The organism is Pseudomonas sp. 3MA1 (genome assembly GCF_029237275.1).
Classification (GTDB): domain Bacteria; phylum Pseudomonadota; class Gammaproteobacteria; order Pseudomonadales; family Pseudomonadaceae; genus Aquipseudomonas; species Aquipseudomonas fluorescens_AP.
Genome location: NZ_JAACFX010000008.1, coordinates 1 through 224,377, shown reverse-complemented (window position 1 = coordinate 224,377; position 224,377 = coordinate 1). Strand labels below are relative to the sequence as shown.

Genomic DNA, 224,377 nt, shown 5'->3' with positions numbered 1-224,377 from the left:
TCCGGTAGCCGCCGGGGGACAGCAGCAAGGCGCCGCTGTAGTGCTGCGGGTACTCGGCGATCAGGTGCGAGGCGTGCTCGGCGCCTTGGGAAAAGCCCATCAGGACGATGCGCGAGCGATCGATGCGGGTCTGCTTTTCCAGTTTCTTCAACGCCGCGCTGACCGCCTCCTGGGTCGGAGCCACCGAATGCTGGTGCCACATGAACTGGTGCTCGTCGCGCTTGAGGGGGCCGTTGATGCCCACCAGCACGGCCTGCTCTCCCACAAGGTCGGCGCGCATATCGACGCCGTCGCTGCCCTCGGTGCCGAATCCCGAGAGCCAGACCACCACCGGCCAGCCTTCGGCCGGGGCCTTGCCCTGGGGAATACTGAAGGCCGCAAGGCCGGCATCCTTGGCCTTGGCCGGGTAGTTCTGCTCGGCGGCTTGCAGCAGCTTCTGGTAGGCCGGGGTCTGCTGCAGGGCTTGCAGCTCGTCGTCTTCCTTGAGGATCAGCAACTGCCAGAAGCCTCGCTCGCGGGCCTGATCGAGGAACTCGGCGGCGCGCTTGTTCTTGTCCATGGCGGCCAGACTGCCAGCCGCCTGGTACGAGGCGTAGGCATTCTTCGGGTCGAGGCGGGCGGCGGTCAGGTAGTAGGCGAGGGCGCCGGCGTAGTTGTCGTGCTGGCTCTTTTCGTTGTCGCCGGCTTCGATGAAATCGGCCGGCGTGGCCTCGTCCAGGTACAGATTGGCCATGGCCGCCAGGCCTTGCCAGCGGCCCTTGGCGACATCCTGCTGGTCATCGGCGTGGACGCGGACGCTGGTGAGGCTGAGGGCGGTAGATAGGCAGAGGAACGACAGCGGCAGGCGGACAGCGGCCGGCAACGACATGACTGAGAGTCCTTTTTCAGTGGAAGAGGCTTCGCGCGGGTGCCCGAAACGGCGCGCAGCTTAACATGGCAGGTCGCGTCCCTCGACGACCTGCGCATTTGCCCTTGTCAGTGTTGCGGCGGGGGAGAGCTCGCCGTTCAGTCGCTCTGATCGGTGGTGGAAAGCACTTCGTCGATCTTCCAGCAGCCCTTGTCCTTGATCATCCGCACATCGACGGTCTGGGTGGTGTCCGGGGTGCTGCCCAGCGTGACCTGCTCCTTGGCGCTGGAGCCCTGGATCTGCGGCTCGCTGACCTTGATCTGGGTCAGCCACTCATCCATGTAGTCCTGGGCCTTGAGGAAATAGTCCTCTTCCAGGCCATCGGGGCTGGCCATCTGCTTTTTGATCTTGGCGATCAGCGAGTCGGAGACGTACTTCTTCATCTCCGGGACGCTGTCGGTGATCGGGTCCTTGTCTTCGCTGAAGGTTTGCAGGTACCAGCTGTAGAACGCCTGGGTGACAGGCTTGGGCGAACTGGCGCAGTCGGCCAGGGCCAGTGGCTGATGCAGGGCGACGGCGGCCGCGGCCAGCAGCGAGCAGAACAGCATTCTCATGGAAGACCCCTTACGGATGGCGATAGATTTTGTAGGCAGGCTTCTGCACCCGATAGGAATGCCCTGGGTAGAAACCGTGCAACTGCTTGAAGTCTGACACCCAAAGTGAGCCGTTGAACATCGCCATATGGCCGTGGGGGTGGCCGGGAATGGGCTGGATGATCACCACATCGCCTGCTGCGGGCGTCTGACCGGCTGGTTGCTCGATAAAGCCGGCCGAGGTCAGGGATGAGCCAAAGTCCTTGGCCGAATGCTTCCTGTGCAGAATCACCCCACCGCCGCCAGCCTCGATCGCCTGGCGAGTGTAGGCCGCACAGCGTCCGGTGCTGCCCGCGTGGGCATGCGCATTCAAGTGATCGATAGCGGCTTGTTTATTCCACATTCCTTGTCATCCGAGAGTCCTTGAGAGCGGCGAGTTTATGCTTGCGCAGGGGCGTCGGAAATACTGGCTAAGTGCCTTTTTCGGGATTTTGGGGGGGCATCACAGTTATCGTTCAGACCGGCAAACCGTGCAGAGTCAACGCCGGCGAAGGGTGCCCTGACTGTTCAGCCTGGCTGTAGCGCAAGGGCACTGCGCGATGCCGTTTGCACTCGGTTGCGCCCCCGGTCCTTGGCGCCATACAGCGCTTCATCGGCCAGGGAGAGCAGGCGCGGCAGATCGTAGCCCTGGGTTTCACTGGTCACCACACCGATGCTGACACTCAGTAGCCCTGGTTCCAGGAGAGGCAAGCGGGCGAACGCCTGGCGAATCCGTTCGGCCACCCGCACGGCGGCCTGCTCATCGGTCGACTCCAGCAAGCAAGCGAACTCTTCACCGCCGATGCGAGCAAACACGTCTTTGCCGCGCAGGGTTTCTGAGAGCACCCGGCTGAATGCGATCAGCGCCCGGTCGCCGGTCTGATGGCCGAAGGTGTCGTTCAAGCGTTTGAAGTGGTCCAGGTCGCACAGCAGCAAGGCCAGCGGCGCGCCTCGGCGCTGGCATTCGATCAGCATCCGCTCGCCATGGACCATGAATGCCCGGCGGTTGCCGATACCCGTCAGGGCGTCGCAGAAGGCCGCGGCCTTGAGGCGCAGTTCGACCCGTTCCTTGACCATGCACAGGGTTACGTAGGCAATGCCGATCACATACATCATCGATTCGAACAACATGAACGAGAACAGCGGCACTCCGGCGCCGGAGCCTTTCAACGCCTGATCCAAGGGCAGGCCCTGGTCAATCAGCGCGCGCACACTGTAGAACACGGTGTGTAGCAGGGTCAGGGCCAGGGCAGGCATATAGGCAACTTCCAGCTGCCGACGGCTGCGCCAGAACTCCAGCATGATCAGCAGGCCATAGCCGGCCACCAGCAGCGAATACACCGAGACTCGAACCATCATCGACTGGTAGAACGCCGGAACCATGCACAGGGCCAGCCAGATGCCGGCCCCGGCGAGCATGCCCGGAGCATGGGGCGAACGTCCGGAGAAGACTCGCATCGCCGTCCAGTTGAGACCGGCGCTCAGCAGCAGGACCACGTTGCCCAGCACTTTCGGTACGAAGTCCATGCCCATATCGCGCAGGCTCACCAGCACCATCCCCGCGGCGGCCAGCAGCATCATGCCTCCCAGGTAGGCCAGCGGGCGCTCGCGTGGCTCCTGCCGCCAGGCGTGGAAGGTCAGCAGGCTCATGAGGAAGAAAATGAACACCGAGACGACCAGCAGGGTAGGGATATGCAGGGCCATGTCCGGGGTACTCGTGATGTCGCGTTCAAGGGCGGGGAAGCAAAGCCGCGGCCGGAAGCGGGCGAATTGCCATCAGTGGGCGCGATTGTAGCGAGAACTTCCGGGCCTTGGTGGATGTTGCTGCAGGAAGTGCCCGGTCTAGCGAAATACGCCGCAGACCGCGTTGCCCTGGTAGCCGTGCGCGATCGGTCCGAGAAACATGAACGGACCACAAGCGTAGAGATCCGAACTGATTTTCCGATTTGTGTACAGCAGCGGCACTTCGACGCCATTGATATCGTCGCCATAGGCGGTGGCGCTGTAGGACTCGCAGACTGGCAGCTTGAGTGGAATCGGCAGGATCACGACCAAGAGGGTGGTGCCGCACCACTGGCGTTCGGGTGTGCTCTTTTGCGTGTGAGTGATGACCGGCTTCATGGAGTTGCCGATGAGCCTCTGGTGAGCCTCGGTTTTCGATACTTGCATGTAGGGCATATCCACCCATGCGCCCACGCAGCCGCTTAGGCCAAGGGCTGCAAGCGTGGCAACCAGCGCGCTTTTCATGGCTCGCCGCACGGGCTGCTGGAGCACCAGGCTGGGGTTCACGGCCGGTGCTTCGGGCTTGGATTTCAGGGGGGCGGCAAAGCTGCGTAGGTCGTGCATCCTGCACCTGCTGTCGAAGTGGCCGAGCCTTCCCGTACCCGGGTTTCAGGCATTAAAAAGCCGGCTTGTGGCCGGCTTCTCGGGGACTGGCTTGGTTCATTTTTGGTAAACCGCACCAGCCTTCAAAACGTACACCCAGCTCTTGCGGCTGGCTGTGGGACTGGGCGGGAAAGTCATCCGCTTCGTCGGGCGATCTGACCGCAGGAAGGGTCGATGCGCAAATGTGGGGCGCAGCATACGCATGTTCGCCGGCAATTCCCAGTGCAATGCGCGATCTAGAGGCCTTGAAGCTGCAGAAAGTGCGGGAAATGTGTTGCTGGATGCGTGATGTTCGCCGGCAAGCCGGTTCCTGCGGGAAGTCGCGGGCGCAAAAAAGCCCCGATCACTCGGGGCTTTCTCTTGAAGCTCGTCACTCGAAGCTTCTAGCTGCTTCTTAGCCTTTGTAGGCGGCAACCGACTTCAGGATCTCAGCACGGGCCGCGTCAGCGTTGCCCCAACCGTCGATCTTCACCCACTTGCCTTTTTCGAGGTCTTTGTAGTTCTCGAAGAAGTGCTTGATCTGCTCCAGCAGCAGGGCGGGCAGGTCGGTGTATTCCTTCACGTCGACGTACAGCTGGGACAGCTTGTCGTGAGGCACCGCGATCACTTTGGCATCGCCGCCGCCGTCGTCGGTCATGTTCAGGATGCCCACTGGACGGGCACGGATCACCGAGCCTGGCGCCACTGGGTACGGGGTCACGACCAGCACATCGAGTGGGTCGCCGTCGTCGGCCAGGGTGTTGGGGATAAAGCCGTAGTTGGCCGGGTAGAACATGGGGGTGGCCATGAAACGGTCAACGAACAGGCAGTCGCTGTCTTTGTCGATTTCGTACTTGATCGGCGCGTGGTTGGCCGGGATTTCGATCGCGACGTAGATGTCGTTCGGCAGGTCTTTGCCCGCCGGAATCTTGCTGTAGCTCATTGGGCGTTGCCCCCGTTAGTTGACCAAATGACTTGGCCGGATTGACCAAAAAGTGGCGGCGATTATAGACACACTCCGCCACCGTTGCTACGTGCCAAGGGTCGTAGAACCTTGGTTGTACTGTCGCGCAGAGCTGATCGGGCAGGCCTTGCGACCGGCGGTTTTGCCATCGGTCGGCAGGCGCGGCAGTGGTCTTTCAACTGGCCTTCAGATGAACAACTTAAATAGCGCGACAGGGTATTAGTGGTGCGTTTGATAGACCGGATCTTCAGCTTGAAGTTGCTGCAGTCGGGCCAATGGATTCTGCCGATAAAACAGCTGCAGCTGTGCATAGACTTTCGGATAGGCCGCCACCAGCAAGTCCGGGGCGCTGAAGAAGTATTCGCTGGTGACGGCGAAGAACTCGGCCGGGTTTTCCGCCGCGTAGGGGTCGATGGCGGTTTCGGCGTCCGGGTCGTGGTCGAGCTGACGGTTGAGGTCGTCGTAGGCGCTTTGCATCACCTGGGCCCAGTCGCTGACCCGCATGTCGCTGTGCAGCGGCGGCAGGCCGTTGGCGTCGCCATTGAGCATGTCCAGCTTGTGGGCCAGTTCGTGGATCACCAGGTTGTAGGCTTCCCAGCCGCCGCTGGCTTGCACCCCGGGCCAGGCGAGGATGATCGGCCCCTGCTGCCAGGCTTCGCCACTGTGCTCGCCATCCCATTCATGCTCGACGCCGCTGGCGTCGCGGTGGCGCTGGGGGCTGAGGAAGTCGTCGGGGTAGAGAATGATTTCGTGGAAGCCCTGGTACCAGTTCAGGTCGCCCAGGTGCAGCAGCGGCAGTTGCGCCTGGGCCGCCAGCAGCAGGCGCTGTTCCTGATGCAGTTCCACGCCGGGCAGGGTGGTGAGGTGCTTGTCGTCGAGGAACAGCACGCTGGCTTCCCGTAGCCACTGGTCCTCGGCGGCGCTGATGCCGTCGAGGAACGGTAGTTGCTGGCGTACTCGCTGCCAGGTGTCATCGCTGACCGGATGCTTGGCCAGCCGGCGCTTGCGGCGCCAGGCACTGAGGGACCACATGCGGTTTAGCGGGTTTCGGCTTTTTCAGCACTGCGGGCCAAGCGGCTGCGCAGTACGCCAATGATCATCGGTACCAGGGACAGCAGGATAATGGCCACCACCAGCAGCGAGAGGTTCTTCTTGATAAAGGGCACGTTGCCGAAGAAGTAGCCCAGGGTCACCAGGCCGCCGACCCAGAGGATGGTGCCGGCCACGCTGAAGGCGAAAAAGCGCGGGTAGGGCATGCGCGCGACGCCGGCGACGAAGGGCGCGAAGGTGCGGATGATCGGCAGGAAGCGCGCCAGGGTCACGGTCTTGCCGCCGTGCTTCTCATAGAAATCGTGGGTTTTCTGCAGGTAGTCGCGGCGGAAGATCTTCGAGTTGGGGTTGCTGAACAGCCGTTCGCCTGCGGTTCGCCCGATCACGTAGTTGGTGCTGTCGCCGAGGATCGCCGCCAGCATCAGCAGGCCGCACAGCAGCACCGGGTCCATGCCGCCGCCCGCAGCGACTGCGCCGGCGATGAACAGCAGTGAGTCGCCGGGCAGGAACGGTGTCACCACCAGGCCGGTTTCGCAGAAAATCACCAGGAACAGGATGGCGTAGATCCAGGGCCCGTAGTTGGTCACCAGCATGTCGAGATAAACGTCGAGATGAAGGATTAGGTCGATCGGGTTGAAATCCATGGGGGCACCTGTGGTGACAGCCTGGCTCGGCAGGCCTGTGCGATGACTCGGAGAAAGGGACTACAAGGGGATGTAGCTTTTCTTACGATTCGAAAAGTTCGGCATTATAAAGGCTGAAAGGTGAAATGCGCGTTCAGATTGTAGCCGGGCGTTTCGGCTTGCGAGGGGGAGCAAGAGCAGAGGATTTGGCGGTTGCTGGAGCAGATAAAGCGGCCCTGAGGCCGCTTTTTTGTGGGTCAGTCATCGCTCAGCGGCAATATGTAGTTCTTGAATTCGGTGTCTTCGCGAAACCCCATGGACTCATAGGTTTTCTGTGCCACGGCGTTGTCGCTGCTGGTGGAAACCCGCAGCCGCACGGCATTGGACTCCTTGGCCATTTTCTTCGCGGTACGCATCAGGTTGTCGGCCACCAGCTGGCGGCGGGCGTCTTCGGCGACATAGATATCGTTGAGAATCCACACGCGCTTGAGCGACAGGGAAGAAAAGCTTGGGTACAGCTGGCAAAAGCCCAGCAACTTGCTGCTGTCATCATCGGCCAGGGCCAGGTAGATCACCGATTCCTTGCGTCGCAGGCGCTTTTCCAGAAAGGCCCGGGACGAGTCCGGGTAAGGCAGAGCGCCATAGAACTCACGGTATTTGACGAAAAGCGGGGTCAACAGATCCAGGTGCTCGAGGGTTGCTTGAGTAATCCGCATGGGTAGCTCTCAACTTCAAGTGGATGTGACGGCACAGGTTGGATGACTCGGGCAGCCGTGTCCCGATGCTGCCCAAAGCGGGAAAAAAGCGCAATCGCCTTGCAACGTCAGGGCTGTGGCGGGTCCAGCAGGAAGTTGCCCTTCATATTCGCCGGTGAATCGCTGTCCAGGGTCTGTATCTGGGCCTCGTCCTTGAGGTTCACTCCCGACAGTTGCCGACGGCAGGCCTCGCGCATCAGGTACAGCAGGCGGTGGGCGGCCATGCCGTAGCTCAGGCCCTCCAGGCGCACGTTGGAGATGCAGTTGCGGTAGGCGTCGGTCAGGCCGACTTTCGGCTGATAGGTGAAGTACAGCCCCAGGCTGTCGGGCGAGCTGAGGCCGGGGCGTTCGCCGATCAGGATCACGGTCATCTTCGCCCCCAGCAGCTCGCCGATCTCGTCGGCCACCGCCACCCGGCCTTGCTCCACCAGGATCACCGGCGACAGCGACCAGCCCTCGGCGGCGGTCTGCTCTTCCATGCGCGCCAGGAATGGCAGGGTGTGGCGATGCACCGCCAGCGCCGACAGGCCGTCCGCCACCACCACCGCCAGGTCGACCCCGCCGGGATGGGCGCTGGCGTAGTCGCGCAGGCTCTGGGCCGATTCATCGCTGAGCCGGCGCCCCAGATCGGGGCGTTGCAGGTAACTGTGGCGATCCGTGGCGGCGCTATGGAGCAGCAGGCTGTCACGGCCGCGCTCGGCCAGTTGGGCGCTCAGGCCGGCGTGGTCGAACGGCAGGTGCACCGCGTCCCGGGCCTGGGCGTGGGCGAACTGGAAGTCCAGCTGGGCGCCGGTAGGCAGGCTGGTGCCGGTGCGGCCCAGGGCAATGCGGGCCGGGGTCAGGCGGCGCAGTTCCAGCCAGGGGTTTTGCGAGTCGCTCGGATGTTTTTGCATGAGCCTGTTCCTTATCCCAACTGGGCCAGTGCCTGGCGGAACGCCGGTGGCAGGTTGTTGCCGAAGTGCACCTTGCCGTCGGCCTGGGTGAAGATCCCGGTCCTGGCCAGCCACTGCTCGAATTCGGGGGCGGGTTTCAGGCCGAGGGTCTGGCGGGCGTAGAGCGCGTCGTGGAACGAGGTGGTCTGGTAGTTGAGCATGATGTCGTCGGAGCCGGGGATGCCCATGATGAAGTTGATCCCGGCCACGCCCAGCAGGGTCAGCAGGGTGTCCATGTCGTCCTGGTCGGCCTCGGCGTGGTTGGTGTAGCAGATGTCGCACCCCATGGGCACGCCCAGCAGCTTGCCGCAGAAGTGGTCTTCCAGGCCGGCGCGGATGATCTGCTTGCCGTTGTACAGGTATTCCGGGCCAATGAAACCGACCACGGTGTTCACCAGGAACGGCTTGAAATGCCGGGCCACGGCGTAGGCGCGGGTTTCGCAGGTCTGCTGGTCGACGCCGAAGTGGGCGTTGGCCGACAGGGCGCTGCCCTGGCCGGTCTCGAAATACATCAGGTTCTGCCCCAGGGTGCCGCGGTTCAGGCTCAGGCCCGCCTCGTAGCCTTCCTGGAGCACATTGAGGTTGATGCCGAAACTGGCGTTGGCCGCTTCGGTGCCGGCGATCGACTGGAACACCAGGTCCAGGGGCACACCGCGGTTGATGGCCTCGATGGAGGTGGTGACGTGGGTCAGCACGCAGGCCTGGGTCGGGATTTCGTAGCGCTGGATGATGGCGTCGAGCATTTCCAGCATGGCGCAGATCGAGGCAATGCTGTCGGTGGCCGGGTTGATGCCGATCATCGCGTCGCCGTTGCCGTACAGCAGGCCGTCGAGAATGCTCGCGGCGATACCGGCCGGCTCGTCGGTGGGGTGGTTGGGTTGCAGGCGGGTGGACAGGCGCCCGCGCAGGCCCAGGGTGCCGCGGAACTGGGTCACCACGCGGATCTTCTGCGCCACCAGGATCAGGTCCTGCACACGCATGATCTTCGACACCGCGGCAGCCATTTCCGGGGTCAGGCCCGGGGCCAGGGCCCGCAGGCTCTGCTCGTCGGCGGCGTCGCTGAGCAGCCAGTCGCGAAAGCCGCCAACGGTGAGGTGGCTGACCGTGGCGAAGGCTTGTTTGTCATGGCTGTCGATGATCAGCCGGGTGACTTCGTCGGTTTCGTAGGGAATCAGCACCTCTTCGAGAAAGTGCTTTAAGGGGATGTCCGCCAGGGTCATCTGGGCGGCGACCCGCTCGCCGTCGTTGAGGGCGGCAACCCCGGCCAGGAAGTCGCCGGAGCGGGCCGGACTGGCCTTGGCCATGACTTCCTTGAGGCTGTCGAAGCGATAGGTCTGAGAACCTACGCTGTGGGAAAATTGGGCCATCTCAGTCTCCGTTTCAACGATATAGGGGCGTTGCCGAGTGCTGGCGGATCATCAGGATGCCACCTTCTTCAGCAGGTTTTCCAGGCGGTTGCCGGCAGCCCGGTGCTGGAGGATGGCAAAGGCCTTTTCCGCCACCAGACTGCCGCCTTCCAGCGGTGGCAGGCCACCGCTGTAGATGTTCGAGATCACCGTGTATTCGTAGCGAATGTCCGGGTTGCCGCTGAACTGCGCGGCGGCGTGGCGGGCCTGGTCGTCCGGCAAGCGGTAGCCCAGGTAGGCGGACATGCTGCGCGAGGCCAGGGCATCACCGCCGGGACGCTCGCCGATCAGCACGATGATCAGTTGTGGTTGCAGGGCTTCGCCCACCGACTCCGCCAGCTTGACCCGGCCATAGGGCGCGAGGATCGGCTGGCCGATGCGCAGCTCGCGACTCTGCAGGCCATCCATCAGCACCGGCAGCAGCTCGGGAATGTTGTGGTGGATGGCTTCGGCGCTAAGGCCGTCGGAAATCACGATCTGCACGTCGTTGTACTCCGGTTGCAGGCGCCGCAGCACTTCCTCGGTCAGCCGCGCGCCCAGTTCCGGGTCTTGCAGGTGGGCCAGCTTGTCCGGGGCCGCGGTGCGCAGCTCGCGCAGGGCAATGGCGCCGATTTCGCTGGGGCGCAGGTCGACGTAGATCGCTTCCCGGGCCACCGCCAGGTTGGCCCGCACGGTGCGCGAGACGCTGTTGGCCGGGCGCGGTCCGGCGTTGTCGAAGCCGTAGGCTGCCGGGGTGGATTCCAGCAGGCGCTGGAAGTCGATGTCCGACTTGCAGAAGATCCTCGGGTTGCCCCAGTTCGGCCCGCGTTCCACGTTGCCGTGGGCGTCCTCCTGGAAAATCCCCTTGCCCAGGGCCCAGCGCAGGTATTCCGGGGCCGGCGCCAGGTCATGGACTTCGCGCAGGGTCTGGTTGTCGTGGGCGCTGGTGTCGAAGTAGGCGAGCATGCGGTCGGTGCTCAGGTACACGTCCATGAAGAAGTTGGCGCCGGCGGCGGTCAGCAATTCGGTGGCCATCTGCTGGCCTTCCAGGGTCACCTGGGAATGCAGGGTGTAGCAGGGCGCCATGCCCATGGGCAGCCCCAGCAGCTTGCCCATGAACTGGTCCTGCAGGCAGGAATAGGTCATCTCGAAGTTGTCGAGGTGGGTTTCCGGGCCGATGAAACCGGTGACGTTGTTTACCATGTACGGCCGATAGCGCCGGGCCAGCCCGTAGCACAGGGCTTCGCAGGTGGTCATGTCGATGCCTTCGTGCTTGCCGTAGGTCAGCTCGCTGCCCTGGCCGGTCTCGAAGTACATGAAGTTTTCCGCCACATCGCGCAGCGGGCCGCGCTCGGCCATGGTCTGCCAGGCCTGGTCCAGCAGTTGCACGGTGACGTCGAACTCGTCGGTCAGGGTGCGTTCGGTACCGGCCAGGCTCTGGAACATGATCTCCACTGGCGCGCCCTGGTCGAGGCAGGCCAGTTGGGTCTTGATGTGGGACAGCACGCAGATCTGCGTCGGCGCTCCGGTTTCCCTACGCAATTTATCCAGGTGGTGCAGGGTGGCACTGATGTTGTCCACGGTGTCGATGGCCGGGTTGAGGCCGATCAACGCGTCCCCCGAGCCCATGCTCAGCCCGGTGTAGACCAGCAGGGTAATGCCGCTGAGGTTGTCGGTGGGATGGTTGGGCTGCAGCCGCGACGACAGAGTACCGGGCAGGCCCACCAGGGTCCGGGCCTTGGCCGCGGCGCCGCTCTTGAGCTTTTTCGACAGCAGGATCAGTTCATGCACGTCCAGCAGCTTGGCCAGGGCCGCCGCCATGACCCCGGTCAGGGCCGTGCCGAGGCGGCGTATTTCAGTGCCATGGCTGCGCAGCAGGCGATCTTTCAGGGCGCCCAGGGTCAGGTCGGCGATCTCGCCAAAGACGCTGTGGTCGATGTCGTAGTTGACTTGCATGACGCTGTCGATGCGCCCGTGGCGGTCGGTCAGCGGATGCTCGAAATAGTGCCCCAGGGTCAGCTCCGAGAGCACCTTGCGCGCCGCTTCGCGGGTGATCTCATCCGCGGCGGCCAGCCCCGCCACCCGGTCGCCGGCCTTGCTGATGTCGGCGGCGCCGAGCACCGCCTTGAGGCTGCTGAAGGCGATCTCGCGATCCAGCACCCGGGTGCTGTAGCCACGCTCGGCCGGGACGGCGGGAAGGCGGATGTGCTGCAGTGCGGTGAGTGACATGGCAAGAGGCTCCTTGGCCGGCATCGGCATCTAGTGCACGCCGTAAAAGGCGACGGGCACGATGTGCCGATGGGGGGTTCCCAGATTGATGAAGTGCGCCGAACGCTCGCGCACTTCATCGATGACGATCAGGTTGCAAGAACTGCGCCCCCAATCCGTGGCGTAGTTGCCCAGGACCTTGCCGACGTTGCTTTCCAGCAGCAGTACCAGTGGCCACTGCGGGGTGGGTCGTGCCTGCTCCAGGGCGCGGGCCAGGCGTGCGCCCAACTGTCGGATGTCTTCCAGTCGTGGCGCCTGACCGTTGTCGAGCAGTTGCAGGCAAGCGCCGTCGCGACTGCTCAGTGCCAGGGCCAGTGCGTCGTCCAGTTGCTGCTCGGTGGCATCCATGGGCAGCCGGGCGACGATGGGCAGGTCCTTGAGGGGCAGCACCTCGGGCTGTGGCAGAAACAGGGTGCTGCCGGAGATTTCGGTGTTGTGCAGGGTCAGGCCGTAGACCGTGGCCCGGCCGCGGTTTTCCGGCAGCAGACGACCGGCGTCGCGCACCAGCCGCGGGTGACGGGCAATCGCCAGGGCCAGGTCGATGCCCAGGTCGCCGTAATGGGTGGTGCCCGGCATGGGTTCGCCTTGCAGGTGGCGATAGAGCAGTTCGCCCACGCCACCGGAAAAAGTCAGGGCCGGGGCGGCCTTGTGCTCGGGGAGGATCAGCGGCAGTTGCTCGGTCAACTGGCCCAGCTGGCTGGCAAAGAACGAGCGATCACCTTCGGCAATGGCGACCAGGGCGTCGACGTACCAGTCGATCACTGCGTCCAGCTCCGCACGGTCGAGGACTTGTCCGGAGCTCTTGTGGATTGCCAGGTGATCGAGCAGTGCCTGACCGAACTCCGAGACGCCGCTGAGGCGATAACTGCCCGGCTCGAACTGCAAGTGCCGGGCTCCGATGAAATGACAGCCGCTGGCCAGCACATTGCCGTCCTGGCCCCAGGCGGCATTGGTGGTGCCGCCGCCGATATCCAGGTTGAGCAGCGGTTGTTGTGGATAAAAGCGGCTCAGGGTCGAACAACTGCCCATGAACGCCAGCCAGGACTCCAGCCCGCCATCGTCGGCGCGGGAGATCAGCACGTTACCGATCAGTTGCTCCAGCCGGCGTGTCAGGGCCTGGGCGTTGTGCCGCCGCGCCGCCAGGCCGGTAATGATCACACCGGCGGAAAACAGCTGTTCCGGGCGCACGCCGGCTTGCTCAAGCCAGCATTGGATCAGGCCCTGGATGGCCGCTTCATCGATGATCCGGTCCTTGAACGGGGTAAACACCGGCTCGCCGCGAAACAGTACCCGGGGCTCGTTGAGGGCCATGCGTCCGGTGACGCAATGGCTGCTCAGGCTGGCCTGGGCAATCAGCGCGCTGCTGGTGGTGGAGCCGAAGTCCAGCCCCAGCAGCAATACCGATGTGCCGCCCGTGATGGCTTGCATGCAGGCGTTCCTCGCCGCGCCGGAGTCAGGCGGTGGCCTTCTGGCCCGCAGGTTCCGGGGTGTCCAGCGCGGTGCCGCCCAGGTACTCGCCCGGGGCGATGATCCCCGCCGCCCGATCCTGGGCTTCCAGTTGCAGCGCCTTGGGCACCGACAGCCAGTAGGCCAGGCCGACGGCGACGAAACCGGCGCTGATCTTGCCGATCAGCACCGGCAGGATGATGGTCGGCTGGAAGTTGGCGGTGAACGACAGGTGGTCCCCCAGGAGGAAGGCGGCGCAGACGCCGAAGGCGATGTTCACCACCTTGTCCTTGGGCGGCATGAGGCGCACCAGGCGGAACATGGCGAGGATGTTGGCGATGGTCGCCAGCATGCCGGCGCTGCCCACGGCGCTGAGGCCGATCTTGCCGCCGAGGTTTTCCAGAGGCTTGCCCAGGTACTTGCGCAGCAGGTAGACCATGGGGAAGGCGCCGGCCAGCATGATGCCGATGTAGCCGGCGGTTTCCAGGGCGCGGGTCTGGTCCTGGGCGTCGGCGATGATCGGGTGGAAGCCCCAACTGCCGAACACCGCGGAGAAGGCCCCGGTGAAGTACTCGACAATGGAGAACACCAGCACCAGCTTGATCGCTGCGTCCATGGCCCGGCCGAAGATGATGAAGCCCTTGATCATCATGTCCGGCAAAAAGCGCAGGCCCAGGGCCAGGGCGACGACGAAGATCAGGATCGGCAGCAGGTTGGCGAAGATGCTGCCCAGGCCCAGGGCCAGTTGGTAGCTGGCTTCACCGTTGGTGCTTACCAGTTCGCGTACCACCGGGTTGCTGAAGGCCAGGATCAGGCTGGCGATCATCACCCCGACGGGGATGGTGAGGATGCCGGACATGATCCCCAGGGCCATGTACTTGTGGTCGCGCTTGTCGAGCATCGCCAGGCCCATGGGGATCGAGAAGACGATGGTGGCGCCGCCCATGAAACCGGTGATCAAGGCCATCACCAGGGCTTCCTTGCTCGCGGCCAGGGCCGAGGCCAGCTGATAGCCGCCCATGTCCGAGGCGATGATCATGGTCGCCGCCAGGGCCGGGTCGGCGCCCAGGGAATTGAAGAACGGTCCGAAGACGGTTTCGATGACCACGGTCAGGTAGGGAATGGAAGCCATGATCCCCGCGGCCGGCACGAAGATGTAGCCGGTGGCATGGATGCCTTCCATGAATTCTTTGCCCAGGCCTCGCTCGCTGTCGTAGATGGCGGCGAAGGCGCCGAGTACGGCGCAGAGCATGATGAGGTAGAGCACGTAGTTGCCGATCTGATCCATTGCGTTTGTCCCTTGTTATTGTTTTTCAAGCAGGGTCTGTGCACGACTGGTTTGGCGCAGAACTTCCGACAGCAGTGTCCCGTCCGGCCAGCCTTCGGCACCGGATCAGAGCAGGTGAACGGGCGCGGCGGGGCCGCGAAAAGGCCTCCCGGCGACCTGGGTCGCCGGGAGGATCGATCAGAAGAAGCCCAGTGGGTTGATGTCGTAGCTGACCAGCAGGTTCTTGGTCTGCTGATAGTGGTCGAGCATCATCTTGTGGGTTTCACGGCCAACGCCGGACTTCTTGTAGCCACCGAACGCGGCGTGGGCCGGGTACAGGTGGTAGCAGTTGGTCCAGACGCGGCCGGCCTTGATCCCGCGGCCCATGCGATAGGCGCGGTTGATGTCGCGAGTCCAGACCCCGGCACCCAGGCCGAACTCGGTGTCGTTGGCAATCGCCAGGGCTTCGGCTTCGTCCTTGAAGGTGGTGACACTGACCACCGGGCCGAAGATTTCTTCCTGGAACACGCGCATCTTGTTGGTGCCCTTGAGCAGGGTCGGCTGGATGTAGTAACCGCTGGACAAGTCGCCTTCGAGTTTCTCCACCTTGCCGCCGGTGAGCAGCTGCGCGCCTTCGTTCTTGGCGATGTCGAGGTAGGAAAGGATCTTGTCGAACTGCTGCTCGGAGGCCTGGGCGCCGACCATGGTGTCGGTGTCCAGCGGGTCGCCGCGCTTGATCTGTTCGATCTTCTTCATCACCACTTGCATGAATTCGTCGTAGATCGACTCTTGCACCAGGGCGCGGGACGGGCAGGTGCAGACTTCACCCTGGTTGAAGAACGCCAGCACCAGGCCTTCGGCGGCCTTTTCGATGAACTTCGGCTCGGCCTGCATGATGTCTTCGAAGAAGATGTTCGGCGACTTGCCGCCCAGTTCCACGGTGGACGGAATGATGTTCTCGGCGGCGCATTTCATGATGTGCGAGCCCACCGGGGTCGAGCCGGTGAAGGCGATCTTGGCGATGCGCTTGCTGGTGGCCAGGGCCTCGCCGGCTTCGCGGCCGAAACCTTGCACCACGTTGAGCACGCCTGGCGGCAGCAGGTCGCCGATCACTTCCATCAGCACGGTGATGCCCAGCGGGGTCTGCTCGGCGGGCTTGAGCACCACGCAGTTGCCGGCGGCCAGGGCCGGGGCGAGTTTCCAGGCGGCCATCAGGATCGGGAAGTTCCACGGGATGATCTGCCCGACCACGCCCAGGGGTTCATGGATGTGGTAGGCCACGGTGTTGCCGTCGATTTCCGCGGCGCTGCCTTCCTGGGCCCGCAGGCAACCGGCGAAGTAGCGGAAGTGGTCGGCGGCCAGGGGAATGTCGGCGTTGAGGGTTTCGCGCACGGCCTTGCCGTTGTCCCAGGTTTCGGTAATGGCCAGCAGTTCCAGGTTCTGTTCGATGCGGTCGGCGATCTTCAGCAGGATCAGCGAGCGGGCCTGCACCGAGGTGGCGCCCCAGGCGTCGGCGGCGGCATGGGCGGCGTCCAGCGCCTTGTCGATGTCTTCGGCGGTGGAGCGGGGGAATTCGGCAATCGGCTGGCCATTGACCGGCGAAGTGTTGGTGAAGTACTGGCCTTTGACCGGCGCGACGAATTCGCCGTTGATGTAGTTGCCGTACTTGCTCTTGAACGAAACGATAGCGCCTTCAGTACCGGGGTGTGCGTAACGCATGGTGGGTATCTCCTGGCTTTTATGCTTATGGGGGAGGACGCGCTTTTGCGCATGTAAAGCGTAGAGCAAAGGTCGGGCCAGCGTGGTGGGAGCTATGTGCATCAAGGGTTTGCGGATGTTTCGATCAGGCGCCGGCACGGTGTTGTGACGGATCCGGTACAGGGGCAAGTGACAGTTTGTAACGTTATTGGCACAACCTGTGACCTGTGGGTCAGGCTGGCATTGCAATGGAGCAGCGGCTGGAGGATGCTGGTTCGCGTGTCGAATCTTGTCGGACAAATCTGATGAGCATTCCTCCTTCGTAGTCGATTGCAGCCCGGCAGTGGCGACGGTATTTCGTCTGAGCGTGTCAGCGCAGCAGGAGAATAATAAGAAATGCACAGTAGTAATCACTTGAGCCGGCATGCCCAGCAGGTGCTCACCGTGGCCCAGGGCAAGGCCCATCTGCAGGGCCCGGGCAGCGATCCTTCCATCGCCCGTTCCTGGCTGCGTTGTCTTGAGGACTATCATCTGGATCCGGCCCAGGCCATGGCGCCCACGGTGCTGGAGCACGGGCGTCTGCTGGAGAGCCGCGAGCGATTGCAGGATGTGCTGCAGATTGCCGGAACCGAGATGACCAACCTGCATCAGCAATTGTCCGGCGCCGGGCATGCGGTGCTGTTGACCGATGCCCGGGGGGTGATCCTCAACTGCATCACCGCCCCCAGCGAGCGCAAGATCTTCGAGCGCGCGGGCCTCTGGCTCGGCGCCGACTGGAGCGAGGCGCGTGAGGGCACCAATGGCATCGGCACCTGCCTGGTGGAGCGCCAGTCGCTGACCATTCACCAGGACGAGCATTTTCGCGGCCGGCACACCGGCCTGACCTGTTCGGCGAGCCCGGTGTTCGATCCCCATGGCGAGTTGCTGGCGGTGCTGGATGTGTCCTCGGCGCGCCAGGATGTTTCCCGCCAGAGCCAGTTCCATACCATGGCGCTGGTCAACCTCTCGGCGAAGATGATCGAGAGCTGCTATTTCCTGCGTTATTTCGAGAACCAGTGGCTGCTGCGCTTTCATCTGCAGGCGGAGTCGGTGGGGTTGTTCAGCGAGGGCTTGCTGGCGTTCGACGGCGAAGGGCGGATCTGTGCGGTGAACCAGAGTGCCCTGAACTTGTTGGGGCACATTCGTGGCGGTTTGCTGGGCAAGCCGGTAGAGAGCTTTTTCGATTGCTCCCTGGATGAGTTGTTTAGCCGCGCCAGCATCAATGCCAGCGCCAGTTGGCCTTTGCGCACTCGGGATGGACGGCGCCTGTTCGCCTTGTTGCGCGGCCAGCCGCAGCCGGCTTCGGCGCCGGTGCTGCGCTCGCCGGTGGTCATTGCGCCGCCGCGCCCGGCAGGCATCTGCCTGGGGGATGACGGCCTGCAGAACGATTTTCGCCGGGCTTCGCGAGTCTTCGAGCGCGATGTGCCGCTGCTGATCAATGGCGAGACCGGCTCCGGCAAGGAAGCGTTTGCCAAGGCGGTGCACCAGGGCAGCGCCCGGGCGGACAAGGCGTTTGTCGCACTCAACTGCGCGGCGATCCCGGAAAGCCTGATCGAAAGCGAATTGTTCGGTTATCGCGGTGGCAGTTTTACCGGGGCGCGCAAGGAAGGCATGCGCGGCAAGTTGCAACAGGCCGATGGCGGCACCCTGTTCCTCGATGAAATCGGCGATATGCCCTTGGCCTTGCAGACCCGCTTGCTGCGGGTGCTGGAGGATCGGCTGGTGGTGCCGATTGGCGGTGAGCCGCAGGCCGTCAACGTGCGCATCATCAGTGCCACTCACCGAGACCTGCTGGAGCGGGTGCGTGATGGCAGTTTTCGCGAGGACCTGTATTACCGGCTCAATGGCCTGGAGATCGCCTTGCCGGCCTTGCGCGATCGCAGCGACAAATCCCGGTTGCTGGACTTTCTCCTGGCCGAAGAGGCGGGCGAGCAGCCCGTGGTGCTGGACGAGGGCGCGCGTCAGGCCTTGCTGAGCTATTCATGGCCAGGCAACGTGCGCCAGCTGCGCAACGTGCTGCGGACCCTGGCGGCCTTGTGCGAGAACGGTCGCATTGCTCTGGAGGACCTGCCGCCGTTGATCCGCCACAGTCGCCCGGCACCGATCAGCGAATCGATTGCCGAGGTGCAGGAGCGGCCCCTGGACGATGCCGAGCGGGTGGCGTTGCTGGCAGCCCTGGAGCAGCAGCGCTGGCACATGACCCACACCGCCGAGCAACTGGGGGTCAGCCGCAACACTCTTTATAGAAAGCTGCGCAAGCACGGTATCGCGCGCTAAGCCCGGCCTGTGGTCGCTGGGACCGGGTTGCGCGACTGGTGCCGGCGCCGGCGAGGGCGGGCAACCTCCCGTTCAGCTAATGGGTGCGATTTGCAGCCCTCTAGGCTAACCTGCGCCGATGTTTTTCGAGGTCGACTATGCACATCCATATTCTCGGTATCTGCGGCACATTCATGGGGTCGATGGCGGTTCTGGCCAAAGAGCTGGGCCATCGCGTAACGGGCTCCGACGCCAACGTCTATCCGCCGATGAGCACCCAGTTGCAGGCCCAGGGCATCGAACTGACTCAAGGCTATGATCCTGCGCAACTGGACCCGGCGCCGGATCTGGTGGTGATCGGCAATGCCATGTCCCGGGGCAATCCGGCCGTGGAATATGTACTGAACAAGGGCCTGCCCTATGTGTCCGGCCCGCAATGGCTGGCGGACCATGTGCTGCAGGGGCGCTGGGTATTGGCAGTGGCCGGCACCCACGGCAAGACCACCACCAGCAGCATGCTGGCCTGGGTGCTGGAGCATGCCGGCATGAGCCCGGGCTTCCTGATCGGCGGCGTGCCGCAGAACTTCGCGGTGTCGGCGCGCTTGGGCGGTACGCCGTTCTTCGTGATCGAGGCCGATGAATACGACAGCGCCTTCTTCGACAAACGCTCGAAGTTCGTCCATTACCGCCCGCGCACCGCGATCCTCAATAACCTTGAGTTCGATCATGCGGACATTTTCCCGGATCTGGCGGCCATCGAGCGGCAGTTCCATCATCTGGTGCGGACCATTCCCAGCGAAGGCCTGGTGATTCATCCCACCACCGAGCCGGCGTTGCAGCGGGTGATCGAGATGGGCTGCTGGACCCCGGTGCAGACCACCGGTGCCGGCGGCCAGTGGCAGGTCAAGTTGCTCAGCGCCGACGGTTCAGCCTTTGAGGTGATGTTCGAAGGCGTGAGCCAGGGCGTGGTGGAGTGGGAACTGACCGGCCAGCACAACGTGGCCAATGCCCTGGCAACCCTGGCCGCCGCGCGTCATGTCGGCGTGGTGCCGTCCATGGGGATTGCCGGCCTGAGTGCGTTCAAGAGCGTGAAGCGGCGCATGGAGAAGGTCGCGCAAGTGCATGGCGTGACCATCTATGACGACTTCGCCCACCACCCGACGGCCATTGCCACCACCCTGGATGGCCTGCGCAAGCGGGTCGGCGATGCCCCGGTGATCGCCATCATTGAGCCGCGCTCCAATTCCATGAAGCTCGGTGCGCACCGTGATGGTCTGCCGGAAAGCGTCAGTCAGGCCGATCAGGTGATCTGGTACGCACCGGCCAACCTGGGCTGGGACCTGGCGGCCACGGCGGCCCTGTGTTCGGTGCCGTCGATTGTCAGTGATTCCCTGGAGGGCATCATCGAACGGGTGAAGAGCCAGGCCAAACCCGGCACCCAGGTGGTGATCATGAGTAACGGCGGCTTCGGCGGGCTGCACGGCAAACTGGCCGAGGCACTGCAATGAGCAACGGTCCGGAACGCATCACCCTGGCCATGACCGGCGCCTCTGGCGCCCAGTACGGCTTGCGCTTGCTCGATTGCCTGGTGCGTGAGGATCGGGAAGTGCACTTTCTGATCTCCAAGGCCGCGCAACTGGTCATGGCCACGGAAACCGATGTCAGCCTGCCACCCAAGCCGCAGTTGATGCAGGCTTTCCTCACCGAATACACCGGTGCGGCGGCGGGGCAGATCCGGGTTTACGGCAAGGAAGACTGGATGTCGCCGGTGGCCTCGGGCTCCGGCTCGCCGGCGGCGATGGTGGTGGTGCCCTGTTCCACCGGCACCTTGTCGGCGATTGCCACCGGTGCCTGCAACAACCTGATCGAACGTGCGGCGGATGTCACCCTCAAGGAGCGCCGGCAGTTGATCCTGGTGCCCCGCGAGGCACCGTACTCCAGCATTCATCTGGAGCACATGCTCAAGCTGTCCAACATGGGGGTGACCATCCTGCCAGCGTCGCCGGGCTTCTATCATCAGCCGCAGACCATCGATGACCTGGTGGATTTCGTGGTGGCGCGGATTCTCAATCTGCTGAACATTCCTCAGGACATGTTGCCGCGCTGGGGCGAGCATCATTTGAGCAGCGATGAATAAATCCCTGTTGATACTGCTGGCTGTCCTGCAACTGGCGGGCTGCGCCACGGTGCGGACCTTGAATGCCGCGCAACCGGGTGCGCCGGTGGTGTATTCGGGGACGCGTCTGGACCTGTATGCGATGCAGGGTGGTTGCTGCGCCATGGACCGCTTTGGCGCCGAGGCCCCGAGCTATCCCGGGGTGGATCTGCCGGCCAGCGCATTGCTCGATACCCTGTTGCTGCCGCTGTCGGTGCTGACGGTATTGGGGGTGGGGTTTCAGGCGACGGGCGGGTTGTAGTGCTTCGCCGGCAAGCCGGCTCCTACAGGTACGCGCAGGAGCGGCTTGCCGGCGAACGATTCATTTACCCAGCTTGCGCAGTTCGTCGGACTCGACGACCCGCGTGCCGCTCTGCTCTTCAAGCGCCAGGCGCCACATTGCCCGGGCCAGTTGGCAGGCTTCGATGCCGCGGTATTTTCCAGGGATCAGTCGAGACAGCGGCCCGGCCAGCTGCTCGCCCAGGCGCGGCTCGATACGATCCCCCAGCAGCAATGACGGCCGGCAAATGGTCAGTTGTGGCCAGCCCTGCTGTTTCAGGGCCTCTTCCATTTCACCTTTGACCCGGTTGTAGAAGATCGATGACTTGGGGTCGGCGCCCAGTGCACTGACCACTATCAGGTGGCGTGCCCCCAGCTCCCGGGCGCGCTTGCCGAACGCCACCACCAGATCCAGGTCCACGGCGCGAAAGGCCGCTTCGGAGCCTGCCTGCTTGATGGTGGTGCCCAGGCAGCAAAAGGCGATTTCCACCTTGCCGCTCAATTGCGGCAGGAACACCGCCGGATCGCCAACGGGGTTCTCCAGGCGTGGGTGTTCGCTGAGTGGGCGTCTGCTGGGCGCCAGGACGCGGACCACGGTGGGTTCGTTGAGCAGGCGATCGAGCAGTTGCTCTCCGGTCAGGCCCGAGGCGCCGGCGAGCAGGATGTGCTGAGGCGTCAAATACATGGTCATTCCCCCCTTGATACGGTTCCAGCTTAGTTGCTCTGGGCTTCCTTGTTGCCTATAGAGACACTTTGCAGCGCTTTTCGTGCCTGCTGTTTACGCAGTTGTTGCCAGTGGGCAATGACCCCCTTGGGGGCCCAGATCTGTGGTTCCGAGGCCTCGAAGCCATCTGCCTGTTCGCGTTCGGCGACGGTGGCCCTGGCCAGCTTGAAGGCGTGCTCCAGATCGTCCGTCTGGTTCAGTGCCTGGGCGAACAGGGCGTCGCCGAAGTAGGTGAAGTCGGCTTCTTCCGAGCAGCCGAAGGAGACTCGGTCAGCTTGGGAGGCGGTCATGATCAGGGTCCGCTCATCCTTCAGGGCAGGGATGAAACCGCCGGAATAGCAGGACGAGATGACGATGATTTTGTCGCGATTTTTCAATGGGGCCAGGACGCTGGCCAGCTCATCGGCGGGCAGGTCGGCCAGTTCCAGGCGTGGTTGATCCAGCACCAGTTCGTGCTCGCTGGTGCCGTGGCTGGTGAGGTAGATGAACACCAGGTCGTCGGGGCTGCTGCGTTCGGCCAGGGTCTGGGCGGCGCGGCGCAGGTTTTCCCGGGTGGCCATCGGCCGGCTCGTCAGGTGGTCGCGGTGGTTCACCAGGCGGATCTGGCCAAAGGCGCCGAAGCGACTGGCGAGCATGTTGCTGACGTAGTCGGCTTCACGCAGGAACACGCTCTGCTTGCCGTCGCCGGCCAGGGTCAGGCTGTAGAGCTTGATGCCTGGGGTGGAGGGGGGCACCCCGTCCAGGGCTTCCTGCAGCAAGTGGCCCTGGACCAGCAGGGCGCTTTCCAGTGGGTCGGGCAAGAGCTTGCCGTCGGCGTCGCGAACTCGCAGGCCGTTGTTCCACACGCCGCTTTGTACGCTGCCATCGCGCAGTACCAGCACGCCACGGCCTTGATAGTTGTCGCTGTCGAAGCCGCCAATGTAGAAGCTGCCGTCACTGAGGTTGAGGCGTCCCTCGCCGCTGAAGCGCCAGTCGCTGAAGCCGCCGATGTAGTGGCTGCCGTCGGCACCGATCAACTCGCCCTTGCCGCCCAGGGCGCCTTCCTTGAATTGACCGATCCACACGTCGCCGTCGGAGTTTTCGTAACGACCCTTGCCATTGAGCTGGTTGTGTTTGAAGCCGCCGACATAGATGTCGCCTTCGGCGCTGTTGAAGGTGCCGTTGCCTTCCAGCTGGCCGTTGACGAAGTGGCCGGTGAACTGGTTGCCGTTGCCATCGCTGCGCTGGCCCTCGCCGTTGGGCTTGCCCTTGGCGAACTGTCCCTGATACTGGCTGCCGTCTTCCAGCTCCAGGCGGCCCAGGCCCGAGTACAGGTCGGCCTTGAACTCGCCGCGATAGGTCATGCCGTTTTCTTTAAGGGTGCCTTCGCCGTCCCGGCGGCCGAGCTTGAAGCCGCCGCTGTAACTGCTGTCCTTGGTGGTCAGGGTGCCTTGGCCATGGAACAGGCCCTGCTGGAACTGGCCGCGATAGACCTCGCCATTGCTGCCGTGCCATTCCCCCTGGCCGTGCCATTGGCCCTTGTCGAACTGGCCGGCGTACCAGCTGCCGTTGGGGTAGTCGATGCGTCCCTGTCCCTGGAGCAGGCCATTGACCAGGTCACCGCGATAGCGCCCGCCGTCGGGCAGTCGGGCATCGGGCGGCAACAGCGATTCGCCGTCTCCGCAAGCGCTGAGCAAAAGGGTCAAGACCAGGGGTACAAGTGGGCGCATAACGGGTTCCGGATAATTAGGGGACCGAGTATGCCGCAGCGGTGTGACTTATATATAGAGAGGTTGAGCGAAACAGCGTGAGCTGTTTCGCATCGGCAAGGTTTCAGACGAAACAGAGCGACAGGGGCTCGGCGATGTAGGCGGGTTTTTCCTCGCCGTCGATCTCCAGGGTGGCGGTGGCCTTGAGCAGCCATTGGCCGGGTTTCTTCTCGGTGACCTCGGTCAGTTCGACCTTGAGCCTTACCTTGGAGTCGACTTTCACCGGCTGGATGAAGCGCACGCTGTCCAGGCCATAGTTGACCACCATCTTCAGCCCTTCGGGCAGCACGAGAATGTCTTCCATCAGTTTGGGGATCAGCGATAGGGTCAGGAAGCCGTGGGCGATGGTGGTGCCAAACGGGGTTTTTGCCGCCTTGACCGGATCGACGTGAATGAACTGGAAGTCGCCGGTGGCTTCGGCAAACAGGTTGATGCGCTCCTGGTCGATGGTGAACCACTGGGAGCGTCCGAGTTCCTTCCCGACATAATCTTTGAGCTCTGCAACAGGAACATAGGGCATTGAGACTCTCCTTGGATCAACGTTTTTTAGTATTGGACGCAGTACTTTGCGCTCCGAAACATCCACTTTAGATCATCATGGCGATCCTTCCCGGTAAACATCCATGCTTTTGGCGAATGCCGGTTCATAGCGCCTGCGTGCTTATAATGCGCGACGGGATCTGGCTGGAGAGGCGGTATGTTGTTACGCGGTTTGACATGGCTGGTGCTGTTCCAATTGCTCGGCACGGCGCTCAATCACCTGCTGTTGCCCGTGCTGCCCGGCCCCATCATCGGCTTGTTGCTGCTCCTGGTTTTCCTGGTGCTGCGCGGTGAGGTGGGGGAGCCGTTGAGCCAGGCGGCCAGCAGCCTGTTGCGTTACCTGCCGCTGCTGCTGGTGCCGCCTGCGGTGGGCGTGATGGTCTATGCCCGGGATATCGCCGCGGACTTCTGGGCCATCAGTGGCGCGCTGGTGTTGTCGCTGATCATTTCCATGGCCTTTGTCGGCGTGCTGATGCAGCGCCTGGTCAAGCGCCAGGCCCGCCGGGAGGACAGCCAATGACCCTCGATTGGCAAGGTGCCTGGGCGGCCGTGATTCATCATCCCCTGTTCGGCATCGGCATCACCCTGGGGGCCTATCAACTGGTGCTGGCGGCTTTCGAGAAGACTCGCTGGATGTTCCTGCAGCCGGTGCTGGTGTCCATGCTGCTGGTAATCGGTGTGTTGCTCGGCTGCGGCCTGAGCTACGCGGAGTACCGCAAGAGCACCGAGATCCTGAGCATTCTGCTGGGCCCGGCCACGGTGGCCCTGGCGGTGCCGCTGTATCTCAATCTGCGGCGCATTCGCCAATTGTTCTGGCCAATCTTCACTACGCTGGTGGTGGGTGGGGTGCTGGCCACCAGTCTGGGGGTGATCCTGGCAGGGTGGTTTGGCGCCGAGCACATGATCTTGATGACCATGGCGCCCAAGTCGGTGACTTCGCCCATCGCCATGCTGGTGGCCGAACAGATCGGCGGGGTGGCGGCGTTGGCGGCGGTGTTCGTGCTGATCACCGGGGTGATCGGGGCGATCTTCGGCCCGGCCATTCTCGATCGTCTGGGGGTGCATGGTCCCGAGGCGCGGGGCATGGCGCTGGGCATGACCGCCCACGCCGTGGGCACTTCGGTGGCGTTGCAGGAAAGTGAGGAATGCGGCGCCTTTGCGGCGCTGGCGATGAGTCTGATGGGCGTGGCCACGGCGGTGTTGCTGCCGTTGGCGGTGTCTTTGCTGGTTTAAGGATGGGTGTATGAGCCTGGCGCTGTTTCCGCTGAATACCGTGTTGTTCCCCGACTGCATCCTCGATCTGCAGATTTTCGAGGCGCGCTACCTGGACATGATCGGCCGCTGCATGAAGCAGGGCTGCGGTTTCGGCGTGGTGTGCATCCTTGAGGGCGAGGAGGTCGGCCCAGCAGCGCCCGGCTATGCCCTGGTGGGCTGTGAGGCGCTGATCACCGATTTTCACCAGCAGGACAATGGATTGCTGGGCATCAGGGTCAAGGGCGGCCGGCGTTTTCGCGTGCTCAGCAGTGAGGTGCAGAGGGACCAATTGACCGTGGCCCAGGTCCAGTGGCTGCAAGAAGCCAGCGAGCAGCCGCTGCAAGACGAGGACGCCGACCTGATCGCCCTGCTCAAGGCCTTGGCCGAGCATCCGATGGTGGAGGCTCTGGACATGGGCAGCGAGGCCGAGGGGCAATTGTCCCTGGCCAATCAACTGGCCTACCTGCTGCCCTTCTCCGAGCAGGACAAGATCGACCTGCTGCAACTGGATGACCCGCGCCAGCGCCTGGATGCCATCCAGCAATTGCTGGACGAGCTGCAGGGCGAACTGTTCGCCTGAGCCGGCACCTGCACCGGCCGCTGCAGCTGGGGCCCGGATTCATTAATAGGCGTAGCGCAACAGGGCATGGGGCAGGTGTCGGGTGGCCATGAAACCGCACATCAGCAGCATCACCGGCAGCACTATCCACCAGGCCCGGGCCGGCATCGGCTTGAGCGGAGCCTGCCATTGAATCAGGGTCAGGCTGGCGGCGCAGACGCAGGTCGCGAGCATCGCGCCGGCGAGGATGTCGCTGGGCCAGTGAGCCCCCAGGTACACCCGCGACACGGCAATCGAGGCCGCCGGCAGGCAACCCAGCAGTAGCCAGGTCAGGCGCATCCTGGGCGGCTGGCCGCGTCCGGCCAATACCGCCAGGGTCAGGAACAGCGCAAAGGAACCCGAGGCGTGGCCGCTGGGCATGCTGTAGCTGGTGAGCGGGTCGCTCAGGACTTCAGGCCGCAGGCGGGCGAAAAACCATTTGCTGCCGGTATTGGCCAGGGCGGTGCACATCAGGGTCGCCCCGGCGAATACCGCGTGGCGCCATTGCCGCAGGGCCAGAAGCAGCAGGGTCAGCACCACGCTGGTGATGAACATGGCGCGAAACTCGCCGACCTGAGTGATCATCACCATGATCTTGTCCAGGGTCGGGTCCCGGTGTTCCTGCACCAGAGCGATCAACCCCTGGTCGAATGCCGTGAGATAGGGATAGCCGATGAACAGTCCAGCCAGGATCAGCAGGCTGGTGCCGGACATCAGCAGGGTCGCCCGGCGGTGGCGGCGCAGGCTGCTGGTGATGCTCAAACCGATCAACAGCGCCAGGCTGCCGGCGACGACACCGGCTTGTGGCCAGAAACCCTCGGGCAGCGGCAGGCGGATCGCCGCACCGGTGGCCCAGCCCGGCAGCAGGTAAGCCACCGACCAGCCCGCCGCGGCCAGCAGGCTGACGGCCATGAAACGCGGGAAGGGCATGTCGAACATGCCCGCTACCATGGGCAGCATGGGGCGCAGAGGGCCGATGAAACGCCCCACCAACAGACTGGCGATGCCGTAGCGCTGGAAGTAGTTCTCGGCGCCGTTGATCCATTCCGGATGCTGGCGCAGGCCCGGCAGGCGGCGGATGCTCTGATGAAAGTGGCGCCCCAGCAGGTAGGACACCAGGTCCCCGAGCAGGCCGCCAAACAGGCCCAGCAGCAGGGTTTCCCCCAGCGACAGCGCGCCGTTGCCGGCCAGCACGGCAATCGCGAACAGCAGCACCGTGCCCGGGACGATCAGGCCGGCAATGGCCAGGCATTCCACGCAGGCCACGATAAACACGGCGGCGGCCAGCCATTGCGGGTGGGTGGTCAGCCAGGCAGTCACGCTGTCGAGCCATGGGCCCATAAATTCAACTCCATTGTGGTTGGCGGCGGAGCAGCGGATAGCGTTGCTTCAGCCGAGGATCAGGTAGTCGCGCCCTTCGACCTGACCGCGTCGCAGCGGGTTCCGAGTGCAGTAGGGGGCGAAGGCGGCATCGACGAAACGGTACATCAGGTGTTCGTCACGGCCGTGGGGAATGCCCAGGCGCGTGGTCTGGATGATGCGTGGCACAGTGTTGCCGACGTCCTCGACGAACAGCGCTTCATGATCGAAACGTTTTGCATCCCAATTCGGGACTTTGAGGCCCATGGCCTTGCACAGCAGGGTCTGGCCGGCGCAGAGCTTTTGCGCTGGGCGCGGGTGACCGCTGGCGTCCGGGTTGTTCAGTTGCATCTGCGCCAGGCTGGCGGGGCCGGAGAGCGGATCGAGCCAGGGGTAGCCGGACTTGATCAGCACCGCGTTGCCGGGACCCTGGGCGCTGAAGTTCAGCGAGTCGCCGCCGCGGGCGTAGTACATATAGATGTGGCCGCCATCCAGAAACAAAGCCTTACGTTTTTCTGTGTAGCCGAGGGAGGCGTGGCTGCCTTTTTCCTCGCAGTAATAGGCTTCGGTTTCAATAATGCGCGCGGATAACCAGAGTTCGCCGACCTTGTGGCGGATGACCTTGCCCAGTAGTTCACGGGCGAGCAATTGTGCGTCACGGTCGAAAAAGCCGTCAGGCAAGGCTTTGGGCGGCTGCGCGGAGGTTGGGATGGACATGGCGGCGAGGGTGATGGCGAAAAAAGTGACGCAATGGTAACAACTCCAGGCTTAATTCAGGCTGAAGCACGAGTATTTACACTCCATTTCGACCATCCGCCCGTGACCGCTGTCCGTGAACGGGCGCGACAGCTATAATCAGCCGCTTTCCTCTTTGCCAAGACCACACCAGACCATGACTGAGTCCGTTCTTGACTACATGACCCGTTTGGGTCGCGCTGCCCGCCAAGCTTCCCGGGTGATCGCCCGTGCCACCACCGCGCAGAAGAATCGTGCGCTGCTGGCGGCTGCCGATGCGTTGGACGCGGCGCGACCGGAGCTGACCGCAGCCAACGAGCAGGACCTGGCCAACGGCCGGGCCAATGGTCTGGAACCGGCTCTGCTGGATCGTCTGGCGCTGACCCCCGTACGTATCGACGAGATGATCGAAGGCCTGCGTCAGGTGGCTAAGCTGCCTGACCCCATCGGTGAAATCCGCGACATGCGCTACCTGCCTTCGGGCATCCAGGTGGGCAAGATGCGCGTGCCTCTGGGAGTGATCGGCATTATTTATGAGTCCCGTCCGAACGTGACCATCGATGCTGCCAGCCTGTGCCTGAAGTCGGGCAATGCCACCATCCTGCGGGGTGGTTCCGAGGCCATTCATTCCAACCGTGCCATTGCCACCTGCATTCAGCAGGGCCTGGCGGCTGCCGATCTGCCGCCTCACGTGGTGCAAGTGGTGGAAACCACTGATCGCGCTGCTGTGGGCGCGCTGATCACCATGCCCGAGTTTGTCGACGTAATTGTGCCTCGTGGCGGCAAGAGCCTGATCGAGCGAGTCAGCCGTGACGCCAAGGTGCCGGTGATCAAGCATCTGGACGGCGTTTGCCACGTGTATATCGATGTGGCGGCGGACCTGGACAAGGCGATCCGCATTGCCGACAACGCCAAGACCCAGCGCTACGCCCCGTGCAACACCATGGAAACGCTGCTGGTTCATGCCGCCATTGCCGAGCGTGTATTGCCGCCGCTGGCCGCAATCTATCGCGACAAGGGCGTCGAACTGCGCGGCTGCGAGCAAACCCGCGCCATCCTCGGGGCTGATGTGCTGCAAGCCACCGAAGAAGACTGGCGCACCGAGTACACCGCGCCGATCCTTTCGATCCGCGTGCTGGACAACCTGGATCAGGCCATCGAGCACATCAACACCTATGGCTCGCACCATACCGACTCGATCGTCACCGAAAACTTCAGTGATGCCCGGCGCTTCCTCAACGAAGTGGACTCCAGTTCGGTCATGGTCAACGCCTCGACACGGTTTGCCGACGGCTTTGAATACGGCCTGGGCGCGGAGATCGGTATCTCCACCGACAAGCTGCACGCCCGTGGCCCGGTGGGCCTGGAAGGCCTGACCAGCGAGAAATACGTAGTCTTCGGCGACGGTCACGTGCGCACTTGATGGGCAAACGTATCGGTCTGCTGGGCGGCACCTTCGATCCAGTGCATATCGGCCACTTGCGTGGCGCGCTGGAGGTGGCGGAATCCCTGCAACTCGATGAGCTGCGCCTGACCCCCAGTGCCAGGCCGCCGCATCGGGATACACCGCAGGTGTCGGCGCTCGATCGTCTGGCGATGGTCGAATGTGCGGTGGCGGGCGTTTCCCCCCTGGTGGTGGACGACCGCGAGTTGAAGCGGGACAAACCGTCCTACACCATCGACACCCTGGAACAGATGCGGGCCGAGTTGGCCGCGGATGACCAGTTGTTTCTGTTACTGGGCTGGGACGCGTTTTGCGGCCTGCCCACCTGGCATCGTTGGGAAGAACTTCTCCAGCATTGCCACATCCTGGTGCTGCAACGCCCGGATGCCGACAGCGAGCCGCCGGATGCCTTGCGCAACCTGTTGGCGGCGCGCTCGGTGAGCGACCCACTGGCCCTGCAAGGGCCGGGGGGACACATTGCATTCGTCTGGCAGACGCCGCTTGCGGTGTCCGCCACCCAGATCCGTCAACTGCTGGCCAGCGGTAAGTCGGTACGTTTCCTGGTGCCTGACGCGGTCCTGGCCTATATCGATGCTCACGGACTTTACCGTGCGCCGAACTGAAGGAACGCTGCCGGCCTGTGCTGAGCGGCGCTCCAAACATACGAGCTGAACGAGTTTTATATGACTAACCAAGTAATGAAAGGCGAAGATCTGGTCAAGGTGGCTGTCGCCGCGCTGGAAGACGTCAAGGCCCAGGACGTTCTGGTGATCGATGTTCGCGACAAGCAGAGCATCACTGACTACATGATCATCGCCACCGGTACCTCCAACCGCCAGATCGGCGCGATGCTGGAAAAGGTCCGCGAAATGGTCAAGGCCCAGGGCGTGCGCCCGCTGGGTGAAGAAGGCAAGGGCGACAGCGACTGGGTCCTGCTGGACCTGGACGACGTGATCGTGCACATGATGACCGCCTCGGCTCGTCAGTTCTACGACCTGGAGCGTCTGTGGCAGGGCGCCGAGCAGAGCCGCGCGGCCGATGGCAAGCACCACAGCCCGGAGCATGGCCACGAGCACTTCACCAAGCTCAACAAAGACCAGCAATAAGGGACGGTTGTGCGCCTGCGTCTGATCGCTGTCGGTTCACGCATGCCCAAGTGGGTGGAAGAGGGTTGGCACGAATATGCCAAGCGTCTGCCCTCCGAGCTGGCGTTGGAACTGGTGGAAATTCCGCTCAATACCCGCGGCAAGAACGCCGACGTGGCTCGCTTTATCCGTCAGGAAGGCGAGGCCATGCTGGCCAAGGTCGGGCATAACGAGCGCATCGTCACCCTTGAGGTGCATGGCAAGCCCTGGAGCACCGAGCAACTGGCGGTGGAACTGGATCGCTGGCGCCTCGATTCGCGCACCGTGAATTTCATGGTCGGTGGCCCGGAAGGGCTGGCGCCGGAAGTCTGTGCGCGGGCGGATCAGCGCTGGTCGCTGTCGCCGCTGACCCTGCCCCACCCGCTGGTGCGGATTCTCATCGGTGAACAGCTGTATCGCGCCTGGACCGTGCTGTCCGGGCACCCTTATCACAAGTAGCCCGCGCCCCTAATGTCCCAGCCGATCCGTATCAAGGACCACGAAAAAGACGCCCGTCTGGTGCGTGGCCGGGTCGTGTTCGGCGCCATTATGGTGATCTGCCTGATTGGCGTGCTGATTGCCCGGCTGTATTACCTGCAGGTGATCCAGTACGACTATCACTCCACGCTTTCGGAGAACAATCGGGTGCATGTGCAACCGATTCCCCCGACTCGCGGGCTGATTTTCGACCGTAACGGCGTGGTGGTGGCCGATAACCGGCCCAGCTTCAGCCTGAGCATGACCCGCGAGCGTTCCGGCAATTGGCAGCAGGTCCTCGACGTGATCGTCGAGGTCCTGGAGCTGACCCCGGAAGATCGCGTGCTGTTCGAAAAGCGCATGAAGCAGGGACGGCGTCCCTTCGAGCCGGTGCCGATCCTGTTCGAATTGACCGAAGAACAGATCGCCCGAATCGCGGTGAACCAGTTCCGCCTGCCCGGGGTGGAAGTGGTGGCCCAGTTGGTCCGCCATTACCCTCAAGGCGCGCACTTTGCGCATTCCGTGGGCTACATGGGGCGGATCAACGAGAAAGAACTGAAGTCCCTGGACCCGGTGAACTACAGCGGCACCCACCACATCGGCAAGACCGGCATCGAGCGTTTCTACGAGCCGGAGTTGCACGGCCAGGTCGGCTACGAAGAGGTGGAAACCAACGCCCGTGGCCGGGTGCTGCGGGTGCTCAAGCGCACCGATCCGATTCCCGGCAAGGACATTGTCCTGAGCCTGGACATCAAGTTGCAGGAGGCGGCGGAACTGGCTCTGGGCGGGCGCCGTGGTGCGGTGGTAGCGCTGGATCCGAACACCGGTGAAGTGCTGGCAATGGTCAGCCAGCCGAGCTTCGATCCCAACCTGTTCGTCACCGGCATCAGCTTCAAGGCCTATGCCGAGTTGCGTGACTCGATCGACCGGCCACTGTTCAACCGGGTGCTGCGCGGCCTGTATCCACCGGGCTCGACCATCAAGCCGGCGGTAGCCATTGCCGGGCTGGATGCCGGGGTGGTGACGGCCTCGTCCCGCGTCTACGACCCGGGTTACTACCAGTTGCCCAACTACGATCACAAGTACCGTAACTGGAACCGCACCGGTGACGGTTATGTCGACCTGGATACCGCGATCATGCGGTCCAATGACACCTATTTCTACGACCTGGCCCACAAGCTGGGCATCGATCGGCTCTCGGCCTATCTGAGCAAGTTCGGGATCGGCCAGAAAGTCTCCCTGGACATGTTCGAGGAGTCCCCGGGGCTGATGCCGACCCGTGAGTGGAAGCGTGCCACCCGGCGCCAGGCCTGGTTCCCGGGGGAAACCCTGATTCTCGGGATCGGTCAGGGCTACATGCAGTCCACCCCGTTGCAACTGGCCCAGGCCACCGCGCTGGTTGCCAGCAAGGGCAAGTGGAACCGGCCGCACCTGGCCAAGAGCATCGAGGGCGAGAAACCGGTGGACCACAACCCGATGCCGGATATCGTCCTGCGCGACCCGTCGGATTGGCTGAAGGTCAATCACGGCATGCAGCAGGTGATGCACGGTGCCCGGGGCACCGCGCGCAAGGCGGCAATCGGATCGCCATACCGGATTGCCGGCAAGAGTGGTACGGCCCAGGTGGTGGCCATCAAGCAGGGCGAGAAGTACGACCGCTCCAAGGTTCAGGAGCGGCACCGCGACCACGCCCTGTTTGTCGGTTTTGCCCCGGCGGAAAACCCGAAAATCGTGGTCTCGGTCATGGTCGAGAACGGTGAGTCGGGCTCCGGCGTCGCGGCCCCAGTGGTGCGCCAGGTGATGGATGCCTGGCTTCTCGGCCCGGATGGCCAGCTCAAGCCTGAGTTCGCCAGCCCTATCAGCGCGGAGGCTACGGCCCGTGAAGAGTAATTTTGACCGCATCCTCTCCAGTGAGGATGTGATGCGGCGTCGCGCGACGCTGTTGCAGCGCCTGCATATCGACGGCCCGTTGCTGGTGCTGCTGCTGACCCTGGCCGCCGGCAGCCTGTTCGTGCTGTATTCGGCCAGCGGCAAGAGCTGGGATCTTTTGGCCAAGCAGGCCACGTCCTTTGGTATCGGCCTGGTGTCGATGATTGTCATCGCCCAGTTCGAGCCGCGATTCATGGCGCGCTGGGTGCCCCTGGCTTATGTGTTCGGCGTGGTGTTGCTGGTGGTGGTGGACGTCATGGGCCACAACGCCATGGGTGCGACCCGCTGGATCAACATTCCCGGGGTGATCCGCTTCCAGCCGTCGGAGTTCATGAAGATCATCATGCCGGCGACCATCGCCTGGTACCTGTCCAAGCGCACGCTGCCGCCGCATCTCAAGCATGTGGGGATCAGCCTGATCCTGATCGGCATTCCGTTCATCCTGATCGTGCGCCAGCCGGACCTGGGGACGGCCTTGCTGATCCTGGCCGGCGGCACTTTCGTGCTGTTCATGGGCGGCCTGCGCTGGCGCTGGATCCTCAGCGTGCTGGCGGCCGCGGTGCCCGTGGCGATCGCCATGTGGTTCTTCATCATGCATGACTACCAGAAGCAGCGGATTCTCACCTTCCTCGATCCCGAGAGCGATCCTCTGGGCACCGGCTGGAACATCATCCAGTCCAAGGCGGCCATCGGTTCCGGCGGGGTTTTCGGCAAGGGCTGGCTGCTGGGCACCCAGTCGCACCTGGACTTTCTGCCCGAGAGCCACACCGACTTCATCATTGCGGTCATGGGCGAGGAGTTCGGCCTGGTGGGCATCTGTGCGCTGCTGCTGATCTACCTGCTGTTGATCGGGCGCGGGCTGGTGATCACCGCCCAGGCGCAGACGTTGTTCGGCAAGTTGCTCGCGGGCAGCCTGACCATGACGTTTTTTGTTTACGTTTTCGTCAACATCGGTATGGTCAGTGGCTTGTTGCCGGTGGTGGGAGTGCCGTTGCCGTTCATTAGCTACGGAGGAACTTCGCTGGTGACACTACTGTCAGCGTTTGGGGTTTTGATGTCGATCCATACCCATCGCAAGTGGATCGCGCAGGTTTGATTAAGGTGAAGAATTCAATGCAAGCAATGCGTGGCTGGGCCGCTCGGTATGCGCCGTGGGTCGGTCTGGTAAGCATCCTGGGTGCAGCGCAAACCGCGTTCGCCGGTGATTACGAAGGTTCGCCGCAAGTGGCCGAATTCGTTGGCGAAATGACTCGGGACTATGGCTTTGCCGGGGAACAGCTGATGGGCGTGTTCCGCGAGGCCGAGCGCAAGCAGTCGATTCTTGACGCCATTTCCCGGCCCGCCGAGCGGGTCAAGCAGTGGAAGGAATACCGGCCGATGTTCATCACCGATGCGCGCATTGCGCGCGGGGTGGATTTCTGGCGTCAGCACGAGGCGGTCCTGGCCCGCGCCGAGCAGGAATACGGCGTGCCGGCCCAGGTCATAGTGTCGATCATCGGCGTTGAAACCTTTTTCGGCCGCAATACCGGGAATTACCGTGTAATCGACGCATTATCGACCCTTGGGTTCGATTATCCGCCGCGGGCCGAGTTCTTCCGCAAGGAGCTGCGCGAGTTCCTGCTGCTGGCCCGTGAAGAGCAGCTTGATCCGCTGAGTCTCAAGGGGTCCTACGCCGGGGCCATGGGCCTGCCCCAGTTCATGCCCAGCAGTTTCCGCGCCTATGCGGTGGATTTTGACGGTGATGGGCACATCAATATCTGGACCAACCCGGACGATGCCATTGGCAGCGTGGCCAGCTACTTCAAACGCCATGGCTGGGTCGCCGGCGAACCGGTGGTCAGCCGCGCCGATGTGCGTGGTGATCGCGTGGACGAAGGCCTGACCACGGGCATCGAGCCGACCAAGACGGTGGGGGAGTTGCGAGCCCTGGGCTGGTCGAGTCATGATGCGCTGCGCGATGATATGCCGGTCACCGCTTTCCGCCTGGAAGGTGACAATGGCCCGGAATATTGGATGGGCCTGAAGAATTTTTACGCGATCACTCGCTATAACCGCAGCGTGATGTATGCCATGGCCGTACATCAGTTGTCTGAACAGCTGGTCCAAGCACGGGGCGTCAAGTAATGCTGGCAATGCCAATCCGCAAACCCCTGAAGCTGCTGGCTTTTGCCGCGTTGTCCTTGCTGATGGTCAGTTGCTCGACGAGCCGCTCGCCGCAGCAGAAATCTTCGAATGCCGTGCGTTCCATGCCGGGGCTGGACGTCAACCGTGCCCACAAGGATGGCGCGCCCTGGTGGGATGTCGACGTTTCGCGGATCCCCGATGCGACTCCGACCCTGCATACCGGCCCGTACAAGGCCAATCCGTACACGGTACTGGGCAAGACCTACTTCCCGATCCAGGAGTCGAAGAACTACGTGGCTTCCGGCACGGCCTCCTGGTACGGCACCAAGTTCCATGGCCAGAACACTGCCAATGGCGAGGTCTATGACCTGTACGGCATGAGCGCCGCGCACAAGACCCTGCCATTGCCCAGTTACGTCAAGGTCACCAACCTGGACAACAACCGCAGCGTGATCCTGCGGGTCAACGACCGCGGTCCGTTCTATTCCGACCGGATCATCGACCTGTCCTACGCGGCGGCGAAGAAACTCGGCTATGCCGAAACCGGCACTGCCCGGGTCAAGGTCGAGGGCATCGATCCGCAGCAATGGTGGGCCCAGCGTGGCCGTCCGGCGCCGTTGATGCTCAACGAGCCGCAAGTGGCGCAAAATAGCGCGCCGGTGGTTACCGCCTCGACCGGCACTGTCGAACAATGGACGCCGCCGCCTCAGCAGCACGCCGCTGCGGTGGTCCCGGTACAAGTGAAGAACACCGCTCCAGCAGGCTCCGGGCAGTATCTGCAGGTGGGCGCCTTCGCCAACCCGGACGCTGCCGAGCTGTTGCGGTCGAAATTGAGCAGCATGGTGAGCGCCCCGGTGTTCATCAGCTCGATCGTGCGCAACCAGCAGACCCTGCATCGGGTCCGCCTGGGGCCGTTCGGCACGCCGGGTGAGGCCCAGCAAGCGCAGAACAGCGTGCGCTTGGCTAACCTGGGGCAGCCCAGCGTGGTCACTGCCGAGTAAGAACATTGAAGATTGAAGGTCCGCTCGCGGTATTGGGGGGCGGACCCTGGTTGTTGGCTCGTCGAACAACAAAAGCCCGGCAAGGGTCAGTGAGTGAACAACTGAATACGCGACAGCCCTTTAGAAGGCTGTCTGAAATAGTTTTGCCCTCCCGGGCAAGTTTCCATTAGCAACTTCGAGAGACGGATGAACATCACCACCTTTGCCAAACGCCTGTGCCTGCTTGTCCCGCTGATCATCACGCCCGCCGCCTGGGCGGTCGAAGCGATGCCGTCGCCACCGCAACTGGCCGCCAAATCCTATGTGCTCATGGACGCCAGCAGCGGTAACGTGCTGGTGGAGAACAATGGTGACCAGCGCCTGCCTCCGGCCAGCCTGACCAAGCTGATGACCGCCTACATCGCGACCCTGGAAATCCGTCGCGGTCAGATCGGCGAGAACGATCCGGTGACCGTCAGCGAGAACGCCTGGCGTACCGGCGGTTCGCGGATGTTCATCAAGGTGGGATCGCAGGTGACCGTCAGCGATCTGCTGCACGGGATCATCATCCAGTCGGGTAACGACGCCAGCGTCGCGGTTTCCGAGCACATCGCCGGCAGCGAAGACGCCTTCGCCGACATGATGAACAAGACCGCGGCCGACCTGGGCATGAGCAACAGCCACTTCATGAACCCTACCGGTCTGCCGAATCCCGAGCACTATTCGTCGGCTCACGACATGGCGGTGCTGGCGCGGGCGATCATCCACGAAGACCCGGCTCACTACGCCATCTACTCGCAGAAAGAGTTCTTCTGGAACGGTATCAAGCAACCCAACCGTAACCTCTTGCTGTGGCGCGACAAGACCGTCGACGGTCTGAAAACCGGTCACACTGACGAGGCCGGCTATTGCATGGTGTCCTCGGCCGTGCGTGATGGCATGCGTCTGATCGCCGTGGTTTTCGGCACCAACAGCGAACAGGCTCGCGCCGCCGAAACCCAGAAGCTGCTGACCTATGGCTTCCGCTTCTTCGAAACCCAGACCTTCTACCAGAAGGGCACCGAACTGGCCCAGGCCCAGGTCTGGAAGGGCACCACTCATCAAGTCAAGGCCGGTCTGGCCGAAGATCTGACCATGACCATGCCTAAAGGCCAGCTGAAGAAACTCGCTGCCAGCATGACCATGAACCCGCAACTGGTTGCGCCGATCGCCAAGGGCGACGTGATTGGTAAAGTCGAAGTGAAGCTGGACGATAAGGTGGTGCACAGCGCCGACCTGATCGCTCTGGAAGCGGTCGACGAAGGTGGTATCTTCCGCCGCATGTGGGATAGCATCCGCCTATTCTTCTACGGTTTGTTCAACTGATATTGTCGACCTGCGTGGCCCTCGCTCCGAAGTGGAGTGGGGGTCATGTCCGTCGCCACGGCTTACGAGGCCGTTACTGCCATGACAGACACTGACGTTAAGTCGCACAAGATTGAATTTCCCGTCGATGACTATCCGATCAAGGTGATCGGTGACACGGTTGTCGGCTTCAAGGACACCGTGATCGAGATCCTTGCCAAGTACGCCACCCTGGACATCAAGTCCCTGGCCGAGCGTCAGAGCAGCAACGGCAAGTACACCACGGTACAACTGCACATCACCGCCACCGGCGAAGACCAACTGCGTGATATCAATAGTGCCCTGCGTGCTACCGGTGTCGTCCACATGGTGCTGTGATGCCGCAAACGCTGGGCTTTCGTGAGCTTGGCCTGATGGCCTACGAGCCGGTCTGGCAGGCCATGCAGCGCTTTACCAACGAACGCGGCACCAGCGCACCGGACGAAGTCTGGCTGGTGCAGCATCCCCCGGTCTTCACCCAGGGCCAGGCGGGCAAGGCCGAGCATCTGTTGCTGCCGGGAGATATTCCGGTGGTGCAGGCGGATCGGGGCGGACAGGTGACTTATCACGGTCCGGGCCAGCTGGTGGCCTACTTGCTGCTGGATGTACGCAGGCTGGGTTTCGGTGTGCGTGATCTGGTCAGCCGCATGGAGCAATGCCTGGTGGAGTTGTTGGCCAGCTATGGCGTGCCGGCGGCGGCCAAGCCCGATGCACCGGGGGTCTACGTCGACGGGGCGAAAATTGCCTCGTTGGGCCTGCGCATCCGCCACGGATGCTCCTTTCACGGCCTGGCCTTGAACGTGGACATGGATTTGCAGCCGTTTCGACGGATTAACCCCTGTGGTTATGCCGGGTTGGCGATGACCCAACTGAGCGACCATGCAGGGCCGATTGAATTTGCCGAGGTAAGTGCCCGGCTGCGCGCGCAGCTCGTCAAACACCTCGACTATGCTGAGCAGACGACCCTAACGGGCGGAATCGACTGATATGACTACTGCGCAAGACGCTGTTGAAACCCTGATCCCGACGCTGGATGTTTCCGAGCGGGCGGCCCGTCCGAAAGTTGAAACCGGCGTCAAATTGCGCGGTGCGGAGAAGGTCGCGCGCATTCCGGTGAAGATCATTCCGACCACCGAGTTGCCGAAGAAGCCGGACTGGATCCGTGTGCGCATCCCGGTCTCCCCGGAGGTTGACCGGATCAAGCAACTGCTGCGCAAGCACAAGTTGCACAGCGTCTGCGAAGAAGCATCCTGCCCGAACCTGGGCGAATGTTTCTCCGGCGGTACTGCGACCTTCATGATCATGGGCGACATCTGCACCCGTCGCTGCCCGTTCTGTGACGTTGGCCACGGCCGTCCAAAGCCGTTGGATGTCGATGAGCCGATGAACCTGGCGGTGGCCATCGCCGATCTGCGCCTGAAGTACGTGGTGATCACCTCGGTGGACCGCGATGACCTGCGTGACGGCGGTGCCCAGCACTTTGCCGACTGCATTCGCGAGATTCGCAAGCTGTCGCCGAACGTGCAGCTGGAAACCCTGGTTCCCGACTATCGCGGTCGCATGGACGTCGCCCTGGAAATCACCGCCGCCACGCCGCCGGATGTGTTCAACCACAACCTGGAAACCGTGCCACGCCTGTACAAGGCGGCGCGTCCAGGCTCGGACTACCAGTGGTCGCTGACCCTGCTGCAGAAGTTCAAGCAACTGGTGCCCCATGTACCGACCAAGTCCGGCCTGATGCTGGGCCTGGGCGAAACCGATGACGAAGTCATCGAAGTCATGAAGCGCATGCGCGAGCACGACATCGACATGCTGACCCTCGGCCAGTACCTGCAGCCGTCGCGCAACCACCTGCCGGTTCAACGCTTCGTGCACCCGGACACCTTCGCCTGGTTTGCCGAGGAAGGTTACAAGATGGGCTTCAAGAACGTCGCTTCCGGTCCGCTGGTACGTTCCTCGTATCACGCCGATGAACAAGCGAAGCTGGCCAAGGAAGGCCTGGTTTCCTGATCGCCCCGCCCGCAAGGTTCAGGCCTTGCGGGCAACTTTGCCGCTGTTGGGCGCGCCCTCTGCCTTGCGTCTCCGTTGTATTCTCCGTGGTTGATTTCCCCTCTTCTGTTTAGTGGCATTCATGGCTACTGTGCTGGGGTGAATTCACACAGGGAGAATCTGCATGCCCATCCAACCCACTGCTGCCCTTCATGCTCATCTGCCGGTGCCGGCATTGTCGGCGGAAGGCGTCATTGGCCTTATCGCCCCCGCAGGTCCCGCAGCGCTGGATGCCGAAAAAGCCTGCCAATGGATGCGTTCCCGGGGCTATACGCTGCGGATCTTTCCTGGTGTGGGTCAACAGGAGGGTTACCTGGCAGGCAGTGATCAGGTCCGTCTCGACGACTTGCACGAGGCTTTTTCCGATAGCGAGATCGACGCCATTGTCTGTCTGCGTGGGGGCTATGGCAGTCCGCGCTTGCTGGACAAGATCGACTTCGAGCTGTTGCGACGCCATCCCAAGCCATTTGTCGGCTACAGCGACATCACCGCCCTGCACCTGGCGATCAATCTTTATGCGGGCTTTGTCAGCTTTCATGGACCGATGCTCAATGCCGACCTGCTGGGCGGCAAGCAGGCGCCCACCGAGGCGTCGTTTTTCAACATGCTCAGAGGGCAGGTCAAGAGCGGCAGCCTGCTCCCCCATCCGGTAGCCTTTCCCTTGACCACGGTGGAGCCGGGTATCGCCCAAGGGCCACTGGTGGGCGGCAATCTGTCGATGATTGCCAGTACCTTGGGCACGCCTTACGAAATCAATACCGGCGGCATCATTCTGTTTATCGAAGACGTCAACGAGCCGCTGTACCGCATCGACCGCTTGCTCAATCACCTGCGCCTGGCCGGCAAGCTGGAGGGGCTGCGCGGGGTTTTGGTCGGGGATGTGGCCGGTGTGGATTTCACCGCGTTGTGCGCGTTGCTCAAGCAGGTCTTTGAGCCCTTGCGGATTCCGGTGCTGGCGGGATGGCGCAGTGGTCATTGCGATCCGAACCTGACCTTGCCGATGGGCGCGCAGGTCAAGCTGGATGCAGGGGCCAGGGAGTTGACCCTGGCTCAGGACGTGGTGTTCAGGTGAGGGGCGTGCGAAGGAGCCGGCTCCTTCGCTAATGCTTGCCTAGCGGTTGCGCAGGCTTTCCAGCAGCTTGTGGCTTGGGTAGCCATCTGCGGGCCAGCCCAATGCCTGCTGAGCACTGCGAATGGCCTTGCGGGTATTGGCGCCGATGATGCCGTCGGGGGTGCCGGCGTCATATTGGTGGGTGCTGAGCAGGGTCTGCAATTCGATGCGTTCGGAGCGACTCAGGGGCAGATCGTCCTTGGGCCAACTGCCATTGATCTGGCCGGCGCCGCCAAACCGCTCGGACAGCAGATTGACTGCCAGGGCGTAGGACGATGAGTTGTTGTATTTGAGCACTGCCCGGAAGTTATCCAGAATCAGGAACGCCGGCCCTCGGTAACCCGCAGGCAACAGCAATGAAGCGGACAATTGCTCGGAGCCGTATGGCAGTGCCTTGCCGCTGCTCGGGGTCATGCCCAGGCTTAGCCACTCGGCCACGGTCTTGCGGGTCGAAGCGTCGGCCAGGGCGTAGTCGAAGCCGCTCTTGAGCTGGACCTCAATGCCCCAGGGCTGGCCTTTTTGCCAGCCAGAGCTCTGCAGGTAATGGGCGGTGGAGGCCAGAGCGTCGGCCGGGCTGTTCCAGATATCCCGGCGACCGTCGCCGTCGAAGTCCACGGCATGGGTGTTGTAGGTGGTGGGAATGAACTGGGTCTGGCCCATGGCGCCGGCCCAGGAACCGAGCATCTTCTCGGGCTGGATGTCGCCGTGCTGGATGATCTGCAAGGCGGCAATCAACTGGCTGTTGGCGAAGGCCGGGCGCCGTCCTTCATAAGCCAGGGTGGCCAGGGAGCGGATCACCGACTTGTTGCCTTGGAAGTCGCCGAAATTGCTCTCCATGCCCCAGACCGCTACCAATGCCTGGCGATCCACACCATAGCGCTGCTCGATGCGTTGCAGGATGTCGCTGTACTGGAGCAGCAGCGCCTGACCCTTGCGTACCCTGACCGGAGACAGGGCCCCATCCAGGTATTCCCAGACCGGACGGGTGAACTCTGGCTGGCTGCGGTCAGCCTTGATCACGCTCATGTCCGGGGTGACACCGGCGAAGGCCCGGTCGAAGACGTCGGCGCGAATTCCGGCGTTCAGGGCTTCGGTACGGAATGCGTTCAGCCATTCATCGAAGGTCTGTGCGGGCTGGATGTCCAGATTGTCGGCGGTCAGTGGGGCGACAGTAGCGGGTGCGGCGAGGGGGGCTGCCTGGAGGGTGGGCAGTGGCTGGGCGTCGGCGGCGGTGGGTTGTTCCGCGCAGGCGACTAGCAGAACGAAGCTGGAGGCAGCGATCAGTTGGCGCATGTGCCAACGACGGGAAAGACAAAAGGGCATGCACAGGTCCAGAGAGAATAACTATCAGGTGCAGACCTTATCATGCCGACGGGGTTCAGGGCTTCAGGCGGCCAGAAAGTAAGAAGCCTCCCAGCTTTTAGACTGGAAGGCTTCGCGGCGGTAGCTGCCTTTGCCCTTGGCCGGGCGTTCCTGGCGGCTGCGGAACAGTGGCTGGGCGACAATGGATTTGGCCTTGTTGGGGCCATGCTTGGATGGCTTGCTCATGGTCTCTACTCGCTGTTTGGGGGGAGAGGTTGCGGCGCGAATCATCGGCCAGAGTGGGGCGGCTGTCCAGCACTCTGGAGCAGGAAGATGCCAGGCGGTAGATAAGCGGCGTACTTACTCGGCCGGCAGGGCCAGGCGTTGACCGGCCATCAGCAGCGACAGGCGGCTCAGGCTGCTCCAGGGCGAACCGCTGGCCTGTCCCTTGATCTGCGCGTCGATGCGCTGGGCGTCCAGCAGCAATTGCCCCCAACGCTGCGCAGAGTAACGTTGCAGAGCCTTGCTCATCAGGGGTTTGCGTTTGTCCCAGACGGGCGGGCGGGCCTGGCTGAACACCTTGTCCAATGGCACGCCCTGGCTGAATTGCAGGGCCAGGTTGGCCAGCAGCCGCAGCTCTCGGGACAGGGCCCAGAGAATCACGGGAGGCTCGACGCCTTCACCGCGCAACCCTTCCAGCATGCGCAGGGCGTGGGCGGCTTCACCGTTGAGAATGGCATCCACCAGCCCGAACACATCGAAACGCGCACTGTCGGCCACTGCGGCCTGGACCGTTTCGACGGTGATCTGCCCACCTTCGGCCATCAGCTTGAGTTTTTCGATTTCCTGGGCGGCGGCCAGCAGGTTGCCCTCGACCCGCGCGGCGATCAGTTCCACCGCGTCCTGGCTGGCGGACAGCCCGGCTTGCGACAGTCGCTGACGAACCCACTGTGGAAGCTGGTGGGCGTCCACCGGCCAGATCTGCACGAACTGGGTCTGGGCACCTTCCACCAAGGCCTTGCCCCACTTGGTCTTCTGTGCGCTGCCGTCGAGCTTGGGCAGGCTGATCAGCAGCACCGTGTCCTCGGCCGGACGCGAACAGTATTCGATCAGCGCCGCGGCGCCTTTGTCGCCGGGCTTGCCCGAGGGCAGGCGCAGTTCCAGCAGGCGTTTTTCCGCGAACAACGACATGCTGGCCCCGGCTTGCAGCAGGGTGCCCCAGTCAAAGCTGGCATCGGCGCTGAATACCTGGCGCTCGTCGAATCCCTGCTGGCGCACGGCAGAGCGGATGGCGTCGGCGGCTTCCTGGCAGAGCAGGGGATCATCGCCGCTGATCACATAGACCGGCGCGAGAGGGCCTTGCAGGTGTTTGCCGAGTTGGGCGGGTGCGAGTTTCATAGGCGGGGGCCAATGGGGCGCGTGAGCGCCCCACGCGGCTTACTGGTTCGGCAGTTCCAGAGGGGACTGTTGCGGAGTTTCCGCCTCAGCCTTGCGTGCAGCTTCCAGGGCTTGTGCTTCGGCCTTGGCTTTGGCTTCGGCGGTGGCCTGCAGTTGGGCAAGCTGGTCCGGGGTCAGCAACTGCAGACGGATCAGCATGCGCTGGATCAGGTCGCGGCGCATTTCCCGGCGAGTTTCAGACGATTCCTGATCGGAGCCGGTGATGTTGTTGCCGTCATGCACGAAGACTTTCTGTACTTCCAGCTTGTCGTCGAGCAGGTGCAGGTTGTCGTGCGTCAGGATCTCGTACCTGAGCGTGGTGCCGATCTCGTATTCGGCCGAGCTGCCACCGCCGGTGTAGCTGAGGGTGCGCTGGGAGTTTTCCTCGTTCAGCAGCACCAGCTTGTAAGGCGCGCCGGCATAGACCCGTACACCGCTGTTTTCCAACTGTTGCTGGAGCATTTTCACGGTGGGGCCGTAGGCATCCCGGGCACTCAGGTCGAGTTCCTTGATGGTCAGCTCATGGGTTCCCGTTCCGCGCAACTGGAAGCCACAGGCGCTCAGCAGCACGGCCAGACCCATCACCAGCAGGTTACGTTTGATCATGTATTGCTCCCCTTGAAACCATATGGGCCACCTTGTGGCCCTGGAGGTTTTGTTCGGCGCCCGATCCCGGACCGGGCGCCTGATCCAATTAGCTGGCGACGATGTTGACCAGTTTGCCCGGCACCACGATGACCTTGCGGATGGTCAGGCCTTCGGTGAAGCGCAGCACGTTCTCGTTGCTGCGGGCCGCAGCTTCGACTTCTTCACGGCTGGCGCTGGCCGGCATTTCGATCTGGCCACGCAATTTGCCGTTGACCTGGATGACCAGCTGCAGGCTGTCTTGAACCAGGGCGCTCTCGTCCAGAACCGGCCAGCCAGCATCGATGATGGCGCCTTTCTGACCCAGCTGTTGCCACAGTTCGTGACTGATGTGCGGTGTGATCGGAGCCAGCAGCAGGGCTACGGTCTGCAGGCCTTCCTGCAACAGGGCACGGTCCTGGTTGCTGCCTTGCGGGGCTTTTTCCAGGACGTTCATCAAGGTCATCACCTGGGCGATGGCGGTGTTGAACTTGTGGTGCTGGCCGACGTCCTGGCTGGCCTGCTTGATGGCCAGGTGGATGGCGCGGCGAATGGCTTTCTGTTCGTCGCTCAGCGTGGCGATATCCAGTGCTTCCGGCAGCCCTTGGCTGACATGGGCCTGGGCCAGGCGCCAGACGCGCTTGAGGAAGCGATGCGCACCCTCGACACCCGAGTCGGACCATTCCAGGCTCAGTTCGGGCGGCGAGGCGAACATCATGAACAGGCGGCAAGTGTCGGCGCCGTATTGCTCGATCATCGACTGCGGGTCGACGCCATTGTTCTTCGACTTGGCCATCTTCTCGGTGCCGCCGATCTCCACCGGCAGGCCGTCGCTGATCAGCTTGGCCCCGATGATCTTGGCCTTGCTGTCGCGCTCCAGTTCCACGTCCGCCGGGTTGTACCAGGTGTAGGCGCCATTGGCCTCACGGCGATAGTAGGTTTCGGCAATCACCATGCCCTGGGTCAGCAGGTTCTTGAATGGCTCGTTGGAGCTCACCAGGCCTTCGTCACGCATCAATTTGTGGAAGAAGCGCGCGTACAGCAGGTGCAGGATGGCGTGTTCGATGCCACCGATGTACTGATCCACCGGCAACCAGTGGTTGGCCGCCGCCGGGTCCACCAAGCCGCCTTCATAGTGTGGCGACGCATAGCGCGCGTAGTACCACGAGGACTCGACGAAGGTGTCCATGGTGTCGGTTTCACGCTTGGCAGGCTGGCCGCATTTCGGGCAGTTGCACTCGTAGAACTCGGGCATGCGGGCCAGAGGCGAACCGGCGCCATCGGGCACCACGTCTTCTGGCAGGACCACCGGCAGCTGGTTTTCCGGGACTGGAACGTCGCCGCAGCTGTCGCAGTGGATGATCGGGATCGGGCAGCCCCAGTAGCGCTGGCGGCTGATGCCCCAGTCCCGCAGGCGGAACTGGGTGCGTGATTGGCCGAGGTTTTTCTTCAGCAGGGCCGCTTCGATAGCGTCGAACGCGCCAGGGAAATCCAGGCCGTCGAATTCGCCGGAGTTGATCAGTTCGCCGTGCTCGCCGTAAGCGTCCTGCCAGGGCGCAGGGGTTTCATCGCCGGCGCTGGTGCGTACCACGGCCTTGATCGGCAGGTTGTACTTGCTGGCGAACTCGAAATCGCGCTCGTCGTGGGCTGGGACAGCCATGACCGCGCCATCGCCGTAGTGCATCAGCACGTAGTTGGCTACCCACACCGGGAGCTTCTCGCCGGTCAGCGGGTGTTCGACGAACAGCGAGGTCGGCAGGCCTTTTTTCTCCTGGGTCGCCATGTCCGCTTCGGCGACGCTGCCGCCTTTGCATTCGGCGATGAACGCCTGCAACTCAGGGTTGTTCCGCGCGGCCAGGGTCGCCAGCGGGTGCTCGGCGGCGACGGCGACATAGGTTGCGCCCATCAGGGTGTCCGGACGGGTGGTGAACACCTTCAGGGTGCCGGCTTCGCCGATCGACGCCTGATCGTAGGGGAACTGCACTTCCATGCCACGGGACTTGCCGATCCAGTTGCGTTGCATGGTCTTGACCTGCTCGGGCCAGCCGGTCAGCTCGTCGAGACTCTCCAGCAGCTCATCCGCATAAGCGGTGATCTTGAAGTAGTACATCGGGATTTCGCGCTTCTCGATCAGCGCGCCGGAGCGCCAGCCGCGGCCGTCGATCACTTGCTCGTTGGCCAGTACGGTCTGGTCGACCGGGTCCCAGTTCACGGTGCCGTTCTTGCGATAGATCACGCCTTTTTCGAACAGGCGGGTGAACAGCCACTGTTCCCAGCGGTAGTAGTCCGGCTTGCAGGTGGTGACCTCGCGGGACCAGTCCACCGCCAGGCCCAGGCTGCGCAGCTGGGACTTCATGTAGGCGATGTTTTCGTAGGTCCACTTGGCGGGAGCCACGTTGTTCTTCATCGCGGCGTTTTCCGCCGGCATGCCGAAGGCGTCCCAACCCATGGGTTGCAGAACGTTCTTGCCTTGCATGCGCTGGTAGCGGGAGATCACGTCGCCGATGGTGTAGTTGCGCACGTGCCCCATGTGTAGCTTGCCGCTGGGGTAAGGGAACATCGATAGGCAATAGTAGGTGTCCTTGCCTGGCTGTTCACTGACTTCAAAGGACTTTTGCTCGTCCCAGAACGACTGGGCGGCGGCTTCGATTTCACGGGGCTGATAGTGTTCGTGCATGGCTACTTTTGTACTGAATAGGGGTGGCCTAATCCTCTTCAATGCAACCGCGGGGAGCGATGACGCCAAATACGGCGATTTTCAGTGCCCGATGGAGCTGGAAGTGGAGTTACAGGAAGCGCCGTAGCATACATGACCGCACTCTGCCGAGGGAAACCTTGATTGCTCAGCCGGGCCGTTGGTCGCGGCGGCGCGACGCTTTTGGCTGTCCGACTAAGCTCAAAAAGGGGAGTGAGTCTTATTCTTCGATGAGGTGAACGGATGCTTGAATCGCAGCGAAAAGTAACAGAACCAGAGGTGTATGAAAGGCTGCTGAATCGACTGGCTCTGGCCCTGGATGCACTGAAGACTGCGGATCGACTGCGTAATGAGCGGCCTGTCGAGTTGGAGCTGCGGGGCTTGAGCAGTGCAGAGTTCGAATTGATCCGGGCCTATCTGGCTCGCAGCCAGCGTGAAATGCAGATCAGCCTGCCGGGTGATTGGCAGCAGGAAGCGCCTCGTTCAGCCAAGATCATTTGGTTGAAGGATCAGGCGCCCGTCAAGGAGTCGGTGAAAGTCCGATCCCATCAGTGCAAGTAGGTCCCGGACTCGATATGGGGCCAGTGAGGACGTTGCCGAGGCGTTCGTGAGCAAAAGTGCTCGGCATCGGTTGTTGCTGCAGGGCTTTGCCCTTTAGGCTTCGGGCATCTTTTGGAGATGCCCGATGCCTTTTCGTTATTTCATCAAGCAGTTGCTGTTGCCGCCCGGCATTCTTTTGCTGCTGCTCCTGCTCGCCTGGTGCCTGCGTCACTCCCGTCCGCGGTTGGCGCGATGCTGCTTTGTTCTGGGATTGGGCGGTTTCTGGCTGATGAGCTTGCCGGTGATGGTGGAGTGGGGGGCTCGCGGGTTGGAGCAGTTGCCTCCTTTGCCCCAGAGTCAGTGGGCGAGCCTGGCCCAGCAGGCCGATGCCATTGTGGTCCTGGGTTCAGGTCGCGAGCGTGGGGATCCGGCCTGGGGTTCTGATCAGCCCACCGGCGTGGGGCTGGAGCGTGAACGCTATGCCGCGCGTTTGGCCAAGGCGTCCGGGTTGCCGTTGCTGACCAGTGGCGGCCTGCATTACGGCACGCCGCCCACCGAAGCGGCGCTGATGGCCGAGTCCTTGCTCAATGACTTTGGCGTGACGGTGCGCTGGCAGGAAGGTCGCAGTCGTACCACCTGGGAGAACGCGCAGTTCAGCGCCGAAGTCTTGCAACCCTTGGGCATCAGGCGCGTGGCGGTGGTGACCCAGGCCTGGCACATGCCTCGCGCGGTCTGGAGTTTCGAGCATGCCGGATTTGACGTGGTGCCGGCCCCGGTGGGTTTTCTCGGGGTGGACAACGCCCGTCCGCTGGGCGGCTGGATGCCGGAGTTCAAGTCGATCTGGCAGAGCGGCCAGTTGCTTAACGAGGCGGTGGGACAACTGGGTTACCGACTCTTCTACCGCTGAGGGGCGCGCCGGCTCCCGCAGGAGCCGGCTGGCCGGGGAAGGGCTTCAAACGGTCTTGGCAATGCGACTGGCCAACAGGGCCCAGCCGAACAACAGGGTGCAGAGCACCACCAGCGGCCATGAACGCCACTTCAGGTAAGGCGTCAGATTGTGCATGGGCACCACTTCGCCATACAGGATGCCGCGCTCGAACTGTGGAATCTGCACGGTGATCTTGCCGAACGGGTCGATCAGTCCGGTGACGCCGTTGTTGGTGGCGCGAATCATCCAGCGTCCTGCCTCCAGGGCGCGCATCTGTGCCATCTGCAGATGCTGCAGGGGGCCGATGGAGGTGCCGAACCAGGTGTCGTTGCTGATGGTCAGCAGCAGGTCGCTGCGGGCCGAAAGACCGGCGGCGAACTCGGGGTAGACCACTTCGTAGCAGATGAACGGTGCAATCTGATAGCCCTTGGCTTGCAGCAACGGCTGGTCCGCCGGGCCGCGGGCAAAGTCCGACATCGGCAGGTTGAAGAAGTCGATCAGGCCGCGCAGCAGTTCCTGCAGGGGCACGTACTCGCCGAAGGGCACCAGCTTTTGTTTCAGGTAGGTGCCGTCGCCTTCGCCGGTCACGGTAATGCCGTTGAAGTAGCGTTTTTCATGGTGCACCAGCTGACGCACCGGAACCCCGGTTATCAGCGCGGAATGACGGTCGGCGGCAAAGTTGCCCATCATCGTCAGGTAGCCTTCGGCGGACTCCTTGAGCACCGGGACCGCGGTTTCCGGCCACACCAGCAGGTCGACCCGCTTGCTGTTGAAGCTCATGTCGCGGTACAGCGCCAGTTGCGCGTTGAGCTGGGCGGGGTCCCATTTCATGCTTTGTTCGATATTGCCCTGGATCGCGGCGACCGACATGGGGTCTCCCGACGGGCTGGTCCAGGCATGGCCTTTGAGCGCCAGGCCGACGGCCCAGGGCGCCGCCAGCAGTAGCAGGCCGGCGACAATGAAGCCTTTGCGCCCGGCCTTGATCAGGCGCGGCAGGTTGTAGAGCAGTGCGGCGGTCAGGGCCAGGGAGAAGGAAATCAGCCAGATACCGCCCACAGGCGCGAGCCCGGCCAGGGGCCCGTCGAGCTGGCTGTAGCCGGAATAAAGCCAGGGGAAGCCGGTGAGGAACCAGCCGCGAAACGCTTCCTGGCCCAGCCACAGGGCAGCGAAAGCCAGAGCATCCGCCAGCGGCGCTTCGTTGCGCCGCAACCAGCGGGCCCAGAGCCAGGCGGGCAGGGCAAAGAACCAGGCAATCGCGGCAATGAACGCCAGCATCAAAAGGCCGGCGAGCAAGGCCGATGCGCCGCCATAGGTGTGGATGCTGACGTAGATCCAGCTGGTGCCGGCGCCGAACAGGCCGAAGCCGAAGCACCAGCCCCGGCCCAGGGCCTGGCGTGGCGTCAGTTCTCGCAGGCCGGCATAGAACAGCCCTACCGCCAGCAGAGCCAGGGGCCAGATGTTGTAGGGTGCCAGTGCCAGGGTGGTGATGGCGCCAGCTGCCACGGCCAGCAGGTTGCCGGGCCAGCCGGGTCGGGTTGAGCGCTGCAAGAGGCGTTTCATCAGCTCTTTCCTGTTTCGCGCCGGGCGGGGCACGAGGAGATGGGTGGGTTGGATTCAGGTGGGCATCGCGCCGTGCGGCTCAGTGGCTCGTCCCCGAGAGTCATCGCCCCGAGTCCGGGGTTCCGGTTTCGGGGCGATGATTCTGTGTGCAGGAGAGCTGACGCCCCTGGCCCCTAGCGGGAGACGGGAGTCAGGCGCAGCAGATGAATCCGCCGGCTGTCGGCATTGAGCACGCGAAAGCGATAGGCGCCGATTTCAGTGATTTCGTTGCGTTTTGGCAAGTGGCCGAAGGCGCTCATTACCAGCCCGCCGACGGTATCGAATTCGTCATCGGAGAAGGTGCTGTCGAAGAATTCGTTGAAGTTCTCGATCGGCGTCAGCGCCTTGATCAGGAAGTCGCCGCTGGGCAGGGGCTTGATGTAGCTGTCTTCCTCGACGTCATGCTCGTCTTCGATGTCGCCGACGATCTGCTCCAGCACGTCTTCGATGGTCACCAGGCCGGCCACGCCGCCGTACTCGTCGATGACGATGGCCATGTGGTTGTGGTTGGCGCGGAACTCGCGCAGCAGCACGTTCAGGCGCTTGGACTCGGGGACGAAGGTCGCCGGGCGCAGCAGGTCCTTGATATTGAAGCTGTCGCCGTTCTCCTGGAGGATCAGCGGCAGCAGGTCCTTGGCCAGCAGGACGCCCATCACGTCGTCATGGCTTTCGCCGATCACCGGGTAGCGCGAGTGCGCGGAGTCGATGACGGCGGGCAGGAACTCCCGGGGTGTCTGGGTCGCCTTGATGCTGATCATCTGCGAGCGCGGCACCATGATGTCCCGGACTTGCAGGTCAGCCACCTGGATGGCGCCTTCGACGATGGCCAGCGCTTCGCTGTCCAGCAATTTGTTCTGATGGGCTTCGCGCAGCAGCTCCAGCAGCTCCTGGCGGTTTTTCGGCTCATGGGCAAAAGCCTGGGTCAGTTTGCCCAGCCATGACTTTTGCCCGTTGCTCGATCGATCTTCGCTCATAGCGATTGCTCTGAATCCTTGGTTGTTACAGGTGGTGGTTGATCAGCTTTCGTCGTCTGCATAAGGATCGGGATGACCCAGTTCTGCAAGCAACGTTCGTTCCAGTGCTTCCATTTCTTCGGCTTCGTCGTCATCTATATGGTCGTAACCCAGCAGATGCAAGCAGCCGTGAATCACCAGATGGGCCCAGTGGGCCTGAAGTTCCTTGCCTTGCTCGGCGGCCTCGCGCTCGACCACCGGAATGCAGATCACCAGATCCCCCAGCAAGGGAATATCCAGCAGCTCATCCGGCACATCGGCAGGGAATGAAAGCACATTGGTGGCGTAATCTTTGTGACGCCAGGTGTGGTTCAGCTCGCGGCCTTCGGCTTCGTCCACCAGACGGATGGTCATTTCCGAGTCGGCTGTTCGTTGGCGCAGGGCTAGCTCGCACCACTGGCGGAACTGATCGTCGCTGGGGGCTGGCAGCTGGCTGGCGCGCTGCAGATCAAGCTCAAGCATCGTGGCGGCTGCCTCTGTCGGCGAAAGCCTTGGCGGCCTCGTCGTCGGCTTGCAACTCGAAGCGCTCGTAGGCTTCGACGATGCGTTGCACCAGTGGGTGGCGCACCACGTCCTTGGGCATGAAGTGGGTGAAGCTGATGCCGGGCACATCCTTGAGCACGTTGATCACCTGGGCCAGGCCGGACTTGGTGCCCTTGGGCAGGTCGACCTGAGTGATGTCGCCGGTGATCACCGCGGTGGAGCCGAAGCCGATCCGGGTGAGGAACATCTTCATTTGTTCCACGGTGGTGTTCTGGCTTTCGTCGAGGATGATGAAGCTGTTGTTCAGGGTCCGGCCACGCATGTAGGCCAGGGGCGCAATCTCGATGACCTGGCGCTCGATCAGCTTGGCCACTTGTTCGAAGCCGAGCATTTCATACAACGCGTCATACAGTGGACGCAGGTACGGGTCGATTTTCTGCGCCAGATCGCCGGGCAGGAAACCGAGCTTCTCGCCGGCTTCCACCGCGGGACGCACCAGCAGGATGCGCCGCACCTGCTCGCGCTCCAGGGCATCCACCGCGCAAGCGACGGCCAGGTAGGTCTTGCCGGTGCCGGCCGGACCGATGCCGAAGTTGATGTCGTTGCCCAGGATCTCTTTGACGTAGCGCTGCTGATTCAAGCCGCGTGGGCGAATCATGCCTTTCTTGGTGCGCAGGGCGATGGCGGCGTCAGCCACCGACGGGTTATCCAGTTCTTCCACAGCGGACTCCTGAAGGAACAGGTGCACCAGGTCCGGCGACAGCTCGGTGCCCTTGGTTTCCCGGTAGAGACGGCGCAGAAGATTTTCCGCGGAGGTGGTGTGCTTGGGTTCGCCGATCAGTTCGAACTGATTGCCGCGGTTGCGGATCTCGATCGTCAGGCGCTGTTCGATCAAGCGCAAATGCTCGTCGAATTGCCCGCACAGATTGGCGAAGCGGCGAGCCTCGAAGGGCTCGAGGATGAAACGATGAGGTTCTATGGGTGCGTTCAAGGTCGTTTTTTAGCCGCCCAACGGCAATTAAGAAGAATTCAAGGATAACGCCAGCGGCCTGGGTGCGAAAGCTCTTATGCGGAGCGTGGGCCTATGGTGCTTTCTTCGTGGGAGCCGGCTTGCCGGCGAAGGTGGTCTTGAAGGCCCCTTCGTTGGCAAGCCGGTTTCTGCACACGTCAGTTCTTACGATAACAGCGAGCCGCGCAGTGAGTGGGGCTGCGCCGAGTCGATATGCACGTCGGCGAATTGGCCGATCAGTGTGGGATCGTCGCAACGGAAGTTGACGATCCGGTTGTTCTCGGTACGGCCCTGCAATTCGCCCGGATCTTTCTTGGAGTAGTCGGTCACCAGGATGCGTTGGGTCGATCCGACCATTTGTCGGCTGATTTCAAACCCTTGCTGGTTCAGGCGGTGTTGCAGCGCGTTCAGGCGTTCCTTTTTCAGCGCTTCCGGCGTGTCGTCGGCCAGGTCGGCGGCCGGAGTGCCCGGGCGCGGGCTGTAGACGAAGGAGTAGGAGAAGTCGAAACCGACGTCTTCGATCAGCTTCATGGTCTGCTGGAAGTCTTTTTCCGTTTCGCCAGGAAAGCCGACGATGAAGTCCGAGCTGATGCAGATGCCCGGTACCGCCGCGCGCAGTTTGCGCAGCTTGGACTTGTACTCCAGGGCCGTGTGATTGCGTTTCATCGCCGCCAGAATCCGATCCGAGCCCGACTGCACGGGCAGGTGCAGGTGCTTGACCAGCTCCGGTACTTCGGCGTGGGCCTGGATCAGGCTGTCGGAGAACTCCAGCGGGTGCGAGGTGGTGTAGCGAATCCGCTCGATGCCGTCGACGGCGGCGACCACGCGGATCAGCTCGGCCAGGTCGGCCATGCGCCCGTCGTGGGTCTGGCCTCGGTAGCCATTGACGTTCTGGCCCAGCAGGGTGACTTCGCGCACGCCGTTTTCCGCCAGGTGAATGATTTCGGCGATCACGTCGTCAAACGGCCGGCTGACTTCTTCGCCACGGGTGTAAGGCACGACGCAGAAGGTGCAGTACTTGCTGCAGCCTTCCATGACCGAGACATAGGCGCTGGGGCCGTCGATGCGCGGCTCGGGCAGATGGTCGAATTTTTCAATTTCCGGAAACGAGACATCCACTTGCGGCAGCTTGGTGGCGCGAGCGGCATCGATCATTTCCGGCAGGCGGTGCAGGGTCTGCGGACCGAAGACCACGTCCACATAAGGCGCGCGATCGCGAATGGCGGCTCCTTCCTGGCTGGCCACGCAGCCGCCGACGGCAATCACCATGTCCGGATTGGCCAGTTTCAGCTCGCGCCAGCGACCCAGCTGGGAGTACACCCGGTCCTGGGCGCGTTCACGAATGGAACAGGTATTGAGCAGGATGACATCCGCGTCTTCGGCACGTGCGGTGACTTCCAGGGCCTGATGTTCACCCAGCAGATCGACCATGCGCGAGCTGTCGTACTCGTTCATCTGGCAACCGTGGGTTTCGATGTAAAGCTTCTTGGCCATGGACCTCGGTCTCACGTGATTCAAAGAACCGCGCATTATAGGGTCCATGCCCACAGGTTCCTAGCGTTGTGCATCGGGTAGCTATGCTATAGTTCGCGCCCTATTTTTATCCCCCGATGTGTTGCCCGCCCACCATGACCAAACGTGAAGCCCCAATCTACAAGGTGATTTTCCTCAACCAGGGCCAGGTGTTCGAAATGTACGCCAAGCAGATCTATCAGAGTGATCTGTGGGGTTTCCTGGAAGTGGAAGAGTTCGTCTTTGGCGAGCGCACGCAAGTGGTCGTCGATCCGAGCGAAGAGAAGCTCAAGGCGCAATTCGAAGGCGTGGTGCGCAGCTTTGTGCCGATGCATTCGATCGTGCGCATCGACGAAGTGGAGCGTCTGGGCACGCCGAAGATCAGCGAAGCCCGTGGCGTGAGCAACGTCATGCCGTTCCCGATGCCGATGCCCGAGAAGTAAGCCTGGTTGGTGCAGGAGCCGGCTTGCCGGCCAATGGCGCGAGGGTGTTAAGGGAGTGGCGAGAAAGGCGAGCGCCCATCGGCGCTTTGCAGTTCCATCAGGTATTTGCGGAAAATCTGTCCCAGCACCTGGGTCGCGACTTCCAGCTCGTCACGCTGCATGTGCTCGGCGACTTCGTCGGCGGTGTCCAGAGCGTCTTCGGCACCGTTGACCGCAGCCATCTTCAGCACGATATAGGCCTGGACGTTGTTGGCTGGCACGCCCTCGCCGTGGAAGAACATGGTGCCGAGTTTGAATTGCGCCTGAGCGTGGCCTTGCAATGAGGCTTTTTCGAAATAGCTCAGGGCTTGATTGAGGTCCCGCGGCGCGCCTTTGCCTTCGTAGTAGAACTCACCCAACTCGTATTGCGCCTCGGCGTCACCTTCATCGGCGGCTTTCTGGCACGCGGCCAGCGCCTCGGCCTGTTCCTGTGCCTGGGGATCGAGGGTGCAGCGACCCATCGCTGGGATCAACAACGAGTTGCCGCCTGCTTGTGCGTGCGCGAGCAGGGGCTGAAGGAGCAACAGGCAGCCCAGTGTCAGGGCGCGGCCGGTGCGGTTCATGGGAATCGACTTACCTCTGAGGGGCGCGCGGACCCAGCGACGGGTCCAATAAGCGCGCATTATGAAATAAGCAGGGCCAACCTTACAAAGTCTTTACTCGTTTTTCTGCTGCGTGGCGGCGATATCCGTCGCCTTGCTGGGCATTTGTCCCCTTGGCCGGGAAAAGTTCGAGTAAAGCACCTCGCTGGCGCGGTTGATCACCGCGCCAGCCCGCCCGCACTTATTTCAAGGCGGCGAAAGCGCGTTCGGCGGCATCCAGGGTCAGTTGCAACTCGGCTTCGCCGTGGGCGATCGAGGTGAAACCGGCCTCGAAGGCACTCGGCGCCAGGTACACGCCGCCTTCCAGCATCAGGTGGAAGAAGCGCTTGAACAGGTTGGCGTCGCTGGCCATCACGTCGTCGAAGGTGACGATGTCATCGGCACCGCTGAAATACAGGCCGAACATGCCACCCGCCTGAGTGGTGACGAACGGAATGCCCGCGGCGTCCGCGCGTTGTTGCAAGCCTTCGAGCAGGCGGCTGGTGTAGTCGCTCAGTTCGGCGTGGAAGCCCGGGCGGCTGATCAGGCGCAGGGTGGTCAGGCCGGCGGCCATGGCCAGCGGGTTACCGGACAGCGTGCCGGCCTGGTAGACCGGGCCCAGGGGCGCGATGTGTTCCATGATCTTGCGCTTGCCGCCGAAGCAGCCCACCGGCATGCCGCCGCCGATGATCTTGCCGAAGGTCGACAGGTCCGGTGTCACGCCGTAGTGAGCCTGGGCACCGCCGAGGGCGACGCGGAAGCCGGTCATCACTTCGTCGAAAATCAGCACCACGCCGTGCTGGTCGCAGAGGCTGCGCAGACCTTCAAGGAAACCGGGTGCCGGCGGTACGCAGTTCATGTTGCCCGCCACCGGCTCGACGATGATGCAGGCCACTTCCTGGCCGACTTCCGCGAGCATTTGCTCCACGGCGGCGATGTCGTTGAAGGGTAGGGTCAGGGTGTGTTTGGCAAAGGCCGCAGGCACCCCGGCGGAGCTGGGAACGCCTTGGGTCAGGGCGCCGGAACCGGCCTTGACCAGCAGGCTGTCGGAGTGGCCGTGGTAGCAGCCTTCGAACTTGATGATGCTGTCGCGGCCGGTGAAGCCCCGGGCCAGGCGAATGGCGCTCATGGTGGCTTCGGTGCCGGAACTGACCATGCGCACCATTTCCATGGACGGCACGATGGAGCACACCAGATCGGCCATTTCGGTTTCCATGGCGGTCGGTGCGCCGTAGGACAGGCCGTGTTCCAACTGCTTGCGCACCGCATCCAGTACGTCCGGATGACTGTGGCCGAGAATCATCGGGCCCCAGGAGCCGACATAGTCGACATAGCGCTTGTCGTCTTCGTCAGTGACGTAGGCGCCTTCTGCGTGTTTGAAGAACAGCGGGGTGCCGCCCACGCTCTTGAAGGCGCGAACCGGCGAGTTGACGCCACCGGGGATGTGTTTCTGGGCGTTGGCGAACAGGGTTTCGGAACGGGACATGAGTGGGCTCTCAAAAATCAGCTGTTGAATAGGGCATTGAAGGCGCGGGCGCGACGGGTCACTTCGTCGGCGCTATCGGCGCCGAACAGGCCGTGGACCACGGCCAGCAGGTCGGCGCCGTGGTTCACCAGTGGCGCAGCGTTATCCAGGGTGATGCCGCCGATCACGCAGATCGGCAGGTGCAGGCTGGCCCGAGCCTGATCCAGCAACTCCAGGCTGGCCGTGGGCGCGCCGGGTTTGGTGGTGGAATTGAAAAAGCGGCCGAAGGCGACATAGCTGGCGCCTTCCTTCGCCGCCTGCTCGGCCAGTGGCAATTGGTCGTGGCAGGTGGAACCGATAATCGCCTGGCGACCCAGCAGGGCCCGGGCCGGCGTCAGTGGGCCATCGGTCTGGCCCAGGTGCACGCCGGCGCCGATGCGCGCGGCCAGTTCGGCGTCATCGTTGATGATCAAACGGGTCTTGTAGCGCTCGCACAGGGTCAACAGGGTTTCGGCTTCCCGCAGGCGGCGGGCCTGGTCATCGCTTTTATCGCGGTACTGCAACAGGGTGACGCCGCCTTCCAGCGCCGCCTCCACGTACTTCAGGAACTTGCCGGCCAACAGCTGACTGTCGGTGATGGCGTACAGACCACGTAGTTTCATTGAGCGGGCCTCATGACATTACGAGCAGAAATCCAACGGCAAGCGGCGCGGGACAAACTGGCCGCGACCCAGTTGTTCAGCGTCGCGCAGGGTGCGCCAGGTGTAATCAAGGGCCGACTTCACCGCGCTGGCCAGGTGTTCGCCTTGTGCCAGACGTCCGGCCAGGGCGCTGGCCAGGGTGCAGCCGGAGCCGTGATAGCTGCCCGGCAGACGCTGGCAGGTGTAGGTTTCACGCAGGCCGTCGCGGCTGTACAGGCGATTGTGCACTTCGTGTTCATCGCCATGGCCGCCCGTGATCAGCAGGTGCTTGACGAACGGCAGGAGTTTTTCGGCGCATTGGTCGGCGCTGCCCTCGGGCAGTTCCGCAAGAATTCGAGCTTCGGGAAGGTTGGGGGTGGCAATGGTGGCCAGGGGCAGCAGGCGCTCGCGCATGGCGTAGCCGACTTCATCCTTGCCCAGTCGGCCGCCGCCGCCGGCGCGCAGCACTGGGTCGCAGACCAGCGGCAGGTGCGGGTGCGCCTGGAGCAGTTCGACCACGGTGTCGACCATCTCCAGGGAACCGAGCATGCCCAGCTTGACTGCGGCGACCGTGGAGTCGTTGAGCACGGCATTGGCCTGGGCCAATACCCACTCGCGATCCAGGACGCGGAAGTCGCTGACATTGACCGTGTCTTGCACGGTCAGGGCGGTGACAGCCGGAGCTGCGTGACAACCCTGAGCCAGCAGGGCTTCGATATCTGCCTGCAAGCCGGCGCCACCACTGGGGTCGTGGCCGGAGAGACAGAGGACAACGGGGCGAGAGCTGTAGATATTCATGGGCGGCGAGCTTACCACCAAACGCTTTTTTTCGCGGCGCCTGGTGTCTGCTGGAAATTGTCGCTGTATCGGGCTCGAACGTCCTGACCGATGCAACAGCTCTAGCTCGCGGTATTGCGCTGAAAGGCTTGATCTAGAGCCTTTAGACTAAAATTTACAATGGTGTTCATTGGCCATCAGCGGCTATGCTAGAGTGCATTCAAACCAATAACAGGTCATGCCGGTTATACGTCTGCTCAAGGGAAATGGGGGGACTTCCTGACATCACCGGACAAGCCACGCTGGGGCTTTAATGCGCTATTTGCTGCTGTTGCTGTTGAGCTTGCCGATGCTGGTGGGTGCCGCCGAGTTCGATGAGTTCACTCAACGCCTTCCTTTAGGCCGAGTGATGCAGGTCCTTGAAGACCCGGGTGGTGAAGCGACCATTGCCGATGTCAGCTCGGGGCCATTGGCCGAACACTTCAAGCCCCACGATAAAGACACCCTCAACGCCGGTTATTCTCGTTCGGCGTTCTGGCTGAAGATCGACCTCGATTACCGCCCCGGCAATCCCACGGCCCAGCGCAACTGGCTGCTGGAACTGGCCTATCCGCCCCTGGATCACCTGGATCTGTACCTCCCCGACGAAAGCGGTGGCTATCGCCTGGCGGAGCGGACCGGCGATGCCTTGCCCTTCGACAGCCGGCAGATCCGCCAGAACAACTACCTGTTCAACCTGAATTTCGTTCCCCATGAACACAAGACGATCTATCTGCGGCTGGCCAGCGAAGGCTCGATCCAGGCGCCGGTAAGCCTGTGGTCCAACACCGCCTACCTTGAAGCCCAGCCCGTGCGCCTCTACGTGCTGGGGCTGATCTACGGGGTGTTGCTGGGCATGCTGGTGTACAACCTGTTCATCTACCTCAGCGTGCGTGACACCAGTTACCTCTACTACATCGTCTATATCGCCTCGTTTGGTCTTTACCAGTTGTCGGTCAACGGTGCGGCAGTGGAGTACTTCTGGCCCAACAGCCCCTGGTGGGCCAATGCCGCGACGCCCTTCTTCATCGGTTCGGCGGGGCTGTTCGGCAGTCAGTTCGCCCGCAGCTTCCTGCAGACTGCCGGCCACAGTCCCTGGGTTGACCGCATATTGATGGCGCTGATGGGCTTTGGTGCGCTGGTCATGGCCCTGTCGCTGATGACCAGTTACGCCCTGGCCCTGCGCCTGGCCACCACCCTGGCGCTGCTGTTCACCGTAGTGATCTATGTTGCGGGCATCGTGGCCTGGTGGCGTGGGTTACGGGTGGCGCGCTATTTCATCATTGCCTGGTCGGCTTTTCTGTTCGGCGGGGTGATCAACACCTTGATGGTGCTGGGTTACCTGCCCAACGTGTTCCTGACCATGTACGCCAGCCAGATCGGCTCGGCGATCGAGGTGGCGTTGCTGTCCCTGGCCCTGGCCGACCGGATCAACGCGATGCGCGAGCAGCAGGCCCAGACTCTGCTGGAGGCGGGGCAGAAGCTTGAGGTGCTGAACCAGCAACTGGCCCACAGCAACCGGCTCAAGGATGAGTTCCTGGCCACCCTGACCCATGAACTGCGCACGCCGATGAACGGTGTCATCGGTTCACTGGAGTTGATGCAGACCCTGGAACTGGACCCGGAGCTTGCGCAGTACCAGCAGACCGCCGCCGGTTCGGCGCGGGACATGATGCGCATGGTCAACGGCATCCTCACGCTGACCGAACTGCAGGCCGGCAAGCTCAGCGCCCAGCGCCAGCCCTTCAGCCTGCGTTCGCTGCTGACCGCGTTGCAAACCCAGTACGCGGCCAGTGCGGCGGCCAAGTCCCTGTCCTTCCAGGTCGATCTGAGTGCCGGATTGCCCGATCGCTTGCAGGGGGATCGCTGCAAGCTCAGCCATTGCCTGGAGTGCCTGCTGGATAACGCCGTCAAGTTCACCCATTCCGGCGGGGTGGTCTTGCGGGTGGTAACCCGTGCCGTCTCGGTCGAAAGGGTCAGCTTGAGTTTCGAGGTGATCGACAGCGGCATAGGTTTCGTCAACCTGGACGAGGCGATGCTGTATCAGCGCTTCTTCCAGCTCGACGGTTCCATGACCCGCGAATATGGCGGACTGGGCATCGGCCTGGCGATCTGCCGCCAGCTGGTGGAACTGCTGGGAGGGCAACTGACTCACGAGTCCACGCCCGGGCAGGGCAGTTGCTTCCGTTTGCAGGTGGAGTTTGAGCTTCAGGAACCGATGGCCCGGTTGCCCGCAACCCATCAGCGGCGGACACCCCAGGACTGCACCGTGCTGCTGATCGACGATGATGACGTCGATCAACTGGTGCTGCGAGGCATGTTGCTCAAGCTCGGTTACCGGGTCCGCACGGTTGGCAACCCAACCGATGCCCTGCAACTGCTGGGGCGCGAGCCGGTCAGCGCGGTGCTGATCGATGGCCAGATCAGCGCGGCGCAGTTGGGCGCGTTTCGCCTGCAGGCTCAGGCGCTGCCCGGTTATGCCCAGTTGCCTATCCTGTTGGCCTGTGTTCCCGGCACCGAAGGGTGTGCGGCCACAGCGGGAGCCGAGTGTCTGGGCAAACCAGTGAAATTCGAAGCCTTGCAACTGCTGTTGTCCAAGCGCGTGCTCGCGGTGGAACAAGGCGAAAGCGCCGATATTTAGGCGCGTATGCCACTTTGTTCAGGGTGGGGCCGGTGCTTAACTTGGGGCCTTGGCACACCCTGAAGGAGCCCGGCAATGAACCTCCACCAGTTCGCTGAAACCCACGAAGTCACCAACCAGCCGCCCGCTCTGGACGGCGCCAACCTCTATCGAATCGATTTGCCGTTGCAGCAATGGATGCAGCGTTTCGATGCCGGTTGGGCCGAATCCCGGGTCGATGCCTATGGCGCACTGGCGGGTGGGCCCTTGATGGAGGCGGGGTTCCTGGCCAATCAGAACAAGCCGGTGTTTGCCAGTCACGACCGCTTCGGGCATCGAATCGATCTGGTGGAATTTCACCCGGCTTACCACCAGTTGATGCAGGCGGCCATCGAGGGGGGGCTGACCTCTCTGCCCTGGACCCATCCGCAAGCAGGCGCCCATGTGGCGCGTGCCGCCATGACCTATCTGCACAGTCAGGCCGAAGCCGGCAGCGGGTGCCCGCTGACCATGACGTTCGCCTGCGTGCCGGCCCTGAAACTGCAGCCGGACATTGCCCAGCTGTGGCTGCCGAAGATCCTCACCACCGAGTACGACCCGCGCAACGTAAGCATGCAGCACAAGGCCGGGCTCACCATCGGCATGGCCATGACCGAGAAGCAGGGCGGCACCGATGTCCGCGCCAACACCACCCGGGCCTATCCGGTGGGCGCTCCCGGGCCGGGGCAGGCCTATGAACTGGTGGGGCACAAGTGGTTCTGCTCGGCGCCGATGTGCGATGCCTTCCTGACCCTGGCCCAGACCGACAAGGGCCTGACCTGCTTCCTCCTGCCCCGTCATCGCCCGGATGACAGCCGCAATCAGTTCTATATCCAGCGCCTGAAGAACAAGCTCGGCAACCAGTCCAATGCCTCCAGCGAAGTGGAGTTTCGCGGCGCGCTGGCCTGGATGATCGGCGAGGAGGGGCGCGGGGTGCCCACCATCATCGAGATGGTGGCCATGACCCGCTTCGACTGCATGGTCGGTTCCAGTTCGCTGATGCGCCAGGCCCTGACCCAGGCCAGCCATCATTGCGCCCATCGCCGGGTGGGCGGGCGCCTGCTCAGCGAGCAGCCGCTGATGCAGAACGTACTGGCCGACCTGGCCCTGGAAAGCGAGGCGGCCCTGGCCCTGAGCCTGCGCATGGGGCGAGCCCTGGACCATCAGGACGATGCCCAGGAGGCGAAGTTCTCCCGGTTGGTGACGGCAGTGGGCAAGTACTGGATCTGCAAACGGGCCCCCGCGATGATCAACGAGGCCGCCGAGTGCATGGGCGGTGCCGGTTATGTTGAGGACAGCATCCTGCCGCGGCTGTACCGTGAAGCGCCGGTGAATTCGACCTGGGAAGGTTCCGGCAACGTGCAGTGCCTGGATGTACTGCGGGCCCTGTCGAAAGAGCCGGGCGTGCTGGATGCCCTGTTTGCCGAGCTGGGGGACGGGCATGGCGACCGGCGTCTGGCGGCGCACATCGTGGCACTCAAGGACAGCTTCAAGGACACCGCCGACATTCAGTATCGCGCCCGGCAACTGACCGAGGACATTGCCCTGGGCCTGCAGGCCAAGCTGCTACTGGAGGCGGGCAATGAGGTGGTCAGCGAAGCCTTTATGGCCAGCCGCCTGGGCGGCCAGGGCGGGCGTGTCTATGGAACCTTGCCCCGTGGGTTGGACGTGGCCGCGATTGTTGCCCGCTCCACGCCTCAAGGTTTCTGACCCGTGCGGGAGCCGGCTTGCCGGGGAAGAGACCGGCAAGCCGGCTCCTGCAACTCCGCTGTTCCCGTGGGACGGTGTTGCAGGCAAGATGAACGCCTGCAAGATCAGAACACAGGATGCTTACCGTGACCGAAGCTTTTATTGTCGTTCAAACCGCCGAGCAAGCCGTGGATCGGCTTGCTGCATTGCATGAGCGGGCCACCACCGCCCTGAGTCAGGCGCTCAAGCGTTACCTCAAGGATCGGGTCGAGCCGGATGCCGAGCAGCGTGCGCTGTTCCGCTACCCCGAACTGCGCCTGACCTACCACTGCCACGGCGAAGTCCCACAGACCACCCGGGCCTATGCCAAGGTGCAACTGCCGGGCACCTACAGCGTCACCGTCACTCATCCCGCGGCCTTCCGTAACTACTTGCTCGAACAACTGGTGCCCTTGATGCACGACTTCACCGTCACGGTGGAAGTGGGTGTCAGCGAGCAGAACATTCCTTATCCCTACGTGGTGGAGCAGGGCGACGAACTGGCCGGCTCCGGCGTAACCGCGGCGGCCCTGGCCCGGGTCTTCCCCAGCACCGACCTGTCCGCTGCCACCGACGGTATCGCCGACGGCCTCTACGACTGGGAAAACACCCATCCACTGCCCCTGGCGCTGTTCGACGCCGCGCGAGTGGATTTCTCCCTGCGACGCCTGGTGCACTACACCGGCAGCGACTGGCGCCATGTGCAGCCGTGGATCCTGCTGACCAACTACCACCGCTATGTCGACCAGTTCATCGTCCATGGCCTGGAGCAGCTGCGCAGCGATCCGCGTTTCGTGCGCATGGTCCTGCCGGGCAACGTGATCATCGACAAGGGCATGGACCACGGCGAGGCCTCGGCGATCGCCGCCGGTGTGGTCTGGCACCGCTATCAGATGCCGGCCTATCACCTGCAGGCCAGCGATGGCCACGGCGTGACCCTGGTGAATATCGGCGTTGGCCCGTCCAATGCCAAGAACATCACCGACCACCTGGCGGTGCTGCGTCCCCACTGCTGGCTGATGATTGGCCACTGCGGCGGCCTGCGGCAGTCGCAGACGATCGGCGACTACGTACTGGCTCACGCCTACATGCGGCGTGACGGGATTCTCGACCGCGTGGTGCCGCCGAACATCCCGATCCCGGCCCTGGCCGAAGTCCAGCTGGCGCTGCAACAGGCGGCGGCCAATGTCACCGGGGAGAAGGGCGAGCAATTGAAGAAGCGCCTGCGCACCGGCACCGTGCTGACCTACGACGATCGCAACTGGGAGCTGCGCTGGGCCGAGGAACGGCCGTTCATCAACCTGTCCCGGGCGGTGGCGGTGGACATGGAAAGCGGCACCATCGCGGCCCAGGGTTATCGCCTGCGGGTGCCTTACGGCACGTTGCTGTGCGTTTCGGACAAACCCCTGCACAGCGAGATCAAGTTGCCCGGTGCGGCCAATGCCTTCTATGAGCGGGCGGTCAGCCAGCACTTGAAGATCGGGATCGAAGCCGTGGACCTGATGCGCAGCGAACTCAACTCCCTGCACTCGCGCAAACTGCGCAGCTTCGACGAGCCGCCTTTCCGCTAAGCGTTTAATCCATGGTCATTTGGCGATCAGGCCACTAGCATTGTCGGTCCTGATCGCTGAATGTTCCCGCTGCCATGTCCCGTGCACCTCGTCCCGCCTCCCGCCGTCCTGGCGCCAAGCCGTTTTCTCCTTCTTCCAGCAAGCGCGTGGCCAAGGCGCCGCCGGCCGAGCCGAAGCTGATCCTGTTCAACAAGCCTTTCGATGTCCTGACCCAGTTCAGTGATGGCGAAGGCCGGGCGACGCTCAAGGACTTCATCGCGATTCCCGGGGTCTACCCGGCCGGGCGTCTGGATCGCGACAGCGAAGGGCTGCTGCTGTTGACCAATGACGGGCAATTGCAGGCGCGCATTGCCGATCCCAAGCACAAGCTGGCCAAGACGTACTGGGTGCAGGTCGAGGGCCAGCCCAGTGCCGAGCAGTTGCAGCGGCTGCGTGATGGCGTGGAACTCAACGATGGCATGACCCTGCCAGCCGAGGCGCGGCAGTTGGATGAGCCGCAGCTGTGGCCGCGCAACCCGCCGGTGCGTTTTCGCAAGAGTGTGCCCACCAGTTGGCTGGAGCTGGTGATTCGCGAGGGGCGTAATCGTCAGGTACGGCGCATGACGGCGGCGGTGGGCCTGCCAACCTTGCGCCTGGTAAGGGTCAGGATTGGCGACTGGACCCTGGATGGCCTGGATCAGGGCCAGTGGAAAGAAGTCGCGGCGCGCTTATAAGGCCCCGGATTCGATCAGGCCGATCACCACGCTCTTGATGATGAAGGCGGCCACGCCCAGGCCCAGCACGAAGAACAGGATAAAGGAGCCGAAGCGCCCGGCCTTGGACTTCTTGGCCAGGTCCCAGACGATGAAACCCATGAATATGATCAGGATGCTGACCAGACCGGTCATCATCCATTCTTCGAATACGGCTGGGTCCATCGATCATCTCCAATGCAGGCAGGGTAAAAATGCCGGGCGAGTATACGCCAACGCTCGCCGGCCGAGCATTGATCTGCATGCGTTATGTCGCCACAGCGTCAGGCCGGCCTGGCTTTAGGCGCAGGCGTACCGGCACTGGCCTCAGCAAGCTCTTCGTCGGCCTGCCGGCTGCGACAGATGGCCTGTCAATTGCGCAGGTGGGTCAGGGGCAGCTCGGTGCTGTTGAGTACCTGGTTGAGCACGAAGCTGGAACGCACGCTGGTGACGCCGTCGATGCGGGTCAGGTGACCGAGCAGGAGTTTCTGGTAATGGTCCATGTCCGGCACCACGACCTTGAGCTGGTAGTCGGCATCGACTCCGGTCACCAGGCTGCATTCCAGTACCTGAGGCAGGCTGCGGATCGCCGCTTCGAAATTCTCGAAGCGTTCCGGAGTGTGCCGGTCCATGCCGATCAGCACGTAGGCGGTGAGGCTCAAGCCGAGCATCTTGCGGTCCAGCAAGGCGACCTGGCGGGAAATGTAGCCGTCGTCCTCCAATTGCTTGACCCGGCGCGAACAGGGCGAGGGTGACAGACCGATGCGCTCGGCCAGTTCCTGGTTGGAGATGCGGGCGTCGCGTTGCAATTCCGCCAAAATACTCAGGTCATAGCGGTCGAGTTTGCTCATCAATCAGGCCTTTGTCATAAGTATTGCGTTGAATTATCTATCTAGGGTTAAAAATTGCGCAAGAGGTGTTTTTGCAAGCAATCTTCGCAATCCTCTGCCGTCGGCCCAGGCCTATTCTTATCACCAGAATCACTGCCCGGACATAGAGTCCACTGCGGCCCGCCGAATCAGGCCTGCCGCGGCCGCCAATCCCACAGGGTTGAGCCGGCCCCCGGGCTACACCCTGTCCAGAAGACGGAGTGAGGTGAGCCGGCGTCAAAAGCGCCGAGCACGGACAAAATCTCAAAGGGTGGCCGACGGGCCGCCCTTTTTTATTGCCTGCGAAATAAGTCTCGTGACTGATAATCTCTAGCAGAACCGCCCTGGGCTTTTTCAGTCTTATCTACAGGCCCCAATCCGCAGTGAGGAATAGCATGAAGTCGCGCATCTGGCGTTTGGCAGGTGTTGGTGTGTTGTGCGTGAGCGTCAGCGCGCAAGTGCTCGCCGATGAGCGAGACGATAGACGGCCGCCCCAGCAGGGAGCGCCTTCCGGCGGGCAGCACGAGCATCCCCCGCAAGGCCGTGGGGAAGGCAATCAGGGCCGTCCGGAGAGCCCGGCGGAACGCGCGCAACCTGCTCCGCAGCCGCGGCCGCAGAATGAAATCATTCGTGGCGAGAACAGCCGTCAGTTCGAACACAATGGACAGAACCCGGGCGGGCAGTGGCAGAACCGCCCCCAGCATGATCCCAACCCGCAAAGCCGGCCTGCACCGGCGCCGCAACAACAGCCGCAGGCAGCGCCCAGCCTGCCGATCCAGGGGCGGCCCGACACCGTGCGCCAGACCCAGGAGCCCCAGCGTGGCTACTACCAGGACATTCCCCGGCGCAACGACTACAACCAGCACTGGCAAGCCGGCGGGCCGGGTTCGCGCCCGGATTATGGCCGCCCCAATGATCATCGCTGGCCAGGGCGTCCCGATGGACATGGCAACGGTTGGGGCCCGGGACCGCAGTACCGCCCGGGCTACGTGATCGACCGTTTCCCCGAGCGCAATTACCGGGTGCCGTACCGTGGCCAGGATTACTTTTTCTCGGGGGGCTACTGGTATCGCCCACAGGGCTCACGCTATGTGGTGGTGCATCCACCCTATGGCATTCGAGTGGGTTACCTGCCCGATTACGCGCGGGAAATCTGGATCGGCAGCGCGCTGTTCTTTCTTGCCGCCGGGGCCTACTACAGCTACGAAGCGGACACCCAGCAGTATGTCGTGGTCGAACCGCCCGTGGGCGCGCCGCCGCCGGATCAACAGCAGGCTGGCAATGGCTATGACGTTCTGGCTTACCCGGTCAACGGCCAGTCGCCGCAGCAGATCGATCAGGATCGCTACGACTGCTATCGCTGGGCGGTGCAGCAGAGCGGCTTCGATCCGGCCAGCGCCACCTATCAGCCCGCCCCGCAAGTGGTGCAGGCCTACCGCCAGGCCCAGGGCAACTGCCTGAGCTCACGGGGGTATCAGGTCACTTACTGAGCCCTGGCGGCCTCGACCACTTCCTGTGGATCGGCGTGTACCAGCACTTCGGCCCGGGGATAGGCCTGGTGGATCGCGTCGGCGGCCTGATCGCTGATGGCGTGGGCCACCGACAGGCTCAGGTCGCCGGGCAGTTCCAGATGCAGTTGGACGAACCAGTGGCTGCCGGAAATCCGCGTGCGCAAGTCATGGGCACCGAGCACCCCCGGCACACCGCAGGCCAGCTCCAGCATGTGCTGGCTGACATCGGCGGGCAGCTCCTCGTCCATCAGCACCGAGAAGCTTTCCCGGGCGATCTGGATCGCGCTCCAGAGAATGTAGACGGCGATCCCCAGGCCGAACCAGGCATCCACCTGATGCCAGCCGAAGGCCGCCAGTACCAGGGCCAGGAGGATGCTGCCATTGAGCAGCAGGTCGGAGCGGTAGTGCAGGGAATCGGCCCGAACCGCGTTGGAGCCGGTTTCACGGATCACCCGATGCTGCAGGATCAGCAGCGCCACGGTCAGCACCAGTGAGAGCCCGATCACCCCGATGCTCAGCCAGGGCGCGCCCACCGGTTCCGGGTGCTGCAGGCGCTCGAACGCCTGAAAGGCAATCAGCACCGCACTGCCGGCGATGAACAGCGCCTGGGCCATGCCCGCCAGGGACTCGGCCTTGCCGTGGCCGTAGCGGTGATCATCATCGGCCGGGCGCAGGGCGTAATGCACCGCCAACAGATTGAGCAGCGAGGTGAAGCCGTCGAGCACCGAGTCGGTCAGCCCCGCCAGCATGCTCACCGAGCCGCTGAGCCACCAGGCGATCGCCTTGGTCACAATCAGGATGCCGGCGACGGTGACCGAGGCGCGGGTGGCCAGGCGCAGGAGGCGAGCATGTTCCGGGTTGCCAATCATCGACGGCGGGTTCCTTGGGTCGTGGGCTCAGGCGGCGGGCTGGAGGCCGTACAGGGCCAGTTGCTGCACGCTGCCCTTGTGCTGGATCAGGCGCGGGTCATCGAGGGGGAAATGGCCCCCCAGTTCGCTTTCCAGAATGGCCTGCAGTTTACGGTTGTCGACTTTACCGTCGGCGCCAATGGCCTGCTGGAGTTTTTCCGGGGCAATCTGCGCGGTCTTGCCCGGCTCCAGGTAGATCGCCCCGGTGGCGAAGTCGACGCCAAAGGCGATCAGCCCCGGGATCACATAGAACAGCAGGCCAACGGCATCCAGGACCACGACCACCGGATCGATCTTGCCGTCGATCTGGCCACGCCGGTCGGGGAAGAAGATCGAACCGCAGGCAGTCAGTTGGGTCAGCAGGGTGGTGATCAGGACGCCGCCAATGACACGGTGGGGAATACGCATGGAAATCTCCTAGCAAGCACGAAAGCAAAGAAGGATGGAGCGGGGTGTTGAGTCTTGTCGATCAGCACTCAGACCATGATTAACCCCAGGCAGTTCGCCGTTATACTCGCGCCTCTGTTTGGGAGCCAGCATGAATTCTTTGCCAATTGATGAAGTTTTGCCTGCACTGCGCGAGGCCTTGGCGGCGCGCCACGAAGCGGTGCTCGAAGCCCCGCCCGGGGCCGGCAAGACCACCCGCGTGCCCCTGGCGCTCCTGGACCAGGACTGGCTGGCCGGACAGACCATCCTCATGCTCGAACCCCGGCGCCTGGCGGCCCGTGCCGCCGCCGAGCGCCTGGCCAGTGAACTGGGGGAAAAAGTCGGGGAAACCGTGGGCTACCGCATCCGCCTGGACAGCAAGGTCGGCCCGCGCACCCGCATCGAAGTGGTCACCGAAGGCATTCTCACCCGCCGCCTGCAGGACGATCCGGCCCTGGAAGGGGTGGGGCTGCTGATCTTCGACGAATTCCACGAGCGCAGCCTGGATGCCGATCTGGCCCTGGCCCTGAGCCTCAATGGCCGCGAGCTGTTCCGTGATCAGCAGCCGCTGAAGATCCTGTTGATGTCGGCGACCCTGGAGGGCGAGCGGCTGTCCACGCTGCTGGGCGATGCGCCGATCCTGCGCAGCGAAGGACGCATGTTCCCGGTGACCCAGCGCTGGGGCCGCCCGTTCCAGCCCGGCGAGTTCATCGAGCCGCGAGTGGTGCAGACGGTTCTGGAAGCCCTCCATGATGAAAGCGGCAGCCTGCTGGTGTTTCTCCCCGGGCAGGCGGAGATCCGTCGGGTCCATCAGCAACTGGCCGATGCCCTGGGGCAACGCGGCGATATCCTGCTGTGCCCGTTGCACGGCGAGCTGGACCTGGCGGCCCAGCGCGCCGCCATCGACCCGGCCCCGGCGGGCCAGCGCAAAGTGGTGCTGGCCACCAACATTGCCGAAACCAGCCTGACCATCAACGGTGTACGGGTGGTGGTGGACGCCGGACTGGCCCGGGTCCCGCGCTTCGACCCCGGCAGCGGCATGACCCGTCTCGACACCCAGCGCATCTCTCGCGCCAGCGCCATTCAGCGCGCCGGTCGGGCCGGGCGCCTGGAACCTGGGGTGTGTTATCGCTTGTGGTCCGCCGATCAACAGGAGCAATTGGCCGCCTATGCCAGCGCGGAGATTCTCCAGGCCGACCTGGCCGGCCTGGCCCTGCAATTGGCGCGCTGGGGCGTGGCACCGAACCAGCTGGCTTGGCTGGATGCACCGCCCAGCGCCGCTTATGCACAGGCTCAAGACCTGTTGCAGCGCCTGGGAGCGCTCAACGACGACGGCACATTGACCCGCCACGGCCAGGCCATGGCCGAGTTGCCGGCCCATCCGCGCATTGCCCACTTGTTGTTGCGCGGCCAGTCCCTGGGGCTGGCGCAGATGGCCTGTGACGTCGCGGCGCTGTTGGGGGAGCGGGACATTCTGCGGGGTGCCGGGGCCGATCTGCACAGTCGCCTGGTGCTGCTTTCGGGAGAGGAGCGGGCGGCCCGCGGAGCCCAGGGCGGGGTACAGCGAGCACGGCAGCTGTCGCGGCAGTACCGTGGCTACCTGCGTGGGCAGCCCGAGGCGGCCGTCGCCGATCCTGAGCATCCGCGCTGGCTCGGGGCCTTGCTGGCCCTGGCCTATCCCGACCGCGTGGCCCAGCAGCGGCGTCCCGGTGGCGCCGAGTATCGGCTGGCCAACGGCCGCGCGGCGCTGTTCAGCGAAACCGACAACCTGATGAAGCAGCCCTGGCTGGTGATCGCCGACCTGGGCAGTCGTCAGGGCCAGCGTGAGGAGCGCATTTACCTGGCGGCGGATTTCGATCCGGCGCTGTTCGATGGCGTGCTGGCGGAGCAGGTGCGCAACGTCGACCAGCTGGATTGGGATGAACGCGAAGGCGTCCTGCGCGCCGAGCGCCAACGCAAGGTCGGTGAACTGGTACTCAGCCGCGAGCCCCTCAGCGGCCTGGACGAGTCGGCCCGTTGCCGGGCCCTGGTCCATCTGGTGCGGCGCAAGGGACTGGAGCTGTTGCCCTGGACCCCGGAACTGCGCCAGTGGCAGGCCCGGGTGATGTTGTTGCGGCAACTGGATCTGGCGGACAAGGGCCAGAGCCAATGGCCGGATGTCAGCGATGGCGCCTTGCTCGCAGGCCTGGAGCAATGGCTGCAACCCTTCCTGGGCAAGGTGTCGCGCCTCAGTCATTTTGCCAACCTGGAGCTGGCCAGCATCGTTCACAACCTGCTGCCCTGGCCGCTGCCCCAGCGCCTGGACGAACTCGCTCCGCACCACCTGACGGTGCCTTCGGGGTCTTCGATCCGCCTGGACTACAGCGAGCAGCCGCCGATCCTGGCCGTGCGCCTGCAGGAGCTGTTCGGTCTGTCGGACACCCCGCGGATCGCCGGGGGGCGCCAGGCGGTCAAGTTGCACCTGTTGTCGCCGGCGCGGCGTCCGGTGCAGGTCACCCAGGACCTGGCCAACTTCTGGCGCAGCACCTACGCCGAGGTCAAGAAGGACCTCAAGGGGCGCTATCCCAAGCACTACTGGCCGGATGACCCGCTGATCGCCGAGGCGACGGCCCGGGTCAAACCGCGCAAATAGCCAGCCGCGTGGCTCACTGGGCCGGCAGCAGGAAGCGGGCCAGCACCGGCAAGTGATCGGAGATGCGCAGGGTATCGTCCTGGCGCACCCGGGATTCGACCCGTTTCAAGCGCGGGCTGTAGAACAGGTAGTCCACCGTGCGATCCGGGCCGTCGAGGCTCGGGTCGTTGGGGTAGTGGGTCAGCCACCGCGCCCGGTCGACGCCGCTGGCCTGGGTGTTGCTGGGGATCATCGGGTACTTGTCCCACAGCAGGTGCAGCGGACTGTCGACGTTGTAGGGCGCGCGCTGTGCGTCGCTCAGGCGTTGGTACTGGCCCAGGGGCAGCAGGTTGAAGTCGCCGCCAATCAGCCAGGGCGTGCCGCGGCTCTCCAGTTTGTCCAGCACCTTGGCAATGGCCGTCACTTGCTTCTGGTGTGTGTCGTCGGCTTGCTGCGCACGCTCCAGATGGGTATTGAGCACCGCCAGTTGGCCGCCGTCGCTCAGGGGCAGGGAGCTCAGGAGCAGGGCGTCCTTGGGCTGGAACTGCCGGCTGATGAGCGACTGTGGGGCAACCGGCAGTTGCAGGCGCTCGGCGTGTTCGATGCGGTAGCGGCTGAGGGTCGCCAGTTGCCGGCCGACGCTGCCGAAGATATGTGGGGAGGGTACGAAATCGGCCTTCCAGTCGTAAGTCTGGGTGCTGCAGGGATAGAGATCGGTGACCCGCTCCTGCAGCAGTTTCAGCTGATCCTGATAGGCGCTGGCCTTGGCGCCGTTGTCCACTTCCTGCAACAGCACCAGGTCCGGCTGTTCGTCGCGGATCACCCGGGCCACCTCGTCGAGGCTGAAGGCCATGTCTTCCAGGGTCGGGCGTTCATCCTCGCCCCGGGCCTGGTCGTTCCAGAACACGTAGCGCTTGCCGGCCAGGTATTGCAGGTTCCAGGTCATCACCTTGAGCGCCTGGCCCGGCACCAGCGGAGCGGCCTGGGCGCTGCAACTGACCGCGAGGGTTTCCTTGGGCTGTGGGCGCCAGGTCAGGCTGTAGATCAGGCTGGCCAGCACCAGGCCGATCAGTAGCAGGCTCAACAGGGTGATGCGCAGTAGACGGGTCATCGGCTCGGCTTATGGCGTTGCAGGATGGGCCGGAGCATAACCGAGTGCGCGGCCGTCACCCAAGCGGTAGAGCGGCCGCAAGCTGGATCAGCGCTTGTCCGCTTGCTCGCTGATCAGCATGAACAGGCGGAACAGCACCACGCTGGTGAACAGCTGCAAGAAGCTGTAGGCACTGTCCAGGGCCAGGGTCAGGATCGGGTTGTGCGGTTCGGGATAGGCGGCCTCGCTCGCCCCCTTGAGCAGCCACAACGGCGCCATGACCGCCATGATGCACAACAGGATGCGCAGGAAATGCCCGCGGCTCAGGCGCAGGCTTTCCTTGATCGCCGCCAGGGGCGCGAGGCCCTTGAGCACCAGCAGGTATTCGGCGAAGGCCAGCACCACCATCAGCCACAGCCCCGGCAGGAAATACAGCGACAGCCCGAGCAGAATCAGCAGCGTGCTGACTGCGGTCAGCAGGGCGAAGCGCGGCCACAGGCTCAGGGCCATGGCCCACAGGTCGCGGTTGCGTGGCGACAGCCCCCGGGTGCGGGCATCGAGAAACAGGATCAGCGCGCCGGTGTACAGCGGATACAGCAAGAGGCCCACCACCACGCTGGAGCCAGGGAAGGCATTCTCGCCCAGGGCGCTGCTCACGCCCTGCTGCAGCAGCGCCTCCAAAATCACCAGAGGCAGGCACAGCTGGGCGATGCGGCCGAAGTTGCGCTGGAAAAAATAGAACGAGTCGCGCAGAACATCTAACGGAGTCATTGATGGGGATCGCAGTTGACCAAGCGGTTGGACACTTTAACCGAAGCAGGCCCCCCGGGAGCAAACGTAAACCTTGAGTAAAGACCATTGAAAGTCGTCGCCTCAGCCCCATAACTGGTGCGTACCGCTGCCCTGTGGGGGCACGGACCAGATTTTTACCGGCAATCTAAAGAGGTCGCCATGAACAGCGAAGAGCAAACCCTGATCGATGGACTGTTTTCACGGTTGCAGCAAGCCGAAACGGATTCAGCCCCGCGTGATGCCCAGGCCGAGGCGCGGATCAAGGAGCATCTGACCCGCCAGCCTGCGGCCGGGTATTTCATGACCCAGGCGATCCTGGTGCAGGAGGCTGCCCTGAAAAGCCTCGACCAGCAGAACAAGCAACTGACCCAGCAAGTGCAGCAATTGCAGGCCGAACTGCAACAGGCCCGGTCCCAGGCGGCCGCGCCGGCTCCGGCGGCGAGCGGCGGTTTCCTGTCGAGCATCTTCGGTGGCTCCCGCGAGCCGCAGCCGGCTCCCGCGCCGGCCCCGAGCGTGGCGCCAGCCTCCGGCGGCGGCTGGCGTGAGCCGTCGCGTTCTTCCTTTGGCGCCCCTGCCCAGCAGAACTTTGGCGCCCCGCAGCAGAACTATGCGCCACCACCGGCGGCCCCGGCCGCGGCTGGTAGCGGCTTCCTGGGTGGCGCCCTGAAAACCGCGGCCGGCGTGGCCGGCGGGGTGATGCTGGCGCAGGGCATCAGCAGCCTGTTCCACAGCAATCAGCAACCCCAGGAAATTGTCGAAGTCATCAAGGAAGAACCGGCCCCGGCCAGCGACAACAGCGGCTGGGGCAATGACGATCAGCGGCTGGCCAACAACGATTCCTGGGGCAACAACGACCAGGGCGGTTTCAGCAACGCCGACTACGACAGCGACGACAGCTCGTTCTTCTCCGACGACGATTCCTTCGTCTGACCCACCGTCGGTCCGGGGCAGGTGCCTGCCCCGGACCGATTATTCGCGGAACATTCCTTGTGGCTGGCATACTGGGCGACTTTTTTCGGGTCTTGAGCCCCGTTCCAGCCCCTGCGCTGCTGCGCCATGAGGATTAGCGGTGAAAAAAATCGCTGTGTTCGCCGATGTCCAGAACCTCTACTACACCGTTCGCCAGGCCTATGGTTGTCACTTCAACTACGCCGCGCTGTGGGCGGATATCAGCAAGCAGGGGCAGATCGTCCAAGCCTATGCCTATGCCATCGATCGCGGTGACAGCAAGCAGCAGCAGTTTCAGCAGATCCTGCGCAACCTGGGCTTCACGGTAAAACTCAAACCCTACATCCAGCGCAGCGACGGCTCGGCCAAGGGCGACTGGGACGTGGGCATCACCATCGACATCATGGACGCCGCCGCCCAGGTCGACGAAGTGGTGCTGGCCTCAGGCGACGGTGACTTCGACCTGCTGCTCGAACGCATCATCCACAAGCACGGAGTCAGCGCGGTGGCTTACGGCGTGCCGGGCCTGACCGCCAATTCGCTGATTCGCGCCGCCACGCGCTATGTGCCGATCGAAGGCGCCTTGCTGCTCAAGAGCTGATCAATTTTTATACGGAGCTGCACAGGTTTGGAACGTATTGCCGTCATCGACTTTGAAACCACCGGGATCTCCCCGAGCAGCAGTTGCCGGGCCACGGAAATCGCCGTGGTGATCCTTGAACAGGGGCGCATCGTCGAGCGTTACCAGAGCCTGATGAATGCCGGGGTGCGGGTGCCGGGCTTTATCGAACAGCTGACCGGCATCAGCAACGCCATGCTGCGCAGCGCGCCGCCAGCGGAGCAGGTGATGAACGAGGTCAACGAGTTCGTCGGCACCACGCCGTTGCTGGCGCATAACGCGGCGTTCGACCAGAAGTTCTGGGATTTCGAGCTGGGGCGGATCAAGCGCACCCGTTTGCAGAACTTTGCCTGTTCCCTGCTGCTGGCCCGGCGGCTGATGCCGGCGGCGCCGAACCACAAGCTGGGCACCCTGACCACATTCGCCGGCTTGCCCCACACCGGCCAGGCGCACCGGGCCATGGCCGATGCGGAAATGGCCGCCAACCTGGTGGCGCACCTGGCAGGTGAGCTACGCCACAAGCATGGCGTGCGTGAACTGTCCCACGACTTCCTCTGCAAGTTGCAGAAGGTCCCGGCTGCCAAGATTCCCGAGCACCTCAAGCGCCAGCGCGGTTTCTGAGTGGGAGCTGCGGCTCACTTGCCGTTGTTTTCCAGTTGCCCCAGAGGGACACGCCGTTCAATGGCGCTGGACAGCACGATGGAGGTCTTGCTGAAACCGAACTGGGCCACGCGATTGATCAGCTCCTCCAGCTCCGGCATCGAGCCGACGGCAGCCTGCATGATCACGCAGGGATCGCCGGTCACCCGATGGCATTCGGTGAGCTGGGGGATCTTGATCAGCTCGTCGTAGTTCTTCTGGTTGCCGTGCTGGGCCAGGCGCAGTTCGATCACGCACTGGATCGGCAGCCCGACCTTGGCCATGTCGACCTTGGCCTGGTAGCCGGTGATCACGCCGCTGGCCTCCAGCTTGGCCACGCGCTCGGCCACCGCCGGCGCCGAGAGGTTGACCTTGCGCGCCAGCTCGGCGTAACTCGCCCGGCCGTTTTCCAGCAGGCTGGCCAGGAGTAGGCGGTCGTATTTGTCCATGGAAGGCTCCTCATTGGCCCGGCTTTCGAAAGCACGGTATTTAGCGCAGAACTCCATGCTTTGGAAAGTGTACTGCCGTTATAAACAGGTTTTGTAACTTAAGTTCCCCCGGTGGCCTTTCTAGAATAGTGCTCCCCCTGCCTGCTCCGAGTTGCCTCCCATGCCCGGCCAAAGCCGTTTTTCCTTGCCGTTGATCAGCGCTTTTTTCGCCTTGTACGTGATCTGGGGGTCGACCTACCTGGTGATCCGCATTGGCGTCGAGTACTGGCCGCCGCTGATGCTCGGCGGTGTGCGTTTCATCATCGCCGGCAGCCTGATGTACGCCTTCCTGCGCTGGCGCGGAGTGCCGGCACCGACCTGGGCGCAATGGAAGGCCGCCGGGATCATCGGCGTGTTGCTGCTCAGTTGCGGCAACGGCGCGGTGACGCTGGCCGAACATTCCGGGGTGACCTCTGGAGTGGCGGCCCTGGCGGTGGCCACCGTGCCTTTGTTCACTTTGCTCTGCGGCTATTTCTGGGGGGCACGCAACACCCGTCTGGAGTGGGCCGGGATCATCCTCGGGATGATCGGCATCGGCATGCTCAACCTGGGTTCCAACCTGCAATCGAGTCCGCTGGGCGCCGCCTTGCTGCTGTTCGCCGCGGCGGCCTGGGCCTTCGGTTCGGTGTGGAGCAGGCACCTGCCGCTGCCCCAGGGGGCCATGGCCAGCGCCGCGGAAATGCTCGTCGGTGGCGTGGTGCTGATGATCGGCAGCGTCTTGAGCGGCGAGCACCTGGACGCCATGCCGCCCCTGGAAGGCTGGCTGGCCCTGGCCTATCTGGCCGGCTTCGGTTCGATCATCGCCTTCAACGCCTACATGTACCTGCTCAAGCACGTGCGGCCGGCCGCGGCCACCAGCTATGCCTACGTCAATCCGGCGGTGGCGGTGCTGCTGGGGATCGTCTTTGTCGGTGAAACCATCGGCATCGAAGAGGCCCTGGCCATGCTGGTGATCATCAGCGCGGTGGTGCTGATCGGCCTGCCCCAGTGGCGCAAGCCGAAAGTCGCTCCTCAGCAAGAGATTGTCTGATCAGCCTGCCGGTGGTTGGCCGGCAAGCTTCTGATCCAGAAAGTCGCTGATCAGCCTTGCCACCTGCCGGTGGATGTCCTGGCGATCACCGGCATCGCCATCGCGGCAAATAATCTCGTCCCCAGGTGCCTCTTCCTTGAGCAGGGCCACGGCGCCTGGCTTGCAGACTTGCATGAAGCTGAAGTGGCTGGCATTGGCCAGGACCTCATAGCGCGAAGGCGGGGACGCCAGATGGGCGTTCAGATAGCCCGACTCTTCCTCCACGGGCATGTCCGCGATGTTCACTCCGGCCCCCAGGACCAGGACCGGTGTGTGCAGCGTCGACAAACTCTCGGGGGTAAAGCCACGGGCGAACCCCAGGTCCAGCGCAACGACGGCCTTGACTCGCGGGTCCCGCAGATCGGCGCTCAGCGGGCCTTGATTGTGCGCGGTGATTCCCAGTTCCGGCGCTATGTGACAAAGGCGCGGATTGGGATGCAGCCGGCATTCCTCCAGGTAACGTTGCGGGCTGTAGCGGGCACCGGCCAGCGCGGTGACCGTCCAGCCGCCCAGGGAGTGGCCGATGGCGGCGATGCGCTGCGGGTCGACCGGGCCGGCCAGGGTGTTATCGAGGGTGAGCTTGTCGATGACCCGGCTCAGGTCGCGCGGGCGTTCCCAGAGCTTCGCCGCTTCTGCAGGGCGCTGGTCGAATGTGGTGGTGCCCGGATGGTCGGGAGCCGCGACGATATAGCCTTGGTCCACCAGGCTCGATACCAGCCAGCTGAGATTGCGCCAGTTGCCGCGGTAGCCGTGGGACAGCACCACCAGCGGATGGGCAGAGCCGCTAGGGGCGGCATCCTTGATGGTGGCTACACCCTGGAAAATCGGGTTTTCAGCCGATGGCAGGAGGGGGGCGGTGGCCGTGGTGGGGTACCAGAGGGCGACATGCAGGGGGCGCTGCTGATTGGCGTCGGCCAGCGTCACTTCACGAAAGCCGATGAGTTCGGCGGCATGCACCAGGGGCAGGTGCAGGCAAAGGCCCGCTAGCATCCATGCGGACAGGGCAAATTTGCGCATTCAGATCTCCAGTGGCAAAGCATCGGTGTTCTGCCAGTGGGGGCGCGCCTTGGAGGAATCGATGGCGTTCAGCGGCAGAGGGTGGACGACGACTGATGGCAGTCGCCGTCCATCCTTTTACCTGAAGTGGCCGGGAAAGGGTGACCGGATTGCGGAGCAAGCGGTCACGCCTCAGGCATCAGTTACAGGCGCCGGCGTCGCGCCAGACCTTGCCGCTGCCTTCGCCGCCGACGGTGGCGGCAGTCGGCTCGTTGCCTTTGGTCCACCAGCGGGCGATGTAGTAACGGCCGTTATGGCTGACCTTGTCGTTGGCCAGGTAGGTGCCTTGGCGGCTCCAGGCGCCCAGGCAACCGGCTGGCGACTCCACGCTGTCGGCCAGCACGGTCACGCTATGGTCGCGGCTGACCGTATGGCTGCCGTTGCCCAGGTTCAGGGTGAAGCGGTAGCTGATGTCCTTGTCGCTCTTGGGCGCGACAAAGGTCAGTTTCGAACCCGAGGCCTGGAAGGCGACGCTGGGCGTCACTGTCCATTGGTAGCTCAGCGCCAGGCCGGCCGGGTCGCTGGAACCGGCGGCGTCCAGGGTCACTGTTTCACCGCCCTTGGCCTGACTGGCGCCGGCGATGCTCGCCAGCGGCGGCTTGACCGGCGCCGGCTTCTCGGCCAGGACCTTGACCTGATGGGTGCGGGTGGCGCTGTGCTTGCCGTTGTTCACCGTCAGGCTGACGTTGTAGATGACATCCTGCTCGGCCTTCGGGGCGACGAACTTCATCAGGGTGCCGGCGGCGTCAAAGGCGACGCTGGGGCTGATGCTCCAGCTGTAGCTGAGCTTCAGGCCTGCCGGGTCGCTGGAGCCTGTGGCGTTGAGGTACACGGTTTCTCCGGGCTTGGCCTCGCTCGCGCCGCCGATCACCGCCACCGGCGGTTTGACCTCTTCCACCGGTGGCTCGACCGGTTTCTCGCCCTCGCTCTGGCACGGGCCCAGGTCACGCCAGACCTTGCCGGCGCCGTCCGCGCCGGTGGTGCTGGCCAGGCCCGGCTCGGCGCCGGAGGTCCACCAGCGAGCCTGGTACTGACGACCTTTCCACTGCACCACATCGTTGCCGACGTAAGTGCCTCTGAGCGTCCATTCCGGTTTGCAGCTGGCATCGGCGGCCTTGCCCTTGATCAGCACCTCGTGGGTCCGGGTGCTGCTCTGCTTGCCGTTGCTCAGGATCAGGGTGAAACGGTAGCGGGTGTCTTCCTGCAGCTCGGGCGCGGTGAAGCTGATGCGCGCGCCGTCGTAGTCGAAGTCCAGGCGCGGCGAGGCTTCCCAGGCGAAGCTCAGGGCATTGCCCTGGGGATCGCTGGAGGCCGAGGCATCGAGGACGATCTTGTCCCCGGCGTTGGCTTCGGTCTTGCCGCTGATCACCGCCACCGGAGGTTCACCGGCATTCACCGGCTTGAGGGACGCGGCCTTGATGTCGTTGTCGGCGCTGAATTCGCCGTCGGCCAGCAGGGTCCAGGCGCCGTTCGCACTGCTGCTGCCATAGACCTTATAGCCCTTGATGTTGCCGCTCAGGCCGGCGTCCTGGCGCGGCAGGTAGTGCAGTTGCGAGAAGCGGCTGTCGGCCCCCAGGTCGATCAGTATTTCATGGGGGTAGCGCGCCCCCGGCGCCGTGCTCCAGTAGGAGTTGGGGTTGCCGTCGATGGCGTGGTTGCCCACCGCTGCGCCAGGCACCGCGCTGCTGGTGGACATGACCTTCCAGCTATTGCGCGGCAGGGCCTTGCCCTTGGCATCCACCAGCAGCAGTTCGGCGACGCTGGCGTTGTCCTTGCCGTCCACCGCGGAGGTGGCGACGAACTTCAGGTAGCGGCCCTGGGCCGTGTCCTGGGTCAGACCGTAGGCGTGGCCTTCAAGCACCTGATCCTGGGTGGCCCGGTTGTCGGTGTTGATCGCCAGGTACCAGCGCCCCGGCTGCGGGTCGTTCACCCCCAGCGACACGTTGTGGCTGCGTGCCGAGCGGTAGTCGTAGCTTGAGCCGCTGGGCTGGGCACCGCGCTTGAGCAGCAACTGGATCTGGCCGGCCTTCTCGGTGAGTTCGCCGTCTACCACGGTGAACACCAGGCGCCGGGTGCCTTCGGGGACATCCACCGGGAAGTAGCGCGTCTGGCCGCTGGCCAGGCTGACTTTCTGGTTGAGGATCGAGGTGCTTTGCTCCTGTTCGAGCGGGACCACGGAAGGGCTGTAGGCCGACATCCGCGCCGCGTTTTCCCGCCAGACCCGGGCCATGTTGGCGGTGTCCGCGTGGCCCAGTGGCACGCCCCGGCTGTCCTTGACGTCCGGGTTGGAGAAATAGCCCACATGGTTGCCGCAGAGGATGGTGCCGCCCCGGCCGTTGTCGTAGCCGAAGCGGTAGCTCTTGCCATCGGAACAGTGGTTGCCGCCGATGTTGTGGCCCAGTTCATGACGGAAGACCGTGGCCGACTTGATGGAGTTGATGGTGTAGCGGCCGTTGATGTAGCCCCACCCTACGGCGGTGTCCTGGCCGGGAGTGCCCATGACGAAACTGGCCACCACATCGGGGCTGTAGCGACGCATGCCTTCGGCGAAGACCTTGCTGACCTGGCCCAGGTTGGTGCCGGTGATGGCCGCATCCTGGGGCACCACCTGGGTGCCCACCAGGCGCAGGCGCACGCCCTGGACCTTGGACTGTTGCAAGGCGCGGTTGACCGAGGCCACCTGGACCAGGGCGTAGGCTTCGTGGTCACCGATATAGTCGGCGGCGGCCTGGGAGAACCCGGCCAGCAGGTCGATCACGGTTTCGCCCTGGACGTTGCGGTTGACCTGGAAACTGCGCAGGCCGCTCTGCGACTCCTTCAGGGCTGGGGTTTCGCTGCCGTCATCGGTGAGGTAGTCGACGCTCGATGGGGCAAAGGCGGCTCCGGCGTCGAAGTGGATCAGCGACTGCTGGCCGTTGGCGTCGCCGCGAATGATGGCATTGGCGTCCGGCAACAGGGCGATGAAGCTGCCGTCGGGGCGCGCGGCGAGGGTCATCTCTCCGGGGGCGCTCAGGGTCCGGGCGCGGCCCTCCAGCTGGCCGGTCATGACCCGCAGGTCCTTGAAGGTATCGTCCTGTTGCCCGATCAGGTTGCGGATGCGCATCCCGGTGACCTGTTGCAACTGCTCGGTGCCGGTTTCGGCGGCGCCGAATGGCATCGCCCTGGCACCGGGCAACTGCAGGTTGATGAAGTGACCCTGGATCACCGTCGCGCCGAGAGCGGAATCGGGGCTGTGCTGGCCGACATCGGCCTGCGCCATGCCGCCAAGCGGCAAGAGCAGGGCAGCGCCCAGGCTGGCGCCCCAAAGGCGGGTCGCGCGGGACAAGGCGGTCAATCTGAAGCTCGACATAACTATTCCTGGGTAGTCTCAGCGCGGTGCGATACCTGGCGAACAGGACCGCTAAAGCGTCCGCGCTGAGGAGGTGGATAAGGAGTTTTGCCGGCGGAGGGCATCATAGGCAGGGGCGCTCGGGGCGTACATCGAACAGGGGGCTTTTCGTACCGGTCCTAGGCGCCCGGCTGGATCGCCGGAGCGGGCAGGGCGGAGCGTCCAGGCCGGCACACCACGGCATGGGTGCGCTGCCACAGTGAGGGGGGCGAGGTCATGCAGGCAGCGGCCATCGGGGCCGCCGCCTGCGCTGTGGGAAGGGGGCTGGCTGCCGGGGGCGTGAAGCCCCCGGCGGCTGTCAGTGACAGGGGCCGAGGTCGTTCCAGACCTTGCCGCTGAAGTCCGGCCCGGTGAACGCCGGGTTGCCCGGCTCCTGGCCTTGGGTCCACCAGCGGGCGAGGAAGAAGCGTCCGTTGTGGCTGACTTTCTGACCGCCCAGGTAGGCCGTGCTGCGCGTCCAGGCAGCTGTGCAGCCAGGCGCCGTTTGCGCCGGGGCGAGGACCGTGACGCTGTGCTCGGCGGTGGCGGTTTTCTGGCCGTTGTCCACGCTCAGGGTGAAGCGATAGCGGGTGTCTTGCTTGAGCTGCGGGGCGGTGAAGCTGATACGTGCGCCGTCGTAGCTGAAGTCCAGTGTCGGCGTGACTTGCCAGGCAAAGCTCAAGGCCTCGCCTTGCGGGTCGCTGGAGCCCGAGGCATCCAGCAGCACCGGGTCACCGGCGTTGGCCTGGCTGCGACCGCTGATCACGGCGACAGGTGGCAGGCTGGCCGCGACCGGCTTGAGGGCAACGGACTTGACCTCGTTGTCGGCACTGAACTCGCCTTTGGCCAGCAGCGCCCAGGCGCTGGTCGGGCTGTCCCCGCCATACACTTCGTAGCCCTTGATGTTGCCGGCGGTATCGTTGTTTTGCCGCGGCAGGTAGTTCAAGGAAGAGAAGCCCCGCTCTGCTCCGAGGTCGATGATGATCTCGTGGGGATAGCTGGCACTGCCCGAACTCCAGTACGAGTTTGGTTTGCCATCGACGAACCACAGGCTGTTGTCGATGCCGGAGGTCTTGCCGTTGACCGAGTGGACGCGCCAGCCGTCTCTGGGCAGCGGCTTGCCCTTGGCGTCGGCCAGCAGCAGTTCGGCGATGCTGGCGACTTTGCTGCCGTTGATCGACGACGTGGCGACAAAACGCAGGTAGCGAGCCTGGCTGGTTTCCTGGGTCTTGGCGAAGACATGGCCTTCAAGCAACTGGTCGCTGGCGCTCTTGTTCTTCTCGGCTCGTACCCCGACGTACCAGCGCCCGGGCTTGGGATGGCTCACCCCCAGGGCGACGCCATGGTTTTCCAGGGAACGGTAGTCATAGTCGCTGGCGGTGGGGCGGGCGCCGTGCTTGAGCAGCAGTTGCACCTTGCCCGCCCGTTCATGGCGCGGGCCGTGGTTGATCGACAACGCCAGGCGCTCGGTGCCCTCGGGAATATCCAGGGCCTGGTAGTGGATGACGTTCTGTTGCAGGTCGATGGACTTGCTCAGCAGTGGTGTGACCTGTTCGTGGTCCATGGGGATCACCGCCGGGCTATAGGCTGACATGCGCTGGGCGCCTTCACGCCACAGGCGAGCCATGTTGGCGCTGCCCAGTTGGCCCAGGGGCACGCCCTGGTTGTCCCTGACCTCCGGGTTGGAGTAGTAGCCCACGTGGTTGCCACACAGGATCGTGCCGACCCGGCCGTTGTGGTAGCCGAAACGGTCGCTGCTGCCATCCGGGCAATGACCGCCGCCGATGTTGTGCCCCACCTCGTGGCGAAAGGTGGTGGGCGACTTGATGTTGTTGATCGAGTAACGGCCATTGACATTGCCCCAGCCGAGCATGGTGTCGACCCCCGGGGTGCCGACGAAGAACCCGGTCACCAGATCGGGGCTGTATTGCCGCATGCCTTCGGCGAACAGGCTGCTGACCTTGCGCAGGGTTCCGTCGGAGCCAGCGGTGATCGGGTGATCCTCGGCAATCACCTGGGTGCCCACCAGGCGCAGGCGTACCCCTTCGATCTGTGACTGGCGCAACGCATGGTTGACCGAGGCGACCTGGGCCAGGGCGTAGGCTTCGTGGTCGCCGATATAGTCGGCGGCGGCCTGGGAGAAACCGGCCAGCAGGTCGATCACGGTTTCGCCCTGGGCGTTGCGATCGACCTGAAAGCTGCGCTGGCCGTCGCGGGTCTGCAGCAGGTTGGGCTCCTGGGCTTGCTCGGACTGCACATAGTCGATGTTGCCGGGCGCATGGGAGTGCCGGGTTTCGGCGGGGATCAGCGTCTGCTGACCATTGGCGTCGCCGCGGATGGTGGCATTGGGCAGCAGGGCGATGAAGCTGCCATCGCTGCGGGCGGTGACGACGACGTTGCTTTCGCCGAATGCCTGGCGAGCGGGCCCCTGGGCCCGGCCCACCAGGACCTTGATGTCCTTGAAGCGATCGTCCTGATCCAGGCGCAGGGCGCCGATGCTCAGGCCGGTGGCCTGGGTCAGGCGCTCGGTGCTGGCGGCAGGCGCGTTGCGCAGCCTGGGATCGGGGTTCAAGGCCTGGATGTCGATGAACGGCCCGCTGAGCGTCGCGGCACTATCAATGGCAGGCGTGGCGGGTGATGTCTCGTGGGCCAGGGCCGGGCTGGCCAAGGGCATGAGCAGGACGGCTCCCAGGCTGGCGGCGCGGATGGCGTCGGCCAGGGAAAGGTAAGGCAATTGGCGGTGGGGCATAACCACTCCAGGACAAGCACAGCGCAGTGCGACACCCGTATTGGCAATCGCTGGATGACGGGCGCTGATGAGATGGATTCGGGAGGTTTGCCGGCGCGCTGAATCTTATGAATCGACCTGGTGCTTGTACATGTCCGCCAGGCCTTTTCGGTCATGTACGAAGCCGCGGATGCACGGGAATGCCAAGCGGCGGTAGGGAAAGCAAGCGCTTAAAAGTGCGGTAAACTGCCGCCCATTGCCTTTCCAGTGCTGACTTTTTCCTACGGTACCCCCATGACATTCGCCACTCTTGGCCTGATCGAACCCTTGCTGCGCGCCCTTGAAACCCTCGGCTACCAGACCCCGACCCCGGTACAGGCGCAAGCCATCCCGGCGGTGCTGGGCGGGCGTGACCTGATGGCTGCGGCCCAGACCGGCACCGGCAAGACCGCTGGTTTCGCCTTGCCGCTGCTGCAGTTGCTGACCCTGGAAGGGCCCAAGGTCGACAGCAACTCGGTGCGTGCGCTGATCCTGGTGCCGACCCGCGAGCTGGCCGAGCAGGTTCACGAAAGCGTGCGTCAGTACGCCGAACACCTGCCGCTGCGCACCTACGCGGTGTACGGCGGGGTCAGCATCAACCCGCAGATGATGAAGTTGCGCAAAGGCGTGGACCTGTTGGTGGCAACCCCGGGGCGCCTGCTGGACTTGTACCGGCAGAACGCGGTGAAGTTCAGCCAGCTGCAGACCCTGGTGCTGGACGAAGCCGACCGCATGCTCGACCTGGGCTTCTCCGAGGAGCTCAAGGACATCTACGCGGCGTTGCCGAAAAAGCGCCAGACCCTGCTGTTTTCCGCGACCTTCTCCGACGCTATCCGCCTGCTGGCCGGGCAGATGCTCAAGGACCCGTTGAGCATCGAGGTCAGCCCGCGCAACGTCGCCGCCAACACGGTCAAGCAATGGGTGGTGCCGGTGGACAAGAAGCGCAAGCCGGAGCTGTTCAGCCACCTGCTGCGCAAGAACCGCTGGAAGCAGGTGCTGGTGTTCGCCAAGACCCGCAACGGCGTGGATGCGCTGGTGGAAAAGCTCCAGGGCCAGGGCGTGAACGCCGACGGCATCCATGGCGACAAGCCCCAGGCCACGCGCCAGCGTGCCCTGGACCGGTTCAAGGCCAGCGAGATCCAGATCCTGGTGGCCACCGACGTGGCGGCCCGTGGCCTGGACATCGAAGACCTGCCGCTGGTGGTCAACTTCGACCTGCCGATCGTCGCCGAGGACTACATCCATCGCATCGGTCGTACCGGCCGGGCCGGCTCCACCGGCGAGGCGATCTCCCTGGTGTGCGCCGATGAAGTCAACCTGCTGTCGGCGATCGAGATGCTCACCCGCCAGACCCTCAAGCGCCATGAAGAACAGGATTTCGAGCCCGAGCACCGGGTGCCGGAAACCGACGCCAGTGGCCAGGTGGTGAAAAAGCCGAAGAAGCCCAAGAAACCGAAAACTTCCGGCGGTGGCGGCAAGCGCAACCTGGGCAAGTGGGTGGACAGTGGCGAAGTGGCCGAAGCGCCAGCGGTGAAACCGGTGCGCAAGGTTCCGGCGTTCAACACCGGGCCGCGCAAGCGCAAACCTTAAAAGCAGCGGCAAGCTACAAGCTGTAAGCGGCAAGTTCAGGTGGGCTTGCAGCTTGCGGCTTGTCGCTTGAAGCTTGTGGCTTAACGCTTGCCGCTGCTTTTCAGCCATTCGAGCATGCCCAGCCCGGCCCGACGGCCGCTGGCAAAGCAGGCGGTCAGCAGGTAACCGCCAGTGGGGGCTTCCCAGTCGAGCATTTCCCCGGCGCAGAACACTCCGGGGAGGTGCTCCAGCATCAGTCGTTCATCCAGCGCTTCGAAGGTGACGCCACCGGCGCTGCTGATGGCTTCGTCCAGGGGCCGTGGGCGTACCAGGGTCAAGGGCAGTGCCTTGATCGCCGCCGCCAGGCGCGCCGGATCGTTGAAGGTGTCGGCGCCTGTCAGCTCCCGCAGCAACCCGGCCTTCACCCCCTCGATCCCCAACTGACTCTGCAGGTGCTTGGCCATGGAGCGCGAGCCACGCGGCTTGGCCAGGGCGGCCTGGACCTTGTCCCGAGGCTTGCCCGGCAGTAGGTCGATATGAACGGTGGCTTGCCCGTGTTGGTGGATGCTGTCGCGGATCGGCGCCGACAGGGCATAGATCAGGCTGCCTTCGATGCCGCTGGCGGTGATCACGCATTCACCCAGCCGGGGAATGTCGTCATTGAGGCCGATGGCCACGTTCTTCAGCGGCGCCCCGGCGAATTTGCTGCGCAGCAACTCGCTCCAGGCACTGACCTCGAAACCGCAATTGCTCGGTTGCAAGGGGGCGACCTGCACGCCGCGCTGTTGCAGCAGGGGCAGCCAGGCACCGTCTGAACCCAGGCGCGACCAACTGCCTCCACCCAACGCCAGCAGGGTGGCATCGGCCTTTACCGCGCCTTCGCCCTCGGGATGCTGGATGCGCAGGCTGCCGTCGGCATTCCAGCCCAGCCAGCGGTGCCGGGTGTGGATAACCACCCCGGCGTCGCGCAGGCGCTTGAGCCAGGCGCGCAGCAGCGGCGCGGCCTTCATGTCGGTGGGAAATACCCGCCCCGAGCTGCCGACGAAGGTGTCGATACCCAGGCCGTGAATCCATTGGCACAAGGCCTCGGCGCCGAATTCGCGCAGCAGCGGGGCGATGTACGGGGCCCGCTCGGCATAGCGCGAGAGGAAGGCCGGGTAGGCTTCGGAGTGGGTGATGTTCATGCCACCGACCCCGGCCAGGAGGAACTTGCGGCCCACCGATGGCATGCCGTCGTACAGGTCGACCCGAATTCCGGCCTGGCTCAGTACCTCGGCGGCCATCAGGCCGGCAGGGCCGCCGCCGATGATCGCGACGTGGTGGGGCGTGGAAGAATGCGATGCAGTCATGGCAGGGGCGGGGCTGAGGAAATAGGCCGGGCATTCTACCCGAGGTGCAGGGGGCTTGCTGGGTCGATGATGCCTGGTCAAAAACTAGACAGCGGGCTGCGGGCCTTGTGTCCCGTGGGCTGGCGCGACTTTCGCGCAGGTTGTCCACAGGCGGCTCCACAGGGATTGGGGGTAAGCGGCCCACGCCAGGATGACACCTTGATGAAACTGATCAAAAACTGGTCGATTGTCTGCAGGCCTTGCACTGCATGGGCTGTAGCGACTTTCGCGCAGGTTGTCCACAGGCGGTTCCACAGCGATTGGGGGTAAGCGCTACGGCGTCGCCGAACGCCCGCTGCGCCTGATCAAAAAACACACACCACGCTGAAAGCCCCGCCGATAGAGGGCTGTAGCGTGTTTCACGCAGCTTATCCACAGGCAGCTCCACAGGGATTGGGGGTAAGCGATCCACAACACTGTGACCGTCTGATGGCATTGATCAAAAAACAGACGATTGCTTGCAGCCCCCGATTAACAGGGGCTGGCGGGGCTTTCTCCCAGGTTATCCACAAGCGGTTCCACAGCGGATGTGGGTAAGGCCACTGGGTTCAGTAGCAGCCTGACGACTCCCAGACCCGCTGTGCACTGTGATGGAGGATGCCGTGGCGTCGGGCCAGGGCCTGGCGGTCCTTGCTGTAGCCGCCGCCGATCACGCCGAGCACCGGGATGTCGCGGCCCAGGCAGTGGCGCATGACCCGTTCGTCGCGTTCCGCCACACCGGCATCGGTGAGCTTGAGGTAGCCCAGGGCGTCGTCCTGGTGCACGTCGACCCCGGCGTCGTACAGCACCAGGTCCGGCTGATACAGCGGCAGCAGGTAGTTGAGGGTGTCGTCCACCACCTTGAGGTAGTCGGCGTCGCCCATGCCCATGGGCAGCGGGATGTCCCAGTCGCTCTGGGCCTTGCGCGCGGGGAAGTTCTTTTCACAGTGCAGCGAGACGGTCACCGCGTCGGGGGTATGTTGCAGGATCCGTGCGGTGCCATCGCCCTGGTGCACGTCGCAGTCGAAGATCAGCACCCGCCCCACGCGGCCGCTTTGCAGCAGGTAATGGCTGATCACCGCCAGGTCATTGAAGATGCAGAACCCCGCCGGGTAGTCGTAATGGGCGTGATGGGTGCCGCCGGCCAGGTGACAGGCCAGGCCATGTTGCAGCGCCTTTTCGGCCGTCAGCAGGGAGCCGCCGACAGCGCGTACCGTGCGCCGGGCCAGGGCTTCGCTCCAGGGCAGGCCGAGGCGCCGCTGGTCTTCCCGGGACAACTCGCCGCTCATGTAGCGTTCGATATAGGCCGGGTCGTGGGCCAGGGCGAGGATGTCGGCCGGGCACAACTCGGGGCGCAGCAGATCGGCGTCACGGGTCAGGCCGCTGTCCACCAGGTGGTCGCGCAGCAGGCGGAACTTGTCCATGGGGAAACGGTGTTCCGGCGGGAACTCCGGGCTGTAGTCGTCGTGATAGATCAGTGGCAATGACATGGCATTTTCTTAGAGGAACCCGTGAAGGATCCTACCAGCGATGTAGACTTGCACCCACGGAAACGGAGGGCCTGATGGAGCCAATACTGCAACTCGAAAGCGCGCGCCTGCTGCTGCGCCAGTGGCGTGACGATGATTTGCCGGCGTTTGCCGCGATGTGTGCCGATCCACAGGTCATGCGCTACTTTCCCGCGCCCTTGAGTCGCCTGGAAAGTGCCGCGCTGATCGGGCGCATACGCGGGCATTTCGCCGAACATGGCTTTGGCCTCTGGGCGCTTGAGCGTAAGGACAGCGGCGCCTTTATCGGCTTTACCGGGCTGCTGGAGGTGGGCTTCGAAGCGCCCTTTACCCCAGCGGTGGAAATCGGCTGGCGCCTGGCCCGGGAACACTGGGGCCTGGGTTACGCCAGCGAGGCGGCCTGGACTGCCTTGCGTTGCGCTTTCGATCGACTGGCCCTGGACGAAGTCGTGGCCTTTACCACCCGGGCCAACCTGCCGTCGCAGAAGGTCATGCAGGCCATTGGCATGCATCACGCTGCCCAGGAGGATTTCGAACACCCGAAACTCGCCGCCGATCACCCGCTGCGCGAGCATGTGCTGTACCGCATTACCCGCGAACAATGGCTGGAAACCTTGCATGGATAGCAGGCGCGCACGTTTAGAATGTGTCGACGAGATACCTGGCCCCAATTGATATCACCGCCGCAGCCGAGATTGCGCGGTGTTGCCCTGTGTGAGGAGAGTCTGAATGAGTCATGTGCTGGATGATCTGGTCGATCTGTTGACCCTGGAAGCCATCGAGGAAAACCTGTTTCGCGGTCGCAGCCAGGACCTGGGTTTTCGCCAGCTGTTTGGTGGTCAGGTGCTCGGCCAGTCGCTGTCCGCGGCCAGTCAGACGGTAGAGGAAGCACGCCACGTGCATTCCATGCACGGCTATTTCCTGCGTCCCGGCGACGCCGCCTTGCCGGTGGTCTACCAGGTGGATCGGGTCCGCGATGGCGGCAGCTTCAGCACCCGGCGGGTGACGGCGATCCAGAAGGGCAACCCGATCTTCACCTGCAGCGCTTCCTTCCAGTACGACGAAGAAGGCTTCGAGCACCAGAGCCGCATGCCCGAGGTGGTCGGGCCGGAAAACCTGCCCTCGGAGCTGGAGATCACCACCCAGCGCGCGCACCTGATTCCCGAGCACATGCGCGAGAAACTGCTGTGCCCCAAGCCCATCGAAGTGCGCCCGGTGACCGAGAAGGACCCCTACAACCCGCAGCCGATGGATCCGGTGAAGTACGTCTGGTTCCGCGCCGACGGCGCCCTGGCGGACATCCCGGCGTTGCACAAGTACCTGCTGGCCTACGCCTCGGACTTCGGCCTGCTGACCACCTCGATGCTGCCCCACGGCAAATCGGTGTGGCAGAAGGACATGCAGGTCGCGAGCCTCGATCACGCCCTGTGGTTCCACGCCGACCTGCGGGCCGATGACTGGCTGCTGTACGCCATGGACAGCCCCTGGGCCGGTAATTCCCGGGGCTTTTCCCGGGGCAGCGTGTTCAACCGTGCCGGGCAACTGGTAGCCTCGGTGACTCAGGAAGGGTTGATCCGTCATCGCAAGGATTGGGCATGAGTCTTTCAGAGATAAAACATTGGGTGTTCGACATGGACGGCACCCTGACCATCGCCGTGCATGATTTCGCGGCGATTCGCCAGGCGCTGTCGATTCCTCCGCAGGACGACATCCTCACTCACCTGGCGGCCTTGCCGGCGGACGAGTCCGCGGCCAAGCACGCCTGGCTGCTGGAGCACGAGCGCGACCTGGCCCTGGGTTCGCGCCCGGCGCCGGGGGCGGTGGAACTGGTGCGGGAACTGGCCGGGCGCGGTTATCGCCTGGGCATCCTCACCCGCAATGCCCGGGAGCTGGCCCACGTGACCCTGGACGCTATCGGTCTGGCGGACTGCTTTGCCGAAGCCGATGTGCTGGGGCGCGACGAGGCCCCGCCCAAACCCCATCCCGGTGGTTTGCTGAAACTGGCCGAGGCTTGGGATGTGGCGCCGCAGCGCATGGTCATGGTCGGTGACTACCGCTTCGACCTGGACTGCGGACGCGCCGCGGGAACGCGCACGGTGCTGGTGAACCTGCCGGACAACCCCTGGCCGGAGCTGACCGATTGGCATGCCCGGGATTGCGCGCAGTTGCGGGAATTGCTGTCGGTTTGAGTGGCGGGTCCTTTCGCCGGCAAGCCGGCTGCTACTGGAAGAGCGCCGCCTGACCTTCGGCTGAGGTGAACATCTTGTCGCCGTCGTGCCCGACCCCGGGCACTTCCACCAAACGTTGTGGCAAGCCTTGCGGGTGACGCCGCATCAGGTAGTCGAAGTAGTGGTGGCCGCGAATCAACCGGTAGGCGCCCTGGGCCTCGGCCGCGCAGCTCTTGTCCAGGGCCGGGTGGTTGGGGTCGATATCTTGCTGACCCAACAGGTAGGTGATGTCGCGCTGCGCATAGCCCTGTTCCAGCTGGGCCGGAGACTGGCCGGCCGCATAAGCCGGTAGCCGGTTCAGGCCGTATTTCCAGTCGTTGAAGCCCGGGCAACTGAGCGGCTCGACTGCCACCGGGCGCGTGGCATCGAAGTAGGCGTAGGACGACGGATTGGCGATCACGAAGCGCAGGCCGATGCCGAGTGCTTTCAGCTCGGGATGGTTGCCGGTGGTCAGGGCATAACGCTGCACTACCTGGGCGCCGCCGGAGTGACCGGCGATCACCACCTCCTTGAGTGCCGGAAAACGATTGCGCTCCTGCAGGCGCTGGAGGATGGCGTCCAGCACCGCATAGGCGCTGATGGCCACGGGACCGGCAGCAGGTTCGCCGGCCATCCAGTCATTGCCTTTCCAGCGCAGTAGCGTGTCCGGCAGCTGATGGCGGGCGATATCGCTCTGATTGAGAAACTGTGGGGCGATCACCAGGGTCGCGACGCCTTGCCCGGCCTGCTCGGCGGCGGTTTCGCCACTGTGCAGATAGGTCTGGGCATTGCGCAGTCGTCCATGGACGATGATCAGCACCCGCCGTACCCCGGGAAGCGGCTGGCGCCAGTCCTGGCTCAGGCCCAGGGCCAGCTGCCCACCCTCAAGGGCCAGGCGCTCGGGACTGACAACCTTGACTCCATGTTCCGCTGCCTGGGCACCGAGGCAGCCCAGGCACAGCAACGCCATCAGCAGCCGGCCCATCTACAGGCTCTTGGCGGCGAAGGTGTCGCACTGGCCGACCTGGCCCTGGCTGAAGCCGGTCTTGAACCAGCGCACCCGTTGCGCCGAGGTGCCGTGGGTGAAGGAGTCCGGCACCACCCGGCCCTGGCCTTGCTGCTGCAGGCGGTCGTCGCCGATGGCGTTGGCGGCGTTCAGGGCTTCTTCCACATCCCCCGGTTCCAGCCAGTTCAGGCGTTGCTGGGCGTGGTAGGCCCAGACCCCGGCCAGGCAATCGGCCTGGAGTTCCTGGCGCACCAGCAAGCCGCCGTCGCCTTCCATCTGCCGCCCTTGCTGGCGCGCGGTCTGCATTTTGGCCGAGACGCCGAGCAGGGTCTGCACGTGGTGCCCGACCTCGTGGGCGATCACATAGGCCTGGGCGAAGTCACCGGCGGCGGAAAAGCGCTGGGCCATTTCCCGGAAGAAGTCCATGTCCAGGTACACCTGGCGGTCGGCCGGGCAGTAGAATGGCCCGCTGGCGGAAGTCGCGGCGCCGCAGGCCGAGTTGACCCGGCCACGGAACAGAATCAGCTTGGGCGCCTGATACTGGCGACCGGCCTGCTGGAAGATCTGGCCCCAGGTGTCTTCGGTGTCACCAAGGATGGCGCGCACGAATTCCGCCTGCTCGTCGTTGGCCGGCGGTGCCTTGCGCGCCTGGGGGGTGGCCGGGGCCGAGGTCTGGCTGCTCTGGCCGAGCAATTGCCCGAGGATCTGCAGCGGGTCCTGGCCGGTGGCCCAACCGATGCCGACGATCAGCACGATCGCCGTCAGGCTCAACCCCTTGCCGCCGCCGAAACGCATGCCGCCGCCACCGCCACTGCTGTCATCTCGCACGTCGACGACGTTGTCGCTGCGCCGGCCTTTTTTCCAAAGCATGGGGGAGTCCTCGTTTTTTCTGCTGGTCAGTGTTGCTGGTGGTTCAGACCGGCGCCAGTCCGGTCGTCAGGGATTTTTGCGCACGCTACCATGGCCCGGCGCCGGATCGATCCGGTCCAGACTCATTCGGGGCTTGCTATTGAACATCGACACCCGCATCAAATTCCGTCACCTGGTGTGTTTTCTTGAAATGGCCCGCCAGGGCAGCCTGGCCCGAGCCGCCGATGTGCTGGCGGTGAGCCAGCCGGCAATGTCGAAAACCCTCAAGGAGCTGGAGGACCTGCTGGAAACCCGGCTGTTTGCCAGGAGCAAGGCCGGCCTCAGCCTGACCGAGGCCGGGCGGGCGTTCCTGCGCTATGCCGGGCCTTCGGTGCAGGCCCTGCGCGAGGGCGTCAGCAGCTTGCGCGGCGGCGAATATGCCGCCGGGCTGGTGCGCATCGGCGTGCTCTCCACCGTGGAAAGCCTGCTGCTGCCGGAGGTGATGCGGCGCCTGCACCAGCGGCATTCGGCATTGACCGTGAGCGTGCTGACCGGCCCCAGCGCCCATCTGCTCTCGCAACTGCGGGTCGGCGACCTGGACCTGGTGGTGGGACGCATGACCGAGAGTCCGGAGATCCACGGCCTGAGCTTCGAGCACCTGTACAGCGAATCCATGACCCTGGTGGCGCGCCCCGAGCATCCGCTGGTGGTCGGTCCCTTCACCCGTGACGCGGTCAGCAAATACCCCCTGGTGCTGCCTTTGGCCGGCACCAGCATCCGCAAGCACGCCGACAGCCTGTTCATTCAGTGCGCTATCGCGCCGTCGCAACAGCGCCTGGAAACCCTGTCGGTGGCCCTGAGTCGGCGCTACACCCTGTCCAGCGATGCACTGTGGATCGCGCCGCTGGATGCGGTGCGCCTGGATCTGGCCAATGGCGACTTGTGCGAACTGGACCTGGGCTTGCGCGAGCCCGGCGGCTCGGTGGGCATCTCCAGCAATGCCAGCTTGCCGCTGTCGCTGGCGGCGCAATGGGCGGTGGACGTGCTCCGGGAAGTGGGACGGGCCTATCACGAGGGCAGCTATCCATAACCTTTTGGTTATGGATCGCGGGCGGCTTTTCAATTTTCCCCGCGCCTGCTTTGTTTGAAACTGCGTCAGCTGCGCTCCATAAATCAAACAACAGGAGAACGACATGTCTGATGCAGACAGCAGTCGCTTCGTGATTCGCGACCGTAATTGGCACCCCAAGGCCCTGACCCCCGACTACAAGACCTCGGTTGCCCGTTCGCCACGCCAGGCGCTGGTGAGCATTCCGCAATCGCTCAGCGAAACCAGCGGCCCGGACTTTTCCCACCTGCGCACCGGGCGCTTCGACAACGATCTGCTGCTCAACTTCAACCACGGCGGCTTGCCGGTGGGCGAGCGGATCATCGTTTCCGGGCGAGTCTGCGACCAGTACGGCAAACCGATTCCCCACACCCTGGTGGAGATGTGGCAAGCCAACGCCGGCGGCCGCTACCGGCACAAGAACGACCGCTACCTGGCGCCCCTGGACCCGAACTTCGGCGGCGTCGGCCGGGCTCTCACCGACCGCGACGGCTACTACAGCTTCCGCACCATCAAGCCCGGCCCCTACCCATGGCGCAACGGCCCCAATGACTGGCGTCCGGCGCATATCCACTTCTCCATCAGCGGGCCGTCGATTGCCACGCGCCTGATCACCCAGCTGTATTTCGAAGGCGACCCCTTGATTCCGCTGTGCCCGATCGTCAAGTCCATCGCCAATCCGGATGCGGTGCAAAGCCTGATCGCGCGCCTGGACATGGGCAATGCCAACCCCATGGACTGCCTGGCCTACCGCTTCGACATCGTGCTGCGCGGCCAGCGCAAGACCCACTTCGAGAACTGCTGAGGAGCCCGCCATGCCTGTTCAACTGCTGCCTGAAACCCCCTCGCAAACGGCCGGCCCCTACGTGCACATCGGCCTGGCCCTGGCGGCGGCGGGAAACCCGACCCGCCCCGAGGAAATCTGGAACCAGATGGCCAAGCCCGATGCGCCGGGCGAGCGGATCCTGTTGATCGGCCATGTCTACGACGGCAACGGCCACCTGGTGCGCGACTCCTTTCTGGAGTTCTGGCAGGCCGACCATGCCGGGGTCTATGACCCGGTGTTCGACACGGAAAAACCGTTCAACTGCTTTGGCCGCACCGCCACCACCTTCGATGCCGGGGAATGGACCCTCAACACGGTCAAGCCCGGGGTGGTGAACAACGCGGCCGGAGTGCCCATGGCGCCGCACATCAACCTGTCGCTGTTTGCCCGGGGGATCAATATCCACCTGCACACCCGGCTGTACTTTGCCGATGAGCCGGAGGCCAACGCCCAGTGCCCGGTGCTGAACCTGATCGAGCAGCCGCAGCGCCGGGAAACCCTGCTGGCCCATCCTTGCGAGGTCAATGGCCAGCGTGCCTACCGTTTCGATATCCGCATCCAGGGTGAAGGCGAGACGGTGTTCTTCGATTTCTGAAGCATCGCCAAGCCAGGAATGGCCAGCGTTCGAGAATCCGCCCCCTGACGCCACACTGCGGTGTCAGGGGGCGTTTCGTTTCAGTGGTCGAAGTGGTCCCACACCGGAGCGAAGTCCGGGCTGACCTGACGCTGATCCTTGGGCAGGGCGGCGATCAGCGCCCGGTCGGCATCGTCCAGGTCAATCTTCAGGGATTCCAGGTTGGCCAGTTGGTTGGCCCGGCTGCTGGCCTTGGGAATCGCCGCGACGTTGTCCTGGTCCAGCAACCATTTGAGCGCCACCTGGGTCGGCAGCACGCCGTGCTTGGCGGCGATCTGCTGGATCTGGGCCACCTCCGACACCTTGTTGCGCGCCAGCGGGGTATAGGCGGTCAGCACCAGATCGCGTTCGCGGGCGTAATCCAGCAGGCCGCTCTGTCCCAGCAGCACGTGGTATTCCACCTGGATCGCCGACAACGGCGCGCCCAACCCTTCGATCACCCGGCGCAGCAGGGCCAGGGGAAAGTTGGCCACGCCAATGTGCTTCACCAGCCCCTGTTCCTTGAACGACACCAGGGTGTCGATGCTGCGCTCCAGCTCCCAGTCGCTGGCCGGCCAGTGAATGTGGAACAGGTCGATGTAGTCGGTTTGCAGAGCTTTCAGGCTGCGCTCCAGTGAGTGGCGCATGGCGGTGGGTTGCAACTGGTCCCACCAGACCTTGGTGGTGACGTGGATCTGCTCCCGGGGCACTGCGCTGTTGGCCAGGGCCAGGCCCACGGCCTCTTCGTTGTGGTAGGCCTGGGCCGTGTCGATGTGCCGGTAGCCCAGCTCCAGGGCTTGTTCCACGGCGCGGGTACATGCCTGGTCGAGCATCGGCCAGGTGCCCAGGCCGAGCTTGGGCATGTGCAGGCCGCTGTGGGTCAGGACCGGGCAATCTACGGTGTGAGGCATGGGCAATCTCCCTGTGGATAAAACAGCGCAGCCGGTACGACAGGCTGCGGCGATGGCGGGTGGTTGAGGCTTGGACAGCAGGGGCGGGCAGAAGATGCCCGGCCAATAGGGCTATGGGATGGTCGATTTGTGGAAGCTGGTTCCAAAAAATATACGGACTCGGCTAACCTGCGCACAAGGCGTTGTGCCGGGCTCCCAGGTCCGGCCGCGTCGATTCTGGGCGGTAATCGAACCTTGCCGCGCAGTTCCCCAACCGGCCCGTTGTCACTAGAATCGGCCAAATTTTGTCGGGACCCGACCATGGCTGGCAGTCAAATCGAACGCGTCTTCAGCGTTCTCGAACGTCTTACCGGTGATCCTCGCGGCCTGCCATTGCAGACCCTGGCGGAACAGCTGGAGATTCCCAAGAGTGCAACCCATCGCCTGCTGGCGGAGTTGATTCGCCTGGGCTACGTGCGCCAGAACCCGGACAACCTGCGCTACCAGCTGTCCACCCGGCTGGTGGCCATGGGCTTTCGCTACCTTTCGGTCAGCGGCGCCGACATTGTCCAGCCGGTGCTCGATCGCCTGGCCCAGGAGTCCGGCGAGCTGGTGCGCCTGGGGGTGATCGAGGGCGAGCGCCAGACCTGGATCGCCAAGTCCCAGGGCGCCCGATCCGGCCTGCGCTACGACCCGGACATGGGCCGCGAGGCGCCGTTGTTCTATACCGCTTCCGGGCATGCCTGGCTGGCCACCCTGAGCGATGCCGAGGCCTTGTCGCTGGTGGAGCGCCAGGGCGTGGAACCTCCGGCGGACCTGGGACCGAATGCCCCCCGCTCGAACATCGAGTTGCTCGAACGCCTGCGCCTGGCCCGCGAGCAGGGCTATGCCTGGGTCGAGGAAAGCTCGGCGGTCGGCACCTCGGCGATTGCCGCCGTGGTGCGCCACCCCATCGATGGCCGGGTGGTGGGCGTGCTCAGCATCGCCGGTCCCAGCGCGCGCCTGCCGTTGGCGCGGCTGCATGAGCTGGCGCCACTGTTGTTGCAGTTTGCCGAGGAACTGTCGGCCGCCAGCCAGGCTTCCGAACTGTTCAACCTGTAGCCGCTGCCGAGCCTGCGAGGCTGCGCAAAGGCCCGCAGGGCCTTGCTTGTCGATCTACCGTCGGGCGGGTGGTGGCCTTGATATCGCCGCGTCTGTTGCACAGCCGTTCGCAGCCTGCGGCAGCGGCTACACAGGCTTCGGCTCGGCACAAAGCCGTTCGATAATCGGACGGTATTTTTTATCCCTCTTGTATGAAAATGGAACTGAGTTCTAAATATTTGGAATTCATTGTCCCTATAACAATCACAAGAGGATCTTCCATTGAACCCGCCACTGCGCATTGCCCTGATCGGCGTCGGCAATATGGGGCAGCAGCATTACCAGCACCTCAAGACCCTGGCCGAGGCCAGGCTGTGCGCCGTGGCCGATCCGGGGCCCCAGGCGCAAGCCATCGCCGGGCAATGGCAGGTGCCGCATTTTCGCGATCACCGGACGTTGCTCCAGGAGGTGCGCCCGGATGCGGTAATCGTCGCCAATCCCAACAACCTCCATGTCAGCACCGCCCTGGATTGTCTGGCGGCAGGCGTGCCGGTGCTGCTGGAAAAACCGGTGGGCGTGCACCTGGATGAAGTGCGCGAGCTGGTGGCGGCATCGCGCACCACGGGCGTGCCGGTGCTGGTGGGCCATCACCGGCGCCACAACCCGCTGATCGCCCGGGCCCATGAACTGGTGCACGGCGGCGCCCTGGGCCGGCTGACCACGGTCACCGCGCTCTGGCAGTTGCAAAAACCCGAGAGCTACTTCGACATCCCCTGGCGCCGCGAGGCCGGGGCCGGGATGTTGCTGACCAACCTGATCCACGACCTCGACCTGCTGCGCCACCTGTGCGGCGAAGTGCGACAAGTGCAGGCCATCACCAGCAACCGCGTGCGCGGCTACGCCAACGAGGACTGCGCCGCGGTGCTGTTGCAGTTCGACAACGGCGCCCTGGGCAGCCTGACCGGTTCCGATGCGGTGGCCGCGCCCTGGAGCTGGGAGCTGGATGCCGGAGAGAACCCGGTGTATCCGCGTCAGGCCGATCAGCCGTGCTACCTGCTGGCCGGCACCGAGGGCGCGCTGAGCATTCCCCAGCTCAAGCGCTGGCATTACGCCGAGGCCGGGGCCGGTTGGCATCAACCCTTGCTGATGCAGCAGGAAGCCTTCGATCCGGGCGAGGCCCTGCGCTTGCAATTGCAGCACTTCGTCCAAGTCGCCCGCGGCGAAGTCGCGCCGCTGGTGAGTGCTGCCGATGCCGCGCGCACCCTGGCGCTGGTTGAGGCGATTCGCCAGGCCGCCGCCACGGGCCGAGCCTGCACCCCCACCCCTATTGAGTGAACGATTGATGAGTGAGCGGATTTTTTCCCTGGCCAGCCTGACCGTGCTGGAGCTGTCGCCGCCGGAGATGGTGGAGGTGGCCGCCCGTGCCGGCTACAGCCATGTCGGCCTGCGCCTGGAACCGGCGACCCCGGAGGAGCATCACTTCCCGCTGGTGGCGGATGCCGGCTTGCGGCGCCAGACTCTGGCGCGCCTGCGCGATAGCGGCGTGCGGGTGCTGGATGTGGAGATCCTGCGGCTCAAGCCGCAGACCCGGGTGGGCGACTTCGAAGCGCTGCTGGCGGTGGGCGCCGAGTTTGCCGCCAGCGAGTTGCTGGTGGCGGGCAATGACCCGGATGAGGCGCGCCTGACCGACAACTTTGCCGCCTTGTGCGATCTGGCGCGGCAGTATGGCTTGCATCCCCATCTGGAGTTCATGCCCTGGACCGACGCGCGCAACCTGGAGCAGGCCGTGCGCGTGGTGGAAAACGCCGGTCGTGACAATGGCTGCGTGCTGGTGGACGCCTTCCATTTCGACCGTTCGGGTTCGCGTCTGGCGGACTTGGCCAAGGTTGATCCGGTGCGCCTGCGTTATGCGCAGCTGTGCGACGTTGCCGGGCCACGTCCGGACGATATGCAGGAGATCCTGCGCCAGGCCCGTAACGAGCGGCGCTTTCCGGGGCAGGGCGACTGCGATCTGGCGGGGTTGCTCCGGTGTCTGCCGCAGCACCTGCCCCTGAGCCTGGAAATTCCCACGGTGCAGCTGCTGGAGCAGGGCGTGAGTGCCTTGCAGCGGGCGCAGATGGCGCTGGATGCAACGCGCGCGCTGCTGGCCAGGATCTGAGTGGGCGGGGGGCTTTCGCCGGCAAGCCGGCTCCTACAAATACCCGCTAGGAGCCGGCTTGCCGGCGAAGCCGTGTTTTCAATCACCTTCAAGGAATGCCCATGACCCGCAGCACGCCCCTTTCCGGGATCAATCAGCCTTTCAAGGGCATTCTGCTGATCGTCCTGGCGACCTTCCTGTTCGCCAGCCACGACGCCCTGTCCAAATACCTCTCGGGGTTCTTCCCGGTGATCATGGTGGTCTGGGCCCGCTACCTGATCCATACCTTGCTGATGGCCGGGATCTTCCTGCCGCAATCCGGCCTGCGGGTGTTGCGCAGCAAGCGGCCGCTGCTGCAACTGCTGCGGGCCTTGTGCCTGTTGAGCACCAGTTTGCTGTTCACTTCGGCGCTGTTGTTCATTCCCCTGGCCGAGGCCACGGCGGTCAACTTTCTCGCGCCGGTGCTGGTTACCGCGTTGTCGGTGCCCTTGCTTGGCGAGCAGGTGACCCGCGGCCAATGGCTGGCGGTGATCTGCGGCTTTGTCGGGGTGCTGATCATCGTCCATCCGGGCGGCGAGCTGTTCACGCCGGCGGTGCTGCTGCCGTTCTGCTCGGCGCTGTTCTTCTGCTTCTATCAACTGCTGACCCGCAAGCTGGCCGAGCATGACAGCCCCACCACCAGCAACTTCTTCGCCGGGCTGTGCAACACCCTGGTGATGACGGCGCTGGTGCCGTTCTTCTGGCAGACCCCCGGGTTCTTCCATGGCGTGCTGATGCTGGCGCTGGGCGCCTGTGGCATGAGCGCCCACCTGTTCCTGACCCAGGCTTTTCGCCATGCGGCGCCGGCGCTGCTCGCGCCCTTCGGCTATTGCCAGATTGTCTTTGCCGGGCTACTGGGCTGGCTGTTGTTCGGCCATACGCCGACGCTGATCACCCAGGTGGGCATCGCCGTGATCTGCCTCAGCGGGCTGGCGGCGGCCTGGCAGCAACGTCGCCGCTGAGACGATTCAAAAGCGGAAGCGCACCACCAGGTTCTGCAGGCCTGCCGCCAGGTGCGACAGCTCCTGGCTGGTGGCGTTGGTGCGCGTGGCGGCGTCGGCGCTTTCCAGGGACAGGTCGCGGATGTTCAGCAGGTTGCGGTCCACTTCACGGGCCACCTGGGCCTGTTCTTCCGAGGCACTGGCGATCACCAGGTTGCGCTCGTGGATCTGCTCCATGGCCCGGGTGATTTGCCCCAGGGCCAGCCCGGCCTGTTCGGCGATGGACAGGGTCTGGGCCACCCGCTGGCTGTTGCCGTGCATGGATTGCACCACGCTGTCGGTGTCGCCCTGGACCCGGCCGATCATCTGTTCGATTTCCTGGGTCGACTGCTGGGTGCGATGGGCCAGGGCCCGCACTTCGTCTGCCACCACGGCAAAACCACGGCCGGCTTCCCCAGCCCGCGCGGCCTCGATGGCGGCGTTCAGGGCCAGCAGGTTGGTCTGTTCGGCAATGGCGCGGATCACGTCCAGCACCTTGCCGATTTCCCGTGACTGCTCGGCCAGGGTCTGCACTTGCTGCAAGGCGGTGCCGACATCGCTGCTCATGGCCTGGATCGAATCCAGGGTCTCGATCACCCGGGCCTGCCCCTGGGTCGCCTGGGTGGTGGACTGGCGTGTGGTGTCGGAGGTGGACACCGCGTTGCGCGCCACTTCCTCGACGGCCGCGGTCATCTCGTTGACGGCTGTGGCGGCTTGCTCGATTTCGTTGTGTTGCTGCTGCAGGCGGCTGGAATCCTGGTGGGTGCTCTGGCTCATCTGTTGCGCGGCGGCGGCCAGTTGGGTCGAGGTGCTGCTGATCAGTTGCAGGGTTTCCCGCAGGCTGGCCTGCATGCTGGCCAGGGCCTTGAGCAGGCGCGCGGTTTCATCGCGGCCCTCGCTGTGGATCGGTCGGCCCAGATCGCCGGCGGCCACTTGCTCGGCCACGCCCACGGCCTGGCGGATGGGCACGACGATGCTGCGAATCAACAGCCAGGCCAGGCACAGGGTCAGCAGGGCGACGGCCAGCAGGGCGCCGATCACCGTGACCTTGACCTGGGTGTACAGCGCGTCGGCGTGCTGGGCCGACTGGCTGACTTCCTCGGCGGTCAGGTTCATCAGTTCGGCGAACTGGTCGCCGGTCTGGGTCGAGTAATCCTGGATCTTGCCGTTGAGCAGGGCCGTCATCTCGCTGCTGCGATTGTCCTGGGACAGGGCTTCGTACTGGGCCAGGGCCTGTTGGTAGCTTTTTACCGTGGCAAGGAATGTCTGGTATTGCGCCCGGTTGTGATCGCCCACCAGCGGCGCGAACCTGGCCAGGGCCTGGTCGAGCCAGGCTTGTACTTGATGCAGGCGGGCCACGGTGGCTTCCAGCACCTTGGGTTCGCGGTTGAGGGCCATGCGCAGGCTGAGCACGCGGATGCTCAACACGTAGTCGCGCACTTCACCCAGGTAGCGGGTGCTGGGCAGGGAAATGTTTTCGGTGTGCTGGCCGGTGGCGCGGACTTCGGCCACTTGCTTGAGGGCGAACAGCCCCTGCAGCAGGACCAGCAGGGCAATCACGCCGAAGCTGATCACGGCGCGTTTGGCGATGCTCAGGTTACCCAGCGTCATGGGACGTACTCCGAGTGTGGAAAAAAAAGGGAGGGGTGCAGATAAAAAAGCGCAGGCCCGGGACCGGACCTGCGCGAGGGGAGCATCAGTCTTCTACGTGTGGAATCTTGCGCGGGGCCATGAAGTACATCCAGGTCAGGGCAATGAAGTACATGGCCGGGATCAGGGTGAACAGCAGGGTGTAGTTGTTGTTGGTGACGGTGAGGATGTGACCGACGATCTGGGTCATGAACATGCCGCCGATGGCCGCGCACATGCCGCCAAAGCCGAACACGGTGCTCATCATGTGCTTGGGCGTGTAGTCCATCACCAGGCTCCAGATGTTGGCGGTCCAGGCCTGGTGGGCGCCGATTCCCAGGGAGATGGCGAACACGGCCAGCCACAGGTTGGCGGTGCCGGCGGCCATGATCACACCGATGATGCAGCAGGCGAACAGGAACATCGACAGCAGCCGCGCCTTGATCGGGTTCATGCCGCGACCGATGAGGAACGAGGAGAGGATGCCGCCACCGACGCTGCCGAAGTCGGCGGTCAGGTAGATGATGATCAGCGGGATGCCCATCTGGGTGACGTTGATCCCCAGGTTGTACTGCTGGTTGAGGAACGGCGGCAGCCAGTACAGGTAGAACCAGAACACCGGTGCGGTCAGCGAGTAGGCCAGGGCGAAGGCCCACGTGCCGCGCATGCGCAGGATGCGGCTGAAGGGCACGCGGGTCGGCTCGGGCTCCACTTGTTGTTGGATGTAGGCCAGTTCCGAGGCTTTGACGCTGGGGTGATCTTCCGGGTTGAAGTACTTCAGGCCCCAGAACAGCAGCCAGACGCCGCCCAGCGCGGCCATGCACAGGAACGCCGCTTGCCAGCCCCAGGCGTGGAGGATCAATGGCAGCAGCATCGGGGTGAACATCGCACCGACGTTGGTCCCGGCGTTGAAGATCCCGGTGGCTACCGCGCGTTCACCGGCCGGGAACCACAGGCGCGTGGTCTTCACGCAGGCCGGGTAGTTGGCGGCTTCGGTGAGCCCGAGAATGAACCGGCAGACCATGAAGCCCGCCGCCGAAGTGGCCAGGCCGTGGGCGCCGGTGGCCAGGCTCCACAGCAGCACGGCGAAGAAGAACACCCGCTTCACGCCGATCCGGTCGATCAGCCGGCCCTGGAGCACGAAGCCCACGGCGTAGCCGACCTGGAACCAGAAGTTGATGTTGGCGTAGTCCATCGCCGTCCAGCTCATTTCCTTGGCCAGGATCGGCTGCATCACGCCCAGGGCGGCGCGATCGATGTAGTTCAGGGTGGTGGCGAAGAACACCAGGGCGAGCATGCCCCAGCGGGTCTTGCCGACGGCCATGGCGCCGCGGATCTTGTCGCCGATGCCGCTGGCAGCACCGAGGCTCGGGGCGATGCGAGAGCTTTGAGAAGGAGTCATGTAAGCCATCCGTTCAGTGACTGACGAGCCAGGGCTCGTCGGAACTCAAGGGCGCGTGATCAATCGTCAGTGGGGCATGTCAGCCAGGGACTGGGTGATTGATCGGCTGGGTAGGTTCGTCGTTGCGGCGTTGCAGCAGGCGGACGAACGTCATCGGGTCGAGCGCAGCTCAGGGCTGTAGCGCGTCGTGATCCAGGAGGCCGGTTGAGGTCGTTCCAGGCGCAAGCCAAAGGGATGAGCAGCAGGGCGGGGCGTTGAGTGCAAGCATGAGGGTGTACCCGATTTTTGAAATTTTTATGGTGTGTTCTGGGTCTGGGCGATTGAAGCCGCGGTTTCCGGGGCGGCTCAATGTGCTGTCGATGGTGCGCAGTGGCCGAAAAATCGTCAATTCGCCAATCGGCATTCTGTTCGATAATCGAACACAAAACTAACTGGTTCGTACACTTTAAATCATGCTGTGGAATAATCCGCCACATCGAATAAAAGGCTCGGGCGCCACCGGCCGTCATTTCCCGGGAGTTGAATCATGCAGCGTTCCATTGCCACCGTTTCCTTGAGCGGCACCCTGCCGGAAAAACTCGAAGCCATCGCCGCCGCCGGCTTCGATGGGGTGGAGATTTTCGAGAACGACCTTCTCTATTACGACGGCAGCCCGCGGGAAATCAGGCAGATGTGCGCCGATCTGGGGATCGCCATCACCCTGTTCCAGCCGTTTCGGGATTTCGAGGGCTGCCGCCGCGATCGCCTGGCACGCAACCTGGAACGTGCCGAACGCAAATTCGACCTGATGCAGGAACTGGGCACCGACCTGGTGCTGGTGTGCAGCAATGCCCAGGCCGACAGCCTCGGCGAGCGGCAGATCCTCATCGACGACCTGCACCTGCTGGCCGAGCGAGCCGGCGCCCGTGGCTTGCGCATCGGCTACGAGGCCCTGGCCTGGGGCCGCCATGTGAATACCTATCAACAGGTCTGGGACATCGTGCGCAGCGCCGATCACCCAAGCCTGGGGGTGTTGCTGGACAGCTTCCATACCCTGTCGCTCAAGGGCGATCCGGCGGCGATTGCCGAGATTCCCGGGGACAAGATCTTCTTCGTGCAGATGGCCGACGCGCCGATCCTGGCCATGGACGTGCTGGAGTGGAGCCGGCATTTCCGCTGCTTCCCGGGCCAGGGTGAATTCGACCTGCCGGGGTTCCTGGCGCCGATCATCAAGAGCGGCTACACCGGGCCGCTGTCCCTGGAAATCTTCAACGACGGCTTTCGCGCCGCGCCGCCGCGGGCCAATGCCGCCGACGGCCTGCGTTCCCTGCTGTACCTGGAGGAAAAGACCCGCGAGCGCCTGTTGCAGGAAGCGCAGCCGGTGCCCAACCTGGACATCCTGTTCGCCCCGCCGGCGGTTGAAGCCTATGGCGGCACCGAGTTCCTTGAGTTCGCGGTGGACGATGCCCTGGGCGCCAAGCTGGGCAGCTGGCTGGAACGCCTGGGGTTTGCCAAGGCCGGACAGCATCGTTCCAAGAACGTGAGCCTGATGCGCCAGGGCGATATCAACCTGATCCTCAACTCCGAGCCCTATTCCTTCGCCCACAGCTTCTTCGAGGCTCACGGCCCTTCGGTGTGTGCCACGGCGATCCGGGTCAAGGACAGCGCCAAGGCCCTGGAGCGGGCGGTGGCCTACAAGGGCCAGCCCTATCGCGGGCTTGTAGGCCCCAACGAGCTGGAGCTGGCGGCGGTGCGCGAGCCCGATGGCAGCCTGATCTACCTGGTGGACCCGCAGCAGGGCGGCCAGCACCTGTACGACACCGACTTCAACATGCATGACGATGTGCAAGCCAAGGGCGGCCTCAAGCGCATCGACCACATGGCCATGGCCCTGCCGGCGGACAGCCTCGACAGCTGGGCGCTGTTCTACAAGAGCCTGCTGGATTTCGAGGCCGATGACGAAGTGGTGCTGCCCGATCCCTATGGCCTGGTGAAAAGCCGCGCCCTGCGCAGCCGTTGCAGCTCGATCCGCTTGCCGCTGAACATCTCGGAGAACCGCAACACGGCGATCTCCCATGCGCTGTCCAGCTATCGCGGCTCGGGGGTGCATCACATCGCCTTTGATTGCGACGACCTCTTCGCCGAGGTCAGCCGGGCCAAGCAGGCCGGGGTGCCGCTGCTGGATATCCCGCTCAATTACTACGACGATTTGGCCGCGCGCTTTGATTTCGACGATGAGTTTCTCAGCGAGCTGGCCTACTACAACGTCCTGTATGACCGCGATGCCCAGGGCGGTGAGCTGTTCCATGTCTACACCGAACCCTTCGAGGGGCGCTTTTTCTTCGAGCTCATCCAGCGCAAGAACGGCTACGCCGGCTATGGCGCGGCCAACGTGGCGGTGCGTCTGGCGGCCATGGCCAAGTCCCGCAGTGGCGCGGTGCGCCAGGCCAAGTTGTAGCGCATTGGTAAGCGGAGGCGGCATTCCACCGCCTCTGTGCTTTCTTTCGCGACAGGACGCGGCCCATAATCGCCCGCGTGTGCAGTGATGGCCGTGAGCCCAGAATGACAATGACCAGTGAACGCTCGATTGCGCCCGATGAGCCTGCTCTCGAACCGCGCAAGAGTCGCAAGAACAACCCGGAAAAGACCCGCGAGAACATCCTTCAAGAAGCCATTGTCGAGTTCGTCCAGCAGGGCCTGTCCGGCGCGCGGGTGGACGCGATCGCCGAGCGCATCCACACCTCCAAGCGCATGATCTATTACTACTTCGGCAGCAAGGAGCAGCTGTACGTCGAGGTGCTGGAAAAACTCTACGGCGATATCCGCAGTACCGAGAGCCGCTTGCACCTGGCGGAACTGGCGCCGCAGGAGGCGATTCGCCGGCTGGTGGAGTTCACCTTCGATCACCACGATCGCAATGTGGATTTCGTGCGTATCGTCAGCATCGAGAACATCCACAAGGCCGAGTACGTCAAGCAGTCCGGGGTGATCAAGGCGATGAACAACACCATCCTCCATGCCCTGGGCGAGATCCTTGAGCGTGGCGCGCGGGACGGGGTGTTCCGCAGTGGCCTGGATCCGCTGGACGTGCATTTGCTGATCAGCTCGTTCTGTTTCTATCGGGTGTCGAACCGCCACACCTTTGGCGAGATCTTCCAGATCGACCTGCCGGATGAAGCCATCAAGCAGCGGCATCGGGAAATGATCTGCGAGTCGGTACTGCGCTACCTGCAGGCCTGACGCCGCTGCCCGCAGGCGCTGGCTTGCCGGCGCAAGCGTCCGTAAGATCGCGATCGCCACCCGGCTCCTACAACAATCCCCCTCGACAAGGAAGGCACCATGGGCAACCCCGTTCCCACGCTGAAAATCATCCTGATCCTGATGATCGTCGTTGACTCGTTCTGGTTCGGCGAGCGCTTGCTGTCCCTGACCGGGTTCAGCGTATTCGACTGGCTGCCGAGCTCGGTGATCAATCTGGTGGGCCTGTTCGGCAGTCTGCTGATGATTCTCTTCAACGTGCTGTTGATCGGCCTGCTCGCGCGCCTGCAGCTCAAGCCCGAGTAAACGCAGTTCCTGTAGCCGCTGCCGAAGGCTGCGAACGAGCCGCAGGCTCGCCAGCGTCCTGACGGATGCCGAGGCCCCTGCGGGGCCTGTCGCAGCCTGCGGCAGCGGCTACAGGCGTATTTCAGCCATTCATGCTGTGGAAGTGCGCCAGCATCCGTTGCGGGTCGGCGCTCTGACCGCTGAACAGCTCGAACGCCTTGACCGCCTGGAACACCGCCATGGTGCCGCCGTCCAGGGTCCGGCAACCCAGGGCGCGGGCGTTGCGCAACAGCTCGGTTTCCAGCGGGAAGTAGACGATCTCGGCCACCCACAGGTCCGCCCGCAGCAGCTCCACGGGTACCGGCATGCCCGGCAGCTTGGCCATGCCCATGGGCGTGGTGTTCACCAGGCCGTCGGCGCTGGCCAGGGTACTGGGCAGGTCGCTGCCGGCCTTGGCCCGGCCGGCACCGAAGTGCTGGTTGAGATTGTCCGCCAGACTCTGCGCCCGCTGGTTTTCCACATCGAAAATGCTCAGGTGTTCCACGCCTTCACTGAGCAGGGCGTGGGCCACTGCCGCGCCAGCGCCGCCGGCCCCCATCTGCACCACGCGCCGTCTGGCCACCTCTGGCAGGCCACGGCGGAATCCTTCGGCAAACCCCAGGCAGTCGGTGTTGTGGCCGACCCGCTTGCCGTCCTTGAGGACCACGGTGTTGACCGCGCCAATCCCGCGAGCTTCCGGGGACAGTTCATCCAGCAACGGCAGGATGCTCTGCTTGCAGGGGAAGGTGATGTTCAGCCCGGTGAAGTTCATCCGTTCGGCGGCTTGGAGCAGGTCGGGCAGGGCGCTGCTGTCGAGCCCCAACTGGTCGAGGTCGATCAGCCGGTACAGGTAGCGCAGGTTTTGCGCGTCGCCTTCGTGTTCGTGCAGGGCCGGGGTGCGTGAAGCCTGGATGCCGGCACCGATCAGTCCGGCGAGTACGCCTGTATGGCCTGTCATAGACCTTGCTCCTTGAACCGCAGGCTGAAGTGTTCCAGCGCCAGGCGATAGCCGTGGCTGCCGAAGCCGCACATCACCGCCAGGGCGATGCCCGAGACAAAGGAGTGATGGCGGAAGGGTTCGCGGGCGTGGACGTTGGACAGGTGCACTTCGATCACCGGCAGCTCGCTGGCCACCAGCGCATCGCGAATTGCCACCGAGGTGTGGGTCCAGGCGGCGGGGTTGATCACGATGCCGGCGCAACGCCCGCGGGCGGCGTGGATCCAGTCCAGCAGCTCGCCTTCGTGGTTGGTCTGGCGAAACTCCACGGCCAGGCCGAATTCCTCGGCGGCACGGCCGCACAAGGCAGAGACATCGGCCAGGGTTTCGTGGCCGTAAGTCGCCGGTTCACGGGTGCCGAGCAGGTTCAGGTTCGGGCCGTTGAGCACCAGAACGATAGGACGCATGGGGGTAGATCTCCGTTGTTATTGTCAGCCTCGGGAGAAGGTACGAGGCGCTGGGGAGGTAAATTGTACTAACTGGTTAATTTGGTCAATTGATGGCCGAGAGCCGAGGCCAGGAAGCTTGATTAAGTGTTCGATAATCGAACGCTGTTATGGGCGATGGCCGTGGCAAGGCCTTGCCCGGCAATAAATGCTGACGACTTTGCAACTGCCGTAAGGCTGCCCTTGCCCTCTCTGGGGCTAACCTCAAACAGGACACCTCCTGCTGCCGTTTCAGGCCAGTGGTCGGATTAATGATGGAAACACGAATCTTTGGGCTCAATAACCTAACGGATGGGTTAGCATGAAAGTGTTCGTTTACAAGGGCTATGCGGTCGTCGTCATGTTGCGTGACGAACATTGCCCACCCCATGTGCATGTGGATGGTGGTCGCTGGAGTGCCCGTTTTCGCTTCAGCTTCTGGCATAACGGCGTCGAGCTCTGGGACGTTGTCCCCCATGGCCGCCGCCCGGCGCTGGCAGTCCTTGAGGGCTTGCGCCAGGCCTTGACGCAACGGGTGCATCTGGCTCGGCGTATCTGGTGGAGCAAGCTGCGCACCTTGTGCCTTGAGCAGCAGTTGTGGGATTGGCAAGCGAACGCTGTGGTGGAACGGTCAAGCGCTGGCTGCAGGGTGGACCTGATCGAGTCGGCGCATTACGAGGAACAACGAAACCTGACTCGCCTGACCCTGGTGGGCGCGGCGCAAGGAGTGGAGATCGAACTATGAAAGTCATCAAAGCAGCGGTGCCGGTCGATGTGCCCTTGACCCAGGCGTTGCTGGATCAAGCGATTGAACGCGGTGAAGCGCGTCATGACGCGGGTTTGCAAGTCAGCACCTTGAGCTATGCGGCCGGCTGCCTGTGCCTGGGCTTTGCCGATGGCAGTTCGATTCATCTGCCGGTGGACAACTATCCGGAGCTGGCGGCGCTGAGCGACACCCAGTTGCAGCAACTGCAGCTGGGCTTTGCCGCCACGGCGGTGTGCCATGAGGCCGTGGACCTGCAGGTGTCGATTGTCGGGCTGCTGTCTGCCAGCGAGCCGCTGATGAAGCTGGCGACCCAGTTGGTCGCCTCTCGCAACGGTCGGCAAAGCAGCGCGGCCAAGGCCCGGGCGGCACGCCTGAATGGCAAGAAAGGCGGCCGGCCGCGCAAGGTGGAGGTGCCGGCCTAGACGCCGGAGTGAGGCCGGTCGGTGCCGGAATCGTTCGCTAATGAATACTGATATCAATTGAAACTCATTCTCGTCTGACCTTAAGATGCCCGGCAATTTCCGTCATGTTCCAGGGAGTCGGTTTGTCGGACGTGGATCTCAAGGGACTGTTTCTCAAGCATGCCGCTGCCTTGCGTGGGTATCTGGCGCGCAAGATACGGGACCCGCAGTTGGCCGCTGATCTGGTGCAGGAGAGTTTCCTGCGGCTGGCCGAGCATCGGCGCGGCGAGCGTATCGACAACTCCCAGGGCTATCTCTACCGCACGGCGAACAACCTGCTGATCGACCATGTACGCCAGGAAGCGCGGCGCAAGACGCAGACCGTGCCCCATGAAGTGCTGGCCGACATCGAGGATGAGGCGGCCGGGCTGGAGGCTCAGGCGATGGCGCAGCAACAGCGCAAGGCACTGAAACAGGCGATCACCGAGCTGCCCCCGCGGACCCGGGAAATCTTTCGCCTGAACCGTATCGAAGGCCTGACCCACGCCGAGGTGGCGCGGCACCTGAACATTTCCGACAGCTCGGTGCAAAAGCACCTGGCCCGGGCACTGGCCTATGTGATGCAACGCCTGCAGGCTACCGACGGTCGGCCGGTCGACCAGTGAGTTACGGGAAAAGTCGCGGTCAGACGTCACTGCTTATATATAACGAGAAATCGAGATTCACACGTGAATAGCCAGGGTCCGCAAGAGCGCAGTATCACCGAGGCCGCCGCCGACTGGGCGGTGCGTTTGCAGGCGGGAGGCCTGAGCGCCGTCGAGCAGGCGCAGCTTGCCCAGTGGCAGGCCGCCGACCCGCGCCACCCCCAGGCCCTGGCGTTCGCCCGGCAGACCTGGGACGCCCTGGGCGAGTTGCGCCTGGATCCGGAACGGGCTGGCCCGGCGTCGCCACGGCGTCAGGCGGGAAGGCCGGCGACGGCGGCGCCTCGGCCGCGCCGCCGACGTCTGCTGCCACGAGTTGCCAGCGCGGCCATGTTGGTGCTGGTGGTTGCCCTGGGCTGGCTGCAAGGGCCGCAGGCACTGCTGTACCTGCAGGCCGACTACCTGACCGGCAAAGGCCAGGTGCGCAGCGTGCAACTGGCCGATGGCAGCACCGTGGAACTGGATTCCGAGAGTGCCATTCGCCTGGATTTCAGCGATGAAAAACGCCAGATCCAGCTGCTGGCCGGCTCAGCGGTGTTTGACGTGGCGCCCATGGTCGGCGCGGAAAAGCGCCCCTTCATCGTGCACAGCGCCGGCGGCCAGACCCGGGCCCTGGGCACCCGCTTCGTGGTCGGCCGTGAGAGCGCTCAACAAGCCTGGGTCGGCGTGTTGCAGCACAGTGTCGCGGTGAGCCTGGAGGCTGCGGCGCAACGCGGTGCCTCCGAGCGGGTGCTGCAAGAGGGGCAGAGCGTGCGCTATGACCCGCAGTCGGGCGTGGTCGCCCTCGACGGGATCGACCTGCAACGGGCCACCAGCTGGCGGCGCGGGGTGCTGGTGTTCGAGCGCCAGCCCCTGGGCTTGGTGGTGGAGCGCCTCAATCGCTATCGCCCCGGGCGCGTGGTGCTGACCAGCAGTGCCCTGGCCCAGCGGCAGGTCAGCGGTGTCTTTCACCTGGACATGCTCGACGCCGCTCTGGTCACCCTGACCCAGGAGCTGCAGGTGCAACGTTTCGACCTGGCCGGCGTCAGCCTGATTTACTGAGGCCTGCGGGCCTCTTTCCCTACCCCTGAAAAATAATTGGAAAAAACCTTACTGAGTTTTCCGGCCTGGCACGTCTAGCTAATTGAGATGCATTCGCATAAGCAAAAATAGCCAGCGCAGGGATCAGGGACATGAGGGTAGGCAGTCGCACTGGAGTTCACGCCGCAAGTCGGTTGGCCCTGGCCATCCACTTGGGCGTAGCAGGACTGTTGGCGGGAAGCGCTTCACTGCACGCGGCGGAGCCTGTGGGCAGCGCCCCGCAGAGTGCCCGGCAGCAACGCGCGCTGGATTTCGATATTCCCGCCCAGGCCCTCGGCAGTGCGGTGCTGGTGTTTGCCGAGCAGGCCGGGGTGCAAGTGCTGTTCGACAGCCTGCGCCTGCATGGCTTGCACAGTTCGCCAGTCAAGGGGCGTTACAGCGCCGAGGACGGGCTGGCCCGCCTGCTGGGCAATGCCCCGGTGGCGTACCGCTTTACTGGTGAGCGCCAGGTGACCCTGAGCCGGGTGGAAGCCGCAAGTGATGGCGCCCTGGCCCTGGCCCCTACCACGGTTTTCGCCGACCTCGAAGGCCGCCAGAGCGACTGGGTCTACAACGCGTCGCGCTCGGTGAGCATGGTCGGCCGCGAGCAACTGGAGCGCAATCCACCGCGGCATGCCGCCGAGATGCTGGAGGAAACCTCCGGCGTGTACTCGGCCGTCAGCCAGCAGGACCCCGGCCTGTCGGTGAACATCCGCGGCCTGCAGGACTATGGCCGGGTCAACATGTCGGTGGACGGCATGCGCCAGAACTATCAGCAAAGCGGCCACCAGCAGCGCAACGGCACCCTCTATGTCGACCCCGAACTGCTCTCCGAAGTGGTGGTGGAGAAGGGCGCGACCTCGACCATGGGCGGCGCCGGAGTGATCGGCGGAGTCGCCAATTTTCGCACCCTCGAAGCCCGCGACCTGCTCAAGCCCGGCCAGGAGATCGGTGGCCGGATCCGCCTGACCAGCGGCCTGGGCGGCCGCAGCAACGGCACCCATTTCATCGGCAGCTCGGCCTTTGCCATCGGCACCGACGCCTGGGACATGCTGCTGGCCGCCAGTGAACGGCACCTGGGCGACTACCAGCCGGGGACCCGTGGCGGCATCGGCGAACTGCGTACCGGCGGCTGGATGGACCCGTCGATCAATGAGCGGGTCAAGCATTCCAAGGTGGCCTATTCCGCCTCGGTGATGCGCTCGCGCCTGGCCAAGCTGGGGCTCAACCTGCCCCAGGACCAGCGCCTGCAACTGAGCTACCTGACCACCGAGGTGTCCTACGACGACGCCAACATGATGAACACCGAGAACCAGGATCGACTCTGGGAAAAGCTCGGCAGCAGCCAGGTGCATTCGCAGAACTTCGGCCTCGACTACAGCTACACCCCGGACAACCCGCTGATCGATTTCAAGGCCAAGCTCTACTACGTCGATACCCGCAACGACCAGAGCACCCTGACCCGGCGCAGCAGCCCCGGCTACTCGATCACCTACCAGACCGACACCTATGGCGCCCAGGCGCAGAACACCTCGACCTTCGCGCTCGGCGAGCTGGCCACGCTCAAGGCCAACTACGGCCTGGAGTTCTTCTATGACAAGGTCCGCCCCGACTCCAGCCAGCCGGTGCCCAAGGGTTCGGCGGTCAGCGCTTCGCCGGCGGCGAGCATGACCCCCGAGGGCGACCGTGCCCTGGGCAGCCTGTTCACCCGGCTGGATTTCGACTACGACGGCTGGCTGAACCTCAACGCCGGGCTGCGTTATGACCGCTACCGCCTGCGCGGCGAGACCGGGATCAACACCCGCACCTTCGTGATCGGCAAGACGCCGCAACAGGTCTCGGTGCCGGTGGCCTACGACATCGACAACCAGGAGGGGCGCTTCTCGCCGACCTTCGGTCTGTCGGTCAAGCCCGGTGTCGAGTGGCTGCAACTGTTCGCCAGCTATGGCAAGGGCTGGCGCCCCCCGGCCGTGACCGAAACCATGATCACCGGCCGGCCCCACGGTGGCGGCTCGGAGAGCACCTTTCCCAACCCCTTTTTGAAGCCGGAGCGCTCCACCACCTGGGAAGCGGGGGTCAACGTCTTCAAGGAGAACCTCTGGTTCAACAATGACCGCCTGGGGATCAAGGTGGCCTACTTCGATACCCGGGTCGACGACTTCATCTATATGGCCATGGGCGTGCAGCCCCCGGGCTACGGCTCCCCCGGCATCGGCAACAGCGCTTACGTCAACGACCTCAGCAGCACCCGCTTCAAGGGCGTCGAGTACCAGCTGGACTATGACGCCGGCCGCGCCTACGGCCAGCTGAACTACACCCACATGATCGGCGACAACGATTTCTGCACCAAAGTCGCCTGGCTGGGGGGCGTGACCCAGCCGGTGAAGAGCGGCAGCGGGCGTGGCGCGATCGTCACCGGCATGCGTGCTGATGATGCGGCCAACAACGCCAGCCGCTGCAATGCGGCGATCCTCGGCTCGGCCGAGCACATGCCCATGGACCGCGGCACCCTGACCCTGGGCGCGCGCTTCTTCGAACGCAAGCTGGATATCGGCGCCCGGGCCCGTTACAGCGCCGGCTACTCGATCGCCGGTTCCGCCACCGGCACCGTGAGCCAGACTGGCGTCTACCCGGCCGACTGGAAGCCCTACACCGTCTACGACCTGTATGGCAGCTACCGGGCCACTGAAGAACTGACCCTGCGCCTGGCCATGGAAAACGTCACCGACCGCGCCTACCTGGTGCCCCTCGGCGATGTCCTGGCCTTTACCCTCGGCCGTGGCCGGACCCTGCAGGGCACCGTGGAATATCAGTTCTGAGCGCTTTTGCCCGTTGATGGGCAAAACCGCAGCAGGCACTGGCGTGCTGCGGCCATGACCCACCTATGTACTGGAGTTTTGCATGAGCATTTCGATCTCTTACAGCGCTACCTACGGCGGTAATACTGTTGCGCAATACCTGACTGACTGGTCGGCCTACTTCGGCGACGTCAAACACCGTCCCGGCGAAGTGGTCGATGGCACCAACACCGGTGGCTTCAACCCGGGCCCGTTCGACGGCACCCAGTACGCCATCAAGAGCACCGCCAGCGACGCCGCCTTCGTTGCCGATGGCAACCTGCACTACACCCTGTTCAGCAACCCGAGCCATACCCTGTGGGGTTCGGTGGACACCCTCTCCCTGGGCGACACCCTCGCCGGTGGCTCGGGCAGCAACTACCACCTGGTCAGCCAGGAAGTCAGCTTCAGCAACCTGGGCCTCAACAGCCTGAAGGACGAAGGCCGCGCGGGCGAAGTGCACAAGGTGGTCTTCGGCCTGATGAGCGGCGACAGCTCGGCCCTGGCTGGTGAAATCGATGCCCTGCTCAAGGCCATCGACCCCAGCCTGTCGCTGAACTCGACCTTCGATGACCTGGCCTCCGCCGGCGTTGCCCACGTCACCCCGGCTGCCGCAGTCGCGGCCGATATCGGCCTGGTGGGCATGCAGGACGCGGGCCTGGACTGGGCCATGGTTGCCTGAGTGGCGGCTTGACTCACCCGCGTCGCCCGAGTTTTAGAAAGCCCGGGCGGCGCTGGTGGCCAATTCTGGGTCGCGTCCAGCCTGGCCTCGTAGCAGCTGGCTTGCCAGCGGAGGCGCCGGCCGGATTGGCGCAGCTCTCAAGGGCCGCTTCGCCGGCGAGCCGGCTCCTACAGGGCGGGCATTGGCATGCCAACAGCCGTCACGAGGACGGCTGTTGGCGGCAGCGGGGCGGATCAGCGGCGGGTCAGCAGGACCCCGGATTCCATGTGGTGGGTCCAGGGGAACTGGTCGAACAGCGCGCAGCGGGTGATGCGGTGGGTGTCGTGCAACTGGGCGATGTTGGCCGCCAGGGTTTCCGGGTTGCAGGAGATGTACAGGATGTTGTCGAAGCGCCGGGTCAGTTCGCAGGTGTCCGGGTCCATGCCGGCCCGGGGCGGGTCGACGAACACGCTGCCGAATTCGTAGCTCTTCAAGTCCACGCCCTGCAGGCGGCGGAACGGACGCACTTCGTTCAGGGCTTCGGTCAGCTCTTCGGCGGACAGACGCACCAGGGTGACGTTATCCACAGCGTTTTCGCTGAGGTTGCTCAAGGCGGCATTCACCGAGGTCTTGCTGATCTCGGTGGCCAGCACCTTGCGCACCCGGGTGGCCAGGGGCAGGGTGAAGTTGCCGTTGCCGCAGTACAGTTCCAGCAGGTCGTCCTGGCGTTCGCCCAGGGCTTCAAAGGCCCAGTTGAGCATCTTCTGGTTCACCGTGCCGTTGGGCTGGGTGAAGGCGCCTTCCGGTTGGCGGTAGCTGAAGGTACGCCCGCCGACTTCGAGCTGTTCCACCACGTAGTCCTGGCCGATGACTTCGCGCTTGCCCTTGGAACGACCGATCACGCTGACCTTGAGGTCGGCGGCCAGTTGGCTCGCGGCCTTGTGCCAGTGCTCGTCCAGCGGGCGGTGGTAGCACAGGGTGATCATCGCGTCCCCGGCCAGGGTGGTGAGGAACTCCACCTGGAACAGCTTGTGGCTCAAAGGCGCGCTGGCTTGCCAGGCGGCCTTGAGCTGGGGCATCAACTGGTTGATGCGCTGGCTGGCGATGGGGAATTCTTCGATCAGGATCGGCGTGCGCTTGTCGTCCTGGGAGAACATCGCGTAGTGCCGCTCACCGGCTTCGCGCCACAGGCGAAATTCGGCCCGCAGGCGGAAGTGCTGCAGGGGCGAGTCGAAGACCTGGGGCTCGGGCGCGGCGAAGGGCGCCAGCAGGTCACGCAGGCGCGTGACCTTGTCGTTCAACTGGCTGTTGTAGCTTGCGGCGTCAAAAGTCATGCGGCGAACCAACCCAGCTTGATGACAAACAGAATCGACAGGATCACCAGCGGCGCGTTCAGCTCACGGGCGCGGCCCGACAGCAGTTTGATCGCGGTCCAGGCAATAAAGCCGAAGGCAATGCCGTTGGCGATCGAGTAGGTGAACGGCATGGCCAGGGCGGTAACCACCACTGGGGCGGCGACGGTGATGTCTTCCCAGTCGATTTCCGCCAGGCCCGAGGTCATCAGCACGGCGACGAACAGCAGGGCTGGCGCGGTAGCGAACGGTGGCACGCTGGCCGCCAGCGGCGAGAAGAACAGTGCCAGCAGGAACAGAATCGCCACCACGATGGCGGTCAGGCCGGTGCGGCCGCCGGCGCTCACGCCCGCGGCGGATTCGATGTAGCTGGTGGTGGTCGAAGTACCCAGCAGGGAGCCGGCCATGGCGGCGGTGCTGTCAGCGATCAGTGCCCGGCCCATTTTCGGCATGTGGCCGTCCTTGCCCATCAGGCCGGCGCGCTTGGCGACGCCGATCAGGGTGCCGGAGTTGTCGAACAGATCAACGAACAGGAAGGCGAAGATCACGCTGACCAGACCGATATCCAGGGCGCCCTTGATGTCCAGCTGCAGGAAGGTCGGGGCCAGGGACGGTGGCATCGAGGTCACGCCGGCGAACGGGGTGAAGCCCATGATGATCGAGGCAATGGTCACCGCGAGGATGCCGATCAGCACCGCACCGCGCACTTTCAGCGCTTCCAGGGCGACGATCAGGGCAAAGCCCAGGGTGGCGAGGATCGGCGCCGGTTTTTTCAGATCACCCAGGCCGACCATGGTCGCTTGGTTGCTGACCACGATCTCGGCGTTGTGCAGGGCGATCAGCGCCAGGAACAGGCCGATACCGGCGGCAATCGCCGAGCGCAGCGGCAGGGGAATGCTGTTGATGATCCACTCGCGGATCTTGAAGATCGACAGCAGGAAGAACAGCACCGCCGAGATGAACACCGCACCCAGCGCCACTTGCCAGGTGTGGCCCATGTGCAGGACCACGGTGTAGGTAAAGAAGGCGTTCAGGCCCATGCCCGGTGCCAGGGCGATCGGGTAGTTGGCGATCAGGCCCATGACGGTGGAGCCAATGGCCGCGGCCAGGCAGGTGGCAACGAACACCGCGCCCTTGTCCATGCCCGTCTCGCCGAGAATGCTCGGGTTGACGAAAAGGATGTAGGCCATGGCCAGGAAGGTGGTCACGCCCGCAAGAATCTCGGTGCGCACGTTGGTGTTGTGTGCCTTGAGTTGAAACAGCCTTTCCAGCATGTCTGCTCCCCGTGGCGCCGCCGGGCGCCGTGAATGTATCGACTCCAACAGCAAAGCACAGACTTTATGAGGTGCCTGCGGATTTGCTCTGGGTCGGAAAAAGCCGCGCATCATACCAGCAGCGTGGGCCAATGGCTGCGATCGTCGGCGATGTTTTGCCACGCTGGCAAGTAGCGCATACTGCGCCCTGCTTTCAAGGGGGATTTATGCGCAGCACAGTGAAAATGATCGCGTTGGCGTGGGTGGGGGCAGCGGCCTGCTGGCTGGCGACTCCGGCCCTGGCACGCTCGGCACCGCCGTTGAGCCGAGTGGAGATTCTCAAGGTGCTGTCACCTTCCTGCGGCCTGGAGGATGTCTCCGATGGGCGCGAACGCACCCAGTGCGACCACAACGGCCCGAACATCAAGGTCTACGTGCTGGAGATCGGCTACGGCCGCGAGCCCCATGTGAACCTGGACGGTTTCGAGGTCGACGGCACCCGCTCGGCCGTGTGCGAGGACGGTTCCGCCTATGTGCCCTGCGGCAACTCGGGGATCACCGTGGGCTACATCTATGTCTTCGACCTGGCGGGCAAGCAGGAAGGCACCTTCAGCTTCAGCAACACCTCGATCAACGCGCCGGGCAATACCCTGAGCGCGCAGATCTACATCCGGTAGCCCCGAACGGCGTTCGGCAAAGCTGACTAAGCTCTAAAGACCTTCCTGGTGGAGTCATCCCCATGACCTTCAGAGCCTTGGTCACCCTTGCCGAAGGCATCGATGACCTGCAAAGCGTGACCCTGATCGACGTACTGCGCCGTGCCGAAATCGAGGTGCTGGCGGCCAGCGTCGAAAACCGGCGCATGCTCACCTGCGCCCGCGGCACCCGACTGACCGCCGACGCCATGCTGGTGGATGTGCTGGCCCAGCGCTTCGACCTGATCGTATTGCCCGGCGGCGCGGTAGGTGCCCAGCACCTGGCGAGCCACCAACCGCTGCTGCAACTGCTCAAGGATCAGGCCGCAGCGGGGCGCCTGTTCGCCGGCATCGCCGAAGCACCGGCCCTGGCCTTGCAGGCCTATGGCGTGCTGCGCCAGCGGCGCATGACCTGCCTGCCCAGCGCCAGCCATCAGCTGCTGGGCTGCAACTTTGTCGACCAGCCGGTGGTGGTGGACGGCAACTGCATCACCGCCCAGGGTTCCGCCGCGGCCCTGGCGTTTGCCCTGGCCCTGGTGGAGGCGCTGTGCGGCCGCGGCAAGCGTGCCCAGGTGGCTGGAGAGTTGCTGGTCTAGGGGCAATTGCGTTGATAAACCGCGACCTCAGTTTCCATGGTGAGTGGCTCAAAGTCGGGTAACAAAGGCTAACCAGCCGCTCCTTGCACGGCTCATCCCATCCCCCTATAGTTCGCGCCGTCGCTGCCAATTCAGCGAACGGGTTTGGTCACCCGAAATTAGAAGGCGCACGCGCCACCCTGGTTTGCAGGCACTTTTTCGTGTCCGCACGCTTCATGGTGGACTGTGCGCGGGACACCTTCGGGTGTGCCGGGTGCCTTCTTCCCGGTTGACCAACCTGTGCACAGTCCGCCACCCATCGTTTGGTCACGATTGGGGCGGTCATTCATAAAGAAGGATCTAATGATGAGTACCCCGAAAACTGCTGCTCACTATGTGCCGCTCAAATCCAACATAAGCCGGCCTGGTGTTTTTTTCATCAACGCCAATGCGTCCCCTGAGGCGCTTCACGAGGCGGCCGAGCAACGCATGCGTGCCGCTGCCAACTTGCTGGAAACCCTGTGCTGCCTGAACTTCAGCCACGGCGATGTGAAGGACATCCCTCACATCATCGATGTGCTCTATGTACTGACCCAGGATGGTTGCGACTTGCTGGAGGCGGCGAAATGGCGTGTAGCCGCTGAGGCTCAGCCCAGTCACTGATACCTGAATCTGGCCGCGCCCGTCCGGCGCGGCTTCAGGCCTTGGATTCCTCGACCCGTTCGATCATCCGATCGCGTTTGGCCAGGGTCGGGAACAGCTTGATCCAGACCCCGGTCACGACCAGCGTGCCGACCCCGCCCAGCACCACCGCCGGCACGGTGCCGAACCAGTGGGCGGTCAGCCCGGATTCAAATTCCCCCAGCTGGTTCGAAGCGCCGATGAACAGGCCGTTCACCGCGCTGACCCGGCCGCGCATTTCGTCCGGAGTTTCCAGCTGCACGAAGGAGGCGCGGATCACCATGCTGATCATGTCCGCCGCCCCCAGCACCACCAGTACCGCCAGGGAAAACCAGAATGAAGTCGAGAGGCCGAAGGCGATGGTGGCCACGCCGAATACGCCGACGGCGGTGAACATCACCCGCCCGACCTTGCGCTCGACGCTAAAGCGCGCCAGCCACAGCGACATCAGCAAGGCGCCCACCGCCGGTGCCGAGCGCAGCAGCCCGAGGCCCCAGGGGCCGGTGAGCAGGATGTCCTTGGCGAACACTGGCAAGAGTGCTGTGGCGCCGCCCAGCAAGACCGCGAACAGGTCCAGGGAGATGGCGCCGAGGATGTCCGGGCGGCTGCGGATGAAGCGGATGCCCGCCAGCAGCGAATCGAGGGTGGCCTTGCCCTTGTTCAGCGGCGTCTGCCGGGCCGGCAGGTTGAGCATCAGCAGGCAGGCGATCAGGTACAGGACCACCGTGGGGCCGTAGACCCAGACGCTGCCGAAGGCATATAGCAGTCCGCCCAGGGCCGGGGCGACGATGGTCGCCGACTGTTGCGCCGATTGCGCGGCGGCCACCGCCCGGGGAAACAGCGCCGCGGGCACGATGCTCGGCAGCAGGGCCTGGGTGGTGGGCATCTCGAAGGAGCGGGCGCCACCGAGGAGGAAGGCCAGGATGAAGATCATTTCCCGGGTCACGCTGTCGGTCAGGCTGCCGACGGCCAGGGCCAGGGCGATCAAGGCCTGCAGCGACTGACAGATGGCCGCCACTCGGCGCCGATCATAGCGGTCGGCCACGTGCCCGGTGTGCAGCATGAACAGCACGCGGGGGGCGAACTCCACCAGCCCCACCAGGCCTAGGTCGAGCACATTGCCGGTCAGTTGGTAGAGGTTCCAGCCGATGGCCACGGTGAGCATCTGGAAACCGCTGGCGGTGAAGATCCGGGCCAGCCAGAACGCGATGAACGGGCGATGGTGGCGGAGCAGCAGAGGGTCTTGGCTGGGCATCGGGCGGTCAATCTGAACGGGAGTGCGACGAGGTTATCACCAAGATGTAACCAATAGTTGCGAAGCGGGGGCGTTAGCTGTGTCTCCATTTTTTTTTGCTCGAATGCCTGGCCGCGCCCCCTGTAGCCGCTGCCGCAGGCTGCGAACGGCTCCGCAGGAGACGCCAGGAGCTTGAAGGCGCCGCGGGCTCAACGGGAAATCGCCAGGCAAGGCCCCGCGTACCGAACGCGGCCCGGCCGTTCGCCGCTTCGCAGGCTCAGCAGCGGCTACCGGCGTCTTGTGTGGGAAAAAAACCGGGAAAACCCCGGGTTTGACGGGGTGAGGCAAGCTGTCACGCGGCAAATAACCACAGAGTTGCGTGCTGAAAATAGGACTACTCTTTTAACGTTGCTTGACCCAGATCAAAACCTTTTCCAGTGGTTTGATGTGGAGGCCCAAGGGCCGGAATCCCTACGTTGCGATGGTTTAAAAAAGAACGAATCCGAATTCGCCGAACTCCATATCCGTGGGGGCAGTAGGCGCTGGCCTTTGGCCCGCAGCCGGTTTTACCTGATAGAGGAAAGCTTATGTTCGGTTTAGAGGCGCTTGATCTCGCCCGAATTCAGTTCGCATTCACCGTTTCGTTCCACATCCTGTTCCCGGCCATCACCATTGGTCTGGCGAGTTACCTGGCGGTACTCGAAGGCCTGTGGCTCAAGACCCGTGACGATACCTATCGTGATCTTTACCACTTCTGGTCGAAGATCTTCGCTGTCAACTTCGGCATGGGGGTGGTGTCCGGTCTGGTGATGTCCTACCAGTTCGGCACCAACTGGAGCCGTTTCTCCGATTTTGCCGGCGCTGTCACCGGCCCCTTGCTCACCTATGAAGTGCTCACCGCGTTCTTCCTCGAGGCTGGTTTCCTCGGGGTCATGCTGTTTGGCTGGAACAAGGTCGGACGCAAGCTGCACTTCTTCTCCACGGTGATGGTGGCCATTGGCACGCTGATTTCGACCTTCTGGATTCTGTCCTCCAACAGTTGGATGCAGACCCCGCAAGGCTTCGAAATCGTTGACGGCCGGGTGATTCCGGTGGACTGGCTGGCGGTGGTGTTCAACCCGTCATTCCCTTACCGCCTGGCGCACATGGCGGTGGCGGCGTTCGTCGCCACGGCGTTCTTCGTCGGCTCGTCCGCAGCCTGGCACTTGCTGCGGGGCCGCGACAACCCGGCCATTCGTCGCATGCTGTCGATGGCCATGTGGATGGCCCTGATCGTGGCGCCGGTGCAGGCGGTGATCGGTGACTTCCACGGGCTCAATACCCTCAAGCACCAGCCGGCGAAAATCGCCGCCATCGAAGGTCACTGGGAAAACGTCGGCAACGAGCCGACCCCGCTGATCCTCTTCGGCTGGCCGGACATGAAGGCTGAGAAGACCCGCTTCGCCGTGGAAATCCCTTACCTGGGCAGCCTGATCCTCACCCACTCCCTGGACAAGCAGGTGCCGGCGCTCAAGGAGTTCCCGCCCGAGGACCGTCCCAACTCGACCATTGTGTTCTGGTCGTTCCGGGTCATGGTCGGCCTGGGCATGCTGATGATCTTCACCGGCCTGTGGAGCGTCTGGCTGCGCAAGCGCGGCACGCTCTACACCTCGCGTCCGTTCCTGTACCTGACGTTGTGGATGGGGCCGTCCGGCCTGATCGCGATCCTGGCGGGCTGGTTCACCACCGAGATCGGCCGTCAGCCCTGGGTGGTCTATGGCCTGATGCGCACGGCGGATGCTTCGTCCGCACACAGTTTCGTGCAGATGAGCATCACCCTGGCGTTGTTCGTGGTGGTGTATTTCTCGCTGTTCGGCGTGGGTCTGGGCTACATGATGCGCCTGGTGCGCAAAGGGCCGGTGACCAACGAAGGGGCGGAAACCAGCCACGGTGGTCCCGGGCAGAAACGTACCCCGGCGCGTCCGTTGTCTGCCGCGGACGATGACGAAGACGATCGCAGCATCAGCCTGAACAAGGGGAATTGAGTCATGGGTATTGATCTTCCACTGATCTGGGCCGTGATTATCATCTTCGGCATCATGATGTACGTGGTCATGGACGGCTTCGACCTGGGGATCGGGATTCTCTTCCCGTTCATCAAGGACGACCGCGACCGTGACGTGATGATGAACACCGTCGCCCCGGTCTGGGACGGCAACGAAACCTGGCTGGTGCTGGGGGGCGCGGCCTTGTTCGGCGCCTTCCCGCTGGCTTATTCGGTGGTGCTCTCGGCGCTGTACCTGCCGCTGATCCTGATGCTGATCGGCCTGATCTTCCGCGGCGTGGCCTTTGAGTTCCGCTTCAAGGCCAAGGAAAACAAGCGGCATATCTGGGACAAGGCGTTTATCGGCGGCTCGGCGGCGGCGACCTTCTTCCAGGGCGTGGCCCTGGGGGCGTTCATCGACGGCTTGCCGGTGGTGGACCGCCAGTTTGCCGGCGGCTCCCTGGACTGGCTGACGCCTTTCACCCTGTTCTGCGGTCTGGCGCTGGTGGTGGCCTATGCCTTGCTCGGCTGCACCTGGCTGATCATGAAGACCGAAGGCAAGCTGCAGCAGCAGATGCACGACCTGGCGCGGCCCTTGGCTTACGTGGTGCTGGCGGTGATCGGCATCGTCAGTATCTGGACGCCCCTGGCCCATGCCGAAATCGCGGCGCGCTGGTTCACCCTGCCCAATCTGTTCTGGTTCCTGCCGGTGCCGATCCTGGTGCTGGTGACCATGTACGGCCTGCTCCGTGCCGTGGCCCGCAACGCGCATTACACGCCGTTCCTGCTGACCCTGGTGCTGATCTTCCTCGGCTACAGCGGCCTGGGCATCAGCCTGTGGCCGAACATCGTGCCGCCGTCGATCTCCATCTGGGACGCCGCGGCGCCGCCGCAAAGCCAGGGCTTCATGCTGGTGGGCACCTTGTTCATCATTCCGTTCATCCTGGGCTACACCTTCTGGAGCTACTACGTGTTCCGCGGCAAGGTCACCCACGAAGACGGTTACCACTAGGTAGGAGCCGGCTTGCCGGCGAACGGGCCCTTGCGCCTTGTGCCTGGCTGGCCAGCGCGTTCGCTGGCCAGCCAGCTCCGACGAGGGTTTGGGTTAAGCAGGAGTTGAAATCATGAGCGGTAAACACTCTTTGCAGGAAATCGAACAGGCGGAAAAACAGCCACTGTGGCGGCGCCTGGGCTGGCTGGCGATGATCTGGGGCGGCAGTGTGCTGGCCCTGTTCGTGGCGGCCAGCCTGATGCGCATGTTCATGAGCGCCGCCGGCCTGACCACCCACTGATCATCCCATCCCGTTGCCTTGCGGCACGGTTTCGACCCTCCGCTTGCGGAGGGTTTTTTTTGCCTGTTACTTGCGCGCCTTGAGGATCACGAACTTGGGCGTGGCCGCCACTTGTTCGACGCCGCGGAACAGCCGCGCCAGCTTGCTGTGATAGCCCAGGTGACGGTTGCCGACGATATACAGCGCACCGCCTACCACCAGGGCTTCCCGGGCTTGCTGGAACATGCGCCAGGCGAGGAAGTCGCCCACCACCTGCTGTTGGTGGAATGGCGGGTTGCACAGCACCACGTCCAGGGACTGTGGCGCCTGACCGGCCAGGCCATCGCCGGCGCGCATTTCGGCTTCGCGCTCGCCCAGCACGGCCTGCCAGTTGTCCCGGGCCGACTGCACGGCCATGAAGGATTCGTCCACCAGGGTGTAGTGGGCCTGGGGGTTGTCCAGGGCGCTGGCGATGGCCAGTACGCCGTTGCCGCAGCCCAGGTCCGCGACCCGGGCGCTGCCCAGGTTCTGTGGCAAGTGCGGAAGGAACGCGCGGGTGCCGATGTCCAGGCCTTCGCGGCAGAAGACGTTGGCGTGGTTGAGCAGCTCGATGGCCGGCTGCTCCAGGCGATAGCGGGTCGGGTAGGGCGACACGGCAAGCGGTTTGGCTTCTGGCGTGGCGATCAGCAGGCGGGCCTTTTTTACCGCCAGGGAGGCCTGCACCGGGCCGATGTAGCGCTCCAGCAAGTCGCCGGCGGCGCGGGGCAGGTGCTTGACCATGGCCGCCGCCACGACCTGGGCGCCAGGGGCCAGTTGTCCCTGCAGGCGGATCAGCTGTTCTTCCAGCAGGGCCAGGGTCTTGGGCACGCGAATCAGCACCCGGTCGAAGGAACCCTGCAACGGCTCGCTGGCCGGTATCACCCGCAGGGCGTCGAAGGGCAGGCCGTTGCGCACCAGGTTCTTTTCCAGGGCCAGGGCGCCCAGGTAGGAATCGCCACTGCTGCTGACTTGGACTTTGCCCAGCAGGCTTGCGGCCAGGGCGCCGAAGCTGTCGTTGAGGATCAGCACCCGGGTGTCGCTGGCCGGTTGCTGCTCGGCCAGGTGGTTGAGCAGGTATTCGTCCGCCGCGTCGAAGGCTTGCAGCGGCTCGTTCTGCTGTTCGGGCTGGCGGATCAGGTCGAGCTGGGCGAAGGGGCTTGCAAGCAGGGGCATGGGCGGACTCTAGGTAATCGGTGAATGTCCCGGCGGTGGGGGCTGTCGCGCGCACGGGAACCCTCGAACAGCCGCGGCACGGGCCGTTCGAAGCGGGGCTAAATGGTACGTTTTTTTACCGGGGATTGCCCGCGCTCTATGCCACTACAAACCACCGGTGTTTCTGTCCGGCGCTTTGCGGGACACTAGCGCATCGCTTTTGTGGAGCCCGTCATGACCGCCAGTGAAGAAAAGTACACTCGCCAGACCTTGCTCGAGGTGCAGCCGCTGACCTCCAGCCTGTTCACCTTGCGCACCACCCGGGATGCGGGTTTTCGCTTTCGCGCCGGGCAGTTTGCCCGTCTCGGGGTGACCAAGGCCGATGGCAGCACGGTGTGGCGCGCCTATTCCATGGTGTCGTCGCCGTTCGACGAGTTTCTCGAATTCTTCTCCATCGTGGTGCCCGGCGGCGAGTTCACCAGTGAGTTGAGCCGCCTGGAAGTGGGGGACAGCCTGCTGGTGGATCGTCAGGCCTTTGGCTACCTGACCCTGGATCGTTTCGTCGACGGTCGCGATCTCTGGTTGTTATCCACAGGCACCGGGATTGCGCCGTTCCTGTCGATCCTGCAGGACTTCGAGGTCTGGGAAAAATTCGAACGCATCATCCTGGTCTACAGCGTGCGCGAGGCCAAGGAGCTGGCTTATCAGCAGTTGCTCGCCGAGTTGCCCCAGCGTGAGTACCTGGCGGAAGTGGCCCACAAGCTGCAGTTCATCAGCACCGTGACCCGTGAGCAGCACCCGGGCAGCCTCAATGGGCGCATCACCCAACTGATCGAGAACGGCGAGCTGGAACGCGCCGCTGGCGTAGAACTGACCCCCGAGCACTCCCGGGTGATGCTCTGCGGCAACCCGCAGATGATCGATGACACCCGGGCCTTGCTCAAGCAGCGGGGCATGAACCTGAGCCTGAGCCGGCGGCCTGGGCAGGTGGCGGTGGAGACTTACTGGTAACCAAAACGGCGCCTTGAGGGCGCCGTTTCTTCGAGGGCTTGAGCCTGTGTCAGGGCTTGTTGTTCTGCGCCTTGAGCAGATCGCGAATCTCCCCCAGCAGCTCTTCTTCCTTGCTCGGCACCGGTGGCAGTGTCGGGGCCACCGCTTCTTCGCGTTTCAGGCGGTTGATCACCTTGACGCCCATGAAGATGGCGAAGGCAATGATGATGAAGTCGATGATGCTCTGGATGAACTTGCCATAGGCCATGACCACGGCCGGGGTATTGCCCTCGGCCGCCTTGAGGGTGATGGCCAGATCACCGAAGTCCACCCCACCGATCAGCAGCCCGATGGGCGGCATGACCACGTCGCCGACAAAGGACGAGACGATCTTGCCGAACGCGGCGCCAATGATGATACCCACGGCCATGTCGACCACATTGCCTTTGACCGCGAAGGCCTTGAACTCACTTAGCACGCCCATAGGTTATTCCTTGTTACAGATGAGGTTGGTTACGGCAGTGTAATTCAGCAAAAAGCATTTTGCCGACACAACTTTTTACAGCTCGCGGGGTTATCGACCGATAAACAGGCAAAGAGTTTATTCAAAGTGCCATCAAATCGCGCGCGATATACCCCGCATCAGATGAGATAACCAGAACATTTTGTCAATCGAGTGGTTGCGGGCTTTCTATTTATCATTCAAATAGTTAGCCACTAGCCTCTAGCGAGCGCATCGGGATGCGCCTCATATAACTAGAGGAATTCAACATGACCGCTTCTCTTGGCCTTGGGAGTCTTTCCCAGCGACGCATACTGGGCGTGCTTGCCGCCAGTCTGCTTTCCCTTTCCGTACAGGCCGCCACGCTGACCCGCGACAATGGCGCGGCAGTGGGCGATAACCAGAACTCACAGACCGCAGGCGCCACCGGTCCGGTGTTGCTGCAAGACGTGCAACTGATCCAGAAGCTCCAGCGGTTCGACCGCGAGCGCATTCCAGAGCGTGTGGTACACGCCCGTGGCACCGGCGCCCACGGCACCTTCACCGTCACCGACAGCCTCAGTGACCTGACCCGTGCCAAGGTCTTTGCCGCCGGTGAGACGACTCCGGTGTTCGTGCGTTTCTCGTCGGTGGTGCATGGCAACCACTCCCCGGAAACCCTGCGCGACCCACGGGGTTTCGCCACCAAGTTCTATACCGCAGAGGGGAACTGGAACCTGGTTGGCAACAACTTCCCGACGTTCTTCATCCGCGATGCCATCAAGTTTCCGGATATGGTGCATGCGTTCAAACCTGATCCGCGGACCAATCTGGATGATGATTCGCGACGTTTTGATTTCTTCTCTCATGTTCCCGAAGCCACTCGCACATTGACCGAGCTGTATTCCAACTCCGGAACTCCGGCCAGTTATCGGGAAATGGATGGTAATGGTGTGCACGCCTACAAGTTGATCAATGCCAAGGGCGAAGTGCATTACGTGAAGTTTCACTGGAAGAGTCTGCAGGGTCTGAAGAATCTCGATCCGAAACAGGTGGTCGAGGTCCAGGGGCGTGATTACAGCCATATGAGCAATGACTTGGTAACCCACATTAATAAGGGGGACTTTCCCAAGTGGGACTTGTATGTCCAGGTATTGAAACCCGAAGACTTGGCCAAGTTTGATTTCGACCCGCTGGACGCCACCAAGATCTGGCCGAATGTGCCCGAGCGCAAAGTCGGGCAGATGGTGCTGAACCGCAACCCGGCCAACGTCTTCCAGGAAACCGAGCAGGTGGCCATGGCCCCGTCCAACCTGGTGCCAGGGATCGAACCGTCGGAAGACCGTCTGCTGCAGGGCCGGGTGTTCTCCTACGCCGACACCCAGATGTACCGCCTCGGCGCCAATGCCCTGCAACTGCCGATCAACGCGCCCAAGAGCCCGGTGAACAACGGCAACCAGGACGGCGCGATGAACCTGGGCCACACCAGCACCGGGGTCAACTACCAGCCGAGCCGCCTGATGCCGCGCGAAGAACCACAAACCGCGCGCTACAGCCAAATGGCGCTGGCGGGTAGCACCCAGCAGGCGAAGATCCAGCGCGAGCAGAACTTCAAGCAGGCTGGGGATCTGTATCGCTCCTTCAGCAAAAAAGAGCGGCAGGACCTGATCGACAGCTTCGGCGGTTCCCTGGCCACCACTGACGATGAGAGCAAGCACATCATCCTGTCGTTCCTTTATAAGGCCGACCCGGAGTACGGCACTGGCGTGGCCCGTGTGGCCAAGGGCGACCTGGCCCGGGTCAAGGCGCTGGCGGCCAAGCTGAGCGACTGATCGTTCACCGCGTCACGCCTGAAAACGTGACGCACCTTGTAGGAATGTTTCGCTTGTTGGCGAGCATGGGCGCCGCGCTGTCACCGGCGGCGCCTTCGCCGACACCCTGGCTCCTACGCTTCTCAGGACAAACGGAGGTGCGCCATGCGCCTGTTCATCTCACTGCTGACCCTGGCCTGGGCGCTGGTTGCCCAGGCGCAGCCAACCGATCCGGTGGCGGTCAAGGTGCAGCTGGAACACTACTATTTCGATGCCGCCCGCCGGGGCGATGTGGAAATGCTCGACACCTTTATCGAGGCCGGTTATTCCCTCGATACCCAGGATGAAAAGGGCTACACCGCGTTGATCCTCGCCGCCTATCACGGCCAGGGTCCGGCGGTGGAGCGCCTGCTGGACGCCGGCGCCAATGCCTGTGCCCAGGACAAACGCGGCAACACTGCGTTGATGGGGGCGATCTTCAAGGGCGAAGTGCAGATCGCCCGGCGCCTGCTGGCCGCCGATTGCAGCCCCGACCAGCGTAACGGCGCCGGGCAGACCGCCGCCATGTACGCCGGTTTGTTTAAGCGCGTCGAGTTGTTGGACGCCCTGGCGGCCAAAGGCGCGGACCTGAATGCCGAGGATCCCCTGGGCAATAGCGCCACGCGGCTGGCCAGCGGGCAGATACGCACCGCGCCGTCGCGCTGATCCGTTCCAGCTGAGCTATCATCGCGGTTTTTGCCGGGGGTTCAGATGGCCAAGGCCAAGCGCATGTACGGCTGCACCGAGTGCGGCTCCACCTTTCCCAAATGGGCCGGGCAATGCGGCGAATGCGGGGCCTGGAACACCCTGACCGAAACCATGATCGAAAGCGGCGGCGCAGCGGCCCCTGCCGGGCGTACCGGCTGGGCCGGGCAGCAGGCGCAGATCAAGACCCTGGCAGAGGTCAGCGTCGAGGAAATCCCGCGTTTCTCCACCGCTTCCGGCGAACTCGACCGAGTCCTGGGCGGCGGCCTGGTGGACGGCTCGGTGGTGCTGATCGGCGGTGATCCGGGGATCGGCAAGTCGACCATCCTCTTGCAGACCCTGTGCAATATCGCCACGCGCATGCCGGCGCTCTACGTCACCGGCGAAGAGTCCCAGCAGCAGGTGGCGATGCGTGCCCGGCGCCTGGGCCTGCCCCAGGATCAACTGCGGGTGATGACCGAAACCTGCATCGAAACCATCATCGCCACCGCTCGGGTGGAAAAACCCAAGGTCATGGTGATCGACTCGATCCAGACCATCTTCACCGAGCAACTGCAATCGGCCCCGGGCGGCGTGTCCCAGGTGCGCGAAAGCGCGGCCTTGCTGGTGCGCTACGCCAAGCAGAGCGGCACGGCGATCTTCCTGGTGGGCCACGTGACCAAGGAAGGCGCCCTGGCCGGGCCGCGGGTGCTGGAGCATATGGTCGACACCGTGCTGTATTTCGAGGGGGAGTCCGACGGTCGCCTACGTTTGCTGCGGGCGGTGAAGAACCGTTTCGGTGCGGTCAACGAGCTGGGCGTATTCGGCATGACCGACCGCGGCTTGAAGGAAGTCGCCAACCCTTCGGCGATTTTCCTGACCCGCGCCCAGGAAGAAGTGCCGGGTAGCGTGGTGATGGCCACCTGGGAAGGCACCCGGCCGATGCTGGTGGAAGTCCAGGCCCTGGTGGATGACAGCCATCTGGCCAATCCGCGCCGGGTGACCCTGGGCCTGGATCAGAACCGCCTGGCCATGCTGCTGGCGGTGTTGCATCGTCATGGCGGCATTCCGACCCATGACCAGGACGTGTTCCTCAACGTGGTGGGCGGGGTCAAGGTGCTGGAAACCGCCTCCGACCTGGCGCTGATGGCGGCGGTGATGTCGAGCCTGCGCAATCGACCGCTGCCCCATGACTTGCTGGTGTTCGGCGAGGTGGGGCTGTCCGGTGAAGTGCGTCCGGTGCCCAGCGGTCAGGAGCGCCTGAAAGAGGCGGCCAAGCATGGCTTCAAACGGGCCATCGTGCCCAAGGGCAACGCACCGAAGGAGGCGCCGCCGGGCTTGCAGATCATTGCCGTGACCCGCCTGGAACAGGCGTTGGATGCGCTTTTCGAATAATCAGAGCGGGACTCGCAGGGAAGGATGCAGCGGATGGGCATGACAAGGTTGAAGAGCTGGATGCTGGGGGCGGCGCTGTTGTGCTGTTCGACGCTGGCCATGGCCCAGCAGGCCGAAGTGCCGGAAGGCTATCGGATCGCGCAGCAGGTGCTGGTGGGGGATGGCTCGGTGCTGGAAGTCCTGGAGGACCTGCGTATCACCCCTGAACTGCATGCCAACAGCTGGGGCAGTGGCCTGGACGCTGACAGCCTGCTCCAGTCCGATGACGAGCACCCGGTTGCGCCGCTGGGGGCGCTGGCGCGCCTGGTGTCCGATGGCGGCGAGGTACTGGCGCAGAAGTCCCTGGGCTACCCGATGGCCACGGTGGAAAAGGCTCCCTTGAACGGCCTGCCGTCACCGGCGTTTTTCCTGACCATTGACCAGACCGCGCCCATGGGCAGCTACAGCGGTCCGGCCACTGAAGTCTTGATGCCGGAACAGAGTCAGCTGGACCCGGTGCTGTGCCAGGGGGAGGGCGGCGAGCGCCAGCCCCTGGTGTTCGCCCAGACCGGCAAGGCCGCCTGGCAGATCGTGCCCTCGGACAAGGGCGCCACCGAAAGCATCCAGCAGGTGTCGTCGGCGTCGTCGATGGAGAACGAAGAGTTCATCACCACCTATCGCACCTTTCGTTATGTCGACGGCCAGTGGACCGTTGCCTCGCGGCAACAGGCGGGTTACTGGGACATGGAAAGCGAGTTTCCTGAGCCTGCGCTGTTTCCCTGAACAGCAGTGGGGCTGATCAGATATCGATCAAGGCGCCAAGCTCCCGCTCCAGTTCCTCGGGGTCTGCCAGGTTCAGCTCGATCAGGCGCCTGAGGTGTTCGATGGACTCCAGGCCGATGTGCAGGCAGACGAAGCCCAACTGGCCGTGATTGTCGTGGGCCAGTTGCACGTCCATGCGCACATCGGCATCGGGACCCAGATGGATATCGGCTTCGAAGGCGCGATTGGGGTTGCCCAGCCAAGGATCGGGGCGCTCGATCAGCAGGCCCTTGAGGGACAGGTCCAGCAGTTGCACCGGCCAGCGGTGGGTGCCCTGGCTCAGTTCGGTCTTCGCATCGAAGGCGATGCGCTTGAAGCGTCGACGGTCGGCGTATTGCTCGCTCATGGGCTGGCCCTCTGCATGGTGCACTGACTATAGACCGCGGTTTATGACTGTCGCCACAGGCGGCCTGCCAGCGTGCGACGGCGTTATCGGTCAGGCTGGTCTGAGTTGAAAAAGTTTCGAAAAAAAACCTGCTCATTCTTTAAAAGAAGGCTCTAGACCAACGTGGGGGGTGGTCTTTGAGAGCAGTAGCGCTACACTCGAAACGCTGTCTTTCTGTCCACCCTGGCTGGGATAAAAAAATGAAAAATAATAATAGCCTGCTGCGCCATGTCCCCTGGCTGCTGCTGGCAATCGTAGGAGCGTGCGCCCTCGGCGTAGTTGCATTGCGCCGCGGCGAGGCGATCAACGCCTTGTGGATTGTGGTGGCCGCGGTGGCCATCTATCTGGTGGCGTACCGGTATTACAGTCTGTTCATTGCCAACAATGTCATGCAGCTGGACCCGCGTCGGGCCACTCCGGCAGTGATCAACAATGATGGTCTGGACTATGTGCCGACCAACAAACACATTCTCTTCGGTCACCATTTCGCCGCCATTGCCGGCGCGGGCCCGCTGGTGGGCCCGGTCCTGGCGGCGCAGATGGGCTACCTGCCCGGCACCCTGTGGCTGATTGCCGGGGTGGTCCTGGCCGGTGCGGTACAGGACTTCATGGTGCTGTTCCTCTCCACCCGGCGTAACGGCCGCTCCCTGGGCGATATGGTCCGTGAGGAGATGGGGCGCATCCCGGGGACCATCGCCCTGTTCGGCTGCTTCCTGATCATGATCATCATCCTCGCGGTGCTGGCGCTGATCGTGGTCAAGGCCCTGGCCGAGAGCCCATGGGGCATCTTCACGGTCATGGCGACCATCCCGATCGCGGTGTTCATGGGCGTTTACATGCGCTACATCCGCCCGGGCCGCATCGGCGAGATCTCGTTGATCGGTGTGCTGCTGTTGCTCGGCTCCATCTGGCTGGGCGGTCAGGTGGCCGCCGATCCGGTGTGGGGCAAGATGTTCACCTTCACCGGTATCCAGATCACCTGGATGCTGATCGGCTACGGTTTCGTCGCCGCGGTACTGCCGGTGTGGCTGATCCTGGCGCCCCGTGACTACCTGTCGACCTTCCTCAAGATCGGCACCATCATCGCCCTGGCGATCGGCATCCTGATCACCATGCCCGAGCTGAAGATGCCGGCCCTGACCCAGTTCACCGATGGCACCGGCCCGGTGTGGAAAGGCGGCCTGTTCCCGTTCCTGTTCATCACCATCGCCTGTGGCGCGGTTTCGGGCTTTCATGCGCTGATCGCCTCGGGGACCACGCCCAAGCTGCTGGATAACGAAGCCAACGCCCGCTACATCGGCTACGGCGGCATGCTCATGGAGTCCTTCGTGGCGATCATGGCCATGGTCGCGGCCTCGGTGATCGAGCCGGGCGTGTACTTCGCCATGAACAGCCCGGCGGCCATCGTCGGCGGCGACGTGGTCGCTGTGGCTCAGACCGTGAGCAGCTGGGGCTTTGTCATCAGCCCGGAACAACTGCAGGCGGTGGCCAAGGACATCGGTGAAAACACCATCCTGGCCCGTGCCGGCGGTGCACCGACCCTGGCGGTGGGTATCGCGCAGATCCTCCACCACGTACTGCCAGGTGAAAACACCATGGCGTTCTGGTACCACTTCGCGATCCTGTTCGAAGCCCTGTTCATTCTTACCGCTGTGGATGCCGGTACCCGTGCCGGTCGCTTCATGCTCCAGGACCTGCTGGGTTCCTTCGTTCCAGCGCTCAAACGCACTGAATCCTGGACCGCCAACCTGATCGCTACCGCCGGTTGCGTGGCCCTGTGGGGCTACCTGCTGTACCAGGGCGTGATCGATCCGCTGGGCGGCATCAACACCTTGTGGCCGCTGTTCGGCATCTCCAACCAGATGCTGGCCGGTATCGCCCTGATGCTCGGCACCGTGGTGTTGATCAAGATGAAGCGCCAGCGCTACATCTGGGTCACCCTGCTGCCGGCCGTCTGGCTGCTGATTTGCACCACCACCGCCGGCTTCATCAAGCTGTTCGACGCCAATCCGGCGATCGGCTTCCTGTCGCTGGCGAAGAAATACAGCGATGCCCTGGCCAGTGGTCAGATCCTCGCTCCGGCCAAGGACATCACGCAGATGCAGCACGTGATCTTCAACGCCTACACCAACGCCACCCTGACCGCCCTGTTCCTGCTGGTGGTGTTCAGCATCCTGTTCTATGCGCTCAAGGTCGGTGTTGCGGCCTGGGGCAGCAAGGAACGCACGGATAAAGAAGCGCCCTATCAGGCGGTGCCAGACGCGTAACCCGAGGATTGCAACGATGTTCAATGACCTGAGTCGCCTCGGTAAATACCTCGGGCAGGCCGCGCGCCTGATGGTCGGCATGCCCGACTACGACAACTACGTCGAGCATATGCAAACCAAGCACCCGGACAAGCCGGTGATGTCCTACGAGGCGTTCTTCCGGGAACGCCAGGAGGCCCGCTACGGCGGCAAGGGCGGTCCGAAGTGCTGTTGAAACACAGCGTATAAGTCACACCCAGGTAGGAGCCGGCTGGCCGGCGATAGCGACTCTTCGGACGCCATCGCCGGCCAGCCGGCTTCTACGTTTTTTGCGTGGGAGATCCTGTTTTGCAAAATCCTATTCCCGTCACCGTGCTCAGCGGCTTTCTGGGCGCCGGCAAGACCACCTTGCTGCGGCATCTGCTCAAGGCCGAGCACGGCTTGAAGATCGCGGTGATCGAGAACGAATTCAGTGATGCCGGCATCGACACCCAACTGTTGGGGGACGAGCCGGTCCAGGTCATGACCCTGTCCAACGGCTGCGTCTGCTGCACCATCCACACCGACCTGACCAAGGCCCTGTACCTGTTGCTGGAGCGTCTGGACAGCGGCCAGATCGCCTTCGACCGGCTGGTGATCGAGTGCACCGGGCTGGCTGATCCGGCGCCGGTGGCGCAGACCTTCTTCATCGATGAAGAGCTGCGTGAACGCTACATTCTCGACGGCATCATCACCTTGGTAGATGCCAAGCACGCCGAGTTCCACCTGACCCAGACCATCGCCCAGGCGCAGGTCGGCTTTGCCGACCGGCTGCTGGTGAGCAAGCACGACCTGGTGGATGAGCAGGCCTTCGAGGCCCTGAGCCAGCGCCTGACGCGGATCAACCGCCGGGCGCCGATCCGAGTGGTGGAGCACGGTCGGATCGACCTGGCCGAACTGCTGGATGTGCGGGGCTTCAATTTGAATGCCGATCTGGGCGGTGGCATCAGCCTGCGCCCGGTGAGCCAGGCTCCTGCGGTGGACCGGATTTCCAGCCTGGTGCTGCGTACCGAGCAGGCCCTGGATCTGGATCGTCTGAGCGCGTTCATGAATGAGCTGCTGGAGGACCACGGCAAGCAGCTGCTGCGTTACAAGGGCGTGCTGAATGTGATCGACGAGCCGCGGCGCATGGTGTTCCAGGGCGTGCTTAAGCTCTATGGCTTCGATTGGGACACCGAGTGGGCCGAAGGCGAGGCGCGTGAGAGTGTGATGGTGTTCATTGCCGATGATCTGCCGGAAGCGAAGATCCGGCAGGGCTTCGAGAGAATGCTGGGGGGCTGAGGTTTTCGCCGGCAAGCCGGCTGCTACAGGTCGGCGGGAGGCGTACCGAGCAGGCGTCGTTCCAAGTGGTCCAGATGCTGGTGCATCAGTGCTTCGGACAGCTCGACGTCGGCTGCCTGTAGCGCGTCGATGAGCGTCGCGTGCTCTTGCCAGGCGCAGTTGTGGCGGGCCCGACCTTCGAACTGGGCGATGGCTAGGGACGTCAGGGGCACCAGGCTGCCGAGAAACTGCGCCAGCGGCGCGTTGCCCGCCACGTCTGCCAGTTGCAGGTGGAACTCGCCGGACAGGCGGATGGCCGGCCCGCGCTGGTCGCGCTCGATGGCTTCACGTTCCCGGGCGATCAACTGGCGCAGGGACTGCAACGGGCGCCGAGGCTGCTGGCAGACCAGGCGCACCAGGGTGATTTCCGTCAGGCGCCGGGCGTGCAGGATCTGCCGGGTCTGTTCCCGGTCCGGGGCGGCGACCTGGGGTCGGTGATTGGGTCGCAGGATCACCACTTGCTGGTGAGACAAGCGCGCCAGGACCTGGCGGATGATGCTGCGGCTGACGCCGAAGGCCTGGCCGAGGCTGTCTTCGGTGAAGCGGCTGCCGGGGGCGATGCGCTGTTCGAGGATGGCGTCGAAGATCTGCGGATAGACATCATCCACCAGCAGCTTTTTTTCGCCGCACTGACGTCGCGGCAGGCTGGCCACCAGGGTGAAGGGATTGTTTTTCAGGGCGTAGCTGACCATGGCCTGTCTCCAGTCCAGTTGCTGACTCGGGGGTTGATTACAGGGCGTTGGCGCCCAGGTGATCGTCCGGAATGTTCAGTTCGATGCCCATGCGCTGGCCTTCCTGAAGGATATGCCGGCGCATTTCGGCGCTGGCCAGGGCGCTGTTCTTGTTACGGATCGCCCGCACCACCGCTTCATTTTCTTCCAGGCGTTCGGCCAGGTGCTCGGGCGAGTTGCGCAGGATCTGCGCACTCTGCTTGAGGGCATTGCTGGTCTGTTGCACCACGTTCTGGAAGATCGGGTTGCTGGTCAAGGTGAACAGTTCCTCGTGGAAGGCGATGTAGGCGTTGACCCCGGCTTCGCTGTCGCCGGCCTCCAGGGCTTCGCGCATGTCCATCAGGGTCAGGCGCAGCTGGCCGACTTCCTTGCTGCTGATGGATTGCGCCACCAGCCCGACGATGAACGGCTCCAGGGTGTAGCGCAGTTGCAGCACGTCTTCCAGGCTGGCCCCGGCCACGCTGCTTTCGGCGCCCTGGGCTTCGCCCTGAGGGGCATCCAGCACCACCACGCCCTTGCCGGGCATGGAGCGCACCAGGCCCAGGGTCTCCAGGACGATCACCGCTTCACGCAGGCTGGGGCGGCTGATGCCCAGTTGCTCGGCCAGTTCACGTTGCCCGGGCAGCATGTCGCCGGAGCGCCACTGGCCACGGGCCAGGGAGGCCCGGAGCTTTTCTACCACTGAATTCACAACCGTTGACGAGCTGATCACTGTTGACTCCATGAACTATCGGTAGCGCGCTGTTGCCGCGCTGATTGTTGTGCCTGCCGTGGGCCGGCACAAGGTCGGATCAAAATTCCTGCTGATGGGCCGCGGCCGCCGGCTTGCGCGCCTGGAAGGTATAGCCCTGTTGACCACTGAGCACCTTGTTGGCCCGTTGCACGTCGATGTCCTTTTCCCAGCGGGCGATGGCCACGGTGGCCACGCAGTTGCCGATCAGGTTGGTCAGGGCGCGGCCGATGCCCATGAACCAGTCCACCGCCAGCACCAGCACCAGGCCCACCACCGGAATCGCCGGGATCGCGGTCAGGGTCGCGGCCAGGATCACCAGGGCCGAACCGGGAATGCCGTGGGCGCCCTTGGAGGTGATCAGCGACACCAGGAGGATGGTCAACAGGTCCGACATGGACAGCGGCGTGCCGGTGGCGTTGGCGATGAAGACGATGGCCAGGGTCAGGTAGATGGAAAAACCGTCCAGGTTGAACGAATAGCCAGTAGGAATCACCAGGCCCACGGTGGAACTGCCGATGCCCAGGTGCTCCAGCTTGCGCATGATCTGCGGCAGGACGGCGTCGGAGGAGGCGGTGCCGAGGACGATCAGCAACTCTTCGCGCAGGTACTTGAGGAAGGGCAGCATGCGCAGGCCCGACAGGCGCATCACCAGGCCGAGGATCACCGCGACGAAGGCCAGGCAGGTCAGGTAGAACAGGCCCACCAGGCTGCCCAGGTGCTGCAGCGAATCCAGGCCGTACTTGCTGGTGGTGAAGGCGATGGCGCCGAACACGCCGATGGGCGCCAGGCGCACGATCATGCCCATGATGCGGAAGATCACGTGGCTCAGTTCATTGATCAGCCGGGAAATGCCCGAAGCAGCTTCGCCCACCAGGTTCAGGGCGCTGCCGAACAGCACCGAGAACAGCAGCACCTGGAGAATGTTGTTCTCGGCAAAGGCACCGATCACCGAGGTGGGGATCAGGTCCATGAGGAACTGGGTGGTGGTGTGCATGTGCTGGCCGCGCTGGGCGATATCACCCATGTCGGCGGTGGACAGCTGTTCCAGGTGAATATTGGCGCCGCTGCCGATGCCGGTACTGAAGGCCATGACCAGGCCGATCACCAGGGCGATGGTGGTGAGGATCTCGAAGTAGATCACCGACTTGAGGCCGATGCGGCCGACCTTCTTCAGATCGCCGGCGCCGGAGATGCCGCTGACCACCACGCAGAACACGATCAGGCCGATGAGCATCTTGATCAGCTTGATGAAGCCGTCGCCCAGGGGTTTGAGTTGTGAGGAGTATTCGGGGAGGGTGAGGCCACAGACGATGCCGAGCATCAGTCCGAGCACAACCTGGAGGAAAATCGAACGCGAGCACCATCTGAGCATGGGGAGGAATCCTGGTCGGTGTCCTGTCTGCCGTGCGCATGGGGAGCGCAGCGGATGGAGGACTTAATTATTGTGGTCTTACCGGTATGTCCAGTGCAGGCGCAGTCTACGCTCGGGTTTTACGGGTTTACAAGAGGCTCAACGAAAATTGGCTTTACCGGTCTGACCAGTGGTTTTTCCTCCCCTGGCTACTGTATCCGCCGCCGCAGGCTGCGATCGGCCGCAACGGCCGCCCGGGTATCTTGCGTTCGCAAGACCTCGCAGGCGCCTTTCAGCGCCTGGCGCAGCGGCCATCCAGGCATAAAAAAGCCCGGCGCTGAGGCCGGGCTTCTTGTACTGCGGTCTGCGGGCTGATTAAGCGCCGTATACCGGCAGCTTCTTGCAGATGGCCTTGACCTTCTCACGCACGGCATCGATCACCGCTTCGTTGTTCAGGTCCGCCAGGATGTCGCAGATCCAGCCGGCCAGTTCCTTGCACTCGGCTTCCTTGAAGCCACGGGTGGTCACGGCCGGAGTACCGAAGCGCAGACCGGAGGTGACGAACGGGGAGCGTGGGTCGTTAGGCACGGAGTTCTTGTTCACGGTGATGAACGCTTTGCCCAGAGCGGCGTCGGCGTCTTTACCGGAGATGTCCTGCTTGATCAGCGACAGCAGGAACAGGTGGTTCTTGGTGCCACCGGAAACCACGTCGAAACCGCGGGCGATGAACACTTCGGCCATGGCCTGGGCGTTTTTCACCACTTGTTCCTGGTAGGCCTTGAACTCAGGCTGCAGGGCTTCCTTGAAGCAGATCGCTTTGGCGGCGATCACGTGCTCCAGCGGGCCGCCCTGGGCGCCCGGGAACACCGCGGAGTTCAGCTTCTTCTCGATGTCGGCGTTGGCGCGAGCCAGGATCAGGCCGCCACGTGGACCGCGCAGGGTCTTGTGGGTGGTGGTGGTCACGACGTCGGCGAACGGCACCGGGTTCGGGTAGACGCCAGCGGCGACCAGACCGGCCACGTGGGCCATGTCGACGAACAGGTAGGCACCGACCTTGTCAGCGATTTCGCGGAAACGCGGGAAGTCGAGGATCTGCGAATAGGCGGAGAAACCGGCCACGATCATCTTCGGCTTGTGCTCAAGGGCCAGGCGCTCGACTTCGTCGTAGTCGATCAGGCCGTTGGCGTCGATGCCGTACTGAACAGCGTTGTACAGCTTGCCGGAGGAGGACACGGCAGCACCGTGGGTCAGGTGACCGCCATGGGCCAGGCTCATGCCCAGGATGGTGTCGCCGCCTTGCAGCAGGGCCAGGTAGACCGCGGCGTTGGCCTGGGAACCGGCGTGTGGCTGGACGTTGGCGTAGTCGGCGCCGAACAGCTCCTTGGCGCGGTCGATGGCCAGCTGTTCAACCACGTCGACGTATTCGCAGCCGCCGTAGTAACGCTTGCCCGGGTAACCTTCGGCGTACTTGTTGGTCAGTACCGAGCCTTGAGCTTCCATCACCGCGGGGCTGGTGTAGTTTTCCGAAGCGATCAGCTCAATGTGCTCTTCCTGGCGCTGAGCTTCTTGCTCCATGGCGGCAAAGAGATCGGCGTCGTACTTGGCAATAGTCAAATCACGGCTGAACATGGCGGTCCTCAAGGATCGGGGGGGCAGAAAAGGGAGGCATTCTAACCCAATGGGTTTTAGATGGCATATGAAAGGACATCATGTCGCATAGAAGCAGCGTTCAAGTGACGAGCAGCAAGCCGCAAGCAGAAACCGCCATGCTTTCTTGCCGCTGGTCGCTTGAAGCTTGCCACTGCTTCTAGTCGAACATGAACAGGGCGTCGTTGCTGAATTGCGCCTCGAAGCGATTGGCCGGCATCGGCCGGCCGAACAGATAGCCCTGGACCTCGTCGCAGCCGTGTTCGCGCAGGAATTCCAGCTGTTCGTGGGTTTCCACGCCCTCGGCGATCACCGCCAGGTTCAGGCTGTGGGCCATGGCGATAATGGCGCGGGCGATCTGTGCATCCTGCTCGCCGGACGGCAGGCCGTCGACGAAGGTGCGGTCGATCTTCAGCACGTCAATAGGGAACTGCTTGAGGTAGTTGAGCGACGAATAACCGGTGCCGAAGTCGTCCACCGCGATGCTCAGGCCGAGGTTCTTCAGGCCGTCGAGAATCTGCATCGCCTCGCTGACTTCGCGCATCAGGATACTTTCGGTCAGCTCCAGCTCCAGGCACGCCGGCGGCAGGCCGGTGTCCTTGAGGATGGTGGCGATGCGCATGCCCAGCTGGCCGTCGGAGAACTGCCGCGCGGAGATGTTCACCGAAACCTTCGGCACCCGCACCTTGGCCTGGTGCCAGGCCTTGAGCTGGCGGCAGGCTTCGCTGATCACCCAGTCGCCGACATCCACCACCAGACCCAGTTCTTCGAGCACCGGAATGAAATCCCCCGGCGGCACCAGGCCGCGCCGCGGATGCCGCCAACGCAGCAGCGCCTCGGCGCCGGTCAGGCGCTTGCCATCGCCGCTGAACTGCGGCTGGTAATAGAGCACGAACTCTTCCTGCTCCAGGGCGTGGCGCAGGTCGCTTTCCAGCTCCAGGCGCTCCAGGGCGCTGGCGTTCATGTCGGCCTGGTAGAACTGGAAGTTGTTCTTGCCGCGCTCCTTGGCGTGGTACATCGCGGTGTCGGCGTTCTTCATCAACTGGCTCAGTTCGTTGCCGTCCTGCGGACTCAGGGCGATGCCGATACTGGCGGTGACAAAGAACTCGCGGCCTTCGAGGACGAAGGGCTTGACCAGGCTGGCGAGGATCTTCTCGGCCACATTGATGGCCCGGTTCAGGGCGATCTCGCGGCTGGCGCGCGGTTGCAGGAGCAGGGTGAATTCGTCGCCACCCATGCGCGCCACGGTGTCGTCATCGTCGACGCAACCGAGCAGGCGAGTGGCCATTTCCTTGAGCATGCGATCCCCCGCGGCGTGGCCCAGGGAGTCGTTGATCGGCTTGAAGCGGTCCAGGTCGAGGAACATCAGCACCACCCAGGACTTCTGCCGCTCCGCCGATTGCAGCGCGGTATGCAGGCGATCCTGGAACAGCGTGCGGTTGGGCAGGTGAGTCAGGGCGTCATAGTAGGCCAGGCGGTGAATCCGCTGTTCGCTGGCCTTGCGCTCGCTGATGTCGCTGAAGAAGCACACGTAGCTGGCCAGGTCGCCTTCGTCGTCGAGCACCGCGGTGATGCCGACCCAGGCCGGGTAGTGTTCGCCATTGCGGCGCTTGAGCCAGACCTCGCCTTCCCAGGTGCTGTGCTGGTGCAACTGCTTGAGCACGTAGCGCAGGTGGGCTTCCTGCTGCTCGTCGACGGTGAGCATGTTGGGCAACTGATCGAGCACCTGGGACACGGCGTAGCCGCTGACCCGGCTGAAGGCTTCGTTGGCCTGGACGATGTAGCCGGCCGGGTCGGTGATCAGGATCGCCGAGGTCGAGTGTTCGAATACCGTGGCCGCCATGCGCAAGTCCTTCTCCGCCCGGCGCTGCTGGCTGATGTCGCGGCCGACCCCGAGCACGCCTTCGAACGCGCCGTGCTCGTCCCACACCAGGACCAGGCGCAGTTCGATGGGGATCTTGCGGCCGTCGGCCCGCAGGCAGTCGAACAGGAACAGCTGGGTCTGCACCTGACTGCGCAATTGCGCCAGTTGCTCGGGTTTGTCCAGGGCCTTGCTGACCCGGTCCATCAGGGCATAGATACCGGTCAGTTGCTGCGGGTTGGCGATGGTCGATTGCCAGCCGTTCTGGAAGATCCATTCCACGTCGTAGCCCAGTACGGCATGCACCGAAGGGCTGACGTAGTTCAGCGAGAGCTTGCTGTCGGTGGAGAAGATCACGTCGCTGATGCTTTCGGCGAGCATGCGGTAGCGTTGCTCGCTGTCACGCAGCGACTCGCTGGCCTCGATCTGGTCGGTGATGTCCTTGGCCACGCCGATGATTCGCGTCACCTGGTCGTAGCGATCCCGGGCCAGGGCCTGCTCGCGGATCTCGAAGCGCCGCCACTGGCCGCTGCGGTGGCGGAAGCGCAGTTGGCATTGCAGGAGCTGGGCGTAGGCCGAGTGGCGCTGTTCCTGGCGCAGGCGGTGATAGAGGTCGGCGTCTTCCGGGTGCAGGAGGATTTCCCAGAAGTACTCGCCCATCTGGTGCAGTTCGGTCTTGTTGTAGCCCAGGGTCTGGCCCAGGTGGTGGTTGCTGAAAATCATCCGTTGGCTGATCACATCCTGCACATACAGGTGATCGGGCACGGTGCGCACCACGTCGGACCAGAACCCCTCGCGCTCCAGAAGCGACAGCTCGATCAGCTTGCGACTGGTGATGTCGCTGATGCTGAGGATCACCGCGCTGTAGTCCTCGACGGCCTCAGGCAGGCGCAGGACCAGCCACAGGTGCTGGTCATTGCCCTGGGCGTCGCTGAGCTTGATTTCCAGTTCCAGCTGTTTCTGCTGGTTGACCACCGCTTCCAGCAATTGGCTGCCGATCGCGTTGCCGTTCTTCGGGCAGCCTTCGATCAGCAGTTGCCAGGCCTGGTCGCTGGATTCGACATTGAGCAGGCGCAGAGCCACCTGATTGACTTCGGTGATGCGCAATTCGCGCAGCAGTTGCTGGCGATGGTCCGGATGGCTGGCCTGCCAGCGCTTGAGCTGGTCGCTGTTGTGCACATGGTGTTTGTCGAGCAATTCCGGAAGCCCGGCGATATCCATGACGCACAGGGCCACGCCGGTGCCTTCGAAAATGTCCTGGTAGCGCCGCCGGCCCTCGTGCAACTGGCGCTGGCGCCGGCGCATGTTCAACAGGGCGATCACCGGCAGCAGGGAGAAGGCCAGGCCCAACAGGCATTTGCCGATAAAGGCCGGCAGCAGTTCCTCGATCACGGCCTGCTGGTCGAACAGGCCGCGCAGTTGCCAGTCACTGTTGCTCAGGGGCACCAGCAGTGCGCTGTCGGCCATTTCATCGGGTTCCAGCATGCCCGGGGTCGGGGTGCTGTGCTCGTCGCGCTTGATCACCTGGCGGCTGAGGCGGTTCTCGATCACCCAGGTCGGCTTGAAGCTCCCTTCGCTCTGGCGCACCAGGGTCTGCAGGAAGCTGGGCGCCAGGCGCAGTACCCAGTAGCTGGGGCTGGCGCCGCTGGGCTGGTGCAGCAGCACATGCACCACCGAACCGTCGGCGGGGTTGCTGTAGTAGTAGCGCTGCAAGTGGCTGCGCTGGATCAGCTCGGCGAGCCAGGGGGCGTCATGGCTGTCGCTGGCACTGTCGCTGAGTATCTGGCCGGAGGCGTCCAGCAAGGCAAAGCTGCGCACATCTGGCAAGGAGCGCTGGAGCTTGTGCAGCAATTGCTGCTGTTGCTGGCTGTCCTGGGGCGATTCGACGATCGGTAGCAGATTGAGGGCGATCTGCGCATTGAGTGCCAGGTTCAGGCTCAGGTGGTCGGCCAGTTCGGCACTGTAGTCGATGGCTTGTTGACGCTGGTTCTTGCGGGTCTGCTGCAGTTGATCGAGCAGTTGCCAGAACAACAGAGCCAGGAGCAGCAGCACCAGCGTTGCCAGTGCGCCTTTGAGCGTGCCCCGCAAAGGATAGGCCGACGCGGAGGCTTTAGCGCGCGCGGGCTGTGGCGAAATGACGTTGGACAAGCTGTGATCCTGCGGTTTGGCTGGGCTGGCGCGACGTGCACTATAAGCCGGACGCCCGAAGGGCGGCTAGCATGCCTTGAGTTGTGGCAAAGTGCCAGTCCCGCCTGGCTGGACCTGGGTCGTGCATTGAGGTAGTTTTGCCGGTTACGCGGGAGCGTTCCAGCTCCAGACCATCAGGCTTTTTCCGCCCGTCGGTGTTGATCATGGTCAATGCCGGCGCCGCGCATGGCCTGGCCCGGGCCCGGCCCGTTCTATTCATCAGTCACTGACGCTAGGTTCACCATGGCTCAATACGTCTTCACCATGCATCGGCTGGGCAAAGTTGTTCCGCCGAAGCGGGAAATCCTGAAAAACATCTCCCTGTCTTTTTTCCCCGGCGCCAAGATCGGCGTGCTGGGCCTCAACGGTTCGGGTAAGTCCACGCTGCTGAAAATCATGGCCGGCGTCGACACCGAGTTCGAAGGTGAAGCCCGTCCGATGCCGGACCTGAACATCGGCTACCTGCCTCAGGAACCCCAGCTCGATCCCACCAAGACCGTGCGTGAAGTGGTCGAGGAAGCGGTGAGCGTGATCAAGGACGCCCAGGCTCGCCTGGACGAAGTCTACGCCGCCTACGCCGAGCCGGATGCCGACTTCGACAAGCTGGCCGCCGAACAGGCCAAGCTGGAAGCCATCCTGCAAGCCAGCGACGGCCATAACCTGGAGCGCCAGCTGGAAGTGGCCGCCGACGCCCTGCGCCTGCCGGCCTGGGACGCCAAGGTCGAGCACCTGTCCGGTGGCGAGAAACGTCGTGTGGCCCTGTGCCGCCTGCTGCTGTCGGCCCCCGACATGCTGCTGCTCGACGAACCGACCAACCACCTGGACGCCGACTCGGTGGCCTGGCTGGAGCATTTCCTCCACGACTTCCCGGGCACCGTGGTCGCGATCACGCACGACCGTTACTTCCTCGACAACGTCGCCGGCTGGATTCTCGAACTCGACCGTGGCGCGGGCATTCCATACGAGGGCAACTACTCGGGTTGGCTGGAAGCCAAGTCCGCGCGTCTGGCCCAGGAATCCAAGCAGCAGTCGGCCCATGAAAAGGCCATGAAGGAAGAGCTGGAGTGGGTGCGCAAAGGCGCCAAGGCCCGTCAGTCGAAATCCAAGGCCCGTCTGCAACGCTTCGAGGAAATGCAGTCCCAGGAATTCCAGAAGCGCAGCGAAACCAACGAGATCTACATCCCGGCCGGTCCGCGCCTGGGTGACAAGGTCATCGAGTTCAAGAACGTCACCAAGGGCTATGGCGATCGCGTGCTGATCGACAACCTGTCGTTCTCCATGCCCAAAGGCGCCATCGTCGGCGTGATCGGCGGCAACGGTGCCGGTAAGTCGACCCTGTTCCGCATGATCATGGGCAAGGAAACCCCGGATTCGGGCAGCATCGAGATCGGCGAAACCGTACAGCTTGCCTGTGTGGACCAGAGCCGTGAGGACCTGGACGGCAGCAAGACCGTGTTCCAGCAGATTTCCGACGGTTCCGACCAGATCCGCATCGGCAACTACGAGATCCCGTCGCGCACCTACGTCGGCCGTTTCAACTTCAAGGGCGGCGACCAGCAGAAGTTCGTTAAGGACCTGTCCGGTGGTGAGCGTGGCCGTCTGCACCTGGCCCTGACCTTGAAAGAGGGCGGCAACGTCCTGCTGCTCGACGAACCGTCCAACGACCTCGACGTTGAAACCCTGCGTTCCCTGGAAGAAGCCCTGCTGGACTTCCCGGGCGCCGCCATTGTGATCTCCCACGACCGGTGGTTCCTGGACCGGGTGGCAACTCACATCCTGGCTTACGAAGACGATTCCCAAGCGGTGTTCTTCGAAGGCAACTACACCGAGTACGAAGCCGATCGCAAGAAGCGCCTGGGCGAAGCCGCAGCGCAACCGCACCGTGTGCGGCACAAGAAGCTGGCCTGATCGGCCCGCTGCTTGAAACAAACGGAGCCTTCGGGCTCCGTTTTTTTTTCGTGCGTCGGCCAGCCGGTTCCTAGAGCAATACGGCTGTGGTGCTGGGCGTTGGCTGGCCGGCGAAGGGTTTTCTGTGGCTCCCCAAAAGCGTGCGGACCTTGCAATTTGCGCCACCAAATCCGTGCACAAAACCCCTGAAAATCGTCGCCATTTATATCTAATGCACCATTTAAATTCATATCTGCGACATTTTGCGCTGTCGCGGTGCGAGTTGAATTGATAAAGTCCCGGGCAAATCTCCCCTTAACGACAATAAATTTGCCGAGACTTCCCATGATCGAATCCGTCGAAGACTTCCTCGCCCGCCTGAAAAAGCGCGACCCGGACCAGCCCGAGTTTCACCAGGCGGTGGAAGAGGTCTTGCGCAGCCTCTGGCCATTTCTCGAAGCCAATCCGCACTACCTGAGCTCCGGCATTCTCGAGCGAATCTGCGAGCCGGAGCGCACCGTGGTGTTTCGTGTGTCCTGGGTCGACGATCAAGGCAAGGTCAGGGTCAACCGCGGCTTCCGCATCCAGATGAACAGCGCCATCGGCCCCTACAAGGGCGGCTTGCGCTTCCATCCGTCGGTCAACATGGGGGTGCTGAAATTCCTCGCCTTCGAGCAGACCTTCAAAAACTCTCTGACCTCCCTGCCCATGGGCGGCGGCAAGGGCGGCTCGGACTTCAACCCCAAAGGCAAGAGCGATGCCGAAGTCATGCGCTTCTGCCAGGCGTTCATGACCGAGCTGTACCGGCATATCGGCGCTGATGTGGACGTGCCAGCAGGCGACATTGGCGTTGGCGCCCGGGAGATCGGCTTCCTCTTTGGCCAGTACAAGCGCCTGAGCAACCAGTTCACTTCCGTGCTGACCGGCAAGGGCATCAGCTACGGCGGCAGCCTGATTCGTCCGGAAGCCACAGGATTCGGTTGCGTGTACTTCGCCGAGGAAATGCTCAAGCGTCGCGGCGACCGGGTTGAAGGCAAGCGAGTGGCGATCTCCGGCTCCGGCAACGTCGCCCAGTACGCGGCCCGCAAGGTCATGGACCTGGGGGGCAAAGTGATTTCCCTGTCCGACTCCGAAGGCACCCTGTACTGCGAGTCGGGCCTGAGCGAGGAGCAGTGGCTGGCGGTACTGGAGCTGAAGAACGTGCAGCGTGGACGGATCAGCGAGCTGGCGGCCCGCTTCGGCCTGGAGTTCCGTGCCGGTAAGACCCCTTGGGATCTGGCCTGCGATATTGCCCTGCCTTGCGCCACGCAGAACGAACTGGACGCCGAAGCCGCCCGCAACCTGTTGCGCAATGGCTGCACCTGTGTCGCCGAAGGCGCCAACATGCCGACCACCCTGGAGGCTGTGGATATCTTTATCGACGCGGGCATCCTGTTCGCTCCGGGCAAGGCCTCCAACGCCGGCGGTGTCGCGGTCAGCGGCCTGGAGATGTCGCAGAACGCCATGCGCCTGCTGTGGACCGCGGGAGAAGTGGACAGCAAGCTGCACAACATCATGCAGTCGATCCACCACGCTTGCGTGCACTACGGCGAAGAGAATGGCCGGATCAACTACGTCAAGGGCGCGAACATCGCCGGTTTCGTCAAAGTGGCCGATGCCATGCTGGCCCAGGGCGTGGTCTGAGGCGTTTCAGGCCGGTTCGATGCGGATGATTTCGATCAGCTGATTGCCCGCCGGCCGTTGCCACAGAACCTCGTCACCGGGTTGTGCTCCCAACAGGGCACGACCCAGGGGCGAGGCCCAGTTGATCAGACCCCGAGCCGCATCGGCTTGTTCCTCCCCGACCAGTTGCACGCTTTGCTGATGATCCTGTTCATCGGCGAAGGTCACGCGGCTGCCGATCTGTACCTTGTCGGTCGAAGTGGCCGCCGTGACCACCTGGGCGCTGTGCAGGCGCTGGGTGAAATAACGCAGGTCGCGCTCCAGCTCGGCCAGCCGCTGCTGATCCGCGTCGTCCCCCTGATCATGCTGCTCACTGTGCTGGCTGTGCAGCAGGGCGACTTTAGCCTGCAGTTCGGCAAAGCCCTGGGGCGTGACGTAGTTGGGCTGGTCGCTGATCTGGCGTTCCACCGGTTGCTCGGCCTGGGCTGCGGCCTGATCTTCATTGACGAAAGCGCGGCTCATGATGTGCTCCTGGAGTGGAGGGCTGGACCATGGTCGCAGGCTTTTGAACCGGGCAGTTGCCTGAAAGCGACCTATTGCGAGCGATAGGCCCGGGCCGCGTCGCGGTCCTTTTCCTGTTGCCAGGCCCGTTCCCGCTCGTCCCAGTGCCGCGTTCGATAGTCGTTGCGGTCCTGATTCTCCAGCATCGCCTGGCATTGGCGGAAACCGTCGTCCCAGCCTGCGGCGTATTGCGGGTCCTTGAGGTAGCGCGGCACGTCCTTGCGGAACTCCCCGCGTATCGACCCCGCCGCCTGGCGTCCACTGACGCAGCCCGCGTCGAAGCCGTCGACAAAGGCCGGCGGATAGCCTTGCTTGAGCAAATACTCGTGGTTCGACTCACAACCACCGATCAGGGCCAGTGCCAGCACCGCCCCAGCATAACGCCACATCCAGATACTCCCGGGCTTCACCTGAGTGAAGTCTAGAAGGGCGATTGTCGGCGAGGCGTGAAAACCTTGTCGCTAACAGCTCGAAGCTTGCGGCTGCGCTTAATAGTGATACCACTTGAGTTCGAGCAGCACTTCGTTGACCGGGGTCGCCAACTGGCTGAACTGCCGTTGCGCGCTCAAACGCAGGCCCAGGTTGCGCGACAGTTCCCATTGCTGGTTGAGGCTCAGGCTGCGGCGCACTTCGCCATTGGTGAAGTAGTCGCCCTTGGCTTCAAGGCTGAAGTTGCCCAGCGGGTTCTTCCACAGCAGCCCGGAGTTGAAGCCTGCCGCCGGGGCGATGAAACCGGCGAAATCGGCGTTGTGCTCGACCCGCACGGTGCCCAGGGCAAAACCCAGCGTGTCTTCGCCCAGCTGCCAGGTGCCACCGGCACCACCGTTGACATGGCTGACCAGGGTTTCGTCGTCGTGCTTGCCCGGCACCCGTTCCAGGCCACCGGTGACCTGCCAGGACCAGGGTTGCAGCAGCTCGTTGCGTGGGGTGAGGGAGCGGATGGTGGCCAGGTCCAGCTGTTGCAGCTGCCAGTGGTTGCCTTCGTACTGGCGCAGTTTCATCTGCAGGATTTCGATCTGTGCCCCCAGGGGAAAGCCTTCGGCGTTGTCGTTCAGGTCGTGATAGGCCATGCGCAGGCCGTACTCGGCAAAGGCCTTGTCGTCCCGGGTGCCGACCCCCAGTTGCCAGGTGCGGGACTGGTGGCCGTCTTCCGGCAGGCCGGGCCGCTTTATTTGCAGCTCTGGCGCCGGGTTCTGGTTGATCGCCCGCAGCAGCTCGAAGCTGCGCTGAGAACGCTCGGCATTGCGCTCCAGGCCGTTGGCCCGGTAGCGTTCAAGGCGGTAGGCGGCATCGACGATCAAGGCCTGGCGATCCCGGGGCAGGGCCTTGAATGGGCCTGTCTGCAATTGTTTCTGATCGGCGCTGACCTTGAGGACCCACTGCTGTTCCTCGTGGCTCAGGGGCTGGGCGCGGCTGAGCAGCTCCCGCTCCCGGGACGGGCGATAGTCGATCCGTTCCACCAGGCCGGCGTCCTTGACTGCCTTGACCGTGTCGGTGGGAATGGCGGTCAGGGGGAACTGGCCGGTCAGGCGCAGGCTGGGGCGAGCCACCTGCAGCAGTTCCAGCAGGCGGTAGGAGCAGTTCTCGTCGAAGAAGAAGTAGTCGAACTTGATCTGCTTGAGTTCCCAGACGTGCTCCACCATGCGTTCGGTTTCGGCTTGTGTCAGGTTCAGCCGGTATTCCCACAGGTCGCGGTTTTCCAGGCTGCGGTATTCCGAGAGCTTTTCCTGGTAGGGCACCAGGGCGAACAGCCCCGGATAGCCGCCCATCAGGCCTTTCCAGGCGTACAGAATGCTGTTGTCGGACCCTTCGATGTAAGCGCCGAAGTTGATCGCGTAGCTGAGCAGGGCGGTGTGGTTGCTCTGCACGTCGGCCTGGTCGATGCGCAGCAGGGTGTGGCCGAACATCGACGACGGGCTGTTCAAGTACGCGGCGGGAAAGATCATCACCGTGCTGTGGGGCGAGACATCCTTGAACCACTGGTTGAATTCGGCGCACTCCACTCGCGGCAAATCGTTCAGGCCCAGTTGGGCCTTGAGCCAGCGGGTGCGGGATGGGTAGACGCACTGGGCATGCCGGTCACCCGCGTCGGCCGGGGCGTAGAGGGCTTTCAGGGTAGCGGCCAGCTCGGCATCGGGGTGGTGGGCGCCGTCGGTCGCCAGGAAGAACTTCGGGTCGCTGACGTAGCTGCGCCAGCCGCCGAGCTTGGCGGTTTCGTAATGGCCGATGGAAATCCAGAAGGGGTCGTGGGCCAGTTGCTGCAAACGTTGAGGGTCGATCTGGGGCGCGGCATACAGCGGGGCGCAGACACAGAGCGCCAGGTAGGCAAGGCGTTTGAGCATGGTGGGCAACTTAAGTCGGAAATACAAAGACCCAAGATGGGCAAGGTCCGGAAAACAAAACCCGCTCCCCGGAGGAAGCGGGCGGGTCGAGCTTAAGCGGGAGTGGCGTATTTCGCCAGGCGCGCATCGTTCTTCAACACGGCCAGGGTATTGGTGTGCACATCTTCCGCGGTCACGTCAGCCTTGCTGAAGATCTGTTGGAAGTGTTCGTGGGTCACCGCGGCAAAGTGCGCACGGTCTTCAGGGGCTACGCCGAGTACCACGGCATAGGTGGTCAGGGCTTCGCCTTGCCCCTTGGCCATGTCTTCGGAGAGCTCGTTCATCATGCCGTTCATGGCGAACCAGGACTTGCCGCCGTAGGTCAGCGATGCGTTGGTGGAGCAACCGTTGGTGCCGGAGGTCATGCCAAAGGTGGCGTTGCCGGAGGTGCCGTTGGTGGTGGAGGCCAGGAAGTGCGCCGGAGTGCCACGCTGGCCTTGGAACAGCATGTTGCCCCAGCCGCAATCCGGGCCGCCGGGCGCTTGAGCCATGGCGTTGAGGGATACAGCGGTGAAAAGAGTACCGAGAAGAATCCGTTTCATAGCGTTGTTCTCTTTGTGTGCATACCAATGGACGGGGGAGACTGGCCCGTGGGGGCACCAGTGGGCCGGTTATCTATCCAGCCGCGCAGTTTGGAGTTTAGGCAGGTTCCCTGGGTTCCGTGATTTTTTACAAACAGTGCCTGAAACAGCTGGTTTTATTTGCCGGGGGTGGCCGTATCCGGCTTGTCTATGCTTTCCCCTGAGGCGCGCCTTGCCAGCCGGGCATACCCGGCGCCAGAATGCCGCCATCTGCCCCGCCTGATGTAAGGAAGCCCGATGCCTGATCCTGTTGCTGCCAGCCTGCGTCTCGCGCCTGAAGCGCTGACCCGCCCTTTCTCTGCTGAACAGTTCAGCTTCTCGACCACCAATGATTTGGAGCCCTTTCGCGGTGTGCTTGGCCAGGAACGTGCGGTCGAAGCCTTGCAGTTTGGCGTGGCCATGCCGCGCCCCGGTTACAACGTGTTTGTCATGGGCGAGCCGGGCACCGGCCGCTTCTCCTTCGTCAAACGCTACCTGAAAGCCGAAGGCAAACGCTTGCAGACCCCGTCCGACTGGGTCTACGTCAACAATTTCGATGAGCCCAGGGAGCCTAGGGCGCTGGAGTTGCCTGCCGGTGCCGCCGGCAGCTTCATCAGCGACATCAACGGCCTGATCGACAACCTGCTGGCGACCTTCCCGGCGGTTTTCGAGCATCCGTCCTATCAGCAGAAGAAGAGCGCCATCGACCGCGCCTTCAACCAGCGTTATGACCGCGCCCTGGATGTGATCGAGCGTCTGGCCCTGGAAAAGGACGTGGCGCTGTACCGCGACAGCAGCAACATCGCCTTTACCCCGATGTTCGATGGCAAGGCCCTGGACGAAGCCGAGTTCGCTCAGTTGCCGGAGGCCGATCGCGAGCGCTTCCACGAGGACATTTCCGCCCTGGAAGAACGCCTCAACGAAGAACTGGCGAGCCTGCCGCAATGGAAGCGCGAGTCGAGCAACCAGTTGCGCCAGCTCAACGAAGAAACCATCACCCTGGCCTTGCAGCCCTTGCTCGCGCCGCTGTCCGAGAAGTACGCGGAAAACGCCGCGGTCTGTGGATACCTGCAGGCCATGCAGGTCTATCTGCTGAAGACCGTGGTCGAGCAGTTGGTGGACGACAGCAAGACCGACGCGGTGGCGCGCAAGCTGCTGGAAGAGCAGTACTGCCCGAGCCTGGTGGTGGGTCACCCGGCCAGTGGCGGCGCGCCGGTGGTGTTCGAGCCGCATCCGACCTACGACAATCTGTTTGGCCGGATCGAGTACAGCACCGACCAGGGCGCGCTCTACACCACCTACCGGCAACTGCGTCCCGGTGCCTTGCATCGGGCCAATGGCGGCTTCCTGATCCTGGAGGCCGAAAAGATGCTCAGCGAGCCCTTTGTCTGGGACGCCCTCAAGCGTGCCTTGCAGTCGCGCAAGCTGAAGATGGAATCGCCGCTGGGCGAGATGGGGCGCCTGGCCACCGTGACCCTGACGCCGCAGATGATCCCGTTGCAGGTCAAGGTCATCATCATCGGTGCCCGCCAGCTGTATTACACGCTGCAGGACCTGGACCCGGACTTCCAGGAGATGTTCCGGGTGCTGGTGGATTTCGACGAAGACATTCCGATGGTGGACGAGAGCCTGGAGCAATTCGCCCAACTGCTCAAAACCCGTACCTCGGAAGAGGGCATGGCGCCGCTGACGGCCGATGCCGTGGCGCGTCTGGCCACCTACAGTGCGCGTCTGGCGGAACACCAGGGGCGCCTCTCGGCGCGGATTGGCGATCTGTTCCAGCTGGTCAGCGAGGCCGACTTCATCCGTCACCTGGCCTCGGACGAGATGACCGACGCCGGGCACATCGAACGGGCGTTGAAGGCCAAGGCCACGCGTACCGGTCGGGTGTCGGCGCGGATTCTCGACGACATGCTGGCCGGGATCATCCTGATCGACACCGACGGCGCGGCCGTGGGCAAGTGCAACGGCCTGACGGTGCTGGAAGTCGGGGACTCGGCGTTCGGTGTGCCGGCGCGGATTTCCGCCACGGTGTATCCCGGTGGCAGCGGCATTGTCGACATCGAGCGTGAGGTCAATCTTGGCCAGCCGATCCACTCCAAGGGGGTGATGATCCTGACCGGTTACCTGGGCAGTCGTTATGCCCAGGAGTTCCCTCTGGCGATTTCCGCGAGCATTGCCCTGGAGCAGTCCTACGGCTATGTGGACGGCGACAGTGCTTCCCTGGGCGAGGCCTGCACGTTGATTTCGGCGCTGTCGAAAACTCCGCTCAAGCAGTGTTTCGCCATCACCGGTTCGATCAACCAGTTCGGCGAAGTGCAGGCAGTGGGTGGGGTCAACGAGAAGATCGAAGGCTTCTTCCGCCTGTGCGAGGCTCGCGGTCTGACGGGGGAGCAGGGAGCGATCATTCCCCAGGCCAACGTGGCCACCCTGATGCTCGACGAGAAAGTGCTGCAGGCGGTGCGTGCCGGGCAGTTCCACGTCTACGCGGTGCGTCAGGCCGACGAGGCCCTGAGCCTGCTGGTGGGGGAGCCGGCCGGTGAGCCGGACGCCGAAGGTCAGTTCCCCGAAGGCAGCGTCAATGCGCGGGTGGTGGAGCGTCTGCGGGTCATCGCCGAGATGATCAGTGAAGAGGATCTCAAGGAGGCGGAAAAGGAGTTGGCGCAAGAGGCGCTGAGCGAAACCAAGCCCGCGTGATGGCTGTCGATGGCGAGGGCGGTGTCCCTCGCTGTCGGCGTCGGGAGTCTGACGTCAATTTGACAAAATAGACCATTCGGCGCCTGTTGGATCGCTCAACTTTGTTTATCAGGCTTTTCTTCTATTCTCAGGGCAAGGAGAACGACAGTCGTCGCTGGATCGAAACAGTCCTCAATTGAAGACTGAACAGTGGTTCTACCGAGGGTCGCCGCCATGTCGCGCAACCTTTGCCTCACCCGCCAATGCCTTGGCCTGGTTACCCGTATCGAATGCAGTGTTCGCCCACTGGCGGGGGACAACGGTATGTGGACTCTTCTCTTCGCCGCCGGAATGGCCGGTGAACAACCCTCAGCGATCAAGTCCCAGGGACCGTTCTGTGGCCCCGTGGTCGCCGAATCGATCCTCGATTCGATCGTTGAAAGCCTGACCACCCACGGCTATCAACTGGCCGACGATCCGCAGATCTGGTGCCTGCACCTGCAGGCCCAGCTGCGTCAGATCAATGGCGAACGGGTACGCGGCGCCGGCGACTTCTAGTTCCAGCCCAAGCCCTGGTGCTCATGACGCCGGCGGCGTCGATTCGCTTTTCTCAAGCTTGACCTCGAAGCCGTATTCCACGGTTTCGAGGTCGCTGCGGGTGTAGCTTTCCAATTGGCTGGGCTGGCCATAGAAGTAGTGCACGTCGAACAGTGCCGGACCATCGGCCGACGCGGTATGGCTGGTCGCGAGAATCTCCTTCAGGTACTGGCCGCTGTCGTCCTTGGCATAAAAGCGCCAGGCGTCCGCGGGAAAGAGTTTCTGGTCGACGATCAGCGCGTTGCCCCTGAGTTCGAGTCCTTTGGGCAGTTGCCGGGTGCTGATGCTGTCCTTCTTGATGCTGGCCAGGAACAGTGGAATGGAGCCCACGGCGTAAGCCGGGGTTTCCGGAAACAGGTTGAGATCGTAGGTGATGACGCCGCGCAGCGGGTCGATCTCGAAGGCTTCGTCCGGCAGCTCGATCGGTTCGCCCCGTTGGCCCTTGTCGTTCTGGGTGAAGAAGGTCAAGGGGGTGTCGCCGGCGCTGAACTCCGAGCCCAGCAGTTCGTCATTGAAGGTCCGTGGATGGCTGAACTCGATGCGCATGGCGCTGGCATCTTCCACCGATTGGCTGATTGTCACGGATTTCTTCAGTGTTTCCTCATCCAGCTGAGCGCCCTTGAGGTAGTTGGCCGCCTGATCGTCGTAGACCACCACCGGCATGGGCAGCGGCTGGACGTTCTTGTCGGTGGTGCTGCGGTCGAAACGATGCACCGGCAGGTCCAGGTCCTTGCGTGTGACGCTGGCCTGAGCGAAGTCGAGTACGGCCACTTCGAGCTTGTCCACCACACCGTTGAAATACACCTTGGCGTAATGATTGGTGTGTTTTTGCTCGAAGGCCTTTTGCTCGTTCTCCAGTTGCTTCTCGAAGTCGTCACTCCAGCTTTTCTGCTTCTGCATCTCGGCCAGTTGCTGTTGGTAGAAGGCAATTTGTGCCGCGCTTTCGTTGATCGAACCGGAGCGGGACAGGATCTGGCCGGTGCTGTCCCGGGCTTGCGCCAACAGCGGGTTGAGCGACGTGTCGTTGGCCTCTTCGGGGAGCGGGGTGCTGTTGTTCAGTTCGATTTCGGCGACGTTTTTCTCCAGCGACAACAGGGTCAGGCGGATGTTGCCGTCCTGGCGTGGCTTGCCGACATCGGCCTTGGTCAGCTCGAAGGTGAGCACGCGACTGGGGGCGATCACTTCAAGCTTGCCCCGCAGGGAGACGGGCTGCGGCTGGTTCTTGTTGTCGACTTCCAGGCCCTCGATAAAGGGGTAGGTCACCGTCAGGTCATCCGGGTTGGTGAGGTTGGAGCTTGAGGGACTCAGTTGAATCCCCGGGTCGGTCTCCGACCATTCAGGTTGGAAGGGGATGACTTTCTTGTTGCTCAGGGTGACCGACTGCCACTCCAGGCCGTGGGGAAAGGGGAACTGCGCGGACATGTCGAAGCTGAAGGGAAACACCGGTTGCAGATCGGTCAGGTAGTCCGAGCTGGAAGGTTTGCGCAACACGAACAGGCCATTGACGTAGGTATCCACCAAGGCTTGTGGCGTGGGGTAATGCTTGAGCAGGGCCAGGCTGTCCTCGCCGTACTCGGTGTCGATCGGCTTGCTGGCAAGCTTGCCTTGCGCGCGCTCCAACAGCAGCAGCGAGCCCCCGAGATCGCTGATGGCCTCTTTGAGCTTGGGGTCCTTGATAGTGTCCAGGGAGGCTTCGAACTGCCTGGTTCTCTCTTCGAGGCTGGCCTGCTTGTTTTCGTCGCTGGGTGAACAGCCGCCGCTGATCAGCAGAACCAGGCCAAGGCCGATGCTTGTCAAAGGCAATCGCAAATCCATTTTCCGGTCTTCCTGTCCAATGTCGGTGAGGGGGAGGAACGGTTCGACACTAGCAGAAAAAACCTGCGGAAAAACCCGTAGAAACAGCGATTGTCTGTGGTTTATGGGCATTTGGAGCGCTGATATACTCGCCGCCGTTTTTTACTCCGGGTGCGAGATTCAATGGAACGTTTTATCGAAAATGCAATGTATGCCTCACGCTGGCTGCTGGCGCCGATCTACTTCGGTTTGTCACTGGGCCTGCTGGCGTTGGCATTGAAGTTCTTCCAGGAAGTCTTTCACGTCATTCCCAATGTGTTTTCCATGGCGGAGTCGGATCTGATCCTGGTCCTGCTGTCGTTGATCGACATGGCGCTGGTGGGCGGTCTGCTGGTGATGGTGATGATCTCCGGCTATGAGAACTTCGTCTCGCAGCTGGACATCGATGAAGACAAGGAAAAGCTCAGCTGGCTGGGCAAGATGGATTCGTCGTCGCTGAAGATGAAGGTGGCGGCGTCCATCGTGGCGATCTCCTCGATTCACCTGTTGCGGGTGTTCATGGACGCCAAGAACACCCCGACCGAGTACCTGCTGTGGTACGTGGTGATTCACATGACCTTCGTGATCTCGGCGTTTGCCATGGGTTACCTGGACAAGCTGACCAAGCATTGATTGCACCTGCTGGATGAATGCCGCCCGCCCGTGCGTTGCGAAACGGACGGGCGGTGTTGTTTGTGGCTTGTGCTTTTCCTGGCCGAGGAATATCCATGTAGGCGTCGAGGGTTTCTAATACACGAGGTACGCTCATGAACCTGCAGGAAATGAATGCCTACGCCATCGCCGGAAAAGTCGACGAATTGAACCTGATCTCCCTGGAAGGCGGGATCTATCTACTTGAGGCGCGCATGCACGGAGCGGCTTATCCATTGAGCGATGCTCAGGGGCAGATGTTTCATCTGCGTTCGGTGGAGCATGCCCGTGAGGTATTGCAGTCCTTTCCCAAGTTGCCTTTCCACCTGATTCACACGTCGGTGCACGATGAGATGTGCGGTTTGTCCGCCAGCGCCGAAGAAAGCCTGAAGGTGCCGATCACCATGCGTTCCAGTTGGTAGTGCTGGGGTGGCGCTGATTATCGCCGGACTTCTGTGCTAGTCTGCTCGCCCTTTTGATTCCGGGCGCTCCGGGAGGCCCGGTGTGTCTGTGGCTGTTCCTGAGCCGTCCGCACAGCGGAGCAGTGTCATGTCCGAAGTAAATCTGTCCACCGACGAAACCCGCGTCAGCTACGGTATTGGCCGTCAGTTGGGCGACCAGCTGCGTGACAACCCGCCACCGGGTGTGAGCCTGGACGCGATCCTGGCGGGCCTGACCGACGCTTTCGCCGGTAAGTCAAGCCGTGTGGGTCAGGAAGAAATGTCCGCCAGCTTCAAGGTGATTCGTGAAGTCATGCAGGCTGAAGCAGCTGCCAAGGCTGAAGCCGCTGCCGGTGCCGGCCTGGCTTTCCTGGCGGAAAACGCCAAGCGTGAAGGCATCACCACCCTGGCTTCCGGCCTGCAATTTGAAGTGCTGACCCAGGGCGACGGCGCCAAGCCATCCCGTGAAGACAGCGTGCGTACCCACTATCACGGCACCCTGATCGACGGCACCGTGTTCGACAGCTCCTACGAGCGCGGCCAGCCTGCCGAATTCCCGGTTGGTGGCGTGATCGCCGGCTGGACCGAAGCGCTGCAACTGATGAACGCCGGTAGCAAATGGCGTCTGTACGTGCCGAGCGAACTGGCTTACGGTGCACAAGGCGTGGGCAGCATCCCGCCGCACAGCGTTCTGGTGTTCGACGTCGAGCTGCTGGACGTTCTGTAACCCGTGTAGGAGCCAGCTTGCTGGCGATGACGGCCGCGCACGCGCAGTCTGTTCATCGTCGGCAAGCTTGCCCCTTTATCGGCTTTGGTTTCATAGACGGATTTTTGCGCCCAGGCTCTGGCCATCGGCGCCGGTTGGCCGCAAGGCTCTGGCGTAGCAGAACAAAAACAGGTTGCGCACCAATTCCTTGAGTACCAGCGGCTCGCTGGAGCTCAAACCGTTCAGGTCCAGATCCCCCTGGTCCTGCAGCTCGCTCAGGGCTTCTTCTTCCAGCACTGCACAGACTTCCCCGGTTTCCCGATGCAGGATTCGCAGGTAGGGGTGTGGGCGGTCCAGCCAGGCATCAATCAAATAAGTCATGGGTGTCATCTCCTTGAATGGGGTTCAATGAGAATAATTCTTATTCAATGAATAGCAAGTACCTATTGGCGGTTTGTGCTTTTTTCTGTGTGGAAATTGTTTGCGATCAAATCGGCTGGCTTTTCGCTAGCAGGTGGGTGGGTCAAGCATGGCGGGGGTGTAGGCGGGATACCCTCTCGCGGCAGGCGCGAGAGGGTGCAGGCGTCAGACCTTGCGGACGAACTCGGATTTGAGCTTCATCGGGCCAATGCCGTCGATCTTGCAGTCGATGTCGTGGTCGCCATCGCACAGGCGGATGTTCTTGACCTTGGTGCCGACCTTGACCACCAGGGAGGTGCCCTTGACCTTGAGGTCCTTGATCACGGTGATGGTGTCGCCGTCTTGCAGCACGTTGCCCACCGAATCTTTCTTCACGGCTTCATCGGAGGCGGCTTCGGCTTCGCCGCTGGCAGACCACTCGTGGGCGCACTCGGGGCAGATCAGCTGGGTGCCGTCCTCGTAGGTGTATTCGGAATTGCATTTTGGGCAGGGTGGCAAAGTGCTCACTTAAGCTCCTCAAAGTCAGGATGGCTAAAAAGCGCACATTGTATAGGGTTTTGTCGGGGAGGGGGTTGTGAGGCGCTTCGATAGCGTGCCGGCTCCTGCGGACAGCAGGAACCGGGGGGCTGTTTAGTGGGTGCGGGCGACGGCGAATTCGCTCAATTCCACCAGGGCGTCGCGATATTCGCTGGGTGGCAGGGCTTCCAGGCAGGTAATGGCGCGAGCCACGTAGTCGCGGGCCAATTGCGCGGTGTAGTCCAGGGAGCCCGAGGCCTCAACCGCGGCACGGATGCTTTCCAGATCCTCGATACCGCCTTTCTGGATCGCCTGGCGCACCAGGGCTGCCTGTTCCGGGGTGCCTTCACGCATGGTGTAGATCAGCGGCAGGGTCGGTTTGCCCTCCGCCAGGTCGTCACCGACGTTCTTGCCCAGGGTTTCGGCATCGCCACGGTAGTCCAGCAGGTCGTCCACCAGTTGGAAGGCCACGCCCAGATGATCGCCAAAGGTGCGCAGGGCTTCGGCCTGTTCCGGCGTCGCGCCGGCTAGGGCGGCGGCACTGTGGGTCGAGGCTTCGAAGAGCATCGCGGTCTTGCCGCGGATGACTTCCATATAGGTTTCTTCGGTGGTGCTGGCGTCACGCACCTTGGACAGTTGCAGCACTTCGCCTTCGGCGATGATCCGCGTGGCCTGGGACAGAATGCGCATGACCGGCATCGAGCCCAGCTCAACCATCATCTCGAAGGAACGGGAGTACAGGAAATCGCCCACCAGGACGCTGGGCGCATTGCCCCACATGGCGTTGGCGGTGGAGCGGCCACGGCGCATGCCGGACATGTCGACCACGTCGTCGTGCAGCAGGGTGGCGGTGTGCAGGAACTCGATGGTGGCGGCCAGCAGGCGCAGGTCATCGCCTTCGCGGCCCAGGGCCTTGCCACATAGCAACACCAACAGCGGGCGCAGGCGCTTGCCTCCGGCCGAAGTGATGTAGTCGCCGATTTTCGAAACCAGCGGTACTCGGGAAGTCAACTGTTTCTTGATGATGCCGTCGACGGCGCTAAAATCGTCCGCCACCGCGCGGTAGAAAGCTTGGGGTTGCATCAGCGACAGGTGCTCCAGAAGGGTTGCGCGGCATGCTAGGACCCGCGTCCGCAGGTGTCAAGGCGCGCTCCCGGCGGTGCCTCGCGCAGTCTGAACGGCACTTGCATCGCTATTGTGCCTTGCGTACAATCGCGCACCCTGAACTTCCTGGGCAGCACCTGCCTTACGCAATTGCACTTGGGCCGTTCCAGCCCCATGCAGCCATGCCAGCCAATACCTCTTCTTATAAAGAGCTGGGTGAGCAGGATTATCGGAGAAATACCATGTACGCAGTAATCGTTACCGGCGGTAAGCAATACAAGGTCGCTGAAGGTGAATACCTGAAGATCGAAAAACTGGAAGTCGCCACTGGCGAATCCGTGACTTTTGACCGCGTTCTGTTGGTCGCCAACGGCGACGACGTGAACATCGGCGCACCTGTTGTTGCTGGCGCAACCGTCAAGGCTGAAGTGATCTCCCAAGGTCGTCACGATAAAGTCCGCATCATCAAGTTCCGTCGCCGTAAGCACCACATGAAGCGTATGGGCCACCGCCAGTGGTTCACCGAGATCAAAATCACCGGTATTCAGGCTTAATTTCAGCCTAATTCCTCACTAGGAGAATTGAACTCATGGCACACAAAAAAGCTGGTGGTAGTACCCGTAACGGTCGCGACTCAGAAGCCAAACGCCTTGGCGTGAAGATGTATGGCGGCCAGGTCATCAAGGCCGGCAACATCATCGTGCGTCAGCGCGGCACCCAATTCCACGCTGGCTACGGCGTTGGCATGGGTAAAGATCACACCCTGTTCGCGAAAATCGAAGGCGTGATCAAGTTTGAAGTAAAAGGCGCCTTCGGTCGTCGTTACGTGAGCGTTGTCGCCGCTTAATTGCGCGATCGCTGGAAAAGCCCTGTCTCGCGACGGGGCTTTTTCGTTTGTGGGATGAGTCTCTTGCAAAACTGTTTGTACGAGCTGGCAGCGTTGGATGTTTCGGTCGTTGATTGAGGTCGCTGCGCTCATTTTTGCAAGAGTCTTATGTCTTGGTTTCTTCAGCTCGCCCGTGCGGCGAGAGGCGTTTGATCATGAAGTTTGTTGATGAAGTTTCGATCCGAGTAAAAGCTGGCGACGGCGGCAATGGCTGCATGAGTTTCCGTCGGGAAAAATTCATCGAGAACGGTGGTCCCAATGGTGGTGATGGTGGTGACGGCGGCTCGATCTATATGGTCGCCGACGAAAACCTCAATACGCTGGTGGACTACCGTTACACCCGGCATTTCGATGCCGAGCGTGGCTCCAATGGTGGCAGCACCGACTGCACCGGCAAGAAGGGCGAAGATCTGGAGCTGCGGGTTCCGGTCGGCACCACCATCATCGATGCGGGCACCCAGGAGGTCATTGGTGACCTGACCAAGGCCGGCCAGCGCCTGATGGTAGTGCAGGGCGGCTGGCACGGTCTGGGTAACACCCGGTTCAAGTCCAGTACCAACCGTGCGCCGCGCCAGACCACTCCGGGCAAGCCGGGTGAGCAGCGCGATCTCAAGCTGGAGCTGAAAGTGCTGGCGGACGTCGGTCTGCTGGGCTTGCCGAATGCTGGCAAAAGTACCTTTATTCGCTCGGTTTCCGCGGCCAAGCCGAAGGTTGCCGATTACCCGTTCACCACTCTGGTGCCGAACCTGGGTGTGGTCAGCGTCGATCGCTGGAAGAGCTTCGTCATTGCCGATATCCCGGGGCTGATCGAAGGGGCTTCCGATGGTGCTGGCCTGGGGATTCGCTTCCTCAAGCACTTGGCGCGTACACGCATTCTGCTGCATCTGGTGGACATGGCTCCGCTGGATGAAAGCAGTCCGGCGGATGCGGCTGAGGTGATTGTCAACGAATTGGTCAAGTTCAGTCCGTCCCTGGCTGAGCGTGAGCGCTGGCTGGTGCTGAACAAGAGCGACCAGATCCTTGAAGAGGAGCGCGAGGAGCGCGTCAAGGAGATCGTTGATCGCCTGCAGTGGACTGGTCCGGTGTATGTGATTTCGGCTATCTCCAAGGATGGTACTGAGCGCCTGAGTCGCGACATCATGCGTTACCTGGAAGATCGCGCCGATCGTCTGGCGGCCGATCCGGCCTACGCCGACGAGCTGGCCGAGCTGGATCAGCGCATCGAGGATGAGGCGCGCGCCCAGTTGCAGGCGCTGGATGATCAGCGTGCTCTGCGTCGCAGTGGCGTCAAGAGTGTCCATGACATCGGTGACGATGATTGGGATGAAGAGGATGTGGATGACGAGGATGGTCCGGAAATCATCTACGTCCGCGACTGATCCTGTCGTGGCGGGCTGGCCCCGCGAAGACGGTTTATCTGGCCTGGCGCGGTGTTATCATCGCTGCCGGCCAGCTCTCAAGGCGCCGCTCATTCGAGCGGCGTTTTGGTATCTGCAAGGCGTAAATACGAATAACCCCATGAGTGGCGCTCGGTCGCGCTGCTCGCTGGCAAAGGTTGAATAAGATGCGGAGCAAGGTGACGGGTGCGCAACGCTGGGTCGTGAAGATCGGTAGCGCGCTGCTGACGGCGGACGGCAAGGGGCTGGATCGCGCTGCAATGGGTGTATGGGTCGAGCAGATGGTGGCCTTGCATGAGGCTGGCGTCGAATTGGTATTGGTTTCCTCGGGCGCAGTGGCGGCCGGGATGAGCCGCTTGGGCTGGACCGCACGACCGAGTGCGATGCATGAGCTGCAGGCAGCCGCCGCCATCGGCCAGATGGGGTTGGTGCAGGCTTGGGAGTCGAGTTTTGCCGAGCATGGCCGGCATACCGCGCAGATTCTGCTGACCCATGACGACCTGTCGGACCGCAAGCGTTACCTCAATGCGCGCAGTACCCTGCGGGCGTTGGTGGAGCTCAAGGTGATTCCGGTGATCAATGAAAACGACACTGTGGTCACTGATGAAATCCGCTTTGGCGACAACGACACCCTGGCGGCTCTGGTTGCCAACCTGGTGGAGGCCGATCTGCTGGTGATCCTCACGGATCGCGATGGCATGTTCGATGCTGATCCGCGCAGCAATCCCGATGCTCAGTTGATTTACGAGGCGCGTGCCGATGATCCGGCGCTGGATGCCGTGGCTGGCGGTACTGGTGGCGCCTTGGGGCGCGGTGGCATGCAGACCAAGCTGCGGGCGGCGCGGCTGGCGGCGCGCTCCGGCGCGCACACCATCATTGTCGGTGGACGTCTGGAGCGGGTGCTGGATCGCCTCAAGGCTGGCGAGCGCATTGGCACCTTGTTGTCGCCGGAGCGCGGCATGCTGGCGGCTCGCAAGCAGTGGCTGGCCGGGCATCTGCAGACCCGTGGCACTCTGGTGCTGGATGAGGGGGCGGTGGCGGCGCTTTCCCAGGGCAACAAGAGTTTGTTGCCGGTGGGGGTCAAGCAGGTCCAGGGCGGTTTCCGGCGTGGCGAAATGGTGGTTTGCGTGGCGCCCGATGGTCGCGAGATCGCCCGAGGCCTGGCCAACTACAGTGCGCTTGAGGCGCAGAAGATTATCGGTCAGCCCTCTGATGCCATTGTGGGGGTCCTGGGCTACATGGCTGAGCCGGAACTGGTTCACCGCGATAACCTGATTCTGGTGTAAGCGATTTGAGGAAAAGCGAATGCGCGTAGCAAAAGGACTGTTGGGCTTGCTCTTGGCGATGCCGTTCATGGTGTCGGCCGAGGAAATTGGTCAGGTATCCACGGTGTTCAAGTTTGTCGGGCCGAACGATCGCATCGTGGTCGAGGCCTTCGATGATCCCAAGGTGGACGGTGTGACGTGCTATCTGTCGCGAGCCAAGACCGGTGGTCTCAAGGGTGGCCTGGGTCTGGCGGAGGATCGCGCCGAGGCGTCGATCGCTTGTCGCCAGGTGGGGCCGATCGCGTTCAAGGGCGAGCTCAAGGACGGTGAGGAGGTGTTCAAGGAGCGCACTTCGCTGGTGTTCAAGACCATGCAGGTGGTGCGTTTCCTTGATAAGAAGCGCAATACCCTGGTGTATCTGGTCTACAGCGATCGGGTGATCGAGGGGAGTCCGCAGAATGCGGTGACAGCGATTCCTATTCTGCCTTGGCCGCATCAGTGAAATGTTGAATCTTGGCGAGCCGGCTCCGGGAGGAGCTGGCTGGTTGAGCTGTTAAATGGCAGGCAATAAAAAACCGACCCTTGGGTCGGTTTTTTAACAAGCGTGTCGCTTAGGCTGCAGCAGCAAGGTTCAGCGCCTTGATGTGGCCATTCAGACGACCTTTATGGCGAGCAGCTTTGTTCTTGTGGATGATGCCTTTATCGGCCATGCGGTCGATAACTGGCACGGCCAGAACATAAGCAGCTTGCGCTTTAGCGGCGTCTTTGGCGTCGATGGCCTTAACTACGTTCTTGATGTAGGTACGAACCATGGAACGCAGGCTGGCGTTGTGGCTGCGACGCTTCTCAGCCTGTTTTGCACGTTTTTTGGCGGAAGGTGTGTTGGCCACCGTCGAGCTCCTCGAAAGACTTTTTGGGAAATAGCAAACAAAATAGGCCGCGAATCATGCCGATGAGTTGAAGTCTTGTCAAGGGCGGGTGATACGTTCCGCTGAGTGGTCGATCTGAAGAGGCGGGATATTTATTTCCGGCGCTTGACCTGTAAACTCGCGAGCTTTGGCTCTGTGCTGTTGCGGCGCGGAGTATCGCATAAGTAGGCGTCTTTTCGCCTGCTGTTTATCTACAGGCAAACAACCTTTTCATGAACCTGCTCAAGTCACTGGCCGCGGTCAGCTCTATCACGATGCTTTCCCGGGTGCTTGGATTTGTCCGCGACACCATCATCGCGCGCACGTTCGGCGCCGGGATGGCGACGGATGCTTTCTTCATCGCCTTCAAACTGCCCAACCTGCTGCGGCGGATCTTTGCCGAGGGCGCCTTCTCCCAGGCCTTTGTGCCGATCCTCGCGGAGTACAAGAGCCAGCAGGGAGAGGAAGCGACCCGCACCTTTATTGCCTATGTCTCGGGTTTGCTGACTCTGGTCCTGGCGCTGGTCACGGCCCTGGGCATCATTGCCGCGCCGTGGGTGATCTGGGCCACGGCGCCGGGTTTTGTCGACTCGCCGGAAAAATTCGCCCTGACCTCCGATCTGTTGCGGGTGACCTTTCCTTATATATTGCTGATTTCGCTGTCCTCTCTGGCCGGGGCGATTCTCAATACCTGGAATCGCTTCTCGGTGCCGGCTTTCGTGCCGACCCTGCTCAACGTCAGCATGATTATCTTCGCGCTGTTCCTCACGCCGTATTTCGATCCCCCCGTGATGGCGTTGGGTTGGGCGGTTCTGGCCGGTGGCCTGGCGCAGTTGCTCTACCAGCTGCCGCATCTGAAGAAGATCGGCATGCTGGTGCTGCCGCGCCTGAATCTGCGGGACACCGGTGTCTGGCGAGTGATGAAGCAGATGCTGCCGGCGATTCTCGGGGTGTCCGTCAGCCAGATCTCGCTGATCATCAACACCATCTTTGCCTCGTTTCTGGTGGCCGGCTCCGTGTCCTGGATGTATTACGCCGACCGGCTCATGGAGCTGCCGTCCGGCGTGCTGGGTGTCGCTCTGGGGACCATTCTGCTGCCGACCCTGGCCAAGACCTACGCCAGCCAGGATCGTCATGAGTACTCGCGGATTCTCGATTGGGGGCTGCGCCTGTGTTTCATCCTGGTGCTGCCGTGCTCCCTGGCCCTGGGCATACTCGCCGAGCCGCTGACCGTCTCGCTGTTCCAGTATGGCGAGTTCAGCGCCTTTGATGCCTCCATGACCCAGCGTGCGCTGGTGGCTTATGCCGTGGGTTTGCTGGGGATCATCGTGATCAAGGTGCTGGCGCCGGGCTTCTATGCGCAGCAGAACATCCGCACGCCGGTGAAAATCGCCATTTTCACCCTGATCGTGACCCAGTTGCTCAACCTGGCGTTTATCGGTCCCTTGAAGCATGCCGGCCTGGCCCTGGCCATCAGTGCCGGAGCCTGTATCAATGCGGGCCTTTTGTTTTATCAGCTGCGCAAGCAGCAGATGTTCCAGCCGCAGCCGGGCTGGGGGCGGTTTACCTTGAAGTTGCTGCTGGCCGTGGCGGTCATGTCTGCGGTATTGCTGGGTCTGATGCATGTCATGCCAGCCTGGGATCAAGGCCACATGCTCCAGCGTTTTCTGCGCCTGGGCGTGCTGGTGGTGGCTGGGGTGGTGGCGTATTTCGGCATGTTGGCCCTATTGGGCTTCCGTTTGCGGGACTTCAATCGCAAGGCCTTGAACTGATGACTGTTTAGTCTTCAGGGCGGGGCGGGCATCGGTTTTGTCGGTTCAACCACATTGGCGTAAGGTGCTGCCTGTCGTCGGCCGCCGGGTGTGGTTATAATCGGCCACTTTATGAGCAAGAAGCGCGTTATGCAGCTGGTTCGAGGCCTCCACAATCTGCGCCCCCAGCATCGGGGCTGCGTCGCCACTATTGGCAACTTTGACGGTGTTCACCGTGGTCACCAGGCTATTCTGGGTCGGCTGCGTGAACGTGCGCTCGAGTTGGGCGTGCCCAGCTGCGTGGTGATTTTCGAGCCGCAGCCGCGGGAGTTCTTCTCTCCGGAGACCGCACCGGCCCGCCTGGCCCGCTTGCGCGACAAGCTGCAGTTGCTGGCTCAGGCAGGCGTCGACCGGATCCTGTGCCTGGCCTTCAATCAGCGCCTGAGCAAGCTGGGCGCCAGCGAGTTCGTCGAGCGGATCCTGGTGGACGGCCTGGGTGTGCAGCACTTGGAAGTGGGGGACGATTTCCGCTTCGGTTGCGATCGGGTCGGCGATTTCGAGTTTCTGCAACAGGCCGGAGCCAGCCACGGGTTTACCGTGGAAGCCGCGCAGACCGTTGAGCTGGATGGCTTGCGCGTCAGCAGCACCCAGGTCCGCAATGCCCTGGCCGCTGCCGACTTTGATCTGGCCGAGCGGCTGCTCGGTCGTCCGTACCGGATTGCCGGACGGGTCCTGCACGGGCAGAAACTGGCGCGCCAGTTGGGCACGCCCACCGCCAACGTGCAATTGAAGCGCCGCCGCGTGCCGCTTTCCGGGGTCTACCTGGTGAGCGTCGATATCGATGGCAAGACCTGGCCCGGCGTCGCCAACATTGGCGTGCGGCCCACGGTTGCAGGTGATGGCAAGGCCCACCTGGAAGTTCATCTTTTAGATTTTGCCGGCGATCTGTATGACCGGCGTTTGACGGTGGTTTTCCACCACAAGCTGCGTGAAGAGCAGCGTTTCGCCTCCCTGGAGGCGTTGAAGACGGCGATCAATGCGGATGTTGCCGCCGCCCGTGCCCAAGTGGCACGTATCCATAGCGCCAATCGCTAATGAAGAGCCTTAAATGACCGACTATAAAGCCACGTTAAACCTTCCGGACACCGCCTTCCCAATGAAGGCCGGCCTGCCTCAGCGCGAACCACAGATTCTGCAGCGTTGGGACAGCATTGGCCTGTACGGAAAGTTGCGCGAGATTGGCAAGGATCGTCCGAAATTCGTCCTGCACGACGGCCCTCCCTATGCCAACGGCTCGATTCACATCGGTCATGCGGTCAACAAGATTCTCAAGGACATGATCATCCGCTCGAAAACCCTGGCGGGTTTCGACGCGCCTTATGTTCCGGGCTGGGACTGCCACGGCCTGCCGATCGAGCACAAGGTCGAGGTGACCCACGGCAAGAACCTGTCCTCGGACCAGACCCGCGAGCTGTGCCGCGCCTACGCTTCCGAGCAGATCGAAGGGCAGAAGGCCGAGTTCATCCGCCTGGGCGTGCTGGGTGATTGGGCCAACCCCTACAAGACCATGAACTTCGCCAACGAGGCCGGGGAGATCCGTGCCCTGGCAGAGATGGTCAAGGGCGGCTTCGTGTTCAAGGGCCTGAAGCCGGTGAACTGGTGCTTCGACTGCGGTTCGGCCCTGGCCGAGGCGGAAGTCGAATATCAGGATAAGAAGTCCGCCACCATCGACGTGGCCTTCCCGATTGCCGACGAAGACAAGCTGGCTGGCGCCTTCGGCCTGGCCAAGCTGGCCAAGCCCGCGGCCATCGTGATCTGGACCACCACCCCGTGGACCATCCCGGCCAACCAGGCGCTGAACGTCCATCCGGAGTTCAACTACGCCCTGGTCGACGCCGGCGAGCGCCTCTTGGTGCTGGCTGAGGAGCTGGTGGAGTCCTGCCTGGCCCGCTACAACCTGGAAGGCTCGGTGATCGCCACCGCCCCGGGTTCGGCCCTGGAACTGATCAACTTCCGCCATCCGTTCTACGATCGTCTGTCGCCGGTGTACCTGGCCGAATACGTGGAGCTGGGCGCCGGCACCGGCGTGGTGCACTCCTCGCCAGCCTACGGTGAAGACGACTTCGTGACCTGCAAGCGCTACGGCATGGTCAACGACGACATCCTCAATCCGGTACAGAGCAACGGCGTCTACGCGTCATCGCTGGAATTCTTCGGCGGCCAGTTCATCTGGAAGGCCAACCCGGCCATCGTCGACAAGCTGAGCGAAGTCGGCGCGCTGCTGCACACCGAAACCATCAGCCACAGCTACATGCACTGCTGGCGTCACAAGACCCCGCTGATCTATCGCGCCACCGCGCAATGGTTCGTCGGCATGGACAAGCAGCCGCAAGCCGGCGACAGCCTGCGCCAGCGCGCCCTGCAAGCCATCGAAGACACCCAGTTCGTACCGGCCTGGGGCCAGGCGCGCCTGCATTCGATGATCGCCAACCGTCCGGACTGGTGCATTTCCCGCCAGCGCAACTGGGGCGTGCCGATCCCGTTCTTCCTGCACAAGGAAAGCGGCGAGCTGCACCCACGCACCGTCGAGCTGATGGAAGAGGTGGCCAAGCGCGTCGAACAGGAGGGCATCGAAGCCTGGTTCAAGATGGACGCCGCTGAACTGCTGGGCGACGAAGCCGCTCAGTACGACAAGATCAGCGACACCCTGGACGTCTGGTTCGATTCCGGCACCACTCACTGGCACGTGCTGCGCGGTTCGCACCCGATGGGCCACGAAAGCGGTCCGCGGGCCGACCTGTACCTGGAAGGTTCCGACCAGCACCGCGGCTGGTTCCACTCGTCCTTGCTCACCGGTTGCGCCATCGACAACCACGCGCCGTACCGCGAACTCTTGACCCACGGTTTCACCGTGGACGAGAACGGCCGCAAGATGTCCAAGTCCCTGGGTAACGTGATCGCGCCGCAGAAGGTCAACGACACCCTGGGCGCCGACATCATGCGCCTGTGGGTTTCGGCCACCGACTACTCCGGCGAGATGGCGGTGTCCGATCAGATCCTGCAGCGCAGCGCCGACGCCTACCGGCGTATCCGTAACACCGCGCGCTTCTTGCTCTCCAACCTGAGCGGCTTCAACCCGGCCACCGATCTGCTGCCGGCTGAAGACATGCTGGCCCTGGACCGCTGGGCCGTGGACCGTACCCTGCTGCTGCAGCGCGAGCTGGAGCTGCACTACGGCGAATACCGCTTCTGGAACGTCTACTCCAAGGTGCACAACTTCTGTGTGCAGGAGCTGGGCGGTTTCTACCTGGACATCATCAAGGATCGTCAGTACACCACCGGCGCCAACAGCCAGGCTCGGCGTTCCTGCCAGACCGCGCTGTTCCACATCTCCGAGGCGTTGGTGCGCTGGATCGCGCCGATCCTGGCCTTTACCGCCGACGAGCTGTGGCAGTACCTGCCGGGCGAGCGCAACGAATCGGTAATGCTCAACACCTGGTACGAAGGACTGAGCGAGCTGCCGGAAGGCTTCGAGCTGGACCGCGCCTTCTGGGAGCGGATCATGGCGGTCAAGGCGGCGGTCAACAAGGAACTGGAGAACCAGCGCGCGGCGAAAGCCGTGGGCGGCAACCTGCAGGCCGAAGTGACCCTGTACGCCGAAGACTCGCTGTCGGCCGATCTGGCCAAGCTGAGCAACGAACTGCGCTTCGTGCTGATCACCTCCACCGCCAGCGTCGCGCCCCTGGCCCAGGCCCCGGCGGACGCGGTGGAAACCGAAGTCAGCGGCCTCAAGCTGAAAGTGGTCAAGTCCAGCTTCGTCAAGTGCGCCCGTTGCTGGCACTGCCGCGAAGACGTTGGCGTGCACCCGGAGCATCCGGAGATCTGCGGGCGTTGCGTGGACAACATCAGCGGCGCGGGCGAGGTTCGTCACTATGCCTAACGCCGCAGGCCGTTTCGGCCGTCTGGGCTGGCTGTGGTTGAGCGTGCTGGTCCTGGTCATCGACCAGGTCAGCAAGCTGCACTTCGAAAGTTCGTTGAGCATGTACCAGCAGATCGTGGTGATCCCGGACTACTTCAGCTGGACCCTGGCCTACAACACCGGCGCGGCTTTCAGCTTCCTTGCCGACAGCTCCGGCTGGCAGCGCTGGCTGTTCGCCCTGATCGCGATCGTGGTCAGTGCGGTGCTGGTGGTCTGGCTCAAGCGCCTGGGGCGCAATGAAACCTGGCTGGCCATCGCCCTGGCCCTGGTGCTGGGCGGTGCCTTGGGCAACCTGTACGACCGTATCGCCCTGGGCCATGTGATCGATTTCATCCTGGTGCACTGGCAGAACCGCTGGTACTTCCCGGCATTCAACTTCGCCGACAGCGCCATTACCGTCGGCGCGGTGATGCTGGCCCTGGATATGTTCAAGAGCAAGAAAACCGGAGAAGCCGTTCATGACTGAACAGGTATTGACTGAACAACGTATCGGTCAGAACACGGAAGTCACTTTGCATTTCGCATTGCGCCTGGAGAACGGCGACACCGTGGACAGCACCTTCGACAAGGCCCCGGCGACCTTCAAGGTCGGTGATGGCAACCTGTTGCCCGGGTTCGAAGCCGCGCTGTTCGGCTTCAAGGCCGGCGACAAGCGCAACCTGACGATCGAGCCGGAAAACGCCTTTGGCCAGCCCAACCCGCAGAACGTGCAGACCATCCCGCGTTCGCAGTTCCAGGACATGGAGCTGTCGGAAGGCTTGCTGGTGATCTTCAATGACGCGGCGAACACCGAGTTGCCCGGTGTGGTCAAAGCCTTCGATGACGCTCAGGTCACCGTGGACTTCAACCACCCGCTGGCCGGCAAGACCCTGACCTTTGATGTCGAGATCATCGACGTCAAAGCGCTTTAAAAGCATCGCCGGCAAGCTGTCTCCTATTCTGTAGGAGCCGGCTTGCCGGCGATCCGCTGTCTACAACGATCTAACTTCTTGCGCGCAAGACACGAGGCACAGCATGCAAATCAAACTCGCCAACCCCCGTGGCTTCTGCGCCGGTGTGGACCGGGCGATCGAAATCGTCAATCGCGCCCTGGAAGTCTTCGGGCCGCCGATCTACGTCCGGCATGAAGTGGTGCACAACAAATTTGTCGTCGAAGACCTGCGCAATCGCGGAGCGATCTTCGTCGAAGAGCTGGACCAGGTGCCGGATGACGTCATCGTCATCTTCAGCGCCCACGGCGTGTCCCAGGCGGTGCGCAACGAGGCCGCCGGTCGTGGTCTCAAGGTGTTCGACGCCACCTGCCCGCTGGTAACCAAGGTGCATATCGAAGTGGCGCGCTACAGTCGCGACGGTCGTGAATGCATCCTGATCGGCCATGCCGGCCACCCTGAAGTCGAAGGCACCATGGGCCAGTACGATGCCAGCAATGGTGGCGCCATCTACCTGGTGGAAGACGAGAAGGACGTGGCCGAGCTGCAGGTGCGCAACCCCGAGCGCCTGGCCTTCGTGACCCAGACCACCTTGTCCATGGATGACACCAGCCGGGTGATCGACGCCCTGCGTGCGCGTTTCCCGGCCATCGGCGGGCCGCGCAAGGACGACATTTGCTACGCCACGCAAAACCGCCAGGACGCGGTCAAGCAACTGGCCGACGAATGCGACGTGGTGCTGGTGGTCGGCAGCCCCAACAGTTCCAACTCCAACCGCCTGCGCGAGCTGGCCGAGCGCATGGCCACCCCGGCCTACCTGATCGACGGTGCCGAGGATCTACAGCGCAGTTGGTTCGATGGGGTCGAGCGTATCGGCATCACCGCCGGTGCTTCGGCGCCGGAAGTTCTGGTGCGTGGCGTGATCCAGCAACTGCAAGCCTGGGGCGCCACGGGGGCCGACGAGCTGGCGGGACGCGAAGAGAACATCACCTTCTCCATGCCCAAAGAGCTGCGGGTTCGCTCCCTGCTCTGATCAGCCAGCTGTCGCGCACAAGGCCTGCTCGGCGTGATCGCTGCGCAGGCTGACCCGCCCGCTGCGTGACAACACCACCTGATGACGGCTGTGCTCCTGGTCGGCCTGGCAGATATGCAGGGTGCCGGCCTGGAAGGCGCCACTGGGCAGCAACGGGTTGCCCAGAGGGCTGAAACGCACGTAGTGCTGCACGGGGCGATTGCCCACAATCAGTACCTGCCCGCCGCTGCGCCGCTCGACCAGCAGCGGATTCCCCAAGTCCTCCGGCCCCCTGCCACTGATATCCAGAATGATGCGCCAGCCTCGGCTCCAGTCGTTGTCCAGACCATGGATCAACGTGGTGCGCTGATGCAGGATCGCCGCCGCCCGGGCATTGCGCAGGCCGCTGGCAAGCATTTGCGCCGTGTCCTGCTGGCGATTGGCGCGCAGCAGCTCACTGAGCGCGGTGCTGGACAGTGGCAGCAACAGCGCCAGCACCGCCAGTGCGGTTAGCAGCTCAATCAGGCTGAAGCCTTTCTCGTGCATGCGGTCTCCCTCCGTGGAGCGCCCGGTTTCACGCAACAGCTGCGTGCCCTTGAGCTAAAGGGCCAGTCTCCGACCGGCCAGGCGTTGGGCTGTTATAGCCGAGGACTCTGCCAAGGCTTGCCAAGTATTTGCGTACAAAGGGTTTCTGCTCGCTGTTGCCTTCAGCCGGCGCTGTGTGGGGCACAGGGCAATGTATTGCGGGGTGTTCCAGCCAGCGGTCTGGGGGCGACGCCGAGGCTACCCTCAGGAGGCGGCTGCATCGATTTCAGCTGTCCTGACGCGCGGATCGCGGGACTTGGATAGTCCATCGCCTGGGGGCAGAAGCCGCCGCGGCGAGTGACCGGTGTCGGTTTCAACGCAGGGGGAGTCAGGGAGGACGTTACTGATGAACCAGTGGCAGGCACAGGACGGCATGACCCTGATCGAGGTGCTGGTGGCCCTGTCGATCCTGGCGGTGGGCCTGTTGGGAGCCGCGGCGCTGCAGATCCGGGCGCTGCAGCATACCGACAGTGCGCGAATGAGCACCCAGGCCAGCTTTATCGCCTACGACATGCTCGATCGGATCCGGGCCAATGCATCTGCCGATTACACCCTTGCCACTCCCGCTGAGGGCAACACGGGCAATGCGCGGGATCAGGACTTGCTGGACTTCGCCAGCAACGTTGCCAGTTTTGGCGGCCCCAGCGCCAAGGGCCGCATCAGCGTCAGCCAGCAGGTCTACACCGTGCGCATCACCTGGGACGACTCACGCGCCGTCGGCCAAGTCGCTGGACAGCGCAGCTTGGAACTCAGCAGCCGAGTGGCCGTGGATCCGGGAGGCACGCGGTGAAGCAAGGCCATTGCGGTTTTACGCTGGTGGAGATGATGTTGGCGCTGCTCTGGGGGCTGGTGCTGGTGTTGGGCGCGGCCCAGGTATTTATCGCGGCGAAGCACACTTACCTCAGCCAGAACGCCTCGGCCTACCTGCAGGAGGATGGGCGTTTTGTCCTGAGCAAGATGCTTCAGGAAATTCGCATGGCGGGGCTGGCCGGTTGTTTGCGAGAGGTTGAGGACGCGAGCAGCGCCACGGAGTTCTCGCGCTACAGGGCCACCCCGATTCAGTGGGACAGCGCCGAGCACAAGCTGACCCTGATCACTGCGGATGTCGGTGAGGATGGCGGGGCGCCGACCTGGAGCCTGGTGACTGACTGTCAGCGCCGCGCGGTGGCCTACTCAGGGGCTCATCAAGGGGGTGTCGGGCAGCAGGTGTTTGCCTTGCGACGAGTGTTCTACAGCTTCAAGAACCATCAACTGTTGCTCGGCAGTGGCCTGGGCAAGCAGCAAGCGGTGCTGCTGGACAACGTTGAAGCCTTTGATGTCGGCTTCGGTATGGCCCGTTCCGCAACAGCGAGCGGGGTTTCCGGCTACAGCCCGCATCCGGGTGATCCGGCGCGGATTCGCAGCGTGCGATTACGCCTGACCCTGGCCGATCCCGACGCCCGCGTCAGCCCGCAGAGCTTCACGGTGGTGGCGGCCTTGCGCAACAGGTTGCCCTGATGCTGTGCCCGGCAGGATGCAGGCCCGTCGGTGAGCGGGGCATGGCGCTGTTGGTGAGTCTGGTGTTTCTGCTGGTGCTGAGCCTGATCGGCCTGTCATCCCTGCAAAACGCCACCTTGCAGGAAAAGATGGCCGCCAGCCTGGACCGGCACAATCGGTCTTTCCAGGCCGCGGAGGCGGCGCTGCGCCTGGGGGAGAGCGCGATCCGCCAGGGTGATTATTCTTTGCCGCCGTGCGCAGATCCTGCGCGCTGCGCACCTCCGGCTGAATCGACGGTGGTCAGCGGTGCCGGCTTCAATGAGGCTTCGGCGGTGACCTGGATCGCCACTGGCGAGGGGTTTTATGCGGTGCAGAATCTGGGGGTTGTCCTGAATGCGGTGGGCCTGCCCCCCGGCACCTCGGCCACGTTGTACCGGGTGACCGCAGTGGGGCTGGCGGGGCAGGCGCGCAGCGTGCTGGAGAGCATCTATGCCAAGTACTGAGTCGGACTCGCTTCGGTGTCGATGGCCGTTCGTGGTTGCGGTCGTGCTGCTGGGCAGTTGGGAAGGGGTTGTCGCGAGTGAAGTCCAGTCGCCGATCACTGTGGCTGATCAGGCTCCGGAGCCTTCTGGTGTATCCGCTTGGTTGACCTTGAATGCTGGCTGGTTCAGGTCTGGAGTGTATTGCTCATACATGGCCTGCGGGAAATTGATCGAGTTGCAGGCGTTCAGCGGTAAGATGCTCGACGCCGCGCCGCAGGACGCCAATCGCGATGGCATCGTGGCGGATCAGGAAGCCCTGTCCCAAGGCCTCGGGGTTGTCGATCCGCTCCCTGGCCGTGCAGGTGTTTCCAGCCATCAGCCGCGCAAGACCGTCAGCGATCCTGGTGGCGCCAGCAGCTCACTGGAGGACAGCTCCAGCGGTGGCAGTCGGCGCATCCTGTGGCGACAAATTCAGTAAGCGAGATTCTTGACCATGCGCAGATCCAACCAAGGTTTTACCCTGATCGAAATCATGATCGTGATTGCGATCATAGGTCTGGTCCTGACCTTGAGCCTTCCCAGCATCACCGAACACTTGAAGAAGCCCCATCGCAGTGAAATCGCGGCGTTGCTGACCGAGCAGGCACAGCAGCTCGAACGCCACTTTTCCAAAGCCGGGGTCTACAGCAACGCCGCCGACCTGAGTGCCGGCAACGATTACTACAGCATCACCCCGACCCTGACCGACACCGGCTTCTCGCTGACCGCAACGCCCAAGGCCGATACGCTGATGGCGGGGGACAAATGCGGCAGTTTCAGCATCGATCAAACCGGCGCCACCAGCGTCAGCGGTCAGGCCGAAGGGCTGACGGCCAAGGACTGCTGGGGGCGTTGATCACGGGTTTCGGGGGCTGCGGCGCCCAGTGTCTTTCTCTTGAATGGATCTGACTATGGTTGAGCAACAGCAAGTGCTGGTGGTGGGCGGCGGCGTGATTGGCCTGCTCACGGCCTTCAATCTGGCGTCCCGGGGCCAGCAGGTACGACTTGTGGAGCGCTCGGAACTGGGGCGTGAGTCGTCCTGGGCCGGTGGCGGGATCGTCTCGCCACTGTATCCCTGGCGCTACAGCCCGGCGGTCACGGCCCTGGCCCACTGGTCCCAGGACTTTTATCCACAGCTGGCGCAGCAACTGTTGAGCGCCACTGGGGTTGATCCTGAGGTCCATACCACCGGGCTCTACTGGCTGGACCTCGAAGATCAGGCCCAGGCGCTTGAGTGGGCGCAACGTGAGGGCCGCCCCTTGAGTGCCGTGGATATTTCGGCGGTGCATGACGGGGTGCCAGTGCTGGGCGCCGGCTACCAGCGGGCGATCTACATGGCCAATGTGGCCAATGTGCGTAACCCGCGCCTGGTCAAATCCCTCAAGGCGGCCTTGCAGGCCTTGCCCAATGTGCGGATTGACGAGCACTGCGCGGTCAGTGGTTTTATCCGCGACGGCCAGCGCGTGGCAGGGGTGCATAGCTCGCTCGGAGAGATTCGCGCCGATCAGGTGGTGCTTTGCGCCGGTGCCTGGAGTGGCGAGTTGCTCGCAAGCCTGGGGCTGGAGCTGCCCGTGGAGCCGGTCAAAGGGCAGATGATCCTCTACAAATGCGCCGCCGATTTCCTGTCCTGCATGGTTCTGGCCAAGGGGCGTTATGCCATCCCTCGCCGTGACGGTCATATCCTGGTGGGCAGCACCCTGGAGCATGAAGGCTTCGACAAGACCCCGACCGCCTCGGCACTGGAAAGCCTCAAGGCCTCGGCCGTCGAGCTGATCCCGGCCCTGGCGGATGCCGAGGTGGTCGGGCATTGGGCCGGGCTGCGACCCGGCTCACCCGAGGGGATTCCCTACATCGGACCGGTTCCCGGGTTTGCCGGCTTGTGGCTCAACTGCGGGCACTACCGCAATGGTCTGGTACTGGCACCGGCTTCCTGCCAGTTGTTCTGCGACCTGCTGCTGGGGCAGGCGCCGATTATCGATCCGACGCCTTATGCCCCGGCAGGGCGGGTCTAGTTCAGTCCGAGCTTCTTCATGCGATAGCGCATTGAGCGCAGCGACAGGCTCAACCGCCGGGCCGCCTCCGTGCGGTTCCAGCGGGTTTGCTCCAGGGTCTGCAGCAGCAACTGGCGCTCCACCTGCTGCAGATGCCGCGCCAGATCGAGGTGGGGGAAGGGCCCGGGCGCGAGCTCGTCGTCGGGTTTGGGGGCCGGTAAACTCAGGTCCGCCACCTCGATCCACGGACTCTCGCAAAGGGCCAGGGCCCGCTCCAGCAGGTTCTCCAGCTCACGCACATTGCCGGGAAAGTCGTAGCGCTCCAGGGCTTGCAGCGCTTGCGGGCGCAACTCTGGGGCCGGCCGGTCACTGGTGGTGGCCAGACGCTGGAGGATGTGCCGCGCCAGTAGCCCGATGTCGTCCCGCCGTTCGCGCAGGGCGGGAACCCGCAACTCGATGACATTCAGCCGATAAAACAGGTCCTGGCGGAAGCGCCCGGCTTGCACCTCGCTTTTCAGATCCTTGTGGGTCGCGCAGAGGATTCGCACATCCACCGCCTGTTCCTGCTGAGTGCCCACTGGGCGCACGGACTTTTCCTGCAGGGCTCGCAGCAGTTTCACCTGCATGGCCAGCGGCAGGTCGGCGATCTCGTCGAGGAACAGGGTGCCGCCATGAGCGGCCCGGAACAGTCCGGGCTGATCCATCAGCGCGCCGCTGAAGCTGCCCTTGCGGTGACCGAAAAACTCGCTCTCCATCAGTTCGTTGGGAATCGCTCCGCAGTTGACCGGGACAAAGGGCTGCGCGCCTCTGGGCCCGGACTGGTGGATCAATCGGGCGACGCGTTCCTTGCCGCTGCCGGACTCGCCGCTGATATAGATCGGGGCGAGGCTGGCGGCCAGTTTGGCGATGTGCCGGCGCAGCATGACCATGGGCGGCGAATCCCCCGGCAGCTGTTCAGAGGCGTGAGTCGCAGCACAGGCGTGTTGTCGTTTCAGAGCTGTGGCCACCCAGTTCCGCAGGCGCTTGAGGTCCAGAGGCTTTGGCAGCAGGTCGCAGGTTCCACCATTCAGGGCGCTGGTTGGCGCGCCGGCCTCGTGGCTGAGCAGGGCCACCGGCAGTTGGGGATGGTGTCGGCGGATATGCTGCAGCAGTTCCAGGCCGCTGCCGTCCGGCAGGTGCAGATCGGTCAGGCACAGGTCGAAGTGCTCCCGGGCCAGGTGGCTGCGGGCTTCCTGCAGGCTGCGGGCGCTTTGGGTGTGCAGACGCATGCGGCCCAGGGTGATCTCCAGCACGGAGCGGATTTCCCTGGTCTCATCGACCACCAGCGCTCTGTGCTGTGGATTCATGGCGGCGGCCGTCTTCCTCAGGGAGTGAACAGCGGGTGACAGCGCTCGTGCTGTAGGCGAGAGATGAAGTCTAGGCCGGAGGGGAGGCCCGCGCAGGGGCTTGGGCGATGGTTATTTTGTCGCCAGTTGTGTGGGGTGTGGTCGCCAGTCTGGGGCTGGCAGGGCAAGGGCGAGGGGAAAGGAGCGGGTGCCTGTTGTCGGGCAAGGGCTCGGGGCGCGGGTGCCGGGAATGGCCATGCGCTTGAGCCCTTGTCGGCGCCGTCAGCGGTCCTGGCGAGCCGGGCCTTGTTCCAGATGTGCCTGGCTGCAGTACCACTGTTGCGACAGGCTCAGCGCCCGATCCTGAGGCAGGTGCACTCCGCAATGGGCACAGCGCACCATTGGTGTAGTGGCCGGTTCGTTGGGGCTGCGGGGTGTGGCCGCTGGGCGCTTGAACTTGCGCCAGAACCATACCGCAGCGGCAATCAGGGCGATCCAGAACAGTAGACGAAGCATGGTGACCCGCTTTGTGGGGGATAGAGACGGCAGTTTAGCCAAGCGCCTGGCAGGCGCACAGGCCCATGAAGTGCCGGGCATGAAAAAGGGAGACTTGAAGTCTCCCTTTATTGACTGCGATGGCGGTCAGTCGAACACGCCGAAGGTCATGTAGCTGAACCAGGAGCGGTCGCTGTTGTTGCCAGCGGCCTCGTGCTTTTCTTCCTCGACCGCATCACCGTTGCTGTCTTTAGGCTTGAGCTCCGACGGGATCGCGTCCTTGGCGTCCTGGTACTGCTTCATCACGTCCTGGTTGGCGCGGGTTTCTCCCGGCGGCAGCGGTGGACGGGACTCGATCAGGCCCAGGGTGGCCTTGCTCAGCCACGAGCGGTTGTCGGCTTCAGCCACGCGCGGTACGAACTGACCGTCCACCAGGCTTGGGTGGTTCGGGTAGTTGAGCTTGAGGGTTTCCAGGCTGGTGGCGGCCAGCTCGTCCAGATGCAGGCGCTGGTAGGCTTCGGTCATCACCGCCAGGCCATCACCCACGGAAGGGGTTTCCTGGAAGTTTTCCACGACGTAGCGGCCACGGTTGGCAGCAGCGACATAGGCCTGCCGGGTCAGGTAGTAGTCGGCCACGTGGATTTCGTAGGCGGCCAGCAGGTTGCGCAGGTAGATCATGCGCTGCTTGGCGTCCGGGGCGTAGCGGCTGTTGGGGAAGCGGCTGGTGAGCTGGGCGAACTCGTTGTAGGAGTCGCGGGCGGCACCCGGGTCACGCTTGGTCATGTCCAGAGGCAGGAAGCGCGCCAGCAGGCCGACGTCCTGGTCGAACGAGGTCAGGCCCTTGAGGTAGTAGGCGTAGTCGACGTTCGGGTGCTGGGGATGCAGGCGAATGAAGCGCTCGGCGGCGGATTTGGCGGCCTCGGGCTCGGCATTCTTGTAGTTGGCGTAGATCAGCTCGAGCTGTGCCTGATCGGCGTAGCGACCAAAGGGATAGCGCGATTCCAGGGCCTTGAGCTTGGCGGTGGCGCTGGTATAGCTGTGGTTGTCCAGGTCGGTCTGCGCCTGCTGGTACAACTCGACTTCGCTCAGGTTTTCGTCAACGACTTCCTTCGATGAGCAAGCAGCGGTCAGTGCGAGGATGGCGATCAGCAGCAGGTGTTTCACTTGCATGGCGGCTTGCGTCCCTATGACGGCCGCTGTCTTGGGCGGGGCCGTCCTGTTATGATGAGCGCCCCGTTGAAAGCCTCGGGGCAAAAGACGCCGTATTTAACCACAAGCGCGCAGCCGAAACCAAAGGCTGTGCCGACGCCCAGTCCGAGCATGTCCGATAAAATTGAACTTCGCGCAGAGGTGCCGTCCGAACTGGGCGGTCAACGCCTCGATCAAGTCGCCGCCCAACTATTCGCTGAGCATTCGCGCTCGCGCCTTTCCGCCTGGATCAAAGACGGCCGCCTGACTGTGGACGGAGCGGTGATCCGCCCGCGTGACATCGTGCACGGCGGAGCCGTACTCGAGCTGACCGCCGAGCAGGAGGCCCAGGGCGAGTGGATCGCCCAGGACATCGAGCTGGACATCGTCTATGAAGACGACGACATCCTGGTGATCAACAAGCCCGCGGGCCTGGTGGTGCACCCGGCTGCCGGCCATGCTGATGGCACCTTGCTCAATGCTTTGCTGCATCACGTTCCCGACATTATCAACGTGCCTCGGGCCGGTATCGTCCACCGCCTGGACAAGGACACCACCGGTCTGATGGTGGTGGCCAAGACCATCCAGGCGCAGACCCAGCTGGTCGCCCAGTTGCAGAGCCGCAGCGTCAGCCGCATCTATGAATGCATCGTGATTGGCGTAGTGACCGCCGGCGGCAAGATCAACGCGCCTATCGGTCGTCATGGCCAGCAGCGCCAGCGCATGGCGGTGATGGAAGGCGGCAAGCAGGCCGTCAGCCACTATCGGGTACTGGAGCGTTTCCGTTCCCACACCCACGTGCGGGTCAAGCTGGAAACCGGTCGTACCCACCAGATCCGCGTGCACATGGCCCATATCAACTTCCCGTTGGTGGGCGATCCGGCCTATGGCGGTCGTTTCCGCATTCCGCCGGCAGCCAGCCAGACCATGGTCGAGTCGTTGAAAAACTTCCCACGCCAGGCCCTGCATGCCCGTTTCCTGGAGCTGGACCATCCGACCACCGGTGAACGCATGAGCTGGGAGTCGCCGTTGCCGGATGACTTCGTCTGGTTGTTGTCGCTGCTCAAGCAAGACCGTGAGGCGTTTGTCGGATGAGTGACTGGCTGATGCCTGACTGGCCCGCGCCGGCCGGGGTCAAAGCCTGTGTCACCACCCGCAGCGGCGGCGTCAGCCTGGCGCCGTTCGACAGCCTCAATCTGGGCGATCACGTTGAAGACCAACCTGAAGCGGTGGCCGAAAACCGGCGGCGCCTGACCGCGCGTTTCGACATCTCGCCGGCCTGGTTGCAACAGGTGCACGGGATTGCCGTGGCCCACGCTGATCCTTCGGTGGTGGCGACGGCCGATGCCAGTTGGTCCGCCACTCCGGGCATCGCCTGTGCGGTGATGACGGCCGACTGTCTGCCGGCGCTGTTCTGCAACCGAAGCGGAACCCGGGTTGCGGCGGCTCACGCCGGTTGGCGCGGGCTGGCGGCCGGTGTGCTGGAAGCCACCCTCGACAGCCTGGATGCTGCACCCGCCGAGGTGCTGGTATGGCTTGGCCCGGCCATTGGCCCTGAGCGTTTTGAGGTCGGGGCGGAAGTGCGCGAAGCCTTCGTCAGCCAGTTGGCGGCCACCGAGCAAGCCTTTGTGCCGAGCGTCAATGCCGGCCGCTTCATGGCCGACATCTACCAGCTGGCGCGCCTGCGCCTGGCGGCCCGGGGAGTGACGGCGGTCTATGGTGGCGGTTACTGCACCGTGACCGATCCACGCTTCTTCTCTTACCGACGCAGTCCGCGTACCGGACGTTTTGCCTCCCTTATCTGGCTTGAGCGCTAGACTAGTCTGACTTGCGTCAAGTAGCCGGCGCTTGAATCTCCCAGAATCGACCGCATCTAGAGATACATCTGGCAGGTTTCTCTATTTAGGTGTGTCCATCGCTCCGGCCTGCTCAAAAGGAAGGTGACTAATGCGTATAGACCGATTAACCAGCAAGCTTCAGCTGGCCTTATCCGATTCACAATCTCTGGCGGTTGGCCTGGATCATCCGGCCATCGAGCCAGCGCACCTGATGCAGGCTCTGCTTGAACAGCAGGGCGGCTCGATCAAGCCCTTGCTGATGCAAGTGGGCTTCGACGTCAACAGCCTGCGCAAGGAATTGAGCAAAGAGCTCGATAAACTGCCGAAAATCCAGAACCCCACGGGCGACGTCAACATGTCCCAGGATCTGGCGCGCCTGCTCAACCAGGCCGATCGCCTGGCGCAGCAGAAAGGCGATCAGTTCATTTCCAGTGAACTGGTGCTGCTGGCGGCCATGGATGAAAACAGCAAGCTCGGCAAACTGCTGCTGGGCCAGGGCGTGAGCAAGAAGGCCCTGGAGAACGCCATCAACAACCTGCGCGGCGGCGAGGCGGTCAATGACGCCAACGTCGAAGAGTCGCGTCAGGCCCTGGACAAATACACCGTGGACCTGACCAAGCGCGCCGAAGAAGGCAAGCTCGATCCGGTGATTGGCCGTGACGACGAAATTCGCCGGACCATCCAGGTGCTGCAGCGTCGTACCAAGAACAACCCGGTGCTGATCGGCGAGCCCGGCGTCGGCAAGACCGCCATCGCCGAAGGCCTGGCCCAGCGGATCATCAATGGTGAAGTGCCCGATGGCCTGAAAGGCAAGCGTCTGCTGTCCCTGGACATGGGGGCACTGATTGCTGGCGCCAAGTACCGTGGCGAGTTCGAAGAGCGCCTGAAATCCCTGCTCAATGAACTGTCGAAGCAGGAAGGTCAGATCATTCTGTTCATCGACGAGCTGCATACCATGGTCGGCGCTGGTAAGGGCGAAGGCTCCATGGATGCGGGCAACATGCTCAAGCCGGCATTGGCCCGTGGTGAGCTGCACTGCGTGGGTGCGACCACGCTCAACGAGTACCGCCAATATATAGAGAAGGACGCGGCCCTCGAACGGCGCTTCCAGAAAGTGCTGGTGGACGAGCCCAGCGAGGAAGACACCATCGCCATCCTGCGTGGCCTGAAAGAGCGCTACGAGGTGCACCACAAGGTGGCGATCACCGACGGCGCGATCATCGCCGCGGCCAAGCTCAGCCATCGTTACATCACCGATCGGCAACTGCCGGACAAGGCCATCGACCTGATCGACGAGGCCGCCAGCCGCATCCGCATGGAGATCGACTCCAAGCCGGAAGTGCTGGACCGTCTGGAGCGGCGCCTGATTCAGCTCAAGGTTGAATCCCAGGCCCTGAAGAAAGAAGACGATGAGGCGGCGATCAAGCGCCTGGAAAAACTCCAGGAAGAGATTGTCCGCCTGGAGCGCGAATACGCTGACCTGGAAGAAGTCTGGACCTCGGAGAAAGCCGAAGTGCAGGGTTCCGCACAGATCCAGCAGAAGATCGAGCAGTCGCGTCAGGAGCTGGAAGCGGCTCGACGCAAAGGCGATCTCAATCGCATGGCCGAGTTGCAGTACGGGGTGATCCCCGATCTGGAGCGCAGCCTGCAGATGGTCGATCAGCACGGCCACAGCGAGAACCAGTTGCTGCGCAGCAAGGTCACCGAGGAAGAAATTGCCGAAGTGGTGTCCAAGTGGACCGGCATCCCGGTGTCGAAAATGCTCGAAGGCGAGCGCGACAAGCTGTTGAAGATGGAAAGCCTGCTGCATCAACGGGTGATCGGTCAGAACGAAGCCGTGGTGGCGGTATCCAACGCGGTACGCCGCTCTCGGGCCGGTTTGTCCGACCCGAATCGTCCCAGCGGCTCGTTCATGTTCCTCGGCCCAACCGGTGTGGGTAAGACCGAACTGTGCAAGGCCCTGGCGGAATTCCTCTTCGACACCGAAGAGGCCATGGTGCGGATCGATATGTCCGAGTTCATGGAGAAACATTCCGTGGCTCGCCTGATCGGTGCGCCACCTGGCTATGTCGGTTATGAAGAGGGCGGCTACCTGACCGAAGCGGTGCGTCGCAAGCCGTACTCGGTGATCCTGCTGGACGAAGTCGAGAAGGCGCACCCGGATGTGTTCAACATCCTGCTGCAGGTGCTGGAAGATGGTCGCCTGACGGACAGCCACGGCCGTACCGTGGACTTCCGCAACACGGTGATCGTCATGACGTCCAACTTGGGCTCGGCACAGATCCAGGAACTGGTGGGCGATCGTGAGGCACAGCGGGCAGCGGTGATGGACGCGGTGTCCACCCACTTCCGGCCGGAATTCATCAACCGGGTCGACGAAGTGGTGATCTTCGAGCCTTTGGCACGGGATCAGATCGCGGGCATCACGCAGATCCAGCTGGGTCGCCTGCGCAGTCGTCTGGCGGAACGCGACCTGAGCCTGGTATTGAGCGACGAGGCCTTGGACAAGCTGATCGCCGTGGGTTACGACCCGGTGTATGGCGCGCGGCCGTTGAAGCGGGCGATTCAGCGCTGGATCGAAAACCCGCTGGCCCAGTTGATTCTGTCCGGTGGTTTCTTGCCGGGCGCTACAGTCACCGCCTCGGTGCAGGACGACGAAATCGTCTTTGCCTGAACCCTTGGTGGCCGGTGAGTAATGAGGCCTCGCGCGGCGAGGCCTTTTTTTCACTAGGGTGTTGAACTGTAAGGAAAAGGCTTGTAAAGTGCGCCCCGCAGTCAGTCACCTCCCAGGTTTTTTCTGATGTAGAAGAAACCGGCAATGAAGTCGCAAATCATTGTCTTAAAAGCAATTTAGGGGGTTGACAGGTAGTTTGAAGATTGTAAAATAGCGCGCCTCAGAGGCATGAACGTAGCGATACGGGAAAGCCAAAGAGGATGAGGTAAAAAGTTTTAACTTGAAATATGCAGTTCCGTGATAGCTCAGTCGGTAGAGCAAATGACTGTTAATCATTGGGTCCCAGGTTCGAGTCCTGGTCACGGAGCCAATTTCAAATCGGGGTATAGCGCAGTCCGGTAGCGCGCCTGCTTTGGGAGCAGGATGTCAGGAGTTCGAATCCCCTTACCCCGACCATTTTGGGTCGTTAGCTCAGTTGGTAGAGCAGTTGGCTTTTAACCAATTGGTCGTAGGTTCGAATCCCACACGACCCACCATTTTTGAGACCAGTTCGCTGGAATCGAATCTTAAGATCAGACGCCAAAAGCTCTGTTCGCAGAAGGCGCCTTTTAAAGGTGCCTTTTTTTTACCGGGGTATAGCGCAGTCCGGTAGCGCGCCTGCTTTGGGAGCAGGATGTCAGGAGTTCGAATCCCCTTACCCCGACCATATTCACGAAGAAGGGCACCTCTTGAGGTGCCCTTTTTCGTTTGCCCGCTAAAAAGTCGTGCCCCGGGGCGGGCAGGGGCTGTCGGGCTTCGAACTGGCGAGGCTTTCGCGCTCGCCATCATCGGCCTGCCCCATGACCAGCAGGCGCTCTTCCAGCTCATCCAGGCTGATGGGTTTGATCAGGCAGTCGTTCATTCCCGCCTGGATGCAGCGCTCCACCTCCTCCTGCTGGGCGTCGGCGGTCAGGCCGATGATCACGATCGGTTCGCTGTGGGTATCGCGCTCATCCTGGCGAATTGAGCGGGCCAGTTCGGCCCCGTTCATGACGGGCATGTGGCAGTCGGTGATGATCACGTCGAAGTCCCGCTCACGCCATATGTGCAGGGCCTGCAGACCGTTTTCCGCCTCGACCACGTCATGTCCGAGGAAGCACAGTTGCTGCTGCAGGACCTGGCGGTTCATCGGATGATCGTCCACCACCAGGATCTGCAAGCGGTACATGTGACGCTTGTTGACCGGTGGCAGGCGCTCGGCTGCGGCCACGCTCTCCAGCGTCTGCAGACGCAACTCCACATTCACTCGGGTGCCTTGCCCGACAGCGCTGCTCATCGACACCTGGCCCCCCATCATTTCGCACAGGGAACGGCAGATCACCAGGCCCAGGCCCGTGCCCTCGAGGTTCTGCACGTTGCGCTCCACCTGGGCGAAAGGCTGGAACAGACGTTGCTGGCTGCCGGGCGAGATGCCGATCCCCGAGTCCTCGACACACAGCCGCACCCGCAGCACCGCGTCATCCAGCAGATCGCCGCCGATGCTCACCTTGATAAACCCGGCCTCGGTGAATTTGATGGCGTTGCTCACCAGATTGGACAGGATCTGCTTGAAACGCAGGCCGTCCACCAGTACGTCGCCGTTGATGCTGGAATCGATCTCGAGGATCAGGTTCAGGCATTTCTGCCGGGCCAGCCCCTCGAACACTCGCGCCACCGACTCCACCAGCTCGCGCAAATTGGCCCGTTTGGGCGAGAGACTCAGGCGCCCCGACTCGATACGGGCGATATCCAGAATGTCGCCAATCAGCTCCAGCAGGCTGTGCGCTGAGCTGTAGGCAATTTCAATGCTGGAGCGTTCGATCCGGCCGCTGTCGGCGCGTTTGAGCGCCAGTTCCAGAATGCCGATGATCGCGTTCATCGGCGTGCGGATTTCATGGCTCATGGTGGCCAGGAAGGTGGTCTTGGCCCGGCTGGCCTGGTCCGCGAGGTTCTTGGCTTCCTTCAGCTCCTGGACCAGATGGCGATGCCTGGTAATGTCCAGCCAGCCGCAGATCACGCCCTTGGTGACGCCATTGGCATCCTTGAATGGCTGAATCCAGTGCTCGATCCAGACCTCCTTGCCCTGCCGCTTCACCGCATGGACCGAAGTGATGGTCTGGTCGTCGCTGATGGCCTGCAGGTAGTTCTGATGCAGATCGGGTTGCGCCGCGAAGTGCTCGGTCGGCAGTGGCTGCGCGGTGCGGTTGAGCACCTCTTCGGCGCTGAGCCCGACGCTCTCCAGGTAACTGCGGTTGCAGGACAGCATGTGGCCGTCGATATCGCGGATATAGAGCGCAGGCGGCATGTTTTCCGCCAGTGTTTCGATAAAGCGCAATTGGCCGTTGAGGGTTTGCTCGGCCTTGACCCGGCGACGCAAGTAGACGACCCAGGCCAGTGACAGCAGGAGCAGCAGCGAGGCCCCGGCGATGATCTCGGCGATCATCAGGGCGTAGTCGCGCCAGATCTGGCTGCTCATCCCAGGCGGCGAGCGCCAGTGGCTGGCGATGGCGTTCAGGTCGTCCGCCGGGAGGCTGAGCAGGGCCTTGTCGAGGATGGATTGCAACTCCGGGTCGCTGCGGCGCAAGGCAAAGTGGGTGGTGGCCCGGGCGGTGGGAATCAGGTCGGCGACGGCCAGGCGGTTCTGAAACAGACGGACAATGTAGTAACGCGCGGCCGGAAGGGACACCAGCGCGGCATCGGCACTGCCTTCATAGACCCTGTTCATGGCGTCCAGCGAGGTGTCGGTTTCGATGATCCGGGTTTGCCGATAGCGCTCGCGCACCTGTTGCAGCGTGACGTGGCCGCGGGGTATGGCCAGGCGCTTGCCGATCAGTTCTCCCGCAAGCTGCGCCTTGCCGTTCCTGTCGGTTGGGGTGACGAGGACAAAGGGGCTGCTCAGAAACGGCCGGGTGAAGCGCAGCGTGTGCTCGCGTTGCGCGCTGGCGGTCATGATGGCCAGGTCCGCTTCCGATTTACCCAGGGCTTCCATCTGTTCCGGGTAGCCGCCGTTGCGGGCGGACACCTGGAAGCGCAGGCCTGTACGCTGGGCAATCAGTTCCAGCAGTTCGGCGGTGACTCCGGAGAAAATGCCGTTGGCGTCGAAAAACGCCACAGGCGCCAGGTCATCGTTGATCACCAGGCGGATCACCGGGTTGCGGGCGATCCAGCGCGACTCCTCCGGCGTCAGAGCCACCTTCTCATCCGACGCAACCAAGCCACTGCCTACCCAGCGGTGACTGAGACTGGTGAGTTGTTCCCGGCCAATGGCTTCGATGCACTGGTCGAGAATGCGCTGCAGGCGCTGGTTGTCCCCCTTGAGTGCAAAGCCATAGTCCCCTTTGGAAAACTCGGCGAAACCTTCGAGCTTGAGGTAGCTGTAGTAGGCGCGGTTAATGCGGAAATAGGCGCTGAGCACGTCGTCCAGGTACAGATCGGCATGGCCGAAGGCCGCCGCGGCGATGGCTTCGTCGGGGCTGGGGTAGATCATCGCGTGGGCGAGAGGAAAGCGTGCCAGCAGTTCGGCGCTGTGCTCCTGAGGGACGGCCACCCGCAGCCTGGCCAGGTTGGCGGACGCAGGCCTCGGGTCGTCGTTGCGCCTGAACAGGGCCAGGCGAGCTTCGGCGAAGGGGCGGCTGAACCTGAGGCTGTCGGCCGTGGCTGGCCGGGAACTGTAGCTGCCCAGCAGATCGATGCTGTCCGCTTGCAAGGCCTGCAAGGCGGCATCCCGGGTGGCAAACGGCACGACCTTGATGCGCACCCCGAGCATCTGCCCGATCAAGGCGCTGACGTCGGCGGAAATGCCTTCGTAGTGGTGGTCGTCATAGCTGACATTGAACGGTGCCGACTCGGTGGCGACGGCGCCGATTGTCAACGCTGACTTGTGACGCAGCCAATGCCAGTCTTCTTCCTCCAGGGCCAGATGGTGGTGATCGAGGTGAGCCCGACTGTGCAGGGTATTGGGCAATGTCGGGGGCTCGGCCGCTGCCGGTTGCACAGCGGTGAGCGCCAAGCAGACAAACAGCCAGATAAATCGTGAATGCATGATCGCGTCGAAAGTTGGCGGGCCGTAAGGCTTGGTTCCAGAGTCGTGGCGCAATCCACGCTGGGCGGACGGTTGTTGAAACAGGGCCATGGGGCGCCACCTTGAACGGCTGTCGTGCGGGGCTAGCGGCTGCAAAATTCCAGGGCCTTGAGCACTTGCCCCGACAACACTTTTTTCAGCGGCGTCACGGTGACCAGGCGTTGCAGCGGTTCATCTTCCAGAACCAGGGCGTTCAAGTGTTGCATGGCCGGCTCGCGTCATTACTTGTCGACCATCTTGCTTAATAACCTGGAGCGGGGGCCATAAGGCAAAACCCTGTGATTACTGGGAAATTTCCTAGTGAAAAATCAGACTGTCTGATTCCTTTGTGAGAAGTGATTAACCTCTTGTATCGTCCTTTATTTGCCGGGAATCTGAAATTTCCCGGGAGTCAACAGGACGTTGCGCAGGCGATGTCCCCATGGCAACAGTGTTTATACAAGTACCAAAGTTGCACCTGATCGAGGTGCGATTGCGTTTATCTTCCGAGCGACACGTCCTGCCCTGAGGCCAGGTTTTTAAGGTGAAGTGACAACATGCACAGCGTATTGATAGTTGACGATCATCCTGTTGTCCGGCTCGCCGTTAAGGTCTTGCTGGAAAAAAACAACATGCGGGTGGTGGCCGAAACAGACAATGGACTGGATGCGCTGGAACTGGTTCGTGAACATGAACCGGCGGTGGTGATCCTCGATATCGGTATTCCCAAGCTGGACGGCCTCAAGGTGCTGTCACGGATCAAGGCGCTGGGCATGTCCACCGAAGTGCTGGTGTTGACTTCGCAGCCTGTCGAGAGCTTCTGCAGGCGTTGCATTCAGCTCGGGGCTCGGGGATTCGTCAACAAGGAAGAGGACCTGGGTAATCTGGTGGTGGCCATTAATGCGGTGCTGGCCGGCTACACCTTTTACCCGTCCCAGGCACTGGATGTATCCACTCCCACCGCGGAACAACAGTCCGAGAGCGAACAGATAGGTTTGTTGACCGACCGGGAAATGATCGTGCTGCAGTATCTGGCCCAGGGTTATTCGAACAAGGCCATTGGTGAAAAACTGTTCTTGAGCAACAAGACCGTGAGTACTTACAAAACCCGTTTATTGCAGAAGTTGGGCTTGGGTTCACAAGTCAGTCTGGCGGAGTTTGCCAAACGCAATGCGTTGATTCCCTGAGTTGAATGTGGCCAGTCATCTTTGGTTTTTTTATTCGCTTGTCTCAATCTCGATCCTTGACGTTGGGCGACAGGCTACTGCGCTCTAAGTGCATCACTGCAGATGTGCCGGAACCGTTCTCCAGATGTTTTACCGCGTGTTCTAGCGAACTTCGTGGCCCATCTTGCATGGGCCACTGATAGTTGCTGGCGTTCGAGAGGGTTCTTGTGGCTGTCGCTCGTGCAGTCATGCCCTGGCGGGCAGGTCAGTGGAGCTTGTACGCGCGACGGCTTTTTTCCTGGGGGCATTGCACATCCGGCCAATGACGGTGATCCGGACGGCAGGAGCGCTGGCTCAAGCGCCGATGATGTTGTGCTGTGGCCCAAAGGGCAGCGCGGTGATGTTTTCCGCTCCCTGGGCATTGACGATCAGGATGTCATGCTCCCGATAGCCGCCTGCGCCAGGCAGGCCCTGGGGCAGCCGGATCATCGGCTCCATCGACACCACCATGTCCGGCTCCAGCACGGTGTCCACATCCTCGCGAAACTCCAGGCCGGTCTCCCGACCGTAGTAGTGGTTGAGGATGCCGAACGAGTGGCCGTAGCCGAAGGTGCGATATTGCAGAAGGTCGTGCTCCTGGTAGATCTGGTTCAGCTGCCGGGCAATCTCGCTGCAGCGGGCTCCGGGCCGGATCAGTTGCAACCCGGCCTGGTGCACCTTGACGTTGATTTCCCAGAGCCGCAGATGGGCGTCGGGACAGTGTCCGAGGAACAGCGTGCGCTCCAGCGCGGTGTAGTAGCCGGCGATCATCGGGAAGCAATTGAGGCTGAGGATTTCCCCCGGCCTGACCCGGCGCGACGTCACCGGGTTGTGAGCGCCGTCGGTGTTGATTCCGGATTGGAACCAGGTCCAGGTGTCCATCAATTCGGCGGCGGGGAAGGTGCGGGCGATTTCCCGCACCATGGCCTGGGTGGCGTGCAGCGCCACTTCGTATTCCGCCACCTGATCGTGCAGCGCCTCGATCGCGGCGGCGGCGCCCAGGTCGGCAATACGCGCGCCCTGGCGGATCAGCGCTTGTTCCTCGGCGGACTTGAGCATGCGCAGGTTCATGCACGGCCCGGCGATGTCCAGCAATTGCGCCTGTGGATAAAGCTCGGCCAGGGCCCGGTACTGGGGCAGGCTCAATTGATCGAACTCCAGCCCCAGTCGCGACGCTCGGGGCAGGGCCTGCTTGACCGCGACGAGGAAGTTGCCCCGTTGCCAGTCGGTGTAGATCACTTGTGCGTCACAGATCGCCCGTCGACCGGGCTGACCGCCGTCGATGTTGGCGCTGATCAGCACCGTGCGTTCCTGGGTCACCGCCAGGGCGTACTGACGGCCGAAGGAGCAATACAGGTAATCGGCGTAGTAGTTGATGTTGTGGTACGAGGTGAACAGCGCCCCGTCCAGGCCCTCGCGGGCCATGTGACTGCGCAGGGCAGGCAGGCGCCGGGCGTATTCCTCGGCAGAGAAGGTGGAGGGGGCTTTTTCGCCATTGCGCAACTCAAGCGTCTGGGGCATCTGCATGGCATGGGTCCTGGTCTGCTATGAACGATGCGTAGCACCACACTCGGGTGGGCCGGGACACTGCATTGCAGCAGATCGCGCAGGAGCGGGCATGTGCAGTACCGACCCCGGGTTGGCTGCAAGCGCTGTTATCAGCGAAGGCGGCCCCTGGCCTGGGCGCTATCTATATGAACGCGCAGCAGCGAATGCTGGCACCCCGCTACATTGCGTAGCGGAGCGCATGGATACTCAGGGACTCAGTGCAGCTTCAAGCGTGGGTCGGTGCCCCGTCCGATCCGGCTGCCGAGCATCAGCATCGCCGTGCGGAAGACGCCATACAGCGCCATCTGGTGCATGCGGTACAGCGAGATGTAGAACATCCGCGCCAGCCAGCCTTCGAGCATCACGCTGCCGGTGAGGTTGCCCATCAGGTTGCCCACCGCCGAGAAGCGTGACAGCGAGATCAGCGAGCCGTAATCGGTGTACTTGTAGGTCGGCAGGGCCTTGCCTTCGATGCGCAGTTTCAGTGATTTGGCCAGCAACGACGCTTGCTGGTGCGCGGCCTGGGCCCTGGGCGGCACGTTGCGGTCGCTGCCAGGTTGCGGGCAGGCGGCGCAGTCACCGAAGGCGAAGATGTTTTCGTCGCGGGTGGTCTGCAGGGTGGGCAGGACCTGGAGCTGATTGATGCGGTTGGTTTCCAGGCCGTCGATGTCCTTGAGAAAGCCTGGCGCGCGAATGCCGGCCGCCCACACCTTGAGGCTGGCGGGAATGGTCTGGCCGTCGGCTGTGATCAGGCTCTCGGCGGTCACTTCGCTGACCGCGGCATTGGTCAGAACCTTGACCCCGAGTTTCTCCAGGGTCTTGTGCACCGGGCCGCTGATGCGCTCGGGCAGGGCCGGGAGTACCCGCGGTCCGGCTTCGATCAGGGTGATGTGCATGTTTTCCGGCTGGATACGGTCCAGGCCATAGGCCGCCAGCTCATGGGCCGCGTTATGCAGTTCGGCGGCCAATTCCACGCCGGTGGCTCCGGCGCCGACGATGGCCACGCTGATCTGTTCCACGGCATCGGTCTGCCCGGCATGGGCGCGCAGGTAGTGGTTGAGCAACTGCTGGTGGAAGCGTTCGGCCTGCTTGCGGGTGTCGAGGAACAGGCAGTGCTGGGCCGCGCCCTGGGTGCCGAAGTCGTTGGTGGTGCTGCCCACTGCAATCACCAGGGTGTCGTAGCCCAGTTCCCGGGCCGGCAGCAGTTCCACGCCGGCTTCGTCATAGGTCGCCGCCAGCTGGATTCTCTTGCGTTGACGATCGAGCCCGCTCATGCGCCCCAGCTGGAACTCGAAGTGGTTCCATTTGGCTTGAGCGACGTAGTTGAGTTCGTCTTCGGAGGAGTTCAGCGAGCCGGCGGCCACTTCGTGCAGCAGGGGTTTCCAGATATGGGTCAGGTTGGCGTCTACCAGCATCACACTGGCGGTGCCGCGCTTGCCCAGGGTCTTACCCAGGCGGGTCGCCAACTCCAGGCCGCCGGCGCCGCCGCCAACGATGACAATACGATGAGTCATGGGGATATCTCGCAAGGCTAAAAGAAATCGGTGCAGTCAACCGAGCGAGCGCGAAGCGGCTCATAGCGTCAGGTAACTGATAAAACGGCTCAACAGGCCGAGGGCGACAGTCACCGCAACCACCACCACAAGGAGCATCCACGGCCGGAAGGGCCGGCGCTCGACTTGGTGCTGGGGCAGTTGCAGATATTCTTCGACATGGCGTTGGTCGTCGGGGTTCAGGCGGCTGCTCATATAGGGCCTCGTCAGGTAGACGTCGCAACACAAGGGAATGTTACAGCGCGATGCAATCGGGCATGAGTCGAGCATAGCCGCTGCCGTGCAGGGATCGCTGACGAGGTCCCGGCGTTGGCAGGCAGGAGGCTTTTTTACCATTGCCGGGGGGGCATGCGCCATGCCCACGCATGGCGGATTGACGGCCTTTACAAACTGATGCCGACGTCGAAGAGGATGCTGCGGCCCAGATTGCTGCGCAGGAACTCCGGTGCATCGGGATGGGCGAACAGCACCCGGGCAAAGGTCGGCCCCACCAGGGACAGTGAACGCCAACCCTGGCGCAGGTATTCGGTGGGCGGCGGGAAGTGGCTGTTCAGATCCAGCACCTCACGTTTCAGGGCGGCGAAGGCGATGATGTCCAGCTCGCCGAGGCTCATCCCGCGTTCCTGGTAGTTGTGGGCCTTCTTGCGCAGGGTCGGTCCCAGGCGCAGCAACAGTTCGTTGGCCGGGATGCGTTTGGGCTTGGCTTCGCGGCGCACCAGTTGGCTCAGGGAAAACGCACTGCGCCGTCGCTGCAGTTCGTCGCGCCATTCGTCGTTGAGACGGCGGCCCTCATCGAGGACGAAGAACACCTCGAAGCTGGCATCGCGAAACAACACATCGGGCGGCTCTTGTCCGGCAGCGGTGAATTCGTCATTGCGATAGGGAATGTTCAGGCCTTGCAGCAGGCGCTGGCAGACCCAACGCTCACGCTCCCATTTGCGGGCATTGGACAAAAACGCGTTGGCTTGTTCGGCCTGGATGGTAAGCAGGCGCAAAAAATCTGAGTCATCCATGAGCTCAAGCTTAGCGCCCAAATATGACCTTTAGCAGCAGGCTCTCGGAAAAACCTTGGCCTGGGTCCGCAGACGCGCTTGCTGGAGCCCGGTCGAGGGCGGTGTAGACTGTTCGCCGTCCTCCCCCTCGATTTAGGAGCGTGCAGTGAAACCCTGGTCAATTCTGTTGCTGAGCCTGTTGCCTCTGTGGGCTCAGGCCCTGGAAATCGGTGAGCGTGTGGCTCCCTGGACCTTGCTGGATCAATACGATCAAGCCTACAGCCTCGATTCACAGGCGCGGATCCTGCTGGTGGCTCGCAGCATGGATGCGGCCAAGGTGGTGAACGGCGCGCTCAAGGACAAGCCCAAGGATTATCTGCAGGCGCGTCATGGGGTCTTTGTCGCGGATATCCAGCGCATGCCGGCGCTGATCGCCAAGATGTTCGCGGTGCCTGCCATGCGTGACTATCCCTACCGGGTGATGCTCGATCGGGAAGGGCGTGTGGCCTCGCGTTACCCCGCTGCCGAAGACAAGGTCCTGTGGCTGCAATTGCAGGATGGCCAACTGGTGTCCCGGCAAGAGTTCGCCACGGTCGAGCAATTGCAGGCGGCGCTGGAGAACGTCCAGCCATGATCAGCGCGGCGCTGCTGTCGCCGGAAAGCCTGAGCATCGGCTGGCTCCTGTATGTCCCGGTGCTGGCCTGGGCGGTGCTGCGGGCGCCGTGGGTCGAGCTGTTCACCGACAGCCGCCGCCAGCATCTGCTGTTCGGTACGGTGTTTGCCCTGTTTCTGCTGTGGCTGGTGCGTCGAGACTTCGACACCGGCGTGTCCTATCACTTCATCGGCATGACCGCGGTGACCCTGCTGCTGGATTGGCCACTGGCGATCGTGGGGGGCTTGATCGCGCAACTGGGGCTGCTGGCCCTGGTCCGGCAGGATCTGGCGGCGTTGGGGGTCAATGGGGTCTTGCTGATCCTGCTGCCGGTGGCGGTTACCGAAGCCTGTGCCTGGCTGGTGGAGCGCGCCCAGCCGCGCAATCCCTTCGTCTATATCTTCTGCTCGGGCTTCTTCGCCGCGGCCTTGTCGGCGCTGCTGTGCCTGCTCTGCGCGCTGGGCCTGTTGTGGTTCGACGAGCGTTTCGCCATGCCCGAGTGGCTGGAGGATTTCGTCGGTTACCTGTGGCTGATCATCTTTCCCGAGGCGTTCATCAACGGCATGGTGATCAGTGCCCTGGTGGTGTTTTGCCCGGAATGGCTGGAAACCTTCAATCGCACCCGCTACCTCTCGGCGCCCTGGAAAGACGAGGATCCGCGCTCTTGATCCATATCAACGCCACGCCTGGGGCCCCGCTGCATGCTCGGCAAAAATCCCAGGAGTGCGGTCATGAGTGTCTATCAGTGGGCCCGGCAGGAAGTGCGCGACAGTCTGCACAGCGCCCAGCAGGAAGGGTTTGAACCGGGCTTGAGCCTGCGGGCGCTGCTCAGCGCGGTGGTGCAGCAGAGCAAGAGCGTGCGCAGCATCGAGGATCTGGCGGACGAGTTGCAGTTCCTCGCGGAGAACCTCGACGACGATCAGGACTACAGCTTCATGCGGCCCTGACCGGCGTCGGTTTGAGCATTCAGTGCGCGCGGGGCGGCAGTTCTTCGGAGAACAGCTCGTCCTCGGCATCCGGGCTCACCGGGATCTTGTGTTCCTCGGCGGCCCAGGCCCCCAGATCAATCAGTTTGCAACGGTCGGAACAGAACGGCCGATGGGTGTTGGCTGGGGTCCATTCCACGGGGGCGCCACAGGTTGGGCATTCGACGGTCAGGGGTTGGCTCATGACTGGCCTCCACGCAAAGTTAGGTAAAAGTGATGCAGGCGCTCAACTTCGCTGCGCAACCAGGCCTGGTCGCGGTCGTTGACCAGCACATCGTCGGCGTGACGCAGACGCTCCTCCCGGCTGGCCTGGGCCTGGAGAATCGCCCGGACCTGCTGTTCGCTGATCTGGTCGCGCTGCAAGGTGCGTTCGATCTGCAATGATTGCGGCACATCGATCACCAGAATCCGCTGGGTCATCCGTGACTGGCCTGACTCGATCAGCAGTGGCGACACCAGAATCGCATAGGGCGATTCGGCGCGGGCCAGATGGCTGACGATCTCCTCGGCGATCAGCGGATGCAGCAGTGCTTCCAGCCAGCGCCGCTGTTCGGGAATCTCGAAGATCAACTTGCGCAGCGCCGCGCGATCCAGCTGGCCATCGGCCTGTAGCACGCCCTGGCCAAAATGGCGGGCAATCTGTTCCAGGGCTGGGCGTCCGGGCTCCACCACCCAGCGCGCGGCGTGATCGGCATCGATCACGTGCACGCCCAGGTCGATGAAATGCTGGGCGGCGGCGCTTTTGCCGCTGCCGATGCCGCCGGTCAGGCCGAGGGTCCAGGGTGTGTTGGGGGAGCGAGTCATTGGAAGCCGACAGCCTGCAGATAGAAGTCGGTCATTTGACCACCCCAGAGCAAGGCAATCCAGCCGGCAATGGCCAGAAAGGGGCCAAAGGGGATCGGCGTCGAGGTTTTGGCCCGGTTCAGGCGCAGCATGAGGGTGCCGAGGATGGCGCCCACCAGTGAAGAGAGAAGCAGGGTCAGCGGCAGCACCTGCCAGCCGCCCCAGGCCCCCAGCATCGCCAGCAGCTTGAAGTCGCCGTGCCCCATGCCGTCCTTGCCGGTCAGCAGCTTGAACAGCCAGAACACCGACCACAGGCTCAGGTAGCCGAGCACCGCCCCCCACAGGGCATCGCCCAGGCTGACCAGCAACCCGAAGCTGTTGGCGATCAGTCCCAGCCACAGCAACGGCAACACCAGCACATCGGGCAGCAACTGGTGATCGGCATCGATCAGGCTCATGGCGATCAACCCCCAACTGAGGATCAGCAGCAGGCCCGCCTGCCAGCCGAAACCGAAGTGCCAGGCAATGAAGGCCGAGATCAACCCGCAGGCCAGCTCGGTCAGCGGGTAGCGCGGGCTGATGGCGGCCTTGCAATGCTGGCAACGACCGCGCAGAAACAGATAACTGAGCAGGGGAATGTTTTCCCAGGGGCGGATTGGCTGTGCGCAATGCGGGCACTGGGAGTGGGGCAGCAGCAGGTTATAGGGCGCACCCGCGGGCTCCGGTGGCAGCCCCAGCACTTCGCGGGCCTGGGCTCGCCAGTCGCGCTCGAGCATCTTCGGCAGGCGCCACACCAGCACATTGAGAAAGCTGCCGACCAGCAGCCCCAGGATCAGGGCGAACGACACGAAAGCCAGGGGGTAGAGGGTCAGGACTTCAGTCAAGGACATGTTCAGATCGCTGTACCGAGTTGAAAGACAGGCAGGTACATGGCCACCACCAGGGCGCCGACGATACTGCCCAGGAGCACCATGATCAACGGTTCCATCAGGCGGGTCAGGCTATCCACCAGGTGGTCCACCTCGCTTTCATAGTGGGTCGCGACCTTTTCCAGCAAGTGCTCCAGGGTTCCGGACTCTTCACCGATGGCGGTCATCTGCACCGCCATGCCAGGGAAGACGCCGCTGGCGCGCATGGCAAAGTGCAGTTGCATGCCGCTGGCCACCTGTTGGCGAATGCGCTCCACCGCGTGCTTGAAGACCTGATTGCCGCTGGTTCCGGCTACCGAGTCCAGAGCCTGTACCAGGGGCACCCCGGCAGCGAAGGTGGTGGCCAGGGTCCGGGCATAGCGGGCCACGGCGGATTTTTGCAGCAGGGGGCCAGCCAGGGGCATGCGCAGCAGCCCCACATCCACCTTGTCCCGCAGGCGTGCCGAGCGTCGATAGGCCTGGATCAGGCCGACACCCACCAGCAGGCTGGCGACGAGCAAGAGTCCACCGTGGCGCTGGAGCAGGTGCGAGAGGTTGATCACCCATTGAGTGAGCGGCGGCAGCTCGGCGTCGAACCCGGCGAACAGGCTCTGGAACTGGGGAACCACCTTGAGCAACAGGATGCTGCTGACGATGACGGCCACTGCGATCACCGCCAGCGGATAGACCATGGCGTGTTGTATCCGGGCCTTGAGGTTTTCGCTCTTTTCCTTGTGGGTGGCGACACGCTCGAGCAGCGTGTCCAGGGCCCCGGCCTGCTCACCGGCATCCACCAGGTTGCAGTACAGCGCATCAAAGTGGCGTGGATGCCGGCGCAGCGCGGTCGCCAGGCTGGCCCCGCCCTCGATGTCGCGCTTGAGGCTGGCCAGCAGTTGGCGCATCAGCGGCTGTTCAAAGCTTTCGGCGATGATGTCGAAGGACTGCAGCAGCGGCACACCCGCCTGCATCAATGTGGCCAGTTGGCGAGTGAACAGGGCGATCTCCCTGGCGCGGATCCGTTGCCCCAGTCGGGACCAGGCCCTTGGCTTGCGGCGCACCCGGGTCGGGGTTATGCCCTGCTTGCGCAACCGGGCCCTGATCAGTGCCGGGTTGGCAGCGCTGAGTTCGCCACGCATCACCTGGCCCTGGCCGTCGATGCCGTGCCAGAGATAGACACTGGTCGTGGGCGCTTTTACCGCCATGCTGCGATCCTTGGGCAGGGGAGGAGCGTGGTCGCCAGCGCCATCGAACGGCTGATCGATGATCCGCGACCGCGGATGGGGCCTTGGCACAAACGCCGTTGGGGCGTTCGGGCCGGCCGCACCTGTTCAAGCCTAGCTGCCGGGCACCTGCCGGACAGGGTCATGAGGTGACGAAATTTGTCAGTTTGTGCGACTTCTTGCGCTCAAGGCCAAGGGCTATCACCTCTGCAGGCCACGGATTCCCAGGGGCCGGACCCTGGCACAGGGAATGCTCCAGGTTTTGCTGACGACCCACAGAGCATTGTTGCCAGGAGGCAAATCCATGAAACATCAATCCGCTTTTACCCTGATCGAATTACTGGTGGTGGTGGCCATCATCGGCGTACTCGCCATGGTGGCGATGCCGCTGTACGGCCAGTATCAGGCCCGGGCCAAGGTGATTGCCGCGTTGGCCGAGATCTCGGCGCTCAAGGTGAATGTCGAGGACCTGCTGAACCAGGGAGCCGATCCGACTCTGGCCTTGATTGGTGGCTCGGCCCAGACCTCCAACTGCCAGATAAGCGCCGGTGGAACGGCGGCCTCCGGTGAGGGGAGCATTGGTTGCACCATCCTCAATGCTCCGGGAGCGGTGCTGAACAAGACTCTATTGCTGACCCGCTCGGCGGCTTCCGGATGGACCTGCAGCACCACGGTGGAGGCCGATTATGCGCCCAAGGGCTGCAAGGCAGAGGACGCTTGAAGCCTGACCTGGCGTTTCGGTGCTGGCCATTTGGATCGCCCCGGGGAAAAACCGCAACTTGCATGCAGATTGTTGGGCGGTCGTGCATTTTGCATGCTGCCGATTTTTTGGTTTTTCTATAAGTCATTGTTTTATAAGTAATAATTTTGTTGTCTAGACTTGGCACAGCACCTGCAATATCCCTGATAACCCTGCTGCCAGGACACGGAGCAGGCTTTCTAAAAGAACAGGAGTTATTCGTATGAAGAAGTTTGCTATCGCTGCTGCAACTGCTACCGCTCTGACCCTGACCATGGCTAACGCAGCTTTTGCGCAGACTACTCAAGGCACCCAGTCGCCCATGGTTGTGGCGGCCGGTGAAGTGACCAAGGCCAAGGAGGCTACCTCCGACACCTGGATCACTACCAAAGTGAAAAGCGATCTGGTTACCGAGAAAGGCATTCCTGGCACCGACATCAAGGTCGAAACCAACAAGGGCGTAGTGTCGCTGTCGTCCACTGTGGCGATCACCGAATCGCAGAAAGCCACTGCCGTGGCTATCACCAAGAAAATCAAAGGCGTCAAGGCGGTTTCCGCTGACGGTCTGAAAGCCGAGTAAGGCTCCAGCTTCTCGCCTGGACAGGGAGAGGAAGCGGTAGACGCGTCCAATGACACATCTGCCGCTTCTTTCATGGGTTCATGCGGAAGATCACAAGGATGTGATCATTACAGGCCCCGACACTGCGTGTCGGGGCCTGTTCTATTGTGGGGTCTTGTTGCGGAATCGATGGCGTCGCGGGGCGAAGCTTATTCGCTGTCCAGATGCAGTGGCGTGACCACCTTGCCGTCGCTCTCGGCCTGGCCCAGGTTGGCGTCGATGAAGTACACGCGGTCGTCGGCCAACTGGCCCTTGTCCACCAGGAAGTCCTTGATGCTGCTGGCCCGTTCCTGGCCCAGTTGGCGCAGCAACACGTCGCTGCCGCTCCAGAACTTGATCAGGCCTTCACGCAGCTTGGCGCTGCGTTCGTCGCGGCTGAGCTGCGCCCATTCTGCCGGAGGCTGCTGTTTCAGGCGGGTACGGTAGATGCCTTCCAGCAACGGTGCCTTCTCGCCTTCGGGAACCTGCAGCAGGGACGCCTGGGCCGGAACCTTGTCGCCGCGCCGCTGGAGGATCTTGTAGTAGTTGTACTGATATTCCCGCTCCAGACGCTGTTCGGCGATCAATGGCCCATCGCTGCTCTGGGCGCTGGTGCCTTCGATTTCCAGGCGCAGGGTCGGACGTTCCTTGAGGGCCTTGGCCAGGGTGGTCAGGGCCGATTCCGACTCCTTGCTCAGTTCGCTGGAACCGGGGGCGAAGGCGACGTTGCTCAGGTCTTCCGAGCCGCCGCCGGAGATCAGGCCGCCGATGAACTTGAAGGGGGCTTCGGCCGCGCGCAGCACCAGATTGCGCAAGGTCTGCCAGACGATCGGCATGACGCTGAACTGCGGGTTGTTCAAGTCGCCGGAGATCGGCAATTCGATGGAGATCTTGCCGTCGGTGTCTTTGAGCAACGCCACCGCCAGACGGATCGGCAGGTCCACGGCATCCGGGCTGTCGACCTTCTCGCCTAACTGCAATTGCTCGACCACCAGCTTGTTCTCGGCCTTGAGCTGGCCCTTGGTGATCATGTAGTGCAGGTCGAGGTTGAGCCGGCCCTTGCGAATGCGGAAACCCGCGAACTTGCCGGAGTAGGGCGTCAGGGTGGTCAACTCCACCCGTTTGAAGCTGGTGGCGATATCCAGGGCGGCCATTGGATCGAACGGGTTGACGCTGCCCTTGATGGTTACCGGCGCGTAACGGTCGACCTTGCCCTTGACGTCGACTTCCGCCGGCTTGGCCTGGCGGCTGTCGATGGTGCCGACGTGCCCGTTGAGTTGCTGGACTGCGGTGGCGAAGTTCGGGGTCAGGCTCAGGTCGGCGAAGTTGGCCGAACCATCGTTGATGGCGATTTCACCAATGTGAATGCCCAGCGGCTTGCTGGAGCTGGGGGCGGATTTACCCGAAGGCTTTGCGCCACCGCCGGCCGGTTGGGGAATCAGCAGGTCGTCGATATTGGTGGTGCGGTCATCGTTGATGATGAAGCGCGCATAGGGCTGCATCAGGTTGACCCGGCTGATGCTCAGGCTGTCACCGTGCTGATAGTTCAGGCCTTCGACCACCACTTGCTTCCACTTGACGAAGTCGCGGGTCTTGAGGGTGTCCAGGGTGTGCAACTGATCCACTTCGGCGCGGCCGGTGATGCTGAAAGCCAGCGGCTCGACCTTCTTCAGGTCCACGGCCAGGTCGCTGCCGAGCATGCCGCTGCGCAGTTCCAGGCGAATGAAGGGGCTGATGTAGGACTGGGCGACCCGCAGGTCGATGTCCTTGGTCTGCACCTTGAGCTTGGCGGTGATGGGGTTGAGATTGACCTCGCCACTGGCGCTGACCTTGCCTTGCTTGCCCAGGCCGGTATCGAGCTTGAGGGTGAAAGGCGACTGGTTGAGGCTGTCGAAGTTCTTCAGGTCGAGGTTCAGCGGGCCCACATCCAGGGCCACGGCCGGCTTGGCCTTGCGGTCGGCCAGGTGCACCTGGTAATTGCGCAGCTCCACGTCCTTGAGCAGCACCTGCCAGGGCTTGCTGGGTGTGGCAGGCGCCTTGGGGGAGTCGGCGGCGGCCGGTTGTGGCTTGGGGGCCGGCTTGGCGGGTTGGCTGGCAAACAGTTTCTGCCAGTCGAGCTGGCCATCGGCTTCAAGGGCGGCCCAGGTTTCCAGCTTCTGGCTGCGAATCTTGCCGACGATCACCTGCTGCTTGGCCAGATCCACGGTGGTTTCGCTGACGTCCAGACGCTCCAGTCGCGCCAGAGGGCGACCGTCCGGCGCCTTGATGGCGAAGGGCGCGACGCTGATGGAGATGTTGTCTAGCAGCAGCTCGGTTTCCTTGGCCAGGCTGAACTTGTAGTGAGTACTGAGGTTGACCACGCCGTCTTCCAGTACAAGTGGCAGTGCATCGCGCACGTAGGGCCACCAGGCTTTCATCTTGCCGTCGCTGACTTTCAAGGTGCCTTCGGAGGTCAGCGGGATGACGCTGAAGTTGCCGCTCCAGTCGATCTGTCCGCCTTCGGGGCCGGTGGCCACCAGGGTCATGTCGGCGCTGTCGTCCGGCAGGGTGCTGAGGTTCTTCAGTTCGAAATCGAGCTTGTTGTAGATGAACTCGATGGGCTCGCTGGGGCGCAGGTCCCGAAAGTGCAGGTAGCCGCCGGCCAGCTTGATGCGCTCGATGCGCAGCGGAAAGGGTTTGGCGTTGGGATCGCTCGGGGTCGGCTCGCTGGCGGGCAGTTTGAACAGCGCCAGAAGGTTGAGCTTGCCGTCCTTGTCGAAGAGGATTTCGGTCTTGGGCTGGTCCAGTTCGACATCCGCCAGATGCAGTGCGCGGGTCCACAGACTGTCCAGTTGCAGGTTGGCGTAGAGGCGTTCGAAGGCCACCTGCTCCTTGCCCGGCTCCCCGATGTTCAGGCCCCAGACGGTCAGCTCCAGGCTGAAGGGGTTGAGTTCGATGCGTTGGATATGGGCCGGGGTCGTGGCGTAATTGGCCAATTGCTGATTGGCCACCCGCAAGGCAATGCCCGGCAGAATCAGAAAGCCCAGCAGACTGTAAAGGGCGAGAGCGGTCAACAAGGCGCAAAGAGCGCGAATCAATCCTTTGGTCATGCGAGGCTTCATCTATCTGAATCGGAAGTGCCTTGGAGTATGGCACGCGTTTACGGTTCCGAAACCACTCCGGTCTTCAGGAATATTCAGATTTGCTGCGCTCGATCAAAGTTGCAGGATCAGGGTTTTCAACGGCGGCTGGCCGTCATGGGAAGGGAAGTCCGCGGCCGGTGTCAGGACCTGGCAATCGCGCACCGGGCGCCCGGCTTTTTCGGCACAGCGCAACACTTGTTCGCGCCATTGCGGCATTGGCACCTTGGCCAGGTTGTTACAGCAGATCAACACGCCGTCTTCGGCCGTGGCCAAAAGCGCCGGCTTCAGCAGGCTCTGGTAGTCGCGCAGCAGGTCGACGGTGCCGAACGCACTCTTGGCCCAGGCCGGCGGGTCCAGCAGCACCAGGTCGTATTGGCGTTGCTCAAGGCGTGGGTAGCTGGGCAGTTTCTGCCCGCGTCGCTGAGTGATGGGCAGGCCTGCCAACTGGCGGATCGCCGGGAAGTAGTCCGACTGTACGAACTGCATGCCGGGCAGGTGCGGGTTGAGCTGGCCGTTCTCCCGACCGACCGCCAGGTTGCCTTCGGCGAAGTCCAGGTTGCACACCTCCCGGGCACCACCGGCGGCGGCACTGAGGCCGACGCCGCAGGTATAGGCAAACAGATTGAGCACGCTCTTTCCGGCGCTGTGCTGCTTGACCCAACCGCGGGCGTTGCGCAGATCGAGAAACAGCAACGGGTCTTGCCCGGCATGGCGACCACGGACCCGGTACTTGAGCCCCCACTCGTGTCCGATCAGGTCCTCCAGGGCTGGCTCTTCGGCGCGGTACACGCTGTCTTCGCGATCGATGCGCGAATTGCCTCGGGAGCGGTCGTTGTAGACCAGCAGGGTCGACAGGTTCAGCTGCTGATTGATGGTGTCGTGCAATTGCAGCAGGTCGTCGCGTTCCAGCGTCTGGTGAAAGCTTTGCACCAGCAGTTGCGGACCGTAGCGGTCGATGGCCAGGCCCGCCGCGCCTTCCTGGCTGCCATGGAACAGGCGGTAGCAGTCGGTGCCTTGCTGATGCAATTCGGCGAGCAGTTCCTGGCGGTGAGCGAGGGCGGCGCGCAGCGCCTGATTCAAGGAAGACATGCAGGGCGCCTTGGAGGAGAGGAGTAAGGCGCCGCAGTCTACCAGCGTCCCGCCTGCTGGAGGAGCCGGCTTGCCGGCAAAAGCGATCTCACGGACACCTGCGGCCTAGAAGCCAGCTCGCTGGCAAGCCAACTCCTGCGCCAGCCTGCCGCGCACAAACCCGGGGACCGACCAATCGCAAACCGGCCCATCGGGTTGTGTTTGAGCAGTGGTGTTTTTACAGGCCCATGCGCCGTTTTGCCCGGTGTACCGAACTGTCGCGTACCGCCCAGCGCAGCATCGGCGTACTGCGTTTGACACTGGCGCGAATCAACTGGCGCTGCAGTGGCGTCTGATTGACCTTGAGCATGACGCTGGCCCAGTCCGGCAACAGGTCGATACCCGCCTGCATCATCAGTGCGCCAAAGGGCTTGGCCAGTCGGCTGGGGGCGGGAGCGGCCTGGAGCAGACGCAGCACTTCGCGGCTGCGCTCGTCGCACAGCAGCTGTGGACGCATGGCTTGCAGGTAGTCGGCGACTGCCCGCCGCGAGCGCGGTACGTCCCGGGCCCCGAGGCGCTCGGCGATCAGGGCGATCTCGTCGTAATAGCGATCCTGGTCGGCCCCAGACAGGCGAGGGTTGAGGTAGCGCAGGTGAGCGGCGAGAAAACTGCTGACTTCCGCCACATGCACCCAGGTCAGCAGATCCGGATCGCTGGCGGCGTAAGGGCGGCCATCCGGAGCGGTGCCGACGATGTGCAAATGAATGCGGCGCACTTTGTCGATCAGCCACTCGGCGTCCTGACGGGAGCCGAAGGTAGTGCCGGAAATGAACTGCCCGGTGCGGCGCAAGCGACCGATCATGTCCTGGCGGAAATTGGAGTGGTCCCAGACACCGGCCAGGGCCAGGGGATGCAGGGCTTGCAGCAGCAGGGCGCTGATGCCGCCGATCAGCATGCTGCTGAAGTCGGCGTGGACCTGCCAACTGACCGATTCCGGCCCGAACAGACCGGGATCGCCCTTGGGGTTTTCCAGATCGAGTTGGCCCAGCGAGAGGCCGGACAGGCTCATGACCTGGCTTTCGATACGGCTGCGAATGAATTCCATGACAGCTCGGTGTGGAGAGTGAAAAAAGGCGCGGCCGGGGCCGCGCCGGTGTCAAGCGTTCAGGCGCTTGTCGATCAGGCCTTGCACCACGCTGGGGTCGGCCAGGGTCGAAGTGTCGCCCAGGGTGTCCAGCTCGTTGCAGGCGATCTTGCGCAGGATACGCCGCATGATCTTGCCCGAGCGAGTTTTCGGCAGGGCCGGGGCCCACTGGATCAGCTCCGGCTTGGCAAAGCTGCCGATCTCGCGGCTGACCAGGCCCAGCAGCTCCTTCTTCAATTCCTCGCTGGGTTCGACACCCTGCATGGGCGTGACGAAGGCATAGATTCCCTGGCCCTTGAGGTCGTGGGGGTAACCGACCACGGCGGCCTCGGCGATGCTGTCGTGGAGCACCAGGGCGCTTTCCACTTCGGCGGTGCCGATGCGGTGCCCGGAGACGTTGATCACGTCGTCGATGCGTCCGGTGATCCAGTAGCTGCCGTCCTCGTCGCGCCGGGCACCGTCGCCGGTGAAGTAGTAGCCGGGGTAAGGCGCGAAGTAGGTTTCGACCATGCGCTTGGGATCGCCGTAGACGCCGCGGATCTGTGCCGGCCAGCTGGCCTTGATCGCCAGGATGCCGCTACCGACGCCCTGGATCTCCTTGCCCTGGTCGTCCAGCAGCACCGGTTGCACGCCGAACATCGGGGTCGAGGCACAGCCGGGTTTGACCTGCCGGGCGCTGACCAGGGGGCTGAGCATGATGCCGCCGGTTTCGGTCTGCCACCAGGTATCGACAATCGGGCAGCGCTGCTCGCCCACGACATTGAAGTACCACTCCCAGGCTTCCGGGTTGATCGGCTCGCCGACGCTGCCCAGGAGCCGCAGGCTACTGCGGGAAGTGCACTGCACCGGGTCGCTGCCTTCGCGCATCAGAGCCCGCAAGGCAGTAGGCGCGGTGTAGAAGATGTTCACCTGGTGCTTGTCCACCACTTCCCAGAAGCGCGAGGTGCTCGGGTAGTTGGGCACGCCTTCGAAGATCAGCGTGGTCGCGCCGTTGGCCAGAGGGCCATAGAGAATATAGCTGTGGCCGGTGACCCAGCCGACGTCGGCGGTGCACCAGAAAACCTCGCCGTCGCGGTAGTCCAGCACGTATTTGAAGGTCATGGCCGCCTGCAGCAGATAGCCGCCCGTGGTGTGCAGCACGCCCTTGGGTTTGCCGGTGCTGCCCGAGGTGTAGAGGATGAACAGCGGGTCTTCGGCGTCCATCGGCTCAGGCGCGCACTGGTCGCTGGCCGCGGCCATGGCCTGCTGGTAGTGAATGTCGCGGCCTTCTACCCAGTTCACCGCGCTGCCGGTCCGTTCGACCACCAGCACGCTGCTGACATCGGGGCAACTGAGCAGGGCCTTGTCGACGTTGTTCTTCAGCGGGATCAATTTGCCGCCGCGCACGCCTTCATCGGCGGTGATCACCGTGCGGCAGTCGGCGTTGAGAATCCGGTCGCGCAGAGCCTCCGGGGAGAAGCCGCCGAACACCACCGAATGCACGGCGCCGATGCGGGTGCAGGCGAGCATGGCGTAGGCCACTTCGGGAATCATCGGCATGTAGATGCACACCCGGTCGCCTTTCTTCACGCCGCGGCTTTTCAGCACGTTGGCCAGGCGGCAGACATGCCCGTGAAGTTCTTTGTAGGTGATGCGTTGCGAGTCGGCGGGGTTATCGCCTTCCCAGATGATGGCTGCCTGATCGCCGCGTTTTTCCAGATGACGATCGATGCAGTTGTAGCTGACGTTGAGCTGGCCGCCGCTGAACCAGCTGGCTTCGCCGGTGCGCATGTCATGGCTGTGCACGCTGTCCCACGGGCTGCTCCAGTGCAGGAAGCGCTTGGCCTGCTCGGCCCAGAACTGGTCCGGCTGCTCTATGGATTGACGGTAGAGGTGCTGGTAGTCGTCCTGACTCATTTGTGCCGCCCGGCGGACGGCATCGGCTTTGGGAAAAGTGCTGATATCGAACATGACGGTTCCTTATTCTTGTTTTGCGACAAGTCATAAGGGTGCGCACAACTGCCAGGAAGGTTCAAGAGCCAGGGCCGGGGCCCGGACAGGAGCCGGACTGGCCGGCTCCTGGGAAGGCAAGGTCGATCAGCCGCGGTGACGGCCGCGGAAGTAGTTGATCAGGCCTTGGGTCGATGCGTCGTCGGCCAGGGTTTCATCGCTGCCAACCAGGCGGTTGTAGACGCCTTTGCCCAGCTCCTTGCCGAGCTCCACGCCCCACTGGTCGAAGGCGTTGATGCCCCAGACCACGCTTTGCACGAAGACCTTGTGTTCGTACAGCGCCACCAGGGCGCCCAGGCGCCGCGGGCTGATGCGTTCCACCACCAGGGTGTTGCTCGGGCGGTTGCCGGGGATGACTTTGTGCGGCGCCAGCCTGGCCACGTCGGCTTCGCTCAGGCCTTTCTCGCGCAATTCGTTCTCGGCTTCGGCGCGGGTCTTGCCCAGCATCAGTGCCTGGCTCTGGGACAGGCAGTTGGCGTAGAGCCATTGATGGTGGTCGGCCACCGGGTTGAAGCTGACGATCGGCACGATGAAGTCGGCCGGAATCAGCTGGGTGCCCTGGTGCAGCAACTGGTGATAGGCGTGCTGACCGTTGCAACCCACGCCGCCCCAGATCACCGGGCCAGTGTCGGTGGCGACCGGCGTGCCGTCCTGGCGCACGCTCTTGCCGTTGGATTCCATGTCCAATTGCTGCAGGTGCTTGGTGATGTTGCGCAGGTAGTGGTCGTAAGGCAGGATCGCGTGGCTTTGCGCGCCCCAGAAGTTGCCGTACCACACGCCCAGCAGAGCCAGCAGCACCGGCATGTTCTGCTCGAACGGCGCGCTCTGGAAGTGCTGGTCCATGGTGTAGGCGCCGGACAGCAGTTCCTTGAAGTTGGACATGCCGATGGCCAGGGCAATCGGCAGGCCGATGGCGGACCACAGCGAGTAGCGCCCGCCGACCCAGTCCCACATCGGGAAGATGTTTTCTTCGCGAATGCCGAAGGCCACCGCAGCGGCGTTGTTGCTCGACACGGCGATGAAGTGGCGATGCAGTTCGGCTTCGGAACCGCCTTGCGCCAGATACCAGGCCCGTGCCGCCTGGGCATTCTTCAGGGTTTCGAGGGTATTGAACGACTTGGAAGACACGATGAACAGCGTGGTTTCTGCGCGGATCTTCGCCGAAAGCTCATGGAACTCACTGCCGTCGATGTTCGCCAGGTAGTGGCAACGCACGCCTTTCTGGGCGTAGGACAGCAGGGCTTCGGAAACCAGTTCCGGGCCGAGGAAGGAGCCGCCGATGCCGATATTCACCACGTCGGTGATGGGCTTTTCGGTGTAGCCGCGCCACAGGCCGTCGTGGATACGCCCCACCAGCTCGGTGATCTGGTTCAGGACCTTGTGCACTTCCGGCATCACGTTGACGCCGTTCACCGACAGTTTGTCGCCAACCGGGCGACGCAGCGCGGTGTGCAGGGCCGGGCGGCCTTCGGAGGCGTTGACCAGCTCGCCGGTGAGCATGGACTTGATGGCATCGGCCAGGCCGACTTCCTTGGCCAGGTTCACCAGCAGGTCGCGGGTCTGGCTGGTGATCAGGTTCTTCGAGTAATCGAGAAACAGTCCGCAGCTGCTCAGGGTGAATTGGCTGAAGCGCTGTGGATCGGCATTGAACGCCTCGCGCATGCTGAAATCCTGCATGGCTTGGCGGTGGTCTTTCAACGCTTGCCAGGCGGGCAGAGCGGTAACGTCATGAGGAGTGCGGTAGTACGCCATCGCTGCGGTTTTCCTTTTGCTTGAACTGCCTTTTGGACACTGAAAAGCCTGGAACGTCCTGCGTGGTCCCAAGGACCTCGTTCGCTCAGCCCTGTGCTGATTCGATTAATCACCCAGGGCGATAACAGTAACCCCGGCGTGCTGTTCTGTCTTGGCTTTGTCCGACTTGTGGCCGGTACTATTTTGTACGAGCGCAGCCAATCAGGGCGGCAAAGGGGCTTTCAGTGGGAATAATAGGGGGTGAATCGGCTGGTCTGGGTCGGGAGCCCGGTTCTGGCAAGGTCCCGTGCATTCCCGGGGGGCCATATGCAACCTGTGCGGTTGAGGCTTGAGCCGCTCGGTTTCACCTTGGGCAAGATGGCATGCATGGACGTTCCTCGGTCGGGTCCTCGAACGGGGCTTGCAGTATGGCTGCAGGCCCCAGCCGGCGGCAGTTTGCCCGAAGGTTGGGGTTCGGGCAATCAGGGGCTTATGCCGGTGTATCGAGGTCCAGATGCAGGTTGTCGATCAGGCGGGTGGAACCCAGGTACGCCGCGACCAGAATCACCAGATCACGGTCTTCGGCGGTGGCGGGACGCAGGTTTTTCGCGTGACGGATTTCCAGGTAGTCCCGGCGCAGACCGGCGGCTTCCAGTTGCTGCTGTTGTTCGGCCAGCAGCTTCGGATAGTCGCGTTCGCCGCCGCGGATGGCCTGTGCGATCTGGTTCAGGCTCCGGTACAGCGCCGGGGCGATGGCACGCTGTTCTGGGCTCAGGTAACCGTTGCGCGAGGACAGGGCCAGGCCGTCGTCGGCGCGCACGGTCGGCTCGCCGATGATCTGGATCGGCATGTTCAGGTCATGCACCAGGGCGCGAATGACCGCCAGTTGCTGGTAGTCCTTCTGGCCGAATACCGCCAGATCGGGCTGGACCATGTTGAACAGCTTGCTGACCACGGTGGCCACGCCCTCGAAATGGCCGGGACGGCTGGCACCGCACAAGCCTTCGGAGAGTTGTGGCACGCTGACCCGGGTCTGTCCGGCCATGCCGTCGGGGTACATTTCTTCGACGCTGGGGGCGAACAGCAGATGGCAGCCGGCTTCGAGCAGTTTTTCCTGATCGGCGGCCAGGGTCCGCGGGTACTTGTCCAGGTCTTCGCCGGCGCCGAATTGCAGCGGGTTGACGAAGATGCTGGCCACCACGAAATCCACGCGCTGAGCGGCCTTGGTCACCAGCGCGGCGTGGCCGCTGTGCAGGTTGCCCATGGTGGGCACGAAACCGATCCGCTTGCCTTCGTTGCGCGCGCGCGCGACCGCGGCGCGCAATTCGCGCACGGTTTTAACTGTATTCATGCAGAGAACCCGTGTTCGGCGCCTGGGAAGGTAACGGCTTTGACTTCTGTGACGTAGGCACTCAAGGCCGCCTGGATACTGTCTTTGCCGGCCATGAAGTTTTTCACGAACTTGGGCGAGCGGCCGCTCAGGGACAGGCCCAGCATGTCGTGGAGCACCAGCACCTGGCCGTCGGTGGCGCTGCCGGCACCGATACCGATCACCGGGATCTTCACCGCCTGGGTGATTTCCGTCGCCAGCTCACTGGGCACGCATTCCAGCAGCAACATGGCCGCACCGGCCTGTTCCAGGGCGATGGCGTCGGCACGCATCTGCCGCGCCTGGCTCTCGTTGCGCCCCTGGACCTTGTAGCCGCCCAGGACATTCACTGTCTGTGGCGTCAGCCCCATGTGCACGCACACCGGAACACCGCGTTCGTTCAGCAGGCGAACCGATTCGGCCAGCCAGGCCGCGCCTTCGATCTTGACCATGTGCGCGCCGGCCTGCATCAGCTGGGCGGAACTGCTCAGCGCTTGTTCGGGGGTGGCGTAGGACATGAACGGCAGGTCGGCGAGGATCAGTGCCCCGTTGTTGCCGCGTTTGACCGCTGCGACGTGGTAGGCCATGTCGGCGTTGCTGACGGGCAGGGTGCTGTCGTGCCCTTGCAAGACCATGCCCAGGGAGTCGCCTACCAGCAGGACTTCGACACCGGCCTCATAGCAGGTGTGGGCGAAGGTCGCGTCATAGCAGGTCAGCATGGTGATTTTTTCACCTTTCTGCTTGAGGCTTTGCAGGGTGGTCAGAGTGATGTCTGGCATGAAAAGGGGTCCTCATTTCAGGCGCTTTGGAAACTACTGCGAGTAACGCGCGTGATTCTTCGTTATTCAGGCGCACGGTCTTTTGTCGTGCTTATACAGCCTGGTTCCAAGCGATTTGAAAGTGCTGCCAGGACTCGTCGTGGCGCTGTTGCGCACATCATTCTGTGCCCAGAAGGTGCTCTGTACCAGCGGGTGCCGCCGCCGTTACACAAGCGCCTTGGCCTAACGTTTCCTGGGGTCGCCGCGAACAAGCCTCGCTTGAATTGCGCCCTTTAACGCCGGGATGGCGGCAACGGGACGCCTATAGTCGTGATGAGGACTCGGGAAGTCAATTAGATGTGTTACCGCCTTGTTACGCCGGGAGTGTTACCGCCGTTACTGATCCGTTTCAGCGATCAGCCCAGGCGTTCCAGGCCGACAAATGGGCAGGCATCGAGCAGCGCCTTGAGGGTGCGCCCGTCGGCCAGTTGCAACTCGGCAGGGGCCAGTTCCGCCAGGGGATAGAGGACAAAGGGGCGGGCGTGCATGTGGTAATGCGGCACCTTGAGACGGGGTTCGTCGATCAGGCGGTCACCGAACAGGAGGATGTCCAGGTCCAGGGTGCGCGGGCCCCAGCGCTCGTTGCGCTCGCGCCCCTGCTGGTTTTCGATCGCCTGCAGGGCATCGAGCAGCGCCAGGGGCTCCAGGTGGCTGTCCAGCGCCGCCACGGCATTGGTGTAGCGCGGCTGGCCGGGGAGCAGGGAGTTGCTTTGATAGAAGGCCGAGACGCCGTGCAGCTGGCTGGCGGGCAACTGCGCCAGGGCCTCGATGGCGCTGCGCAGTTGAGCTTCAGGGGCAGCCAGGTTGCTGCCCATACCGATGTAGACACGTTCCATCCACTATTCGCCCGAAGCGTTGGAACCGCCGGCACGCTTGCGCTTGGCGCCGCTGCTGCGTCGGCGTTTGCGCGGGGCGCCACTGGCATCTTCCTTGCCGCTCAGCTCGCGGATCATGTCGCGACGTTCGGCATCGTTGGCGTCCTGGTAATCGGTCCACCATTCTCCCAGGCCATCGGTCTGCTCGCCGGCGCTTTCCCGCAGCAGCAGGAAGTCGTAGCCGGCACGGAAACGCGGGTTATCCAGCAGCAGGTCGGCGCGCTTGCCGCTGCGGCGAGGCAAGCGCTCTTGCATGTCCCAGATCTCGCGGATCGGCATGGTGAAGCGCTTGGGAATGGCGATGCGCTGGCACTGTTCGGCGATCAGCTCGTGAGCCGCTTCCTGCATGGCCGGGATCGGCGGCATGCCGCGTTCCTGCAGGCGCAGCACTCGGGCCGGCAGGGCGGGCCAGAGCAGGGCGGCGAACAGGAAGGCCGGGGTCACCGGCTTGTTCTGCTTGATCCGCAAGTCGGTGTTGATCAGGGCTTCGCTGATCAGCGTGTGGGTGTAGGTCGGGTTGTATTCCAGGGCTTCGGCGCTGGCCGGGAACAGCGGATCGAACAGTTGCAGGTCCACCAGCATTTCGAAGGTGTCGGCAGCGTAGCCGGAGAGGAACAGCTTGAGCACTTCCTCGAACAGGCGCGCCGAGGGGATCTCCCGCAGCATGGGGGCCAGTTCACGGATCGGCGTGGCGGTGTGCTTTTCGATACCGAAGTTCAGTTTTGCTGCGAAGCGCACGGCACGCAGCATCCGCACCGGATCTTCCTGATAGCGCTGGCGGGGATCGCCAATCAGGCGGATCAGGTTGTTGCGAATGTCGTGTACGCCATTGGCGTAGTCGAGGATGCGTTCGCTGACCGGATCGTAGTACAGGGCGTTGATGGTGAAGTCACGGCGCTGCGCGTCTTCTTCCAGGGTGCCGTAGACGTTGTCCCGCAGGATTCGCCCGCTTTCGTTGCGCGAGGATTGGTTGCTGTCCTCATCGTCATCGTTTTGCGGGTGGTTGGCGCGGAAGGTCGCGACCTCGATGATTTCGCGACCGAAGTGAATGTGCACCAGCTTGAAACGACGGCCAATGATCCGCGCGTTACGAAACTCGGCCTTGACCTGTTCCGGTGTGGCGCTGGTGGCGACGTCGAAATCCTTGGGGGTGATGTTGAGCAGCATGTCGCGCACGCAGCCGCCCACCAGGTAAGCCTGGTATCCGGCGTTCTGCAGGCGCTCGACGATATTCACCGCATACCGGCTGAACTGGGCGCGTTGCAGCGAATGTTGGCTGCTATTGAGCACTTCAGGGGTGCTGCGTTGGTGTTGCGTACGACGCAAGGGAGAACGGAATGACTGGAACAGCTTCTTCAGCATGGGATGCACTGTTTGAAGGAATGTTCGGCCAAAACGAAGAATGACCGCATGATGGGCCGGGATTCTAGCATTTAGTCGAAGGATGGTGTAGGAAGCTGCCGCGACTTGTGTCGGCCTGCGCAAAACCGCGAGTTGCTGGGGCTGCGTGGGTGTTGTCGGGGGAAAATACGAATGGCGCAAACCACAAGGGGAGCCGAAGCTCCCCCAGAATAGTTGCGTGCTCTATTTTTATTATTGGTTTTGGGCTTCTTGTTTTTGTTGATCGCCCTTGTCACCTGGTTTACCCAGTGTGACGCTCCCAATCGGGAGCCAAGAGCAAACGGATTGCTTTGATCGCTGAGTTGCAATGACCTTTCGATCCAACCAGTTCAGGCTCTGCCTTAGGGCAGTTTTTGTTGTTCTCGGCCTGGTTGCGGGGCAAGCCCCAAATACAACGCCTCTCCAAAAGAATCAGTTAGCTGCGCCTCCGCCGTGTTGTTTTTATTGTGCGTGAGTCGATTCGTCTTATTTTTATTGTCTTGTGCATTGCTTGTTATTGTTCTTGTACCAAACATATAGCAGGTGCCGTGCCAACTTTTACGATCCCCAGTAAAACAAGGGGTTAGGCGCCTATGGCACTGTTATTCAGACGAAAAAAAACCGGGGCTTCGTTACCTTTAGCCCCGGCTTTTGTTACGTCTGATGGTGTGGGTAACAGTTTTTTTCATTTTGTCGAATGTCACCCGCACATTCGACAGCCTCGGTTCAGCTTTCGCTGGCCACCCCGCTCTTGCGACGCGGGATGCCCAGACGCTGGCGCCGCTCCCACAGGCATTTGCGGCTGACTCCCAGCTTGCGTGCCAGCTCGGTCTCGGTCATGTGGTCCTGGTGCTCAAGCACGAAGTGCTGGAAGTAGTCTTCCAGGGACAGGTCTTCTGTGGGTTCGTGGCTGGTGTTACCCGGCTGTGGCGCCAGGCCGACGAAGTCGTCGTCTTCCAGGTCGCTCAATTCGATATCGATGCCCAGCAGGTCCGCGGAAATCTCCGGGCTTTCGCACAAGATCACCGCTCGCTCGACCGCGTTCTCCAGCTCACGCACGTTCCCCGGCCAGGAGTAATGACGGATCGCCTGTTCGGCGTCGGCGGCGAATCTCAGGTCCGAACGACCGATGCGGGCACTCTGTCGGGCCAGGAAGGCGTTGGCAATTTCATTGACGTCGGCACCTCGCTCGCGCAGGGCTGGCAGTTTCAAGGCGATCACGTGCAGGCGGTAGTAGAGGTCTTCACGGAACTGGCCGATTTTCGACAGGCTCTTGAGGTCGCGGTGAGTTGCCGCTATCAGGCGCACGTCGACTTTTTGCGACTGCACCGAACCGACACGGCGGATCTCGCCTTCCTGCAGCACGCGCAGCAGGCGGGCCTGGGCTTCCAGCGGCAGTTCGCCAATTTCGTCAAGGAAGAGTGTGCCGCCGTCCGCCGCTTCCACCAGGCCGGCACGACCGGCACTGGCGCCGGTGAATGCACCTTTCTCGTGGCCGAACAGCTCGGATTCGATCAGGGTTTCCGGAATGGCGGCGCAGTTCACCGAGATCATCGGCGCCTTGGCGCGCTTGGACAGGTTGTGCAGCGCCCGGGCCACCAGCTCTTTACCAGTGCCGGATTCGCCCTGGATCAGGACATTGGAGTCCGTCGGCGCGACCTTGCGAATCTTGCTGTACATGTCCTGCATCGGCGGGCAGGAGCCGATGATGCCGATTTCCCCGTTGCTGTTGCCGGCCACGGCCTTGTCTGCCGTCGCCCCGGCCTTGCCCGCTGGGCGATCTGGCGCGGGGTTCTCGGCGCTTTGCCGATCCCGAAGGATTCGCGCCACGGCCTGGAGCATCTCATCGTGGTCGAAAGGCTTGGCGATGTAGTCCACCGCGCCCATTTTCATCGAGTCCACGGCTGAGCGCAGGCTGGCGTAGCTGGTCATGATCAGCACCGGAGTACCCTGGCCGAGCTTGATCAGTTCGGTGCCCGGAGCACCCGGCAGGCGCAGGTCACTGACGATCAGATCGAACGTGGGGATGCTGAAGCGTTCCTGGGCTTCCTGCACTGAGCCGGCTTCGCTGACCTGGTACTGGTTGCGTTCCAACAGGCGGCGCAGGGCGGAGCGGATAATGGTTTCGTCTTCGACGATCAGAATATGCGGCATTGATTCAATTCTCTCGACGGTCTCAGTTCACAGCGGACGTCGCTTCGACATGACGCGGCAAGGTCACCCGGATACGGGTGCCGCGCTGGCTCTGTAGATCGGCCGGGCTGTCGATGGTGATTTGTCCATAATGCTCTTCAACGATGGAATAGACCAGCGCAAGGCCCAGTCCGGTGCCTTCTCCAGGGTCCTTGGTGGTGAAAAACGGTTCGAACAATCGGTCCATGATGTTCTTCGGAATGCCACTGCCTTCGTCCTCCACGATCAGGTCGACCGTGTGCTCGAAAGCCTCGCTCTTGACGCGTACCGCGCTGCCGGGAGGGGAGGCGTCGCGGGCGTTGGAAAGCAGGTTGATCAGGACCTGGGCGAGGCGCTGAGGATCGCCATCGACCCAGTGGTCGGGATCGCACAGATTAAAGAACTGGACTTCGAAATTACGCCGGTTCAGGGCCAGCAGGCCGATGGCATCCTGGGCGACTTCGGCCAGGCACACGGCTTCGTCGTTGTGCTGGTGGCTGCCGGCGTGGGCAAAGCTCATCAACGACTGCACGATGCGCGAAATGCGCTTGGTCTGTTCGAGAATCTGCTCGCTGATTTCCGTCAGTTCGCCGTCCTCCTCGCGCTCTTCCCGCAGGTTCTGCGCCAGGCAGGCAATACCGGTGATCGGGTTGCCGATCTCGTGAGCGACCCCGGCGGCCAGGCGCCCGATGCTGGCCAGGCGTTCGGAGTGCACCAGTTTGTCTTCCAGGGTCTGGGTTTCGGTCAGGTCTTCCACCAGCAGCACCAGGCCGCTGTTGCCCGGGGCCAGAGGCTCGTCGATGGCGGCCTTGTGCAGGTTCAGCCAGCGGGTCTGGCCGTCGAGGGCCAGGTGCTGCTTGTGCAAGTGTTCGTCCGGCAGGTTGATGAAGCCTTGCAGCAAATCCTTCCATGGGTTGGCGATGGTGCTCAGGCGCGAGCCCACCACGTGTTGCGCGGGAATGCCGGTCAGCTCCTCCATGGCCTTGTTCCACATGAGGATTTCTTGGTCCTTGGCCAGGGAGCAGACGCCCATCGGCAGTTCCTGCAGGGTTTGCCGGTGGTAGCGACGCAGGGCATCGAGTTCGGCTGCCAGGCCGGTCAGGCGCGAGTGGTAGTCCTCCAGCCGGCTTTCGATGAAGTGGATATCCTCGGTGACGTAGTTTTCTCCGCCGGCCTTGTAGGGCAGGAAGGTTTCCACCATGTCCTGGGCAACGCTGGGTCCCATCAGGCCCGAGAGGTTGGCTTCGATGCGATCACGCAGGCGCCGCAAGGCGTAAGGTCGACGCTCGTCGAAGGGCAGGTAGAGGTCGCGCAGGGCCTGTTCCACTTCCTTTTGCGCGGCCTTGGCGCCCAGCGGCTTGGCCAGTTGGGTGGCGAATTCCTGGGGCGAGGCGGCATGCAGTTCCCGTCGTTGCGGGCGACGCACGTTGTCCACGGCGCAGGCTTCGGCGGCGCTGGCTTCCTCGCTGCTGGCATTGGTGAACAGCGAGATCAGGGTGAACATCAGCACGTTGGCGGCCAGCGAGGCGATGGCCGCCATGTGCCAGCTGGTGTCGTCGAGGACATAGATCATGTTCAGCAGCGGGATATAGAAACCCTGCAGGTTGCCGATCAACGGCAGCAGCATGGTCACCAGCCACACCAGGATCCCGGCCAGTAGCCCGGCGATGAAACCGCGCCGGTTGGCGGTCGGCCAGTACAGCACCGACAGCACCCCGGGCAGAAACTGCAGAGTGGCGACGAAGGCGACGATTCCCAGGTTGGCCAGGTCCTGCTCGGCCCCCAGCAGCAGGTAGAAGGCGTAGCCGGCCATGATGATGGCGACGATCAGGGCGCGACGGGTCCATTTCAGCCAGCGATAGATGTTGCCTTCCGCCGGCGGCTGATAGAGCGGCAGCACCAGATGGTTCAGGGCCATCCCCGACAAGGCCAGGGTGGTGACGATGATCAGGCCGCTGGCGGCGGAAAGGCCGCCGACATAGGCCAGCAGGGCCAGGGCCGGGCTGTTGGCGGCAATGCCGATGCCCAGGGTGAAGTATTCCGGATTGGTGGTGGCGCCGAGCTTGAGTCCGGCCCAGAGAATCAGCGGCACTGCCAGGCTCATCAGCAGCAGGAACAGCGGCAGGCCCCAACTGGCGCTGACCAGGGCGCGGGGGTTGAGGTTTTCGGTAAAGGTCATGTGGTACATGTGCGGCATGACGATGGCCGAGGCGAAGAACACCAGCAGCAGCGTGCGCCATGGGCCTTCTTGCAGCGGCGTATGCAGCGCGGCCAGGGCGGTCTGGTTCTGCAGCAGCCAGAGCTCCAGCTGTTGCGGCCCATCGAAGACCCCGTACAGCGCATAGAGGCCGACGCCGCCAATGGCGATCAGCTTGATCACCGATTCAAAGGCAATGGCGAACACCAGGCCTTCGTGTTTTTCCCGGGTCGCGATGTGCCGGGAACCGAAGAAAATCGTGAACAGGGTGATCAGCGCGCAGAAGCTCAGCGCCACGCGGTGTTGCACCGGCTCATGGGTGAGGATGCCGATGGAATCGGCCACCGCCTGGATCTGCAAGGCCAGCAGGGGCAGGACCCCCACCAGCATGAAGATGGTGGTCAGGGCGCCGGCCCAGGTGCTGCGGAAACGGAAGGCGAACAGATCCGCCAGGGACGACAGCTGGTAGGTGCGGGTGATCTTGAGGATCGGATAGAGCAGCACCGGCGCCAGCAGGAAGGCCCCGGACACCCCCAGGTAGCTGGAGAGAAAGCCGTAGCCGTATTGATAGGCCAGGCCCACCGTGCCGTAGAAGGCCCAGGCGCTGGCATAGACCCCCAGCGACAGGGTGTAGGTCAGTGGGTGGCGAATGATCGAGCGCGGAATCATGCCGCGCTCACTGATCCAGGCCACCCCGAACAGCACCAGCAAGTAGGCGGCGCTGATCAGGATCATCTGGGTCAGGCTAAAGCTCATCGGCATCTTTTTGGCTCTGCAGGATGAAGGTCACGACGATCAGAATCAGCCAGAGCAGATACGGGCGATACCAGGCGCCAGTAGCATCGATCCACCAATCCATGATGGCGGGGGAAAACAGATAGATCCCCACTACCAGGAGCAGGACCAAGCGATAGATGTACATCTCGGCCTCTCTTTATTGTGTGCGTGCCCGAAAACGTGCGGCGATGGTAACGGATGGGCGCCAAGCTGCAAGGGGCGTCAGCGCAATTGCGCTTCCGGCACGCTCAGTGTGCGTGGAATCAGGGCGGCATCCCAGTGGGCCATGCCCCAGGCCATTATCTGCGCGACGCTGGCGCCATCGAGGTCGGCCGGTGGCGTCTGGCCCAGTGCCCGCAGGGCGCGCAGCAGCAGGGGCGGGGCCTGATCCTCGGTCAGCGGCGGCGAGCGGTAGGACTTGCCCAGTTTGTGCCCGTCCGGCTGGGTGATCAGCGGCACATGCAGATAGCGCGGTTGGGGCAGGCCCAGCAGTTCCTGCAGGTACAGCTGGCGCGGTGTCGAGTCCAGCAAGTCGGCGCCGCGCACGATATCGGTGATGCCCTGCCAGGCATCGTCGAGGACCACGGCCAGTTGGTAAGCATAGAGGCCGTCGCGGCGGCGGATCACGAAGTCCCCGACTTCCCGGCCCAGGTGCTGACGGTACTCGCCCTGGACCCGGTCGACGAAGCGATACTCCAGTTCGGGTACCCGCAGGCGGATCGCGGCGTCGTCCTGGGCGTGGCCGAGGTTGCGGCACAGTCCCGGGTAAATGCCGTGATAGGGCTCCAGCTGTTTGCGCGAGCAGGTGCAGGCATACGCCAGGCCCTGGTTGAACAGGCGGTTGAGCACCTCGGCATAGGCGTCGTGGCGATCGCTCTGGCGGATCATCTGCCCGTCCCATTCGAAACCGTAGCTTTCCAGCGCCTTTAGGATCGCCGCCTGGGCACCGGGCTCTTCTCGGGGCGGGTCAAGGTCCTCCATGCGCAGCAGCCAGCGGCCGCCGACGGCGCGGGCATCAAGATAGGAGGCAAGCGCGGCAACCAGAGAACCGAAATGCAGATAGCCGCTGGGAGTGGGGGCGAAGCGCCCGATGTACGCGGAGGATGTGGAGGCAGTCATGAAAGGTGACGATGTTCCGGGGGATCGCTTGCGCGAGCGAGCTCGCTCCTAGAGGGCGGCGGAAACGAAAACGGAGCGTGGGTACGCTCCGTTTCAGGTTAAGCCGGCGATTATTTGCCGACCTGTTTTTCCTTGATTTCCGCCAGGGTCTTGCAGTCGACGCACATGTCGGCGGTTGGGCGGGCTTCCAGGCGGCGGATGCCAATCTCGACGCCACAGGATTCACACCAGCCGTATTCTTCGTCTTCGATCAGTTGCAGGGTCTTGTCGATCTTCTTGATCAACTTGCGCTCGCGATCGCGGGCGCGCAGTTCGAGGCTGAACTCTTCTTCCTGGCTGGCACGGTCAGCCGGATCAGGGAAGTTGGCCGCTTCGTCTTTCATGTGATCAACAGTGCGGTCGACTTCCTGCATCAAGTCCTGTTTCCACTTGTTCAGGATCTTGGTGAAGTGTTCGCGCATGGGCTTGCCCATGTACTCTTCGCCCGCAGTTTCAACATAAGGTTCAAAACCGCTGATCGATTGAATCTGTTGCTTTGCTTGGGTGGGCATGAATGGACCGCCTCTACTCTTGTAATCCATTGCGCAGGATTGCTCCATCTCCGACACTTGCCGGCCCTGCGGCTGCAAGCGGGCGAACTTACCAGATCAAACCAGAGCGCGCTACTCCCGGTTGTCGAGCCTATGTCGTGTATCGCTCATAGAGATGAGAAAAGTCTGACACGGCCCGTTGAACGGTTCGTTCAATCATTGATTTTAGTCAAATCTGCGGGTTCTGTTGGCGCCGGTTGGCTAAGGTAGCAGACCGCGTGAATGGCTCCGGGTTCTCCCTGGCTTCTCGGGATGGGTAGAATCGGACTTTTTGCTTCCCCACCTTGTAATGAAGGAAGGCTAATGGCTCTGCCCTACAGTGCGCGCAGTCGCGCTATCGAACCTTTCCATGTCATGGCCCTGCTGGCCCGCGCCAATGAGCTGCAAGCGGCGGGACACGATGTGATTCACCTGGAGATCGGCGAGCCGGACTTCACCACCGCCGAGCCGATCATCAAGGCCGGGCAGGCCGCGCTGAGTGCCGGCAAGACCCGCTACACCGCGGCCCGGGGCATTCCTGAACTGCGCGGGGCCATCTCGGGGTTCTACCAGCAGCGCTATGGCCTGGATATCGACCCCGAGCGGATCATGATCACTCCAGGCGGCTCTGGCGCCCTGTTGCTGGCCAGCAGCCTGTTGGTCGACCCGGGCAAGCACTGGCTGCTGGCAGACCCGGGGTATCCGTGCAACCGGCACTTTCTGCGCCTGGTGGAGGGTGCGGCGCAACTGGTGCCGGTAGGTCCGGAGGTGCGTTATCAACTGACCCCGGATCTGGTGGAACGCCATTGGGATCAGGACAGTGTCGGAGCCCTGGTGGCGTCTCCGGCGAACCCCACCGGGACCATTCTCAGTCGCGACGAGCTGGCGGGTCTGTCCGCGGCGATCAAGGCGCGCAATGGGCATCTGGTGGTGGACGAGATCTATCACGGCCTGACCTATGGCACGGACGCCGCCAGTGTTCTGGAGGTCGATGACAGCGCGTTTGTCCTGAACAGTTTCTCCAAGTACTTCGGCATGACCGGCTGGCGCCTGGGGTGGCTGGTGGCACCACCGGCGGCGGTGGGCGAGCTGGAGAAGCTGGCGCAGAACCTCTACATCAGTGCTCCCAGCATGGCCCAGTACGCGGCCCTGGCTTGTTTCGAGCCGGAAACCATCAGCCTGCTGGAGGAGCGTCGCGCCGAGTTCGGTCGCCGTCGGGACTTTCTGCTCCCCGCCTTGCGCGAGCTGGGCTTCGGTATCGCCGTGGAGCCGGAAGGCGCGTTCTACCTGTACGCCGACATCAGCGCCTTTGGCGGGGATGCCTTTGCCTTCTGCCGACACTTCCTGGAAACCGAGCACCTGGCCTTCACCCCGGGCCTGGATTTTGGACGCCATCAGGCCGGTCACCATGTGCGTTTCGCCTACACCCAGAACCTGGCGCGCCTGCAAGAAGCCGTGGCGCGCATTGCCCGCGGTCTGCAGAGCTGGCAAGGCTGATGCGCTTCGATCCGGCCCTGGAGCAAGGGCGTCTGTTGCGGCGCTACAAGCGTTTCCTGGCGGACATCGAAACCGCCACGGGTGAGTTGCTGACCATTCACTGTCCCAATACGGGCTCGATGTTCAATTGCATGGTCGAGGGCGGGCAGGTGTGGTTCAGCCGCTCCAATGACCCCAAGCGCAAGCTGCCGGGGACCTGGGAAATCAGTGAAACCCCGCAGGGGCGACTGGCCTGCGTCAACACCGGGCGGGCCAACGGACTGGTCGAGGAGGCGCTGCGGGCCGGGCTGATCAGCGAGCTGAACGGCTTTACCGGCCTCAAGCGCGAGGTGCCTTACGGTCAGGAGAACAGCCGCATCGACTTTCGCCTGGATTACCCGCATGGCCCGGCCTATGTCGAGGTCAAGAGTGTCACCTTGGGATTCGACGGTTCGCCCGTGGCGGCGTTTCCCGATGCGGTGACCCAGCGCGGTGCCAAGCACTTGCGTGAGCTGGCAAGCCTGGCCCGGGAAGGGGTACGTGCGGTGTTGCTGTACTGCGTCAATCTGTCGGGCATCGATGCCGTGCGTCCGGCCGAGGAGATTGATCCGGGGTATGCCGACGCATTGCGCGAAGCGGTGGCGGCCGGGGTCGAGGTACTGGCCTACGGCGTGCGCCTGACCGCGCAGGAAGTGTGCATTGACCGGCGTCTGGACGTGCGGTTGCAGGGCTAGAGATCGACCCAGATACCTTGGCTGTCTTCCCGGCAGTCGATGGCCTGCAGAAACTGGCCGGCGCAGGGGCCGGCCACGCACTCGCCGCTTTCAATCAGAAACAGTGCGCCATGGGTGGCGCACTGGATCAGGCTGGCGCTGGGGTCGAGAAACTGCTCGGGCTGCCACTCCAGGGCGACGCCGCGGTGCGGGCAGCGGTTGGCATACACGTAAGCCTGGCCTGCTCGACGCACGGCAAACAGCTTCAGGCCCTCCAGCTGGAAACCGCGGCTGCCAGCCTCGGGCAGCTCGCTTCCGGTGCAAAGAAATTTCATGGCTATCCTCTTGCTCCTGGGGCTCTGGGCCCGGGCGGTCACCGTTTCTGGCTGACGGCAGGATGAAACATGTCGGCGCTTGACGGCTAAATGAAAACAATTATCAAATGGCCGCCTCGCCCGGAACGGGGTACTTGCTCCTTTCGATGCCAGTTCGGTCTGGCATGTCACATGGACAGTCGCTTCGCGGGCCCCACTGCTATCAAAGGAAATCTACTTATGCGCCTGAGTGCCAGCGCCCTCGCGTTCTGGGTCGCACTGCTGCTGAGCCCGTGGGCCGCCGCCGAGGAGTTGCCGCAGCGTTGGGTCAGTGCCGGGGGCGCCTTGTCCGAATGGGTGACGGCCCTGGGGGCGGAGTCGAAGCTGGTGGGGGTCGATACCACCAGCCAGCACCCGGAGTCGCTCAAGTCGTTGCCGAGCATCGGCTATCAAAGGCAGCTGTCGGCGGAAGGCATTCTCAGCCTGCGTCCGGACATTCTGGTGGGTACTGAAGAAATGGGCCCGCCGCCGGTGCTGGCGCAGATCCGCAGTGCCGGGGTCAAGGTCGAGCTGTTTTCTGCACAGGCCGACCTGCCGACCTTGCAGCGTACTTTGCGCCAGTTGGGGCAATTGCTGGGGCGCGAGGATCAGGCCGGACAATTGTTCAGCGCCTATCAGCAGCGTCTTGAGCAGCAGCGGGCCTGGATTGCACGGGCGCAGGAGCAGCAGGCGGCGCCCGGAGTGCTGCTGTTGCTGGGGCACGCGGGAGGCAAGCCGCTGATCGCCGGCAAGGACACGGCTGCGGACTGGCTGTTGCAACAGGCCGGGGCGCGCAACCTGGCGACCCATAGCGGTTACAAGCCGTTTTCGGCGGAATCCCTGGCGGGACTGAATCCTCAGGTGTTGGTGTTCTCCGACCGCAGCCTGAGTGGCGACGCGGCCCGCACTGCGCTGTTCAAGGAAAGCCCGGTGTTGGCCTCCACTGCCGCGGCCAAGGCCGGGCGGGTGGTGGAGCTGGATCCGACCTTGCTGGTGGGCGGCCTGGGCCCGCGTCTGCCGGATAGCCTGAAACGCCTGGCGGCGGCGTTCTACCCTCAGGCCAAGCTGGCCCAATGAACCGCCTGGTCAAACCGCGAACGCTGTTTCTCGGGCTTGGTGCCCTGTGTGTGCTGGCTATCTGGCTGTCCCTGGCGCTGGGGCCGGTCAGCCTGCCCTTGATCGACACCTTGCGTGCCGCCTTGCGCCTGCTTGGCGCGCCTATCGATGGGCAGGGGCTGGAGCAGGCCGAGTTGATCCTTGGCCAGATCCGCCTGCCACGGACCCTGCTCGGTCTGGCGGTGGGCGGGGTGCTGGCGCTGTCCGGCGTGGCCATGCAGGGGTTGTTTCGCAACCCCTTGGCTGATCCCGGGTTGGTGGGCGTATCCAGTGGGGCGGCCCTGGGGGCGGCCATCGCCATTGTCGGTGGTTCGATGTTCGGCGCCGTGCCGGAAGCCATCGCTCCCTACCTGCTCTCGCTCTGCGCCTTTCTCGGCGGGCTCGGGGTCACGGCGCTGGTCTATCGCCTGGGCCGGCGCAATGGCCAGACTCACGTGGCGACCATGCTGCTGGCGGGGATCGCCCTGACCGCCCTGGCCAGTTCGACGGTGGGCTTGTTCACCTATCTGGCCGATGACGCGACCTTGCGTACCCTGACCTTCTGGAACCTGGGCAGTCTCAACGGTGCCAGCTATCAGCGCCTGTGGCCGTTGTTGCTGGTGACGGTGCTGGTGGCCCTGTGGTTGCCGCGCAGGGCCAAGGCGTTGAATGCACTGCTGTTGGGCGAATCAGAAGCCAGGCACCTGGGCATCGATGTCGAGGGGCTCAAGCGGGAGCTGGTGTTCTGCACCGCCCTGGGCGTGGGCGCCGCCGTGGCCGCGGCAGGCATGATCGGTTTCGTGGGCCTGGTGGTGCCCCATCTGGTGCGTCTGTTGTCGGGGCCGGATCACCGAACCCTGCTGCCGGCTTCGATCCTGGCGGGGGCCAGTCTGTTGCTGCTGGCCGATCTGGTGGCGCGCCTGGCGCTGGCGCCGGCCGAGTTGCCCATCGGAATCGTCACCGCCTTTATCGGTGCGCCGTTCTTTCTCTACCTGTTGCTGCGAGGACGTGCCTGATGTTGCGAGTCGAGAACCTGCATGTGCGGCGCGGGGGTAAAGAGGTGCTGGCGGGGATCGATCTGCAACTGCTGCCCGGGCAAGTGCTGGGGGTGCTGGGTCCCAATGGTGCCGGTAAAAGCAGCCTGCTTGGGGTCTTGAGCGGTGAGCTGACGGCGCATCAGGGGCGGGTGTTGCTGGATGAGCAGGAGATGGCGCAATGGCCGGGGGCGGAGCGGGCGCAACGTCTGGCGGTATTGCCCCAGGCGTCGAGTCTGGATTTTGCCTTTCAGGTCGAGGAGGTGGTGGCGCTGGGGCGCCTGCCTCATCAGAGCGGCCGCGTGCGTGACGCGCAGATAGTCGATGCGGCCCTGGAAGCCGCCGATGTGGCTCACCTGCGAGGGCGCAGCTACCTGGCGTTATCCGGGGGCGAGCGCCAGCGGGTGCACCTGGCACGGGTCCTGGCGCAATTGTGGCCGGGCCAGGCCGGGCATCATTTGCTGCTGGACGAACCCACTTCGGCCCTCGATCCGTTGCACCAGCACGTGACCTTGCAGGCCATTCGGGCATTTGCCGATCGGGGCGTCGCGGTGCTGATCATTCTCCATGACCTGAATCTGGCGGCGCGCTACTGTGATCGGGTGTTGCTGCTGGAAGGCGGGCACCCTTGTAAGCTAATTTCTACCTGCCTCAGATCGCGGTGCCCTCGGATTTCGAGATCGTGAGTGAGCATGGGTCGAGGCAGGTTCCTTCCTAAATTAGTCCGAACGGTTGCCTGGGCTTAAAGCCCG

205 protein-coding genes, 4 tRNA genes and 2 pseudogenes (1 of these 211 cut by a window edge) are annotated in these 224,377 nt (G+C 63.2%); 109 read left to right on the top strand and 102 right to left on the bottom strand.

What is annotated here, in order from left to right; translation table 11 throughout:
- The 15 genes from GWQ44_RS21735 to GWQ44_RS21665 all read right to left on the bottom strand — a co-directional run.
- Positions 1–868, bottom strand: partial view of a dienelactone hydrolase family protein gene (locus GWQ44_RS21735; protein WP_275928254.1) — the 5' portion only. The gene continues 215 nt to the left of window position 1, outside the view; only the first 868 of its 1,083 coding nucleotides appear in the window; the start codon lies at positions 866–868; its stop codon lies beyond the left edge, outside the window.
- Positions 869–1,005: 137 nt separating this feature from the next.
- Positions 1,006–1,461, bottom strand: a complete 456-nt coding sequence (locus GWQ44_RS21730; RefSeq protein WP_042940984.1) for a DUF3828 domain-containing protein — start codon at positions 1,459–1,461, stop codon at positions 1,006–1,008.
- A gap of 10 nt (positions 1,462–1,471) precedes the next feature.
- Entirely contained in the window at positions 1,472–1,843 is a 372-nt protein-coding gene (locus GWQ44_RS21725) for a hypothetical protein (RefSeq protein ID WP_042940986.1), read from the bottom strand.
- 164 nt (positions 1,844–2,007) lie between these two features.
- On the bottom strand, positions 2,008–3,183 hold the full coding sequence (locus GWQ44_RS21720; RefSeq protein ID WP_275928253.1) for a GGDEF domain-containing protein: 1,176 nt from the start codon (positions 3,181–3,183) through the stop codon (positions 2,008–2,010).
- Between the two features lie 138 nt (positions 3,184–3,321).
- The gene (locus GWQ44_RS21715; protein ID WP_275928252.1) at positions 3,322–3,825 is read right to left on the bottom strand and encodes a hypothetical protein; all 504 of its coding nucleotides are present in this window, start codon (positions 3,823–3,825) and stop codon (positions 3,322–3,324) included.
- A gap of 433 nt (positions 3,826–4,258) precedes the next feature.
- The gene (ppa, locus tag GWQ44_RS21710; protein WP_011063696.1) at positions 4,259–4,786 is read right to left on the bottom strand and encodes an inorganic diphosphatase; all 528 of its coding nucleotides are present in this window, start codon (positions 4,784–4,786) and stop codon (positions 4,259–4,261) included.
- 240 nt (positions 4,787–5,026) lie between these two features.
- Positions 5,027–5,839: a M90 family metallopeptidase gene (locus GWQ44_RS21705; RefSeq protein ID WP_016966083.1), complete on the bottom strand. Its 813-nt coding sequence runs from the start codon at positions 5,837–5,839 to the stop codon at positions 5,027–5,029.
- Positions 5,840–5,844: 5 nt separating this feature from the next.
- The gene (locus GWQ44_RS21700; RefSeq protein ID WP_275928251.1) at positions 5,845–6,501 is read right to left on the bottom strand and encodes a DedA family protein; all 657 of its coding nucleotides are present in this window, start codon (positions 6,499–6,501) and stop codon (positions 5,845–5,847) included.
- 236 nt (positions 6,502–6,737) lie between these two features.
- On the bottom strand, positions 6,738–7,196 hold the full coding sequence (locus tag GWQ44_RS21695; protein WP_275928250.1) for a GNAT family N-acetyltransferase: 459 nt from the start codon (positions 7,194–7,196) through the stop codon (positions 6,738–6,740).
- 107 nt (positions 7,197–7,303) lie between these two features.
- Positions 7,304–8,128 carry an ethanolamine ammonia-lyase subunit EutC gene (gene eutC, locus GWQ44_RS21690; RefSeq protein ID WP_016966086.1) on the bottom strand — a complete coding sequence of 275 codons (825 nt, stop codon included), beginning with the start codon at positions 8,126–8,128 and terminating at the stop codon, positions 7,304–7,306.
- 11 nt (positions 8,129–8,139) lie between these two features.
- Positions 8,140–9,534 (bottom strand): ethanolamine ammonia-lyase subunit EutB, encoded by a 1,395-nt coding sequence (locus GWQ44_RS21685; protein ID WP_016966087.1) that lies wholly within the window; start codon positions 9,532–9,534, stop codon positions 8,140–8,142.
- 51 nt (positions 9,535–9,585) lie between these two features.
- Complete coding sequence (locus tag GWQ44_RS21680) at positions 9,586–11,781, bottom strand: ethanolamine ammonia-lyase (protein WP_275928249.1); 2,196 nt, start codon at positions 11,779–11,781, stop codon at positions 9,586–9,588.
- A 30-nt stretch (positions 11,782–11,811) separates the two neighbouring features.
- Positions 11,812–13,248, bottom strand: coding sequence for an ethanolamine ammonia-lyase reactivating factor EutA (locus GWQ44_RS21675; RefSeq protein ID WP_047306245.1), 1,437 nt, complete (start codon positions 13,246–13,248; stop codon positions 11,812–11,814).
- Between the two features lie 25 nt (positions 13,249–13,273).
- On the bottom strand, positions 13,274–14,554 hold the full coding sequence (gene eutH, locus GWQ44_RS21670; protein ID WP_275928248.1) for an ethanolamine utilization protein EutH: 1,281 nt from the start codon (positions 14,552–14,554) through the stop codon (positions 13,274–13,276).
- Between the two features lie 177 nt (positions 14,555–14,731).
- Positions 14,732–16,252, bottom strand: a complete 1,521-nt coding sequence (locus tag GWQ44_RS21665) for an aldehyde dehydrogenase family protein (protein WP_016966091.1) — start codon at positions 16,250–16,252, stop codon at positions 14,732–14,734.
- Between the two features lie 375 nt (positions 16,253–16,627).
- Between GWQ44_RS21665 and GWQ44_RS21660 the strand changes: the two genes are divergently transcribed.
- The 4 genes from GWQ44_RS21660 to GWQ44_RS21645 all read left to right on the top strand — a co-directional run bounded on the left by GWQ44_RS21660 (position 16,628) and on the right by GWQ44_RS21645 (position 20,943).
- Positions 16,628–18,547 carry a sigma-54-dependent Fis family transcriptional regulator gene (locus GWQ44_RS21660; RefSeq protein WP_275928247.1) on the top strand — a complete coding sequence of 640 codons (1,920 nt, stop codon included), beginning with the start codon at positions 16,628–16,630 and terminating at the stop codon, positions 18,545–18,547.
- A 137-nt stretch (positions 18,548–18,684) separates the two neighbouring features.
- On the top strand, positions 18,685–20,034 hold the full coding sequence (gene mpl, locus GWQ44_RS21655) for a UDP-N-acetylmuramate:L-alanyl-gamma-D-glutamyl-meso-diaminopimelate ligase (RefSeq protein WP_016966093.1): 1,350 nt from the start codon (positions 18,685–18,687) through the stop codon (positions 20,032–20,034).
- Positions 20,031–20,663, top strand: coding sequence for a flavin prenyltransferase UbiX (gene ubiX / locus GWQ44_RS21650; RefSeq protein ID WP_016966094.1), 633 nt, complete (start codon positions 20,031–20,033; stop codon positions 20,661–20,663). Before mpl ends, ubiX begins: the two co-directional genes overlap by 4 nt.
- A complete protein-coding gene (locus tag GWQ44_RS21645; RefSeq protein WP_016966095.1) occupies positions 20,656–20,943 on the top strand; it encodes a YceK/YidQ family lipoprotein in 288 nt (95 codons plus the stop codon). The genes ubiX and GWQ44_RS21645 overlap by 8 nt, the downstream gene beginning before the upstream one ends.
- A gap of 60 nt (positions 20,944–21,003) precedes the next feature.
- On the opposite strand, the gene GWQ44_RS21640 is transcribed toward GWQ44_RS21645, so the two are convergent.
- From GWQ44_RS21640 to GWQ44_RS21630, 3 genes are all read right to left on the bottom strand, one after another.
- The gene (locus GWQ44_RS21640) at positions 21,004–21,645 is read right to left on the bottom strand and encodes an oxidoreductase (RefSeq protein ID WP_042941631.1); all 642 of its coding nucleotides are present in this window, start codon (positions 21,643–21,645) and stop codon (positions 21,004–21,006) included.
- Between the two features lie 29 nt (positions 21,646–21,674).
- Positions 21,675–23,393, bottom strand: coding sequence for a C13 family peptidase (locus GWQ44_RS21635; protein WP_275928246.1), 1,719 nt, complete (start codon positions 23,391–23,393; stop codon positions 21,675–21,677).
- 103 nt (positions 23,394–23,496) lie between these two features.
- Positions 23,497–23,952, bottom strand: coding sequence for a MaoC family dehydratase (locus GWQ44_RS21630; RefSeq protein ID WP_016966098.1), 456 nt, complete (start codon positions 23,950–23,952; stop codon positions 23,497–23,499).
- 177 nt (positions 23,953–24,129) lie between these two features.
- Here GWQ44_RS21630 and GWQ44_RS21625 point away from each other — a divergent pair, with 177 nt between their 5' ends.
- Genes GWQ44_RS21625 through GWQ44_RS21615 form a run of 3 tightly spaced genes read left to right on the top strand, consistent with a single transcriptional unit; the run spans position 24,130 to position 25,806 of the window.
- Complete coding sequence (locus GWQ44_RS21625; RefSeq protein ID WP_092309633.1) at positions 24,130–24,492, top strand: CidA/LrgA family protein; 363 nt, start codon at positions 24,130–24,132, stop codon at positions 24,490–24,492.
- On the top strand, positions 24,489–25,205 hold the full coding sequence (locus GWQ44_RS21620; RefSeq protein WP_016966100.1) for an LrgB family protein: 717 nt from the start codon (positions 24,489–24,491) through the stop codon (positions 25,203–25,205). The genes GWQ44_RS21625 and GWQ44_RS21620 overlap by 4 nt, the downstream gene beginning before the upstream one ends.
- 10 nt (positions 25,206–25,215) lie before the next feature.
- A complete protein-coding gene (locus tag GWQ44_RS21615; protein WP_179599592.1) occupies positions 25,216–25,806 on the top strand; it encodes an LON peptidase substrate-binding domain-containing protein in 591 nt (196 codons plus the stop codon).
- Between the two features lie 42 nt (positions 25,807–25,848).
- Here GWQ44_RS21615 and GWQ44_RS21610 read toward each other — a convergent pair whose 3' ends face one another.
- Together GWQ44_RS21610 and GWQ44_RS21605 are read right to left on the bottom strand one after the other, a co-directional pair.
- A complete protein-coding gene (locus GWQ44_RS21610) occupies positions 25,849–27,165 on the bottom strand; it encodes a bifunctional DedA family/phosphatase PAP2 family protein (RefSeq protein WP_275928245.1) in 1,317 nt (438 codons plus the stop codon).
- A gap of 48 nt (positions 27,166–27,213) precedes the next feature.
- Positions 27,214–27,900 (bottom strand): DNA-3-methyladenine glycosylase, encoded by a 687-nt coding sequence (locus GWQ44_RS21605; protein WP_047306232.1) that lies wholly within the window; start codon positions 27,898–27,900, stop codon positions 27,214–27,216.
- A 175-nt stretch (positions 27,901–28,075) separates the two neighbouring features.
- On the opposite strand from GWQ44_RS21605, the gene GWQ44_RS21600 reads away from it, so the two are divergent.
- The 13 genes and pseudogenes from GWQ44_RS21600 (at position 28,076) to GWQ44_RS21540 (ending at position 40,500) form a co-directional block, all read left to right on the top strand.
- On the top strand, positions 28,076–29,341 hold the full coding sequence (locus GWQ44_RS21600; protein WP_016964520.1) for a glutamate-5-semialdehyde dehydrogenase: 1,266 nt from the start codon (positions 28,076–28,078) through the stop codon (positions 29,339–29,341).
- Positions 29,341–29,985 (top strand): nicotinate-nucleotide adenylyltransferase, encoded by a 645-nt coding sequence (gene nadD, locus GWQ44_RS21595; RefSeq protein ID WP_016964519.1) that lies wholly within the window; start codon positions 29,341–29,343, stop codon positions 29,983–29,985. Before GWQ44_RS21600 ends, nadD begins: the two co-directional genes overlap by 1 nt.
- A gap of 78 nt (positions 29,986–30,063) precedes the next feature.
- Positions 30,064–30,468, top strand: a pseudogene (gene rsfS / locus GWQ44_RS21590) (ribosome silencing factor); the annotation flags it as partial.
- Positions 30,469–30,477: 9 nt separating this feature from the next.
- Entirely contained in the window at positions 30,478–30,945 is a 468-nt protein-coding gene (gene rlmH, locus GWQ44_RS21585) for a 23S rRNA (pseudouridine(1915)-N(3))-methyltransferase RlmH (RefSeq protein ID WP_011063671.1), read from the top strand.
- 12 nt (positions 30,946–30,957) lie between these two features.
- Positions 30,958–32,853 (top strand): penicillin-binding protein 2, encoded by a 1,896-nt coding sequence (mrdA, locus tag GWQ44_RS21580; protein WP_016964518.1) that lies wholly within the window; start codon positions 30,958–30,960, stop codon positions 32,851–32,853.
- 31 nt (positions 32,854–32,884) lie between these two features.
- Entirely contained in the window at positions 32,885–33,988 is a 1,104-nt protein-coding gene (gene rodA, locus GWQ44_RS21575; protein ID WP_047306242.1) for a rod shape-determining protein RodA, read from the top strand.
- A 17-nt stretch (positions 33,989–34,005) separates the two neighbouring features.
- Positions 34,006–35,016, top strand: coding sequence for a lytic murein transglycosylase B (gene mltB / locus GWQ44_RS21570; RefSeq protein WP_016964516.1), 1,011 nt, complete (start codon positions 34,006–34,008; stop codon positions 35,014–35,016).
- Entirely contained in the window at positions 35,016–36,017 is a 1,002-nt protein-coding gene (locus GWQ44_RS21565; RefSeq protein WP_275928244.1) for a septal ring lytic transglycosylase RlpA family protein, read from the top strand. Before mltB ends, GWQ44_RS21565 begins: the two co-directional genes overlap by 1 nt.
- A 186-nt stretch (positions 36,018–36,203) precedes the next feature.
- On the top strand, positions 36,204–37,361 hold the full coding sequence (locus tag GWQ44_RS21560; protein WP_047289459.1) for a D-alanyl-D-alanine carboxypeptidase family protein: 1,158 nt from the start codon (positions 36,204–36,206) through the stop codon (positions 37,359–37,361).
- Positions 37,362–37,442: 81 nt separating this feature from the next.
- Complete coding sequence (locus GWQ44_RS21555) at positions 37,443–37,718, top strand: DUF493 domain-containing protein (protein WP_025129297.1); 276 nt, start codon at positions 37,443–37,445, stop codon at positions 37,716–37,718.
- A complete protein-coding gene (gene lipB, locus GWQ44_RS21550; protein ID WP_047306229.1) occupies positions 37,718–38,365 on the top strand; it encodes a lipoyl(octanoyl) transferase LipB in 648 nt (215 codons plus the stop codon). The genes GWQ44_RS21555 and lipB overlap by 1 nt, the downstream gene beginning before the upstream one ends.
- Before the next feature lies 1 nt (position 38,366).
- Positions 38,367–39,389 (top strand): lipoyl synthase, encoded by a 1,023-nt coding sequence (gene lipA, locus GWQ44_RS21545; RefSeq protein ID WP_016964512.1) that lies wholly within the window; start codon positions 38,367–38,369, stop codon positions 39,387–39,389.
- A gap of 163 nt (positions 39,390–39,552) precedes the next feature.
- Positions 39,553–40,500 (top strand): LD-carboxypeptidase, encoded by a 948-nt coding sequence (locus GWQ44_RS21540; RefSeq protein WP_016964511.1) that lies wholly within the window; start codon positions 39,553–39,555, stop codon positions 40,498–40,500.
- 39 nt (positions 40,501–40,539) lie between these two features.
- Here GWQ44_RS21540 and GWQ44_RS21535 read toward each other — a convergent pair whose 3' ends face one another.
- From GWQ44_RS21535 to leuS, 5 genes are all read right to left on the bottom strand, one after another.
- Complete coding sequence (locus GWQ44_RS21535) at positions 40,540–41,862, bottom strand: lytic murein transglycosylase (protein ID WP_275928243.1); 1,323 nt, start codon at positions 41,860–41,862, stop codon at positions 40,540–40,542.
- Between the two features lie 63 nt (positions 41,863–41,925).
- Entirely contained in the window at positions 41,926–42,087 is a 162-nt protein-coding gene (gene arfA / locus GWQ44_RS21530) for an alternative ribosome rescue factor ArfA (RefSeq protein WP_015637164.1), read from the bottom strand.
- Between the two features lie 114 nt (positions 42,088–42,201).
- Positions 42,202–43,239, bottom strand: a complete 1,038-nt coding sequence (gene holA, locus GWQ44_RS21525) for a DNA polymerase III subunit delta (protein WP_275928242.1) — start codon at positions 43,237–43,239, stop codon at positions 42,202–42,204.
- Positions 43,240–43,278: 39 nt separating this feature from the next.
- A complete protein-coding gene (gene lptE / locus GWQ44_RS21520) occupies positions 43,279–43,884 on the bottom strand; it encodes an LPS assembly lipoprotein LptE (protein WP_047306224.1) in 606 nt (201 codons plus the stop codon).
- 88 nt (positions 43,885–43,972) lie between these two features.
- Positions 43,973–46,579, bottom strand: a complete 2,607-nt coding sequence (leuS, locus tag GWQ44_RS21515) for a leucine--tRNA ligase (RefSeq protein ID WP_103740012.1) — start codon at positions 46,577–46,579, stop codon at positions 43,973–43,975.
- Between the two features lie 261 nt (positions 46,580–46,840).
- Here leuS and GWQ44_RS21510 point away from each other — a divergent pair, with 261 nt between their 5' ends.
- Both GWQ44_RS21510 and GWQ44_RS21505 read left to right on the top strand, forming a co-directional pair.
- Positions 46,841–47,158, top strand: a complete 318-nt coding sequence (locus GWQ44_RS21510) for a hypothetical protein (protein WP_275928241.1) — start codon at positions 46,841–46,843, stop codon at positions 47,156–47,158.
- Between the two features lie 124 nt (positions 47,159–47,282).
- Positions 47,283–48,044 carry a YdcF family protein gene (locus tag GWQ44_RS21505; RefSeq protein WP_103740011.1) on the top strand — a complete coding sequence of 254 codons (762 nt, stop codon included), beginning with the start codon at positions 47,283–47,285 and terminating at the stop codon, positions 48,042–48,044.
- 45 nt (positions 48,045–48,089) lie between these two features.
- Here GWQ44_RS21505 and lnt read toward each other — a convergent pair whose 3' ends face one another.
- The 5 genes from lnt to miaB form a co-directional block, all read right to left on the bottom strand.
- The gene (gene lnt / locus GWQ44_RS21500) at positions 48,090–49,613 is read right to left on the bottom strand and encodes an apolipoprotein N-acyltransferase (RefSeq protein ID WP_199009786.1); all 1,524 of its coding nucleotides are present in this window, start codon (positions 49,611–49,613) and stop codon (positions 48,090–48,092) included.
- Positions 49,614–49,798: 185 nt separating this feature from the next.
- Positions 49,799–50,638, bottom strand: a complete 840-nt coding sequence (locus tag GWQ44_RS21495) for an HlyC/CorC family transporter (protein WP_103740010.1) — start codon at positions 50,636–50,638, stop codon at positions 49,799–49,801.
- A 42-nt stretch (positions 50,639–50,680) separates the two neighbouring features.
- Positions 50,681–51,139 carry an rRNA maturation RNase YbeY gene (ybeY, locus tag GWQ44_RS21490; RefSeq protein WP_047306220.1) on the bottom strand — a complete coding sequence of 153 codons (459 nt, stop codon included), beginning with the start codon at positions 51,137–51,139 and terminating at the stop codon, positions 50,681–50,683.
- Positions 51,132–52,151, bottom strand: a complete 1,020-nt coding sequence (locus GWQ44_RS21485) for a PhoH family protein (protein ID WP_275928240.1) — start codon at positions 52,149–52,151, stop codon at positions 51,132–51,134. The genes ybeY and GWQ44_RS21485 overlap by 8 nt, the downstream gene beginning before the upstream one ends.
- A gap of 183 nt (positions 52,152–52,334) precedes the next feature.
- Positions 52,335–53,663: a tRNA (N6-isopentenyl adenosine(37)-C2)-methylthiotransferase MiaB gene (miaB, locus tag GWQ44_RS21480; RefSeq protein ID WP_275928239.1), complete on the bottom strand. Its 1,329-nt coding sequence runs from the start codon at positions 53,661–53,663 to the stop codon at positions 52,335–52,337.
- A 134-nt stretch (positions 53,664–53,797) separates the two neighbouring features.
- On the opposite strand from miaB, the gene GWQ44_RS21475 reads away from it, so the two are divergent.
- On the top strand, positions 53,798–54,124 hold the full coding sequence (locus tag GWQ44_RS21475) for a DUF1820 family protein (protein WP_007927079.1): 327 nt from the start codon (positions 53,798–53,800) through the stop codon (positions 54,122–54,124).
- Positions 54,125–54,171: 47 nt separating this feature from the next.
- Here GWQ44_RS21475 and GWQ44_RS21470 read toward each other — a convergent pair whose 3' ends face one another.
- From GWQ44_RS21470 to GWQ44_RS21455, 4 genes are all read right to left on the bottom strand, one after another.
- The gene (locus tag GWQ44_RS21470) at positions 54,172–54,726 is read right to left on the bottom strand and encodes a tetratricopeptide repeat protein (RefSeq protein ID WP_016965755.1); all 555 of its coding nucleotides are present in this window, start codon (positions 54,724–54,726) and stop codon (positions 54,172–54,174) included.
- A gap of 220 nt (positions 54,727–54,946) precedes the next feature.
- Complete coding sequence (hemL, locus tag GWQ44_RS21465; protein ID WP_275928238.1) at positions 54,947–56,230, bottom strand: glutamate-1-semialdehyde 2,1-aminomutase; 1,284 nt, start codon at positions 56,228–56,230, stop codon at positions 54,947–54,949.
- 17 nt (positions 56,231–56,247) lie between these two features.
- A complete protein-coding gene (thiE, locus tag GWQ44_RS21460; RefSeq protein ID WP_016965753.1) occupies positions 56,248–56,871 on the bottom strand; it encodes a thiamine phosphate synthase in 624 nt (207 codons plus the stop codon).
- An 18-nt stretch (positions 56,872–56,889) separates the two neighbouring features.
- Positions 56,890–57,687 (bottom strand): hydroxymethylpyrimidine/phosphomethylpyrimidine kinase, encoded by a 798-nt coding sequence (locus tag GWQ44_RS21455; protein ID WP_042941299.1) that lies wholly within the window; start codon positions 57,685–57,687, stop codon positions 56,890–56,892.
- Between the two features lie 292 nt (positions 57,688–57,979).
- Between GWQ44_RS21455 and GWQ44_RS21450 the strand changes: the two genes are divergently transcribed.
- The 4 genes from GWQ44_RS21450 (at position 57,980) to GWQ44_RS21435 (ending at position 64,376) form a co-directional block, all read left to right on the top strand.
- Complete coding sequence (locus GWQ44_RS21450; protein WP_275928237.1) at positions 57,980–60,346, top strand: 7TM diverse intracellular signaling domain-containing protein; 2,367 nt, start codon at positions 57,980–57,982, stop codon at positions 60,344–60,346.
- Positions 60,347–60,421: 75 nt separating this feature from the next.
- A complete protein-coding gene (locus GWQ44_RS21445) occupies positions 60,422–62,074 on the top strand; it encodes an acyl-CoA dehydrogenase family protein (protein ID WP_275928236.1) in 1,653 nt (550 codons plus the stop codon).
- Positions 62,075–62,190: 116 nt separating this feature from the next.
- Positions 62,191–63,663 (top strand): AMP nucleosidase, encoded by a 1,473-nt coding sequence (amn, locus tag GWQ44_RS21440; RefSeq protein WP_161799194.1) that lies wholly within the window; start codon positions 62,191–62,193, stop codon positions 63,661–63,663.
- A 146-nt stretch (positions 63,664–63,809) separates the two neighbouring features.
- Positions 63,810–64,376, top strand: a complete 567-nt coding sequence (locus GWQ44_RS21435; RefSeq protein WP_199009787.1) for a pseudouridine synthase — start codon at positions 63,810–63,812, stop codon at positions 64,374–64,376.
- Here GWQ44_RS21435 and GWQ44_RS21430 read toward each other — a convergent pair.
- On the bottom strand, positions 64,371–64,580 hold the full coding sequence (locus tag GWQ44_RS21430) for a DUF2788 domain-containing protein (protein WP_003228500.1): 210 nt from the start codon (positions 64,578–64,580) through the stop codon (positions 64,371–64,373). The two genes, GWQ44_RS21435 and GWQ44_RS21430, sit on opposite strands and share 6 nt — an antisense overlap.
- Positions 64,581–64,765: 185 nt before the next feature.
- Complete coding sequence (locus GWQ44_RS21425; RefSeq protein ID WP_016963825.1) at positions 64,766–65,245, bottom strand: Lrp/AsnC family transcriptional regulator; 480 nt, start codon at positions 65,243–65,245, stop codon at positions 64,766–64,768.
- Positions 65,246–65,658: 413 nt separating this feature from the next.
- Between GWQ44_RS21425 and GWQ44_RS21420 the strand changes: the two genes are divergently transcribed.
- Positions 65,659–66,753: a DUF6515 family protein gene (locus tag GWQ44_RS21420; RefSeq protein ID WP_275928235.1), complete on the top strand. Its 1,095-nt coding sequence runs from the start codon at positions 65,659–65,661 to the stop codon at positions 66,751–66,753.
- Here GWQ44_RS21420 and GWQ44_RS21415 read toward each other — a convergent pair.
- Positions 66,747–67,643: a cation diffusion facilitator family transporter gene (locus GWQ44_RS21415; protein WP_016963827.1), complete on the bottom strand. Its 897-nt coding sequence runs from the start codon at positions 67,641–67,643 to the stop codon at positions 66,747–66,749. The two genes, GWQ44_RS21420 and GWQ44_RS21415, sit on opposite strands and share 7 nt — an antisense overlap.
- 27 nt (positions 67,644–67,670) lie before the next feature.
- On the bottom strand, positions 67,671–68,090 hold the full coding sequence (locus tag GWQ44_RS21410; RefSeq protein ID WP_047306214.1) for a hypothetical protein: 420 nt from the start codon (positions 68,088–68,090) through the stop codon (positions 67,671–67,673).
- A 130-nt stretch (positions 68,091–68,220) separates the two neighbouring features.
- Between GWQ44_RS21410 and hrpB the strand changes: the two genes are divergently transcribed.
- A complete protein-coding gene (hrpB, locus tag GWQ44_RS21405) occupies positions 68,221–70,740 on the top strand; it encodes an ATP-dependent helicase HrpB (protein ID WP_275928234.1) in 2,520 nt (839 codons plus the stop codon).
- A gap of 13 nt (positions 70,741–70,753) precedes the next feature.
- On the opposite strand, the gene GWQ44_RS21400 is transcribed toward hrpB, so the two are convergent.
- Positions 70,754–71,830 carry an endonuclease/exonuclease/phosphatase family protein gene (locus GWQ44_RS21400; protein WP_275928233.1) on the bottom strand — a complete coding sequence of 359 codons (1,077 nt, stop codon included), beginning with the start codon at positions 71,828–71,830 and terminating at the stop codon, positions 70,754–70,756.
- An 87-nt stretch (positions 71,831–71,917) separates the two neighbouring features.
- Complete coding sequence (locus GWQ44_RS21395; protein WP_016963830.1) at positions 71,918–72,580, bottom strand: YciC family protein; 663 nt, start codon at positions 72,578–72,580, stop codon at positions 71,918–71,920.
- Between the two features lie 180 nt (positions 72,581–72,760).
- Between GWQ44_RS21395 and GWQ44_RS21390 the strand changes: the two genes are divergently transcribed.
- From GWQ44_RS21390 to GWQ44_RS21380, 3 genes are all read left to right on the top strand, one after another.
- Positions 72,761–73,531, top strand: coding sequence for a DUF2076 domain-containing protein (locus GWQ44_RS21390; protein WP_016963831.1), 771 nt, complete (start codon positions 72,761–72,763; stop codon positions 73,529–73,531).
- Between the two features lie 139 nt (positions 73,532–73,670).
- The gene (locus tag GWQ44_RS21385) at positions 73,671–74,150 is read left to right on the top strand and encodes an NYN domain-containing protein (protein WP_016963832.1); all 480 of its coding nucleotides are present in this window, start codon (positions 73,671–73,673) and stop codon (positions 74,148–74,150) included.
- A 27-nt stretch (positions 74,151–74,177) separates the two neighbouring features.
- Entirely contained in the window at positions 74,178–74,789 is a 612-nt protein-coding gene (locus tag GWQ44_RS21380) for a 3'-5' exonuclease (RefSeq protein WP_016963833.1), read from the top strand.
- A 14-nt stretch (positions 74,790–74,803) separates the two neighbouring features.
- Here GWQ44_RS21380 and GWQ44_RS21375 read toward each other — a convergent pair whose 3' ends face one another.
- Complete coding sequence (locus GWQ44_RS21375) at positions 74,804–75,256, bottom strand: Lrp/AsnC family transcriptional regulator (RefSeq protein WP_016963834.1); 453 nt, start codon at positions 75,254–75,256, stop codon at positions 74,804–74,806.
- A gap of 160 nt (positions 75,257–75,416) precedes the next feature.
- Here GWQ44_RS21375 and yedA point away from each other — a divergent pair, with 160 nt between their 5' ends.
- A complete protein-coding gene (yedA, locus tag GWQ44_RS21370) occupies positions 75,417–76,325 on the top strand; it encodes a drug/metabolite exporter YedA (protein ID WP_275928232.1) in 909 nt (302 codons plus the stop codon).
- On the opposite strand, the gene GWQ44_RS21365 is transcribed toward yedA, so the two are convergent.
- The 3 genes from GWQ44_RS21365 to GWQ44_RS21355 all read right to left on the bottom strand — a co-directional run bounded on the left by GWQ44_RS21365 (position 76,326) and on the right by GWQ44_RS21355 (position 83,536).
- Complete coding sequence (locus GWQ44_RS21365; protein ID WP_275928231.1) at positions 76,326–77,381, bottom strand: alpha/beta fold hydrolase; 1,056 nt, start codon at positions 77,379–77,381, stop codon at positions 76,326–76,328.
- A gap of 178 nt (positions 77,382–77,559) precedes the next feature.
- Positions 77,560–80,769 carry a discoidin domain-containing protein gene (locus GWQ44_RS21360; protein ID WP_275928230.1) on the bottom strand — a complete coding sequence of 1,070 codons (3,210 nt, stop codon included), beginning with the start codon at positions 80,767–80,769 and terminating at the stop codon, positions 77,560–77,562.
- Between the two features lie 337 nt (positions 80,770–81,106).
- Positions 81,107–83,536, bottom strand: a complete 2,430-nt coding sequence (locus tag GWQ44_RS21355) for a discoidin domain-containing protein (protein WP_275928229.1) — start codon at positions 83,534–83,536, stop codon at positions 81,107–81,109.
- A gap of 273 nt (positions 83,537–83,809) precedes the next feature.
- Between GWQ44_RS21355 and GWQ44_RS21350 the strand changes: the two genes are divergently transcribed.
- Positions 83,810–85,144 (top strand): DEAD/DEAH box helicase, encoded by a 1,335-nt coding sequence (locus tag GWQ44_RS21350; RefSeq protein ID WP_016963839.1) that lies wholly within the window; start codon positions 83,810–83,812, stop codon positions 85,142–85,144.
- 80 nt (positions 85,145–85,224) lie between these two features.
- On the opposite strand, the gene GWQ44_RS21345 is transcribed toward GWQ44_RS21350, so the two are convergent.
- On the bottom strand, positions 85,225–86,472 hold the full coding sequence (locus GWQ44_RS21345; protein WP_275928228.1) for a TIGR03862 family flavoprotein: 1,248 nt from the start codon (positions 86,470–86,472) through the stop codon (positions 85,225–85,227).
- Between the two features lie 587 nt (positions 86,473–87,059).
- Positions 87,060–87,980, bottom strand: coding sequence for a histone deacetylase (locus GWQ44_RS21340; RefSeq protein WP_047306206.1), 921 nt, complete (start codon positions 87,978–87,980; stop codon positions 87,060–87,062).
- Between the two features lie 74 nt (positions 87,981–88,054).
- Between GWQ44_RS21340 and GWQ44_RS21335 the strand changes: the two genes are divergently transcribed.
- The 3 genes from GWQ44_RS21335 to GWQ44_RS21325 all read left to right on the top strand — a co-directional run bounded on the left by GWQ44_RS21335 (position 88,055) and on the right by GWQ44_RS21325 (position 90,187).
- Positions 88,055–88,624 (top strand): GNAT family N-acetyltransferase, encoded by a 570-nt coding sequence (locus GWQ44_RS21335; protein ID WP_016963842.1) that lies wholly within the window; start codon positions 88,055–88,057, stop codon positions 88,622–88,624.
- Positions 88,625–88,727: 103 nt separating this feature from the next.
- Entirely contained in the window at positions 88,728–89,597 is an 870-nt protein-coding gene (gene tesB / locus GWQ44_RS21330; RefSeq protein ID WP_016963843.1) for an acyl-CoA thioesterase II, read from the top strand.
- Complete coding sequence (locus GWQ44_RS21325; RefSeq protein ID WP_275928227.1) at positions 89,594–90,187, top strand: HAD family hydrolase; 594 nt, start codon at positions 89,594–89,596, stop codon at positions 90,185–90,187. The genes tesB and GWQ44_RS21325 overlap by 4 nt, the downstream gene beginning before the upstream one ends.
- A gap of 31 nt (positions 90,188–90,218) precedes the next feature.
- Here the strand turns inward: GWQ44_RS21325 and GWQ44_RS21320 are convergent, their stop codons facing one another.
- Both GWQ44_RS21320 and GWQ44_RS21315 read right to left on the bottom strand, forming a co-directional pair.
- Positions 90,219–91,190 (bottom strand): alpha/beta hydrolase, encoded by a 972-nt coding sequence (locus GWQ44_RS21320; RefSeq protein ID WP_275928226.1) that lies wholly within the window; start codon positions 91,188–91,190, stop codon positions 90,219–90,221.
- Positions 91,191–92,081, bottom strand: a complete 891-nt coding sequence (locus GWQ44_RS21315) for a neutral zinc metallopeptidase (protein ID WP_199010966.1) — start codon at positions 92,079–92,081, stop codon at positions 91,191–91,193. It abuts the gene before it with no gap.
- 139 nt (positions 92,082–92,220) lie between these two features.
- On the opposite strand from GWQ44_RS21315, the gene pcaQ reads away from it, so the two are divergent.
- The 3 genes from pcaQ (at position 92,221) to pcaG (ending at position 94,589) form a co-directional block, all read left to right on the top strand.
- Positions 92,221–93,150, top strand: a complete 930-nt coding sequence (pcaQ, locus tag GWQ44_RS21310) for a pca operon transcription factor PcaQ (protein WP_179599644.1) — start codon at positions 92,221–92,223, stop codon at positions 93,148–93,150.
- A 103-nt stretch (positions 93,151–93,253) separates the two neighbouring features.
- A complete protein-coding gene (gene pcaH / locus GWQ44_RS21305; RefSeq protein ID WP_016963847.1) occupies positions 93,254–93,973 on the top strand; it encodes a protocatechuate 3,4-dioxygenase subunit beta in 720 nt (239 codons plus the stop codon).
- 10 nt (positions 93,974–93,983) lie between these two features.
- Positions 93,984–94,589 (top strand): protocatechuate 3,4-dioxygenase subunit alpha, encoded by a 606-nt coding sequence (gene pcaG / locus GWQ44_RS21300; protein WP_016963848.1) that lies wholly within the window; start codon positions 93,984–93,986, stop codon positions 94,587–94,589.
- 80 nt (positions 94,590–94,669) lie between these two features.
- On the opposite strand, the gene GWQ44_RS21295 is transcribed toward pcaG, so the two are convergent.
- A complete protein-coding gene (locus GWQ44_RS21295) occupies positions 94,670–95,518 on the bottom strand; it encodes an aldo/keto reductase (protein ID WP_275928225.1) in 849 nt (282 codons plus the stop codon).
- A 300-nt stretch (positions 95,519–95,818) separates the two neighbouring features.
- On the opposite strand from GWQ44_RS21295, the gene GWQ44_RS21290 reads away from it, so the two are divergent.
- The 4 genes from GWQ44_RS21290 (at position 95,819) to GWQ44_RS21275 (ending at position 99,715) form a co-directional block, all read left to right on the top strand.
- Entirely contained in the window at positions 95,819–96,598 is a 780-nt protein-coding gene (locus GWQ44_RS21290) for an IclR family transcriptional regulator (RefSeq protein ID WP_016966407.1), read from the top strand.
- A 261-nt stretch (positions 96,599–96,859) separates the two neighbouring features.
- A complete protein-coding gene (locus GWQ44_RS21285) occupies positions 96,860–97,912 on the top strand; it encodes a Gfo/Idh/MocA family oxidoreductase (protein WP_016966406.1) in 1,053 nt (350 codons plus the stop codon).
- A gap of 7 nt (positions 97,913–97,919) precedes the next feature.
- A complete protein-coding gene (locus GWQ44_RS21280) occupies positions 97,920–98,735 on the top strand; it encodes a sugar phosphate isomerase/epimerase (RefSeq protein WP_275928224.1) in 816 nt (271 codons plus the stop codon).
- 101 nt (positions 98,736–98,836) lie between these two features.
- Positions 98,837–99,715 (top strand): DMT family transporter, encoded by an 879-nt coding sequence (locus GWQ44_RS21275; RefSeq protein ID WP_016966405.1) that lies wholly within the window; start codon positions 98,837–98,839, stop codon positions 99,713–99,715.
- 6 nt (positions 99,716–99,721) lie between these two features.
- On the opposite strand, the gene GWQ44_RS21270 is transcribed toward GWQ44_RS21275, so the two are convergent.
- Entirely contained in the window at positions 99,722–101,344 is a 1,623-nt protein-coding gene (locus tag GWQ44_RS21270) for a methyl-accepting chemotaxis protein (RefSeq protein WP_275928223.1), read from the bottom strand.
- An 85-nt stretch (positions 101,345–101,429) separates the two neighbouring features.
- Entirely contained in the window at positions 101,430–102,764 is a 1,335-nt protein-coding gene (locus GWQ44_RS21265; RefSeq protein WP_047306195.1) for an MFS transporter, read from the bottom strand.
- 526 nt (positions 102,765–103,290) lie between these two features.
- On the opposite strand from GWQ44_RS21265, the gene quiC reads away from it, so the two are divergent.
- From quiC to GWQ44_RS21250, 3 genes are all read left to right on the top strand, one after another.
- On the top strand, positions 103,291–105,201 hold the full coding sequence (quiC, locus tag GWQ44_RS21260) for a 3-dehydroshikimate dehydratase QuiC (RefSeq protein ID WP_016967257.1): 1,911 nt from the start codon (positions 103,291–103,293) through the stop codon (positions 105,199–105,201).
- A 104-nt stretch (positions 105,202–105,305) separates the two neighbouring features.
- The gene (locus GWQ44_RS21255; RefSeq protein WP_275928222.1) at positions 105,306–105,983 is read left to right on the top strand and encodes a TetR family transcriptional regulator; all 678 of its coding nucleotides are present in this window, start codon (positions 105,306–105,308) and stop codon (positions 105,981–105,983) included.
- A gap of 99 nt (positions 105,984–106,082) precedes the next feature.
- On the top strand, positions 106,083–106,307 hold the full coding sequence (locus tag GWQ44_RS21250) for a hypothetical protein (RefSeq protein ID WP_016967259.1): 225 nt from the start codon (positions 106,083–106,085) through the stop codon (positions 106,305–106,307).
- Between the two features lie 121 nt (positions 106,308–106,428).
- Here GWQ44_RS21250 and GWQ44_RS21245 read toward each other — a convergent pair whose 3' ends face one another.
- On the bottom strand, positions 106,429–107,283 hold the full coding sequence (locus GWQ44_RS21245; RefSeq protein ID WP_275928221.1) for a shikimate dehydrogenase: 855 nt from the start codon (positions 107,281–107,283) through the stop codon (positions 106,429–106,431).
- Positions 107,280–107,729 (bottom strand): type II 3-dehydroquinate dehydratase, encoded by a 450-nt coding sequence (gene aroQ / locus GWQ44_RS21240; RefSeq protein WP_016967261.1) that lies wholly within the window; start codon positions 107,727–107,729, stop codon positions 107,280–107,282. The genes GWQ44_RS21245 and aroQ overlap by 4 nt, the downstream gene beginning before the upstream one ends.
- Before the next feature lie 340 nt (positions 107,730–108,069).
- Here aroQ and GWQ44_RS21235 point away from each other — a divergent pair, with 340 nt between their 5' ends.
- From GWQ44_RS21235 to GWQ44_RS21210, 6 genes are all read left to right on the top strand, one after another.
- Entirely contained in the window at positions 108,070–108,492 is a 423-nt protein-coding gene (locus tag GWQ44_RS21235) for a hypothetical protein (RefSeq protein ID WP_016967262.1), read from the top strand.
- Positions 108,489–108,935 (top strand): DUF2442 domain-containing protein, encoded by a 447-nt coding sequence (locus GWQ44_RS21230; protein ID WP_047306191.1) that lies wholly within the window; start codon positions 108,489–108,491, stop codon positions 108,933–108,935. Before GWQ44_RS21235 ends, GWQ44_RS21230 begins: the two co-directional genes overlap by 4 nt.
- Positions 108,936–109,057: 122 nt before the next feature.
- Positions 109,058–109,579 carry an RNA polymerase sigma factor gene (locus tag GWQ44_RS21225; protein ID WP_275928220.1) on the top strand — a complete coding sequence of 174 codons (522 nt, stop codon included), beginning with the start codon at positions 109,058–109,060 and terminating at the stop codon, positions 109,577–109,579.
- A 63-nt stretch (positions 109,580–109,642) separates the two neighbouring features.
- Complete coding sequence (locus tag GWQ44_RS21220; RefSeq protein ID WP_275928219.1) at positions 109,643–110,656, top strand: FecR domain-containing protein; 1,014 nt, start codon at positions 109,643–109,645, stop codon at positions 110,654–110,656.
- Positions 110,657–110,787: 131 nt separating this feature from the next.
- Entirely contained in the window at positions 110,788–113,493 is a 2,706-nt protein-coding gene (locus GWQ44_RS21215) for a TonB-dependent receptor (RefSeq protein ID WP_275928218.1), read from the top strand.
- Between the two features lie 82 nt (positions 113,494–113,575).
- Entirely contained in the window at positions 113,576–114,193 is a 618-nt protein-coding gene (locus tag GWQ44_RS21210) for a heme acquisition protein HasA (RefSeq protein WP_275928217.1), read from the top strand.
- A gap of 233 nt (positions 114,194–114,426) precedes the next feature.
- Here the strand turns inward: GWQ44_RS21210 and trmA are convergent, their stop codons facing one another.
- Complete coding sequence (gene trmA / locus GWQ44_RS21205) at positions 114,427–115,506, bottom strand: tRNA (uridine(54)-C5)-methyltransferase TrmA (protein ID WP_275928216.1); 1,080 nt, start codon at positions 115,504–115,506, stop codon at positions 114,427–114,429.
- Complete coding sequence (locus tag GWQ44_RS21200) at positions 115,503–116,798, bottom strand: NCS2 family permease (RefSeq protein WP_016966167.1); 1,296 nt, start codon at positions 116,796–116,798, stop codon at positions 115,503–115,505. The genes trmA and GWQ44_RS21200 overlap by 4 nt, the downstream gene beginning before the upstream one ends.
- Before the next feature lie 206 nt (positions 116,799–117,004).
- On the opposite strand from GWQ44_RS21200, the gene GWQ44_RS21195 reads away from it, so the two are divergent.
- From GWQ44_RS21195 to GWQ44_RS21185, 3 genes are all read left to right on the top strand, one after another.
- Complete coding sequence (locus GWQ44_RS21195; protein ID WP_016966168.1) at positions 117,005–117,454, top strand: DUF4879 domain-containing protein; 450 nt, start codon at positions 117,005–117,007, stop codon at positions 117,452–117,454.
- A gap of 62 nt (positions 117,455–117,516) precedes the next feature.
- Positions 117,517–118,068: a DJ-1 family glyoxalase III gene (locus tag GWQ44_RS21190; RefSeq protein WP_275928215.1), complete on the top strand. Its 552-nt coding sequence runs from the start codon at positions 117,517–117,519 to the stop codon at positions 118,066–118,068.
- A 345-nt stretch (positions 118,069–118,413) separates the two neighbouring features.
- A complete protein-coding gene (locus GWQ44_RS21185) occupies positions 118,414–118,710 on the top strand; it encodes a hypothetical protein (protein ID WP_275928283.1) in 297 nt (98 codons plus the stop codon).
- A gap of 34 nt (positions 118,711–118,744) precedes the next feature.
- On the opposite strand, the gene GWQ44_RS21180 is transcribed toward GWQ44_RS21185, so the two are convergent.
- Entirely contained in the window at positions 118,745–119,983 is a 1,239-nt protein-coding gene (locus GWQ44_RS21180) for an MFS transporter (protein ID WP_199012079.1), read from the bottom strand.
- 566 nt (positions 119,984–120,549) lie between these two features.
- Between GWQ44_RS21180 and GWQ44_RS21175 the strand changes: the two genes are divergently transcribed.
- The 3 genes from GWQ44_RS21175 to GWQ44_RS21165 all read left to right on the top strand — a co-directional run bounded on the left by GWQ44_RS21175 (position 120,550) and on the right by GWQ44_RS21165 (position 123,277).
- On the top strand, positions 120,550–121,986 hold the full coding sequence (locus GWQ44_RS21175) for a cytochrome ubiquinol oxidase subunit I (protein WP_016965402.1): 1,437 nt from the start codon (positions 120,550–120,552) through the stop codon (positions 121,984–121,986).
- A 3-nt stretch (positions 121,987–121,989) separates the two neighbouring features.
- Entirely contained in the window at positions 121,990–122,997 is a 1,008-nt protein-coding gene (cydB, locus tag GWQ44_RS21170) for a cytochrome d ubiquinol oxidase subunit II (RefSeq protein WP_016965403.1), read from the top strand.
- A 112-nt stretch (positions 122,998–123,109) separates the two neighbouring features.
- On the top strand, positions 123,110–123,277 hold the full coding sequence (locus GWQ44_RS21165) for a DUF2474 domain-containing protein (protein WP_080963156.1): 168 nt from the start codon (positions 123,110–123,112) through the stop codon (positions 123,275–123,277).
- Positions 123,278–123,343: 66 nt separating this feature from the next.
- Here the strand turns inward: GWQ44_RS21165 and GWQ44_RS21160 are convergent, their stop codons facing one another.
- On the bottom strand, positions 123,344–124,468 hold the full coding sequence (locus GWQ44_RS21160; RefSeq protein ID WP_275928214.1) for a methyltransferase: 1,125 nt from the start codon (positions 124,466–124,468) through the stop codon (positions 123,344–123,346).
- Between the two features lie 213 nt (positions 124,469–124,681).
- On the opposite strand from GWQ44_RS21160, the gene GWQ44_RS21155 reads away from it, so the two are divergent.
- The gene (locus GWQ44_RS21155) at positions 124,682–125,458 is read left to right on the top strand and encodes a ferredoxin--NADP reductase (RefSeq protein WP_103739816.1); all 777 of its coding nucleotides are present in this window, start codon (positions 124,682–124,684) and stop codon (positions 125,456–125,458) included.
- Positions 125,459–125,507: 49 nt separating this feature from the next.
- On the opposite strand, the gene mscL is transcribed toward GWQ44_RS21155, so the two are convergent.
- Positions 125,508–125,921 (bottom strand): large-conductance mechanosensitive channel protein MscL, encoded by a 414-nt coding sequence (gene mscL, locus GWQ44_RS21150; protein WP_047306183.1) that lies wholly within the window; start codon positions 125,919–125,921, stop codon positions 125,508–125,510.
- 287 nt (positions 125,922–126,208) lie between these two features.
- Between mscL and GWQ44_RS21145 the strand changes: the two genes are divergently transcribed.
- The 4 genes from GWQ44_RS21145 (at position 126,209) to GWQ44_RS21130 (ending at position 130,609) form a co-directional block, all read left to right on the top strand.
- Positions 126,209–127,750: a catalase gene (locus GWQ44_RS21145; protein ID WP_275928213.1), complete on the top strand. Its 1,542-nt coding sequence runs from the start codon at positions 126,209–126,211 to the stop codon at positions 127,748–127,750.
- A gap of 144 nt (positions 127,751–127,894) precedes the next feature.
- On the top strand, positions 127,895–128,434 hold the full coding sequence (locus GWQ44_RS21140; protein WP_103739818.1) for an ankyrin repeat domain-containing protein: 540 nt from the start codon (positions 127,895–127,897) through the stop codon (positions 128,432–128,434).
- 45 nt (positions 128,435–128,479) lie between these two features.
- Positions 128,480–129,847 carry a DNA repair protein RadA gene (gene radA / locus GWQ44_RS21135; RefSeq protein ID WP_016968603.1) on the top strand — a complete coding sequence of 456 codons (1,368 nt, stop codon included), beginning with the start codon at positions 128,480–128,482 and terminating at the stop codon, positions 129,845–129,847.
- A gap of 39 nt (positions 129,848–129,886) precedes the next feature.
- Positions 129,887–130,609, top strand: a complete 723-nt coding sequence (locus tag GWQ44_RS21130) for a hypothetical protein (RefSeq protein WP_179602062.1) — start codon at positions 129,887–129,889, stop codon at positions 130,607–130,609.
- Between the two features lie 16 nt (positions 130,610–130,625).
- Here the strand turns inward: GWQ44_RS21130 and GWQ44_RS21125 are convergent, their stop codons facing one another.
- Entirely contained in the window at positions 130,626–130,994 is a 369-nt protein-coding gene (locus GWQ44_RS21125; protein WP_016968601.1) for a PilZ domain-containing protein, read from the bottom strand.
- Between the two features lie 239 nt (positions 130,995–131,233).
- Here GWQ44_RS21125 and GWQ44_RS21120 point away from each other — a divergent pair, with 239 nt between their 5' ends.
- From GWQ44_RS21120 to yjiA, 3 genes are all read left to right on the top strand, one after another.
- Positions 131,234–133,300 carry a carbon starvation CstA family protein gene (locus tag GWQ44_RS21120; protein ID WP_047306180.1) on the top strand — a complete coding sequence of 689 codons (2,067 nt, stop codon included), beginning with the start codon at positions 131,234–131,236 and terminating at the stop codon, positions 133,298–133,300.
- 16 nt (positions 133,301–133,316) lie between these two features.
- Positions 133,317–133,514 carry a YbdD/YjiX family protein gene (locus GWQ44_RS21115; protein WP_007937254.1) on the top strand — a complete coding sequence of 66 codons (198 nt, stop codon included), beginning with the start codon at positions 133,317–133,319 and terminating at the stop codon, positions 133,512–133,514.
- A 113-nt stretch (positions 133,515–133,627) separates the two neighbouring features.
- Entirely contained in the window at positions 133,628–134,599 is a 972-nt protein-coding gene (yjiA, locus tag GWQ44_RS21110) for a GTPase (protein WP_275928212.1), read from the top strand.
- Between the two features lie 23 nt (positions 134,600–134,622).
- Here the strand turns inward: yjiA and GWQ44_RS21105 are convergent, their stop codons facing one another.
- The 5 genes from GWQ44_RS21105 to GWQ44_RS21085 all read right to left on the bottom strand — a co-directional run bounded on the left by GWQ44_RS21105 (position 134,623) and on the right by GWQ44_RS21085 (position 143,109).
- Positions 134,623–135,330, bottom strand: a complete 708-nt coding sequence (locus GWQ44_RS21105; protein WP_016967005.1) for a GntR family transcriptional regulator — start codon at positions 135,328–135,330, stop codon at positions 134,623–134,625.
- Positions 135,331–135,367: 37 nt separating this feature from the next.
- Positions 135,368–136,081: an FCD domain-containing protein gene (locus tag GWQ44_RS21100; protein ID WP_275928211.1), complete on the bottom strand. Its 714-nt coding sequence runs from the start codon at positions 136,079–136,081 to the stop codon at positions 135,368–135,370.
- Between the two features lie 79 nt (positions 136,082–136,160).
- Positions 136,161–137,474, bottom strand: coding sequence for a C4-dicarboxylate transporter DctA (locus tag GWQ44_RS21095; RefSeq protein WP_016967007.1), 1,314 nt, complete (start codon positions 137,472–137,474; stop codon positions 136,161–136,163).
- 354 nt (positions 137,475–137,828) lie between these two features.
- Positions 137,829–139,082 (bottom strand): serine hydroxymethyltransferase, encoded by a 1,254-nt coding sequence (gene glyA / locus GWQ44_RS21090; RefSeq protein ID WP_016967010.1) that lies wholly within the window; start codon positions 139,080–139,082, stop codon positions 137,829–137,831.
- 178 nt (positions 139,083–139,260) lie between these two features.
- Positions 139,261–143,109 carry a bifunctional diguanylate cyclase/phosphodiesterase gene (locus GWQ44_RS21085; RefSeq protein ID WP_275928210.1) on the bottom strand — a complete coding sequence of 1,283 codons (3,849 nt, stop codon included), beginning with the start codon at positions 143,107–143,109 and terminating at the stop codon, positions 139,261–139,263.
- Positions 143,110–143,391: 282 nt separating this feature from the next.
- Between GWQ44_RS21085 and ettA the strand changes: the two genes are divergently transcribed.
- Together ettA and gdhA are read left to right on the top strand one after the other, a co-directional pair.
- On the top strand, positions 143,392–145,056 hold the full coding sequence (gene ettA / locus GWQ44_RS21080; protein WP_016967012.1) for an energy-dependent translational throttle protein EttA: 1,665 nt from the start codon (positions 143,392–143,394) through the stop codon (positions 145,054–145,056).
- A 324-nt stretch (positions 145,057–145,380) separates the two neighbouring features.
- Complete coding sequence (gene gdhA, locus GWQ44_RS21075; RefSeq protein WP_016967013.1) at positions 145,381–146,718, top strand: NADP-specific glutamate dehydrogenase; 1,338 nt, start codon at positions 145,381–145,383, stop codon at positions 146,716–146,718.
- A 6-nt stretch (positions 146,719–146,724) separates the two neighbouring features.
- Here gdhA and GWQ44_RS21070 read toward each other — a convergent pair whose 3' ends face one another.
- The 4 genes from GWQ44_RS21070 to GWQ44_RS21055 form a co-directional block, all read right to left on the bottom strand.
- Entirely contained in the window at positions 146,725–147,219 is a 495-nt protein-coding gene (locus GWQ44_RS21070) for a GreA/GreB family elongation factor (protein WP_275928209.1), read from the bottom strand.
- Positions 147,220–147,290: 71 nt separating this feature from the next.
- The gene (locus GWQ44_RS21065; protein WP_047306173.1) at positions 147,291–147,647 is read right to left on the bottom strand and encodes a hypothetical protein; all 357 of its coding nucleotides are present in this window, start codon (positions 147,645–147,647) and stop codon (positions 147,291–147,293) included.
- A 99-nt stretch (positions 147,648–147,746) separates the two neighbouring features.
- A complete protein-coding gene (locus tag GWQ44_RS21060; protein ID WP_275928208.1) occupies positions 147,747–149,600 on the bottom strand; it encodes a DUF4105 domain-containing protein in 1,854 nt (617 codons plus the stop codon).
- 92 nt (positions 149,601–149,692) lie between these two features.
- Positions 149,693–150,181 (bottom strand): DUF3015 domain-containing protein, encoded by a 489-nt coding sequence (locus GWQ44_RS21055; RefSeq protein ID WP_016967017.1) that lies wholly within the window; start codon positions 150,179–150,181, stop codon positions 149,693–149,695.
- A 276-nt stretch (positions 150,182–150,457) separates the two neighbouring features.
- Here GWQ44_RS21055 and GWQ44_RS21050 point away from each other — a divergent pair, with 276 nt between their 5' ends.
- Together GWQ44_RS21050 and GWQ44_RS21045 are read left to right on the top strand one after the other, a co-directional pair.
- A complete protein-coding gene (locus GWQ44_RS21050) occupies positions 150,458–152,896 on the top strand; it encodes an AAA family ATPase (protein ID WP_047306171.1) in 2,439 nt (812 codons plus the stop codon).
- 213 nt (positions 152,897–153,109) lie between these two features.
- Positions 153,110–153,433, top strand: a complete 324-nt coding sequence (locus tag GWQ44_RS21045) for a hypothetical protein (protein WP_016967033.1) — start codon at positions 153,110–153,112, stop codon at positions 153,431–153,433.
- A gap of 21 nt (positions 153,434–153,454) precedes the next feature.
- On the opposite strand, the gene GWQ44_RS21040 is transcribed toward GWQ44_RS21045, so the two are convergent.
- Positions 153,455–155,287 (bottom strand): hypothetical protein, encoded by a 1,833-nt coding sequence (locus tag GWQ44_RS21040; RefSeq protein ID WP_047306170.1) that lies wholly within the window; start codon positions 155,285–155,287, stop codon positions 153,455–153,457.
- 162 nt (positions 155,288–155,449) lie between these two features.
- Between GWQ44_RS21040 and GWQ44_RS21035 the strand changes: the two genes are divergently transcribed.
- From GWQ44_RS21035 to GWQ44_RS21025, 3 genes are all read left to right on the top strand, one after another.
- Positions 155,450–155,938 (top strand): TIGR00645 family protein, encoded by a 489-nt coding sequence (locus GWQ44_RS21035; protein ID WP_015637095.1) that lies wholly within the window; start codon positions 155,450–155,452, stop codon positions 155,936–155,938.
- A 134-nt stretch (positions 155,939–156,072) separates the two neighbouring features.
- Positions 156,073–156,378: a DUF6482 family protein gene (locus tag GWQ44_RS21030; protein WP_016967031.1), complete on the top strand. Its 306-nt coding sequence runs from the start codon at positions 156,073–156,075 to the stop codon at positions 156,376–156,378.
- Between the two features lie 127 nt (positions 156,379–156,505).
- Positions 156,506–157,123, top strand: coding sequence for an FKBP-type peptidyl-prolyl cis-trans isomerase (locus tag GWQ44_RS21025; RefSeq protein WP_275928207.1), 618 nt, complete (start codon positions 156,506–156,508; stop codon positions 157,121–157,123).
- Positions 157,124–157,213: 90 nt separating this feature from the next.
- Here GWQ44_RS21025 and GWQ44_RS21020 read toward each other — a convergent pair whose 3' ends face one another.
- The 3 genes from GWQ44_RS21020 to GWQ44_RS21010 all read right to left on the bottom strand — a co-directional run bounded on the left by GWQ44_RS21020 (position 157,214) and on the right by GWQ44_RS21010 (position 159,121).
- Positions 157,214–157,483: a hypothetical protein gene (locus tag GWQ44_RS21020; protein ID WP_016967029.1), complete on the bottom strand. Its 270-nt coding sequence runs from the start codon at positions 157,481–157,483 to the stop codon at positions 157,214–157,216.
- Positions 157,484–157,687: 204 nt separating this feature from the next.
- Positions 157,688–158,029, bottom strand: coding sequence for a zinc ribbon domain-containing protein YjdM (locus GWQ44_RS21015; protein ID WP_016967028.1), 342 nt, complete (start codon positions 158,027–158,029; stop codon positions 157,688–157,690).
- Positions 158,030–158,152: 123 nt separating this feature from the next.
- Entirely contained in the window at positions 158,153–159,121 is a 969-nt protein-coding gene (locus GWQ44_RS21010; RefSeq protein ID WP_016967027.1) for a polyprenyl synthetase family protein, read from the bottom strand.
- 263 nt (positions 159,122–159,384) lie between these two features.
- Here GWQ44_RS21010 and rplU point away from each other — a divergent pair, with 263 nt between their 5' ends.
- The 5 genes from rplU (at position 159,385) to GWQ44_RS20985 (ending at position 163,192) form a co-directional block, all read left to right on the top strand.
- Positions 159,385–159,696, top strand: coding sequence for a 50S ribosomal protein L21 (gene rplU, locus GWQ44_RS21005; protein ID WP_003228361.1), 312 nt, complete (start codon positions 159,385–159,387; stop codon positions 159,694–159,696).
- 35 nt (positions 159,697–159,731) lie between these two features.
- On the top strand, positions 159,732–159,989 hold the full coding sequence (gene rpmA, locus GWQ44_RS21000) for a 50S ribosomal protein L27 (protein ID WP_003228360.1): 258 nt from the start codon (positions 159,732–159,734) through the stop codon (positions 159,987–159,989).
- A 194-nt stretch (positions 159,990–160,183) separates the two neighbouring features.
- Positions 160,184–161,407 carry an Obg family GTPase CgtA gene (cgtA, locus tag GWQ44_RS20995; RefSeq protein ID WP_016967026.1) on the top strand — a complete coding sequence of 408 codons (1,224 nt, stop codon included), beginning with the start codon at positions 160,184–160,186 and terminating at the stop codon, positions 161,405–161,407.
- A gap of 185 nt (positions 161,408–161,592) precedes the next feature.
- Entirely contained in the window at positions 161,593–162,711 is a 1,119-nt protein-coding gene (gene proB / locus GWQ44_RS20990) for a glutamate 5-kinase (RefSeq protein WP_016967025.1), read from the top strand.
- Positions 162,712–162,730: 19 nt separating this feature from the next.
- Positions 162,731–163,192, top strand: a complete 462-nt coding sequence (locus GWQ44_RS20985) for a CreA family protein (protein WP_016967024.1) — start codon at positions 162,731–162,733, stop codon at positions 163,190–163,192.
- Between the two features lie 109 nt (positions 163,193–163,301).
- Here the strand turns inward: GWQ44_RS20985 and rpsT are convergent, their stop codons facing one another.
- On the bottom strand, positions 163,302–163,580 hold the full coding sequence (gene rpsT / locus GWQ44_RS20980; protein ID WP_016967023.1) for a 30S ribosomal protein S20: 279 nt from the start codon (positions 163,578–163,580) through the stop codon (positions 163,302–163,304).
- Between the two features lie 251 nt (positions 163,581–163,831).
- Here rpsT and murJ point away from each other — a divergent pair, with 251 nt between their 5' ends.
- The 6 genes from murJ (at position 163,832) to ispH (ending at position 171,290) form a co-directional block, all read left to right on the top strand.
- On the top strand, positions 163,832–165,370 hold the full coding sequence (gene murJ, locus GWQ44_RS20975) for a murein biosynthesis integral membrane protein MurJ (RefSeq protein ID WP_047306169.1): 1,539 nt from the start codon (positions 163,832–163,834) through the stop codon (positions 165,368–165,370).
- Between the two features lie 129 nt (positions 165,371–165,499).
- The gene (gene ribF, locus GWQ44_RS20970; protein ID WP_275928206.1) at positions 165,500–166,444 is read left to right on the top strand and encodes a bifunctional riboflavin kinase/FAD synthetase; all 945 of its coding nucleotides are present in this window, start codon (positions 165,500–165,502) and stop codon (positions 166,442–166,444) included.
- A 13-nt stretch (positions 166,445–166,457) separates the two neighbouring features.
- Positions 166,458–169,289: an isoleucine--tRNA ligase gene (ileS, locus tag GWQ44_RS20965; protein ID WP_179599692.1), complete on the top strand. Its 2,832-nt coding sequence runs from the start codon at positions 166,458–166,460 to the stop codon at positions 169,287–169,289.
- A complete protein-coding gene (gene lspA / locus GWQ44_RS20960; protein WP_016964296.1) occupies positions 169,282–169,794 on the top strand; it encodes a signal peptidase II in 513 nt (170 codons plus the stop codon). Before ileS ends, lspA begins: the two co-directional genes overlap by 8 nt.
- A complete protein-coding gene (gene fkpB, locus GWQ44_RS20955; protein ID WP_016964297.1) occupies positions 169,787–170,239 on the top strand; it encodes an FKBP-type peptidyl-prolyl cis-trans isomerase in 453 nt (150 codons plus the stop codon). Before lspA ends, fkpB begins: the two co-directional genes overlap by 8 nt.
- Positions 170,240–170,342: 103 nt before the next feature.
- On the top strand, positions 170,343–171,290 hold the full coding sequence (gene ispH / locus GWQ44_RS20950) for a 4-hydroxy-3-methylbut-2-enyl diphosphate reductase (protein ID WP_047306167.1): 948 nt from the start codon (positions 170,343–170,345) through the stop codon (positions 171,288–171,290).
- On the opposite strand, the gene GWQ44_RS20945 is transcribed toward ispH, so the two are convergent.
- On the bottom strand, positions 171,291–171,815 hold the full coding sequence (locus GWQ44_RS20945) for a GspH/FimT family protein (RefSeq protein ID WP_275928205.1): 525 nt from the start codon (positions 171,813–171,815) through the stop codon (positions 171,291–171,293). It lies immediately after the preceding gene.
- 385 nt (positions 171,816–172,200) lie between these two features.
- Here GWQ44_RS20945 and pilV point away from each other — a divergent pair, with 385 nt between their 5' ends.
- The 6 genes from pilV to thiO all read left to right on the top strand — a co-directional run bounded on the left by pilV (position 172,201) and on the right by thiO (position 175,863).
- Positions 172,201–172,644 (top strand): type IV pilus modification protein PilV, encoded by a 444-nt coding sequence (gene pilV, locus GWQ44_RS20940; protein ID WP_199011136.1) that lies wholly within the window; start codon positions 172,201–172,203, stop codon positions 172,642–172,644.
- 32 nt (positions 172,645–172,676) lie between these two features.
- The gene (locus GWQ44_RS20935) at positions 172,677–173,351 is read left to right on the top strand and encodes a pilus assembly protein PilW (RefSeq protein WP_275928282.1); all 675 of its coding nucleotides are present in this window, start codon (positions 172,677–172,679) and stop codon (positions 173,349–173,351) included.
- A 41-nt stretch (positions 173,352–173,392) separates the two neighbouring features.
- Positions 173,393–173,833: a PilX N-terminal domain-containing pilus assembly protein gene (locus tag GWQ44_RS20930; protein WP_275928204.1), complete on the top strand. Its 441-nt coding sequence runs from the start codon at positions 173,393–173,395 to the stop codon at positions 173,831–173,833.
- Positions 173,834–174,023: 190 nt separating this feature from the next.
- A complete protein-coding gene (locus GWQ44_RS20925; protein WP_275928203.1) occupies positions 174,024–174,290 on the top strand; it encodes a hypothetical protein in 267 nt (88 codons plus the stop codon).
- A gap of 15 nt (positions 174,291–174,305) precedes the next feature.
- Complete coding sequence (locus GWQ44_RS20920; protein WP_016964303.1) at positions 174,306–174,707, top strand: type IV pilin protein; 402 nt, start codon at positions 174,306–174,308, stop codon at positions 174,705–174,707.
- Positions 174,708–174,762: 55 nt separating this feature from the next.
- On the top strand, positions 174,763–175,863 hold the full coding sequence (gene thiO, locus GWQ44_RS20915; protein ID WP_275928202.1) for a glycine oxidase ThiO: 1,101 nt from the start codon (positions 174,763–174,765) through the stop codon (positions 175,861–175,863).
- Here thiO and GWQ44_RS20910 read toward each other — a convergent pair.
- From GWQ44_RS20910 to GWQ44_RS20900, 3 genes are all read right to left on the bottom strand, one after another.
- A complete protein-coding gene (locus GWQ44_RS20910; protein ID WP_275928201.1) occupies positions 175,860–177,188 on the bottom strand; it encodes a sigma-54 dependent transcriptional regulator in 1,329 nt (442 codons plus the stop codon). The genes thiO and GWQ44_RS20910 overlap by 4 nt on opposite strands.
- 261 nt (positions 177,189–177,449) lie before the next feature.
- Positions 177,450–177,683, bottom strand: a complete 234-nt coding sequence (locus tag GWQ44_RS20905) for a PP0621 family protein (protein WP_016964306.1) — start codon at positions 177,681–177,683, stop codon at positions 177,450–177,452.
- Between the two features lie 126 nt (positions 177,684–177,809).
- On the bottom strand, positions 177,810–178,832 hold the full coding sequence (locus GWQ44_RS20900) for an outer membrane protein assembly factor BamD (protein ID WP_016964307.1): 1,023 nt from the start codon (positions 178,830–178,832) through the stop codon (positions 177,810–177,812).
- 150 nt (positions 178,833–178,982) lie between these two features.
- Here GWQ44_RS20900 and rluD point away from each other — a divergent pair, with 150 nt between their 5' ends.
- The 7 genes from rluD (at position 178,983) to GWQ44_RS20865 (ending at position 184,068) form a co-directional block, all read left to right on the top strand.
- Positions 178,983–179,945: a 23S rRNA pseudouridine(1911/1915/1917) synthase RluD gene (gene rluD, locus GWQ44_RS20895; RefSeq protein WP_016964308.1), complete on the top strand. Its 963-nt coding sequence runs from the start codon at positions 178,983–178,985 to the stop codon at positions 179,943–179,945.
- Positions 179,942–180,667 carry a peptidoglycan editing factor PgeF gene (pgeF, locus tag GWQ44_RS20890; protein WP_103739835.1) on the top strand — a complete coding sequence of 242 codons (726 nt, stop codon included), beginning with the start codon at positions 179,942–179,944 and terminating at the stop codon, positions 180,665–180,667. The genes rluD and pgeF overlap by 4 nt, the downstream gene beginning before the upstream one ends.
- 130 nt (positions 180,668–180,797) lie before the next feature.
- Complete coding sequence (gene clpB, locus GWQ44_RS20885) at positions 180,798–183,362, top strand: ATP-dependent chaperone ClpB (protein WP_016964310.1); 2,565 nt, start codon at positions 180,798–180,800, stop codon at positions 183,360–183,362.
- 294 nt (positions 183,363–183,656) lie between these two features.
- Positions 183,657–183,732, top strand: a tRNA-Asn gene (locus tag GWQ44_RS20880).
- Positions 183,733–183,741: 9 nt separating this feature from the next.
- Positions 183,742–183,818 (top strand) — tRNA-Pro (locus tag GWQ44_RS20875).
- A gap of 4 nt (positions 183,819–183,822) precedes the next feature.
- A tRNA-Lys gene (locus GWQ44_RS20870) sits at positions 183,823–183,898 on the top strand.
- A gap of 93 nt (positions 183,899–183,991) precedes the next feature.
- A tRNA-Pro gene (locus GWQ44_RS20865) sits at positions 183,992–184,068 on the top strand.
- Between the two features lie 48 nt (positions 184,069–184,116).
- On the opposite strand, the gene GWQ44_RS20860 is transcribed toward GWQ44_RS20865, so the two are convergent.
- Both GWQ44_RS20860 and GWQ44_RS20855 read right to left on the bottom strand, forming a co-directional pair.
- A complete protein-coding gene (locus tag GWQ44_RS20860) occupies positions 184,117–187,422 on the bottom strand; it encodes a transporter substrate-binding domain-containing protein (RefSeq protein WP_345894550.1) in 3,306 nt (1,101 codons plus the stop codon).
- Between the two features lie 122 nt (positions 187,423–187,544).
- Positions 187,545–187,667 carry a hypothetical protein gene (locus GWQ44_RS20855; protein ID WP_275928199.1) on the bottom strand — a complete coding sequence of 41 codons (123 nt, stop codon included), beginning with the start codon at positions 187,665–187,667 and terminating at the stop codon, positions 187,545–187,547.
- Positions 187,668–187,997: 330 nt separating this feature from the next.
- Between GWQ44_RS20855 and GWQ44_RS20850 the strand changes: the two genes are divergently transcribed.
- Positions 187,998–188,627: a response regulator transcription factor gene (locus GWQ44_RS20850; protein WP_016967365.1), complete on the top strand. Its 630-nt coding sequence runs from the start codon at positions 187,998–188,000 to the stop codon at positions 188,625–188,627.
- Positions 188,628–188,960: 333 nt separating this feature from the next.
- Here GWQ44_RS20850 and GWQ44_RS20845 read toward each other — a convergent pair whose 3' ends face one another.
- The 4 genes from GWQ44_RS20845 to GWQ44_RS20830 all read right to left on the bottom strand — a co-directional run bounded on the left by GWQ44_RS20845 (position 188,961) and on the right by GWQ44_RS20830 (position 192,759).
- A complete protein-coding gene (locus tag GWQ44_RS20845) occupies positions 188,961–190,172 on the bottom strand; it encodes a M24 family metallopeptidase (RefSeq protein WP_275928198.1) in 1,212 nt (403 codons plus the stop codon).
- Between the two features lie 236 nt (positions 190,173–190,408).
- Positions 190,409–191,707: an NAD(P)/FAD-dependent oxidoreductase gene (locus GWQ44_RS20840; RefSeq protein WP_016968157.1), complete on the bottom strand. Its 1,299-nt coding sequence runs from the start codon at positions 191,705–191,707 to the stop codon at positions 190,409–190,411.
- A 60-nt stretch (positions 191,708–191,767) separates the two neighbouring features.
- Positions 191,768–191,941: a DUF3094 family protein gene (locus GWQ44_RS20835; RefSeq protein WP_016968158.1), complete on the bottom strand. Its 174-nt coding sequence runs from the start codon at positions 191,939–191,941 to the stop codon at positions 191,768–191,770.
- Between the two features lie 188 nt (positions 191,942–192,129).
- On the bottom strand, positions 192,130–192,759 hold the full coding sequence (locus tag GWQ44_RS20830; RefSeq protein WP_275928197.1) for a DUF1780 domain-containing protein: 630 nt from the start codon (positions 192,757–192,759) through the stop codon (positions 192,130–192,132).
- A 145-nt stretch (positions 192,760–192,904) separates the two neighbouring features.
- On the opposite strand from GWQ44_RS20830, the gene GWQ44_RS20825 reads away from it, so the two are divergent.
- From GWQ44_RS20825 to GWQ44_RS20815, 3 genes are all read left to right on the top strand, one after another.
- On the top strand, positions 192,905–193,372 hold the full coding sequence (locus GWQ44_RS20825) for a hypothetical protein (protein WP_042942156.1): 468 nt from the start codon (positions 192,905–192,907) through the stop codon (positions 193,370–193,372).
- Entirely contained in the window at positions 193,369–194,058 is a 690-nt protein-coding gene (locus tag GWQ44_RS20820) for an energy-coupling factor ABC transporter permease (protein WP_275928196.1), read from the top strand. The genes GWQ44_RS20825 and GWQ44_RS20820 overlap by 4 nt, the downstream gene beginning before the upstream one ends.
- Positions 194,059–194,121: 63 nt before the next feature.
- A complete protein-coding gene (locus GWQ44_RS20815; protein WP_016968161.1) occupies positions 194,122–194,337 on the top strand; it encodes a hypothetical protein in 216 nt (71 codons plus the stop codon).
- A 19-nt stretch (positions 194,338–194,356) separates the two neighbouring features.
- Here the strand turns inward: GWQ44_RS20815 and yacG are convergent, their stop codons facing one another.
- The 4 genes from yacG to GWQ44_RS20795 are packed head-to-tail and all read right to left on the bottom strand — an operon-like array spanning position 194,357 to position 197,269.
- The gene (gene yacG, locus GWQ44_RS20810) at positions 194,357–194,560 is read right to left on the bottom strand and encodes a DNA gyrase inhibitor YacG (protein WP_016968162.1); all 204 of its coding nucleotides are present in this window, start codon (positions 194,558–194,560) and stop codon (positions 194,357–194,359) included.
- Positions 194,557–195,180, bottom strand: coding sequence for a dephospho-CoA kinase (coaE, locus tag GWQ44_RS20805; RefSeq protein WP_275928195.1), 624 nt, complete (start codon positions 195,178–195,180; stop codon positions 194,557–194,559). The genes yacG and coaE overlap by 4 nt, the downstream gene beginning before the upstream one ends.
- Positions 195,177–196,049: an A24 family peptidase gene (locus tag GWQ44_RS20800; protein WP_275928194.1), complete on the bottom strand. Its 873-nt coding sequence runs from the start codon at positions 196,047–196,049 to the stop codon at positions 195,177–195,179. Before GWQ44_RS20800 ends, coaE begins: the two co-directional genes overlap by 4 nt.
- 2 nt (positions 196,050–196,051) lie before the next feature.
- Positions 196,052–197,269: a type II secretion system F family protein gene (locus GWQ44_RS20795; RefSeq protein ID WP_275928193.1), complete on the bottom strand. Its 1,218-nt coding sequence runs from the start codon at positions 197,267–197,269 to the stop codon at positions 196,052–196,054.
- 322 nt (positions 197,270–197,591) lie between these two features.
- Here GWQ44_RS20795 and GWQ44_RS20790 point away from each other — a divergent pair, with 322 nt between their 5' ends.
- On the top strand, positions 197,592–198,008 hold the full coding sequence (locus GWQ44_RS20790) for a pilin (protein ID WP_275928192.1): 417 nt from the start codon (positions 197,592–197,594) through the stop codon (positions 198,006–198,008).
- Between the two features lie 241 nt (positions 198,009–198,249).
- Positions 198,250–198,606, top strand: coding sequence for a BON domain-containing protein (locus GWQ44_RS20785; RefSeq protein WP_016968166.1), 357 nt, complete (start codon positions 198,250–198,252; stop codon positions 198,604–198,606).
- Between the two features lie 188 nt (positions 198,607–198,794).
- Here the strand turns inward: GWQ44_RS20785 and GWQ44_RS20780 are convergent, their stop codons facing one another.
- The 14 genes from GWQ44_RS20780 to dksA all read right to left on the bottom strand — a co-directional run bounded on the left by GWQ44_RS20780 (position 198,795) and on the right by dksA (position 218,936).
- Positions 198,795–201,713 (bottom strand): DUF748 domain-containing protein, encoded by a 2,919-nt coding sequence (locus GWQ44_RS20780; protein WP_275928191.1) that lies wholly within the window; start codon positions 201,711–201,713, stop codon positions 198,795–198,797.
- Positions 201,714–201,818: 105 nt separating this feature from the next.
- On the bottom strand, positions 201,819–202,835 hold the full coding sequence (locus GWQ44_RS20775) for a class I SAM-dependent methyltransferase (protein WP_103741797.1): 1,017 nt from the start codon (positions 202,833–202,835) through the stop codon (positions 201,819–201,821).
- A gap of 217 nt (positions 202,836–203,052) precedes the next feature.
- Positions 203,053–203,919, bottom strand: a complete 867-nt coding sequence (locus GWQ44_RS20770; protein ID WP_016968168.1) for an oxygenase MpaB family protein — start codon at positions 203,917–203,919, stop codon at positions 203,053–203,055.
- 51 nt (positions 203,920–203,970) lie between these two features.
- Positions 203,971–205,908: an acetate--CoA ligase gene (gene acs, locus GWQ44_RS20765; RefSeq protein WP_275928190.1), complete on the bottom strand. Its 1,938-nt coding sequence runs from the start codon at positions 205,906–205,908 to the stop codon at positions 203,971–203,973.
- Positions 205,909–206,034: 126 nt separating this feature from the next.
- Positions 206,035–207,699: a glucose-6-phosphate isomerase gene (pgi, locus tag GWQ44_RS20760; RefSeq protein WP_047306143.1), complete on the bottom strand. Its 1,665-nt coding sequence runs from the start codon at positions 207,697–207,699 to the stop codon at positions 206,035–206,037.
- A 469-nt stretch (positions 207,700–208,168) separates the two neighbouring features.
- Complete coding sequence (panC, locus tag GWQ44_RS20755) at positions 208,169–209,029, bottom strand: pantoate--beta-alanine ligase (RefSeq protein WP_016967442.1); 861 nt, start codon at positions 209,027–209,029, stop codon at positions 208,169–208,171.
- Positions 209,026–209,826 (bottom strand): 3-methyl-2-oxobutanoate hydroxymethyltransferase, encoded by an 801-nt coding sequence (gene panB, locus GWQ44_RS20750; RefSeq protein WP_275928189.1) that lies wholly within the window; start codon positions 209,824–209,826, stop codon positions 209,026–209,028. Before panB ends, panC begins: the two co-directional genes overlap by 4 nt.
- A 395-nt stretch (positions 209,827–210,221) precedes the next feature.
- The gene (gene folK, locus GWQ44_RS20745) at positions 210,222–210,701 is read right to left on the bottom strand and encodes a 2-amino-4-hydroxy-6-hydroxymethyldihydropteridine diphosphokinase (protein ID WP_275928188.1); all 480 of its coding nucleotides are present in this window, start codon (positions 210,699–210,701) and stop codon (positions 210,222–210,224) included.
- A 3-nt stretch (positions 210,702–210,704) separates the two neighbouring features.
- Complete coding sequence (locus GWQ44_RS20740; RefSeq protein ID WP_047306141.1) at positions 210,705–212,102, bottom strand: polynucleotide adenylyltransferase PcnB; 1,398 nt, start codon at positions 212,100–212,102, stop codon at positions 210,705–210,707.
- A gap of 744 nt (positions 212,103–212,846) precedes the next feature.
- Positions 212,847–214,274, bottom strand: coding sequence for a sigma-54 dependent transcriptional regulator (locus GWQ44_RS20735; RefSeq protein ID WP_199010923.1), 1,428 nt, complete (start codon positions 214,272–214,274; stop codon positions 212,847–212,849).
- A 22-nt stretch (positions 214,275–214,296) separates the two neighbouring features.
- Positions 214,297–217,251: a sensor histidine kinase gene (locus GWQ44_RS20730; protein WP_161799193.1), complete on the bottom strand. Its 2,955-nt coding sequence runs from the start codon at positions 217,249–217,251 to the stop codon at positions 214,297–214,299.
- Entirely contained in the window at positions 217,235–217,411 is a 177-nt protein-coding gene (locus GWQ44_RS20725) for a hypothetical protein (protein ID WP_003176118.1), read from the bottom strand. The genes GWQ44_RS20730 and GWQ44_RS20725 overlap by 17 nt, the downstream gene beginning before the upstream one ends.
- A 77-nt stretch (positions 217,412–217,488) precedes the next feature.
- A complete protein-coding gene (gene gluQRS, locus GWQ44_RS20720) occupies positions 217,489–218,385 on the bottom strand; it encodes a tRNA glutamyl-Q(34) synthetase GluQRS (RefSeq protein ID WP_275928187.1) in 897 nt (298 codons plus the stop codon).
- Between the two features lie 110 nt (positions 218,386–218,495).
- Positions 218,496–218,936 carry an RNA polymerase-binding protein DksA gene (dksA, locus tag GWQ44_RS20715; RefSeq protein WP_011063504.1) on the bottom strand — a complete coding sequence of 147 codons (441 nt, stop codon included), beginning with the start codon at positions 218,934–218,936 and terminating at the stop codon, positions 218,496–218,498.
- A gap of 342 nt (positions 218,937–219,278) precedes the next feature.
- On the opposite strand from dksA, the gene GWQ44_RS20710 reads away from it, so the two are divergent.
- Positions 219,279–220,451 carry a pyridoxal phosphate-dependent aminotransferase gene (locus GWQ44_RS20710; protein ID WP_275928186.1) on the top strand — a complete coding sequence of 391 codons (1,173 nt, stop codon included), beginning with the start codon at positions 219,279–219,281 and terminating at the stop codon, positions 220,449–220,451.
- Positions 220,451–221,164 carry a DNA/RNA nuclease SfsA gene (sfsA, locus tag GWQ44_RS20705; protein ID WP_275928185.1) on the top strand — a complete coding sequence of 238 codons (714 nt, stop codon included), beginning with the start codon at positions 220,451–220,453 and terminating at the stop codon, positions 221,162–221,164. Before GWQ44_RS20710 ends, sfsA begins: the two co-directional genes overlap by 1 nt.
- Here sfsA and GWQ44_RS20700 read toward each other — a convergent pair.
- The gene (locus tag GWQ44_RS20700; RefSeq protein WP_047306136.1) at positions 221,161–221,478 is read right to left on the bottom strand and encodes a Rieske (2Fe-2S) protein; all 318 of its coding nucleotides are present in this window, start codon (positions 221,476–221,478) and stop codon (positions 221,161–221,163) included. The two genes, sfsA and GWQ44_RS20700, sit on opposite strands and share 4 nt — an antisense overlap.
- 219 nt (positions 221,479–221,697) lie before the next feature.
- Between GWQ44_RS20700 and GWQ44_RS20695 the strand changes: the two genes are divergently transcribed.
- The 3 genes and pseudogenes from GWQ44_RS20695 to GWQ44_RS20685 form a co-directional block, all read left to right on the top strand.
- Positions 221,698–222,573: an ABC transporter substrate-binding protein gene (locus tag GWQ44_RS20695; protein WP_275928184.1), complete on the top strand. Its 876-nt coding sequence runs from the start codon at positions 221,698–221,700 to the stop codon at positions 222,571–222,573.
- 50 nt (positions 222,574–222,623) lie between these two features.
- Entirely contained in the window at positions 222,624–223,607 is a 984-nt protein-coding gene (locus tag GWQ44_RS20690; RefSeq protein WP_177435199.1) for an iron ABC transporter permease, read from the top strand.
- Positions 223,607–224,248, top strand: a pseudogene (locus GWQ44_RS20685) (heme ABC transporter ATP-binding protein); the annotation flags it as partial. The gene GWQ44_RS20690 and the pseudogene GWQ44_RS20685, both read left to right, overlap by 1 nt.
- Positions 224,249–224,377 lie beyond the last annotated feature (129 nt).

What these genes read in the sequence shown, in the direction of transcription:
- GWQ44_RS21730 (WP_042940984.1), bottom strand. Translation starts at nt 1,461, where the DNA reads ATGAGAATGCTGTTCTGCTCGCTGCTGGCCGCGGCCGCCGTCGCCCTG.
- GWQ44_RS21725 (WP_042940986.1), bottom strand. Translation starts at nt 1,843, where the DNA reads ATGTGGAATAAACAAGCCGCTATCGATCACTTGAATGCGCATGCCCAC.
- GWQ44_RS21720 (WP_275928253.1), bottom strand. Translation starts at nt 3,183, where the DNA reads ATGGCCCTGCATATCCCTACCCTGCTGGTCGTCTCGGTGTTCATTTTC.
- GWQ44_RS21715 (WP_275928252.1), bottom strand. Translation starts at nt 3,825, where the DNA reads ATGCACGACCTACGCAGCTTTGCCGCCCCCCTGAAATCCAAGCCCGAA.
- ppa (WP_011063696.1), bottom strand. Translation starts at nt 4,786, where the DNA reads ATGAGCTACAGCAAGATTCCGGCGGGCAAAGACCTGCCGAACGACATC.
- GWQ44_RS21705 (WP_016966083.1), bottom strand. Translation starts at nt 5,839, where the DNA reads ATGTGGTCCCTCAGTGCCTGGCGCCGCAAGCGCCGGCTGGCCAAGCAT.
- GWQ44_RS21700 (WP_275928251.1), bottom strand. Translation starts at nt 6,501, where the DNA reads ATGGATTTCAACCCGATCGACCTAATCCTTCATCTCGACGTTTATCTC.
- GWQ44_RS21695 (WP_275928250.1), bottom strand. Translation starts at nt 7,196, where the DNA reads ATGCGGATTACTCAAGCAACCCTCGAGCACCTGGATCTGTTGACCCCG.
- eutC (WP_016966086.1), bottom strand. Translation starts at nt 8,128, where the DNA reads ATGCAAAAACATCCGAGCGACTCGCAAAACCCCTGGCTGGAACTGCGC.
- GWQ44_RS21685 (WP_016966087.1), bottom strand. Translation starts at nt 9,534, where the DNA reads ATGGCCCAATTTTCCCACAGCGTAGGTTCTCAGACCTATCGCTTCGAC.
- GWQ44_RS21680 (WP_275928249.1), bottom strand. Translation starts at nt 11,781, where the DNA reads ATGTCACTCACCGCACTGCAGCACATCCGCCTTCCCGCCGTCCCGGCC.
- GWQ44_RS21675 (WP_047306245.1), bottom strand. Translation starts at nt 13,248, where the DNA reads ATGCAAGCCATCACGGGCGGCACATCGGTATTGCTGCTGGGGCTGGAC.
- eutH (WP_275928248.1), bottom strand. Translation starts at nt 14,554, where the DNA reads ATGGATCAGATCGGCAACTACGTGCTCTACCTCATCATGCTCTGCGCC.
- GWQ44_RS21665 (WP_016966091.1), bottom strand. Translation starts at nt 16,252, where the DNA reads ATGCGTTACGCACACCCCGGTACTGAAGGCGCTATCGTTTCGTTCAAG.
- GWQ44_RS21660 (WP_275928247.1), top strand. Translation starts at nt 16,628, where the DNA reads ATGCACAGTAGTAATCACTTGAGCCGGCATGCCCAGCAGGTGCTCACC.
- mpl (WP_016966093.1), top strand. Translation starts at nt 18,685, where the DNA reads ATGCACATCCATATTCTCGGTATCTGCGGCACATTCATGGGGTCGATG.
- ubiX (WP_016966094.1), top strand. Translation starts at nt 20,031, where the DNA reads ATGAGCAACGGTCCGGAACGCATCACCCTGGCCATGACCGGCGCCTCT.
- GWQ44_RS21645 (WP_016966095.1), top strand. Translation starts at nt 20,656, where the DNA reads ATGAATAAATCCCTGTTGATACTGCTGGCTGTCCTGCAACTGGCGGGC.
- GWQ44_RS21640 (WP_042941631.1), bottom strand. Translation starts at nt 21,645, where the DNA reads ATGTATTTGACGCCTCAGCACATCCTGCTCGCCGGCGCCTCGGGCCTG.
- GWQ44_RS21635 (WP_275928246.1), bottom strand. Translation starts at nt 23,393, where the DNA reads ATGCGCCCACTTGTACCCCTGGTCTTGACCCTTTTGCTCAGCGCTTGC.
- GWQ44_RS21630 (WP_016966098.1), bottom strand. Translation starts at nt 23,952, where the DNA reads ATGCCCTATGTTCCTGTTGCAGAGCTCAAAGATTATGTCGGGAAGGAA.
- GWQ44_RS21625 (WP_092309633.1), top strand. Translation starts at nt 24,130, where the DNA reads ATGTTGTTACGCGGTTTGACATGGCTGGTGCTGTTCCAATTGCTCGGC.
- GWQ44_RS21620 (WP_016966100.1), top strand. Translation starts at nt 24,489, where the DNA reads ATGACCCTCGATTGGCAAGGTGCCTGGGCGGCCGTGATTCATCATCCC.
- GWQ44_RS21615 (WP_179599592.1), top strand. Translation starts at nt 25,216, where the DNA reads ATGAGCCTGGCGCTGTTTCCGCTGAATACCGTGTTGTTCCCCGACTGC.
- GWQ44_RS21610 (WP_275928245.1), bottom strand. Translation starts at nt 27,165, where the DNA reads ATGGGCCCATGGCTCGACAGCGTGACTGCCTGGCTGACCACCCACCCG.
- GWQ44_RS21605 (WP_047306232.1), bottom strand. Translation starts at nt 27,900, where the DNA reads ATGTCCATCCCAACCTCCGCGCAGCCGCCCAAAGCCTTGCCTGACGGC.
- GWQ44_RS21600 (WP_016964520.1), top strand. Translation starts at nt 28,076, where the DNA reads ATGACTGAGTCCGTTCTTGACTACATGACCCGTTTGGGTCGCGCTGCC.
- nadD (WP_016964519.1), top strand. Translation starts at nt 29,341, where the DNA reads ATGGGCAAACGTATCGGTCTGCTGGGCGGCACCTTCGATCCAGTGCAT.
- mrdA (WP_016964518.1), top strand. Translation starts at nt 30,958, where the DNA reads ATGTCCCAGCCGATCCGTATCAAGGACCACGAAAAAGACGCCCGTCTG.
- rodA (WP_047306242.1), top strand. Translation starts at nt 32,885, where the DNA reads ATGCGGCGTCGCGCGACGCTGTTGCAGCGCCTGCATATCGACGGCCCG.
- mltB (WP_016964516.1), top strand. Translation starts at nt 34,006, where the DNA reads ATGCAAGCAATGCGTGGCTGGGCCGCTCGGTATGCGCCGTGGGTCGGT.
- GWQ44_RS21565 (WP_275928244.1), top strand. Translation starts at nt 35,016, where the DNA reads ATGCTGGCAATGCCAATCCGCAAACCCCTGAAGCTGCTGGCTTTTGCC.
- GWQ44_RS21560 (WP_047289459.1), top strand. Translation starts at nt 36,204, where the DNA reads ATGAACATCACCACCTTTGCCAAACGCCTGTGCCTGCTTGTCCCGCTG.
- GWQ44_RS21555 (WP_025129297.1), top strand. Translation starts at nt 37,443, where the DNA reads ATGACAGACACTGACGTTAAGTCGCACAAGATTGAATTTCCCGTCGAT.
- lipB (WP_047306229.1), top strand. Translation starts at nt 37,718, where the DNA reads ATGCCGCAAACGCTGGGCTTTCGTGAGCTTGGCCTGATGGCCTACGAG.
- lipA (WP_016964512.1), top strand. Translation starts at nt 38,367, where the DNA reads ATGACTACTGCGCAAGACGCTGTTGAAACCCTGATCCCGACGCTGGAT.
- GWQ44_RS21540 (WP_016964511.1), top strand. Translation starts at nt 39,553, where the DNA reads ATGCCCATCCAACCCACTGCTGCCCTTCATGCTCATCTGCCGGTGCCG.
- GWQ44_RS21535 (WP_275928243.1), bottom strand. Translation starts at nt 41,862, where the DNA reads ATGCCCTTTTGTCTTTCCCGTCGTTGGCACATGCGCCAACTGATCGCT.
- arfA (WP_015637164.1), bottom strand. Translation starts at nt 42,087, where the DNA reads ATGAGCAAGCCATCCAAGCATGGCCCCAACAAGGCCAAATCCATTGTC.
- holA (WP_275928242.1), bottom strand. Translation starts at nt 43,239, where the DNA reads ATGAAACTCGCACCCGCCCAACTCGGCAAACACCTGCAAGGCCCTCTC.
- lptE (WP_047306224.1), bottom strand. Translation starts at nt 43,884, where the DNA reads ATGATCAAACGTAACCTGCTGGTGATGGGTCTGGCCGTGCTGCTGAGC.
- leuS (WP_103740012.1), bottom strand. Translation starts at nt 46,579, where the DNA reads ATGCACGAACACTATCAGCCCCGTGAAATCGAAGCCGCCGCCCAGTCG.
- GWQ44_RS21510 (WP_275928241.1), top strand. Translation starts at nt 46,841, where the DNA reads ATGCTTGAATCGCAGCGAAAAGTAACAGAACCAGAGGTGTATGAAAGG.
- GWQ44_RS21505 (WP_103740011.1), top strand. Translation starts at nt 47,283, where the DNA reads ATGCCTTTTCGTTATTTCATCAAGCAGTTGCTGTTGCCGCCCGGCATT.
- GWQ44_RS21495 (WP_103740010.1), bottom strand. Translation starts at nt 50,638, where the DNA reads ATGAGCGAAGATCGATCGAGCAACGGGCAAAAGTCATGGCTGGGCAAA.
- ybeY (WP_047306220.1), bottom strand. Translation starts at nt 51,139, where the DNA reads ATGCTTGAGCTTGATCTGCAGCGCGCCAGCCAGCTGCCAGCCCCCAGC.
- miaB (WP_275928239.1), bottom strand. Translation starts at nt 53,663, where the DNA reads ATGGCCAAGAAGCTTTACATCGAAACCCACGGTTGCCAGATGAACGAG.
- GWQ44_RS21475 (WP_007927079.1), top strand. Translation starts at nt 53,798, where the DNA reads ATGACCAAACGTGAAGCCCCAATCTACAAGGTGATTTTCCTCAACCAG.
- GWQ44_RS21470 (WP_016965755.1), bottom strand. Translation starts at nt 54,726, where the DNA reads ATGAACCGCACCGGCCGCGCCCTGACACTGGGCTGCCTGTTGCTCCTT.
- hemL (WP_275928238.1), bottom strand. Translation starts at nt 56,230, where the DNA reads ATGTCCCGTTCCGAAACCCTGTTCGCCAACGCCCAGAAACACATCCCC.
- thiE (WP_016965753.1), bottom strand. Translation starts at nt 56,871, where the DNA reads ATGAAACTACGTGGTCTGTACGCCATCACCGACAGTCAGCTGTTGGCC.
- GWQ44_RS21455 (WP_042941299.1), bottom strand. Translation starts at nt 57,687, where the DNA reads ATGAATATCTACAGCTCTCGCCCCGTTGTCCTCTGTCTCTCCGGCCAC.
- GWQ44_RS21450 (WP_275928237.1), top strand. Translation starts at nt 57,980, where the DNA reads ATGCGCTATTTGCTGCTGTTGCTGTTGAGCTTGCCGATGCTGGTGGGT.
- GWQ44_RS21445 (WP_275928236.1), top strand. Translation starts at nt 60,422, where the DNA reads ATGAACCTCCACCAGTTCGCTGAAACCCACGAAGTCACCAACCAGCCG.
- amn (WP_161799194.1), top strand. Translation starts at nt 62,191, where the DNA reads ATGCTTACCGTGACCGAAGCTTTTATTGTCGTTCAAACCGCCGAGCAA.
- GWQ44_RS21430 (WP_003228500.1), bottom strand. Translation starts at nt 64,580, where the DNA reads ATGGACCCAGCCGTATTCGAAGAATGGATGATGACCGGTCTGGTCAGC.
- GWQ44_RS21425 (WP_016963825.1), bottom strand. Translation starts at nt 65,245, where the DNA reads ATGAGCAAACTCGACCGCTATGACCTGAGTATTTTGGCGGAATTGCAA.
- GWQ44_RS21420 (WP_275928235.1), top strand. Translation starts at nt 65,659, where the DNA reads ATGAAGTCGCGCATCTGGCGTTTGGCAGGTGTTGGTGTGTTGTGCGTG.
- GWQ44_RS21415 (WP_016963827.1), bottom strand. Translation starts at nt 67,643, where the DNA reads ATGATTGGCAACCCGGAACATGCTCGCCTCCTGCGCCTGGCCACCCGC.
- GWQ44_RS21410 (WP_047306214.1), bottom strand. Translation starts at nt 68,090, where the DNA reads ATGCGTATTCCCCACCGTGTCATTGGCGGCGTCCTGATCACCACCCTG.
- hrpB (WP_275928234.1), top strand. Translation starts at nt 68,221, where the DNA reads ATGAATTCTTTGCCAATTGATGAAGTTTTGCCTGCACTGCGCGAGGCC.
- GWQ44_RS21400 (WP_275928233.1), bottom strand. Translation starts at nt 71,830, where the DNA reads ATGACCCGTCTACTGCGCATCACCCTGTTGAGCCTGCTACTGATCGGC.
- GWQ44_RS21395 (WP_016963830.1), bottom strand. Translation starts at nt 72,580, where the DNA reads ATGACTCCGTTAGATGTTCTGCGCGACTCGTTCTATTTTTTCCAGCGC.
- GWQ44_RS21390 (WP_016963831.1), top strand. Translation starts at nt 72,761, where the DNA reads ATGAACAGCGAAGAGCAAACCCTGATCGATGGACTGTTTTCACGGTTG.
- GWQ44_RS21375 (WP_016963834.1), bottom strand. Translation starts at nt 75,256, where the DNA reads ATGGACAAATACGACCGCCTACTCCTGGCCAGCCTGCTGGAAAACGGC.
- yedA (WP_275928232.1), top strand. Translation starts at nt 75,417, where the DNA reads ATGCCCGGCCAAAGCCGTTTTTCCTTGCCGTTGATCAGCGCTTTTTTC.
- GWQ44_RS21365 (WP_275928231.1), bottom strand. Translation starts at nt 77,381, where the DNA reads ATGCGCAAATTTGCCCTGTCCGCATGGATGCTAGCGGGCCTTTGCCTG.
- GWQ44_RS21360 (WP_275928230.1), bottom strand. Translation starts at nt 80,769, where the DNA reads ATGTCGAGCTTCAGATTGACCGCCTTGTCCCGCGCGACCCGCCTTTGG.
- GWQ44_RS21355 (WP_275928229.1), bottom strand. Translation starts at nt 83,536, where the DNA reads ATGCCCCACCGCCAATTGCCTTACCTTTCCCTGGCCGACGCCATCCGC.
- GWQ44_RS21350 (WP_016963839.1), top strand. Translation starts at nt 83,810, where the DNA reads ATGACATTCGCCACTCTTGGCCTGATCGAACCCTTGCTGCGCGCCCTT.
- GWQ44_RS21345 (WP_275928228.1), bottom strand. Translation starts at nt 86,472, where the DNA reads ATGACTGCATCGCATTCTTCCACGCCCCACCACGTCGCGATCATCGGC.
- GWQ44_RS21340 (WP_047306206.1), bottom strand. Translation starts at nt 87,980, where the DNA reads ATGTCATTGCCACTGATCTATCACGACGACTACAGCCCGGAGTTCCCG.
- GWQ44_RS21335 (WP_016963842.1), top strand. Translation starts at nt 88,055, where the DNA reads ATGGAGCCAATACTGCAACTCGAAAGCGCGCGCCTGCTGCTGCGCCAG.
- tesB (WP_016963843.1), top strand. Translation starts at nt 88,728, where the DNA reads ATGAGTCATGTGCTGGATGATCTGGTCGATCTGTTGACCCTGGAAGCC.
- GWQ44_RS21325 (WP_275928227.1), top strand. Translation starts at nt 89,594, where the DNA reads ATGAGTCTTTCAGAGATAAAACATTGGGTGTTCGACATGGACGGCACC.
- GWQ44_RS21320 (WP_275928226.1), bottom strand. Translation starts at nt 91,190, where the DNA reads ATGGGCCGGCTGCTGATGGCGTTGCTGTGCCTGGGCTGCCTCGGTGCC.
- GWQ44_RS21315 (WP_199010966.1), bottom strand. Translation starts at nt 92,081, where the DNA reads ATGCTTTGGAAAAAAGGCCGGCGCAGCGACAACGTCGTCGACGTGCGA.
- pcaH (WP_016963847.1), top strand. Translation starts at nt 93,254, where the DNA reads ATGTCTGATGCAGACAGCAGTCGCTTCGTGATTCGCGACCGTAATTGG.
- pcaG (WP_016963848.1), top strand. Translation starts at nt 93,984, where the DNA reads ATGCCTGTTCAACTGCTGCCTGAAACCCCCTCGCAAACGGCCGGCCCC.
- GWQ44_RS21295 (WP_275928225.1), bottom strand. Translation starts at nt 95,518, where the DNA reads ATGCCTCACACCGTAGATTGCCCGGTCCTGACCCACAGCGGCCTGCAC.
- GWQ44_RS21290 (WP_016966407.1), top strand. Translation starts at nt 95,819, where the DNA reads ATGGCTGGCAGTCAAATCGAACGCGTCTTCAGCGTTCTCGAACGTCTT.
- GWQ44_RS21280 (WP_275928224.1), top strand. Translation starts at nt 97,920, where the DNA reads ATGAGTGAGCGGATTTTTTCCCTGGCCAGCCTGACCGTGCTGGAGCTG.
- GWQ44_RS21275 (WP_016966405.1), top strand. Translation starts at nt 98,837, where the DNA reads ATGACCCGCAGCACGCCCCTTTCCGGGATCAATCAGCCTTTCAAGGGC.
- GWQ44_RS21270 (WP_275928223.1), bottom strand. Translation starts at nt 101,344, where the DNA reads ATGACGCTGGGTAACCTGAGCATCGCCAAACGCGCCGTGATCAGCTTC.
- GWQ44_RS21265 (WP_047306195.1), bottom strand. Translation starts at nt 102,764, where the DNA reads ATGACTCCTTCTCAAAGCTCTCGCATCGCCCCGAGCCTCGGTGCTGCC.
- quiC (WP_016967257.1), top strand. Translation starts at nt 103,291, where the DNA reads ATGCAGCGTTCCATTGCCACCGTTTCCTTGAGCGGCACCCTGCCGGAA.
- GWQ44_RS21255 (WP_275928222.1), top strand. Translation starts at nt 105,306, where the DNA reads ATGACAATGACCAGTGAACGCTCGATTGCGCCCGATGAGCCTGCTCTC.
- GWQ44_RS21250 (WP_016967259.1), top strand. Translation starts at nt 106,083, where the DNA reads ATGGGCAACCCCGTTCCCACGCTGAAAATCATCCTGATCCTGATGATC.
- GWQ44_RS21245 (WP_275928221.1), bottom strand. Translation starts at nt 107,283, where the DNA reads ATGACAGGCCATACAGGCGTACTCGCCGGACTGATCGGTGCCGGCATC.
- aroQ (WP_016967261.1), bottom strand. Translation starts at nt 107,729, where the DNA reads ATGCGTCCTATCGTTCTGGTGCTCAACGGCCCGAACCTGAACCTGCTC.
- GWQ44_RS21235 (WP_016967262.1), top strand. Translation starts at nt 108,070, where the DNA reads ATGAAAGTGTTCGTTTACAAGGGCTATGCGGTCGTCGTCATGTTGCGT.
- GWQ44_RS21230 (WP_047306191.1), top strand. Translation starts at nt 108,489, where the DNA reads ATGAAAGTCATCAAAGCAGCGGTGCCGGTCGATGTGCCCTTGACCCAG.
- GWQ44_RS21215 (WP_275928218.1), top strand. Translation starts at nt 110,788, where the DNA reads ATGAGGGTAGGCAGTCGCACTGGAGTTCACGCCGCAAGTCGGTTGGCC.
- GWQ44_RS21210 (WP_275928217.1), top strand. Translation starts at nt 113,576, where the DNA reads ATGAGCATTTCGATCTCTTACAGCGCTACCTACGGCGGTAATACTGTT.
- trmA (WP_275928216.1), bottom strand. Translation starts at nt 115,506, where the DNA reads ATGACTTTTGACGCCGCAAGCTACAACAGCCAGTTGAACGACAAGGTC.
- GWQ44_RS21200 (WP_016966167.1), bottom strand. Translation starts at nt 116,798, where the DNA reads ATGCTGGAAAGGCTGTTTCAACTCAAGGCACACAACACCAACGTGCGC.
- GWQ44_RS21195 (WP_016966168.1), top strand. Translation starts at nt 117,005, where the DNA reads ATGCGCAGCACAGTGAAAATGATCGCGTTGGCGTGGGTGGGGGCAGCG.
- GWQ44_RS21190 (WP_275928215.1), top strand. Translation starts at nt 117,517, where the DNA reads ATGACCTTCAGAGCCTTGGTCACCCTTGCCGAAGGCATCGATGACCTG.
- GWQ44_RS21185 (WP_275928283.1), top strand. Translation starts at nt 118,414, where the DNA reads ATGAGTACCCCGAAAACTGCTGCTCACTATGTGCCGCTCAAATCCAAC.
- GWQ44_RS21180 (WP_199012079.1), bottom strand. Translation starts at nt 119,983, where the DNA reads ATGCCCAGCCAAGACCCTCTGCTGCTCCGCCACCATCGCCCGTTCATC.
- GWQ44_RS21175 (WP_016965402.1), top strand. Translation starts at nt 120,550, where the DNA reads ATGTTCGGTTTAGAGGCGCTTGATCTCGCCCGAATTCAGTTCGCATTC.
- cydB (WP_016965403.1), top strand. Translation starts at nt 121,990, where the DNA reads ATGGGTATTGATCTTCCACTGATCTGGGCCGTGATTATCATCTTCGGC.
- GWQ44_RS21165 (WP_080963156.1), top strand. Translation starts at nt 123,110, where the DNA reads ATGAGCGGTAAACACTCTTTGCAGGAAATCGAACAGGCGGAAAAACAG.
- GWQ44_RS21160 (WP_275928214.1), bottom strand. Translation starts at nt 124,468, where the DNA reads ATGCCCCTGCTTGCAAGCCCCTTCGCCCAGCTCGACCTGATCCGCCAG.
- GWQ44_RS21155 (WP_103739816.1), top strand. Translation starts at nt 124,682, where the DNA reads ATGACCGCCAGTGAAGAAAAGTACACTCGCCAGACCTTGCTCGAGGTG.
- mscL (WP_047306183.1), bottom strand. Translation starts at nt 125,921, where the DNA reads ATGGGCGTGCTAAGTGAGTTCAAGGCCTTCGCGGTCAAAGGCAATGTG.
- GWQ44_RS21145 (WP_275928213.1), top strand. Translation starts at nt 126,209, where the DNA reads ATGACCGCTTCTCTTGGCCTTGGGAGTCTTTCCCAGCGACGCATACTG.
- GWQ44_RS21140 (WP_103739818.1), top strand. Translation starts at nt 127,895, where the DNA reads ATGCGCCTGTTCATCTCACTGCTGACCCTGGCCTGGGCGCTGGTTGCC.
- radA (WP_016968603.1), top strand. Translation starts at nt 128,480, where the DNA reads ATGGCCAAGGCCAAGCGCATGTACGGCTGCACCGAGTGCGGCTCCACC.
- GWQ44_RS21130 (WP_179602062.1), top strand. Translation starts at nt 129,887, where the DNA reads ATGACAAGGTTGAAGAGCTGGATGCTGGGGGCGGCGCTGTTGTGCTGT.
- GWQ44_RS21125 (WP_016968601.1), bottom strand. Translation starts at nt 130,994, where the DNA reads ATGAGCGAGCAATACGCCGACCGTCGACGCTTCAAGCGCATCGCCTTC.
- GWQ44_RS21120 (WP_047306180.1), top strand. Translation starts at nt 131,234, where the DNA reads ATGAAAAATAATAATAGCCTGCTGCGCCATGTCCCCTGGCTGCTGCTG.
- GWQ44_RS21115 (WP_007937254.1), top strand. Translation starts at nt 133,317, where the DNA reads ATGTTCAATGACCTGAGTCGCCTCGGTAAATACCTCGGGCAGGCCGCG.
- GWQ44_RS21105 (WP_016967005.1), bottom strand. Translation starts at nt 135,330, where the DNA reads ATGGTCAGCTACGCCCTGAAAAACAATCCCTTCACCCTGGTGGCCAGC.
- GWQ44_RS21095 (WP_016967007.1), bottom strand. Translation starts at nt 137,474, where the DNA reads ATGCTCAGATGGTGCTCGCGTTCGATTTTCCTCCAGGTTGTGCTCGGA.
- glyA (WP_016967010.1), bottom strand. Translation starts at nt 139,082, where the DNA reads ATGTTCAGCCGTGATTTGACTATTGCCAAGTACGACGCCGATCTCTTT.
- ettA (WP_016967012.1), top strand. Translation starts at nt 143,392, where the DNA reads ATGGCTCAATACGTCTTCACCATGCATCGGCTGGGCAAAGTTGTTCCG.
- gdhA (WP_016967013.1), top strand. Translation starts at nt 145,381, where the DNA reads ATGATCGAATCCGTCGAAGACTTCCTCGCCCGCCTGAAAAAGCGCGAC.
- GWQ44_RS21070 (WP_275928209.1), bottom strand. Translation starts at nt 147,219, where the DNA reads ATGAGCCGCGCTTTCGTCAATGAAGATCAGGCCGCAGCCCAGGCCGAG.
- GWQ44_RS21065 (WP_047306173.1), bottom strand. Translation starts at nt 147,647, where the DNA reads ATGTGGCGTTATGCTGGGGCGGTGCTGGCACTGGCCCTGATCGGTGGT.
- GWQ44_RS21060 (WP_275928208.1), bottom strand. Translation starts at nt 149,600, where the DNA reads ATGCTCAAACGCCTTGCCTACCTGGCGCTCTGTGTCTGCGCCCCGCTG.
- GWQ44_RS21055 (WP_016967017.1), bottom strand. Translation starts at nt 150,181, where the DNA reads ATGAAACGGATTCTTCTCGGTACTCTTTTCACCGCTGTATCCCTCAAC.
- GWQ44_RS21050 (WP_047306171.1), top strand. Translation starts at nt 150,458, where the DNA reads ATGCCTGATCCTGTTGCTGCCAGCCTGCGTCTCGCGCCTGAAGCGCTG.
- GWQ44_RS21045 (WP_016967033.1), top strand. Translation starts at nt 153,110, where the DNA reads ATGTCGCGCAACCTTTGCCTCACCCGCCAATGCCTTGGCCTGGTTACC.
- GWQ44_RS21040 (WP_047306170.1), bottom strand. Translation starts at nt 155,287, where the DNA reads ATGGATTTGCGATTGCCTTTGACAAGCATCGGCCTTGGCCTGGTTCTG.
- GWQ44_RS21035 (WP_015637095.1), top strand. Translation starts at nt 155,450, where the DNA reads ATGGAACGTTTTATCGAAAATGCAATGTATGCCTCACGCTGGCTGCTG.
- GWQ44_RS21030 (WP_016967031.1), top strand. Translation starts at nt 156,073, where the DNA reads ATGAACCTGCAGGAAATGAATGCCTACGCCATCGCCGGAAAAGTCGAC.
- GWQ44_RS21025 (WP_275928207.1), top strand. Translation starts at nt 156,506, where the DNA reads ATGTCCGAAGTAAATCTGTCCACCGACGAAACCCGCGTCAGCTACGGT.
- GWQ44_RS21020 (WP_016967029.1), bottom strand. Translation starts at nt 157,483, where the DNA reads ATGACTTATTTGATTGATGCCTGGCTGGACCGCCCACACCCCTACCTG.
- GWQ44_RS21010 (WP_016967027.1), bottom strand. Translation starts at nt 159,121, where the DNA reads ATGCAACCCCAAGCTTTCTACCGCGCGGTGGCGGACGATTTTAGCGCC.
- rplU (WP_003228361.1), top strand. Translation starts at nt 159,385, where the DNA reads ATGTACGCAGTAATCGTTACCGGCGGTAAGCAATACAAGGTCGCTGAA.
- rpmA (WP_003228360.1), top strand. Translation starts at nt 159,732, where the DNA reads ATGGCACACAAAAAAGCTGGTGGTAGTACCCGTAACGGTCGCGACTCA.
- cgtA (WP_016967026.1), top strand. Translation starts at nt 160,184, where the DNA reads ATGAAGTTTGTTGATGAAGTTTCGATCCGAGTAAAAGCTGGCGACGGC.
- proB (WP_016967025.1), top strand. Translation starts at nt 161,593, where the DNA reads ATGCGGAGCAAGGTGACGGGTGCGCAACGCTGGGTCGTGAAGATCGGT.
- GWQ44_RS20985 (WP_016967024.1), top strand. Translation starts at nt 162,731, where the DNA reads ATGCGCGTAGCAAAAGGACTGTTGGGCTTGCTCTTGGCGATGCCGTTC.
- murJ (WP_047306169.1), top strand. Translation starts at nt 163,832, where the DNA reads ATGAACCTGCTCAAGTCACTGGCCGCGGTCAGCTCTATCACGATGCTT.
- ribF (WP_275928206.1), top strand. Translation starts at nt 165,500, where the DNA reads ATGCAGCTGGTTCGAGGCCTCCACAATCTGCGCCCCCAGCATCGGGGC.
- ileS (WP_179599692.1), top strand. Translation starts at nt 166,458, where the DNA reads ATGACCGACTATAAAGCCACGTTAAACCTTCCGGACACCGCCTTCCCA.
- lspA (WP_016964296.1), top strand. Translation starts at nt 169,282, where the DNA reads ATGCCTAACGCCGCAGGCCGTTTCGGCCGTCTGGGCTGGCTGTGGTTG.
- fkpB (WP_016964297.1), top strand. Translation starts at nt 169,787, where the DNA reads ATGACTGAACAGGTATTGACTGAACAACGTATCGGTCAGAACACGGAA.
- ispH (WP_047306167.1), top strand. Translation starts at nt 170,343, where the DNA reads ATGCAAATCAAACTCGCCAACCCCCGTGGCTTCTGCGCCGGTGTGGAC.
- GWQ44_RS20945 (WP_275928205.1), bottom strand. Translation starts at nt 171,815, where the DNA reads ATGCACGAGAAAGGCTTCAGCCTGATTGAGCTGCTAACCGCACTGGCG.
- pilV (WP_199011136.1), top strand. Translation starts at nt 172,201, where the DNA reads ATGAACCAGTGGCAGGCACAGGACGGCATGACCCTGATCGAGGTGCTG.
- GWQ44_RS20935 (WP_275928282.1), top strand. Translation starts at nt 172,677, where the DNA reads ATGATGTTGGCGCTGCTCTGGGGGCTGGTGCTGGTGTTGGGCGCGGCC.
- GWQ44_RS20930 (WP_275928204.1), top strand. Translation starts at nt 173,393, where the DNA reads ATGGCGCTGTTGGTGAGTCTGGTGTTTCTGCTGGTGCTGAGCCTGATC.
- GWQ44_RS20925 (WP_275928203.1), top strand. Translation starts at nt 174,024, where the DNA reads ATGGCCTGCGGGAAATTGATCGAGTTGCAGGCGTTCAGCGGTAAGATG.
- GWQ44_RS20920 (WP_016964303.1), top strand. Translation starts at nt 174,306, where the DNA reads ATGCGCAGATCCAACCAAGGTTTTACCCTGATCGAAATCATGATCGTG.
- thiO (WP_275928202.1), top strand. Translation starts at nt 174,763, where the DNA reads ATGGTTGAGCAACAGCAAGTGCTGGTGGTGGGCGGCGGCGTGATTGGC.
- GWQ44_RS20910 (WP_275928201.1), bottom strand. Translation starts at nt 177,188, where the DNA reads ATGAATCCACAGCACAGAGCGCTGGTGGTCGATGAGACCAGGGAAATC.
- GWQ44_RS20905 (WP_016964306.1), bottom strand. Translation starts at nt 177,683, where the DNA reads ATGCTTCGTCTACTGTTCTGGATCGCCCTGATTGCCGCTGCGGTATGG.
- GWQ44_RS20900 (WP_016964307.1), bottom strand. Translation starts at nt 178,832, where the DNA reads ATGCAAGTGAAACACCTGCTGCTGATCGCCATCCTCGCACTGACCGCT.
- rluD (WP_016964308.1), top strand. Translation starts at nt 178,983, where the DNA reads ATGTCCGATAAAATTGAACTTCGCGCAGAGGTGCCGTCCGAACTGGGC.
- pgeF (WP_103739835.1), top strand. Translation starts at nt 179,942, where the DNA reads ATGAGTGACTGGCTGATGCCTGACTGGCCCGCGCCGGCCGGGGTCAAA.
- clpB (WP_016964310.1), top strand. Translation starts at nt 180,798, where the DNA reads ATGCGTATAGACCGATTAACCAGCAAGCTTCAGCTGGCCTTATCCGAT.
- GWQ44_RS20860 (WP_345894550.1), bottom strand. Translation starts at nt 187,422, where the DNA reads ATGCATTCACGATTTATCTGGCTGTTTGTCTGCTTGGCGCTCACCGCT.
- GWQ44_RS20855 (WP_275928199.1), bottom strand. Translation starts at nt 187,667, where the DNA reads ATGCAACACTTGAACGCCCTGGTTCTGGAAGATGAACCGCTGCAACGC.
- GWQ44_RS20850 (WP_016967365.1), top strand. Translation starts at nt 187,998, where the DNA reads ATGCACAGCGTATTGATAGTTGACGATCATCCTGTTGTCCGGCTCGCC.
- GWQ44_RS20845 (WP_275928198.1), bottom strand. Translation starts at nt 190,172, where the DNA reads ATGCAGATGCCCCAGACGCTTGAGTTGCGCAATGGCGAAAAAGCCCCC.
- GWQ44_RS20840 (WP_016968157.1), bottom strand. Translation starts at nt 191,707, where the DNA reads ATGACTCATCGTATTGTCATCGTTGGCGGCGGCGCCGGCGGCCTGGAG.
- GWQ44_RS20835 (WP_016968158.1), bottom strand. Translation starts at nt 191,941, where the DNA reads ATGAGCAGCCGCCTGAACCCCGACGACCAACGCCATGTCGAAGAATAT.
- GWQ44_RS20830 (WP_275928197.1), bottom strand. Translation starts at nt 192,759, where the DNA reads ATGGATGACTCAGATTTTTTGCGCCTGCTTACCATCCAGGCCGAACAA.
- GWQ44_RS20820 (WP_275928196.1), top strand. Translation starts at nt 193,369, where the DNA reads ATGATCAGCGCGGCGCTGCTGTCGCCGGAAAGCCTGAGCATCGGCTGG.
- GWQ44_RS20815 (WP_016968161.1), top strand. Translation starts at nt 194,122, where the DNA reads ATGAGTGTCTATCAGTGGGCCCGGCAGGAAGTGCGCGACAGTCTGCAC.
- yacG (WP_016968162.1), bottom strand. Translation starts at nt 194,560, where the DNA reads ATGAGCCAACCCCTGACCGTCGAATGCCCAACCTGTGGCGCCCCCGTG.
- coaE (WP_275928195.1), bottom strand. Translation starts at nt 195,180, where the DNA reads ATGACTCGCTCCCCCAACACACCCTGGACCCTCGGCCTGACCGGCGGC.
- GWQ44_RS20800 (WP_275928194.1), bottom strand. Translation starts at nt 196,049, where the DNA reads ATGTCCTTGACTGAAGTCCTGACCCTCTACCCCCTGGCTTTCGTGTCG.
- GWQ44_RS20795 (WP_275928193.1), bottom strand. Translation starts at nt 197,269, where the DNA reads ATGGCGGTAAAAGCGCCCACGACCAGTGTCTATCTCTGGCACGGCATC.
- GWQ44_RS20790 (WP_275928192.1), top strand. Translation starts at nt 197,592, where the DNA reads ATGAAACATCAATCCGCTTTTACCCTGATCGAATTACTGGTGGTGGTG.
- GWQ44_RS20785 (WP_016968166.1), top strand. Translation starts at nt 198,250, where the DNA reads ATGAAGAAGTTTGCTATCGCTGCTGCAACTGCTACCGCTCTGACCCTG.
- GWQ44_RS20780 (WP_275928191.1), bottom strand. Translation starts at nt 201,713, where the DNA reads ATGACCAAAGGATTGATTCGCGCTCTTTGCGCCTTGTTGACCGCTCTC.
- GWQ44_RS20775 (WP_103741797.1), bottom strand. Translation starts at nt 202,835, where the DNA reads ATGTCTTCCTTGAATCAGGCGCTGCGCGCCGCCCTCGCTCACCGCCAG.
- GWQ44_RS20770 (WP_016968168.1), bottom strand. Translation starts at nt 203,919, where the DNA reads ATGGAATTCATTCGCAGCCGTATCGAAAGCCAGGTCATGAGCCTGTCC.
- acs (WP_275928190.1), bottom strand. Translation starts at nt 205,908, where the DNA reads ATGTTCGATATCAGCACTTTTCCCAAAGCCGATGCCGTCCGCCGGGCG.
- pgi (WP_047306143.1), bottom strand. Translation starts at nt 207,699, where the DNA reads ATGGCGTACTACCGCACTCCTCATGACGTTACCGCTCTGCCCGCCTGG.
- panC (WP_016967442.1), bottom strand. Translation starts at nt 209,029, where the DNA reads ATGAATACAGTTAAAACCGTGCGCGAATTGCGCGCCGCGGTCGCGCGC.
- panB (WP_275928189.1), bottom strand. Translation starts at nt 209,826, where the DNA reads ATGCCAGACATCACTCTGACCACCCTGCAAAGCCTCAAGCAGAAAGGT.
- folK (WP_275928188.1), bottom strand. Translation starts at nt 210,701, where the DNA reads ATGGAACGTGTCTACATCGGTATGGGCAGCAACCTGGCTGCCCCTGAA.
- GWQ44_RS20740 (WP_047306141.1), bottom strand. Translation starts at nt 212,102, where the DNA reads ATGCTGAAGAAGCTGTTCCAGTCATTCCGTTCTCCCTTGCGTCGTACG.
- GWQ44_RS20735 (WP_199010923.1), bottom strand. Translation starts at nt 214,274, where the DNA reads ATGCCGCATATTCTGATCGTCGAAGACGAAACCATTATCCGCTCCGCC.
- GWQ44_RS20730 (WP_161799193.1), bottom strand. Translation starts at nt 217,251, where the DNA reads ATGCCGATGAGCTTTAGCCTGACCCAGATGATCCTGATCAGCGCCGCC.
- GWQ44_RS20725 (WP_003176118.1), bottom strand. Translation starts at nt 217,411, where the DNA reads ATGTACATCTATCGCTTGGTCCTGCTCCTGGTAGTGGGGATCTATCTG.
- gluQRS (WP_275928187.1), bottom strand. Translation starts at nt 218,385, where the DNA reads ATGACTGCCTCCACATCCTCCGCGTACATCGGGCGCTTCGCCCCCACT.
- dksA (WP_011063504.1), bottom strand. Translation starts at nt 218,936, where the DNA reads ATGCCCACCCAAGCAAAGCAACAGATTCAATCGATCAGCGGTTTTGAA.
- GWQ44_RS20710 (WP_275928186.1), top strand. Translation starts at nt 219,279, where the DNA reads ATGGCTCTGCCCTACAGTGCGCGCAGTCGCGCTATCGAACCTTTCCAT.
- sfsA (WP_275928185.1), top strand. Translation starts at nt 220,451, where the DNA reads ATGCGCTTCGATCCGGCCCTGGAGCAAGGGCGTCTGTTGCGGCGCTAC.
- GWQ44_RS20700 (WP_047306136.1), bottom strand. Translation starts at nt 221,478, where the DNA reads ATGAAATTTCTTTGCACCGGAAGCGAGCTGCCCGAGGCTGGCAGCCGC.
- GWQ44_RS20695 (WP_275928184.1), top strand. Translation starts at nt 221,698, where the DNA reads ATGCGCCTGAGTGCCAGCGCCCTCGCGTTCTGGGTCGCACTGCTGCTG.